General features: G+C 54.2%; 228 protein-coding genes, 1 other RNA gene, 3 pseudogenes and 1 other annotated feature (2 of these 233 running past the window's edge). Of the genes and pseudogenes, 133 read left to right on the forward strand and 99 right to left on the reverse strand.

Annotated elements, in window-relative coordinates:
* A protein-coding gene (locus tag F384_RS05210) for a YceK/YidQ family lipoprotein (RefSeq protein WP_046497771.1) crosses the window boundary here: on the forward strand, nt 1-139 show its 3' portion. The gene continues 89 nt to the left of window position 1, outside the view; only the last 139 of its 228 coding nucleotides appear in the window; its start codon lies off the left edge, out of view; the stop codon is at nt 137-139.
* On the opposite strand, the gene F384_RS05215 is transcribed toward F384_RS05210, so the two are convergent.
* The 3 genes from F384_RS05215 to F384_RS05225 form a co-directional block, all read right to left on the reverse strand.
* Nucleotides 140-514, reverse strand: coding sequence for a MysB family protein (locus F384_RS05215; protein ID WP_046478946.1), 375 nt, complete (start codon nt 512-514; stop codon nt 140-142).
* A gap of 81 nt (nt 515-595) precedes the next feature.
* The gene (gene mdtG, locus F384_RS05220; RefSeq protein WP_046478947.1) at nt 596-1816 is read right to left on the reverse strand and encodes a multidrug efflux MFS transporter MdtG; all 1221 of its coding nucleotides are present in this window, start codon (nt 1814-1816) and stop codon (nt 596-598) included.
* 158 nt (nt 1817-1974) lie between these two features.
* Nucleotides 1975-2895 (reverse strand): Kdo(2)-lipid IV(A) acyltransferase, encoded by a 921-nt coding sequence (locus F384_RS05225; RefSeq protein WP_046478949.1) that lies wholly within the window; start codon nt 2893-2895, stop codon nt 1975-1977.
* A 226-nt stretch (nt 2896-3121) separates the two neighbouring features.
* Here F384_RS05225 and F384_RS05230 point away from each other — a divergent pair, with 226 nt between their 5' ends.
* Complete coding sequence (locus tag F384_RS05230; RefSeq protein WP_046497775.1) at nt 3122-4174, forward strand: rhodanese-related sulfurtransferase; 1053 nt, start codon at nt 3122-3124, stop codon at nt 4172-4174.
* 87 nt (nt 4175-4261) lie between these two features.
* Here the strand turns inward: F384_RS05230 and F384_RS05235 are convergent, their stop codons facing one another.
* From F384_RS05235 to mdtH, 10 genes are all read right to left on the reverse strand, one after another.
* Nucleotides 4262-4837: a YceI family protein gene (locus F384_RS05235; protein WP_046478950.1), complete on the reverse strand. Its 576-nt coding sequence runs from the start codon at nt 4835-4837 to the stop codon at nt 4262-4264.
* The gene (locus F384_RS05240; RefSeq protein ID WP_046478952.1) at nt 4834-5406 is read right to left on the reverse strand and encodes a cytochrome b; all 573 of its coding nucleotides are present in this window, start codon (nt 5404-5406) and stop codon (nt 4834-4836) included. Before F384_RS05240 ends, F384_RS05235 begins: the two co-directional genes overlap by 4 nt.
* Before the next feature lie 261 nt (nt 5407-5667).
* Complete coding sequence (locus tag F384_RS27835) at nt 5668-5781, reverse strand: YceO family protein (RefSeq protein ID WP_043001014.1); 114 nt, start codon at nt 5779-5781, stop codon at nt 5668-5670.
* 46 nt (nt 5782-5827) lie between these two features.
* Entirely contained in the window at nt 5828-6949 is a 1122-nt protein-coding gene (solA, locus tag F384_RS05245; RefSeq protein ID WP_046497778.1) for an N-methyl-L-tryptophan oxidase, read from the reverse strand.
* Between the two features lie 115 nt (nt 6950-7064).
* Complete coding sequence (gene bssS / locus F384_RS05250; protein ID WP_042320092.1) at nt 7065-7319, reverse strand: biofilm formation regulator BssS; 255 nt, start codon at nt 7317-7319, stop codon at nt 7065-7067.
* 342 nt (nt 7320-7661) lie between these two features.
* Nucleotides 7662-7907, reverse strand: a complete 246-nt coding sequence (dinI, locus tag F384_RS05255) for a DNA damage-inducible protein I (protein WP_042319691.1) — start codon at nt 7905-7907, stop codon at nt 7662-7664.
* A 76-nt stretch (nt 7908-7983) separates the two neighbouring features.
* Nucleotides 7984-9030 (reverse strand): dihydroorotase, encoded by a 1047-nt coding sequence (gene pyrC / locus F384_RS05260; protein ID WP_046478954.1) that lies wholly within the window; start codon nt 9028-9030, stop codon nt 7984-7986.
* Nucleotides 9031-9132: 102 nt separating this feature from the next.
* Nucleotides 9133-9693, reverse strand: a complete 561-nt coding sequence (locus F384_RS05265; protein WP_046478955.1) for a lipoprotein — start codon at nt 9691-9693, stop codon at nt 9133-9135.
* A 130-nt stretch (nt 9694-9823) separates the two neighbouring features.
* Entirely contained in the window at nt 9824-10471 is a 648-nt protein-coding gene (gene grxB, locus F384_RS05270) for a glutaredoxin 2 (protein ID WP_046478957.1), read from the reverse strand.
* 63 nt (nt 10472-10534) lie between these two features.
* Nucleotides 10535-11743: a multidrug efflux MFS transporter MdtH gene (gene mdtH / locus F384_RS05275; RefSeq protein ID WP_046478959.1), complete on the reverse strand. Its 1209-nt coding sequence runs from the start codon at nt 11741-11743 to the stop codon at nt 10535-10537.
* Between the two features lie 292 nt (nt 11744-12035).
* Between mdtH and rimJ the strand changes: the two genes are divergently transcribed.
* The 4 genes from rimJ to murJ all read left to right on the forward strand — a co-directional run bounded on the left by rimJ (nt 12036) and on the right by murJ (nt 15848).
* A complete protein-coding gene (rimJ, locus tag F384_RS05280; RefSeq protein ID WP_046478961.1) occupies nt 12036-12620 on the forward strand; it encodes a ribosomal protein S5-alanine N-acetyltransferase in 585 nt (194 codons plus the stop codon).
* Between the two features lie 9 nt (nt 12621-12629).
* Nucleotides 12630-13277, forward strand: a complete 648-nt coding sequence (locus F384_RS05285; protein WP_046478963.1) for a YceH family protein — start codon at nt 12630-12632, stop codon at nt 13275-13277.
* Nucleotide 13278: 1 nt separating this feature from the next.
* Entirely contained in the window at nt 13279-14202 is a 924-nt protein-coding gene (locus tag F384_RS05290; RefSeq protein WP_046478965.1) for a Gfo/Idh/MocA family protein, read from the forward strand.
* A 110-nt stretch (nt 14203-14312) separates the two neighbouring features.
* Nucleotides 14313-15848 carry a murein biosynthesis integral membrane protein MurJ gene (gene murJ, locus F384_RS05295; RefSeq protein ID WP_046478968.1) on the forward strand — a complete coding sequence of 512 codons (1536 nt, stop codon included), beginning with the start codon at nt 14313-14315 and terminating at the stop codon, nt 15846-15848.
* Nucleotides 15849-15891: 43 nt separating this feature from the next.
* Here the strand turns inward: murJ and flgN are convergent, their stop codons facing one another.
* From flgN to flgA, 3 genes are all read right to left on the reverse strand, one after another.
* Complete coding sequence (flgN, locus tag F384_RS05300) at nt 15892-16314, reverse strand: flagella biosynthesis chaperone FlgN (protein ID WP_046478969.1); 423 nt, start codon at nt 16312-16314, stop codon at nt 15892-15894.
* An 8-nt stretch (nt 16315-16322) separates the two neighbouring features.
* Complete coding sequence (flgM, locus tag F384_RS05305) at nt 16323-16616, reverse strand: flagellar biosynthesis anti-sigma factor FlgM (protein ID WP_046478971.1); 294 nt, start codon at nt 16614-16616, stop codon at nt 16323-16325.
* 93 nt (nt 16617-16709) lie between these two features.
* A complete protein-coding gene (flgA, locus tag F384_RS05310) occupies nt 16710-17366 on the reverse strand; it encodes a flagellar basal body P-ring formation chaperone FlgA (RefSeq protein ID WP_046478973.1) in 657 nt (218 codons plus the stop codon).
* A 156-nt stretch (nt 17367-17522) separates the two neighbouring features.
* On the opposite strand from flgA, the gene flgB reads away from it, so the two are divergent.
* The 11 genes from flgB to flgL all read left to right on the forward strand — a co-directional run bounded on the left by flgB (nt 17523) and on the right by flgL (nt 27414).
* Nucleotides 17523-17939, forward strand: coding sequence for a flagellar basal body rod protein FlgB (gene flgB, locus F384_RS05315; RefSeq protein WP_042319669.1), 417 nt, complete (start codon nt 17523-17525; stop codon nt 17937-17939).
* Between the two features lie 3 nt (nt 17940-17942).
* Nucleotides 17943-18347 (forward strand): flagellar basal body rod protein FlgC, encoded by a 405-nt coding sequence (gene flgC / locus F384_RS05320; RefSeq protein ID WP_042319667.1) that lies wholly within the window; start codon nt 17943-17945, stop codon nt 18345-18347.
* A 12-nt stretch (nt 18348-18359) separates the two neighbouring features.
* Nucleotides 18360-19058 carry a flagellar hook assembly protein FlgD gene (gene flgD, locus F384_RS05325; protein ID WP_046478975.1) on the forward strand — a complete coding sequence of 233 codons (699 nt, stop codon included), beginning with the start codon at nt 18360-18362 and terminating at the stop codon, nt 19056-19058.
* 25 nt (nt 19059-19083) lie between these two features.
* Entirely contained in the window at nt 19084-20358 is a 1275-nt protein-coding gene (gene flgE, locus F384_RS05330) for a flagellar hook protein FlgE (RefSeq protein ID WP_046478976.1), read from the forward strand.
* A 20-nt stretch (nt 20359-20378) separates the two neighbouring features.
* Complete coding sequence (gene flgF / locus F384_RS05335; RefSeq protein WP_044258017.1) at nt 20379-21134, forward strand: flagellar basal-body rod protein FlgF; 756 nt, start codon at nt 20379-20381, stop codon at nt 21132-21134.
* A gap of 13 nt (nt 21135-21147) precedes the next feature.
* Nucleotides 21148-21930 (forward strand): flagellar basal-body rod protein FlgG, encoded by a 783-nt coding sequence (gene flgG, locus F384_RS05340; protein WP_042319653.1) that lies wholly within the window; start codon nt 21148-21150, stop codon nt 21928-21930.
* Between the two features lie 57 nt (nt 21931-21987).
* Nucleotides 21988-22686: a flagellar basal body L-ring protein FlgH gene (gene flgH, locus F384_RS05345; RefSeq protein WP_046478981.1), complete on the forward strand. Its 699-nt coding sequence runs from the start codon at nt 21988-21990 to the stop codon at nt 22684-22686.
* A gap of 12 nt (nt 22687-22698) precedes the next feature.
* Nucleotides 22699-23796 carry a flagellar basal body P-ring protein FlgI gene (locus tag F384_RS05350; RefSeq protein WP_046478982.1) on the forward strand — a complete coding sequence of 366 codons (1098 nt, stop codon included), beginning with the start codon at nt 22699-22701 and terminating at the stop codon, nt 23794-23796.
* Entirely contained in the window at nt 23796-24746 is a 951-nt protein-coding gene (gene flgJ / locus F384_RS05355) for a flagellar assembly peptidoglycan hydrolase FlgJ (protein ID WP_046478984.1), read from the forward strand. Before F384_RS05350 ends, flgJ begins: the two co-directional genes overlap by 1 nt.
* Nucleotides 24747-24811: 65 nt before the next feature.
* Nucleotides 24812-26446 (forward strand): flagellar hook-associated protein FlgK, encoded by a 1635-nt coding sequence (gene flgK / locus F384_RS05360; RefSeq protein ID WP_046478986.1) that lies wholly within the window; start codon nt 24812-24814, stop codon nt 26444-26446.
* Between the two features lie 14 nt (nt 26447-26460).
* Entirely contained in the window at nt 26461-27414 is a 954-nt protein-coding gene (gene flgL, locus F384_RS05365) for a flagellar hook-associated protein FlgL (protein ID WP_046478988.1), read from the forward strand.
* An 83-nt stretch (nt 27415-27497) separates the two neighbouring features.
* Here flgL and F384_RS05370 read toward each other — a convergent pair.
* Nucleotides 27498-27791: pseudogene (locus F384_RS05370) on the reverse strand (MFS transporter); the annotation flags it as partial.
* On the opposite strand from F384_RS05370, the pseudogene F384_RS05375 reads away from it, so the two are divergent.
* A pseudogene (locus F384_RS05375) lies at nt 27781-27981 on the forward strand (LysR family transcriptional regulator); the annotation flags it as partial. The pseudogenes F384_RS05370 and F384_RS05375 overlap by 11 nt on opposite strands.
* 40 nt (nt 27982-28021) lie before the next feature.
* Here F384_RS05375 and rne read toward each other — a convergent pair.
* On the reverse strand, nt 28022-31348 hold the full coding sequence (gene rne / locus F384_RS05380) for a ribonuclease E (RefSeq protein ID WP_046478994.1): 3327 nt from the start codon (nt 31346-31348) through the stop codon (nt 28022-28024).
* A gap of 572 nt (nt 31349-31920) precedes the next feature.
* Between rne and rluC the strand changes: the two genes are divergently transcribed.
* Entirely contained in the window at nt 31921-32874 is a 954-nt protein-coding gene (rluC, locus tag F384_RS05385) for a 23S rRNA pseudouridine(955/2504/2580) synthase RluC (RefSeq protein WP_052746999.1), read from the forward strand.
* Between the two features lie 77 nt (nt 32875-32951).
* On the opposite strand, the gene F384_RS05390 is transcribed toward rluC, so the two are convergent.
* Nucleotides 32952-33536: a Maf family protein gene (locus F384_RS05390; RefSeq protein ID WP_046478997.1), complete on the reverse strand. Its 585-nt coding sequence runs from the start codon at nt 33534-33536 to the stop codon at nt 32952-32954.
* A 197-nt stretch (nt 33537-33733) separates the two neighbouring features.
* Here F384_RS05390 and yceD point away from each other — a divergent pair, with 197 nt between their 5' ends.
* The 14 genes from yceD to ptsG all read left to right on the forward strand — a co-directional run bounded on the left by yceD (nt 33734) and on the right by ptsG (nt 46286).
* Nucleotides 33734-34255: a 23S rRNA accumulation protein YceD gene (gene yceD, locus F384_RS05395; RefSeq protein ID WP_046478999.1), complete on the forward strand. Its 522-nt coding sequence runs from the start codon at nt 33734-33736 to the stop codon at nt 34253-34255.
* Between the two features lie 16 nt (nt 34256-34271).
* Nucleotides 34272-34445 carry a 50S ribosomal protein L32 gene (gene rpmF, locus F384_RS05400; RefSeq protein ID WP_000290727.1) on the forward strand — a complete coding sequence of 58 codons (174 nt, stop codon included), beginning with the start codon at nt 34272-34274 and terminating at the stop codon, nt 34443-34445.
* Nucleotides 34446-34525: 80 nt separating this feature from the next.
* On the forward strand, nt 34526-35602 hold the full coding sequence (gene plsX / locus F384_RS05405; protein WP_072015706.1) for a phosphate acyltransferase PlsX: 1077 nt from the start codon (nt 34526-34528) through the stop codon (nt 35600-35602).
* Between the two features lie 77 nt (nt 35603-35679).
* Entirely contained in the window at nt 35680-36633 is a 954-nt protein-coding gene (gene fabH, locus F384_RS05410) for a beta-ketoacyl-ACP synthase III (protein ID WP_046479400.1), read from the forward strand.
* Between the two features lie 15 nt (nt 36634-36648).
* The gene (gene fabD, locus F384_RS05415; protein ID WP_046479401.1) at nt 36649-37578 is read left to right on the forward strand and encodes an ACP S-malonyltransferase; all 930 of its coding nucleotides are present in this window, start codon (nt 36649-36651) and stop codon (nt 37576-37578) included.
* A 12-nt stretch (nt 37579-37590) separates the two neighbouring features.
* The gene (gene fabG, locus F384_RS05420; protein ID WP_042319622.1) at nt 37591-38325 is read left to right on the forward strand and encodes a 3-oxoacyl-ACP reductase FabG; all 735 of its coding nucleotides are present in this window, start codon (nt 37591-37593) and stop codon (nt 38323-38325) included.
* A gap of 277 nt (nt 38326-38602) precedes the next feature.
* Nucleotides 38603-38839: an acyl carrier protein gene (gene acpP / locus F384_RS05425; RefSeq protein ID WP_000103754.1), complete on the forward strand. Its 237-nt coding sequence runs from the start codon at nt 38603-38605 to the stop codon at nt 38837-38839.
* 86 nt (nt 38840-38925) lie between these two features.
* Entirely contained in the window at nt 38926-40167 is a 1242-nt protein-coding gene (fabF, locus tag F384_RS05430) for a beta-ketoacyl-ACP synthase II (protein ID WP_046479559.1), read from the forward strand.
* Between the two features lie 118 nt (nt 40168-40285).
* A complete protein-coding gene (pabC, locus tag F384_RS05435) occupies nt 40286-41095 on the forward strand; it encodes an aminodeoxychorismate lyase (RefSeq protein ID WP_046479561.1) in 810 nt (269 codons plus the stop codon).
* 2 nt (nt 41096-41097) lie between these two features.
* On the forward strand, nt 41098-42120 hold the full coding sequence (gene yceG, locus F384_RS05440; RefSeq protein WP_046479562.1) for a cell division protein YceG: 1023 nt from the start codon (nt 41098-41100) through the stop codon (nt 42118-42120).
* Nucleotides 42110-42751 carry a dTMP kinase gene (gene tmk, locus F384_RS05445; RefSeq protein ID WP_046479564.1) on the forward strand — a complete coding sequence of 214 codons (642 nt, stop codon included), beginning with the start codon at nt 42110-42112 and terminating at the stop codon, nt 42749-42751. The genes yceG and tmk overlap by 11 nt, the downstream gene beginning before the upstream one ends.
* Nucleotides 42748-43752: a DNA polymerase III subunit delta' gene (gene holB, locus F384_RS05450; protein WP_046479566.1), complete on the forward strand. Its 1005-nt coding sequence runs from the start codon at nt 42748-42750 to the stop codon at nt 43750-43752. Before tmk ends, holB begins: the two co-directional genes overlap by 4 nt.
* A gap of 10 nt (nt 43753-43762) precedes the next feature.
* On the forward strand, nt 43763-44560 hold the full coding sequence (locus F384_RS05455; protein WP_046479567.1) for a metal-dependent hydrolase: 798 nt from the start codon (nt 43763-43765) through the stop codon (nt 44558-44560).
* 292 nt (nt 44561-44852) lie between these two features.
* On the forward strand, nt 44853-46286 hold the full coding sequence (gene ptsG / locus F384_RS05460) for a PTS glucose transporter subunit IIBC (protein WP_042319612.1): 1434 nt from the start codon (nt 44853-44855) through the stop codon (nt 46284-46286).
* Nucleotides 46287-46380: 94 nt separating this feature from the next.
* Here the strand turns inward: ptsG and fhuE are convergent, their stop codons facing one another.
* Nucleotides 46381-48576, reverse strand: coding sequence for a ferric-rhodotorulic acid/ferric-coprogen receptor FhuE (fhuE, locus tag F384_RS05465; protein ID WP_046479569.1), 2196 nt, complete (start codon nt 48574-48576; stop codon nt 46381-46383).
* Between the two features lie 351 nt (nt 48577-48927).
* Here fhuE and hinT point away from each other — a divergent pair, with 351 nt between their 5' ends.
* The 8 genes from hinT (at nt 48928) to F384_RS05505 (ending at nt 54999) form a co-directional block, all read left to right on the forward strand.
* Entirely contained in the window at nt 48928-49287 is a 360-nt protein-coding gene (gene hinT / locus F384_RS05470) for a purine nucleoside phosphoramidase (RefSeq protein WP_046479571.1), read from the forward strand.
* Nucleotides 49288-49289: 2 nt separating this feature from the next.
* Nucleotides 49290-49664 carry a YcfL family protein gene (locus F384_RS05475; RefSeq protein ID WP_046479573.1) on the forward strand — a complete coding sequence of 125 codons (375 nt, stop codon included), beginning with the start codon at nt 49290-49292 and terminating at the stop codon, nt 49662-49664.
* 22 nt (nt 49665-49686) lie between these two features.
* Entirely contained in the window at nt 49687-50319 is a 633-nt protein-coding gene (lpoB, locus tag F384_RS05480; RefSeq protein WP_046479574.1) for a penicillin-binding protein activator LpoB, read from the forward strand.
* Nucleotides 50300-51124, forward strand: a complete 825-nt coding sequence (thiK, locus tag F384_RS05485; protein ID WP_046479576.1) for a thiamine kinase — start codon at nt 50300-50302, stop codon at nt 51122-51124. Before lpoB ends, thiK begins: the two co-directional genes overlap by 20 nt.
* Nucleotides 51125-51134: 10 nt before the next feature.
* On the forward strand, nt 51135-52160 hold the full coding sequence (gene nagZ, locus F384_RS05490) for a beta-N-acetylhexosaminidase (RefSeq protein ID WP_046479577.1): 1026 nt from the start codon (nt 51135-51137) through the stop codon (nt 52158-52160).
* A gap of 21 nt (nt 52161-52181) precedes the next feature.
* Nucleotides 52182-52724 carry an alpha/beta hydrolase YcfP gene (gene ycfP, locus F384_RS05495; RefSeq protein ID WP_042319601.1) on the forward strand — a complete coding sequence of 181 codons (543 nt, stop codon included), beginning with the start codon at nt 52182-52184 and terminating at the stop codon, nt 52722-52724.
* Between the two features lie 245 nt (nt 52725-52969).
* The gene (ndh, locus tag F384_RS05500) at nt 52970-54274 is read left to right on the forward strand and encodes an NADH-quinone dehydrogenase (RefSeq protein ID WP_046479579.1); all 1305 of its coding nucleotides are present in this window, start codon (nt 52970-52972) and stop codon (nt 54272-54274) included.
* A 185-nt stretch (nt 54275-54459) separates the two neighbouring features.
* Entirely contained in the window at nt 54460-54999 is a 540-nt protein-coding gene (locus tag F384_RS05505; RefSeq protein WP_046479580.1) for a glycine zipper 2TM domain-containing protein, read from the forward strand.
* Nucleotides 55000-55056: 57 nt separating this feature from the next.
* Here the strand turns inward: F384_RS05505 and F384_RS05510 are convergent, their stop codons facing one another.
* A complete protein-coding gene (locus tag F384_RS05510) occupies nt 55057-57243 on the reverse strand; it encodes a TonB-dependent siderophore receptor (protein WP_046479582.1) in 2187 nt (728 codons plus the stop codon).
* Between the two features lie 231 nt (nt 57244-57474).
* The gene (comR, locus tag F384_RS05515) at nt 57475-58110 is read right to left on the reverse strand and encodes a TetR family copper-responsive transcriptional repressor ComR (protein WP_046479583.1); all 636 of its coding nucleotides are present in this window, start codon (nt 58108-58110) and stop codon (nt 57475-57477) included.
* 243 nt (nt 58111-58353) lie between these two features.
* Here comR and bhsA point away from each other — a divergent pair, with 243 nt between their 5' ends.
* Nucleotides 58354-58611 carry a multiple stress resistance protein BhsA gene (gene bhsA, locus F384_RS05520; protein ID WP_043001950.1) on the forward strand — a complete coding sequence of 86 codons (258 nt, stop codon included), beginning with the start codon at nt 58354-58356 and terminating at the stop codon, nt 58609-58611.
* A gap of 101 nt (nt 58612-58712) precedes the next feature.
* Here bhsA and ldtC read toward each other — a convergent pair whose 3' ends face one another.
* The 3 genes from ldtC to F384_RS05535 all read right to left on the reverse strand — a co-directional run bounded on the left by ldtC (nt 58713) and on the right by F384_RS05535 (nt 64493).
* Nucleotides 58713-59678 (reverse strand): L,D-transpeptidase LdtC, encoded by a 966-nt coding sequence (gene ldtC, locus F384_RS05525; RefSeq protein ID WP_046497783.1) that lies wholly within the window; start codon nt 59676-59678, stop codon nt 58713-58715.
* A 199-nt stretch (nt 59679-59877) separates the two neighbouring features.
* Nucleotides 59878-63324: a transcription-repair coupling factor gene (mfd, locus tag F384_RS05530; protein WP_046479585.1), complete on the reverse strand. Its 3447-nt coding sequence runs from the start codon at nt 63322-63324 to the stop codon at nt 59878-59880.
* A 95-nt stretch (nt 63325-63419) separates the two neighbouring features.
* Entirely contained in the window at nt 63420-64493 is a 1074-nt protein-coding gene (locus F384_RS05535) for an acyltransferase family protein (RefSeq protein WP_046479586.1), read from the reverse strand.
* Nucleotides 64494-64743: 250 nt separating this feature from the next.
* Here F384_RS05535 and lolC point away from each other — a divergent pair, with 250 nt between their 5' ends.
* From lolC to cobB, 5 genes are all read left to right on the forward strand, one after another.
* A complete protein-coding gene (gene lolC, locus F384_RS05540) occupies nt 64744-65943 on the forward strand; it encodes a lipoprotein-releasing ABC transporter permease subunit LolC (protein WP_046479588.1) in 1200 nt (399 codons plus the stop codon).
* Entirely contained in the window at nt 65936-66637 is a 702-nt protein-coding gene (lolD, locus tag F384_RS05545; protein WP_046479589.1) for a lipoprotein-releasing ABC transporter ATP-binding protein LolD, read from the forward strand. Before lolC ends, lolD begins: the two co-directional genes overlap by 8 nt.
* A complete protein-coding gene (gene lolE / locus F384_RS05550) occupies nt 66637-67881 on the forward strand; it encodes a lipoprotein-releasing ABC transporter permease subunit LolE (RefSeq protein ID WP_046479593.1) in 1245 nt (414 codons plus the stop codon). The genes lolD and lolE overlap by 1 nt, the downstream gene beginning before the upstream one ends.
* Before the next feature lie 89 nt (nt 67882-67970).
* Nucleotides 67971-68882 (forward strand): N-acetylglucosamine kinase, encoded by a 912-nt coding sequence (nagK, locus tag F384_RS05555; RefSeq protein WP_046479594.1) that lies wholly within the window; start codon nt 67971-67973, stop codon nt 68880-68882.
* 15 nt (nt 68883-68897) lie between these two features.
* Nucleotides 68898-69719, forward strand: coding sequence for a Sir2 family NAD+-dependent deacetylase (gene cobB, locus F384_RS05560; protein ID WP_046479596.1), 822 nt, complete (start codon nt 68898-68900; stop codon nt 69717-69719).
* 97 nt (nt 69720-69816) lie between these two features.
* Here the strand turns inward: cobB and potD are convergent, their stop codons facing one another.
* The 4 genes from potD to potA form a co-directional block, all read right to left on the reverse strand.
* Nucleotides 69817-70863, reverse strand: a complete 1047-nt coding sequence (gene potD, locus F384_RS05565) for a spermidine/putrescine ABC transporter substrate-binding protein PotD (protein WP_046479597.1) — start codon at nt 70861-70863, stop codon at nt 69817-69819.
* 142 nt (nt 70864-71005) lie between these two features.
* Entirely contained in the window at nt 71006-71797 is a 792-nt protein-coding gene (gene potC / locus F384_RS05570; protein ID WP_046479600.1) for a spermidine/putrescine ABC transporter permease PotC, read from the reverse strand.
* On the reverse strand, nt 71794-72651 hold the full coding sequence (gene potB, locus F384_RS05575; RefSeq protein WP_046479601.1) for a spermidine/putrescine ABC transporter permease PotB: 858 nt from the start codon (nt 72649-72651) through the stop codon (nt 71794-71796). Before potB ends, potC begins: the two co-directional genes overlap by 4 nt.
* Complete coding sequence (gene potA, locus F384_RS05580) at nt 72635-73771, reverse strand: spermidine/putrescine ABC transporter ATP-binding protein PotA (RefSeq protein ID WP_046479603.1); 1137 nt, start codon at nt 73769-73771, stop codon at nt 72635-72637. The genes potB and potA overlap by 17 nt, the downstream gene beginning before the upstream one ends.
* A 251-nt stretch (nt 73772-74022) precedes the next feature.
* Between potA and pepT the strand changes: the two genes are divergently transcribed.
* On the forward strand, nt 74023-75249 hold the full coding sequence (pepT, locus tag F384_RS05585) for a peptidase T (protein ID WP_046479604.1): 1227 nt from the start codon (nt 74023-74025) through the stop codon (nt 75247-75249).
* A gap of 103 nt (nt 75250-75352) precedes the next feature.
* On the opposite strand, the gene roxA is transcribed toward pepT, so the two are convergent.
* The 8 genes from roxA to rluE all read right to left on the reverse strand — a co-directional run bounded on the left by roxA (nt 75353) and on the right by rluE (nt 83208).
* A complete protein-coding gene (roxA, locus tag F384_RS05590) occupies nt 75353-76474 on the reverse strand; it encodes a [50S ribosomal protein L16]-arginine 3-hydroxylase (protein ID WP_046479605.1) in 1122 nt (373 codons plus the stop codon).
* 96 nt (nt 76475-76570) lie between these two features.
* Nucleotides 76571-78034, reverse strand: a complete 1464-nt coding sequence (phoQ, locus tag F384_RS05595; protein ID WP_046479607.1) for a two-component system sensor histidine kinase PhoQ — start codon at nt 78032-78034, stop codon at nt 76571-76573.
* Entirely contained in the window at nt 78034-78705 is a 672-nt protein-coding gene (gene phoP, locus F384_RS05600) for a two-component system response regulator PhoP (RefSeq protein WP_046479609.1), read from the reverse strand. The genes phoQ and phoP overlap by 1 nt, the downstream gene beginning before the upstream one ends.
* A gap of 157 nt (nt 78706-78862) precedes the next feature.
* Entirely contained in the window at nt 78863-80233 is a 1371-nt protein-coding gene (purB, locus tag F384_RS05605; protein WP_046479610.1) for an adenylosuccinate lyase, read from the reverse strand.
* A gap of 3 nt (nt 80234-80236) precedes the next feature.
* Nucleotides 80237-80878, reverse strand: a complete 642-nt coding sequence (gene hflD, locus F384_RS05610) for a high frequency lysogenization protein HflD (protein WP_042320078.1) — start codon at nt 80876-80878, stop codon at nt 80237-80239.
* A gap of 36 nt (nt 80879-80914) precedes the next feature.
* Nucleotides 80915-82021: a tRNA 2-thiouridine(34) synthase MnmA gene (mnmA, locus tag F384_RS05615; RefSeq protein ID WP_046479611.1), complete on the reverse strand. Its 1107-nt coding sequence runs from the start codon at nt 82019-82021 to the stop codon at nt 80915-80917.
* Nucleotides 82022-82074: 53 nt separating this feature from the next.
* Nucleotides 82075-82536 carry an NUDIX domain-containing protein gene (locus F384_RS05620; protein ID WP_046479612.1) on the reverse strand — a complete coding sequence of 154 codons (462 nt, stop codon included), beginning with the start codon at nt 82534-82536 and terminating at the stop codon, nt 82075-82077.
* 3 nt (nt 82537-82539) lie between these two features.
* Nucleotides 82540-83208, reverse strand: coding sequence for a 23S rRNA pseudouridine(2457) synthase RluE (rluE, locus tag F384_RS05625; RefSeq protein ID WP_052746883.1), 669 nt, complete (start codon nt 83206-83208; stop codon nt 82540-82542).
* A 171-nt stretch (nt 83209-83379) separates the two neighbouring features.
* Between rluE and icd the strand changes: the two genes are divergently transcribed.
* Complete coding sequence (icd, locus tag F384_RS05630; RefSeq protein ID WP_046479616.1) at nt 83380-84630, forward strand: NADP-dependent isocitrate dehydrogenase; 1251 nt, start codon at nt 83380-83382, stop codon at nt 84628-84630.
* 310 nt (nt 84631-84940) lie between these two features.
* Entirely contained in the window at nt 84941-85750 is an 810-nt protein-coding gene (locus F384_RS05635) for a class I SAM-dependent methyltransferase (RefSeq protein WP_052746884.1), read from the forward strand.
* A gap of 163 nt (nt 85751-85913) precedes the next feature.
* Here F384_RS05635 and F384_RS05640 read toward each other — a convergent pair whose 3' ends face one another.
* The 3 genes from F384_RS05640 to F384_RS05660 all read right to left on the reverse strand — a co-directional run bounded on the left by F384_RS05640 (nt 85914) and on the right by F384_RS05660 (nt 89036).
* Nucleotides 85914-86363, reverse strand: a complete 450-nt coding sequence (locus F384_RS05640; RefSeq protein ID WP_046479617.1) for an NUDIX hydrolase — start codon at nt 86361-86363, stop codon at nt 85914-85916.
* 223 nt (nt 86364-86586) lie between these two features.
* Nucleotides 86587-88146: a diguanylate cyclase DgcJ gene (dgcJ, locus tag F384_RS05650; RefSeq protein WP_046479620.1), complete on the reverse strand. Its 1560-nt coding sequence runs from the start codon at nt 88144-88146 to the stop codon at nt 86587-86589.
* A 386-nt stretch (nt 88147-88532) separates the two neighbouring features.
* Nucleotides 88533-89036, reverse strand: coding sequence for a DUF1543 domain-containing protein (locus F384_RS05660; protein WP_046479623.1), 504 nt, complete (start codon nt 89034-89036; stop codon nt 88533-88535).
* 270 nt (nt 89037-89306) lie between these two features.
* Between F384_RS05660 and F384_RS30725 the strand changes: the two are divergent.
* From F384_RS30725 to F384_RS27845, 5 genes and pseudogenes are all read left to right on the forward strand, one after another.
* Nucleotides 89307-89450 (forward strand): annotated as a pseudogene (locus F384_RS30725) (hypothetical protein); the annotation flags it as partial.
* A gap of 238 nt (nt 89451-89688) precedes the next feature.
* Entirely contained in the window at nt 89689-89901 is a 213-nt protein-coding gene (gene cspG, locus F384_RS05665; RefSeq protein WP_046479624.1) for a cold shock protein CspG, read from the forward strand.
* Between the two features lie 10 nt (nt 89902-89911).
* On the forward strand, nt 89912-90100 hold the full coding sequence (locus F384_RS28535) for a cold-shock protein (RefSeq protein ID WP_080950054.1): 189 nt from the start codon (nt 89912-89914) through the stop codon (nt 90098-90100).
* Nucleotides 90101-90172: 72 nt separating this feature from the next.
* Complete coding sequence (locus F384_RS05670; RefSeq protein WP_046479626.1) at nt 90173-90403, forward strand: hypothetical protein; 231 nt, start codon at nt 90173-90175, stop codon at nt 90401-90403.
* 209 nt (nt 90404-90612) lie between these two features.
* Nucleotides 90613-90786, forward strand: coding sequence for a GnsA/GnsB family addiction module toxin (locus tag F384_RS27845; RefSeq protein ID WP_052746885.1), 174 nt, complete (start codon nt 90613-90615; stop codon nt 90784-90786).
* Between the two features lie 131 nt (nt 90787-90917).
* On the opposite strand, the gene fdhF is transcribed toward F384_RS27845, so the two are convergent.
* The gene (gene fdhF / locus F384_RS05675; protein ID WP_046497793.1) at nt 90918-93065 is read right to left on the reverse strand and encodes a formate dehydrogenase subunit alpha; all 2148 of its coding nucleotides are present in this window, start codon (nt 93063-93065) and stop codon (nt 90918-90920) included.
* Between the two features lie 462 nt (nt 93066-93527).
* Between fdhF and F384_RS05680 the strand changes: the two genes are divergently transcribed.
* Nucleotides 93528-93776 (forward strand): GlsB/YeaQ/YmgE family stress response membrane protein, encoded by a 249-nt coding sequence (locus tag F384_RS05680; protein ID WP_046479627.1) that lies wholly within the window; start codon nt 93528-93530, stop codon nt 93774-93776.
* 140 nt (nt 93777-93916) lie between these two features.
* Here the strand turns inward: F384_RS05680 and F384_RS29760 are convergent, their stop codons facing one another.
* Nucleotides 93917-94015, reverse strand: coding sequence for a YoaK family small membrane protein (locus tag F384_RS29760; RefSeq protein ID WP_042287604.1), 99 nt, complete (start codon nt 94013-94015; stop codon nt 93917-93919).
* 188 nt (nt 94016-94203) lie between these two features.
* Between F384_RS29760 and F384_RS05690 the strand changes: the two genes are divergently transcribed.
* The gene (locus tag F384_RS05690; protein ID WP_046479629.1) at nt 94204-94515 is read left to right on the forward strand and encodes a hypothetical protein; all 312 of its coding nucleotides are present in this window, start codon (nt 94204-94206) and stop codon (nt 94513-94515) included.
* Here F384_RS05690 and F384_RS05695 read toward each other — a convergent pair.
* Nucleotides 94501-94848 (reverse strand): DUF488 domain-containing protein, encoded by a 348-nt coding sequence (locus F384_RS05695; protein ID WP_046479630.1) that lies wholly within the window; start codon nt 94846-94848, stop codon nt 94501-94503. The two genes, F384_RS05690 and F384_RS05695, sit on opposite strands and share 15 nt — an antisense overlap.
* The gene (locus F384_RS05700) at nt 94832-95341 is read right to left on the reverse strand and encodes a DUF523 domain-containing protein (RefSeq protein WP_046479632.1); all 510 of its coding nucleotides are present in this window, start codon (nt 95339-95341) and stop codon (nt 94832-94834) included. Before F384_RS05700 ends, F384_RS05695 begins: the two co-directional genes overlap by 17 nt.
* Nucleotides 95342-95495: 154 nt before the next feature.
* Here F384_RS05700 and F384_RS05705 point away from each other — a divergent pair, with 154 nt between their 5' ends.
* Nucleotides 95496-96203, forward strand: a complete 708-nt coding sequence (locus F384_RS05705; protein WP_046479633.1) for a CTP synthase — start codon at nt 95496-95498, stop codon at nt 96201-96203.
* Nucleotides 96204-96239: 36 nt separating this feature from the next.
* Here F384_RS05705 and F384_RS05710 read toward each other — a convergent pair whose 3' ends face one another.
* Entirely contained in the window at nt 96240-97421 is a 1182-nt protein-coding gene (locus F384_RS05710) for a CynX/NimT family MFS transporter (protein ID WP_046479635.1), read from the reverse strand.
* A 99-nt stretch (nt 97422-97520) separates the two neighbouring features.
* Here F384_RS05710 and F384_RS05715 point away from each other — a divergent pair, with 99 nt between their 5' ends.
* Nucleotides 97521-98315, forward strand: a complete 795-nt coding sequence (locus tag F384_RS05715; RefSeq protein WP_046479636.1) for an AraC family transcriptional regulator — start codon at nt 97521-97523, stop codon at nt 98313-98315.
* On the opposite strand, the gene F384_RS05720 is transcribed toward F384_RS05715, so the two are convergent.
* Nucleotides 98296-98742: a DUF441 domain-containing protein gene (locus F384_RS05720; RefSeq protein WP_042319499.1), complete on the reverse strand. Its 447-nt coding sequence runs from the start codon at nt 98740-98742 to the stop codon at nt 98296-98298. The two genes, F384_RS05715 and F384_RS05720, sit on opposite strands and share 20 nt — an antisense overlap.
* A 207-nt stretch (nt 98743-98949) precedes the next feature.
* On the opposite strand from F384_RS05720, the gene yoaI reads away from it, so the two are divergent.
* Nucleotides 98950-99054, forward strand: a complete 105-nt coding sequence (gene yoaI / locus F384_RS29765) for a small membrane protein YoaI (RefSeq protein ID WP_086512617.1) — start codon at nt 98950-98952, stop codon at nt 99052-99054.
* Between the two features lie 4 nt (nt 99055-99058).
* On the opposite strand, the gene F384_RS05725 is transcribed toward yoaI, so the two are convergent.
* The 4 genes from F384_RS05725 to yeaG all read right to left on the reverse strand — a co-directional run bounded on the left by F384_RS05725 (nt 99059) and on the right by yeaG (nt 104572).
* Complete coding sequence (locus F384_RS05725) at nt 99059-99562, reverse strand: YbaK/prolyl-tRNA synthetase associated domain-containing protein (RefSeq protein ID WP_046479638.1); 504 nt, start codon at nt 99560-99562, stop codon at nt 99059-99061.
* Between the two features lie 39 nt (nt 99563-99601).
* On the reverse strand, nt 99602-101092 hold the full coding sequence (gene dgcJ, locus F384_RS05730; RefSeq protein ID WP_046497798.1) for a diguanylate cyclase DgcJ: 1491 nt from the start codon (nt 101090-101092) through the stop codon (nt 99602-99604).
* A 135-nt stretch (nt 101093-101227) separates the two neighbouring features.
* Nucleotides 101228-102511: a YeaH/YhbH family protein gene (locus tag F384_RS05735; RefSeq protein WP_046479639.1), complete on the reverse strand. Its 1284-nt coding sequence runs from the start codon at nt 102509-102511 to the stop codon at nt 101228-101230.
* Nucleotides 102512-102637: 126 nt separating this feature from the next.
* A complete protein-coding gene (yeaG, locus tag F384_RS05740) occupies nt 102638-104572 on the reverse strand; it encodes a protein kinase YeaG (RefSeq protein ID WP_046479641.1) in 1935 nt (644 codons plus the stop codon).
* Between the two features lie 444 nt (nt 104573-105016).
* On the opposite strand from yeaG, the gene F384_RS05745 reads away from it, so the two are divergent.
* Nucleotides 105017-105763, forward strand: a complete 747-nt coding sequence (locus tag F384_RS05745) for a MipA/OmpV family protein (RefSeq protein ID WP_046479642.1) — start codon at nt 105017-105019, stop codon at nt 105761-105763.
* Between the two features lie 90 nt (nt 105764-105853).
* The gene (locus tag F384_RS05750; protein ID WP_046479644.1) at nt 105854-106708 is read left to right on the forward strand and encodes an aldo/keto reductase; all 855 of its coding nucleotides are present in this window, start codon (nt 105854-105856) and stop codon (nt 106706-106708) included.
* 121 nt (nt 106709-106829) lie between these two features.
* Here the strand turns inward: F384_RS05750 and F384_RS05755 are convergent, their stop codons facing one another.
* Together F384_RS05755 and gapA are read right to left on the reverse strand one after the other, a co-directional pair.
* A complete protein-coding gene (locus F384_RS05755) occupies nt 106830-107714 on the reverse strand; it encodes a D-hexose-6-phosphate mutarotase (protein WP_046479646.1) in 885 nt (294 codons plus the stop codon).
* 85 nt (nt 107715-107799) lie between these two features.
* A complete protein-coding gene (gapA, locus tag F384_RS05760) occupies nt 107800-108795 on the reverse strand; it encodes a glyceraldehyde-3-phosphate dehydrogenase (RefSeq protein WP_046479647.1) in 996 nt (331 codons plus the stop codon).
* A 342-nt stretch (nt 108796-109137) separates the two neighbouring features.
* Between gapA and msrB the strand changes: the two genes are divergently transcribed.
* A complete protein-coding gene (gene msrB, locus F384_RS05765; RefSeq protein WP_046479649.1) occupies nt 109138-109551 on the forward strand; it encodes a peptide-methionine (R)-S-oxide reductase MsrB in 414 nt (137 codons plus the stop codon).
* A 41-nt stretch (nt 109552-109592) separates the two neighbouring features.
* Nucleotides 109593-109868, forward strand: a complete 276-nt coding sequence (locus tag F384_RS05770) for a YeaC family protein (RefSeq protein WP_046479650.1) — start codon at nt 109593-109595, stop codon at nt 109866-109868.
* Between the two features lie 45 nt (nt 109869-109913).
* Here the strand turns inward: F384_RS05770 and yajD are convergent, their stop codons facing one another.
* Both yajD and F384_RS05780 read right to left on the reverse strand, forming a co-directional pair.
* The gene (gene yajD / locus F384_RS05775; protein ID WP_042319478.1) at nt 109914-110258 is read right to left on the reverse strand and encodes an HNH nuclease YajD; all 345 of its coding nucleotides are present in this window, start codon (nt 110256-110258) and stop codon (nt 109914-109916) included.
* Between the two features lie 165 nt (nt 110259-110423).
* Nucleotides 110424-111677, reverse strand: coding sequence for a glycoside hydrolase family 18 protein (locus tag F384_RS05780; protein WP_046479652.1), 1254 nt, complete (start codon nt 111675-111677; stop codon nt 110424-110426).
* Nucleotides 111678-111972: 295 nt separating this feature from the next.
* Here F384_RS05780 and F384_RS05785 point away from each other — a divergent pair, with 295 nt between their 5' ends.
* The 8 genes from F384_RS05785 (at nt 111973) to F384_RS05820 (ending at nt 120820) form a co-directional block, all read left to right on the forward strand.
* Nucleotides 111973-113049: a zinc-binding dehydrogenase gene (locus tag F384_RS05785; protein ID WP_046479654.1), complete on the forward strand. Its 1077-nt coding sequence runs from the start codon at nt 111973-111975 to the stop codon at nt 113047-113049.
* Nucleotides 113050-113075: 26 nt separating this feature from the next.
* Nucleotides 113076-114455, forward strand: a complete 1380-nt coding sequence (locus tag F384_RS05790) for an MFS transporter (RefSeq protein ID WP_046479655.1) — start codon at nt 113076-113078, stop codon at nt 114453-114455.
* Nucleotides 114456-114465: 10 nt separating this feature from the next.
* Nucleotides 114466-115509, forward strand: a complete 1044-nt coding sequence (locus tag F384_RS05795) for an NAD(P)-dependent alcohol dehydrogenase (protein WP_046479657.1) — start codon at nt 114466-114468, stop codon at nt 115507-115509.
* 79 nt (nt 115510-115588) lie between these two features.
* Complete coding sequence (locus F384_RS05800; RefSeq protein ID WP_046479658.1) at nt 115589-116425, forward strand: ketose-bisphosphate aldolase; 837 nt, start codon at nt 115589-115591, stop codon at nt 116423-116425.
* A gap of 4 nt (nt 116426-116429) precedes the next feature.
* Complete coding sequence (locus tag F384_RS05805) at nt 116430-117377, forward strand: carbohydrate kinase family protein (protein ID WP_046479659.1); 948 nt, start codon at nt 116430-116432, stop codon at nt 117375-117377.
* Between the two features lie 9 nt (nt 117378-117386).
* Nucleotides 117387-118370 carry an aldo/keto reductase gene (locus F384_RS05810; RefSeq protein ID WP_046479661.1) on the forward strand — a complete coding sequence of 328 codons (984 nt, stop codon included), beginning with the start codon at nt 117387-117389 and terminating at the stop codon, nt 118368-118370.
* 136 nt (nt 118371-118506) lie between these two features.
* Nucleotides 118507-119265 (forward strand): DeoR/GlpR family DNA-binding transcription regulator, encoded by a 759-nt coding sequence (locus F384_RS05815; protein ID WP_046479662.1) that lies wholly within the window; start codon nt 118507-118509, stop codon nt 119263-119265.
* A 196-nt stretch (nt 119266-119461) separates the two neighbouring features.
* Nucleotides 119462-120820: an MFS transporter gene (locus tag F384_RS05820; RefSeq protein WP_046479664.1), complete on the forward strand. Its 1359-nt coding sequence runs from the start codon at nt 119462-119464 to the stop codon at nt 120818-120820.
* 25 nt (nt 120821-120845) lie between these two features.
* Here the strand turns inward: F384_RS05820 and pncA are convergent, their stop codons facing one another.
* Genes pncA through sppA form a run of 3 tightly spaced genes read right to left on the reverse strand, consistent with a single transcriptional unit; the run spans nt 120846 to nt 124428 of the window.
* Nucleotides 120846-121487, reverse strand: coding sequence for a bifunctional nicotinamidase/pyrazinamidase (pncA, locus tag F384_RS05825; RefSeq protein ID WP_046479665.1), 642 nt, complete (start codon nt 121485-121487; stop codon nt 120846-120848).
* A 10-nt stretch (nt 121488-121497) separates the two neighbouring features.
* Nucleotides 121498-122514, reverse strand: coding sequence for an asparaginase (gene ansA, locus F384_RS05830; protein WP_046479667.1), 1017 nt, complete (start codon nt 122512-122514; stop codon nt 121498-121500).
* A gap of 57 nt (nt 122515-122571) precedes the next feature.
* Nucleotides 122572-124428 carry a signal peptide peptidase SppA gene (gene sppA / locus F384_RS05835; RefSeq protein ID WP_046479668.1) on the reverse strand — a complete coding sequence of 619 codons (1857 nt, stop codon included), beginning with the start codon at nt 124426-124428 and terminating at the stop codon, nt 122572-122574.
* A gap of 165 nt (nt 124429-124593) precedes the next feature.
* Between sppA and F384_RS05840 the strand changes: the two genes are divergently transcribed.
* From F384_RS05840 to topB, 3 genes are all read left to right on the forward strand, one after another.
* Entirely contained in the window at nt 124594-125145 is a 552-nt protein-coding gene (locus F384_RS05840) for an NAD(P)H nitroreductase (protein WP_046479670.1), read from the forward strand.
* 116 nt (nt 125146-125261) lie between these two features.
* Entirely contained in the window at nt 125262-126305 is a 1044-nt protein-coding gene (selD, locus tag F384_RS05845) for a selenide, water dikinase SelD (RefSeq protein WP_046479671.1), read from the forward strand.
* Between the two features lie 4 nt (nt 126306-126309).
* On the forward strand, nt 126310-128256 hold the full coding sequence (topB, locus tag F384_RS05850) for a DNA topoisomerase III (RefSeq protein WP_046479673.1): 1947 nt from the start codon (nt 126310-126312) through the stop codon (nt 128254-128256).
* Nucleotides 128257-128276: 20 nt separating this feature from the next.
* Here the strand turns inward: topB and gdhA are convergent, their stop codons facing one another.
* Nucleotides 128277-129620, reverse strand: coding sequence for an NADP-specific glutamate dehydrogenase (gene gdhA / locus F384_RS05855; RefSeq protein ID WP_046479674.1), 1344 nt, complete (start codon nt 129618-129620; stop codon nt 128277-128279).
* 253 nt (nt 129621-129873) lie between these two features.
* Here gdhA and F384_RS05860 point away from each other — a divergent pair, with 253 nt between their 5' ends.
* Nucleotides 129874-130134 (forward strand): YnjH family protein, encoded by a 261-nt coding sequence (locus F384_RS05860; RefSeq protein ID WP_193388318.1) that lies wholly within the window; start codon nt 129874-129876, stop codon nt 130132-130134.
* Here F384_RS05860 and F384_RS05865 read toward each other — a convergent pair.
* Nucleotides 130094-130507: a pyrimidine (deoxy)nucleoside triphosphate diphosphatase gene (locus F384_RS05865; protein WP_046479677.1), complete on the reverse strand. Its 414-nt coding sequence runs from the start codon at nt 130505-130507 to the stop codon at nt 130094-130096. The genes F384_RS05860 and F384_RS05865 overlap by 41 nt on opposite strands.
* Nucleotides 130508-130585: 78 nt before the next feature.
* On the opposite strand from F384_RS05865, the gene F384_RS05870 reads away from it, so the two are divergent.
* Nucleotides 130586-131155, forward strand: coding sequence for a carboxymuconolactone decarboxylase family protein (locus tag F384_RS05870; RefSeq protein ID WP_046479678.1), 570 nt, complete (start codon nt 130586-130588; stop codon nt 131153-131155).
* A complete protein-coding gene (locus tag F384_RS05875; protein ID WP_046479680.1) occupies nt 131148-131774 on the forward strand; it encodes a CDP-alcohol phosphatidyltransferase family protein in 627 nt (208 codons plus the stop codon). Before F384_RS05870 ends, F384_RS05875 begins: the two co-directional genes overlap by 8 nt.
* A gap of 2 nt (nt 131775-131776) precedes the next feature.
* Here F384_RS05875 and F384_RS05880 read toward each other — a convergent pair whose 3' ends face one another.
* The 6 genes from F384_RS05880 to xthA form a co-directional block, all read right to left on the reverse strand.
* Complete coding sequence (locus F384_RS05880; RefSeq protein WP_046479682.1) at nt 131777-133084, reverse strand: sulfurtransferase; 1308 nt, start codon at nt 133082-133084, stop codon at nt 131777-131779.
* Between the two features lie 87 nt (nt 133085-133171).
* A complete protein-coding gene (locus tag F384_RS05885) occupies nt 133172-133804 on the reverse strand; it encodes an ATP-binding cassette domain-containing protein (RefSeq protein WP_046479683.1) in 633 nt (210 codons plus the stop codon).
* Nucleotides 133804-135339: an ABC transporter permease subunit gene (locus tag F384_RS05890; RefSeq protein WP_046479685.1), complete on the reverse strand. Its 1536-nt coding sequence runs from the start codon at nt 135337-135339 to the stop codon at nt 133804-133806. The genes F384_RS05885 and F384_RS05890 overlap by 1 nt, the downstream gene beginning before the upstream one ends.
* Nucleotides 135312-136475, reverse strand: a complete 1164-nt coding sequence (locus F384_RS05895; RefSeq protein ID WP_046479686.1) for an ABC transporter substrate-binding protein — start codon at nt 136473-136475, stop codon at nt 135312-135314. Before F384_RS05895 ends, F384_RS05890 begins: the two co-directional genes overlap by 28 nt.
* A 2-nt stretch (nt 136476-136477) precedes the next feature.
* Nucleotides 136478-137152: a TVP38/TMEM64 family protein gene (locus F384_RS05900; RefSeq protein ID WP_046479688.1), complete on the reverse strand. Its 675-nt coding sequence runs from the start codon at nt 137150-137152 to the stop codon at nt 136478-136480.
* A 9-nt stretch (nt 137153-137161) separates the two neighbouring features.
* Nucleotides 137162-137968, reverse strand: a complete 807-nt coding sequence (xthA, locus tag F384_RS05905) for an exodeoxyribonuclease III (RefSeq protein WP_046497803.1) — start codon at nt 137966-137968, stop codon at nt 137162-137164.
* Nucleotides 137969-138413: 445 nt separating this feature from the next.
* On the opposite strand from xthA, the gene F384_RS05910 reads away from it, so the two are divergent.
* The 7 genes from F384_RS05910 to ves all read left to right on the forward strand — a co-directional run bounded on the left by F384_RS05910 (nt 138414) and on the right by ves (nt 146011).
* Nucleotides 138414-139634: an aspartate aminotransferase family protein gene (locus tag F384_RS05910; protein ID WP_046479689.1), complete on the forward strand. Its 1221-nt coding sequence runs from the start codon at nt 138414-138416 to the stop codon at nt 139632-139634.
* The gene (gene astA, locus F384_RS05915) at nt 139631-140665 is read left to right on the forward strand and encodes an arginine N-succinyltransferase (protein ID WP_046479690.1); all 1035 of its coding nucleotides are present in this window, start codon (nt 139631-139633) and stop codon (nt 140663-140665) included. The genes F384_RS05910 and astA overlap by 4 nt, the downstream gene beginning before the upstream one ends.
* Nucleotides 140662-142140 (forward strand): succinylglutamate-semialdehyde dehydrogenase, encoded by a 1479-nt coding sequence (gene astD, locus F384_RS05920; protein ID WP_046479692.1) that lies wholly within the window; start codon nt 140662-140664, stop codon nt 142138-142140. The genes astA and astD overlap by 4 nt, the downstream gene beginning before the upstream one ends.
* Nucleotides 142137-143480 carry an N-succinylarginine dihydrolase gene (gene astB / locus F384_RS05925; RefSeq protein WP_046479694.1) on the forward strand — a complete coding sequence of 448 codons (1344 nt, stop codon included), beginning with the start codon at nt 142137-142139 and terminating at the stop codon, nt 143478-143480. Before astD ends, astB begins: the two co-directional genes overlap by 4 nt.
* Nucleotides 143473-144441: a succinylglutamate desuccinylase gene (astE, locus tag F384_RS05930; RefSeq protein WP_046479695.1), complete on the forward strand. Its 969-nt coding sequence runs from the start codon at nt 143473-143475 to the stop codon at nt 144439-144441. Before astB ends, astE begins: the two co-directional genes overlap by 8 nt.
* 344 nt (nt 144442-144785) lie before the next feature.
* Nucleotides 144786-145268 carry an ATP-independent periplasmic protein-refolding chaperone Spy gene (spy, locus tag F384_RS05935; RefSeq protein ID WP_046479696.1) on the forward strand — a complete coding sequence of 161 codons (483 nt, stop codon included), beginning with the start codon at nt 144786-144788 and terminating at the stop codon, nt 145266-145268.
* Nucleotides 145269-145435: 167 nt separating this feature from the next.
* Nucleotides 145436-146011, forward strand: coding sequence for an environmental stress-induced protein Ves (ves, locus tag F384_RS05940; RefSeq protein WP_046479698.1), 576 nt, complete (start codon nt 145436-145438; stop codon nt 146009-146011).
* A gap of 63 nt (nt 146012-146074) precedes the next feature.
* Here the strand turns inward: ves and nadE are convergent, their stop codons facing one another.
* Nucleotides 146075-146902: an ammonia-dependent NAD(+) synthetase gene (gene nadE, locus F384_RS05945; RefSeq protein ID WP_046479700.1), complete on the reverse strand. Its 828-nt coding sequence runs from the start codon at nt 146900-146902 to the stop codon at nt 146075-146077.
* A 217-nt stretch (nt 146903-147119) separates the two neighbouring features.
* Here nadE and osmE point away from each other — a divergent pair, with 217 nt between their 5' ends.
* From osmE to cedA, 8 genes are all read left to right on the forward strand, one after another.
* Nucleotides 147120-147458, forward strand: a complete 339-nt coding sequence (gene osmE / locus F384_RS05950; RefSeq protein WP_042319412.1) for an osmotically-inducible lipoprotein OsmE — start codon at nt 147120-147122, stop codon at nt 147456-147458.
* Between the two features lie 302 nt (nt 147459-147760).
* On the forward strand, nt 147761-148081 hold the full coding sequence (gene chbB / locus F384_RS05955; RefSeq protein WP_046479701.1) for a PTS N,N'-diacetylchitobiose transporter subunit IIB: 321 nt from the start codon (nt 147761-147763) through the stop codon (nt 148079-148081).
* An 81-nt stretch (nt 148082-148162) separates the two neighbouring features.
* Complete coding sequence (chbC, locus tag F384_RS05960) at nt 148163-149521, forward strand: PTS N,N'-diacetylchitobiose transporter subunit IIC (protein WP_046479702.1); 1359 nt, start codon at nt 148163-148165, stop codon at nt 149519-149521.
* Nucleotides 149522-149573: 52 nt separating this feature from the next.
* A complete protein-coding gene (chbA, locus tag F384_RS05965; protein ID WP_046479704.1) occupies nt 149574-149921 on the forward strand; it encodes a PTS N,N'-diacetylchitobiose transporter subunit IIA in 348 nt (115 codons plus the stop codon).
* A 10-nt stretch (nt 149922-149931) separates the two neighbouring features.
* Complete coding sequence (gene chbR, locus F384_RS05970; RefSeq protein WP_080949887.1) at nt 149932-150774, forward strand: transcriptional regulator ChbR; 843 nt, start codon at nt 149932-149934, stop codon at nt 150772-150774.
* A gap of 118 nt (nt 150775-150892) precedes the next feature.
* Nucleotides 150893-152248, forward strand: a complete 1356-nt coding sequence (locus F384_RS05975) for a 6-phospho-beta-glucosidase (protein ID WP_046479705.1) — start codon at nt 150893-150895, stop codon at nt 152246-152248.
* 11 nt (nt 152249-152259) lie between these two features.
* Nucleotides 152260-153018, forward strand: coding sequence for a chitin disaccharide deacetylase (gene chbG, locus F384_RS05980; RefSeq protein WP_046479707.1), 759 nt, complete (start codon nt 152260-152262; stop codon nt 153016-153018).
* Between the two features lie 181 nt (nt 153019-153199).
* A complete protein-coding gene (cedA, locus tag F384_RS05985; protein ID WP_080949888.1) occupies nt 153200-153454 on the forward strand; it encodes a cell division activator CedA in 255 nt (84 codons plus the stop codon).
* A 51-nt stretch (nt 153455-153505) separates the two neighbouring features.
* Here cedA and tcyP read toward each other — a convergent pair whose 3' ends face one another.
* From tcyP to hxpB, 4 genes are all read right to left on the reverse strand, one after another.
* Complete coding sequence (tcyP, locus tag F384_RS05990; protein ID WP_046479710.1) at nt 153506-154897, reverse strand: cystine/sulfocysteine:cation symporter; 1392 nt, start codon at nt 154895-154897, stop codon at nt 153506-153508.
* Nucleotides 154898-155029: 132 nt separating this feature from the next.
* Nucleotides 155030-155620, reverse strand: coding sequence for a metal-dependent hydrolase (locus F384_RS05995; RefSeq protein ID WP_042319395.1), 591 nt, complete (start codon nt 155618-155620; stop codon nt 155030-155032).
* Nucleotides 155621-155715: 95 nt separating this feature from the next.
* A complete protein-coding gene (gene kduD / locus F384_RS06000) occupies nt 155716-156477 on the reverse strand; it encodes a 2-dehydro-3-deoxy-D-gluconate 5-dehydrogenase KduD (protein ID WP_046479714.1) in 762 nt (253 codons plus the stop codon).
* Between the two features lie 147 nt (nt 156478-156624).
* Nucleotides 156625-157293 carry a hexitol phosphatase HxpB gene (hxpB, locus tag F384_RS06005; RefSeq protein WP_046479716.1) on the reverse strand — a complete coding sequence of 223 codons (669 nt, stop codon included), beginning with the start codon at nt 157291-157293 and terminating at the stop codon, nt 156625-156627.
* A 137-nt stretch (nt 157294-157430) separates the two neighbouring features.
* On the opposite strand from hxpB, the gene F384_RS06010 reads away from it, so the two are divergent.
* Nucleotides 157431-157967 (forward strand): YniB family protein, encoded by a 537-nt coding sequence (locus F384_RS06010; RefSeq protein WP_046479717.1) that lies wholly within the window; start codon nt 157431-157433, stop codon nt 157965-157967.
* A 43-nt stretch (nt 157968-158010) separates the two neighbouring features.
* Here the strand turns inward: F384_RS06010 and F384_RS06015 are convergent, their stop codons facing one another.
* The 3 genes from F384_RS06015 to pfkB form a co-directional block, all read right to left on the reverse strand.
* Nucleotides 158011-158871 carry a fructosamine kinase family protein gene (locus F384_RS06015; protein WP_046479718.1) on the reverse strand — a complete coding sequence of 287 codons (861 nt, stop codon included), beginning with the start codon at nt 158869-158871 and terminating at the stop codon, nt 158011-158013.
* A 106-nt stretch (nt 158872-158977) separates the two neighbouring features.
* Complete coding sequence (gene ghoS / locus F384_RS06020; protein WP_046479720.1) at nt 158978-159268, reverse strand: type V toxin-antitoxin system endoribonuclease antitoxin GhoS; 291 nt, start codon at nt 159266-159268, stop codon at nt 158978-158980.
* A gap of 100 nt (nt 159269-159368) precedes the next feature.
* Complete coding sequence (gene pfkB, locus F384_RS06025) at nt 159369-160301, reverse strand: 6-phosphofructokinase II (protein ID WP_042319380.1); 933 nt, start codon at nt 160299-160301, stop codon at nt 159369-159371.
* A gap of 286 nt (nt 160302-160587) precedes the next feature.
* Here pfkB and F384_RS06030 point away from each other — a divergent pair, with 286 nt between their 5' ends.
* Entirely contained in the window at nt 160588-161346 is a 759-nt protein-coding gene (locus tag F384_RS06030; protein ID WP_046479722.1) for a YdiY family protein, read from the forward strand.
* Between the two features lie 144 nt (nt 161347-161490).
* Here F384_RS06030 and yniD read toward each other — a convergent pair whose 3' ends face one another.
* The 3 genes from yniD to F384_RS06040 form a co-directional block, all read right to left on the reverse strand.
* On the reverse strand, nt 161491-161598 hold the full coding sequence (gene yniD, locus F384_RS29770) for a small membrane protein YniD (RefSeq protein WP_086512613.1): 108 nt from the start codon (nt 161596-161598) through the stop codon (nt 161491-161493).
* Nucleotides 161599-161709: 111 nt separating this feature from the next.
* A complete protein-coding gene (locus F384_RS06035; RefSeq protein WP_046479724.1) occupies nt 161710-162528 on the reverse strand; it encodes a helix-turn-helix domain-containing protein in 819 nt (272 codons plus the stop codon).
* Between the two features lie 27 nt (nt 162529-162555).
* On the reverse strand, nt 162556-162867 hold the full coding sequence (locus F384_RS06040) for a DUF6506 family protein (protein ID WP_046479725.1): 312 nt from the start codon (nt 162865-162867) through the stop codon (nt 162556-162558).
* Between the two features lie 361 nt (nt 162868-163228).
* Between F384_RS06040 and thrS the strand changes: the two genes are divergently transcribed.
* The 14 genes from thrS (at nt 163229) to selO (ending at nt 175870) form a co-directional block, all read left to right on the forward strand.
* Nucleotides 163229-165157 (forward strand): threonine--tRNA ligase, encoded by a 1929-nt coding sequence (gene thrS, locus F384_RS06045; protein ID WP_043000876.1) that lies wholly within the window; start codon nt 163229-163231, stop codon nt 165155-165157.
* A gap of 3 nt (nt 165158-165160) precedes the next feature.
* Entirely contained in the window at nt 165161-165703 is a 543-nt protein-coding gene (infC, locus tag F384_RS06050) for a translation initiation factor IF-3 (protein WP_052746887.1), read from the forward strand.
* 96 nt (nt 165704-165799) lie between these two features.
* Entirely contained in the window at nt 165800-165997 is a 198-nt protein-coding gene (gene rpmI / locus F384_RS06055; RefSeq protein WP_003030583.1) for a 50S ribosomal protein L35, read from the forward strand.
* Between the two features lie 92 nt (nt 165998-166089).
* Nucleotides 166090-166446 carry a 50S ribosomal protein L20 gene (gene rplT, locus F384_RS06060; protein WP_000124850.1) on the forward strand — a complete coding sequence of 119 codons (357 nt, stop codon included), beginning with the start codon at nt 166090-166092 and terminating at the stop codon, nt 166444-166446.
* Between the two features lie 119 nt (nt 166447-166565).
* Nucleotides 166566-166689 (forward strand) — a sequence feature (Phe leader region).
* Complete coding sequence (gene pheM, locus F384_RS29775) at nt 166571-166615, forward strand: pheST operon leader peptide PheM (RefSeq protein ID WP_001386830.1); 45 nt, start codon at nt 166571-166573, stop codon at nt 166613-166615. It overlaps the preceding feature by 45 nt.
* A gap of 62 nt (nt 166690-166751) precedes the next feature.
* Nucleotides 166752-167735 carry a phenylalanine--tRNA ligase subunit alpha gene (pheS, locus tag F384_RS06065; protein ID WP_046480245.1) on the forward strand — a complete coding sequence of 328 codons (984 nt, stop codon included), beginning with the start codon at nt 166752-166754 and terminating at the stop codon, nt 167733-167735.
* Between the two features lie 15 nt (nt 167736-167750).
* The gene (pheT, locus tag F384_RS06070; RefSeq protein ID WP_046480247.1) at nt 167751-170138 is read left to right on the forward strand and encodes a phenylalanine--tRNA ligase subunit beta; all 2388 of its coding nucleotides are present in this window, start codon (nt 167751-167753) and stop codon (nt 170136-170138) included.
* 4 nt (nt 170139-170142) lie between these two features.
* Nucleotides 170143-170442, forward strand: a complete 300-nt coding sequence (ihfA, locus tag F384_RS06075) for an integration host factor subunit alpha (protein ID WP_001229265.1) — start codon at nt 170143-170145, stop codon at nt 170440-170442.
* 100 nt (nt 170443-170542) lie between these two features.
* A complete protein-coding gene (gene btuC, locus F384_RS06080) occupies nt 170543-171523 on the forward strand; it encodes a vitamin B12 ABC transporter permease BtuC (RefSeq protein ID WP_046480309.1) in 981 nt (326 codons plus the stop codon).
* 63 nt (nt 171524-171586) lie between these two features.
* Nucleotides 171587-172138 carry a glutathione peroxidase gene (locus tag F384_RS06085; protein ID WP_046480310.1) on the forward strand — a complete coding sequence of 184 codons (552 nt, stop codon included), beginning with the start codon at nt 171587-171589 and terminating at the stop codon, nt 172136-172138.
* A complete protein-coding gene (gene btuD, locus F384_RS06090; protein WP_046480311.1) occupies nt 172138-172887 on the forward strand; it encodes a vitamin B12 ABC transporter ATP-binding protein BtuD in 750 nt (249 codons plus the stop codon). The genes F384_RS06085 and btuD overlap by 1 nt, the downstream gene beginning before the upstream one ends.
* A gap of 77 nt (nt 172888-172964) precedes the next feature.
* On the forward strand, nt 172965-173429 hold the full coding sequence (locus F384_RS06095) for a C40 family peptidase (protein ID WP_046480314.1): 465 nt from the start codon (nt 172965-172967) through the stop codon (nt 173427-173429).
* 223 nt (nt 173430-173652) lie between these two features.
* Nucleotides 173653-174366 (forward strand): EAL domain-containing protein, encoded by a 714-nt coding sequence (locus tag F384_RS06100; RefSeq protein WP_046480316.1) that lies wholly within the window; start codon nt 173653-173655, stop codon nt 174364-174366.
* Nucleotides 174367-174427: 61 nt separating this feature from the next.
* On the forward strand, nt 174428-175870 hold the full coding sequence (gene selO / locus F384_RS06105) for a protein adenylyltransferase SelO (RefSeq protein WP_046480317.1): 1443 nt from the start codon (nt 174428-174430) through the stop codon (nt 175868-175870).
* A 4-nt stretch (nt 175871-175874) separates the two neighbouring features.
* On the opposite strand, the gene hemP is transcribed toward selO, so the two are convergent.
* The 3 genes from hemP to ppsR form a co-directional block, all read right to left on the reverse strand.
* Nucleotides 175875-176057: a hemin uptake protein HemP gene (gene hemP / locus F384_RS06110; RefSeq protein ID WP_046480318.1), complete on the reverse strand. Its 183-nt coding sequence runs from the start codon at nt 176055-176057 to the stop codon at nt 175875-175877.
* A gap of 142 nt (nt 176058-176199) precedes the next feature.
* On the reverse strand, nt 176200-177246 hold the full coding sequence (aroH, locus tag F384_RS06115) for a 3-deoxy-7-phosphoheptulonate synthase AroH (protein ID WP_046480320.1): 1047 nt from the start codon (nt 177244-177246) through the stop codon (nt 176200-176202).
* A 156-nt stretch (nt 177247-177402) separates the two neighbouring features.
* Nucleotides 177403-178236 (reverse strand): posphoenolpyruvate synthetase regulatory kinase/phosphorylase PpsR, encoded by an 834-nt coding sequence (gene ppsR / locus F384_RS06120; protein ID WP_046480321.1) that lies wholly within the window; start codon nt 178234-178236, stop codon nt 177403-177405.
* A gap of 333 nt (nt 178237-178569) precedes the next feature.
* On the opposite strand from ppsR, the gene ppsA reads away from it, so the two are divergent.
* Nucleotides 178570-180948 (forward strand): phosphoenolpyruvate synthase, encoded by a 2379-nt coding sequence (gene ppsA / locus F384_RS06125; RefSeq protein WP_046480323.1) that lies wholly within the window; start codon nt 178570-178572, stop codon nt 180946-180948.
* Nucleotides 180949-181213: 265 nt separating this feature from the next.
* Here the strand turns inward: ppsA and fadK are convergent, their stop codons facing one another.
* From fadK to F384_RS06150, 5 genes are all read right to left on the reverse strand, one after another.
* The gene (fadK, locus tag F384_RS06130) at nt 181214-182842 is read right to left on the reverse strand and encodes a medium-chain fatty-acid--CoA ligase (RefSeq protein ID WP_046480324.1); all 1629 of its coding nucleotides are present in this window, start codon (nt 182840-182842) and stop codon (nt 181214-181216) included.
* Nucleotides 182843-182937: 95 nt separating this feature from the next.
* Nucleotides 182938-183231: a ferredoxin family protein gene (locus F384_RS06135; protein ID WP_046480326.1), complete on the reverse strand. Its 294-nt coding sequence runs from the start codon at nt 183229-183231 to the stop codon at nt 182938-182940.
* Complete coding sequence (locus F384_RS06140; RefSeq protein ID WP_046480327.1) at nt 183228-184517, reverse strand: FAD-dependent oxidoreductase; 1290 nt, start codon at nt 184515-184517, stop codon at nt 183228-183230. The genes F384_RS06135 and F384_RS06140 overlap by 4 nt, the downstream gene beginning before the upstream one ends.
* A 56-nt stretch (nt 184518-184573) precedes the next feature.
* The gene (locus F384_RS06145) at nt 184574-185509 is read right to left on the reverse strand and encodes an electron transfer flavoprotein subunit alpha (RefSeq protein ID WP_046480329.1); all 936 of its coding nucleotides are present in this window, start codon (nt 185507-185509) and stop codon (nt 184574-184576) included.
* Between the two features lie 20 nt (nt 185510-185529).
* Complete coding sequence (locus F384_RS06150) at nt 185530-186297, reverse strand: electron transfer flavoprotein (protein ID WP_046480330.1); 768 nt, start codon at nt 186295-186297, stop codon at nt 185530-185532.
* 328 nt (nt 186298-186625) lie between these two features.
* On the opposite strand from F384_RS06150, the gene F384_RS06155 reads away from it, so the two are divergent.
* Nucleotides 186626-187516, forward strand: coding sequence for an AraC family transcriptional regulator (locus tag F384_RS06155; protein WP_046480332.1), 891 nt, complete (start codon nt 186626-186628; stop codon nt 187514-187516).
* Between the two features lie 71 nt (nt 187517-187587).
* On the opposite strand, the gene F384_RS06160 is transcribed toward F384_RS06155, so the two are convergent.
* The 9 genes from F384_RS06160 to ydiK all read right to left on the reverse strand — a co-directional run bounded on the left by F384_RS06160 (nt 187588) and on the right by ydiK (nt 196927).
* Nucleotides 187588-188739, reverse strand: coding sequence for an acyl-CoA dehydrogenase (locus tag F384_RS06160; RefSeq protein ID WP_046480333.1), 1152 nt, complete (start codon nt 188737-188739; stop codon nt 187588-187590).
* 13 nt (nt 188740-188752) lie between these two features.
* Nucleotides 188753-190348 (reverse strand): acyl CoA:acetate/3-ketoacid CoA transferase, encoded by a 1596-nt coding sequence (locus F384_RS06165; protein ID WP_046480335.1) that lies wholly within the window; start codon nt 190346-190348, stop codon nt 188753-188755.
* A gap of 144 nt (nt 190349-190492) precedes the next feature.
* Nucleotides 190493-191251: a type I 3-dehydroquinate dehydratase gene (gene aroD, locus F384_RS06170; RefSeq protein WP_046480337.1), complete on the reverse strand. Its 759-nt coding sequence runs from the start codon at nt 191249-191251 to the stop codon at nt 190493-190495.
* A gap of 33 nt (nt 191252-191284) precedes the next feature.
* Nucleotides 191285-192151, reverse strand: coding sequence for a quinate/shikimate dehydrogenase (ydiB, locus tag F384_RS06175; protein WP_046480338.1), 867 nt, complete (start codon nt 192149-192151; stop codon nt 191285-191287).
* A 23-nt stretch (nt 192152-192174) separates the two neighbouring features.
* Complete coding sequence (locus tag F384_RS06180) at nt 192175-193419, reverse strand: MFS transporter (protein WP_046480340.1); 1245 nt, start codon at nt 193417-193419, stop codon at nt 192175-192177.
* A gap of 246 nt (nt 193420-193665) precedes the next feature.
* On the reverse strand, nt 193666-194883 hold the full coding sequence (locus F384_RS06185; protein ID WP_046480341.1) for an MFS transporter: 1218 nt from the start codon (nt 194881-194883) through the stop codon (nt 193666-193668).
* A 129-nt stretch (nt 194884-195012) separates the two neighbouring features.
* Nucleotides 195013-195369: a YdiL family protein gene (locus tag F384_RS06190; RefSeq protein WP_046497811.1), complete on the reverse strand. Its 357-nt coding sequence runs from the start codon at nt 195367-195369 to the stop codon at nt 195013-195015.
* A 151-nt stretch (nt 195370-195520) separates the two neighbouring features.
* Nucleotides 195521-195628: antisense sRNA RprA (gene rprA / locus F384_RS28210), an RNA gene on the reverse strand.
* Between the two features lie 186 nt (nt 195629-195814).
* Nucleotides 195815-196927: an AI-2E family transporter YdiK gene (ydiK, locus tag F384_RS06195; protein WP_046480342.1), complete on the reverse strand. Its 1113-nt coding sequence runs from the start codon at nt 196925-196927 to the stop codon at nt 195815-195817.
* A 205-nt stretch (nt 196928-197132) separates the two neighbouring features.
* Between ydiK and F384_RS06200 the strand changes: the two genes are divergently transcribed.
* The 10 genes from F384_RS06200 (at nt 197133) to ldtE (ending at nt 208092) form a co-directional block, all read left to right on the forward strand.
* On the forward strand, nt 197133-200189 hold the full coding sequence (locus F384_RS06200; RefSeq protein ID WP_046480343.1) for an FAD-binding and (Fe-S)-binding domain-containing protein: 3057 nt from the start codon (nt 197133-197135) through the stop codon (nt 200187-200189).
* On the forward strand, nt 200186-200596 hold the full coding sequence (gene menI, locus F384_RS06205) for a 1,4-dihydroxy-2-naphthoyl-CoA hydrolase (RefSeq protein ID WP_046480345.1): 411 nt from the start codon (nt 200186-200188) through the stop codon (nt 200594-200596). Before F384_RS06200 ends, menI begins: the two co-directional genes overlap by 4 nt.
* A gap of 100 nt (nt 200597-200696) precedes the next feature.
* Complete coding sequence (locus tag F384_RS06210) at nt 200697-200885, forward strand: YdiH family protein (protein ID WP_042320056.1); 189 nt, start codon at nt 200697-200699, stop codon at nt 200883-200885.
* A gap of 600 nt (nt 200886-201485) precedes the next feature.
* Nucleotides 201486-201854: a Fe-S cluster assembly scaffold SufA gene (sufA, locus tag F384_RS06215; protein ID WP_046480346.1), complete on the forward strand. Its 369-nt coding sequence runs from the start codon at nt 201486-201488 to the stop codon at nt 201852-201854.
* A gap of 8 nt (nt 201855-201862) precedes the next feature.
* Nucleotides 201863-203350, forward strand: a complete 1488-nt coding sequence (sufB, locus tag F384_RS06220; protein ID WP_046480350.1) for a Fe-S cluster assembly protein SufB — start codon at nt 201863-201865, stop codon at nt 203348-203350.
* Between the two features lie 9 nt (nt 203351-203359).
* Nucleotides 203360-204106: a Fe-S cluster assembly ATPase SufC gene (sufC, locus tag F384_RS06225; RefSeq protein WP_046480351.1), complete on the forward strand. Its 747-nt coding sequence runs from the start codon at nt 203360-203362 to the stop codon at nt 204104-204106.
* The gene (sufD, locus tag F384_RS06230; RefSeq protein ID WP_046480353.1) at nt 204081-205352 is read left to right on the forward strand and encodes a Fe-S cluster assembly protein SufD; all 1272 of its coding nucleotides are present in this window, start codon (nt 204081-204083) and stop codon (nt 205350-205352) included. Before sufC ends, sufD begins: the two co-directional genes overlap by 26 nt.
* Nucleotides 205349-206569, forward strand: a complete 1221-nt coding sequence (sufS, locus tag F384_RS06235) for a cysteine desulfurase SufS (RefSeq protein ID WP_046480354.1) — start codon at nt 205349-205351, stop codon at nt 206567-206569. Before sufD ends, sufS begins: the two co-directional genes overlap by 4 nt.
* Nucleotides 206570-206581: 12 nt before the next feature.
* Nucleotides 206582-206998 (forward strand): cysteine desulfuration protein SufE, encoded by a 417-nt coding sequence (sufE, locus tag F384_RS06240; protein WP_046480356.1) that lies wholly within the window; start codon nt 206582-206584, stop codon nt 206996-206998.
* A gap of 98 nt (nt 206999-207096) precedes the next feature.
* Nucleotides 207097-208092 (forward strand): L,D-transpeptidase LdtE, encoded by a 996-nt coding sequence (gene ldtE, locus F384_RS06245; RefSeq protein ID WP_046480358.1) that lies wholly within the window; start codon nt 207097-207099, stop codon nt 208090-208092.
* Nucleotides 208093-208160: 68 nt separating this feature from the next.
* On the opposite strand, the gene lpp is transcribed toward ldtE, so the two are convergent.
* Nucleotides 208161-208397 (reverse strand): murein lipoprotein Lpp, encoded by a 237-nt coding sequence (gene lpp, locus F384_RS06250; RefSeq protein ID WP_001082307.1) that lies wholly within the window; start codon nt 208395-208397, stop codon nt 208161-208163.
* 308 nt (nt 208398-208705) lie between these two features.
* The gene (gene pykF / locus F384_RS06255) at nt 208706-210118 is read right to left on the reverse strand and encodes a pyruvate kinase PykF (protein WP_046480429.1); all 1413 of its coding nucleotides are present in this window, start codon (nt 210116-210118) and stop codon (nt 208706-208708) included.
* Nucleotides 210119-210641: 523 nt separating this feature from the next.
* Between pykF and F384_RS06260 the strand changes: the two genes are divergently transcribed.
* From F384_RS06260 to F384_RS06270, 3 genes are read left to right on the forward strand one after another with little or no spacing between them, the layout of a single operon-like run.
* Nucleotides 210642-211664, forward strand: coding sequence for a methionine ABC transporter ATP-binding protein (locus F384_RS06260; protein ID WP_046480430.1), 1023 nt, complete (start codon nt 210642-210644; stop codon nt 211662-211664).
* Nucleotides 211657-212325, forward strand: coding sequence for a methionine ABC transporter permease (locus F384_RS06265; RefSeq protein WP_046480432.1), 669 nt, complete (start codon nt 211657-211659; stop codon nt 212323-212325). The genes F384_RS06260 and F384_RS06265 overlap by 8 nt, the downstream gene beginning before the upstream one ends.
* Nucleotides 212326-212346: 21 nt before the next feature.
* On the forward strand, nt 212347-213159 hold the full coding sequence (locus tag F384_RS06270) for a MetQ/NlpA family ABC transporter substrate-binding protein (protein ID WP_046480434.1): 813 nt from the start codon (nt 212347-212349) through the stop codon (nt 213157-213159).
* A 94-nt stretch (nt 213160-213253) separates the two neighbouring features.
* Here F384_RS06270 and ttrA read toward each other — a convergent pair whose 3' ends face one another.
* From ttrA to ttrB, 3 genes are read right to left on the reverse strand one after another with little or no spacing between them, the layout of a single operon-like run.
* Complete coding sequence (gene ttrA / locus F384_RS06275) at nt 213254-216319, reverse strand: tetrathionate reductase subunit TtrA (protein WP_046480436.1); 3066 nt, start codon at nt 216317-216319, stop codon at nt 213254-213256.
* Nucleotides 216312-217334 carry a tetrathionate reductase subunit TtrC gene (gene ttrC / locus F384_RS06280; protein WP_155403978.1) on the reverse strand — a complete coding sequence of 341 codons (1023 nt, stop codon included), beginning with the start codon at nt 217332-217334 and terminating at the stop codon, nt 216312-216314. The genes ttrA and ttrC overlap by 8 nt, the downstream gene beginning before the upstream one ends.
* Entirely contained in the window at nt 217334-218062 is a 729-nt protein-coding gene (ttrB, locus tag F384_RS06285) for a tetrathionate reductase subunit TtrB (RefSeq protein WP_046480440.1), read from the reverse strand. The genes ttrC and ttrB overlap by 1 nt, the downstream gene beginning before the upstream one ends.
* A gap of 178 nt (nt 218063-218240) precedes the next feature.
* On the opposite strand from ttrB, the gene ttrS reads away from it, so the two are divergent.
* The 9 genes from ttrS to ydhT all read left to right on the forward strand — a co-directional run bounded on the left by ttrS (nt 218241) and on the right by ydhT (nt 227079).
* Complete coding sequence (gene ttrS, locus F384_RS06290; protein ID WP_046480442.1) at nt 218241-220013, forward strand: tetrathionate respiration histidine kinase TtrS; 1773 nt, start codon at nt 218241-218243, stop codon at nt 220011-220013.
* Nucleotides 219988-220590, forward strand: coding sequence for a tetrathionate respiration response regulator TtrR (ttrR, locus tag F384_RS06295; protein WP_046480443.1), 603 nt, complete (start codon nt 219988-219990; stop codon nt 220588-220590). The genes ttrS and ttrR overlap by 26 nt, the downstream gene beginning before the upstream one ends.
* Nucleotides 220591-220683: 93 nt before the next feature.
* Entirely contained in the window at nt 220684-220893 is a 210-nt protein-coding gene (fumD, locus tag F384_RS06300) for a fumarate hydratase FumD (RefSeq protein WP_046480445.1), read from the forward strand.
* A 461-nt stretch (nt 220894-221354) separates the two neighbouring features.
* A complete protein-coding gene (locus F384_RS06305) occupies nt 221355-221981 on the forward strand; it encodes a ferredoxin-like protein (RefSeq protein ID WP_042319271.1) in 627 nt (208 codons plus the stop codon).
* A gap of 20 nt (nt 221982-222001) precedes the next feature.
* Complete coding sequence (locus F384_RS06310; RefSeq protein ID WP_046480447.1) at nt 222002-224104, forward strand: aldehyde ferredoxin oxidoreductase; 2103 nt, start codon at nt 222002-222004, stop codon at nt 224102-224104.
* A gap of 10 nt (nt 224105-224114) precedes the next feature.
* A complete protein-coding gene (locus F384_RS06315; protein WP_046480449.1) occupies nt 224115-224765 on the forward strand; it encodes a YdhW family putative oxidoreductase system protein in 651 nt (216 codons plus the stop codon).
* A gap of 50 nt (nt 224766-224815) precedes the next feature.
* A complete protein-coding gene (locus F384_RS06320) occupies nt 224816-225484 on the forward strand; it encodes a 4Fe-4S dicluster domain-containing protein (RefSeq protein ID WP_046480451.1) in 669 nt (222 codons plus the stop codon).
* A complete protein-coding gene (phsC, locus tag F384_RS06325; protein WP_046480453.1) occupies nt 225481-226266 on the forward strand; it encodes a thiosulfate reductase cytochrome B subunit in 786 nt (261 codons plus the stop codon). The genes F384_RS06320 and phsC overlap by 4 nt, the downstream gene beginning before the upstream one ends.
* Nucleotides 226267-226269: 3 nt before the next feature.
* Entirely contained in the window at nt 226270-227079 is an 810-nt protein-coding gene (gene ydhT / locus F384_RS06330) for a protein YdhT (RefSeq protein WP_046480455.1), read from the forward strand.
* Between the two features lie 5 nt (nt 227080-227084).
* Here the strand turns inward: ydhT and F384_RS06335 are convergent, their stop codons facing one another.
* Nucleotides 227085-227645 carry the 3' portion of an amino acid ABC transporter permease gene (locus tag F384_RS06335; RefSeq protein WP_046480457.1) on the reverse strand. It continues 117 nt past the right edge of the window, so 561 of the gene's 678 nt are visible here — the last part of the coding sequence; the start codon falls outside the window, past its right edge — the gene reads right to left on this strand; its stop codon occupies nt 227085-227087.

The raw sequence follows: 227645 nt of genomic DNA on the forward strand, positions 1-227645 counted from the left end.
CAACCAGTACTATCCGGGAGTGCAATGGGACGTCCGGGACTCGGCATGGCGCTATGTCACCATTATCGATCTGCCCTTCTCGCTGGTATTTGACACGCTGCTGTTGCCGCTCGATATGCATCACGGCCCTTACGAGTAGTTACCGCTCATCCCACTCATCGGCTGCGGTTTGCCCCTCTTCGGTGTCCAGCGGGGGCTCAAGCTGAAATTCGCCTTCGTCCCATTCGTGCAGCGTATTCTCTTCCAGCCACTCCTGGCGGATCTCTATCTCATCATAATCGCCGTCAAAGACGCTTTGGGCAGCTTCGCCGCTGAGCATCGGCAGGCATTCGCCTTCCTCTCCTTCGTCGGCAAAAAACTCAACCTGCCACATGATGTCGCCATCCTGTAGCACGTACTTTTGCACGTTAAGCTGCTGTACATTGGCTTCGTCCTGCTCAAGCTCAGGATGGTCCGCCAAAAATTCTTCACGGGCTGAGTCAATGGCTTCTTCCAGCGTTGCATACATGGTCATCAGAGTCTCCCTTTGATTTGACTAGGTATTCAGGGAAAGAATAGCTGATTCTCCGGTTATGCAAGTATGAATGCTGAAAAATCATCCCACGGTTCGTGAGAGGGCACGGCGACGCAGGCTGTTCCAGGAATAAATGGCGTTAAACAGCACCACTCCGGCGGTGACCAGAAAGACAGCGCGGAAGCCATAGTTGGCGGAAATCGCTGCGCCCATAAGTGGGCCGGTCACGTTGCCAATATCGCGAAACGACTGGTTGTAACTGAAGATGCGTCCGGCGATTTGGTTTGTGGAGTTATAGACCAGCAGCGTCTGTACCGCCGGTAACAGCGCGCCGTCGGCAGCACCCAGTAAAAAACGCAGCACCGCCAGTTGCCACGGGGTCTGAACAAAGGACATCGGGATCAGCAGCAGAACAGAAAGGATCAGCGCGACGATGAGGATTTTCTCCGGCCCGATGCGGTCTCCCAGCTTGCCTAACCTGGGTGCGCTGAGTAACGCGGCGACGCCGGGCACGGAGGCAATCATCCCGCTAATAAACGCAATATTGCTGACGTTACCTGCCAGTTCCCGCACATAGAGCGTCAGAATTGGCGCAATGGAACCGGTCGCCACCTGAATAATCAGCGTTGTGACAAACAGACTCAATACCAGTTTCGGGTTTTTAAGCGTGGCGACCACTTCCCGGACGCGTAGCATCTCTTTCTTGCTGATCGGCTTGAAGTTCTCGCGAATAAAAAACAGCGTCAGTAAAAAACAGATCAGCAGTACCGTTGCGGTGATGAAGAAAACCGGGCGCAGGCCGTACTGATCGGCGAGCAGGCCGCCCGCCAGCGGACCGAGCAGCGCACCGCTGACGCCGCCGGTAGAGAGCGTTCCCAGCGCCCAGCCGCTTTTATTACGCGGCACCTGAGTGGCGATCAGGGCGTTGGCGTTAGGGATAAATCCGCCCAGCAGTCCGAGCAGCGCGCGCAGCACCAGAAACTGCCAGATGTTCTGTGCCACGCCCATCAGCAGCATCACTATCGCCATCCCCAGTGCCGATCGCAGCAGCATGATCTTTCTGCCCTTGCGATCGGCGAGTCCGCCCCAGAAGGGAGAGGCGAAAGCGGAGAAAAGAAACGTAATACTGAAAACCAGCCCGGACCACATATTGAGCGCGCTGTGGCCCGTCACGCCGAGTTGTTCGACGTATAACGGTAAAAACGGCATCACCAGGCTGAATGCGGCACCGGTTAAGAAACAGCCGAGCCAGGCGACGGTGAGATTACGTTTCCAGTTGATGGGTGTATCAGAGGGTGACATAGCGATCCGCGTGTGATGCGCTGTTGGCGCTATCAGGCAAAAAATGAATATAAATTAAGCATATTCATTATGCGCCTGTCGGCGGAGGGTCGCAATGTGGGGAGCTTTTATCGCTAAAAGCGGTGAAAAAGCAGCCCGGAAAGACTGCTTTGCAGGATTTAATAGCGGGAAGGCACGCCAGCAGGACGCGTTTTGAAGCGACGGTGCAGCCACATGTACTGTTCCGGCGCCATCATGATGCACTTCTCCACAATCTTGTTCATCCAGGTGGCCGTGGTTTCTGCGTCGTCCAGCGGCGGTGAACACTCTGGCGGTAACATAATCAACTGGTAGCCTTTGCCATCGGGCTTGCGACGCGGCACAAACGGCACCAGGCAGGCGCTGGACATCCGCGCGAGCATCCAGGTGCCGGAAGTGGTGGCGGCCTGCTCAACGGCAAAAAGCGGGACGAACACGCTGGAGCGCGGGCCATAGTCATGGTCCGGCGCATACCAGACCACTTCGCCTTTCTTCAGCGCCTTAATCATCCCTTTCAGATCTTTGCGATCGAGCATGGATTTGTTGGAGCGCATACGTCCCCAGGTCTGGAGCCAGTCGAGCAGCGGATTATCATTTGGCCGATAAACGCCGATGCCGGGTTCCTGCAAACCGAACTGGCGCGCGCCAAGTTCCAGGGTCAAAAAGTGCAGGCCCACCAACAAGATGCCGCGCTGCTGGGCCTGAACGTCACGAATATGCTCCATGCCGATCACTTCAGTCCAGCGCGCGATGCGACGATCGGACCAGAACCAGGCCATCCCGGTTTCCAGCAGGCCCATACCGACAGACTCAAAATTTTTGACCACCATCGCATGGCGTTCACGCTCGCTCATCTCGGGAAAACAGAGTTCGAGATTACGATACGCAATTTTTGTCCGACGCTTCATCAAACGAAACGCCAGGTGGCCGAGCAAATGGCCAAGACGATAGAGTATCGGATAGGGCAACTGGACGACCAACCAAAGTGAGCCAATACCGAGCCAGGTTAACCAGTACCGTGGATGCAGTAATGCTGCGGAGAACTTAGGTAAATTCGTCATGTCTTTCCTGTTGTATACCTTAAAACGGGCAATTATCTGTATTGTTGCATTTTTTCGCTTTCAGAAAAAATTTGTGGCTCCAGGATGGCGATAAATGCAGCAAATGTTGTTAAATTTTTAGTTTGAAGAAAGAAATGTAGCGCAAAATGTATGGATGTAAATTGGCACTGATTGCTATATGATGCCGGCCGATTCTGATTTTCACTTATTGCAGGACTCGTACACCATGCCAGTGTTACATAACCGCATTTCCAATGACGCCCTCAGAGCCCGGATGTTGGCTGAAACTGAGCCGCGCACAACCATTTCATTCTATAAATATTTTACCATCGCAGACCCGCAGGTCACACGCGATGCGTTGTATCAAAAATTAACAGCGCTGAATGTTTTTGGCCGAATCTATTTGGCGCATGAAGGAATTAACGCCCAAATCAGTGTGCCGCAAAGTCAGGTTGCGGCGTTTCGCCAGCAGTTATATGCCTTTGATCCCGCCCTCGACGGCGTGCGTCTGAACATTGCGCTGGATGATGACGGGAAATCCTTCTGGGTGCTGCGGATGAAAGTGCGTGAGCGGATTGTGGCGGATGGTATTGAGGATCCAAGCTTTGACGCCAGCGATGTCGGCGATTATCTGAAGGCCGCCGAAGTGAACGCGATGCTCGACGACCCGGATGCGCTGTTCATCGATATGCGTAACCACTACGAATATGAAGTGGGCCATTTTGAGAATGCGCTGGAAATTCCGGCTGACACCTTCCGCGAGCAGTTGCCAAAAGCGGTCGAGATGATGCAGGAACACAAAGATAAAAAGATAGTGATGTACTGCACCGGTGGTATTCGCTGCGAAAAAGCCAGCGCCTGGATGAAGCATAACGGCTTTAGCAAAGTGTGGCACATTGAGGGCGGCATCATCGAATATGCGCGCAAGGCTCGTGAGCAGGGGTTACCGGTGCGTTTCATCGGCAAAAACTTTGTGTTTGATGAGCGCATGGGTGAGCGCATCTCAGAAGAGGTGATTGCCCATTGTCATCAATGCGGCGCGCCATGCGACAGCCACACCAATTGTAAGAATGACGGTTGCCATTTGCTGTTTATTCAGTGTCCGGCGTGTGCGCAAAAGTACAACGGCTGCTGTAGCGAGATCTGCTGCGAAGAAAGCGCGTTACCGGAAGAAGAGCAGCGCCGCCTTCGTGCGGGACGCGAGAACGGCAATAAGATCTTTAATAAGTCGCGTGGACGGTTGAACACGAAACTGGGGATTCCGGATCCCGCCGAGTAATCGTGTTGCCGGATGACCGTGACAACACGGCATCCGGCCTGCAATATCAGGCCCGATAGCAGAGCGCCATCGAGCCTCCTGTCTCTTTTACTTCTGCTGTACGCCTTCCACTGAGATGATCAAATCCACTTCCTGCGAGGCAGGCCCCAGATCGGTGGTAATGTTGAAGTCCTTCAGCTTAATTTTACCTTCGGCTTCGAAGCCAGCACGTTTACCACCCCACGGATCGTCTCCCTGACCAATCATCTTCGCTTCCAGCGTTACCGGCTTCGTCACGCCGTTAAGCGTCAGGTTCCCGGTGATGTCCAGTTCGTCACCGTCTTTCTTCACGCTGGTGGAGGTAAAGGTCGCCTGCGGGAATTTCGCCGCATTCAGGAAATCAGCGCTGCGCAGGTGCTTGTCACGCTCGGCGTGGTTGGTATCCACGCTGCCGGTGTTGATGGTCACGTTCACTTTATCTGCCGCGGGATCCTTTTCATCAAAGGTAAAGGTGCCGTCGAAGTCTTTGAACGTCCCGTATAACCAGCTATACCCCAGGTGCTGAATGCGGAAATTAACAAAGGCATGTTGTCCTTCTTTGTCAATTTTATAATCCGCCGCGACGGCGGAACCGGTGGTGAACAGCAAAGAGGCGAGAGTTAAACCCAGCAGGCTTTTTTTCATTTTTGAGCTCCATAGTCAGATGACGACTTACCCAACATGCGATTCAGGGTGTCGTCTTTATCAATAAAGTGGTGTTTAAAGGCCATCAGGCCATGCAGAACGGAAAGAATAACCACGGTCCAGGCCAGCCACAGGTGTACGCTTCCGGCGAGATCGGCCTGAACAGCGGCATCCGCGAAGGTCGCCGGGACGTCAAACCAGCCGAAAACGCTGACAGGTTTGCCGTCTGCCGTCGAGATCAGGTAACCGCTAATGACAATGCTAAACAGCAGCAGGTATAACGCGAGATGTCCTAGCGTCGCGCCAGCTCGGGTCAGGACCGAATAGCTTTTCAGCGCCTTTGGCGGTGGGGAGAGCAGACGCCAGATGACCCGCACGACCAGCCCCATCATTAACAGGACCCCAATGCTCTTATGCAGCTCGGGTCCCTGGTGATACCAGCCGTCGTAATAGCTCAGCGTCACCATCCAGAGACCGAGGGCAAACATACCGTAAACCACCAACGCGGTTAGCCAGTGAAGCAGGGCAGAAATAAACCCATACCGTTGAGGAGTATTTAAAAACTGCATAAAAATTCCATTTCATATCTCAGGATTGAATGAAAATGGCGTGTCAGAGACATAAATGCAACTAAAAAATAACAAAGAGAGTGATATTTAAAGATGATTCAATAATTTTGTATTAATTTTTAGTTTTCATTCAATGCATTCGGCATAAATGATAATTTGATGACAGTTGGCAGGGGGTAGTTGGGTTGTGTATTATTCAAAAAATCTAAACGAAATTTAGATAACTTTCAGTTTTTGTCAATATTTGTCAATGGTTCAGGCTCAGTAAAACAGGATGTAAATAACATCAAGAATGGCCAGCAGTGACCACAAAATAACGTAGAGCATAAAATGCTCGCGAATATTGTTGACCAGATAAAGAAACAGACGACGCATATTTTAATCACCATAAAAAAGGCCTCATTACGAGGCCATTTAACGATTATGCCGTAAATCGGGAGAGCCTGAATGGCGTCAGGTCAAAAGCGGATGGTTTTACCTGGGCAAAGTCAGCGGCAATTTCACCCAATACCGAGGCAAATTTAAAGCCGTGACCACTCAGTCCGGTCACGATCAGCGTGTTGTCATGGCCGGGCAGCGTGTCGATGATAAAGTCTTCATCCGGCGAGTTATCGTAGGTGCAGGCCGCGCCGTGCAGACAGCAGCCGATCCCTGGAAGGACATTGCGCAGGAACGGGAACGCTTCGGATCCATCGCTGGCAACACTGGCAAACGGTTTGCGTTCGGCTTCTGAATGGATAAGCTGTCCGCCGTTGTGCTTACCGATTTTAAGCTCGTCGTTCTCCGCCGGGAAACCGTAGTACTGATCGCCATTGGGCAGTTCGCCGGTGAAGGCCGGGAATTTATTCTTGATGCTATAGCGCCCATCGGCCTGATACCAGGCAAACACTTTTCGTACCGGCTGGATTGGCAGATCGGGAATCAAGGTCTGAACCCAGGTACCGGCGCTCACCAGCGCTTTCTTCGCGCTGTACTCACCATCAGCCGTTTCAACGGTGACCCCGCCGTCATCATCATGATGAATGGCCGTCACCGGACAGTTGAAGAGTTGCGCGCATCCGGCTTCTTCAGCCAGACGGATCCAGGTTTTTATCGCCAGCTCGCTGCGTAAAAAACCGGAATCGGCTTCGAACAGACCGGTGTAGTCTGCGGGGACACGAATTTCAGGCCAGCGCGCCATAATGGCGGCGGCATCGAGTTGCTCAACGTTCAGTTGCCACTGTTTTGCGCTGTGCGCAACGTTCGCCAGGAAGGGGGAATCGGCTGGGCCAAGATTGATGACGCCGGAGCGTACGAATATCGGTTCTTCATTATGGGTGGAGAGTTCATCCCACAGCGTCTGCGCACGCAGCACCAGCGGAACGTATTTTTCACCTTCACCGTACGCGTGGCGTATCAGTCGCGTATCGCCGTGATGGCTGCCCTGCTGATGCGGCGGCATATGTGCATCGGTCATCAGAACGTTTAACCCGGCGCGAGTGGCATAATAACCTGCGGCTGCCCCAACGGACCCGCTGCCTATAATGATTAAGTCGTATTTCATCGGTTTCTCTCTGCTGTCGCGTTTGATGCAGAGTAAATAAGTGAAATGCGTAATACAACCCAGAAATAGCAAAGGCACCATCAAGGTGCCTTTTTAAGTGAGAATGTCCGTCTCGTTAATGCCGACGGTACTCATTGACCTGGTAATCGCCGGATTCGATTTTGGCAATGCCGGCTTCTAATATCGAAATAAATTGTCTGGCAACATCGGTGGTTAACCAGAGCGTTTGGCCGACTTCCGTACCATCGGGTTCAGGACGATTCGGAGTCTGGTAGTGCAAACGCAGCATCAGCGCGTCATAGCTATCTACGGTGCTGATGTCCCATCCCACAAGCGGATGAGTCTGAATGACTTCATTATTCTTTTCCATCATGCCCCCTAATTCGTGTTACAAGACAACGGTTTTCGAGGTTCAATGCGTTTTTATCTGAAGCAACTTCAGTATATCAATAAATAATGGTATTCACTGAGATTTTAAAGAGGAGGGAGCATAAATTTCTGCAAATTAAGAATTTGTGAGTAATTAATCACCATCTTGTTCACTCTTTTTAAGTATGTTGTGCAATGTTTTTGAGCAACAGGTGAAAATATAATCAATTATCGGGGTTGGGGAATTTTTAAATGATGCCGGTAAAGAGGTTGTCTGAAGGATAAAAATGAAAGGATAAAAAAGCCGGGGCGACCCGGCAAAAGAGACTACGGCATAGCATTTTTATTCTTTAATGAACCAGTCGTCGGCGCTTTCCCAGGTTTCCTGGAGAATTTCGCTGATCCGTTCTTTATCCTCTTTCGTCGCACCAATCACGGACAAATTATTCGCCGCGGCGTAACGAACGGTGACGTTACCGTCATTGTCGGGAAAGTGATGAGTTATACGGCGGGAGAGTTCACCTGCCAGGGCGTCAATGGCACCGGCAGGCAAAGGTGAAGTTTTAGCAATAGTGACTTCAATACGCATAATGGCCCCCTGTTGAATATACTGGTTATTTATACAGTTAACATGACCAGGTTACAACAGGCGGCGCTGATTTTTTTTACTTTTTAATCGTCCAGCGTACCGTTTCACCCCCGAGGAACGGCACCAGCGTATCGTCGGTCAGCGCGATGCTCTCCGGCACCTGCTGTTCTTCACGTACCAGCTCAATGAAGGTCTCATTCACTGGCAGGCCGTAGAATCGCGGACCGTTCAGTGAACAGAAGGCTTCAAAGTGCGCCAGGGCATCCATCTCTTCAAATACGCTTGCGTAGCTCGCCAGCGCCGTTGGCGCGTTAAAGCAGCCCGCGCAGCCACAGCTCGATTCTTTACGATGACGGGCGTGCGGAGCGGAGTCGGTGCCGAGGAAGGCGCGTTCAAAACCGCTGGCAACCAGTTCTCGCAGCGCCTGTTGGTGCACATTGCGCTTGAGGATCGGCAGACAGTAGAGGTGCGGGCGAATCCCGCCAACCAGCATGTGGTTACGGTTAAACATCAGGTGCTGTGGCGTGATCGTCGTCGCCAGTAACTCGTTGCCGTCACGGACATACTCCGCCGCATCTTTGGTGGTGATGTGCTCAAAGACCACTTTCAGCGCGGGCAGGCGCTGGCGCAGGGGCTCCATCACCGTCTCAATAAAACGCGCTTCGCGGTCAAAAATGTCGATATCCGCGTGGGTGACTTCGCCATGAACCAACAGCGGCATGCCGAGTTTTTCCATACGCTCAAGGACCGGCATGATGGCATCAATGGAGGTGACGCCGTGGCTGGAGTTGGTGGTGGCATTCGCCGGATAGAGTTTGGCTGCGGTGAATACGCCTTCGCGAAAGCCGCGTTCCAGTTCAGCAGGATCCAGTGTGTCCGTTAAATAGCAGGTCATCAGCGGCGTGAAGATGTGTCCGGCGGGGACCGCATCAAGAATGCGCTGGCGATAGGCGATAGCCGCATCCACCGTGGTGATCGGTGGCGCCAGGTTGGGCATCACTATCGCACGTGCATAAATGTCGCTGGTGTACGGCACGACCGTTTTTAACATTTCGCCATCGCGAAGGTGAAGGTGCCAGTCGTCTGGGCGGCGGATCTTTAAAACCTGGGAGGGTGCAGTCATCAATATGCTCCGGCTGGGGGATGTCATTTTTGCCGGAAACAAAGGATATGCGGAAACGTTTTCGTTTGCACGTAAAAAAAGGCGCCGCAGCGCCTTTGTCACTTAATCAGTGAGCGGGATGATAATTTCACCCGGTTTCACTTCGATGCCTTTGGCATATTTTTTCGCCAGCGCTTCGCCTTTGCTGCTGTCTTCACGCAGGACATACGCCGGTTGCTGGTTAAAGTAATTGCGCAGCGACTGGTTCAGATAGGGCATCAGGGTTTGCAGCACCGACTGCATTTTTTCCGGCGTCACGGTGGCATCCACCACTTCCATTTCCTGCAGGAAGATGGCCCCTTTTTCTTTATTAAAGACCGGCAGCGCTTTCAGCTTCAGCTTGATGGTCGCTTTCTGGCTGCCAAACAGTGAGTTCATATCCAGGTTTGCATCGCCGGTCAGCGTCACTTTGTTCGGTTCTTCACGCCCGATCTGGCTGGAGAGGTTGTTCAGTACGATATGCGCATCGGCAACGCCCGGAAGTCCGATATCTTTGGCAAAGTTGTTGCGCTTTTCGAGCGCCTGGTTAATTTCTTGTTCGCTTACGGTGTACTGTGTGAGCTGATTACAGCCGGTCAACAGGCCGCCTACTATCAATGCGGCAGCAAAAAAAATCTTCTTCATGGGGTTCCTCTACATGATGCGGTCGTCATAATCCTGACATAACGCAGCATGTGTCACCAGCGCGAACGTCGCCAGTAGAAAAAACTGAAAAAAGCGGCAGCCTCTGTGACTCAGCCACCGCCGGTAAACGTTAAATCGCCATTGATGATAACAGATTGATCTGCGTCTGTTTCGCCATATTGTCACGATAGTCAGCGACGCGCGTCGGCCAGTTAATACCGGCCACCAGCGTCAAATTACGCAGCAGAGGAAATAACTGGATATCATCTTCGGAAAGTTCACCGTTCACGCCATTAGGCTGCACGATGAGCTTATCCAGTGCGCGCAAATCGTCACTGATTTTTTTGATCAGGCCAGCGGAATGGGCCAGATGGTCGGCAAAACTGCCAATCATCGCCTCTTTCTTCTCAGTAAAGTATTTACGCGCTGAAGGCGTGGAAAATTCATCAAACGCAGATTGTGCAAAACGCGGCAGCAGCAGGTGATTGGCGTAGCGGTTCACTTTGCGCAGCCACTCGTCAATGGCTGGATTCTTCTTGCCGGTGAGCAGCGGTTTGCCATCCAGCTTATCAACGTAATGGACGATGTCCATGCTTTCCGGTAGATAGCGGCTGTCGTCTTTTTGCAGAATCGGCACCATTTTCTGGCCAATCATCCGGGTTGGGGTGTCGTCATCGTCATTGGCTAAGACATTCAGTTCGACGGGGATATTCTTGAGGCCGAAAATCATGCGGGCTTTGATGCAGAAAGGGCAGTGATCGTAAATATAAAGCTTCACGTTTCTCCTCCATTTGACTGTCAGTTCCCTTTCAGTATGGAGGAGTCACGCGCAGGTATCAAATCAGGCTCCGGGTTCCAGCATGCCGCGCGGCGTGCGCTTGTGGCTGAACTGCCAGCCCAGCGCCAGGAAGGTGATGACGCCAATAATCCCCAGCATCATCCACGGCAACTCCGGTTGCTGGAGCAGTTTCCCCATATCAAACAGCCAGCCGCCGCCGATATACCCGATAGCACCGCCTATGGCTAACCCCAGGCGGCTAAAGCCCATATAGCTACCACGCGCCCGCGCATCTGACAGCGAGGCGCTGAGCGTTTCACGGGCAGGTTCGGCGATGATCGAACCAACATAGAAAGTGCAAATCAGCGTGAACAACTGTTGTAAGTCATTCACCAGTCCCACGGGTAACATACTCAGTGACATCAGCAGTAGCCCGGCCATCAGGCGATGCTCAAGACGAAACCGTTTTTCGCTCCAGCGTGCAATAGGGTAGAGCAGCGTCAGCGAGAGGCAGGCCTCAATGGCATACATCCATTTCACAGCGGAAGGCGACCCGGCGATGTCATTGACCATAATCGGCAGCATCAGCATGACCTGGACCGCGAGCATGTAATAGCCCGCCAGCGTCAGCACATAGGTGACAAAGCGTTTGTCACTGAGCACCCGACTCATCCCTTCCCGTACCGGAATGCGTACGGTAGAGAGTTTCCACGCGGGCAGCAGCCAGGCGTTAAAGGCAGCGCAAAGCACGAACAACAGAGCCCCGGTGGCGCAGACCAGACGGAAGTCATACTGCAACAGCCAGCTCCCTAACAGCGCACCGATAACGGCCCCCGCGCTGTCCTGCATCATCAATATTGAGAAGAAGCGACCCCGCTGATGCGGGCGAATCAGTTTCACCACCAGCGCGGAACGCGGCGGATCGAACAACGTGCCGCCAAGACCGGAGAGGAAGCAGGAGAACCACAACAGCCAGGGCTCATGGGCGATCCCCATGGTGGCAAACCCGGCGGCGCGCATCAGCATGCCGGTGACGATCATCGGTTTCGCGCCAAAGCGGTCGGCAACCGCACCGCCAAAAATTCCCAGCCCCTGTTGAATAAGCTGACGCAGGCCCAGCGCGATGCCGACCATCACGGCAGCCCAGCCCATTTGATCGACGAAACGAATTGAGATCAGCGGGAACACGACGAAGAAGCCCAACACGACCAACATATTATCGATGAGCAGGAAAGTTTTACCCAGGTTCCTGGCCTGCGAGACACGCGACATTTCCCCTCCCGGGAAACACTCGTCATTCTTCGGGGTGCGCGAAATTTGCGGCATTCGAATGATTGAGAGTAGATAAAGCGAAGTATCTCCTATTCTGCGGCTTTGCTGCCTTTTTGCCCACCCTCGCCGGGACAATATTTTTTTATCAAAAGTCCATCTTGATAGAGAGTTTTCATCAAAATGGAGGAATAATTCAAAAAATGGCAAATTGCACTTTTCACAGGGTGGTTTTGCACAGGTATAGTAAGTCAATCAGGGTGTAACGGCGATTCGGGAAGGAGTAGGAATAACTATGTTTGGCTATCGCAGTAACGTGCCAAAAGTGCGCTTAACCACCGACCGCCTGGTCGTGCGTTTAGTGCATGAGCGTGATGCCTGGCGTCTGGCGGATTATTACGCAGAAAATCGTCATTTCTTAAAACCCTGGGAACCGATTCGTGATGAAAGCCACTGCTATCCCTCCGGCTGGCAGGCGCGGCTCGGCATGATTGCCGAATTTCACAAGCAAGGTTCCGCGTATTACTTTGCGCTGCTGGATCCTGATGAAAAGGAGATCATCGGGGTGGCTAATTTTTCTAACGTGGTGCGGGGGTCTTTCCATGCCTGCTATCTGGGCTATTCCATTGCGCAGAAATGGCAGGGGCAGGGGCTGATGTTTGAAGCGCTGACCGCCGCTATCCGTTATATGCAACGCACGCAACATATTCATCGTATTATGGCGAACTACATGCCGCACAATAAACGCAGTGGCGATTTACTGGCGCGACTCGGCTTTGAAAAAGAAGGCTACGCGAAAGATTATCTGTTGATTGACGGACAATGGCGCGATCACGTGCTGACGGCGTTAACGACATCAGAATGGACCGCAGGTCGGTGAGGATACCTTATGAAATATGAATTAACGGCTGCGGAAGCTCGCGTGATTGGCTGTCTGCTCGAAAAACAGGTCACGACACCGGAGCAATATCCGCTCTCCGTCAACGGCGTGGTCACCGCCTGTAATCAGAAAACCAATCGTGAACCGGTGATGAATATGGCGGAGCGCGAGGTACAGGAGCTGCTCGACAATCTGGTGAAACGTCATTTCCTGCGTACGGTCAGCGGCTTTGGTAGTCGCGTCACCAAGTACGAGCAGCGTTTCTGTAACTCGGAATTTGGTCAACTGAAACTGAGTCCGGCGGAAGTGGCGCTGGTCACGACGCTGCTGCTGCGTGGCGCGCAAACGCCGGGCGAATTGCGCAGTCGCGCGTCGCGGATGTATGAATTTAGCGACATGGCGGAAGTGGAAACGACGCTGGAGCATCTGGCGACGCGGGAGGATGGCCCTTACGTCGTGCGTCTGGCGCGGGAGCCGGGGAAACGTGAAAGTCGCTATATGCATCTGTTCTGCGGCGAAGTGCATGAGCCGATTGCCCAGGCTGATGAACCGCAGGCGGCGACGGGGGATTTGCAGGCCCGCGTCGAGGTGCTGGAAAGCGAAGTCGCCGCACTGAAACAACGGCTCGAGTCGTTGCTGGAACATCTGGGAGAGTAACGTGACAAAACTACGTATCGGGGTGGTCGGTCTGGGCGGCATTGCCCAGAAAGCCTGGCTACCCGTGCTCGGCAACGCGAGCGACTGGACGTTACAGACCGCCTGGTCACCGTCGCGCGAGAAAGCGGAGAAAATCTGTGCAACCTGGCGCATCCCCTATGCGGGTTCGCTGACCGATCTTGCCGCGGACTGCGACGCGGTGTTTGTCCACTCCAGCACGGCGACCCATTATGCCGTCGTCAGTGAATTGCTCAATGCGGGCGTGCATGTCTGCGTTGATAAGCCGTTGGCAGAAAATTTAGCCGATGCTGAACGGCTGGTGGCGTTGGCGGCGAAGAAAAAGCTGACATTGATGGTGGGATTTAACCGCCGCTTTGCCCCGCTGTATCGCGAGCTTAAGGCCGAACTGGGGGCTGCCGCCTCTGTGCGGATGGATAAACACCGTACCGACAGCGTGGGTCCCCACGATCTGCGGTTCACGCTGCTGGATGACTATCTGCATGTCGTCGACACCGCGCTGTGGCTGGCGGGCGGTAACGCGCCGCTCAGCAGCGGGACGCTACTCACCAATGACGCGGGCGAGATGCTGTACGCCGAGCACCATTTCACTGCCGGTCAGTTGCAATTGACCACCAGTATGCATCGGCGGGCGGGAAGTCAGCGTGAGAGCGTACAGGCGGTGACCGATGGCGGGCTGATTGACGTGACGGATATGCGTGAGTGGCGTGAAGAGCGCGGGCAGGGCGTGGTGCACAAACCGGTTCCCGGTTGGCAAACCACGCTTGAACAGCGTGGATTCGCCGGTTGTGCGCGCCATTTTGTGGAATGCATACAAAATCAGACGGTTCCGGAAACCGCGGGCGAGCAGGCGATCCTCGCCCAGCGCGTGGTGGAAAAGCTCTGGCGCGAGGCGATGAGCGAATAATCCCCTGTCACATCTGGCGGTAGTAATTCACCGTAATCCAGGTAGACTAAGCGCCTCTTCCAACGCCTGCATTGCAGGCGTTTTGCCGTAGGGTCTGGAATAAAAAAGTCATGAACCTATTAAAATCGCTGGCCGCCGTCAGCTCAATGACGATGTTTTCACGTGTGCTGGGTTTTGCGCGTGACGCGATTGTCGCCAGAATCTTTGGTGCCGGAATGGCAACCGATGCCTTTTTTGTGGCATTCAAATTACCCAACCTGTTACGCCGTATTTTTGCGGAAGGGGCCTTTTCTCAGGCCTTTGTCCCCATTCTGGCCGAATACAAAAGCAAGCAGGGCGAAGACGCCACCCGCGTGTTTGTCTCTTATGTTTCGGGACTGCTGACGCTGGCGCTCGCCGTGGTCACCGTCGCCGGGATGCTGGCGGCGCCGTGGGTGATCATGGTGACGGCGCCGGGTTTTGCCGACACGGCCGATAAATTCGCGCTGACCACCAAACTGCTGCAAATTACCTTTCCGTACATCCTGCTGATTTCGCTGGCCTCGCTGGTTGGGGCGATCCTCAATACCTGGAACCGCTTCTCCATTCCGGCGTTTGCCCCTACGTTCCTGAACATCAGCATGATTGGTTTCGCGCTGTTTGCCGCGCCGTATTTCAATCCACCCGTTCTGGCGCTGGCGTGGGCAGTCACCGTTGGCGGCGTGCTGCAACTGGTTTATCAGCTTCCGCATCTGAAAAAAATCGGCATGCTGGTGCTGCCGCGAATTAACTTCCGCGATGCGGGTGCGATGCGCGTCGTGAAGCAGATGGGCCCGGCGATCCTCGGTGTCTCCGTCAGCCAGATCTCGCTTATCATCAACACCATTTTCGCCTCCTTTCTCGCGTCCGGTTCCGTTTCGTGGATGTACTACGCGGATCGTCTGATGGAATTTCCGTCGGGTGTACTGGGTGTGGCGCTGGGGACAATCCTGCTGCCTTCACTGTCGAAAAGCTTCGCCAGCGGCAACCATGATGAGTACTGCCGTCTGATGGACTGGGGGCTGCGACTGTGCTTCCTGTTGGCGCTGCCGAGCGCGGTGGCTATTGGGATCCTGTCCGGCCCCTTGATCACCTCATTGTTTCAGTACGGTAAATTCACCGCTTTCGATGCGCTGATGACGCAGCGGGCACTGATTGCCTATTCCGTGGGGCTGATGGGGCTGATTGTGGTGAAAGTGCTGGCGCCGGGCTTCTATTCGCGTCAGAACATCAAAACGCCGGTTAAAATTGCCATTGTGACGCTTATCATGACCCAACTGATGAACCTGGCGTTCATTGGCCCGCTGAAGCATGCCGGACTGTCGTTGTCGATTAGCCTCGCCGCCTGTCTGAACGCAGGATTGCTGTACTGGCAGTTGCGCAAACAGAAAATTTTCACCCCGCAACCGGGCTGGATGGGTTTTCTTATTCGTCTGATTGTCGCCGTGCTGGTGATGGCAGCCGTGCTGGTTGGCGTGTTGCACATCATGCCGGAGTGGTCGCAGGGGACGATGCCGTGGCGTCTGCTTCGCCTGATGGCGGTGGTCATTGCCGGTATTGCCGCCTACTTTGCCGCACTGGCGGTGATGGGCTTCAAAGTGAAAGAGTTTGCGCGCCGGACGGCGTAAGCGAAATCGTTCCGGATGGCGAAATGCCGCCATCCGGAAACCATCAAATAGAGAATTTTTTCCCGCCGCGAGAGGCAGAAGAGGGTTGACCGTTCGCACCGTACAGTGACGGTTCCTGATACGGTTTTAAAACCTCAAGCGCGTGTTGATTGCGCTGAATCTGATCTTCCAATAACCAGCCGTTATGCTGATTCAGGTCGCGTAAGTGCTGCGTTTTATCGGTAATCGCTTTCCAGCGCTCGGCCACGTCATCGTTCGCGCTACGCTGCGGGTCTTGTTCCAGTCGCCGCTGTTGTTCCAGATAGTCCAGAGTCGCCAGCAGAGAACTTTTTTCTTCTGTAATACGCTGCAGCTGGCTCCCGTTAATATGACCCACGGAAAGTTGTTGCTGTTCGGCGTCCATTACCGTTTTCAGGTCATTCAGGACAGCCGTCATTTGATCGAGTATTTCTGACAAGCGCGTCATACGGTCAGTTACTCACTCTGGAGATAGCTCTGCGTCTCGCGGATCAGCGAGTCGGCAATTTTCCCCGTGTCCATCTTCAGCTCACCGTTACGAATAGCGGTTTTCAGGGCTTCAACGCGTTCCATGTTGATGTCACCCGCGCCAGGCTGCATCAGTTTTGCCTGAGCATCGCTTAACGTCACGCTGGTACTGGTTGCCGTCGAGGTTTTTTCCTGACGCGCTTTGAGGACCGGCGCATCCGTCGTTTCACGCGCCTGAACGGTGCTAACGGGTTTCATAGGTGAGGTACGGTCAATGCTCATTTTTATCATCCTCATCGAGGGGTTATGCTGTAGCGGCCAGCTATCATCTAATGTGTAATCACTATCGGCAGCCGCGACAAAATCTTTAACTCATTATAGGTTAATAAGAATATTCCCATCAGGATCGACAATACCGCTGACGATCTGACCCGATAACATTCTCACTCGTGCGTTCTGCGCGACCGCCGCATTGTTCAGGGCTTTACCTTCCGCATTGACGCTAAATCCATCGCCGCTCGCAACCACCTGTACGCGCTGTCCGGCCTTAATCCGCCACGCCTGACGCAGCATATTGAGCTGGATGGGCTGTCCTGGCGCAAGGTCGCGCAGACTCACCGCGTCCTGAACCTGGCTGATATCCAGCACAGTGCGTGGGGGGAGTTGGTCAAGCCGTCCGCGTTTGAGCGTGACGCTGGCCGGGCCAAGCGTCCCTCCACGGGTAACGGGCGCGGCTGCGACCACATAGTTCCCCGTCGCCTGCACGTTGACCTGCAGGTAACGCTTTTCATTGGCGCAACGTGCCAGCACATTCACGTTCCCCCACAGCTTTGCCCCGGTCATGCTGAACGCCGGCGTTTCACAATGCGGCAGCAGATTGGGCGCGGTACGCACGGTAACGACCACGTCGTCGCTGAATCCCGCCAGACGCTGGACGAACCAGTCGTTAAGCTGCGCATTCAAATCCTGAGCCAGCGTCAGGGGGCTGAACAGCAGCGCCAGCATGGCTAATCCACGTTTTAACGTTTGCATTGTCACCTCCCACCGTTTTGGCAATGACAGGATTCTACCCGCGTGACGCAACCATCAACGCAACAAATAGCGACCCATTTTGCGTTTATTCCGGCGATAACGCGCGCGTAATGGGATTTAAGCTGTCGGCTGAATTTTGTCATCTGCGGAGGAGATATGCTCGATAAGCTCGACGCCGCCTTACGTTTTCAACAGGAAGCGCTGAATCTGCGCGCCCAACGGCAAGAGGTGTTGGCCGCCAACATTGCGAACGCCGATACGCCGGGGTATCAGGCGCGCGACATGGATTTTGCCAGTGAGTTAAAAAAAGTCATGGTGCGTGGACGGCAAGAAACCAGCGGTGTGTCGCTGGCATTAACCTCCGCACAGCATATTCCCGCCCAGGCCATCACGGCACCGTCTACGGATCTGCTCTACCGCATTCCCGACCAGCCTTCACTCGACGGCAATACCGTCGACATGGATCGGGAGCGCACCCAGTTTGCGGATAACAGCCTGAAGTACCAGATGAGTCTGACCGCATTGAGCGGACAGATTAAAGGCATGATGAACGTGCTACAGGGGGGGAACTAATCCGTGGCGCTGCTGAATATTTTTGATATTGCCGGTTCGGCATTAACGGCGCAGTCCAAGCGCCTGAACGTGGCCGCCAGTAACCTGGCCAACGCCGACAGCGTCACGGGACCGGATGGTCAACCGTATCGCGCAAAGCAGGTGGTCTTCCAGGTGGATGCGGCTCCAGGTGCGGCAACGGGCGGCGTGAAAGTGTCGGACGTCATTGAGAGTCAGGCACCGGACAAGCTGGTCTATGAGCCAGGCAATCCGCTGGCCGATGCCAATGGCTACGTGAAGATGCCTAACGTCGATGTGGTCGGAGAGATGGTGAATACCATGTCGGCTTCCCGCAGTTATCAGGCGAACGTCGAAGTCCTCAACACCGTTAAGAGCATGATGCTTAAGACGCTGACACTGGGCCAGTAAAAGGAGACAGCCATGTCAATTGCGGTAAACGTTAACGATCCGACAAACACCGGTGTGAAAAGCGCCAGCAACGGGAGTTCCCTGTCGGGCAGCAATGCGGCCGATCTGCAAAGCAGCTTTCTGACGCTGCTGGTGGCGCAACTGAAAAACCAGGATCCGACTAACCCGATGCAGAACAATGAGCTGACCACGCAACTCGCGCAGATCAGCACCGTCAGTGGTATTGAGAAACTCAATACCACCCTCGGATCGATTTCCGGGCAGATCGACAACAGCCAGTCATTACAGGCCAGCACGCTGATTGGTCATGGCGTGATGATCCCGGGCACCACCATTCTGGCGGGGAAAGGCAGCGAAGAGGGGGCCACCACCACGACCACGCCGTTTGGCGTTGAGCTGCAACAGCCGGCTGACAAAGTCACCGCCACCATTACCGACAAAGACGGCAAAGTGGTGCGTACGATTGAGATTGGCGCGCTGAAGGCCGGTGTTCACACCTTTACCTGGGACGGCACCCTGACCGATGGCACCACGGCAGAGAACGGCTCATATAACGTGGCGATGACCGCCAGTAACGGCGCAACGCAACTGGTGGCACAACCACTGCAGTTCGCATTGGTGCAAGGGGTGATTCGCAGCAGCAGCGGCAACACACTGGATCTGGGCACCTACGGAACCACCACCCTCGACGAAGTACGGCAGATAATCTAAGCCTTCTCACTAATCAGGAGTCATCATGGCTTTTTCACAAGCGGTTAGCGGTCTGAATGCCGCAGCGACCAACCTCGATGTCATTGGTAACAACATCGCCAACTCCGCAACCTATGGTTTTAAATCCGGTACGGCGTCCTTTGCGGATATGTTTGCCGGTTCGAAAGTCGGTCTGGGGGTAAAAGTCGCAGGCATCACTCAGGACTTTACCGACGGCACGACCACCAACACCGGTCGCGGTCTGGATGTCGCCATCAGCCAGAACGGCTTCTTCCGTCTGGTCGACAGTAATGGTTCTGTTTTCTACAGCCGTAACGGCCAGTTCAAACTGGATGAAAACCGTACCCTGGTCAACATGCAGGGCATGCAACTGACGGGTTACCCGGCAACCGGCACGCCGCCGACTATTCAGCAAGGGGCGAACCCGGGACCGATCACCATCCCGAATACGCTGATGGGTGCGAAAAGTACCGATACCGCGGCGATGCAGATCAACCTGAACTCGACGGACAAGATCCCGGCGAATAAGCCCTTCGCACCAACCGACGCTGACAGCTACAACAAGCGCGCACCTGTGACGGTGTTCGACAGTCAGGGTAATCAGCACGATATTAACCTGTTCTACGTTAAGACGGGCGATAACACCTGGGATGTCTGGACTCAGGACTCCAGTGTCGCGAACTCACCGCTGGTGAAAGCCGCCCAAATGACATTCGATAAGAACGGGGGACTGGATAGTGTTGAAGAATATACGCACAGCACGACATTACCGGCTGAAGACTGGGTATTGAGCGGTACGCCTAACGCGACGCCGTCATTCTCCATTACCACCGGTACGGTCAATGGCGCTATTCCCGCGACCTTCACCCTGAGCCTGCAGAACTCCATGCAGCAGAACACCGGGACTAACGCCGTCATTGCCACCACGCAAAACGGCTACAAGCCGGGCGATCTGGTCAGCTATCAGATTAACGACGATGGCACCGTGGTCGGCAACTACTCCAACGAACAGAAACAGGTGTTAGGGCAGATAGTGCTGGCGAACTTCGCCAACAACGAAGGCCTGGCCTCTCAGGGCGATAACGTCTGGGCCGCCACGCAGGCGTCCGGCGTGGAGCTGCTGGGGACGGCGGGGACCGGTAACTTCGGTAAGCTGACCAACGGCGCACTGGAGTCTTCGAACGTGGATCTGAGTAAAGAACTGGTGAACATGATCGTCGCCCAGCGTAACTATCAGTCGAACGCGCAGACCATCAAGACCCAGGACCAGATCCTCAACACGCTGGTTAACCTGCGCTAAGCGCCTGACGGGATAACGTAATGGATCACGCAATCTATACCGCGATGGGGGCGGCCAGTCAGACGCTGAACCAACAGGCGGTGACGGCCAGCAACCTGGCGAATGCCTCGACGCCGGGATTTCGTGCGCAGCTCAATGCGCTGCGCGCCGTGCCCGTCGAAGGGCTGTCGCTGCCGACGCGTACGCTGGTCACCGCGTCCACGCCGGGGGCCGATATGACGCCGGGCCAGATGGATTACACCTCGCGTCCGCTGGACGTGGCGTTACAGCAGGATGGCTGGCTGGCGGTACAGACCGCGAACGGCAGCGAAGGGTATACCCGTAACGGCAGCATTCAGGTTGATCCGACCGGACAGTTGACCATTCAGGGGCACCCGGTGATTGGCGAAGCCGGGCCGATTGCGGTTCCGGAAGGTTCGGAAATCACCATCGCGGCGGATGGCACTATCTCAGCGCTGAATCCCGGCGATCCGGCGAACACCATCGCGCCGGTGGGACGTCTGAAGCTGGTGAAGGCCGAGGGTAACGAAGTGCAGCGTGGCGATGACGGGATGTTCCGTCTGACCGCTGCCGCACAGGCAACCCGTGGCCCGGTGTTGCAGGCCGATCCGACCATTCGCGTGATGTCGGGCGTACTGGAGGGCAGCAACGTCAACGCGGTGTCCGCCATGAGCGACATGATTGCCAGCGCCCGCCGTTTTGAAATGCAGATGAAGGTTATCAGCAGCGTGGATGACAACGCTGGTCGCGCTAACCAACTGCTGTCGATGACTTAATACAGGACATTTTATGATCAGTTCATTATGGATCGCCAAAACCGGCCTGGACGCGCAGCAAACCAACATGGATGTGATTGCCAACAACCTGGCAAACGTCAGCACCAATGGTTTTAAGCGTCAACGCGCGGTGTTTGAAGATCTGCTTTACCAGACCATTCGTCAGCCTGGCGCGCAGTCTTCTGAGCAGACCACGCTGCCGTCCGGTCTGCAAATCGGTACCGGCGTGCGTCCGGTGGCGACTGAGCGTCTGCACAGCCAGGGCAACCTGTCGCAAACCAACAACAGTAAAGACGTCGCCATTAAAGGTCAGGGGTTCTTCCAGGTCCTGCTGCCGGATGGCACCTCAGCGTATACCCGCGATGGATCATTCCAGGTCGATCAGAATGGTCAACTGGTGACCGCTGGCGGCTTTCAGGTTCAGCCAGCGATTACCATTCCGGCTAACGCTCTGAGCATCACCATCGGTCGTGACGGTGTGGTGAGCGTGACCCAGCAGGGACAGGCGGCACCCGTTCAGGTGGGTCAGCTTAACCTGACGACCTTTATGAACGATACCGGTCTGGAGAGCATCGGCGAAAACCTGTACACCGAAACCCAGTCTTCCGGCGCGCCGAATGAGAGCACGCCGGGTCTGAACGGGGCCGGTCTGTTGTACCAGGGCTATGTCGAGACCTCCAACGTCAACGTCGCGGAGGAACTGGTCAATATGATTCAGGTTCAACGCGCTTACGAAATCAACAGCAAAGCGGTCTCAACGACCGATCAGATGCTGCAAAAACTGACGCAACTTTAAGGCGTTGTCCGGTGAGGCTTGCACCTCACCGGCACCCTGATTCAGAAGATAAAGGTAATGCAAAAAAACGCTGCGCACGCTTACCCGATCATGGCCCTGCTGGTGGTTACACTGTCAGGATGTGCCTGGATACCTTCCACTCCGCTCGTCCAGGGCGCGACCACGGCGCAGCCTATTCCTGGCCCGACGCCGGTGGCAAATGGTTCGATTTTTCAGTCCGCGCAGCCCATCAACTATGGCTATCAGCCACTGTTTGAAGACCGTCGCCCGCGCAACATCGGCGATACGTTGACCATCGTACTGCAGGAAAACGTCAGCGCCAGTAAGAGCTCTTCCGCCAACGCCAGTCGCGATGGCAAAACCAACTTTGGCTTCGATACCGTTCCACGTTATCTGCAAGGGTTATTCGGCAACGCGCGCGCGGACGTCGAAGCTTCCGGTGGTAACACGTTTAACGGCAAGGGCGGGGCCAACGCCAGCAATACCTTTAGCGGCACGCTGACCGTGACTGTCGATCAGGTGCTGGTTAACGGTAATTTACACGTCGTGGGTGAAAAACAGATCGCCATTAACCAGGGCACTGAGTTCATCCGCTTCTCCGGGGTTGTGAATCCGCGCACCATCAGCGGCAGCAACTCCGTTCCGTCAACGCAGGTTGCGGATGCACGTATTGAATATGTCGGTAACGGCTACATCAACGAAGCGCAAAATATGGGCTGGCTCCAGCGTTTCTTCCTTAACCTGTCGCCGATGTAAGCGAGGTCTCCCATGTTGAAATCTGTTGTTGGACTGGTCCTGGTCCTCGCCGCCACGCTGGCGCATGCCGATCGTATCCGCGATCTGACCAGCGTGCAGGGCGTGCGTGAAAACTCGTTAATTGGCTACGGCCTGGTGGTGGGGCTGGACGGGACCGGTGACCAGACCACCCAGACGCCATTTACCACCCAAACCCTGAACAACATGCTCTCGCAGCTCGGGATCACCGTGCCAACCGGGACGAACATGCAGTTGAAAAACGTCGCGGCGGTGATGGTCACCGCCTCCTTCCCGGCCTTTGGGCGTCAGGGACAAACCATCGACGTGGTGGTGTCATCGCTGGGGAACGCGAAAAGTCTGCGCGGCGGTACGCTGCTGATGACGCCGTTGAAAGGGGTCGACAGCCAGGTGTATGCGCTGGCGCAGGGCAACATTTTAGTCGGTGGTGCCGGGGCGTCTGCGGGGGGAAGCAGCGTGCAGGTGAACCAGCTTAACGGCGGGCGGATCACCAACGGGGCCACTATTGAGCGTGAGTTGCCCAGCCAGTTCGGCGCGGGTAATACGCTGAACCTGCAACTGAATAATGAAGATTTCACCATGGCGCAGCAAATTGCTGACACCATCAACCGGTCGCGCGGCTTTGGCAGCGCTACCGCGCTGGATGCGCGTACGATTCAGGTTCGCGTGCCGAGCGGCAACAGTTCTCAGGTTCGCTTCCTTGCGGATATCCAGAATATGGAGGTGAGCATGACGCCGCAGGATGCGAAGGTGGTGATCAACTCACGTACCGGTTCGGTGGTGATGAACCGCGAAGTGATGCTGGATAGTTGCGCCGTTGCGCAGGGGAATCTCTCGGTCACCGTTAACCGTCAGGCCAACGTCAGCCAGCCGGATACGCCGTTTGGCGGCGGTCAGACGGTGGTGACGCCGCAAACGCAGATTGACCTGCGCCAGAGCGGCGGTTCGCTGCAAAGCGTCCGCTCCAGCGCGAATCTGAACAACGTGGTCCGTGCGCTGAATGCGCTGGGGGCAACGCCGATGGATCTGATGTCAATTCTGCAGTCCATGCAGAGCGCCGGTTGCTTACGCGCGAAACTGGAAATCATCTGATGATTAGCGACAGCAAACTGATGGCCAGCGCCGCCTGGGATGCGCAATCGCTGAACGAACTGAAGGCGAAGGCGGGTCAGGATCCGGCGGCGAACATCCGTCCGGTAGCCCGCCAGGTGGAAGGGATGTTCGTCCAGATGATGCTGAAAAGTATGCGTGAAGCGCTGCCGAAAGACGGCGTTTTCAGCAGCGATCAGACGCGTCTGTATACCAGCATGTATGACCAGCAGATTGCGCAGCAGATGACCGCCGGGAAAGGACTGGGGCTGGCGGAAATGATGGTTAAGCAGATGACGCAGGGGCAGGCGCAGCCTGCGGAAGAGACCCCGCAGGTGCCGATGAAGTTCCCGCTGGAAACGGTGACCAGCTATCAGAATCAGGCGCTGACGCAACTGGTGCGTAAAGCGATGCCGAGAACGCTGGAGAGCAATGATGAACCGCTCTCCGGCGACAGCAAAGACTTCCTCGCGCAGCTGTCCCTTCCTGCCCGTCTGGCCAGTGAACAGAGTGGCGTTCCGCATCACCTGATTCTGGCGCAGGCGGCGCTGGAATCGGGCTGGGGCCAGCGGCAGATCCGCCGGGAAAACGGCGAACCGAGCTTCAACCTGTTTGGCGTGAAAGCTTCCGGCAACTGGAAAGGGCCGGTGACGGAAATCACCACGACCGAATATGAAAACGGCGAAGCGAAGAAGGTGAAGGCTAAATTCCGCGTGTACAGCTCGTATCTCGAAGCGCTGTCGGATTACGTCGGTCTGCTGACCCGCAATCCGCGCTACGCGGCGGTGACCACGGCGGTCACCGCAGAGCAGGGCGCACAGGCGTTGCAAAGCGCCGGCTATGCCACCGACCCGAACTATGCACGCAAATTGACCAGCATGATCCAACAGCTGAAGTCGATGAGCGAGAAGGTGAGTAACGCCTACAACACGAATCTCGACAATCTCTTCTAAATGGCTCAAGTCTCGTGACCTGCTGCCGATAATGATTTGTAACTGAAGGATTAAAAGGAACATCCATGTCCAGCTTGATTAATAACGCCATGAGCGGGTTAAGCGCGGCTCAGGCGGCGCTGAATACTGCCAGTAACAACATTTCCAGCTATAACGTTGCGGGCTATACCCGTCAGACGACCATCATGGCGCAAGCCAATAGCACGCTGGGTGCGGGTGGTTGGGTGGGCAATGGTGTCTATGTTTCGGGTGTGCAGCGCGAATACGATGCGTTTATCACCAATCAGCTGCGTGCGGCGCAGAATCAGAGTAGCGGTCTGACGACCCGTTATGAGCAGATGTCCAAAGTCGATAATCTGCTGGCCAGCAAAACCAGCTCTGTCTCCACGTCAATGCAGGATTTTTTCACCAGTCTGCAAACGTTGGTGAGTAACGCCGAAGACCCGGCGGCGCGCCAGACGCTGATTGGCAAAGCCAATGGGCTGGTTAACCAGTTTAAAACGACCGACCAGTATCTGCGCGATCAGGACAAACAGGTCAATATTGCGATCGGTTCCAGCGTCGACCAGATCAACAACTACAGCAAGCAGATTGCCAGCCTGAACGACCAGATCTCACGTCTGACCGGCGTGGGGGCAGGGGCTTCGCCGAATGACCTGCTTGATCAGCGCGACCAGTTGGTCAGCGAACTGAACAAAATTGTCGGCGTGGAAGTCAGCATTCAGGACGGCGGCACCTATAACATTACCATGGCGAACGGCTATTCACTGGTGCAGGGCAGCAATGCGCGCCAGTTAGCGGCAGTTCAGTCGCAGGCCGATCCTTCGCGAACCACCGTTGCCTATGTGGATTCCATCGCGGGCAATATCGAAATTCCGGAAAAACTGCTCACGACCGGGTCGCTCGGCGGTCTGCTGACCTTCCGTTCTCAGGATCTGGATCAGACGCGTAACACGCTGGGACAACTGGCGCTGGCCTTTGCGGATGCCTTTAACCAACAGCACAGGGAAGGGTACGATGCGAATGGCAATACTGATGTCGATTTCTTTAGCATCGGCAGCCCGGCTGTGTATGGCAATAAGAAGAATACGGGCAGCATCTCCGCGACGGTGAAGACCGCTTCAGAAGTCCAGGCGACCGATTATAAGATGGTCTACGACGGGGCCAAATGGCAGGTCACGCGTCTTGCTGATGGCACCACTTTTGAAGCCACCGAAGATTCGGGCAAACTGACTTTTGATGGTCTGGAAATTACCGTTGATACAACGGCGGCTGAAAATGACAGCTTCATCGTCAAGCCGGTCAGCGACGCCATCATTAACATGGGCGTTAAGGTCACTAACGAATCGCAAATTGCAATGGCTGAGAGCGCCACGGCAGGCGAGAGCGACAACCGTAACGGTCAGGCACTGCTGGATCTGCAAAAAAACGACACCACCGTGGGCGGCTCAAAATCGTTTAACGACGCCTATGCGACGCTGGTAAGTAATGTGGGTAGCAAAACCGCGACGCTGAAAACCAGCAGCACTACCCAGGGCAACGTGGTGACACAACTGAGCAATCAGCAACAGTCTATTTCCGGCGTCAACCTTGACGAAGAGTACGGCAACCTGCAACGCTTCCAGCAATATTACCTGGCTAATGCCCAGGTGTTGCAAACCGCCAATTCTCTGTTTGATGCACTGCTGAGTATTCGCTAAGGGAGCACGAAACGATGCGTATCAGTACCCAAATGATGTACCAGCAGAACATGCGCGGTATTACCAATTCCCAGGCGGAATGGATGAAGTACGGTGAGCAGATGTCGACGGGGAAGCGGGTGATCAATCCGTCTGACGATCCCATCGCCGCCTCGCAGGCCGTGGTGCTGTCACAGGCGCAGGCGGAGAACAGCCAGTTCGCCCTGGCGCGAACTTTTGCCACGCAGAAGGTTTCGCTGGAAGAGAACGTACTGAATCAGGTGACAACCGCGATTCAGAACGCGCAGGAAAAAATCATCAGTGCCGGTAACGGAACGCTGAGTGACGATGACCGCGCCTCGCTGGCGACTAACTTACAGGGGATCCGCGATCAGTTGATGAACCTGGCAAACAGCACCGACGGCAATGGTCGCTATATTTTTGCTGGTTATAAAACAGAAACGGCTCCGTTTGCTCAGGCTGACGGCACCTACAGCGGCGGTACGGATAGCATCACCCAACAGGTCGATGCTTCCCGCTCGATGATCATCGGCCACACCGGCAACAAAATTTTCGACTCGATCACCAGTAATGCGGTTCCGGAACCTGACAATGGGACGTCCGAAACCAACCTCTTCAGAATGCTGGATTCAGCGATTGAGTCACTGAAATCGCCGGTGGGTGATGATGAAGCGCTGAAAGAGCAGGCGAAAGCGGTGATTGATAAAACGAACCGTGGCCTGAAGAACTCGCTCAACAACGTACTGAGCGTACGTGCGGAACTGGGCACCCAACTGAGTGAGTTGAGTTCACTGGACTCGCTGGGGACCGATCGGGCATTAGGGCAAACGCAGCAGATGAGTAATCTGGTGGATGTGGACTGGAACGCGGCGATTTCGTCGTACGTCATGCAGCAGGCGGCGCTTCAGGCATCTTATAAAGCCTTTACTGATATGCAGGGGATGTCGCTGTTCCAGCTCAACCGCTAATACCAATTTAAAACATATCATGAAACTGGGTATGTTTTGTCTGCCCACTCCATCTCACCCCGGAGCGGGCATTTTTTTGCCGGTTACATGCTAACGCGTTGCTGGGTAAATGATCGCTTCCCCGCCAGTCTGATGATCAGCGCGATGGCTCCACTCAGCGTGGCCAGCGTGACGACGCCTTGCCAGTTCGCCAGCGCATAAACCTGACTGCCAAGCACCGAACCCAGCGCCATACCGATAAAAACGACGCTGAACAGCAGCGCGTTCAGGCGACCCCGTGCATGTGGCTCCAGGCTATACACCAGGTTCTGGTGTGCGACCAGGCTCGATTGCAGCCCCAGGTCAAACCCGACGGCGGAAAGCGCAATCAGCATCCACACGGTGGCAGAAGATATCGCGCAAGGGCGACTCGTTGAGTTAGTACCTGGCTGGCAGGCCGCACCTTTGCCGGCGCATCTGGTCTACCCGTGGGCGCGATATCATCCTGGTCGCCTGCGCAAATTTCTGGAATTGATGAAAAAGGTGATGCCGGAACTGGCGGGCATGCGGCGGCCAGAAGTGGAATAAAAAAAGCCGACCCGGAGGTCGGCTTTTTACGCTATCGATTTTACTCGACAGGTTGAGGGCGGGTCGGTCCGGCGGACGCATGCTGCGTGGCGCTGTGACCACCTGCGGCACCTTTGCCATCAAAGGCGAAAGCAGGGCGCTGCCAGTCACTGTGGCGCGACGCTTCCGGCACGTATTCCGGCGCTGGCGCGCGGGTCATCGGTGCGGTTGCGTGGCTATGCTCAGCAATCGTTTCTGCTGCTACCGGTGCGGTGATTTCCGTGACCGGTGCAACGTCAACGGTTTCGGCGACCGTCGCAGGTACGGTTGGCGCCTCAACGACCACAGGCGCTTCAACCGGTTCTGCAACCACTTCAGACGCTACAACCGCTTCAGGCGCTGCAACCACTTCAGGTTCTGCAACCACTTCAGGCTCTGCAACTGCTTCAGGTTCAGCGGTGACAGGTTCAACCACAACAACGTCAGTTTCTACCGCCATTGTTTCAGGTTCTACTGCGACGACTTCAGGCGCCTCTTCAACTACCAAAGCGGCTTCCTGCGCTTCAGCGACAGGTTCTGCTTGAGCGGCAACGTCTTCAGCGACAGGGACATCGGCATCGGCAATCACTTGCGGTTGCTCAGCCACCGGGGCGGCTATCACTTCCGGATGCGAGGTTTCAACCACTGCTTCAGCCTGAACCGGTGCTTCTGTCACCGTTTCAACAACTGTTTCAACCGCAGCAACGGTTTCAACGGCAGCAACTACCGCTTGCGGTTCGGTCACAACGGATTGTGCCTGCACCTGTTCGATTTCCTGTGCTTCTGGCTGCGCATCCTGAGGACGTGCTACCGGGTAGCGGATCCACACTTTACCGGACGCCATTTCAGGAGAGGCGCAAGCAACCGTCAACGGCATCGGCGACTGCAGTGGGTAACGCTCATCACGGTAACGACGGCGACGCTGACCACTCACGCGCAGATGGCGCGGGGAACGGCGGGAACGACGCGGCATACCCGTGTTATCACGCGCTTCACCGTTGTCATCCTGCTCAGACGTAACTTCAGTTACCACCGGCAATGGCACTTTCACCAGCTCGGTGCTTTGTGTCGGTGCAGTCTGTTCTGCGATCGGTGCGGCAACGCTCTCTTCGGTGGCGGCTTCTACCACTTCCATTTCGGACGCATTGTTATAGCGGACTTTCTGGTTCAACTGACGCTGTTTACGGCGCGGCTGAACCGGACGAACGCGCTCTTCCTGTTCGGTCTCCGGGGTCTGCTGCTCGTCGAGATTCAGCGCTTTCACTTCTTGCTGAGCCTGACGTTTGTCTTCGTTGCGACGGCGGTTACGTTCGCGACGCGGCTGCTGCTCATCACCAGACTTCACTTTATCCGCAGCGTCAGTAGACGGCTGACGGTTATCGCGGGTCTCGGCATTCTGCTGCGCGTTGCGGCGATTGCGGCGGTTCTCGTCACGGTTTTCACCGCTCTCTGAACGTTCGCCACGATTATCGCGGTTATCACGACGTTCGCTGCGATCGTTACGGTCGCGGCGGTTGTTCTGACGCTTACGGCGATCCTGTTGACGTTCCGGCTTCTCTGTGACAGTCGGTGCAGGCTGCTCGGCAGGTTTTGCTTCTTCGCTACCGCTGAACAGTGATTTCAGCGCGCCAAAGAAACGGCTCAACAGACCCGGTTCAGCCGGTCCGACTGGGGCAACCACGGCCTTCGGCGCAGCGGCTTGCACTACCGGTTCGGCAGGCGTTGGCTCAGGCGGAACGTCCGGCATCGCAAATGTGGCAAGGGCGGGTTGTTCCGGGCGTTTACGTTCGGCGAACTCTTCTTCAGAAGACGGTAACGCCATTGCTTCTTCATGCAGCTTCGGCAGCATGTAGCTCAGGGTCGGCGTCTCTTCACCTTTACGCACGCGCAGCACGGAGTAGTGCGGCGTTTCCATCTGATCGTTTGGCACGATCACACAGCGCACGCCATCCTGACGGGTTTCAATCGCATTTACTGCTGTACGCTTTTCGTTGAGCAGGTAAGAGGCAATCGGTACAGGCACAATCGCGTGGACTTCCTGGGTATTCTCTTTCAGCGCTTCTTCTTCAATCAGACGCAGAATAGACAGGGACAGCGATTCGTTGTCGCGCACGGTGCCGGTACCGCTACAGCGCGGGCAGACGTGATGGCTGGACTCGCCCAGCGACGGGCTCAGGCGCTGACGGGACATCTCCAGCAGGCCGAAGCGGGAAATATGGCTTATCTGGATACGCGCGCGATCCTGACGAACCGCTTCACGCAGACGATTTTCCACCGCACGCTGATGGCGTACCGGGGTCATGTCTATGAAGTCGATAACGATCAGGCCGCCGAGGTCACGCAGGCGCAACTGACGAGCGATCTCATCGGCCGCTTCCAGGTTGGTGTTAAACGCGGTTTCTTCGATATCGCCGCCGCGGGTCGCGCGAGCGGAGTTGATGTCGATGGCGGTTAACGCTTCAGTGCTGTCGATAACGATAGAGCCACCGGAAGGCAGACGCACTTCACGCTGGAAGGCGGACTCAATCTGCGACTCGATCTGATAGTGGCTGAACAGCGGGATTTCACCGGTGTAGAGCTTAATTTTGCTACTGAAATCCGGACGACCCAACGCCGCAATATGCTGGCGCGCCAGTTCGAGCACTTTCGGGTTATCGATGAGGATTTCACCGATATCCTGACGCAGATAGTCGCGGAAGGCGCGAACAATCACGTTGCTCTCCTGGTGGATCAGGAACGGAGCAGGGCGACTTTCAGCCGCTTTCTGAATGGCTTCCCAGTGTTTCAGACGGAAACTTAAGTCCCACTGCAGCGCTTCGGCAGATTTGCCGACGCCCGCGGTACGCACGATAAGGCCCATGCCATCAGGCAGTTCAAGGCTTGCCAGCGCTTCTTTCAGTTCCGTACGGTCATCACCTTCGATGCGACGAGAGATGCCGCCCGCGCGCGGGTTGTTTGGCATCAGAACCAGATAGCTACCCGCCAGGCTGATAAAGGTGGTCAGCGCAGCGCCTTTATTGCCGCGTTCTTCTTTATCAATCTGAACAATAACTTCCTGGCCTTCGCGCAGCACATCTTTGATGTTCGGACGACCATGAGCGTTGTAATTGGTAGGGAAATATTCGCGGGCAATTTCTTTTAACGGGAGGAAACCGTGACGTTCAGCGCCGTAATCAACAAAAGCTGCTTCCAGACTCGGTTCAATACGGGTGATTTTGCCTTTATAGATGTTCGCTTTTTTCTGTTCATGTCCAGGACTTTCAATATCCAGGTCGTACAGACGCTGCCCATCTACAAGGGCAACACGCAACTCTTCCTGCTGAGTTGCGTTGATTAACATTCTTTTCATCGTAACTTACTCATTATTCTTACATTGACGACTAAGCTGCGGGCAGAGTATTGCCTTTCCGGGTGTGAACCGATGGCCTCGTGTCTATTCGCGTCGCCAACCTCACGGTTATCGTCAGCTCAAAGAGGCGCAGAGTGTCGGTTGCCTGCATTTCATACGGAAACGCAGCGCAATTATCAGGGGAACCGCCTGGGTATTACTCTCCAGAGAAGATCCGATCTACCGGTAAGGACTGCAACCCGCAGCCCGCTAACTGTCTGAAAGATCAATACGTCTTACGCCATTGCTGCGTGGATGATCGTTCGGACAAAATGGGTCTTTCCGTAAAATTCCTTGTTTTAACAAGATTCAGCACGGAAGCGGTGACATTATTCCACTGCTAACCTTGTTATAGCAAGATGACTTTTACCATTTATCACCCGCTTACTCACAGTTTTTTCACTTCTGAACGGTGATTGGTTTAATAACCACCAAATCAGTCATGAAGCACGTGAGTGAAGAAGGTTAAAGATAAATATAAGCATAGAAAAATGAGTGGCGCTAATCCTTATGGCTATTTAGAATCGGCCCCCATGAAAACAGAGACTCCATCCGTAAGAATTATTGCGATTACTGCTGACGAAGCGGGGCAACGCATCGATAACTTTTTGCGCACGCAACTCAAAGGCGTACCGAAAAGTATGATTTATCGCATTTTGCGTAAAGGCGAAGTGCGGGTGAATAAAAAACGCATCAAACCCGAATACAAACTGGAAGCGGGCGATGAAGTGCGTATTCCGCCCGTTCGCGTGGCTGAACGTGAAGACGAGGCGGTTTCACCGCATCTGCAAAAAGTGGCGGCACTGGCTGACGTCATCCTTTATGAAGACGACCATATCCTGGTGTTGAATAAGCCGTCGGGAACCGCTGTGCATGGCGGCAGCGGGTTAAGCTTTGGCGTGATTGAAGGCTTACGTGCCTTGCGTCCGGAAGCGCGTTTCCTCGAACTGGTACACCGCCTTGACCGCGATACGTCGGGCGTGCTGCTGGTGGCGAAAAAACGCTCGGCGCTGCGTTCGCTGCATGAGCAACTGCGCGAGAAGGGGATGCAGAAAGATTATCTCGCCCTGGTGCGCGGGCAGTGGCAGTCGCATGTCAAAACGGTTCAGGCGCCTTTATTGAAAAACATTCTGCAAAGCGGCGAACGCATTGTGCGGGTGAATCAGGAAGGCAAACCGTCCGAAACGCGCTTTAAGGTAGAAGAGCGCTACGCCTTTGCCACGCTGGTTCGCTGTAGCCCGGTGACCGGCCGCACACACCAGATCCGTGTCCACACCCAGTATGCGGGACATCCTATTGCCTTTGACGACCGCTACGGTGACCGTGAGTTCGATAAGCAACTGGCAGGAACCGGTTTATCACGGCTGTTCCTGCATGCGGCTGCGCTGAAGTTTACCCATCCAGGCACGGGTGAGGTACTGCGTATCGAAGCGCCGATGGACGATCAACTGAAGCGCTGTTTGCAGGCGCTGCGTAAGCCAGCCTGATTGCCGCGAACGCAACTTATCAGGCCTACAAATCATGCGTAGGCCTGATAAGCGTAGCGCCATCAGGCAAGACACGGTTATGCTTTGAGCGGGTTCATCTCCTCACGACGTAACATCTGGCACAGCGCAATCAGCGGCAAACCAATCAGCGTGTTGGGGTCGCGGCCTTCTAAACGCTCAAAGAGCGCAATTCCCAGTCCTTCGCTTTTAAAACTCCCTGCGCAGTGTAGCGGGCGCTCTTTACGCACGTAGTCTTCAATTTCCGCGTCGCTGAGATGGCGGAAGTGAACATCAAACGGCTCCACTTCCGTCTGTAAATGTCCCGTCGCGGAGTTATACAGCGCCAGACCGGTATAGAACGTAACGATATTGCCGCTGGCTTTGGCTAACTGCTGGCAGGCTTTCTCTTCCGTTAAAGGTTTACCGGTGATTTCACCGTCCAGCACACACACCTGATCGGAACCAATAATAAGATGCGCCGGATAGCGGTGAGCCAGTGATTGCGCTTTCTCTTGCGCCAGACGAGTGACTAAGTGGCGAGGACTCTCTGCGGGCAACGGCGTTTCGTCTACTTCCGGAGCCGCGCATTCAAAAGGCATTGCTAGCTTTTCCAGCAAAACGCGGCGCCAGGGAGATGTGGAGGCAAGAATGAGAGTAGGCATATTTTTTCCACCAGATATAGCGTATTGATGAGAGCCATTTTAAACTATGCTCTTCGTCCTTCAGGTGTGCCGCTTTGGCGTCTCCTGAGCGAAAATAAGTCTGTAAACCGCAATGTGTGCGAATTATTGGCAAAAGGCAACCGCAGGCTGCCTTTTTCTTTGACTATATGACGTTACAAAGTTAATATGCGCGCCCTATGCAAAAGGTAAAATTACCCCTGACTCTTGATCCGGTTCGTACGGCTCAAAAACGCCTCGATTATGAAGGTATTTATACTTCTGATCTGGTAGAGCGCGTCGCCGATTCTGTAGTCAGTGTGGACAGTGATGTGGAATGCGCCATGTCGTTCGCTATCGATAACCAGCGCCTTGCCGTTATTACCGGTGATGCAAAGGTTTCGCTAACGCTCGAATGTCAGCGTTGCGGGAAGCCGTTTCCTTATCATGTTCACACAACGTATTGTTTCAGTCCGGTTCGTTCTGACGAACAGGCTGAAGCACTCCCGGAAGCGTATGAGCCGATTGAGGTTAACGAATTCGGTGAAATCGATCTGCTTGCAATGGTGGAAGATGAAATTATCCTCTCCTTGCCGGTAGTTCCGGTGCATGATTCTGAACACTGTGAAGTGTCCGAGGCGGACATGGTCTTTGGTGAATTGCCTGATGAAGCGCAAAAACCAAACCCATTTGCCGTATTAGCCAGCTTAAAGCGTAAGTAATTGAGGAGTAAGGTCCATGGCCGTACAACAGAATAAACCAACCCGTTCCAAACGTGGCATGCGTCGTTCTCATGACGCTCTGACCGCAGTCACCAGCCTGTCTGTAGACAAAACTTCTGGTGAAAAACACCTGCGTCACCACATCACTGCCGACGGTTACTACCGTGGCCGCAAGGTAATCGCTAAGTAATCACGCATCTGCGTGATGAAGCTTAGTGAGGAACTTCCCCGTTACGACGGGGAAAGACCGAACCAGGCGGCGAAACGACTTTGACACGTCTAACCCTGGCGTTAGATGTCATGGGGGGAGATTTTGGCCCTTCCGTGACAGTGCCTGCAGCATTGCAGGCACTGAATTCTAATTCACAACTCACACTTCTTTTAGTCGGGGATCCCGATACAATCACGCCATTACTCGCTAAAGCTGACTTTGAACAACGTTCGCGTCTGCAGATTATCCCTGCTCAGTCAGTTATCGCCAGTGATGCCCGGCCTTCGCAGGCAATCCGCGCCAGTCGCGGTAGCTCGATGCGTGTGGCGTTGGAACTCGTGAAAGAAGGGCGAGCACAAGCCTGTGTCAGCGCCGGGAATACCGGAGCGCTCATGGGACTTGCAAAGTTATTGCTCAAACCGCTGGACGGTATTGAGCGTCCTGCGTTGGTGACAGTTTTACCGCACCAGCAGAAAGGAAAGACGGTGGTCCTCGATTTGGGGGCAAATGTCGATTGCGACAGCAACATGCTGGTGCAATTTGCCATTATGGGCTCGGTGCTTGCGGAAGAAGTGGTTGGTATTAACAACCCTCGCGTGGCCTTGCTCAACATCGGCGAAGAAGAAACCAAGGGTCTCGACAGTATTCGGGATGCCTCTGTGGTGCTAAAAACAATCCCTTCCATCAATTACATCGGCTATCTTGAAGCCAATGAGTTATTGACGGGGAAAACGGATGTTCTGGTATGTGACGGTTTTACAGGCAATGTCACATTAAAGACGATGGAAGGTGTTGTCAGAATGTTCCTTTCACTGCTGAAATCTCAGGGTGAGGGTAAAAAACGGTCGTGGTGGCTGCTGATATTAAAACGTTGGTTACAAAAAAGCCTGGCGAGGCGATTCAGTCACCTCAACCCCGACCAGTATAATGGCGCCTGTCTGTTAGGATTGCGCGGCACGGTGATAAAAAGTCATGGTGCGGCCAATCAGCGAGCGTTTACCGTCGCGATTGAACAGGCAGTGCAGGCGGTGCAGCGACAAGTTCCTCAGCGAATTGCCGCTCGCCTGGAATCTGTATACCCAGCTGGATTTACAATGCTGGACGCTGGCAATGGCGACACATCACAGCCACACTGATTACGGTGTGGCGTGAGAGCCCCAGCCTCTTAGCCGTTGTGATGCGCGGTATATAACCAAAAAGTGACTGAGCGTACATGTATACAAAGATTATTGGTACTGGCAGCTATCTGCCTGAACAGGTGCGGACTAACGCCGATCTGGAAAAAATGGTCGATACGTCTGACGAGTGGATTGTCACCCGTACAGGTATCCGTGAACGCCATATTGCTGCGCCGAATGAAACCGTCTCAACGATGGGTTTTGAGGCGGCTCAACGCGCGCTGGAAATGGCGGGCATTGATAAAGAACAGATTGGCTTGATTGTGGTAGCGACCACCTCAGCGACACATGCATTCCCCAGCGCAGCATGCCAGATTCAGAACATGCTGGGCATCAAAGGCTGCCCGGCATTTGACGTCGCCGCAGCATGCGCCGGTTTTACTTACGCGTTGAGCGTTGCCGATATGTACGTTAAATCCGGCGCGGTCAAACACGCGCTGGTGATCGGTTCCGATGTTCTGGCACGCACCTGCGATCCAACCGATCGCGGAACCATCATTATTTTTGGCGATGGTGCAGGTGCCGTGGTGCTGAGCACCTCCGACAAGCCGGGCATCATCTCTACCCACCTGCATGCAGACGGCCGTTATGGCGAACTGCTGACGCTGCCGAATGCCGATCGTGTGAATCCGGAAAATTCGATTCATCTGACCATGGCCGGTAACGAAGTGTTCAAAGTGGCAGTCACTGAGCTTGCGCACATCGTTGACGAGACGCTGGAGGCCAATAACCTCGATCGTTCAGAACTCGACTGGCTGGTTCCACACCAGGCTAACCTGCGTATCATCAGTGCGACGGCCAAAAAACTGGGCATGTCGATGGACAATGTGGTGGTGACTCTGGACAGACACGGTAACACGTCTGCGGCCTCCGTCCCTTGCGCGCTGGATGAAGCCGTGCGTGACGGACGTATCAAAGAAGGTCAGCTCGTGTTGCTTGAAGCCTTTGGCGGTGGATTCACCTGGGGCTCCGCGCTGGTTCGTTTCTAGTATAAGGATTTAAACATGACGCAATTCGCATTTGTGTTCCCTGGACAGGGTTCCCAGACCGTTGGGATGTTAGCTGATATGGCGGCAAGCTACCCCATCGTCGAAGAGACTTTTGCCGAAGCTTCTGCGGCGCTGGGCTATGACCTGTGGGCGCTGACCCAACAGGGGCCAGCAGAAGAACTGAACAAGACCTGGCAGACTCAGCCTGCGCTGTTAGCCGCGTCCGTTGCGCTGTATCGCGTCTGGCAACAGCAGGGCGGTAAAACGCCAGTGCTGATGGCGGGTCATAGCCTGGGTGAATACTCTGCGCTGGTTTGTGCCGGTGTCATTAATTTTGCTGATGCGGTGCGTCTGGTTGAACTGCGTGGTAAATTCATGCAGGAAGCTGTTCCGGAAGGCACAGGTGGCATGTCTGCAATCATCGGTCTCGATGATGCGTCCATTGCAAAAGCCTGTGAAGAAGCGGCAGAAGGCCAGGTGGTCTCACCGGTGAACTACAACTCGCCGGGTCAGGTCGTTATCGCCGGGCATAAAGAAGCCGTTGAGCGTGCCGGTGCAGCCTGTAAAGCGGCCGGTGCGAAACGTGCGCTACCGTTACCGGTGAGCGTACCGTCTCACTGTGCGCTGATGAAGCCGGCGGCGGAAAAACTGGCGGCGGAATTAGCAAAAATTACTTTTAACGCGCCGTCTGTACCGGTTATCAACAACGTGGACGTGAAGTGCGAAACTGACGCGAACGCCATTCGCGATGCGCTGGTGCGCCAGTTGTACAGTCCGGTACAATGGACGAAGAGCATCGAATTAATGGCGTCGCAGGGTGTCGAACACCTGTATGAAGTGGGACCGGGTAAAGTTCTCACGGGCCTGACCAAACGTATTGTTGATACCCTGACGGCCTCGGCTCTGAACGAACCGGCGGCGATGTCGGCGGCACTTGCGCAATAAAAGAGGAACACCATGAGTTTTGAAGGAAAAATCGCGCTGGTTACCGGTGCAAGTCGCGGTATTGGCCGCGCAATTGCAGAGACGCTCGTTGCCCGTGGCGCGACCGTTATCGGTACCGCGACCAGCGAAAGTGGCGCTCAGGCCATTAGCGATTACTTAGGTGCGAAGGGTAAAGGTCTGATGTTGAATGTGACTGATCCAGCATCTATCGAATCTGTTCTGGAAAAGATTCGCGCAGAATTTGGTGAAGTGGATATCCTGGTCAATAATGCCGGTATTACACGTGATAACCTGCTGATGCGAATGAAAGATGATGAGTGGAACGATATTCTCGAAACCAATCTTTCATCGGTTTTCCGCCTGTCAAAAGCGGTAATGCGCGCTATGATGAAAAAGCGTCATGGACGTATTATCACTGTCGGTTCTGTGGTTGGTACCATGGGAAATGCGGGTCAGACTAACTACGCTGCGGCGAAAGCGGGTCTGATCGGCTTTAGTAAATCGCTGGCGCGCGAAGTTGCGTCCCGCGGTATTACGGTGAACGTTGTTGCTCCGGGCTTTATTGAAACGGACATGACGCGTGCGCTGACTGATGAGCAGCGTGCGGGTACGTTGGCGGCAGTTCCTGCAGGTCGTCTTGGTGATCCGAAAGAGATTGCCAGTGCGGTTGCATTTTTAGCCTCTGACGAAGCAGGTTACATCACGGGTGAGACTTTGCACGTCAACGGCGGGATGTATATGGTTTAACCACGAGATACGCAAAATCATCCAAATTGCATCAAGGCGGCAAGACCGAAAAGCCTGCGAGCATAGATGACTATGTGACCAGGCATTGAGGACGCAGCCAACACAGAGACAATTTGAAGGGTGACGCGTAGAAAAATATTTGCGTTATTATAGGTCTTGGCCTCAAAATAACGTAAAATCGTGGTAAGACCTGCCGGGATTTAGTTGCAAATTTTTCAACATTTTATACACTACGAAAACCATCGCGAAAGCGAGTTTTGATAGGAAATTTAAGAGTATGAGCACTATCGAAGAACGCGTTAAGAAAATTATCGGCGAACAGCTGGGCGTTAAGCAGGAAGAAGTTACCAACAATGCTTCTTTCGTTGAAGACCTGGGCGCAGATTCTCTTGACACCGTTGAGCTGGTAATGGCTCTGGAAGAAGAGTTTGATACTGAGATTCCGGACGAAGAAGCTGAGAAAATCACCACCGTTCAGGCTGCCATTGATTACATCAACGGCCACCAGGCGTAAGTGAACATCTCCAGGCGGTCATTCGACCGCCTGAGTTTTATCTTTTTGTCCCACTTGAATCAATTATCCCTCCCTGGAGGACAACCGTGTCTAAGCGTCGTGTAGTTGTGACCGGACTGGGCATGTTGTCTCCTGTCGGCAATACCGTAGAGTCTACCTGGAAAGCTCTCCTTGCCGGTCAGAGTGGCATCAGCCTGATCGACCATTTCGATACTAGCGCCTATGCAACGAAATTTGCTGGCTTAGTAAAGGATTTTAACTGTGATGACATTATCTCGCGCAAAGAACAGCGCAAGATGGATGCCTTCATTCAATATGGAATTGTTGCAGGCTGGCAGGCCATGCAGGATTCTGGCCTTGAAGTAACGGAAGAGAACGCATCCCGTATTGGCGCCGCTATCGGCTCTGGTATTGGCGGTCTCGGACTGATTGAAGAAAACCATAGTTCTCTGGTGAACGGTGGACCGCGTAAAATCAGCCCATTCTTCGTTCCGTCGACGATTGTTAACATGGTGGCCGGTCACCTGACCATCATGTATGGCCTGCGTGGGCCAAGCATCTCTATCGCGACCGCCTGCACCTCAGGCGTACATAACATCGGTCAGGCCGCGCGTATCATTGCATACGGCGATGCGGACGCGATGGTCGCGGGTGGTGCTGAAAAAGCCAGTACGCCTCTGGGCGTAGGCGGCTTTGGCGCAGCGCGTGCGCTGTCTACCCGCAATGAAAACCCGCAAGCAGCCAGCCGCCCGTGGGACAAAGAGCGCGATGGCTTTGTACTGGGTGACGGTGCGGGCATGGTGGTACTGGAAGAGTACGAGCATGCAAAAGCGCGCGGTGCAAAAATTTATGCTGAAGTCGTTGGCTTCGGGATGAGCAGTGACGCTTACCACATGACGTCACCGCCGGAAAACGGTGCAGGCGCTGCCCTGGCGATGGTCAACGCGCTGCGTGATGCGGCGATCGAACCTGGCCAGATTGGCTACGTTAACGCCCACGGAACATCCACGCCGGCTGGCGATAAAGCGGAAGCGCAGGCGGTTAAAACGGTCTTTGGCGATGCGGCAAGCCGCGTGATGGTGAGTTCCACCAAATCCATGACCGGTCACCTGCTGGGTGCAGCGGGCGCGGTAGAGTCGATTTACTCTATCCTGGCGCTGCGCGATCAGGCTGTTCCGCCGACCATCAACCTGGATAACCCGGATGAAGGTTGCGATCTGGACTTCGTTCCTCACGAAGCGCGTCAGGTCAGCGGAATGGAGTACACGCTGTGTAACTCCTTCGGTTTCGGTGGAACCAACGGTTCATTGATCTTTAAAAAGGTCTGACCGCCGTTCTGCTTCCAGGCAAAAAGGTCCGCTTGTCGGACCTTTTTTATTGCGTGTTCTTCCCTTGTCCTGCGCCATCCATCCTGCGACACTAACGAGCCACGCATAAGGAGCCACCATGTTCTTGATCAATGGCCGTGAACAGGATTCTCTCCCCGCAAGCGATCGCGCTATCCAGTTTGGCGACGGTTGTTTTACCACTGCGCGCATTCTCGACGGCACGGTTTCGCTGCTGGCGGCGCATCTTCGGCGTTTGCAGGTGGCCTGCGCGACATTGCGGATCGTCTTTGATGACTGGGACGCGCTCGAGCGGGAAATGACTACGCTGGCCGCAGGCCATTCGCGCGCGGTTCTGAAGGTGATCATCAGTCGTGGCAGTGGGGGACGTGGATACAGCGGCGCGCATTGTCATGACAGCACCCGCATTCTCTCCGTCTTTGCGTATCCACAACATTATGACCGCTGGCGCGAACAAGGGATCTCGCTCACCTTAAGCCCGGTTCGTCTGGGGCGCAATCCTCTGCTCGCCGGTATTAAGCACCTGAACCGTCTCGAACAGGTGCTAATCCGCTCTCATCTTGAGCAAACGGACGCCGACGAGGCGCTGGTTCTTGACAGTGAGGGCTGGGTTACGGAATGCTGTGCGGCTAATTTATTCTGGCGAAAAGACAATGTGGTCTACACGCCGCGCCTCGATCAGGCGGGTGTGAACGGTATTATGCGACAATTCTGTATCCGGAAACTGGCACAATCGTCTTTTCAGGTTGTCGAAATGAATGCCCGTGAAGACGCGCTGCGCCATGCCGATGAAATGGTGGTCTGTAATGCGCTGATGCCGATCGTACCCGTTCGGGCTTATGGCGCTAACATGTTGTCTTCTCGTGCATTATTTGAGTTTCTGGCCCCACTGTGTGAGCATCCGAATTAGTCATGAAAAAATTGTTTCGTGTTGTCCTTTTACTGGTTGTTGTATTAGGCATTGCCGCAGGGGCGGGAATGTGGAAAGTTCGCCATCTGGCGGACAGTAAAATCCTGATTACAGAAGAGACCATTTTTACCCTCAAACCGGGAACCGGGCGTCTGGCCCTGGGCGAACAACTGTATGCGGATCGGGTCATTAATCGTCCCCGCGTGTTTCAGTGGCTGCTACGGGTCGAACCGGATCTTTCCCACTTTAAGGCGGGAACCTATCGTTTAACGCCGGGCATGAGCGTGCGCGAGATGCTGCAACTGCTGGAAAGCGGGAAAGAGGCACAGTTCCCGCTGCGACTGGTGGAAGGCATGCGGTTAAGTGACTATCTCAAGCAACTGCGAGACGCGCCGTACATCAAACACACTCTGAGCGATGACCGCTACGAAACCGTCGCAAAAGCGCTGGGCCTTGAGAATACAGAGGGGCTGGAAGGTTGGTTCTGGCCCGATACCTGGATGTATACCGCCAACACCGCAGACATTGCTTTGCTCAAGCGCGCGCATCAAAAGATGGTGAAGGCGGTTGACCGCGTCTGGGAAGAGCGTGCGGAAGGCCTGCCTTATAAAGATCAAAATCAACTGGTAACGATGGCCTCAATCATTGAGAAAGAGACGGCCATTGCCAGCGAGCGCGATCAGGTCGCCTCCGTCTTTATTAACCGCCTGCGCGTCGGGATGCGTCTGCAAACCGATCCTACCGTGATCTATGGGATGGGGGAGCGTTATAATGGCAAGATCTCGCGCGCGGACCTGGAAACGCCAACGGCCTATAATACCTACACGATCACCGGACTCCCGCCGGGACCGATTGCGATGCCGGGTGAAGGCTCTCTAAAAGCGGCGGCACATCCGGCTAAAACACCGTATCTCTATTTTGTGGCCGACGGTAAAGGCGGTCATACTTTTAATACTAATCTTGCCAGCCATAACCGGTCAGTGCAGGACTACCTGAAAGTGCTTAAGGAAAAAAATGCGCAGTAATTATATCGTCATCGAGGGGCTGGAAGGCGCCGGAAAAACGACCGCAAAAAATGTTGTGGTTGAGACGCTTGAACAACTCGGTATTCGCGACATGGTTTTTACCCGCGAGCCGGGCGGTACACAGCTGGCAGAAAAACTGCGTAGCCTGGTGCTGGACATCCGTTCGGTCGGTGACGAAACCATTACCGTAAAGGCCGAAGTGCTGATGTTCTACGCCGCACGCGTGCAACTGGTTGAAACGGTAATCAAACCTGCGCTCGCAGAAGGTAAATGGGTGATTGGCGACCGTCACGACCTGTCCACACAGGCGTATCAGGGCGGGGGGCGCGGGGTCGATCAGCAGATGCTGGCGACGCTGCGCGATGCCGTGCTGGGGGACTTCCGCCCGGATCTAACGCTTTACCTGGACGTCACGCCAGAGGTGGGGCTGAAACGCGCCCGTGCCCGTGGTGAACTGGACCGTATCGAACAGGAATCGTTTGACTTCTTCAACCGCACCCGTGCCCGTTATCTGGCGCTCGCCGCCCAGGACGCCAGCATCCGGACGATTGATGCGACACAGCCGCTGGACACCGTGATGAACAATATCCGTACCACCATCACCGAGTGGGTGAAGGAGCAGGGCGAATGAAATGGTATCCATGGTTACGACCTGACTTCGAAAAACTGGTAGCGAGCTATCAGGCGGGAAGGGGTCACCATGCGCTACTGATTCAGGCTTTACCGGGGATGGGCGACGACGCCTTGATCTATGCGTTGAGCCGTTATCTGCTGTGTCAGCAACCGGATGGACACAAAAGCTGCGGTCACTGCCGTGGCTGCCAGTTGATGCAGGCAGGCACGCATCCGGACTACTATTCACTGCTCCCGGAAAAAGGGAAAAGTACGCTGGGCATTGATGCGGTACGTGAGGTCAGTGAAAAACTGTATGAGCGTGCGCGACTGGGCGGAGCAAAAGTGGTCTGGATCCCGGATGCGGCGCTGATGACAGAGGCCGCCGCCAATGCGTTGCTCAAAACGCTGGAAGAACCCCCCACACAAACCTGGTTCTTTCTCGCCAGTCGAGAACCTGCGCGGTTGCTGGCGACACTGCGTAGCCGGTGCCGTTTACACCACCTCGCGCCACCGGCGGAACAGTACGCGGTATCATGGCTTGCACGAGAAGTGACAGCGTCACAAGACGCGTTATTGACCGCGCTGCGCCTGAGCGCCGGTTCTCCGGGAGCGGCGCTGACGCTACTGGGTTCCGAAAGCTGGTCCCAGCGTGACGCACTGTGTCAGGCGCTGGCAAGCAGTATTCCTGCGGGTGACTGGTATTCATTATTGACGGTACTGAATCACGAACAGGCGCCAGCCAGACTGCACTGGCTGGCGACGTTAATGATGGATGCGCTGAAACGCCAGCACGGGGCCACCGCGATGACCAACGCGGATGCCGGACAACTGATCGCCACGATTGCCGGTCAACTGTCCCAGAGGCGTATTCAGGCAATCCTTAACGCCATCTGCCATTGTCGCGAACAACTGCTTAACGTTACCGGAATAAACCGTGAACTGGTGTTAACCGATCTTCTTCTGCAAATCGAACATTATCTGCAACCAGGCACCGTGTTGCCTGTTCCTCACCTGTAAGAGAGACATTATGTTTTTAGTCGACTCGCACTGCCATCTTGATGGCCTGGATTATCAATCTCTGCATAAGGATGTGGACGACGTGCTGGCGAAAGCGGCCGCGCGTGATGTCAAATTCTGTCTGGCGGTGGCAACGACGCTGCCGGGATACCGCGCCATGCGGGAGCTGGTCGGCCAGCGCGATAACGTCGTTTTCTCCTGCGGCGTGCATCCGCTCAATCAGGACGAACCGTATGACGTGGAAGAACTGCGTCATCTGGCGGCTGATGAAGGCGTGGTGGCGATGGGGGAGACGGGGCTGGACTATTTTTACACCCCTGAGACAAAAGTGCGCCAACAGGAGTCGTTCATTCATCATATTCAGATCGGTCGTGAACTGAACAAGCCGGTGATCGTCCACACGCGCGATGCCCGCGTCGATACGCTGGCGATTCTTCGCCACGAAAACGTGACGGATTGTGGCGGCGTACTACACTGTTTTACTGAAGACAGAGAAACGGCGGGTAAATTACTGGATCTGGGCTTTTATATCTCCTTTTCCGGCATTGTGACCTTCCGCAATGCTGAACAGTTACGTGACGCCGCGCGGTATGTGCCGCTGGATCGCCTGCTGGTGGAGACGGATTCCCCATATCTTGCGCCGGTGCCGCATCGGGGGAAAGAGAACCAGCCTGCGATGGTCCGCGACGTGGCGGAATACATGGCTGTATTGAAAGGTGTAGCCGTTGAAGAACTGGCGCAGATAACCACCGATAACTTTTCCCGCCTGTTCCATATCAACGCTTCCCGCCTGCAGTCAGCCTCGTAATCGAGTTTTTTTAAAGCTCGTAATTAATAATTAAAGCGAGTAAAGTTCACCGCCACAAAGTGGGCGGTGAATGAGCGATCTGACACATTCTGATACCTTTTTTGGCAAAATGTGCAACTTGACGCGCTATCCAGAGTTGAAACGTGATAGCCGTCAAACTATATTTCGCTGATTTATTTTACTCTGTGTAATAAATAAAGGGCACTTAGATGCCCTGTCCACGGCGGGGCTCTCCCCCCTCGCCAATGCGTGTGAACGTAGAAAGCACAAATACTCAGGAGCACTCTCAATTATGTTTAAGAATGCATTTGCTAACCTGCAAAAGGTCGGTAAATCGCTGATGCTGCCGGTATCCGTATTGCCTATCGCAGGTATCCTGCTGGGCGTCGGTTCCGCAAACTTCAGCTGGCTGCCAGCCGTTGTATCGCACGTGATGGCAGAAGCCGGCGGTTCTGTTTTTGCAAACATGCCGCTGATTTTCGCTATTGGTGTCGCGCTTGGCTTTACCAACAACGATGGCGTTTCGGCTCTGGCTTCGGTTGTCGCCTATGGCATCATGGTGAAAACCATGGCTGTGGTCGCGCCGCTGGTTCTGCATTTACCTGCTGAAGAAATCGCAGCAAAACACCTTGCGGATACGGGTGTACTCGGGGGGATTATCTCCGGTGCGATTGCAGCGTACATGTTTAACCGCTTCTACCGTATCAAGCTGCCTGAGTATCTGGGCTTCTTTGCTGGTAAGCGCTTCGTGCCGATCATTTCTGGTCTGGCGGCGATCTTTACCGGTGTGGTCCTGTCCTTCATTTGGCCGCCGATCGGTACTGCTATCCAGACGTTCTCTCAGTGGGCTGCTTATCAGAACCCGGTCGTGGCGTTCGGTATTTACGGCTTCATTGAACGCTGCCTGGTACCGTTTGGTCTGCACCACATCTGGAACGTTCCTTTCCAGATGCAGATTGGCGAATACACCAACGCGGCAGGTCAGGTCTTCCACGGCGATATTCCTCGTTACATGGCGGGCGACCCGACTGCGGGCATGTTGTCTGGCGGCTTCCTGTTCAAAATGTATGGTCTGCCGGCTGCTGCCATTGCTATCTGGCACTCGGCTAAACCAGAAAACCGCGCCAAAGTGGGCGGTATCATGATCTCCGCAGCGCTGACCTCGTTCCTGACCGGTATCACCGAGCCGATCGAGTTCTCCTTCATGTTCGTTGCGCCGATCCTGTACGTTATCCACGCGATTCTCGCTGGCCTGGCGTTCCCGATCTGTATCCTGCTGGGTATGCGTGACGGCACGTCGTTCTCACACGGTCTGATCGACTTTATCGTACTGTCCGGTAACAGCAGCAAGCTGTGGCTGTTCCCGATTGTCGGTGCGGGCTATGCGATTGTTTACTACACCATCTTCCGCGTGCTGATCAAAGCACTGGATCTGAAGACTCCGGGTCGCGAAGATAACACCGATGACGCAAAAGCGGGTGCGACCAGTGAAATGGCGCCTGCGCTGATTGCGGCGTTTGGTGGTAAAGAAAACATCACTAACCTGGATGCGTGCATTACCCGTCTGCGTGTCAGCGTGGCTGACGTGGCGAAAGTGGATCAGGCTGGCCTGAAGAAACTGGGTGCCGCAGGTGTGGTGGTTGCAGGTTCCGGTGTTCAGGCGATTTTCGGTACGAAGTCCGATAACCTGAAAACTGAGATGGATGAATACATCCGTAACAGCTAAGACCGAATAAGTTGGGGAGAACTAAGGCAGCCAAATGGCTGCCTTTTTTACATCCTTGAACGCCTGATAGTGCTGCGCTTTTCGGGCTGGGAGATCAGAACTGATAGTTTGCGGTGATGCTCACGTTGCGCGGTTCACCATAAACAATCGACCCTTCGACGTTGGTGTCGTAGGTTTTATCGAACAGGTTGTTGACGTTACCCTGCACAGAGAAGTTTTTGGTCACCTGGTAGCGGGTGAACAGATCCACCAGCGCGTAACTGCCTTGTTCAGCGCGGAAGGTGCCGTACGCCGTCGCGGTATCGGTGTATACGCGGTTTTGCCAGTTCACGCCACCGCCCACGGTCAGGTCGGGCATCACCGGCAGACGGTAGCTGGTGAACAGCTTGACGCTGGTACGCGGCAGATTCGGATTGACGGCGTTGCCTTCATTGTCTTCTGCAACGTAACGCGTTGCGCCAAAGGTCATCTGCCAGTTATCGGTAATCGCTCCGTTGACTTCGAATTCAACCCCTTTGCTGACGGTTCCGTTCGCTGTTTTATACGCGACTTCGCCATTGCTACCCGGAATCGGTGAACCGGTCGACTGGGCAACGTTATCCTGCTCAATGCGGAACACGGCGAGGGTGGTGGTCAGTCGGCTGTTCATCCAGTCGGACTTCAGACCTACCTCATAGTTGTTGCCGGTTATCGGTGCGAGGTATTTCCCGCTGCGGTCACGTTTGTTCTGCGGCTGGAAGATGGAGGTGTAGCTGGCGTAAGTTGACCAGTTATCATTGATGTCGTAAACCAGACCGGCATACGGCGTGGTGTGGTTTTTCTCCATGCTGTAGCTCAGCGTGTCGACACGCCAGTTGGTGTAGCGCGCGCCGAGGATCAGGTGCAGCGGGTCAGCCAGTGAAATGCGCGTCGCGGCGTACAGCGACTTCATGTGCGTGGTATCGTCCTGGGCCAGCGACTGTGGCGTCCAGTCGGTTTGCGGGAAGTTGCCATTGAAGTTATTGAAACTGCCGATCTCATCCGGGAAGACGTTAGCCCAGGAGCTGAAATAACGGTTGTTCTGCTTGCTGTAGCTGCCGCCAAACATCAGGTTGTGCTGGCGACCGAACAGGTCATAGCCGCCGTCGGCAAAGAGATCCAGCGCATCAACCTTACGTTTGCCGCTGTTCCAGCCCGTGCCGCCAACGTAGTCATAGCCCGGTCCGTAGCTACTGTAAGGACCGACCAGCATGCCATCAGCCTTATTCACGTACGCATCGACATACATCGTTTTACTGTCGAATTTGATTTCCGAGTGGGTCGCATTCATCGTCGCCTGCCAGGTGTCGGCAAAACGTTGTTTGAGTGTGACAAAGACTTTGTTGATCTCTTTATCGTTATACGCCCAGTCTGGCGCGGTGCTGCGGGCGCGGTCATAGCTGTTTTTGCTGCCGTCGGTATTCCAGCGCGGCAGGCCACCCCAGGTTGGGCTGTCCACTTTGATCTTCTGATATTCATAGCCGGCGGCAAGGCTGGTGGTTTCACCCAGATCGGCATCAATAATGCCCGAGAAGAAGTTTTTCTCGCTGTGATAGCGATCGAGCCAGGAGTCGTTGTCCTGATAACCCGCCACAATACGCGCGCGTACATTACCGTCATCGGTGAGCGGGCTTTGCAGATCCATTACGTAGCGCTGCTTGTTCCAACTGCCATATTCCGCCGATACGTCGCCTTTGAACTCACGGCTGGTGGCGTGTTTGCGGATCATATTGATGGAGGCAGACGGGTTGCCCGTACCAGTCATCAGGCCGTTTGCGCCGCGCACCACTTCCACGCGCTCATAGAGCGCCATATCGGTCAGGGCGTCACCCAGATTCCAGCGGGATTCAAAATAGGTCGGAATACCGTCGACCATATAGTTGTCAATCTGGAAACCACGCGAGAAGTAGCTGACACGATCCGAGTCTGCCTGGCTTTTGCTGATCCCCAGCGTACTGTCCATCACATCGCCCAGCGTTTGTAACTGCTGGTCTTCCATGCGTTGCTCGCTGACGATGCTGACCGACTGCGGAATATCGCGCTGGGTCATCATCATTTTGGTTCCGGCGGAGGTGGATTTGACGCTGTAATCGTGCTCGTCGCTGTCCGCTGAGGTCGCAGGCGCAGAACCGTCGACAATGACGGTCTCTTCCGGTGCGGTTGCCGCGAAGCTCATGGATGGCATCAGTGCCATCGCGATGCAGGCTGCCAGCAACGATGGTGTTGCGCCAGCCTGGCGTTGTTCATCCCTGTCGTGTGTTGTGAAAGACATCAGAAAGCCCTTAATAGTGAACGAATCCTGGCTCAGGCCGTAAGAGGTGGCAATGAGCCCCTTTTTATTTTTCTAGCCATTAAATGCGCATGAAAATGCAAATGCGAAATATACGCATTCAAATTCTGTCTGTAAACAGATGTAACTTGCTTTCTGAAATCTTGTTTCACTACTTTTTGGCGCTGGAGAGGGGACAACGGGTTGTAAGTGCGCCACTGTGGCGATTTTTTGCTTAAGAAATCGTGGGTTAAGGTTGAAAGAGCGGGTTTAAGTCGCTAATACTCTATACTCGCAGTGTGCCTCAGCGTAGCATAACATCACGCATGGCTATTTTTAGAAAAGGAAAACGTCGTGGCAGAAGAGACTATATTCAGCAAGATCATTCGTCGTGAAATCCCTTCCGATATCGTTTACCAGGATGATCTGGTAACGGCATTTCGGGATATTTCACCGCAGGCGCCTACTCACATTCTGATCATCCCCAACGTTCTGATCCCGACGGTTAATGACGTGACCGCCGAGCATGAGCAAGCGCTGGGACGGATGATTACCGTTGCGGCAAAAATTGCCGAACAGGAAGGCATTGCCGAAGATGGCTATCGCCTGATCATGAATACCAATCGTCATGGCGGTCAGGAGGTGTATCACATCCACATGCATCTGCTGGGCGGTCGCGCGCTCGGTCCTATGCTCGCACACAAAGGGTTGTGATGATGACCAGAGGATGCATTGCGCTTTCGCTGGGTCTGCTCTTACTTGCCGGGTGTCGTTCTCATCCTGAGATCCCGGTAAGCGACGAGCAGTCGCTAGTGATGGAGTCGACGCTGCTGGCGGCGGGGATCACCGCGCAAGAGCCGACGTTGACCACGTCAGATATTCAGCCCTCTGCATCCTCAACGCTGTATAACGAAAGGCAAGAACCCGTTACCGTTCATTATCGCTTTTACTGGTATGACGCCAGAGGGCTGGAGATGCATCCTCTGGAAGCGCCACGCAGCGTGACGATACCGGCACATTCGTCGGTCACGCTGTATGGCAGCGCCAATTATCTGGGGGCGCACAAAGTCAGACTTTATCTTTATTTGTAAGGGGTGAATCTTGAAGACAAAAATGAGTCGCTACGCATTGATAGCCGCGCTGGCGATGTTCCTGTCCGGTTGTGTGGTGCAACGCGAACCTGCACCGGTTGATGAAGTGAAACCCACGCCGGAACAGCCCGCACAGCCGCAAGAACCTGCTCCGGGGGTACCTTCGGTTCCCACGATCCCAGGACAGCCGGGTCCTATTGAACATGAAGATCAGACTGCGGCACCGGCGCCGCGTATACGTCATTACGACTGGAATAGCGCGATGCAGCCGATGGTGGGCAAAATGCTGCAGGCCGATGGCGTCACGGCGGGGAGCGTACTGCTGGTCGATAGCGTCAATAACCGCACTAACGGTTCGCTGAACGCTGGTGAAGCCACTGAAACGCTGCGTAATGCGCTGGCGAACAATGGCAAATTTACTCTCATCTCCGCGCAGCAACTGTCGCTGGCAAAACAGCAGTTAGGGCTGTCGCCGCAGGACAGTCTGGGAACGCGCAGTAAAGCGATTGGTATTGCCCGTAACGTCGGCGCGCACTATGTGCTGTATTCCAGCGCCTCGGGTAACGTCAACGCGCCATCGCTGCAAATGCAATTAATGCTGGTACAAACTGGCGAGATAATCTGGTCAGGTAAAGGTGCCGTTCAGCAGCAATAACATACCAGGGCGCGACGCGGTGTTGTCGCGCTACTTTCCGCACTATCGTCCCGTCGCCGAAGGCCAGTGTGGTCTTAGCGGCGGGAGTGCGATCATTGAAAGTCCAACCCAGCGGCTGGTTCTTCGCCGTCATCACGATCCCGATGCGCCGCAAGCGCATTTTTTACGCCAGTATCATGCCTTATCACGGTTACCTGAAAGCCTTGCGCCAAAGCCGCGCTTTTACATTCCTGGCTGGATGGCGGTGGACTATATCCCGGGCGAGATAAAATCCGGTCTGCCGGGTGCCGACGAACTGGCGGGCTTACTGTATTATCTTCATCAGCAGCCCCGCTTTGGCTGGCGTATCCATTTGCTGTCGTTGCTGGAGCAATACTGGCAGGGGAGCGATCCGGCACGGCGAACCCCGTACTGGTTAAGCGTGCTGAAACGCCTGCGCAAGCAGGGCGAGCCGCACCCGCTGCGCCTTGCGCCGCTGCATATGGATGTCCATGCCGCCAACATCGTTCACGGCCCGACAGGATTGCGGCTTATCGACTGGGAATATGCAGGCGACGGTGATGTCGCCCTTGAACTGGCGGCGGTGTGGGTGGACGATGTTCAGCAACACCGGCAACTGGTGCAGGCCTATGCCGTCCGCGCGCGCATAGACGGGCAAAAATTATGGCAACAGGTCAGACGCTGGTATCCGTGGATACTGATGCTGAAGGCCGGTTGGTTTGAATACCGCTGGCAACAGACCGGCGAACGACAATTTATCAGTCTGGCCGATGCAACCTGGCGGCAGCTGGCAACGAAGGATTAAGGAGAGCAGTGTGGGTCCAGTAATGTTGGATGTCGAAGGGTTTGAGGTGGATGCGGAAGAGCGGGAGATTCTGGCCCATCCACTGGTGGGCGGTTTGATTCTGTTTGCGCGCAATTACCACGATCCGGCCCAGTTACGTGAACTGGTGCGCCAGATCCGTGCGGCGTCGCACAACCATCTGGTGATCGCCGTCGATCAGGAAGGCGGGCGCGTACAGCGCTTTCGTGAAGGATTTACCCGATTGCCAGCCGCGCAGTCCTTTGCGGCGCTGCACGGGCTGGAAGAGGGCGGCAGGCTGGCAGAAGAGGCCGGATGGCTGATGGCCAGTGAAATGATCGCAATGGACATCGATATCAGCTTTGCGCCGGTGTTGGATGTCGGGCATATCAGCGCCGCCATCGGCGAACGTTCCTATCATGCTGACCCGCTTAACGCGCTGGCGATGGCGACCCGTTTTATTGACGGCATGCATGCGGCGGGAATGAAAACCACCGGCAAACATTTTCCGGGTCATGGTGCAGTCACCGCCGATTCGCATAAAGAGACGCCGACCGACTCGCGTCCTGAAGCGGAAATTCGTGCGAAAGATATGTCCGTTTTCCGCACGCTAATCTCGGAAAATAAGCTGGATGCCATCATGCCAGCGCACGTCATTTACAGCGCAGTCGATCCGCGCCCGGCGAGCGGTTCTTCACACTGGCTGAAAACGGTTCTGCGCCAGGAACTGGGCTTTGACGGCGTCATTTTCTCTGATGACCTGTCGATGGAAGGGGCAGCGATCATGGGCAGCTATGCCGAACGTGGGCAGGCATCGCTGGACGCGGGTTGTGATATGATTCTGGTCTGCAATAATCGTAAAGGGGCGGTCAGTGTGTTAGATAATCTGTCGCCGATCAATGCAGAGCGTGTTACACGTTTGTATCATAAAGGTTCATTTTCGCGTCAGGAACTGATGGACTCGTCACGCTGGAAAACCGTCAGCGCGCAGCTCAACCAGTTACATGAACGCTGGCAGGAAGAGAAAGCAGGTCATTAACGCACGTTTGGTGAGGATGCGATGATTATCTATTTACACGGTTTCGACTCTAACAGTCCAGGAAACCACGAAAAGGTCTTGCAGCTACAGTTTATCGACCCGGATGTCAGACTGATAAGCTACAGCACGCGTCATCCGAAACATGACATGCAGCATCTGCTGAAAGAAGTGGACAAAATGTTGCAGCTCAATGTTGATGAGCGACCGTTGATTTGCGGCGTTGGCCTCGGCGGCTACTGGGCAGAACGCATTGGTTTTCTCTGCGATGTTCGCCAGGTGGTGTTTAATCCGAACCTGTTCCCGTATGAAAATATGGAAGGCAAAATCGACCGTCCGGAAGAGTATGCGGATATTGCGACCAAGTGCGTGACCAACTTCCGCGAGAAAAATCGCGATCGTTGCCTGGTTATTCTCTCGCGTCATGATGAAGCCCTGAACAGTCAGCGCGCTTCTGAAGAGCTACACCATTTCTATGAGATCGTGTGGGACGAAGAGCAAACGCATAAGTTTAAAAATATTTCGCCGCACCTGCAGCGAATCAAGGCGTTTAAGACCTTAGGCTAAAACCGGCATCAGCCGGAATCGTCGAACAAAGCCAGCCTTCGGGCTGGTTTTTTTGTCTGTCTTTCCCGCGTTGTCTATCTTTTCAGCAGCAAAACTTGATGCACATCAATTTTGGTATGACCAATGCACCGCTTGTGTTATTCTCACTCTCGAAGGACATTTTCATTGTTGTAACTTGTTGTTAATTAAAGGCTATGTTTATAACGTTTAATTAACAATTGGTTAATCATTTTAAGGGGGTCACGTTGACTACACCACTCAAAAAGATCGTGATTGTCGGCGGGGGAGCTGGCGGGCTGGAAATGGCGACGCAGTTAGGGCACAAGCTGGGTCGCAAGAAAAAAGCGAAAATTACGCTGGTTGACAGAAATCACAGCCATTTGTGGAAACCCTTGCTACACGAAGTCGCAACCGGATCGCTTGATGAAGGCGTGGACGCGCTGAGCTATCTGGCGCATGCCCGTAACCACGGCTTCCAGTTCCAGTTGGGTTCCGTGATGAACATCGATCGCGAAGCGAAAACTATCACCATCGCCGAACTGCGCGATGAGAAGGGCGAGCTGCTGGTGCCTGAGCGCAAAATCGCCTATGACACGCTGGTGATGGCGCTGGGCAGCACCTCCAACGACTTCAACACGCCGGGCGTGAAAGAGAACTGTATCTTCCTTGATAACCCGCATCAGGCGCGTCGTTTCCATCAGGAAATGCTGAACCTGTTCCTGAAATATTCCGCGAATCTTGGCGCGAACGGCAAGGTGAATATTGCGATCGTCGGCGGCGGCGCCACTGGCGTAGAGCTGTCAGCAGAATTGCATAACGCAGTGAAACAGTTGCACAGCTACGGTTACAAAGGGCTCACCAACGACGCGCTGAACGTGACGCTGGTGGAAGCCGGTGAACGTATCCTGCCTGCGCTACCACCGCGTATCTCTTCCGCAGCGCATAATGAGTTAACGAAACTCGGCGTTCGCGTCCTGACCCAGACAATGGTGACCAGTGCGGATGCGGGCGGCCTGCATACTAAAGATGGCGAATATATCGAAGCCGACCTGATGGTCTGGGCGGCGGGGATCAAAGCGCCGGACTTTATGAAAGAGATTGGCGGCCTGGAGACCAACCGCATTAATCAACTGGTAGTGGAACCGACGTTGCAGACAACCCGCGATCCTGATGTCTACGCGATTGGCGATTGCGCCTCCTGCGCGCGTCCGGAAGGGGGCTTTGTACCGCCGCGTGCTCAGGCTGCACACCAGATGGCGACCTGCGCGATGAACAACATTCTGGCGCAGATGAACGGCAAGCCGCTGAAAGCGTATCAGTACAAAGACCACGGCTCGCTGGTTTCGCTCTCCAACTTCTCGACCGTCGGCAGCTTGATGGGCAACCTGACAAAAGGGTCGATGATGGTGGAAGGGCGTATCGCTCGCTTTGTCTACATCTCTTTGTACCGCATGCACCAGATTGCGCTGCACGGCTATTTCAAAACCGGTCTGATGATGCTGGTGGGTAGCATTAACCGTGTGATCCGTCCGCGTCTGAAACTGCATTAATCCTGCCTGACTCAGCACCGTCTGCTGGCGGTGCTGAGCGCCTTCTCCGCTCTGCCTCTGCTTTCAGAGTTCTCTGAATCATCCTGTTTTAACGGCGATCGGCAATATTTTCATCCACTGTCTGATGGGCTTCTTATTGCATTGGTTGCAAAATTGTAACCAATAGCAAAGAAGGAGGATCTCCCGTGAATAAATCGATGTTGGCGGGCATAGGGATTGGCGTAGCTGCTGCGCTGGGTGTGGCGGCGGTTGCCAGTCTGAACGTGTTTGATCGTGGCCCACAGTATGCTCAGGTGGTTTCTGCAACACCTATCAAAGAGACGATTAAGACACCGCGGCAGGCATGTCGCAACGTGACGGTGACGCATCGTAAACCTGTCCAGGATGAGAATCGCATTACCGGTTCGGTGCTGGGTGCGGTTGCCGGTGGCGTGATTGGTCATCAGTTTGGCGGCGGACGGGGTAAAGACGTGGCGACGGTGGTCGGGGCGCTGGGGGGCGGCTATGCCGGTAACCAGATCCAGGGCTCAATGCAGGAAAACGACACCTATACGTCCACGCAGCAGCGCTGCAAAACCGTCTATGACAAGTCGGAAAAAATGATCGGTTACGACGTCACCTATAAAATTGGCGACCAGCAGGGCAAGATTCGCATGGATAAAGATCCTGGCACGCAGATCCCGCTGGATAACAACGGCCAGTTGATTCTGAATAACAAAGCGTAAAAAAGCTGTACTCTGCAAGTTAGCCCCTCTTTCGCTCAGGCTGAGGGGCTTTTTTTATCAGAAGGTTAAGGCGTAGTTCAGACCAAAAGTACGACCCCGGCCCTTATATTCGTACAGTGACGGGCTGCCATAGGTTGGGCTGTACAGCAACGGCGCGCGCTGTCCCCACAGGGTGGTGTAATCCTCATCCAGCAGGTTTTCAATGCTGAAGGTCAGTTTACCCAGCGGAAGCTGATAGCTGCCGATGAAGTCCACGGTATTATAGCCGTCCAGCTTGTTGCCGCTGGCATCGCTGAGATCAAACGATTGCTGGGTCTGAACCCGCAGCGACCACGGCTCGGGGGCCCAACCGACCCAGGCGGTGGCTTTGGACGGCGACGCCAGCGTCACATCCCATTTTTCCCATTTCCCGTTCTGTTTCACTTCAGATTTTAGTACGTTAGCGTTCGCTCCCAGACTCCAGTCGCTGTCAGGGATGAAGTAGTCCACCGCGCCTTCCACGCCGTAAATCCGGCGATCGTCAGGTTCCACGCGGATCGTCATGTCGCTACGGTTAATCACAATCGACTTATCGGACGTCGAATAGTACGCCGCCAGTTGGGTACGCAGATTATCGCCGGTATAGCGCCAGCCCAGCTCATACGAATTGACTTTGATACCTTCCAGACGCGAGTCAGCCACGTTCACGCTGCGCTGGAGTTGGTAATGATCGCCCACCAACTGGTAAGTGCCGTTGCCGTAGTATTTCCCGGGATCCGGCAGCTCAACGCCCTGGGAGAAGTTAAACCACGCCTGCTGGCGTTCGGTGAGATGCGCCAACAACCCGGCGTTGAACAGGAAGTTGTCGTAATCGGTTTTGCCGCCAGGAATGACATCGGCAGAGCTCGCTAAGCCATTGGCGATCCCCTGTTGCTGCGCATAACCCACAAAATCATCAACCCGATTTTCCGTCCACTGATAGCGCACGCCACCGCTCAGGGTGAAGATGTCATTGATGTCATAACTGCTTTGCAGGAATGGGGCGACGTTGGTGATGCTATAACCGGGATAACGTCCCGTCGTATAAGCCGTGCGGTTGTCCATCCCGCCTGACGGTACAGACCAGGCCAGATCGAAGAACTTCTGGTTGGAGTCGAAGGTTTCATGGTCCGCATCGACACCCCATGTCAGCTCCCAGTTATCCATCAACTGGCTGTTAAGGGTGATTTTGGCGCCGTACTGATCGGTATCCTGCTGCGACGCTGAGAAACTGGTCACCTGGCCTTTGCTGAGCGTCGGGAAGGGGTAGAACTTCAGCGACTCATCGCGGTAGTAGATCTGGCTAACCAGATTCTGGCCGAAGAAATCCGCGTCGGAGTATTGCAGGCTGATCAGATGGCGCTCAGTCCCCGGAATGCGGTCAGAACTGAGTCCGCTGCGGGTGCTGGCGGTGCCGCTGTCGGTAACGGCGGACATATTTTCGCCCAGGTACAGTCCGTAATCTTCATCTCCCTGACTCTTGTAGTACTGGGTGACCAACTGTATCTGGCGATGGTCATCAATCTCGAGCGTGCCGGTTCCCATCACGTCCAGACGATCGGAGTGCTGTAGTCCGGTTTGCGTGTTGTCGAGCATCAGGGCGTCACCATTGCCATCGTACCAGCCGCCAAAGCGCTGATAAGCCACGGACATTCGACCAGACGCGCGATCCGTTCCGCCGCTGACCGCTGCGGCAACACGCTCGTCGTGATCGTTACTGTTGTTGAAGCCGGATTTACTGCCCAGTTCAAGCTCTACCTGGCGATCCGGCTGGCCCTTTTTGGTGACGATGTTAATTAAGCCGCCGGTACTGCCGCCGCCATACAGCGACGTTGCGCCTGAAATGACCTCGATGTGCGCGATGTTAAACGGGTCTATCGCATCCAGTTGACGGCTGTCAGTACGTGATGAGTTCAGGCGTACGCCGTCGATCAGTACGACAATCGCGCGGCCGCGCATGTTCATGCCGTAGTTGGTACGTCCCTGGCTACTGACGTCGATGCCGGGGATCAGTTGCGCCAGCACGTCTTTAAACTCTTTACCACCCTGAACCTGTTGCTCAATCTCCTGGCCTTCAATCACCCAGGTGGTCTGTGCCATTTCGGCTACGGTTTTCTGGCTGCGGTTGGCGCTGACGATGAGGTTTTCTTCTTCTGTTTGCGCCGCCGTAGCGGGCAGAGTCAGAGCCAACAGGATTGGGTTGAGGACCCAAAGACGCTTATTCATTCGCATTCCTTTCTGAAAATATCTGTGCAGGTGATGGGTTTTGACCGGTCGGTGCCGGCTGTTACATTGTGAAACAGATGTAAAATCAAATGCGAATATTGCTGATAATAATTGTTATTATCAATAAATTTTTGAGAAAATTTGAACCTAACCAAATGATAACATTAATGATTGTGCGGGAATTGCGGTGAAGAGAACCGGGAAACCGCGTTTCCCGGTCAGAGAAAACGATCAGGCCTTAAGCAGTTCAGGCCACAGACCCAGGGTAGTGCGGGTGATTTGCATCAGCTTCTCGAAACTGGCCCCTTCACGGGCGCTGATGGACATACCCTGCAAAATGCAGCTCAGATACTCGGCAAGATTTCGCACATTACAGTGCGCCGGGATCTCACCACGTTCCTGTCGCTGATGCAGAAATTGCGTCAGGGTCTGTTCCTGCATAGCGTGACGCGATTTCACCGTATGCGCAATGTCGCGCGATGCCGCGGCAAGCGTCGCGGACGTGTTTATCATAAAGCAGCCAGCGGGGGTGTCTTTGCTGGTGAAACAGGTTGCGACTGCGGTGAAGTAATCCTCCAGCGCCGCCTCAACGCTTTTTTCTTCGCAGAGCAACTGCGCTTCATGTTTTGCCGCGAAGCGGGCGATATATCTGTCCAGCACCGCGCGGAACAGTCCCTCTTTATTGGTAAATTCCGCATACAGCGTGGGCGCCTTCGCGCCCGTTGCTTCAACAAGGTCAGAGAGCGAGGTCGCCTCATAACCGTGCTGCCAGAAGAGTGTCATGGCCTTATCAAGCGCGGCTTCCCTGTCGAACACTTTTGGTCGGCCACGGCTTTTTTTTACACAACTTGTCGATTCAGTTGTCATGGTGCCGTCGTACCTTAATGGGGTTAGTGAACAACCATTATAAAAATAAACCCGCACAGGCTCCAGCGCATTCGTGAGAAAAATATTTTTAGTGTAGTCGCATGAAAGATAAGCGGTTTTAATTTTCTATAACGATCGTTATAAAAAGAGGGTTGACGTGTGACCTGGATCACATCTATCATTTATTTATCGATCGTTAAGTAAATACTTACGACGCCCAATCATCTGCAAAAGGTCACAATTATGAAAAACGTAAAAACTCTCATCGCTGCTGCTGTTCTCAGTTCTCTGTCATTCGCAAGTTTCGCGGCTGTTGAAGTTCAGTCAACGCCTGCCGGTCAGCAAAAAGTCGGCACCATCTCTGCAAACGCAGGGACTAACCTGAGTTCGCTGCAGGACGAACTGGCGCAGAAAGCGGATGCGATGGGTGCGAAATCTTTCCGCATTACTTCTGTGACGGGTCCGAACAATCTGCACGGTACCGCGGTAATTTATAAATAAGCATTAACCCCTCATTGATGCCTGCTGCTACAAAATAACGCGACATAAAAAAGCCCCGCTGAAACGCATTCAGCGGGGCTTTTTCATGTCCGTAACGGTTATTACATCGACTGCTGCTCGACCTCACGATGACGTCTGACATCGACCGGCATCCCGGAGCGAACATCCATCACATGCTGCATCACCGCCGCGTCAGTCTGCGCAGAATCTTTAAATGCCTGCAAGGTGCTGTTCAGCACAATAGGCAGAACCTGCGGGTCATCATCAATATTCCTCGACAGCGGCTGGTGGACTTCGACCAGACGCGTACCATCCGGCTCAACCGAGGCCTTAATCGGGGTATTGATGATATTCACTTTGGTGCCTGGCGTAACCTGTCTGAACAGGGTCTCGATGTCGCCATCACGCAGGCGGATACAGCCTGAGCTGACGCGCATGCCGATACCGAAATCGGCGTTGGTGCCGTGCAGCAAATAGACACCGCCATAAGCGGCTAAGCGAATGGCATGATGTCCCATCGGGTTATCCGGGCCGGCAGGAACCACCGCAGGAAGGTCGATCCCTTGTGCTTTATAACGGGCACGGATATTTGCCGTCGGCGTCCAGGTTGGATTAGCGCGCTTATCGGAAACCGTCGTGACCATCGTCGGGGTCAGAGTATCACCGCCCAGTTGGCCAATGCCGATAGGGTAGACCGTAACCGCATTTTTACCTGGAGGGTAGTAGTAGAGTCGCAGTTCAGCCAGGTTGATGACAATGCCTTCACGCGGCGCATCCGGCAGCAGCGTCTGCAACGGAATGGTCAACACGCTACCCGGGCGGGGAACGTAGGGATCTACGCCAGGATTCGCCTGCAACAGGGCAAGAAAACCGACGTTGTACTTTTTCGCGATGGCTTCCAGTGAACCCCCGTTATTTTCGACAACGTGGTACTTATTTTCCCCGACCAGCTTGCTGCCAGGTGGAGGAAGAGGCCAGGTATTCGCCTGCGCGGGAAGCGCAAGCGTAATGCTGGCGGCGAGCGCAAAAAAGGCCAGCCAGCGGGAGAATCGCATATTGTTCATTATCATCACAAATCAAAGGGTTATTATGCCAGAGCAGTCCAATGATAATTATGGCGGGGCGGTGTGTCTTGAATTGCAAGGGAAGTGCAAAGAGTTGTAAAGATCGCGGAACCTTGCCTGATGGCGTTGCGCCTGTCAGGCCTGCGGCCAGGCATCGATTGGTAGGCCGGATGAGACGAAGCCGCCATCCGGCACCACACAATTACGCCACGGCGTTTTCTTCCAGTTGCTGCATAAACTGACGCACCCATTCCATCCGCGTTTTCCGCTCAGCCAGGTCCTGGATGAACTTCAGTCGGGTCGGTCCGTCAAGACGGTAGTGCTGCGGCTGTTTTTGCAGCAGTCCAATCAGCCAGTTCGGATTGACATGGTTCTTCTCAGCAAATTCGATGGTGCCGCCTTTCTCGTTGCCTTCCAGCTTGCGAATGCCCAGTTTCTGCGCCTGTTGACGCAACCGGGCGATATCCAGCAAGGTACGCGCCGGATCGGGCAGCAGGCCGAAGCGGTCGATCAGTTCCACTTTGATCTCTTCAAGTTCATTCTCGCTTTTCGCGCTGGCAATACGCTTATAGAACGACAGGCGGGTGTTGACGTCCGGGATGTAATCGTCCGGCAGCAGCGACGGCATACGCAGTTCGACTTCCGTTTGCTGGCTGGTGAGATCTTCCAGCGATGGCTCGCGTCCGGCCTTCAGCGCATCGACAGCGTTTTCCAGTAATTCCATGTACAGCGAGAAGCCGATGGTTTCCATCGAACCGCTCTGTTCTTCTCCGAGCAGTTCACCCGCGCCGCGAATTTCCAGATCGTGAGTCGCCAGCGCAAAGCCTGCGCCCAGGTCTTCCAGCGAGGCGATAGCTTCCAGACGTTTTTGCGCGTCGGTCGTCATCGCTTTGGGATGCGGCGTCAGCAGCCAGGCATACGCCTGATGGTGTGAACGCCCCACGCGACCGCGCAACTGATGTAACTGCGCCAGGCCGAAGTGGTCCGCTCGCTCGATGATAATCGTGTTGGCGGTCGGGATATCGATACCGGTTTCGATAATAGTGGTGCAGACCAGAACGTTAAAACGCTGATGGTGGAAGTCGTTCATCACGCGTTCCAGTTCGCGTTCGCGCATCTGCCCGTGACCGATGGCGATCCGCGCTTCCGGCACCAGTTCCGCCAGCCTTTCGGCGGCTTTCTGGATGTTTTCCACATCGTTGTAGAGATAGTAAACCTGACCGCCGCGCAGCACTTCACGCAGAATCGCCTCGCGCACCACCAGACTGTCGTACTCTCGAACAAAGGTTTTGACCGCCAGACGACGCGCCGGTGGTGTGGCGATAATCGACAGATCGCGCATGCCGCTCATCGCCATATTCAGCGTACGTGGGATAGGGGTGGCGGTCAGCGTCAGAATATCCACATCGGCACGCATCGCCTTAATGCGCTCTTTATGGCGCACGCCGAAACGGTGCTCTTCATCGACGATCAGCAGCCCCAGATCTTTCAACTTCACATCGCTTTGCAGCAGCTTGTGCGTACCGATCAGAATATCAATTTTCCCTTCGGCAACCTGTTCCAGGATCACTGCCTGTTCTTTGGCGCTGCGAAAGCGGGAGATCATCTCGATGCGCACCGGCCAGTTGGCAAAGCGGTCGCGGAAGTTATCAAAGTGTTGTTGGGCGAGCAGGGTTGTCGGCACCAGAACCGCCACCTGCTTGTGGTTTTCAACCGCGAGGAACGCGGCGCGCATTGCCACTTCGGTTTTGCCAAATCCAACGTCGCCGCACACCAGACGGTCCATCGCCAGCGGCTGACACATATCGCTGAGCACGGCGTTAATCGCCTGCGCCTGGTCGGGGGTGGTTTCGAACGGGAAGCTGTCGCAGAACAATTGGTACTGTTCGCGATCGTGTTTGAAGGCGAATCCCTCTTTTGCCGCCCGCTGGGCGTAGATATCCAGCAGTTCGGCCGCCACGTCGCGCACTTTCTCCGCCGCTTTCTGCCGGGCGCGTGACCAGGCGTCGCCGCCGAGTTTATGCAGCGGCGCGTTCTCTTCCGCGCCACCGGCGTAACGGCTGATCAGATGCAAAGAGGAGACCGGGACGTACAGTTTGGCGTCGTTGGCGTAGGTGAGCATCAGGTACTCGCCTTTGATCCCGCCGGCTTCCAGCGTGGTCATCCCGGCATAGCGTCCGACGCCATGCTCCAGATGTACCACCGGTTGACCCGGATGCAGTTCCGCCAGGTTACGAATCAGCGTGTCCGGATTAATCGTGCGGCGTGAATCCTGACGACGGCGCGCCACGCGCTCGCCCAGCAGGTCGCTTTCACAGATTAAGGCCAGATTGCGCGTCGTATCGATAAACCCGTGTTCGGCGGCGCCAATCATCAGGTAGCGTCCAGCATCCACGGCTTCGTCCAGACGCATAATGCGTTTCGGCGCGACTTTGATGCGGGCGAGCAGTTCACCAAGCGCTTCACGACGACCTTCGCTCTCTACCGAGAAAATCACCGGTCCGTTGAAAGACTCCAGGAATTTGCGCAGAGCATCCAGCGGCGATTTTTGCTGCGCCTGGACTGCGAGATCCGGCAGCGGCTGGAAGCCTAAGTTGGTATTCGCCGCTTTAGCGGGAAGGTGATCGGTTTTGAGCTGTACGCGTGGCCAGCGCTTGAGTTCAGAAAAGAGCTCATCGACGCGTAACCAGAGCGATTCCGGTGGCAGCAACGGGCGCATCGGATCCACGCCACGGTTTTCGAAACGCGCCAGCGTATCGGCCTGGAAACGTTCGGCGCTGTTTTCCAAATCACCGGTATTGACCACCAGCGTATTGGCCGGGAAATAGCTAAACAGCGGCGGCAGCGGTTCGCTGAAAAACAGCGGCTGCCAGTATTCGATCCCCGCAGGCAAGGTGCCCTTACTGACCTGCTGATAGATATGCTCCGCGTCGCGCTTCACCTCGAAGGTATCGCGCCACTGGCTGCGAAACAGTTCGACTGCCGTTTTGTCGGTCGGAAATTCGTGCGCGGGCAGCAGATTGATCGCGTCAACTTCTTCCAGCGTGCGCTGGGTGTCAGCGTCAAACAGACGCAGACTGTCAATTTCATCGTCGAAGAAATCCAGACGGTAGGGCTGTTCGCTGCCCATTGGGTAGAGATCCAGCAACGCGCCGCGGGTGGCGTATTCACCATGCTCCATGACCTGATCAACGTGCCGGTAACCGGCACTGTCGAGCTGCAAACGCAGGGCGTCGCGCGATAAACGCTGACCTTTTTTCATCACCAGCGCATGACCGTGCAGATAGCTGTGCGGGCAGACGCGCTGCATCAGGGTATTGACCGGCACGATCAGCACGCCGCGCTGCATCGACGGCAACTGATACAGCGTGGAGAGACGCGAGGAGATAATTTCCTGATGCGGAGAGAAACTGTCGTAGGGCAGGGTTTCCCAGTCCGCGAGGTTCATGACCATCTGATCGGTAAACTGGCGGATTTCATCATGCAGGCGCAGCGCATTTTGCATATCGGGCGCCACGAGCACGACAGGACCGGCATGACGTTCGGCAATTTCTGCCACCAGTGTGGCACAGGCAGCCCCGGTCAGTTCACCCAACAGGCGCTGGTCGCCCGCTTTGACGGGCAGCGTGTAACGTTGTTGTTCAGGCATTCGGTTTAGGTATTCGTCTGATAAGCAATGCCCTGTATTATCCGTGATCGCTCCTCATTAGCAAATTGAATCGCCCTCATATGAGGGCGAAAGACTTAGCGGGAATAGCCAACGGTTTGCGGGCGGGAAGGCGGAGAGAAGAGGATATCGCCGAACAGTCCCTGCGACAGTTTGCGCACGGCAAGACCCAGGAGTGTACAGACCAGCAGGCTGGCAAACGGATAGACCAGCAGCAGGGCCAGTTCCAGTGAGGCGGACCAGACGGCGGCATTGATCTGCGGGATCAGCAGCAGGCTGAACGCCTCCACCAGAATACGATGCGTGGTGTAAATGGCGATGGTGTTCGAACCGATCACATTAAGCAGACTGGATTCACGCATGCCGAAGCGCTGTTCATACTGATAAAACAGCTTCATGATCAGTATGATAGAGACCAATGACAGCAGCAATGAGACGTTAAACAGCCACGCCGCGATAGCCAGCGCGATGGCAGCCGCGCAGGGCAGCGCATAGCGACGCAATGGCACCTCTTTGATCCACGCCATTAGCGGCACGCCAAACCAGGCGCCGAGACTGTAATACGGCAGATTGCGGACAACGCTGTTCATTCCCCACCACGGGGTGGCAACAAAATTGACCGCCACGCTCAGCAAAACAAACAGGGCGAACAGCGGCATAGCCCAGCGGCTGAACACTTTGCAGACCACAAAATAGACAATGAGCGCATACAGATACCACAGGCTGGTGCTGGCGGTGAGCATGCCGTGAAGGAACTGGCCGACGGAACCGGCGTAAGCGGCGTTGGAGGCGTTATGCAGGTCGCGTTCCGGCGCCAGCCAGTCGTTCAGTGCGCTGAGCGCCAGCCACTGGGTCACACCCCACAGCGCCAGCACCCAGAAAATACTCCAGATTCGCTTGTTGATGCTCTCTTTCCAGCTCACGCTGTCGATATAGCGGCGAATCAAAAAGCCCGAGATAAAGAAAAATACCGGCATACGAAACGGAGCGAGATAGAGATTAAAGTAAACCCAGCATTTGGACAGCAGTGCCGAGAGTGGCAACTGGAAGTGGGTCAGGTGGGGATAGAAGGTGATGACTGAGTGATAGATTACCACCAGACAGATACATAACCCTTTGATTTGGTTAATCCATAGCTCTTTCTTTTTCATCAGGACCCTGTGCTTGTGTTAGTCAACATAGCCTGTGATCCTGCGGGGTGATGCGGGCGCTGTAATGCGTAACATTCTGCTTTTTGCTTTTTTAAGAAAAGGATCAGGGTCGACAGGGCTACCTCACGAGACCACTGCGCTGCGGATCCCTTTCGTCTGCGTACTGACGAACACTTACGGTTCAGGCGTTTACCCATGCGGCTTTCGCTTATATACTCGTGACTTTGCTAACAGCAACCAGACGGATTTCATGTACCAACCTGTCGCTCTATTCATCGGCCTGCGTTACATGCGCGGGCGTGCAGCAGATCGCTTCGGTCGCTTTGTCTCCTGGCTTTCCACCATTGGCATTACCCTTGGGGTGATGGCGCTGGTCACGGTTTTGTCAGTGATGAACGGTTTTGAGCGTGAACTGCAAAATAACATCCTGGGGCTGATGCCTCAGGCCGTCCTCTCTGCGGAGCAAGGCTCCCTGAATCCTCAGCAATTGCCGGAAAACGCCGTAAAGCTGAACGGTGTGAATCGCATTGCGCCGCTGACAACAGGTGATGTCGTGCTGCAAAGTGCGAGCAGCGTGGCGGTCGGGGTGATGCTGGGTATCGATCCGGCGCAAAAAGATCCGCTGACGCCGTATCTGGTCAATGTGAAGCAAACCGATCTCCAGCCTGGCAAGTATAATGTCATCCTCGGCGAGCAGCTCGCGGGTCAGTTGGGCGTCAATCGTGGCGATCAGGTCCGCGTGATGGTGCCGTCAGCCAGCCAGTTCACCCCGATGGGGCGCCTGCCAAGCCAGCGCCTGTTTACGGTGATTGGCACCTTTGCGGCGAACAGCGAAGTCGATGGTTACCAGATGTTGACCAATATTCAGGACGCCTCGCGCATCATGCGCTACCCGGCCGGGAATATTACCGGCTGGCGTTTGTGGCTGAATGAGCCGCTGAAGGTGGACTCGCTTAGTCAGCAGACGCTGCCGGAAGGGACGAAATGGCAGGACTGGCGCGAGCGGAAAGGCGAGCTGTTCCAGGCCGTGCGGATGGAAAAGAACATGATGGGGCTGCTGTTGAGCCTGATCGTGGCGGTTGCCGCGTTCAATATTATTACCTCGTTGGGTCTGATGGTGATGGAGAAGCAGGGAGAAGTGGCGATTTTGCAAACGCAGGGGCTGACGCCGCGACAGATAATGATGGTCTTTATGGTACAGGGAGCCAGCGCCGGGATTATCGGCGCGCTGCTGGGTGCCGTGCTGGGCGCGCTGCTGGCCAGTCAGCTCAATACCCTGATGCCGGTTATCGGTATCCTGCTGGACGGTGCGGCGCTGCCGGTGGCAATTGAGCCGCTGCAGGTCATTATCATTGCGCTGGTGGCGATGGCCATCGCGTTGCTTTCCACGCTTTATCCTTCATGGCGCGCTGCCGCCACTCAACCCGCTGAGGCTTTACGTTATGAATAAGATCCTGTTGCAATGCGACAAACTGTGCAAACGCTATCAGGAAGGTTCCGTGCAAACAGACGTGTTGCACGATGTCAGTTTCAGCGTGGGCGAAGGCGAGATGATGGCGATTGTCGGTAGCTCCGGCTCCGGCAAAAGTACCCTGTTGCACCTGCTGGGCGGGCTGGATACCCCGACCTCCGGCGATGTCATTTTTAGCGGTCAGCCGATGAGCAAACTGTCGTCGGCGGCGAAAGCAGAACTGCGTAATCAGAAGCTCGGCTTTATCTATCAGTTTCACCACCTGCTGCCGGATTTCACCGCGCTGGAAAACGTGGCGATGCCGCTGCTGATTGGCAAACACAAACCCGCCGAAATTACTGTCCGGGCGCGTGAAATGCTGAAAGCGGTAGGGTTGGATCATCGTGCCAGCCATCGTCCGTCTGAACTGTCTGGCGGTGAGCGTCAGCGTGTGGCGATTGCCCGTGCGCTGGTCAACAACCCGCGCCTGGTGCTGGCGGATGAGCCGACCGGTAATCTGGATGCGCGCAACGCCGACAGCATCTTCCAGCTTCTGGGTGAGTTGAACCGCTCGCAGGGTACTGCGTTTCTGGTCGTCACCCACGATCTGCAACTGGCGAAGCGCATGAGCCGCCAACTGGAAATGCGTGATGGACGTCTGACGGCAGAACTGAGCCTGATGGGGGCGGAGTAATGGTCTCGCCTTTATCGTTATTAATCGGCCTGCGCTTTAGCCGGGGACGGCGGCGCGGCGGCATGGTGTCGCTGATTTCGGTTATCTCAACCATCGGTATCGCGCTGGGCGTGGCGGTCCTGATCGTTGGCTTAAGCGCCATGAACGGCTTTGAGCGCGAACTGAACAACCGCATTCTGGCGGTAGTGCCGCACGGTGAGATTGAAGCGGTCAACCAGCCGTGGACCAACTGGCGTGAAGCGCTGGAGAAGGTGCAGAAGGTGCCAGGGATTACCGCCGCCGCGCCGTATATCAACTTTACCGGACTGGTGGAGAGCGGGGCGAATCTGCGCGCCATCCAGGTGAAAGGCGTGGATCCGCAGCAGGAACAGCGTCTGAGCGCGCTGCCCTCGTTTGTGCAAAATAACGCCTGGGCTGATTTCAAAGCGGGTGAACAGCAAATTATTATCGGTAAGGGCGTCGCAGACGCGCTTAAGGTGAAGCAGGGCGACTGGGTTTCCATCATGATCCCCAATTCGAATGCCGAGCATAAGTTAATGCAGCCAAAACGTGTACGTCTGCACGTTGCCGGTATTTTGCAGTTGAGTGGTCAGCTTGACCACAGCTTCGCGATGATCCCGATGGCCGATGCACAGCAGTATCTGGAGATGAACAACACGGTTTCCGGGATTGCGCTGAAGGTCAATGACGTTTTCAACGCCAACAAACTGGTGCGTGACGCAGGCGAAGTGACCAACAGCTATGTCTATATCAAGAGCTGGATTGGCACCTACGGCTACATGTACCGCGATATTCAGATGATCCGCGCCATCATGTATCTGGCGATGGTGTTAGTGATCGGCGTCGCCTGTTTTAACATTGTCTCAACATTAGTGATGGCGGTAAAAGACAAGAGCGGCGATATTGCGGTATTAAGAACGCTGGGGGCGAAAGATGGCCTGATTCGCGCCATTTTTGTCTGGTATGGCCTGCTGGCGGGGCTTTTTGGCAGCGTGATCGGGGTGATCATTGGCGTCGTCGTTTCGTTACAGCTGACGCCAATCATTAACGGTATCGAAAAGCTGATCGGCCACCAGTTCCTCTCCGGGGATATCTATTTTATCGACTTCCTGCCATCCGAATTACACTGGCTGGATGTGATTTACGTGCTGGTCACCGCACTGTTGCTGAGTCTGCTGGCGAGTTGGTATCCGGCGCGGCGCGCCAGTAACATCGATCCTGCAAGAGTACTCAGCGGCCAGTAACCATAATGGCGTGAGAGAGACACAACATCATTCATGTGACCTGAACAGCGGCAGCCTGAAGGATAAAGTGTATAAAACAAGGAGCGGCAATGTATTACGGGTTTGATATTGGTGGGACAAAAATTGCGTTGGGCGTCTTTGATAACGAGCGGAAATTACAGTGGGAAAAACGTGTTCCTACCCCTCGCGACAGCTATGACGCATTTTTAGAGGCCGTGTGCGGACTGGTGGCGGAAGCTGACCAGCGATTTGGTGTGAAGGGCTCGGTGGGTATTGGCATCCCCGGTATGCCGGAAACCGAAGATGGCACGCTGTACGCCGCGAATGTCCCTGCTGCCAGTGGCAAACCCCTGCGAGCCGATCTCAGCGCGCGGCTTGACCGCGATGTGCGCCTCGATAACGATGCGAACTGTTTTGCCCTCTCTGAAGCCTGGGATGATGAATTTACCCGCTATCCGCTGGTGATGGGCCTGATCCTGGGCACGGGCGTGGGGGGCGGTTTGATCCTCAACGGAAAACCGATCACCGGGCGCAGCTACATCACCGGCGAGTTCGGTCATATTCGTCTGCCGGTCGATGCGCTTACGCTGATGGGCTTCGATTTCCCGCTGCGTCGTTGTGGCTGCGGTCAGCTCGGCTGCATTGAAAATTATCTGTCCGGGCGGGGATTTGCCTGGTTGTATCAGCATTACTATCATCAACCATTACAGGCGCCTGAAATCATTTCACTGTGGGAACAGGGGGATGAACGGGCGCGGGCGCACGTTGAGCGTTATCTGGATCTGCTGGCGGTCTGTCTGGGAAATATCCTGACCATCGTCGATCCGGATCTGGTCGTCATCGGGGGGGGATTGTCGAACTTTACGGCTATCACCGCCAACCTGGCAGACAGATTGCCGCGTCATCTGCTTCCCGTTGCACGTGTTCCCCGCATCGAACGGGCGCGACACGGTGATGCGGGCGGGATGCGTGGCGCCGCCTTCCTACATCTTACCGATTAATCAAAAGAGGTTGCTATGCTGTCGCGTCGGGGTCATCGGTTAAGTCGATTTCGGAAAAACAAACGCCATCTGCGCGAACGCCTTCGTCAACGGATTTTTTTCAGAGACAGAGTGGTACCGGAAGTGATGGAAAAACCAAGAGTTTTGGTGCTTACAGGCGCAGGGATCTCTGCGGAGTCTGGTATTCGTACCTTCCGCGCCGCGGACGGACTGTGGGAGGAACACCGGGTTGAAGATGTGGCGACGCCGGAAGGCTTCGCCCGTAATCCCGCGCTGGTGCAGTCTTTCTATAACGCCCGCCGTCGGCAATTACAGCAGCCTGAAATCCAGCCTAACCCGGCGCACATCGCACTGGCAAAACTGGAAGAGGCGCTGGGCGACCGTTTTCTGTTGGTGACGCAAAATATCGACAACCTGCATGAACGGGCGGGTAACCAGAATATCATCCATATGCATGGCGAACTGCTGAAAGTGCATTGCTCGCAGAGCGGGCAGATCCTGGAATGGACGGGCGATGTGACACCCGAAGACAAATGCCACTGCTGCCAGTTCCCGGCGCCGCTGCGCCCGCACGTAGTGTGGTTTGGTGAGATGCCGCTCGGCATGGATGAGATCTATATGGCGCTGGCCATGGCGGATGTCTTCATCGCGATTGGCACCTCAGGACACGTCTATCCGGCGGCCGGTTTTGTCCATGAAGCGAAATTGCACGGTGCGCATACCGTTGAGCTGAATCTGGAACCAAGCCAGGTGGGCAGCGAGTTCCAGGAGAAATATTACGGTCCGGCGAGTGAAGTGGTGCCAGAGTTTGTGGAGAAGTTGTTGAAAGGACTGTGACGGAGATGTGTGCCGGGTGACGGCTTCGCCTTACCCGGCCTACGGATGAACGGCTTGTAGGCCGGATGAGCGCAGCGTCATCCGGCATGGTGCTGAATTAGCGTCCTGCTTTCAGCTTCTGATAATACTCTTCGTAAATCGCGCTGGCGGGGCCGACGTCGTTCTGCCATTCGCCTTTGCTGATAGTTTCCGCATCCGGGTAGAGCGATTTATCATTGGCGACTTCCGGGCTTAACAGCTTACGCGCCGCCAGGTTCGGTGTTGGATAGCCGATGGTTTCCGCCACTTCTTTCGCCACGTCCGGGCGCAGCAGGAAGTTAATCAGCTTCAACGCGCCCTCTTTGTTTTTGGCGTTGGCCGGAATGGAGAGGCTGTCCATCCAGAAGATCCCGCCTTCTTTCGGCCAGACGACTTCCAGCGGCGTACCGGCCTGGCGGGCGACGAAGGCGGAGCCGTTCCACACCATTCCCAGATTCACTTCACCTTCCATATAGGGATTTGCCGGGTTGTCGGAGTTAAACGCGGCGACGTTGGGCATTAGCTTTTTCAGCTCGTTATAGGCCGCTTCAATCTCTTTCGGATCGGTGGTGTTACCAGAATAGCCCAGCTTACGCAGCGCCATCTGGAACACTTCGCGCGCATCGTCGGTCAGCAGCAGGCTGCCTTTGTACTCCGGCTTCCAGAGATCAGCCCAACTGGTGACCGTTTTCGGGTCAATGCTGTCGCTGTTCACACCGATAGCTGTCGCGCCCCAGATGTACGGAATGGAGTAGTCGTTGCCCGGATCGAAGGGCTTGTTCAGCATCTCAGGATCGAGGTTGTTGAAGTTGGTTAACGTCGACTTGTCGATCTTTTGAATCATGCCCTCTTTACGCATTTTGTCGACGTAATAGGTGGAAGGCACGACCAGATCGTAGGCACCGTCTTTGTAGGTTTTGAGCTTGGCATACATGGTTTCATTCGACTCGTAGGTCGAATAGATAACCTTGATGCCGGTCTCTTTGGTGAACTGTTCCAGCAGTCCTGGCGGAACGTACTCGGTCCAGTTGTAGAAATAGAGTGTTTTACTGTCGTCCGCGTGCGCGGCGCTCATTCCCATTGCGAGAGCGCCTGCCGCGAGCAGGTGGCGTGACCATTTTTTCATTTTAACGTCCCCTGAGATTAGCGCCTGTCTCTCCAGGCTATTTTATTCGTCATTCTGGCCTTGGGCAGTACTCGCAATCCTCACGTACTTTAAGTACGCTGCGGTTGCTGCGTGCTGTCCGCAGCCAGACTGACTTCATCAATTACGCCTGGCGAGACAGGCTTTTCGTTTTATCACGAGCAATAAGTTGGCTGGCGATCACCAGAACCAGCGATAGCACCAACAGAATGGTCGCCAGCGCATTCACCTCCGGTGAAACGCCGACTTTCACCATTGAGTAGATCTTCAACGGTAGAATTTCATAGCCAGGCCCGGTCACGAACGACGAAACCACCACATCGTCCATCGACAGGGTGAAGCTTAGCAGCCAGCCAGCGGCGACAGCGGGCATGGCCAGCGGCAGTATGATTTTGCGCAGGATGATGATTTCGCTGGCACCCAGATCTTTTGCCGCTTCCAGCATCCGTACGTCAAACCCTTTCAGCCGCGAATAGACCGTCACCACCACAAAAGGCAGACAGAAGGTGATATGCGAAAACAGCAGCGACCAGAAGCCCAACTGGATGCCCAACAGCATAAACAGTACCAGCAGTGAAATCGCCATCACGATATCCGGCGACATCATCACCACAAACAGCATTCCGCTGACGAACGGTTTACCGCGAAAACGGTAGCGATAGAGCGCAACGGCAGTCAACGAACCGATAACAGTGGCGAACGTTGCGGAAAAAATGGCCATCGTCAGCGAGTGTTGCGCCGCTTGCAGCAGGCTGTCGTTGTTCATCAGCAGACCATACCATTTGGTCGTAAAGCCCTGCCAGTTGATGCCAAAACGCGAACTGTTAAAGGAGTTCACAATCAAAATAATGATGGGAATGTACAGGTACGCGTAGATAGCGGTCATAAAACCGCCGCGAAGCAGTCGACCGATCATTCGAGTTCTCCCTTTTTGTTCAGCAGTCGGGAGGCGCGCCAGTAAACCAGCAGCATCAGGCCCATCACAATCGTCAGCGTAATGCTGGTTGCCGCACCAAACGGCCAGTCACGGATATTGAGGAACTGAACCTTAATAACGTTACCGATCAGCAGGTTTTTCGCGCCCCCCATCAGATCGGAGACATAGAACAGACCCATCGCGGGCAGCATCACCAGCAGGCAACCGGCAATAATGCCCGGCATGGTCAGCGGGATGATTATCCGGATAAAAGTCTGCAACTTACTGGCACCCAGATCTTTCGCCGCTTCCAGTAACGGTCTGTCGAGCTTCTCAATGCTGGAGTACAGCGGCATCACCATAAATGGCAGCAGGATATACACCAGACCGATAATCACCGCGCTCGGGGTGAACATGATGCGTATCGGCGTCTCGATCACCCCCAGCCAGAGCAGAAACTCGTTGAGGTAACCCTTGGTGCTGAGGAAAATTTTCAGTCCGTAGATGCGGATCAGCGAATTGGTCCAGAAGGGGACAATCAGCAGGAACAGCAGCAGCGGGCGGACTTTTTCCGGCAGTCGCGCCAGAAACCAGGCAAAAGGATAGCCGAGCACGAGGCAGGCGAGAGTGGCGATCAGCGCCATATTTAACGAGTGCAGCAGCACTTCAAAATAGAGCGGATCGAGCAGGCGTGCGTAGTTGTCCAGCGTAAAGACCATTTTGACGAAGCTGGCATCGTCGCGGGTCAAAAAGCTGGTGCCAATGATCATCAGGTTGGGCAGAAAGACAAACAACACAAGCCAACCGACGATAGTGACAATCACCACATTCTGGAATTTACTTGTGTTCTTCATCAGCCAGTACGACCTCCCAGCTTTCTACCCAGTTAATGGCCATTTTCTGGTCGAGAGAGTGGTCAAAGTCCGGATCGTCTTCATTGAAGAATTCGCTGACCATCACCATCTTGCCATTTTCCAGTTCAACCACTGACTCCAGCGTCATGCCCTTATAGTTACGCTCGCGCACGTAACCGATCAGGCCGTCAACGTGGTTGTCGTCGTTGATCTCATCTACGCGCAGATCTTCCGGGCGCAGCAGAACGTGCAGTTTCTGTCCAGGCTCGACGGGGAAGTTGACGTAGATATTGCATTCACGGCCTTCTACGTTAGCACGAACGCGCTGTTCGTCCAGACGTTCGATGACCGTGGCGTTAAACATATTGATCTCGCCGATGAATCCGGCGACGAACAGGTTTTTCGGTTCTTCGTAGATTTCACGCGGTGTGCCGTCCTGCTCAATACGCCCATCGCGCATAACGACGATACGATCGGACATGGTCAAGGCTTCTTCCTGATCGTGCGTCACGAACACGAACGTGATGCCGAGCTTACGCTGCAAGGCTTTCAGTTCGTTCTGCATCTGCTTTCGCAGCTTATAGTCCAGCGCCGAGAGGGATTCATCCAACAGCAGCAGACGCGGTTTATTGACGACCGCACGGGCAATCGCCACGCGCTGCTGTTGCCCCCCGGAGAGTTGATGCGGCTTACGCTGGGCAAACTCTTCCAGTTGCACCATTCGCAGTGCATCCAGTACGCGCGGGGTGATGTCGGCGGCGGGGGTTTTTTGCATACGTAATCCGAACGCCACATTTTCAAAGACGGTCATGTGGGGGAATAGCGCATAGCTTTGAAAGACGGTATTCACATAACGGTTTTCAGCCGGTACGTGGGTGATGTCCTGGTTATCGAGCATGATGTGCCCGGAATCTACGGTTTCCAGACCGGCAATCAGGCGCAAAACGGTTGTTTTACCGCAGCCAGAAGGGCCAAGCAGCGTGAGGAACTCGCCATTATTGATTGTCAAATCCAGTTCGGAAATGACCTCTTTTCCATCGAAGCTTTTGCTGATACCCGACAAAAGAACCAGCGGTGAAAGCGAACGCGGTTGTTTATTCAATTTCTTACTCTGTCCCATGTAGACGCAACGGATGGCTGACCGATGCGGGGTTTGTGGTTGACCACCTTGGTGACTCTTAATGAGGGCGGTAATTCTACGGCAAACCGTTGTCATCGCCAATGTTTGTTGCCAATAACTGACGTAGTCTTATAGTCAGTAAGGGGTTCGGAAGCGAAATATTCTCGTTTGCGGGGATAAAAGTGACCTGACGCAATATTTGTCTTTTGTGGCTTACTGATAATGTTGTCACAAATAGTGAGGGTGACTGCATGGATAAACTACTTGAGCGTTTTCTGCACTACGTTTCATTGGATACCCAATCGAAAGCGGGTGTGAGACAGGTTCCCAGTACTGAGGGACAGTGGAAGTTATTAAATTTGCTCAAACAGCAGCTCGAAGAGATGGAGCTGGTCAATGTGACATTAAGTGACAAAGGGACGCTGATGGCCACGTTGCCGGCGAATGTCCCTGGCGATATCCCTGCTATTGGATTTATTTCCCATGTGGATACCTCACCGGATTTCAGCGGTAAGCACGTGAATCCGCAGATTGTTGAGAACTATCGCGGCGGCGATATCGCCCTGGGTATTGGCGATGAAGTGCTGTCACCGGTGATGTTCCCGGTGCTGCATCAGTTGCTCGGACAAACGCTGATCACCACCGATGGTAAAACGCTGCTGGGGGCGGATGATAAAGCCGGTGTGGCGGAAATCATGACCGCGCTGGCGGTGCTGAAGCATAAAAATATTCCCCATGGTGATATTCGCGTCGCCTTTACGCCGGATGAAGAGGTCGGTAAAGGGGCTAAACACTTTGATGTTGCGGCTTTTGACGCCAAATGGGCCTATACCGTTGACGGTGGTGGCGTGGGGGAACTGGAATGTGAAAACTTCAATGCCGCCTCGGTGAATATCAAAATCGTCGGCAACAACGTGCACCCGGGTACGGCGAAAGGCGTCATGGTTAACGCATTATCGCTGGCCGCGCGTATTCATGCCGAAGTTCCGGCGGATGAAAGCCCGGAAATGACCGAAGGTTATGAAGGCTTCTACCATCTTGCGAGCATGAAAGGCACCGTGGATCGCGCGGACATGCACTACATCATTCGCGATTTCGACCGTAAGCAATTTGAAGCGCGCAAACGTAAGATGATGGAGATAGCCAGGAAAGTCGGGAAAGGGTTACACCCGGACTGCTACATTGAACTGGTGATTGAAGACAGTTATTACAACATGCGTGAAAAAGTGCTTGAGCATCCACATGTTCTGGATATTGCTCAGCAGGCAATGCGCGACTGCGACATTCAACCGGAAATGAAGCCGATTCGTGGCGGCACCGACGGCGCGCAACTCTCTTTCATGGGATTACCGTGCCCGAATCTGTTCACGGGTGGCTACAACTATCATGGCAAGCATGAGTTTGTGACGCTCGAAGGCATGGAAAAAGCGGTGCAGGTGATTGTACGGATTGCTGAGTTAACGGCGAAGCAGTCGTAGCGTGGCTGATGCCGCATGGCGCGACGCTTATCCGGCCTACGGAACATTTGAACCGTAGGCCGGATAAGACGCATTAGCGTCGCCATCCGGCATAATCTCAATGTTACCCTTCGAAGAACCAGTATCCACTGTTGACCAGCGCCGCCAGCATGGCGAGGAATGACGGATCTTCCAGCGCGTCGCCAAAGTTCTCCGCCGTCAGCACGATATGGCTGGCGAGCGCTTCCAGCGCCGGACGGTGCGGGGAATCAATTTTCTCGCCATTGGCATAAACGTCATCGCCCACACGCAGTACCCGTAATCCTCCCAGACGCACCAGCACATCGCCTTGTTTCAGGGCATCGTAGATTTCATCTGGCTGGTACGGTGGTTCCGGTGGCGCAATATCCAGTTCATGACGCGACTGGGAGATAAACTCGCCAAACCACTGCCTGAAATGCTCCGGCTGATTAATCAGATCCAGCATCATGGCGCGCAGTTTGTCCATCTCTTGTGGCAGGACGTCGGCAGGATGTTCGCGCAATGGCATATCCGGGTCGCAGTAATACGTGCTGCCCAGTTCACGTTGCAGGACGTAGTCGGCAAACCCGCTGATCAGTTCGCGGGTATTTGGCGCGCGGAAACCGACAGAATAGTTCATCGCGTTCTCCAGCGCATAGCCTTCATGCGGGAATCCCGGCGGAATATAGAGAATATCGCCCGGCTCCAGTTCTTCATCAATGATGGCTTCAAAAGGATCGACCTGTAGCAGATCCGGATGCGGGCAGTGCTGTTTCATCTGCAGCTTTTCACCCACGCGCCAGCGACGACGACCGGTTCCCTGAATAATAAACACATCATACTGATCGAGATGCGGGCCTACGCCGCCGCCGGGTACGGAGAATGAGACCATCAGATCGTCAATACGCCAGTCGGGGAGGGCGCGGAAGGGACGCATCAGCGCGGCGGTCGGCTCATGCCAGTGGTTCACCGCCTGTACCAGCAATGACCAGTTATTTTCGCCGAGATGATCATAGCTTTCGAACGGACCGTGGCTGACCTGCCATTTGCCATCCTGATGGCTTACCAAACGGCTATCGACTTCGCTTTCCATCGCCAGCCCTGCCAGTTCGTCAGGAGAGAGGGGATCGATGAAGTTATTAAAGCCGCGTTTTAACACCACCGGGCGCTTTTGCCAGTGACGTTCAAGAAATTCGGGCCAGTTGAGTGTTAATTGGTATTCCATATTGAGCTTCCACAGGCTGAGGCGGGTATCTGTCACCGATTATAACGGATGCTTAACCAGATGCGTGCAGTTGGCTCATATTTATTACATTTTGGTTTAGTCGTCTTTCGGCCCCGGTTGCTGATGACCAAAAATCACCTCCATGTGCGCGCCGCCGAGCAGGCTGTCGCTGGCCACAATTTTGCCGTCATATTGCTCGGTAATCTCTCGTGCCACCGCCAGTCCGACACCTTGCCCTGGACGCAACGTATCCGCACGTTGACCGCGGTCGAATACCAGATCGCGCTTGCTCTGGGGGATCCCCGGACCGTCATCTTCCACCACGATGTACAGATGATCGTCGGTCTGACGGGCAGAAATCTCGACAAACTCCAGACAGTACTTGCAGGCGTTATCCAGCACGTTGCCCATGACTTCGACAAAGTCGTTCTGTTCGCCGACGAAGCTGATTTCCGGCGAGATATCGAGGCTAATGTTTACCCCTTTACGCTGATACACTTTGTTCAGCGCTGACGTGAGATTATCCAGCAGCGGCGCGACCGGATGCAGTTCGCGACTCAGCAGGACGCCGCCGCCACGCATACTGGCGCGATGCAGATAGTAGCCGATTTGCTGAGAAATCCGGCTGATCTGTTCGAGCATTACAGGTTCAGCCTCGCTGACGCTCATCTTATCGCTGCGCATCGAACGTAACGTACTTTGCAGCACGGCCAGCGGCGTCTTCAGGCTATGGGTGAGGTCGGTCAGCGTGGTGCGGTATTTGTCATAACGTTCGCGCTCGCTTTTCAGCAGGCGGTTCAGGTTGCGAACCAGACTGGTCAGCTCACGCGTTGTCGCAGGGTTTAACTGTTCGCGGTGGTGTTCTTCCAGTTCCCGCACTTCGCGCGCCAGCGCTTCGATAGGGCGCAGGCTCCACCAGGCCGCCACCCAGAGCAGGGGAATGACCAGCAGCAAGTTGGCCGCCAGCACATAGATAAACCAGCTCCAGACCATATAGGAGCGTTTAAGCTCAATCGGAATGGTATCCACCACCACAATCGTCAGTTGCGGCATACGGGCGGTAGCCGGGTAGACGTTCACCGCCACCGAATGGGTCATTTCGGCGTCGTCGTCATCTTCCCGTACTTCTTTCAGCTGTTCCTGAACAGAGTGATCGTCATTAAGCAGCGTGCTGGTGGCACGGATATCGGCTTCTATCTCATGGAAACCGTTGCTTTTCAGCCAGTCTGGCTGAATCAGTCTGACCAGCCAGGGCACGTCACGCTGGGCCCATAGCAGTTTGCCGTTCTCATCATAGATAAGCGACATCGTGGGGCTCTGCATGTCGAGGTGCTCAGGAAGTTCGACGTGGATCTTACCGTCTTCCCATTTTGCGAGCGTATAGAAGAGGTTACTCTCGCCGCGCAGCAGGCGAAACGTGGTCTTATCAAAGCTCACGCTATAGCCGACCAGTGCGACCATGCCATAGGCCAGAGAGAGCACCAGCACCACGCCGGCAGTGGCCAGCAGAAAGCGCAGGCGCAGTGACAGCGGGAAAAGATGACGTAACAGTTTATTCATCAGCGCAGTTCGAAAAGATATCCCTGACCCCGCACGGTGGTAATGACGTCGTCCGGATACTGTGCCTGTATTTTTTTACGCAGGCGGCCCATCAACACGTCGATGGTGTGACTTTCACGCAACTCGGCGTCCGGATACAACTGCAACATCAGCGAATCCTTGCTGACCACTTTGCCATTATTGCGGATCAGCGTTTCCATGATGGTGTACTCAAACGCGGTCAGTTTGATCACCTCATCATTGACCGAAAGTTCACGGCGCGAGAGATCAACCTGGAAAGGGGGAATAGAGATAATTTGCGAAGCGTGGCCGCTGTTACGGCGCATCAACGCCTGCATCCGCGCGGCGACTTCTTCAATATGGAACGGTTTGGTGACGTAGTCATCCGCACCCGCGCTCAGCACTTCCACTTTATCCTGCCAGCTTTCACGAGCGGTCAGGACGAGGACCGGGAGGGAAACATCATTGCTCCGCCAGCGGCGGATCAGTGAAAGTCCATCTTCATCCGGGAGACCCAAATCGACGATAGCGATGTCAGGCAGGTGTTCGTTAAGGTAATAATCGGCTTCTTTGGCATCTTCGGCATCGTCAACCTGATGCCCGGCATCCTGAAGCTGAACTTTCAGGTGATGACGTAATAACGCATTATCCTCAACAACCAGTACACGCATCATCTTTTCTCACTGTATTTACGATATGAATAGTTTAACGCTGATTATGGCGTTGTGGGGATAAACATTTCGTAAACCGGGGAGAGGGAAATGCCGGATGGCGGCTGATGCCTTATCCGGCCTACAAACAGCACTCGTAGGCCGGATGGCGCTGTGATTACTTCAGTTCATCCACCAGGGTGATGGCACGACCAATGTAATTGGCCGGAGTCATGGCTTTCAGGCGGACTTTCTCGTCGTCCGGCAGCGGCAGGCTGTCGATAAATTGCTTCATGCCTTCAGCGTCGACGCGCTTACCACGAGTTAACTCTTTCAGCTTCTCGTAGGGTTTCTCAATGCCGTAACGACGCATCACAGTCTGGATTGGCTCCGCCAGCACTTCCCAGTTGCTGTCCAGTTCGGCCAGCAGACGGTCGCGGTTCACTTCCAGTTTGCTCACGCCTTTCAGCGTGGACTGGTAGGCGATCAGCGCATAGCCGATACCCACGCCCAGGTTACGCAGAACGGTGGAGTCGGTCAGATCGCGCTGCCAACGGGAAACCGGCAGTTTGCTCGCCAGATGCTGGAGCACCGCATTAGACAGACCCAGGTTGCCTTCGGAGTTTTCGAAGTCAATAGGGTTCACTTTGTGCGGCATGGTGGAAGAACCAATTTCACCGGCGATGGTTTTCTGCTTGAAGTGGTTCAGCGCGATGTAACCCCAGACGTCGCGATCGAAGTCGATCAGAATGGTGTTAAAACGGGCGATGCAGTCAAACAGTTCGGCAATGTAGTCGTGCGGCTCAATCTGCGTGGTGTACGGGTTCCACTGAATACCCAGCGAGGTGACGAACTCTTCGCTGAACTGATGCCAGTCAACTTCCGGATAAGCGGCAATGTGGGCGTTATAGTTACCGACGGCACCGTTGATTTTGCCGAGAATTTCCACCTGATTAAGCTGGCGGAACTGACGCTCCATACGATAAGCGACGTTAGCCATCTCTTTGCCCAGTGTTGACGGCGTAGCCGGTTGGCCGTGGGTGCGGGAGAGCAGGGGAATATCGCGATACTGCACGGACAGATCTTTAACCGCGTCAATCAGTTGACGCCAGTACGGCAACACCACTTCATCGCGGGCGGTTTTCAGCATCAGCGCGTGAGACAGGTTGTTGATGTCTTCAGAGGTGCAGGCGAAGTGAATGAACTCGGACACCGCGTGCAGTTCCGGGACATTCGCCACTTTTTCTTTCAGGAAATACTCAACCGCCTTAACGTCGTGGTTGGTGGTGCGCTCGATGGTTTTAATACGCGCGGCATCGTCTTCATTGAAGTTTGCGACGATAGCATCGAGGAAACCGATTGCGTCGGCAGCAAAAGCAGGAACTTCCTTGATCGCTGCGTGCGCGGCCAGTTTTTGCAGCCAGCGTACTTCTACCTGTACACGGTATTTCAGCAAACCGTATTCGCTGAAAATCCCGCGCAGCGCGCTGACTTTATCGCCGTAGCGTCCATCGACAGGGGAAACGGCGGTCAGTGAGGATAATTCCATAGATCACAACTCCGGGGTTAAATGAGCAAGAATTTGTTTTGCCTGAGTCGTCAGGCGATTACGAGAAAACATTAACTGCAGACGGCCACCGCCAACCTGATGCCAGAGCACGGCGGCGCGAATGCCAGCCAGAAGCGAGGCGCGAACTTTGGCCTGTACCTGTGGGCTTTGCAACACGGCAGGGGAACCGGTCACCTGAATGCGTGGACCCAGCGGGCTGATAACATCGACATAGATACCGGCCATCGCGCTCATCAGCGTTTCAGATTGCAGATCAAAGTGATCGAGCTGGCGTTGCAGGCCGTTGATCCGTTCGCCCAACGTATCGAGCGCGCCTTTGGCGGCGGTGAGTTTACGCTCAAGCACCATCAGACTAAGCGTATAGCGAGTCAGTTCCGCATTCAGCCCCTGACGGCTGCTGGCATTCAGCACGCCGAGCAGGGTTTCCAGACCGAGGCGCAGATTGGCCTCGCTGCCGCCGAATACGCCCAGCGTTGAGCTGGGGTTCATATCGATAACGCTGTTCAGTGAGACGTGGAGCGCATCGGCATCACAATGTCCCTGGTGCGCCAGTTGTTGCACCAGGCGTGCTGACTGGCAGATGCCAGCCAGTGCGAGGGTGATGTCATAATAATTCTTTGCCACGATCACTGCTTCCTTGTATCAGTCTGTTGAGAATAATTATACCGGCAGGGGCAGCCGCTGCTCGATAATACCGCCGCCGAGGCACACTTCGCCGCGGTAAAAGACCGCTGACTGGCCTGGAGTGACGGCGGCCACCGGCTCGTCAAACATCACCTCGACGCGTTCGGCATCCAGGGCTTTAACGGTGCACGGAATATCGGTCTGGCGGTAGCGGGTTTTCACCGTGCAACGCATTGTGCCGGTGAACGGCAGACGATCGACCCAGTGCAGTTGCTGCGCGATCAGACCGACGGACATCAGACGCGGATGCTCATGACCCTGAGCAACCACCAGAATGTTGTTCTCAACGTCTTTGTCCACCACGTACCACGGATCTTCCGTGCCTTCTTTGGTACCACCGATGCCCAGACCTTTACGCTGGCCCAGCGTGTGGTACATCAGCCCCTGATGCTGACCAATCTCTTCGCCGTCTACAGTAATGATTTTACCCGGCTGTGCCGGCAGATAACGGCCAAGAAACTCGCGGAACTTACGCTCGCCGATGAAGCAAATGCCGGTAGAATCTTTTTTCTTCGCGGTAACCAGCCCCAGGTCTTCGGCAATTTTGCGCACCTGTGGTTTTTCCAGCTCGCCAACCGGGAACAGACTTTGCGCGATCTGCTCATGGCCCAGCGTATAGAGGAAATAGCTCTGGTCTTTATTGCCATCAAGGCCACGCAGCAGGCGGCTTTTGCCGTCGACATCGGCACGGCGTACGTAGTGACCGGTGGCGATGTAATCGGCACCTAAATCTTCAGCGGCAAATTCGAGAAAGGCTTTAAATTTGATTTCTTTATTGCACAGAATATCCGGATTCGGCGTACGGCCTGCTTTGTACTCTTCAAGGAACAGTTCAAAGACGTTATCCCAGTATTCTGCCGCAAAGTTTACGGTGTGCAGTTCAATGCCAAGCTTGTCGCAGACGGCCTGAGCGTCGGCCAGATCGGCTGCCGCTGTGCAATATTCCTCACCGTCGTCCTCTTCCCAGTTCTTCATGAACAGGCCTTCTACCTGATAACCCTGTTGTTGCAACAGCCAGGCAGAAACGGAGGAATCGACACCGCCGGACATGCCGACGATCACTTTTTTTGGGCTTTCAGACATTGGAATACTCACGACATTGAACTTCAAGGCGGCATATTCTAGCACGCAGCCCCTTACTTGACACCCTCTGTAAACGGCCAGTTAAATGCGCCGATCATCTCCAGCGGGTAACGTACTCCGCTCTGCCAGCAGCGAATACTTTCGGCAACCAGTGGAGAACGCAGGTTTGGGGCGTTGAGGAGAGTCTGCGCGCTGACCCAGCGGCAACAGTCGATATCGCTGTCATGGGGTTCGGTGTCGCACATATTGGCAAGTTCAATGGAAAACAGGAAACGCAAAAATGGCGTGTTGTCCGGCGCAATCCACTGATGCATCCGAATGAAGTGCTGAGGCTGCGCGTTTATGCCGGTCTCTTCCCACAACTCGCGCGCAGCGGCCTGTACCAGCGTTTCATCCGCTTCCAGATGCCCGGCGGGCTGATTCCACAGCGCTTTGCCGTTGATGGTCTCTTCAACGATTAAAAATTTGTCCTCTGCATGAACGAGGCAAGCGACCGTGACGTGCGGTTTGAACATGATTTATCCTTTGTTTTCTTCTTCAGTGACATCCCGCCATTCACCGCTGGCCAGATTCTCCAGGGTGTAATCGCCCGTCGCGTAGCGGATCAGGCGTAATGTGGGAAAGCCAACGTGCGCGGTCATTCGACGCACCTGGCGGTTACGGCCTTCATATAACGTCACTTTCAGCCAGCGGGTGGGAATGCTTTTACGTTCGCGAATCGGCGGATTGCGCGGCCACAGCCATTCAGGCTCCTCGACGGTCTCAACGTCAGCGGGCAGGGTGGGGCCATCGTTCAGCGTCACACCGTTGCGCAGTGCTTCCAGTGCTTCCGCCGTCGGTTCGCCTTCCACCTGCACATAGTAAATCTTTCCGGTGCGCTTGCCGGGCTGTGTCAGCCGCGCCTGTAATGCGCCGTCATTGGTGAGCACCAGCAACCCTTCGCTGTCTCTGTCGAGACGACCCGCGGCGTAAACGCCCTGCACAGGAATAAAATCTTTCAACGTGCTGCGTCCAGCCTCGTCGGTAAATTGCGGCAAAACATCGTAAGGTTTATTGAACAAAACCACGCGTTTTGGCGGGTTTTCTTTCCGTCGCTTAGTGACTTGTCGTTGGCTGAATCGCTCAACCCGGTGATTTCTAAAAGAAGTTTTTTGCATGGTATTTTCAGATCTTATCAATTGCCGCATTATAGCCTAATAACGAGTGTCTTTCATGGCAGCGAACATTAGGGTAGTATTGACATGCTCATTACAAAACATTAACAAAAAATTGCTCTAACGCAGTCGTGCAGCAGGACGCAGAAGCACATGCAGCGCGATGACAGACGAGCAAACCAGAAGCGCTCGAAGGAGAGGTGAATGGAAAGCAAAGTAGTTGTTCCGGCAGAAGGTCAAAAAATCACCCTGAAAGACGGCAAGCTCAATGTGCCGCACAATCCGATTATCCCATTCATTGAAGGCGACGGCATCGGTGTTGATGTTACCCCTCCGATGATCAAAGTTGTGAACGCCGCCGTTGAGAAAGCGTATAAAGGCGAGCGTAAAATCTCCTGGATGGAAATTTACACCGGTGAGAAATCCACTCAGATCTACGGCCAGGACGTCTGGCTGCCGACGGAAACCCTGGATCTGATTCGCGACTACCGCGTGGCGATTAAAGGCCCGCTGACCACCCCAGTCGGTGGTGGTATTCGCTCTCTGAACGTTGCGCTGCGTCAGGAACTTGACCTGTATGTCTGCCTGCGTCCTGTTCGTTACTATCAGGGCACCCCAAGCCCGGTTAAACATCCGGAACTGACCGATATGGTTATCTTCCGTGAAAACTCAGAAGACATCTACGCCGGTATCGAGTGGAAAGCTGACTCTGTAGATGCAGAAAAAGTGATTAAATTCCTGCGTGAAGAGATGGGCGTGAAGAAAATTCGCTTCCCTGAACACTGCGGTATCGGTATCAAACCGTGTTCCGAAGACGGTACCAAGCGTCTGGTCCGCGCGGCGATCGAATATGCGATCACCAACGACCGTGACTCTCTGACCCTGGTTCACAAAGGCAACATCATGAAGTTCACCGAAGGCGCGTTCAAAGACTGGGGTTACCAGTTAGCGCGTGAAGAATTCGGCGCTGAACTGATCGATGGCGGCCCGTGGATGAAAATCAAGAACCCGAACACCGGCAAAGAGATCGTGGTTAAAGATGTGATCGCCGATGCGTTCCTGCAACAGATCCTGCTGCGTCCGGCGGAATATGATGTGATCGCCTGTATGAACCTGAATGGTGACTACATCTCTGACGCCCTGGCAGCACAGGTTGGTGGTATTGGTATCGCCCCAGGCGCCAACATTGGTGACGAGTGCGCGCTGTTCGAAGCAACGCACGGTACGGCGCCGAAATACGCCGGTCAGGACAAAGTTAACCCTGGCTCGATCATCCTGTCCGCAGAGATGATGCTGCGCCACATGCAGTGGTTTGAAGCTGCAGACCTGATTGTTAAAGGCATGGAAGGTGCAATTGCCGCGAAGACCGTGACCTATGACTTCGAACGTCTGATGGAAGGCGCTAAACTGCTGAAATGTTCAGAGTTTGGTGACGCGATCATCGAAAACATGTAATCCAGTTTTTGGGTTACACAAGAACGGGAGCCAGTTGGCTCCCGTTTTTATTATTAGCTTTTGTATGGTTATCAAAAAGTTATCAAAACTTTTTAACAAAACAGAGGTCACGATGCTTCTCTTTCCAAGCTTTGCTTAACCACTAAAATCATGCAGCTGATTACTCCAATAATCAGGTTCAAAGACACCGCCACTGCAGGTGCTTGTAGAAAGTGCTGTAGTGTGTTAGTTGTGGTTACTTAAAAAAATAACTTAATCAAAGAACCCAACCAGCAGATTAATATGGACTTTCCTTAGGAGACAGTTGGTTATGGAAAACAATGAAAGCGTCTGCGACTTCTATGAGAGTAACTTCGACGAGGCAAACCGCTTCGCAGTAAATCCGCTGGAGTTTATCCGCTCTCAGGAGATTATTAAGCGATTTTTAACGCCTTCCCCCATGCTTATCGCTGATATCGCCGGTGCAAATGGCTTTTATTCATTCTGGCTGGCAGAGCAGGGGCATCATGTACATCTGTTGGACCTTTCCAGCAAACATATAGAGCAGGCCAGACAGCGCGGACAACAAAGTGCTTTCAAGTTGCAATCGTACACCTGCGGCGATGCGCGAAAACTACCATGGGATGGCAACACTTTTGACATGGTGATGCTGATGGGGGCTCTGTATCACCTGCAGGAAAGCGTTGACAGGATGCAGTGCATTGAGGAATGCCTTCGTGTTCTGAAACCCGGCGGCGTAGCTATTTTTACATATATATCCAGGTCAGCTTCGCTGGTGGATGGATATAAATATCAGTTTATAAATGACCCGTTGTTTGAACGTATCGTGGAAACCGATCTGCTGACGGGAAACCATGAAAACCCTAATGGCAACCCAAATTATTTCACGACTGCTTTTTTTCATACCCCGTCATTAATTATGCAGGAGCTTGAGCAAATAGGTTTTCAGGATATCAGACTGTTCGCTGTAGAGGGGTTTGCCAGCATCATTGACACGGATGAGATAATGCAGGTAGAGGACAAAAAGGCTCTTTTGCTGAAGTATCTGCGCTTAACTGAGGAATTTCCTGAATTGCAGGGTATTTCGTCGCATCTGCTGGCTGTCGCAAGAAAAGCCTAAGTTCGTTAGAATCGCCAATATTAATCACATTCACTTTGAGGCTGCCATTCGGCAGCCTTTTTCATTTCAGGCTCACGGGAATCATCATCGACATGCCTCGTTGTTAAATCCAGTCCGAGAGCCTGATCCTACAACACACTTCACTATCGCACAGTCGGATGGTTCATTTTAACCATGCCAGATAATGGTTTATATAAACCTGATATTCTTTGTCCATATTGTCAGGTAAATCATTCGGAGAAAAAAAAGCAAGCTCCAGCCCTTCTTTGGGGTCATTCACCATTTCTCCAGTCCAGTCACCAGACCAGAAAAGGGAGGTAATTACGTTGATTTCGTCCTGATTGTGAAGGGTAAATGTATATTCCGGACCGGAAAAAACACCCAGTAACGTCAGGCTGTGGACATCAAGGTTTGTTTCTTCCTTAACTTCACGTATGGCGGTTTCTTCCAAAGACTCACCCGGTTCAAGGAGTCCTCCGGGAAGGCCCCATGTTCCACCCCGTCGATGCTGCAGGAGGATACGCTGATTTTGGTCTGTCAGAACGACATTAGAACCCGCCAGTAAAAGTAAACGATGACCAATCAGGCTGCGCATCTGCTGTACATAGTCCATTACCCACTCCTTTTCGCATGGTCAAAACGGAGAATGCTGCAGCCATATCGTTTATGGTAAAGGACTACAGCAACGGCCAGGTTGTTCATGCCCTGGCGCGCGCGAAAAGTATATAACGTAATACTCTTGTTACCACATATTTTGCCCGAGCTTTGTTGCTGCGCTAATTGCCCGGGTTGCTTCATTAAAAAGGTGCCAGAAGCGAATGAAGACGCACACTGGCTTATCGGCGTACCTCGTATTTGCTACGTTTGTGCTGATAAAGTAATTCATCGGCTTTCAGCATCGCCACTTCCAGTGTATCTCCTGGCAGGAGCTGATATGCTCCCCAGGAAAATGCGACCAGCTTATTCGGATCAATCGCGAGTAATTGTTCCTGCGTACGGGTAATAACATCGCGGGATTTATTCAGAGAATAATCGATAAGAACCAGACAGAACTCATCGCCCCCAAGTCGTATGCCATAGTCACTTTTACGAATGGCATTCCCCAGTGCCAGTCCCAGCGTCTGTATTGCCTTATCACCCATATGATGGCCAAGAGAATCATTGATTTTTTTGAGTCCATCACTGTCAATAGCGATAACCGTGATGGGGATGTTTCTGTCAATAAGTGAACGGATCTTTTGCTCCAGCTCCGGTGTAATGACTTTTCGGTTATACAAACCGGTCATCGCGTCCGTCACATTATCCCTGGAAAGCGACTCCTGCCTGATTAACTGTTTACGGGCATAGCGACATAATATCCAGGTGCCCGGGATGTAAAGTACTAATAGCCATAAATTGGTAATGATGACATAGATAGCATCCAGTTTTACATGGACTGTGTTGTACTGTGTGAGTTTATCTTCGTCGCCGATTAAATCATATGACTTGATTTGTGGCTTATGGAAAAAAATATGCGTGCCGGTTTCATTATCAGTAACATATAAAGAAAGGAATTTCCATAATAAGGGGCGATCGACCGTTTTAAAAGAAACTACGAGATCGGTAATATTGACGTCGGTGATCAGAACGCCCTTTACCTTATCACCCAGAAATACCGGGGTAAGCATACTGATGATATTATTATGTGTATATCCATCCTGATAGATATGAGACAGCGTACTTTCACCCTTAAGCAGATCATTCAGAGCAGTGTCATCAATGGAAATAGTGTGAGCACTACGCGCGATGTTGATAGTGTTGTTATTACCAACCAGCCAGTTGTTAAAAGTGTAGTTTTTTGTATTAACCAGCTGATTAATATAAATATAATTATAAGAAAGATCGATGTAGTACCGGATGTTCCTGAACCTATACCCGGTATAATTTGAAAAGCTGTACTTCGATAAAATCTTGCTCTCAGCCGTGTGAATAACCGATAACGCGCTAATATCACCAGCCCAATTTTCGCACGATTTATTACGGGTTTGCAGAGTGCCGTTCAGGCTGGTCATTTTTTTTGCCAGCAGATTGAATCCGTAAATATCACCTTCCTTTTCAAGGGACTGGCAAATTGCGACCCGTTCGCTGCTGGCTGCGGGCGCAGACACGGTTCTGGTATAAAACGCCCGGGAAAGGCGTGTGGCAATACTGTGATTAATAGATTCTTCATGGAAAAGTGCCGATTTACCGTTTTCAGCGACATATCCCAGGTAGCGCTTTAACTCGTGTACCTCACGGACGGCCAGTGCAATAAAAAGTACAGTGGTACAAATAACGATTAAAAAAATAGCACTGATATACTTTTGTCTGAGCAAGATAGATAACTCCCTGTTGTCCCACTCGGAAATAACCGACATTATAGCATCAATCAATGTATCTGGCCTGGTAATGGATTATCCCTCTGATGCTGAACCGCCAGGATTGTATTACACGTGCTGTCCATGCAGGATAGCGAGTGGAGACGCTGGAAAATGCGTAAAATATGTTCACTCGTTTGCATTGCTATATCGTCAACACAATGTGTGTTTTCCGCTATGTCATCGCCGATAAGCCGTTGCTTCGTGGCACTCCACATAAATTTGCGCTGAATAAGAAAGCGGGAAGGCAGTTCCAATAGCGTAAGCGACATTGCCATTTATACACTAGACGAACGTCAGTTCCTCGATCACCGCGGACCTTATAACCTTGCTTTCTGTCCGCACCGTGTCAGGAGCGGACGTTCGCCGGGTTTATGTTTACAATATTAGACACCTATCGGTTGATAACCCTGCCACTCTGGTTGATCACGACTTCCTGACTCGCAGGGGGTCAAATTAATAAAAAAATCACCTACCTTTTCCAGTAACAGGCAATCATCCACGTCCTTCAGATTATCCTTATGCTGTTGGTCGGCGCCACAGAGCAGTGTCTTTAACGCTTTACTCTTAGCCTGCAGGGCATTTTCGGCCACAAACAAATCGAACTCGTGTAACTCTGCAAGCGTATCAGGCCTGTAACCTCCCACATTGACGAAAAATAACTTGTTTTCTGCTCGAGAAGGCTCGGCAGACAATGTGACGGAATAACCGTCAACCCAGGTGATACGGCTGTAACCGTCAATATGAATTTTATCTTTATCGCCGAACCATGCATCGCGAAGGGCGGGCCAGGCGTCTTCTGGCTTTTGGGCCGCGACAAACTGAATGTCGTGCACTTCAATATTTGATTTGCCAGCATTACCACCGATATAAAACATATACAGGTTCATCAATCATCCTCTTCCAATATGGATACCGTTATGCATTTGAATACATAACGATTCGTACTGCAACCTTAAAAAGGAGAGTGCTGAGCTTATGCATTAGGGCTTTGCCCCCGAACGATAGCTGTTCTTCTCCTGGGGGCTTTGACACTGTAAGCCATAGGCATCGGCTGCAGATGGAAGCTCAGTTTCTCGTTCATAGCGGATCTTTACGACTGTAAGGATCCAGGATTTTGATAAAATTATGTTTTTATCAGATGGTTGTGATTGTCTTGACTACTGTTTCGCCACATGCAGTGGTTCGACGCTGCGGACCTGATCGTCAAAGACATGGAAGGCGTTAACCTGCTGAAATGCTCTGAGTTTGCTGATGCGATCACAGATAAAGGTCAGAGCCAGCATGTCATCATTTCTGTTTGAATCTATGTATATTATTTTTTGTTCGTCAGCAGAGGATTAACTGACTTACAAAACTATACCTTGCTATGTTTGGTTAATCATGCGTTAATGGAGTTCTGGTTTGTTATGAATTTATCTGAAACAGTCACTGTAATAATCTTATTATTTGTTCCTACTGAGACTTCCCTGTCGGTTTTTTCTCTCTGATAATTTTTTTCGGACCATTCTGCCCAAGGGCTTACTCAAAAAGGTAATGATTATGTCTAACAAAATGACTGGTTTAGTTAAATGGTTCAATCCTGAAAAAGGTTTTGGTTTTATCACTCCGAAAGATGGCAGCAAGGATGTATTCGTCCATTTCTCTGCTATCCAGAGTAACGATTTTAAGACGCTGAATGAGAATCAGGAAGTCGAGTTCAGTGTTGAACAAGGTCCAAAAGGTCCCTCGGCAGTTAATGTCGTGGCTCTTTAAGGACTCTGCTATTACTAATAATATTCACTTCAGATGCCCATGCTGCCATGGGTCTCAGTACAGGACGTCGTCTTTTGATGTCACTGACAGAAATCCTTTCGGCGCGAAATGTATTTTTTGCAAAACGACAATGATAACATTCGATAATATTGCAATGTACATTCGTTCTGGTCAGTCTCCATTGGATTTCAGAAAATAAAAGCCGGGCTCCTTTGGGAGCCTTTTTTATTTTTCCGCTGTTCTTATTTAACAGAATCATCACGGGATAATTATGAAGAAAGTGATAGTCTTTTTTAATTCAGAATCGGCAGTCGTCGTATCAGTAATGAAGAGTGTTACTACAATAATGCGTGAGTACCCTAATGGAGAAAAAGCGCACCTGCAAGTCATGTCCGCAGGTTTTCCCTCTCTGACCGGAGATCATAAAATCGTTCATGTTGCCTCCGATCGGACGGTTACTTCAGAAGAAATTATTGCGGCGGCATCAAAACTCTTTAAATAATGACTGAGAGTTTCGCGATAAACGTTACTAAAACGGTGAATTGTTGTTTGATTCCTGAGCAAAACTAGTATAAACAATATGCACTAACCTATTGATTATTGAAACTTTACTTCATATCGTTTATAGATATCAGTGGTTGTACAAGTTATCACATGAATCATGGAACTGCTGGGGGCATCAATGCCGTTACAGACCAGAAGAGGTGCATAATGAAAATCGAAGAGTTAACAAGAAAAACTGAAGCGGATATTTCTGATTTCATTACCAAAAAAATAGTTGAGCTCAAAAAAAAGACAGGTAAAGAAGTTTCTGATATCCAGTTTACGGCTCGGGAAAAAATGACAGGGTTGGAAAGCTATGATATCAAAATTAATCTGATCTAGTTGTCGTCGACAATCAGCATGTATGAAAGCACCCTCTCTCTTAAGAGACGGTGCTTTTTTATTGTCATCCGTAAACCACCTCCACTGGAGGTGGTTCCTGTTGATTTTACCTGTTGCGCGACGAGGTTGTGCTATTCAATCGCCTCGCAAAGTCGCGTCTTCATGTCACGATAGGTCTGCGCGGCATAGCGTTCGGCCCATTGCTGATCGACGATCTTCTCGACCTGAACCGCACAATATTTGGTTTCCGGCGTTTTCGAGATAGGGTCGAGATTATCCTGCGTCAGTTCATTACATGCGCCAATCCACCATTGATAGGTCATGTACACTGCCCCGTGATTAATGCGTTCGGAAACATCCGCCCGACTGATCACTTTTCCCCGACGCGAGCTGACCCACACCAGGTCGCGATGGCGAATACCCGCCTTTTGCGCATCCTGCAAGCTGATTTGCACATAGCCGGGTTCATCGGCAAGCGCCTGCAGCGCGGCACAGTTACCGGTCATAGAACGACAGGAATAGTGACCAACTTCGCGCACCGTACACAGGACCAGCGGATACACTTCGTCAGGGACTTCCGCAGGGGCGCGCCACGGCGCAGCAAACAACTTGCCTTTACCGTCTGACGTGTCAAAACGGCTGTTTTCATACAGATACGGCGTACCGGGGTGGTCAAGGTCGGGGCAGGGCCACTGGATATGTCCCATGTCGCCCATCTTCTCGTACGTTACGCCATAGAAAAGCGGGCACAGTTCACGCATTTCATCCCAGATTCGCTGATTGTTTTCATAGTGCATGGGATAGCCCATTTCGCTGGCGAGCAGGCTGATGATTTCCCAGTCGCGTTTCACGTCACCGGCGGGGTCGATGGCCTTTTCGAAGCGCTGGAAGCCACGATCGGCACAGGTGAATACGCCGCCGTGCTCACCCCAGGAGGTGGCGGGTAAAATCACATCCGCCATCTCGGCGGTTTTGGTCATGAAAATATCCTGTACCACGACAAAATCCAGCGCCGCGAAACCGTCGCGCACCAGCCCCAGATCGGCTTCTGTTTGCAGCGGATCTTCCCCCATGATGTAGTAGGCTTTGATTTTACCTTCCAGTGCCAGATGCGGGACTTCGGTGATGCGTGTGCCAACCTTGTCGTCCATCCGGCTGACGTCGATTCCCCAGGCACTGGCGAACTTCTCTCTGACAGCCGCATCGGTGACATCCTGATATCCCGGGAAGAGATTAGGTAATACGCCCATGTCGCAGGCTCCCTGGACGTTGTTCTGTCCGCGAACCGGGCCGACGCCCACGTGAGGGCGCCCGAGGTTACCGGTCAGCAGCGCAAGGCTCGACAACCCGCGTACCACATCGACGGCCTGACCGAATTGCGTCACGCCCATTCCCCACATCACGGTTGCCGAAGGGGCTGCGGCAAAGGTCCGCATCGCCTGACGTACCTGTGAGGCCGGAACGCCGGTCAGGTGTTCGACGGCTTCCGGCGAATAGTCCTTAACGATTTGCCAATAGGCATCCAGTCCTTGCGTATGCTTGTGAACGTACTCTTTGTCGTAAAGTTGTTCTTCAATGAGGACGTAACCAAAGGCGTTCACCAGCGCCATATTGCAACCGTTATTCAGTTGCAGATGCTGGTCAGCGATGCGGGCGGTTTCTATGCGGCGGGGATCGCAGACGATAATTTTCGCACCATTCTGACGCGCGTTGATCACCCGACGCGCCACAATCGGGTGAGAATCTGCACAGTTGTAGCCGAAGATCAGCAAACACCTGGAGCTTTCTATGTCGCTAATGGAATTACTCATCGCGCCATTGCCCAGTGTTTCCTGGAGTCCGGCCACTGACGGTCCGTGGCACACGCGGGCACAGCAGTCCACGTTGTTGGTGTTGAGGACTGCACGGGCGAATTTCTGCATCACATAGTTAGTTTCATTTCCGGTGCCGCGTGAGGAACCGGTCGTCATAATGGCGCGCGGGCCCGCGCTGTCGCGAATTTCCAGTAAACGTCGGGCGGTATAGCGGATCGCTTCATCCCAACTGACCGGGGTAAATTTGCCGCCTTTTTGGTAGCGGATCAGCGGACGGGTGAGGCGGGGAGTCAGAAGGCGGGTGTCGTTGAGGAAGTCCCAGCCATAGTACCCTTTCAGACAAAGCTGGTTCTGGTTGGTAACGCCCTCAGCCGCTTCGGCGCGGATGATTTTGTTATTTTCAACAACAAGCTTGAGCTTGCACCCGGCCCCACAGTAGGGACAGACACTGGTGATTTTTTTCATCAATAACAGACCTGTTAAAAGCTGAAATAGCGCGAATTGTGACGAAGCCAGCGCGGAGCCGCTGAAGCTTCGGGTTGTCGTCATGACGCAGGGGATAAGCACAATGCGTGCCAGAGTGGCAAAGTCAGCGTTGGCGCGGGCTCAGGCAGAGCCGTCAGGAGAAATGACAGTGGAATCGACATAAATGACGAGCTGGCGTCAAAAAAAAGCCCGCACAGAGGCGGGCAAGAAATACTGGAAGCAATGTGAGCAATGTCGTACTAAATACCTGAGTTAATTACTCAACTATTCAGTAATGAGAAAGATAATCTTTATCATCTAAACTTGCAACCCCATCTTTTGTGGGAGAAATCAGAACGTCAAATTAAGTGATGTTCATCACAAATTTCAATTTCCTGACGATGTGCTATTCTTTTTAACGGCGAGTAAACCGCTAACGCAAAATCGATAAGCGAGGAAAAAATGGGCATTATTTCATGGATTATTTTTGGTCTGATTGCAGGTATTCTGGCGAAGTGGATTATGCCTGGTAAGGATGGTGGTGGATTCTTTATGACGATCATCCTGGGGATCGTCGGTGCCGTGGTGGGGGGATGGATCAGTACTCTGCTTGGCTTTGGGAAAGTGGACGGCTTTAATTTCGGCAGCTTCGCAGTGGCGATTATTGGTGCTATCGTAGTGCTGTTTATCTACCGAAAAATCAAAAGTTAAGCCGCAAAAATTGACTGACAAAAGGCGACCTGAGGGTGGCCTTTGTCATTTTTGTCCCGGCGTTACCACCAGCCCAGTTCGGTACCCAACACCACAACTACCGCAACGACAATCATAATCAGCGTCGTTTTTTTCATGATTTACGCCCCTGGTGCGGCATAGCCACCGATAAAAAACCAGGCCAAAAAGACCACGGCCGTAATGAAAATGACGACGGGAAACAGTATGCCCAGTCTCATGCGATCACCTGTCTGAATTATGCAAAGAGGTGCAAGGATAACAGGGGTTAATGGGTGACAAAAGGGGTTTTATCCTCGCGCTTTTCGCTTATTCTGCGAGCGGGAAGGGCGTGACAGGCAGGCACCCGGCAGGCTATCATTTCTCGGATTTATCTTAACCAGAGTCGCGAGAGCGCAACGAGAGAAGTATGTTCCAGTTAAAGCCGGGCACCCTGGCGCTAATAATCGGTGCGAAAACGTCCGCCGGACGCTGCAATATAGGCAAGTCGGTTGAATTATTTCATCTCTGCCAGCCGGGCGAAATATTTATTAACCCTGTGAATGGATTTACCACGATGCTGCCGAAAGAGACGCCGCGTGCGCTCTGGCTGGTGACGGGGGAGGTGGTGTCGGCAAGTGGGCAGCAGGGTTTTGCCTGGGTGAGATCGGAACACCTGATGCCACTGCTGCCGGATACTCATCCTGAGGCGACAAACACCCGCGAATCACAACTCGCGTAGCCAGTCCGCCAGCACAAGGGCGTGATTCTGTTCGCTGTTTTTGGCGGCATACAGCAGTGTCAGCGTCTGCTGGCGGGCAATCTGCGCCAGTCGCTCGCCTTCTTGCTTCTGCGTGGCGAGCTCCGCGCGGTACAACTCAGTAAAATGATGAAAATCAATCGTTTCGGCGTGAAAAGCTTTGCGCAGTTCTGTCGAAGGGGTGAGGTCTTTGACCCACTCATCCAACGCGAGATTCGCTTTTTTGATCCCGCGCGGCCATAGCCGGTCAACCAGAACCCGGTAGCCATCGCTGTCCTCTGCCGGGTCGTAGACGCGTTTACACTGAATATTCATGTTTGTCTCTCTCCTCAATCCAGGCGCAAAACTCATCGAGCTGATGGTCGGAAAAAACCGTTATCCCGTGCTGACGTAACAGTGCAGCGGCAACCCCCGCTCCGGGATGACGTTGACCACTGAAACTGCCGTCGTAAATAAACTGGCTGCCGCAGGTTGGGCTGCCGTCGGTGAGTAGCGCAACGTCACAGCCGGTCTCTTGCGCGGTACGAAGGGCCAGCCAGGCGGCAAGCTGATAGTGCGCTGTGACATCATGACCGCTCTGTTCGACAAGGGTCGCACGTCCCTGCATGACGTCGTTGCCATCGGCCTGAACAATCTCTGCCGGTGGGCGTGGCGTCGGCAATCCTGCGGCCAGTTCCGGGCAGTGGACAACCAGGCGCTGTTCTGCCTGCAGGTGAGCTAACATCGCTGTCGGCCGGGCTTTCTCGCTGCCGTTATAACGTACCTTTAACCCCATCAGACAAGCACTCACTAAAACCTTACTTTTCATCGCATTTGACTCGACCAGCAGAAAAACAGCACCCGATCACTATATCACTTTGCGCCTGCCCATCCTTAAATTAAGGTATTGTGATGGCAGTAAAAGATCGGTAGGCTGAGGTTCCTTATGTTGTCCCCAATTGTTCAGACGTAAGGAATTCTCCATGGAAATATCCTCTGTAAAAGATACGCTGCGGATTGCGGTGGTGGGTGATTACAACGCGGGCGTCACGGCACATCAGGCGATTCCCCTGGCCATCGACGACGCCGCTGCGGTGCTGGAACTGGTGGCGGATTACGACTGGCTGGCCAGCACTGAAATCACCAGCGCAGAAGATCTGGTCGGCTACGATGCCATCTGGGTGGTACCCGGTAGTCCATACAAAAATACGCAAGGCGCGCTGACTGCCATCCGTTATGCCCGCGAAAACGGCATTCCCTTCCTGGGAACCTGCGGCGGTTTTCAACATGCCATCCTCGAATACGCCCGTAACGTGCTGGGTTGGTCAGATGCCGCCCATGCGGAAACTGACACAACAGGCCGGATGGTCATCGCGCCACTCACCTGTTCGCTGGTGGAAAAAACCGACGCTATCGAACTGCGACCCAACACCCTGATTGCCAAAGCGTATGGTCAGTCGGTGATTTCAGAAGCCTATCACTGCAACTATGGCATTGCAGAGGCGTTCGCGGCTGAACTGGAAAGCGGCGATCTGCGGGTAACCGGCTGGGATGATAACGGGGAGATTCGGGCGGTGGAGTTGGTCACGCATCCATTCTATGTGGCGACCCTGTTTCAGCACGAACGGGGTGCACTGGCGGGTAAACCGGTTCCTCTCGTACAGGCGATGCTGCGCGCCGCGCGAGGCTAATCAGCAGGGCAGACCTGTGAGTCTGCCCTGACTCGCTTAGTCGGCGATCGCCTTATTACGCCCGGCATAGAGGCCGAAAACCGCCATCACAACGGCCAGCGCCGCAACGGCCAGCAGCGGGATCTGCCAGCTTCCCTGAGTGTCATGGATCCTGCCCATCAGAGGCGGTCCGCATGCGGCGAGTAAATAGCCGACGGATTGCGCCATGCCGGAAAGCGCCGCCGCCTGATGTGCAGAACTGGCGCGCAGGCCGATGAAGGTCAGCCCCAGAATCATCGTTGCGCCGGAGCCGAATCCGAACAGCAGCGTCCACAGCATTGCCTGATCCGGTATAAACCAGAACCCTGCCGCACCCACGGCGCACATGAACGACACCAGTGCGGCGATGCTGCGCTGATCGCGAAAACGGTGCAGCACCAGCGGAATGAGTAAACCGGGAGAGGCGGTCGCCAACTGGAGTAAACCGTGCAGCGAGCCGGCCTGTGCCTCGCTGTAGCCGTGGCTGATTAAGATCGCCGGCAGCCAGCCGATAATCACATAATAAATCAGCGAGTTAATCCCAAGAAATAGCGTCACCTGCCAGGCCAGCGGCGAACGCCAGATACCGCGTGCGTGCAGGGTGCGTGAGGTGGTCACGTTCGCGTGGGCAGTATTGCGCCACTGCGGCAGCCAGACCAGAAACGCCAGCAGTGGGAACGCCATCAGCAGTAACAGCGCGCCACGCCAGCCAAACCCGCTCAGCGCCAGTGGCACCACCAGCGCAGAGCCCAGCGCGGCGGCGGCCCCCATCGTCAGGGAGTAAGCGCCGGTCAGTCTGGCGACATGCTGTGAAAAATCGCGCTTGATCAAACCCGGCAGCAACACGTTGCCGAGGGCAATACCACAGCCGATGATAGCGGTGCCAAGAAACAGTAATGCGGCGCAGGGCAGAGAACGCACGGCAATCCCGGCGCAAATCAACAGCATCGCGACAAAGAGGCTGCGTTCCATGCCAATACGGCGGGCAATGCCTGCGGCAAGGGGAGAAACCAGCGCGAACGCCAGCAGCGGCAGGGTGGTTAATAGCCCTGTCTGGGCCGTCGTGAGACCATAATCCGTGCGAATCGCATCCAGCAACGGGGCGGCGCCGGTAAACGTCACGCGCAGCGTGGTGGCAATCATCAGGATACCCGCAATCAGCAGGGCACCGTGGTTGCCGCGTGGTGGTGAAGAAGTCATTGTTCTCTCATATCAACAGGTGAGGGCGTACCTTAGCGCGTTTATCTGCATAACGAATCAAGCTAAAATGACAGTTTATCGCTAAATTCGGACAAAATGATGTACAGCCTGCGACTCGACGGATATGACCCCGATCTTCACCACGATGCCGCGGTGGCGTTTCGCATCCGCGCCCGCCCGGACGAGCTGTTCAGCGCGCAGCATCAGCATCGCAAAGGGCAACTCATTATGGCACTGCATGGGGCTATCACCTGTGATGTTGAGTGCGCTATGTGGATGGTGCCGCCTCAGTACGCAGTCTGGATCCCCGGCGGCGTACCTCACAGCAACCACGTGACGACAGGCGCGGAGCTCTGCTTTCTGTTTATCGAACCGGATGCGGTCACTCTGCCGGGCAGGTGTTGTACGTTAAAAATATCTCCGCTTTGTCGGGAACTGATCCTCTCTCTGGCGACGCGTAGCGACGGTCAGCGGGCAGAACCGCAGACACAGCGCCTGACGCAGGTGTTATTCGATGAACTCCCGCAGCAGCCGCAGGAGCAGATGCAGTTACCGGTTTCTGCACACCCGAAGATCCGTCGGATGGTTGAAACGATGGCGCGCGAACCGGCGCAGTGGCAAACGCTGGGGCAGTGGGCCAGCGTATTTGCGATGAGCGAGCGCAATCTTGCCCGACTGGTGGTGAAAGAGACGGGGCTCAGCTTTCGTCGCTGGCGGCATCAGCTCCAGCTTATTCTGGCTTTACAGGCTCTCGTCGGGGGGCGCAATGTGCAGCAGGTGGCGCAACTGTTGGGATATGACTCGACCACCGCGTTCATCACCATGTTCAAAAAAGGCCTGGGCCAGACGCCAGGCCGTTATCTGGCGGGGTTGACTACTGCCTTCCCACAATAAGCGAGACAAGACCAGCAGCGATAAGCGGCCCGACAGGCACACCGCGAAACAAAGCCACGCCAAGTACGGTGCCGACCAGCAACCCGGCGACCAGTTGCGGCTGGCTGCCCATCAGCGTCACACCGCGACCGCCGAGCCACGACACCACCACGCCAACCACAATCGCCACCAGCGATTTCCAGTTAAGGAAAGAGTGGATCAACGTGGAAGGCGGCAGCGTCCCGCTGGCGATCGGTGCCATGACGCCAATCGTCAGGATAATAATCCCGATGGTCAGCCCTTGTTTTTCAATCCACGGGAAAAAGGTATTGAGCGGAGTAACGCGGACAATAATCAGCACCAGAATTGAAACGGCGACAGTGGTGTTATGGCTGACAAAGCCCAGAGCTGCCAGCCCAAGCAGGACCAGCAGAGTGACATCAAACATCGTTGTTTCCTTGCCAAAAAAAGTTAAGCCTGTTTACTCTACGCCCAAACGCAGCGCAGAACAGACTTTTTTAGAATCAGACTGCTATTTTCAGGCAAATGCATGATGGCGAAAAAATGGGCGATTTTGCTGTTTTGTCATCAAATTGCCATGATCGCGGACTATCAATAACAGATGAACCGGTTTCTCTCATGACGAGGTGTAGCCATGAACGATCAGATGTTTATTGAAACGCTCATTATTAGTTCATCCTTTTTCGCCATCGCCGCCGTTATCGTGATTTCTGTTTTAATTCTCGAACGCGGTAGCTGAACGCTTACGATACGCGGTGAAACGCCACCTGCTCAGGCTGAGCAATGCGCAGATAGTCGTCAGTATTAAGAATGATCGACTTCGTGAGCACTCCGGCATTAAAGGCAATTTCATCATAACGCTCGAACAACAAGGGATCGGCGACCAGTTTTAGCTGTGGATGAAAACTGAAGGGGGGAATCGCGCCAAATACGCAACCGGTGAGTTCATCTACCTCTGCGGGGCTCGCGAGGGATGCCCGCAGGCCGCCAAGATATGTCGCCAGTTGACCGAGATCGGCCTGTTGATCGGCAGGCAGAATAGCCAGTACATGCTGGTTCACGCCATTGCCTTTGACTTTACAGACCAGCGCTTTTGCTCCCTGACCCAGTGCGGTGCCCCGAATTTCTGACACGGCTTCGCATTTCCCTACGGCCTCATGGCTGACGACGCGATAACGGGCGCCCTCCAGAGATAATAAATCGAGTAAACGCTGATGGGTGTCGCTGCCTTTCTCCATTTCGCTCATCTTTTACTCCTGTTCGCGCGAAAAACACGGCAAAGATTATCACGAACGCTGACGATTTTGGTGTTTATTGAGGTAGAGCTGTTCGTCGGACGCGGTGTAGGCGTCATGCAGCGTATCGTTCGGCTGCATAATATAACTGCCTGATGAAAAACGAATATCCTTCTCTGGTGCGACGGTTCGCAGGTGACTGGCAATCCGTTCCGGCAGGCGAGTTGCCATATCAGGCTCGGCGTCTATCAGAATGATACAAAACTCATCGCCGCCGAGGCGAATGGCGTAATCGCTCTTACGCACCGACGCCTCGATGGCTTTCGCCAGCAGCGTGATCGCCCGATCGCCCGCGTGATGCCCCAGCGTATCGTTAATCATCTTCAGCTTATCAAGATCAATGGCGATAAAGGTCACCGACGCACCGGCACTGACTAACCGCTGTAATCGCTGTTCGAGCGTCGGGGTTAAAATTTTGCGGTTATACAGGCCCGTCATCGCATCGCTGATATTTTCGCGGGTGACATTGTGGTAAAGGCGGAAATGCAGTCTGACCATATTGAGGAGCAGGGCGGTCGCCAGCAGGTAAAACAAAAACAGTTTCCAGGACGAGACAATGAAATACAAAATATCGAGTGACAGCTCAACGTGCAGGCCACCGGGAAGATTGCTGACGTAATTGACGTACGGGAATAGGTTATTTTCGCTTTGATGAATAATAATTGTCTTATCGGAGTCGGTATCCGTGACGCTGGCATCAAGATAACGCCAGACCAGGGGGCGGTCGTGGGTAAAAACAATATTCTGCAAATTGCTTTTATTAATATCCACCATGACCATCCCTTTTAACCTACCGTTCAGATAGACCGGTGTTAAAAAACTCATTACGTTAAGTTCGGTACGATCATCCTGATAGATACTCGACAGAACGGTACGACCAGAAAATAATTCATCAATATCGGTCTGATGAATACCTAACGAGCCTTTTTGTAAAAAAGCCCAGTGATGCATGGCAAACTGGCGCGTATTGATCCGATCGTAGAAATAAATATATTGATTCTGTAAATCCAGATAATAATGAAATTTCTCTTCTGAAGTGGCGAGGCCTTTTCCATAATCAACCTGTTCCCGGTTAACCTTCACGGCCTGATCAAAGGCAGGAAGCAGGAACACATCGTTCGCGATACGCTCACAGTCATCAACGGAGGTCTGTAACGTGCCGTTGAGCGCGAGATAATTGTGCGTCGTCAGATTCAGACCATACACCGCGTTAACGCTTTCAAACGACTGGCAAATGGTATTGCGGGTTTCTGCCGGGACCGTTTTTCCGGGCGTTGCCAGGGTGCGCATCAGATGGGCGGCAATGCTCTGGTTCTGGTATTTATCATACAGAAACGAGGAGTCTGCTTTTTCGATGATATAGTGCATATAACTATTCATTGCCTTATGACTGGCAATAAGTTCATAGATCAAAAAAGACGATGTCAAAACGACAACACTTGCGGAAATAAAGAGCCTGAGCGCTTTATGAGGCAATTTCATGATAAACAACAACCCTCCTGGTCAGATGATCTATTTTATCACACGTCACAGAAACAACCTACCGAGCAATGGAGAGATGAAGTACAACGGCATGAAATGAACCAGCCAGAAGACTATTTTCCTGGCTGGTTAGGGTTAATTGGCGCTGGTGGCGCCTTGTTTCTGAAAAAGCTCGCGGAACACCGGATAAATATCATCCTGATCGCGAATATGCTGCATCGCAAAATTATCAAAGGTGGCCTGCAAATGCTCATATTCGCGCCATAGGGTCTGATGCGCGCGGCGGGTAATTTCGATGTAACTGTAATAGCGAACCACCGGCAGCAGTTTCTTCGCCAGAATTTCATGGCACAGCGGCGAATCATCCGCCCAGTTATCGCCATCCGATGCCTGTGCGGCGTAGATGTTCCATTGCGCAGGATCGTAACGCTCTTTCACAACCTCATCCATCAACTTCAGGGCGCTGGAGACAATGGTTCCCCCGGTTTCCTGAGAGTAGAAGAACTCATGCTCATCGACCTCTTTCGCCTGGGTGTGGTGACGAATGTAGACCACTTCCACGTTCTTATACGTTCGACTCAAAAACAGATAGAGCAGAATATAAAAACGTTTGGCCATGTCTTTTGTCGACTGATCCATGGAGCCGGAGACATCCATCAGGCAGAACATTACCGCCTGGCTGGACGGGTCGGGACGCTTCTCGTAATTTTTGTAACGTAAGTCGAAGGTGTCGATGAACGGCACGCGCTCGATTTTTGCCCGCAATTCGGCAATCTCTTTGCGCAACCGTTCCTCCTCCAGAAGTTGCGCCGGTTCGCTCTTGCTGATGGTGTCGAGATCCTGCTCCAGCGCGTGCAACTCACGTCGTTTACCTGCCGTCATGGCTGTCCGTCGGGCGAGGGAATTTTGCAACGACCGTACGACGCTGATATTGGCTGGAACGCCGTTGGCGGTATAGCCCGCGCGATGTGTTTTATACTCCGTAAGCTGACGCTGCTGGTTTTGCTTCAGGTTGGGCAGCGCTAAATCTTCGAAAAGCAGATCCAGGTATTCATCTTTAGAGATCTGAAAGACGAACTCATCCTGGCCTTCACCGTCCTGACTGGCCTGGCCCTGTCCACTTCCTGAACCACCGCCTCCGCCCTGCGGGCGCTCAATGCGGTCATTCTGCACGAAGTGGTCGTTTCCCGGATGGACGCGATGGCGCAGGCCGCCGCGTCCCTGATGAAACATCGGTTCGCTAATATCTTCCGTCGGGATGGAGACAGATTCACCGCTGTCTACATCGGTCACCGAACGCTTGTTAATGGCCTCGGAGATCGACTGTTTAATTTGTGCTTTATAACGGCGTAAAAAGCGCTGGCGGTTAACCGTGCTCTTATTTTTACCGTTAAGTCGTCGGTCAATGAACCAGGTCATATGTCCCCCGTACTGCATTTGCCAACTTTATGCGGCACCTGTAGTACCGGATACGCCTCGCTTATCCGGCCTACGGTTCGCTGTCGTTGTGGGCCCGGCCGGGAATGTGCCGCCGGGCCTTTGCTGTTAAGACGATTTACGTACGCGCAGATACCATTCGCACAGTAAACGCACCTGTTTACGGGTATAGCCTTTTTCCATCATCCGGTCGACAAAGTCGTCGTGTTTCTTCTGCTCATCGGTCGAGGTTTTGGCATTGAACGAAATGACCGGCAGCAGCTCTTCGGTATTGGAGAACATTTTCTTCTCAATCACGGTGCGCAGTTTTTCATAGCTGGTCCAGTTCGGATTCCGTCCGCTGTTGTTGGCCCGCGCGCGCAGCACAAAGTTGACGATTTCATTACGGAAATCTTTCGGATTGCTGATCCCCGCGGGTTTCTCAATTTTCTCCAGCTCAGAGTTCAGCGATTCGCGGTCAAACAACTGACCGGTATCCGGATCGCGGTACTCCTGATCCTGAATCCAGAAATCGGCATAGGTGACATAACGGTCGAAAATGTTCTGTCCGTATTCCGAGTAGGACTCGAGATAGGCGGTCTGGATCTCTTTGCCAATGAACTCGGCGTATTTCGGGATCAGATACCCTTTCAGGAACTCGAGATAGCGTTCAGCCTGCTCCTGCGGGAACTGTTCACGCTCGATCTGCTGTTCCAGTACATAGAACAGATGAACCGGGTTAGCGGCAACTTCGACATGGTCAAAGTTAAAGACGCGCGAGAGGATCTTAAACGCGAAGCGGGTCGACAGGCCGTTCATCCCTTCGTCAACGCCGGAGTAGTCGCGGTACTCCTGATACGACTTCGCTTTCGGATCGGTATCTTTCAGACTTTCGCCATCATAGACGCGCATTTTCGAGTAGATACTCGAGTTTTCCGGATCTTTCAGACGGGAAAGAATCGAGAAGCGCGCCAGCGTTTCCAGGGTTCCCGGCGCGCAGGGCGCATGAGTCAGTTCACTGTGGTTAAGCAATTTCTCGTAGATTTTGATCTCTTCGGAAATGCGTAAGCAGTACGGCACCTTCACGATATAAACACGGTCGAGGAAGGCTTCGTTGTTTTTATTGTTACGGAACGTCACCCATTCTGACTCGTTTGAGTGGGCGAGAATAATACCGTTGAACGGCAGGGCGGAGATCCCTTCGGTGCCGTTGTAGTTCCCTTCCTGAGTGGCGGTCAGCAGCGGATGCAGCACTTTAATCGGTGCCTTAAACATCTCGACAAATTCCATAATCCCCTGGTTGGCCCGGCACAGCGCGCCGGAATAGCCATACGCGTCCGGATCGTTCTGGGCGTGGTGTTCGAGTTTACGAATATCCACTTTCCCGACCAGCGCGGAGATGTCCTGGTTGTTCTCATCGCCGGGTTCTGTTTTGGCAATCGCGATTTGCGCAAGGATTGACGGCCAGACCTTCACCACGCGGAACTTGGTGATATCGCCACCGAACTCATTCAGGCGCTTGGCGGCCCACGGCGACATAATGGTGCCGAGATAACGGCGCGGAATGCCGTACTCTTTTTCCAGAATCTGGGTATCTTCCTGCGGATTAAACAGGCACAACGGGTGATCGTTCACCGGGCTGCGTTCACCGTTGGCGCTCAGCACATAAATCGGGACGCGCTGCATCAACGACTTCAGTCGTTCGGCAAGCGACGATTTCCCGCCCCCTACAGGCCCCAACAGATACAGGATCTGTTTCTTCTCTTCCAGCCCCTGAGCCGCGTGTTTCAGATAAGAGACAATCTGTTCGATCGCGTCTTCCATGCCGTAAAACTCTTCAAACGCCGGGTAACGTGCGATCACCCGGTTGGAGAAGAGGCGAGAAAGTCGGGGCTCCTGGGCAGTATCGACCATGACAGGTTCACCAATAGCCATCAATAGCCGTTCTGCCGCGTTGGCATAAGCACTGCGATCTTGCCGACAAGTGGTAAGAAACTCCTGCAGTGTGAACTCTTCGTCCTTGGCAGCTTCATAACGCTGGCGATAGTGATCGAATATATTCATGATATGCCGTCCTTTCGTTTTTTAGCACAGGTTAAGAGCCGTTCATATGAATAGTAGAGGCTCCCGGAAGAGGTAGACTGAACGACGTCATTTACTGTCTCGTATCAAAAAAACAGCAACTCTCATGCCAGCTTGTACAGCGTGAGACCAACGTGCCCGGCGATACAACTTCTAAATTAAAGCGTAGATGGCATTTGCAAAACTTGCATGCGCTCGCAAATGATTTTCAATGGCATATCAATAACTCATCCGCAAAAAGTGCATAGATAATGTAAATAATGCAGCAGGAGATCACACGGTTTTCATCCCACTGTAAGCCACGTGTCATCTCAGCCTGCAAAATTAGACGGTTACATTCTTTCATTAATTTGTAAAATGGTTGGGTTGTAACCTATTGGCGGTTACACTTTTGCCGCTGAACAATTGAATAAGGAAAGATGGATTGTGACCAAACTCAAACTTCTGGCACTTGGCGTGTTTATCGCATCGTCTGCTACTGTGGTGCACGCTGAAAGCAACCTGACGCTTGGCGCTGGCGTTGGTGTGGTTGAACACCCTTATAAAGATTACGACGCAGACGTTTACCCGGTTCCGGTGATCAACTATGAAGGTGACAACTTCTGGTTCCGTGGTCTGGGCGGTGGATACTATCTGTGGAACGACACCGCAGACAAGTTGTCGATCACGGCCTACTGGTCGCCGATGTATTTCAAACCTGGCGACAGCGACGATCGTCAGATGCGTCGTCTGGATAAACGTAAGAGCACCATGATGGCGGGCTTATCCTACGTTCATAACACCGAATACGGTTTCCTGCGTACCACGCTCGCCGGGGATACGCTGGATAACAGCAACGGTATCGTCTGGGATCTGGCTTGGCTGTATCGCTATACCAATGGCGGCCTGACGCTGACGCCGGGTATCGGTGTTGAGTGGAACAGTGAGAATCAGAACGACTACTACTACGGTGTGTCTCGTAAAGAGTCCGCAAGAAGCGGTATGCGTGGCTATAACCCGAACGACAGCTGGAACCCGTACCTGGAGCTGAGCGCGAACTACAACTTCCTCGGTGACTGGAGCGTTTACGGTACTGCACGTTACACCCGTCTGTCGGATGAAATTACCGACAGCCCGATGATTGACAAATCCTGGACTGGCCTGATTTCTACCGGGATCACCTACAAGTTCTGATTGTGCATTATTACGGTGCAACTTGTGCATCAAAACAGGGCGCTTGCGCCCTGTTTTGCATTACGGTGGTGCACAACAAAGGAGGATGTGATGACAGATAAACAGGTTGTCTTAGCTGACGGGGTTGTACTGCCTGCAATCGGGCAGGGGACGTGGTATATGGGTGAGAATCCCGGCCATCGTCGGGCGGAAGTGTCTGCACTGCGTGCGGGCGTCGATCTGGGGCTGACGCTCATCGACACCGCCGAAATGTATGCCGATGGCGGAGCGGAAGAAGTGGTCGGCGAGGCGCTGAACGGCTTACGTGAATGCGTTTTTCTGGTGTCGAAGGTTTATCCGTGGAATGCGGGTGGACAAAAAGCGATTGCCGCCTGCGAGGCCAGTCTGCGCCGTCTGAAAACCGACTATCTGGATCTCTACTTGTTGCACTGGTCGGGTAACTTCTCCTTTGCTGAGACGGTCGGGGCGATGGAAACACTGATTGCCCAGGGCAAAATTCGTCGCTGGGGCGTATCGAATCTCGACGTTGACGACATGCAGGCGCTGTGGCAGGTTCCGGGCGGCAGGGAGTGCGCGACTAATCAGGTGCTGTATCACCTGGCTTCACGCGGCATTGAGTACGATCTGCTGCCGTGGTGTCAGCAACGTCAACTCCCCGTGATGGCCTACAGCCCGCTGGCGCAGGCAGGACGACTTCGCAGCGGCTTGCTGAATCATCCCGTGGTTAATGAGATTGCGCATGCGCACAGTGCGTCGGCGGCGCAGATCCTGTTGGCGTGGGTCATCAGTCATCAGGGGGTGATGGCGATTCCGAAAGCGGCAAGCGTGGAGCATGTACAGCAAAATGCGGCGGCGCTGAGCATGACGCTTTCTGCTCAGGAACTTGCCGCACTCGATAACGCGTTTCCCGCGCCGAGAAGCAAAACGGCGCTGGATATGGTGTGACGATGCCGGATGTTATTTTTGTAGGCCAGATAAGGCGTTAGCCGCCATCTGGCATTGATTGCCGGGTGGTGATGCTCACGCATCTTATCCGGCCTACAGAAACTCCGGCATCACTTATTACTTAACGTCTGGTAACGCGAAGGGTTTGCGCCAGGCGGGACGGTTTTTCTTCGGTGGTCTTCTGTGTCGCGGTGGCGTAGGCCGTTTCCACACACACAAAGGTTTTGTAGCCATCGTCCGGCATATCGCCCATACTCGCGGACAGTGCCGGGCCCGGGTTCCAGCCAACCACGTTGAGGTGGTGATGATGCACGACGTCGATGTTGCGGTTCAGTGCGGCATCGTGAATCACGCTGCAGGCTTCCGGGTTCAGATAGACTCGGTCGGTACGATCCGGGAATGTCTGCACGCCATCGGTCAGCACATCTTCTTTTGCATTGTTCACCTTATCGATGAAACGATCGCCCAGACCGCTGACTTTCACCGCCGCGATATCGCCAACGTTGAAATAGGTATGCAGCGCGGAGGTCGTTTCAAATTCGCCGTGCGCTTCCAGTTCGATCTCGCAGGTTTTACCCACTTTAAAGCGTGCCAGCAGAGTAAAATCATGCGGCCAGTACTGACGGGTCGCTTCACTGCTTTGCAGTTCAAAGGTCAGCACCGCACCGTTGTCGTCTTCATTATGCGCTTTCAACGTCCACGGCAGGTTACGGGCAAAGCCATGCGCCGGCAGACCCTGCTGTGCTGACGGGCCAAACCACGGCCAGCAGATCGGTACGCCGCCGCGCAGTGCGACGCCATTTTTAAACGGTGTGTTGTTGCTCAGCCACAGAACCTCTTCTTCTCCGGCTGGTTTCCAGGAGAGCAGGTGCGCGCCCTGTAATGCGAAAGACGCTTTTACCTGCGGATGGTCGACGACAATGACATCCAGCTCGTCGAGCTGACGGCGGGAGAGGACAGGGGTAATGTGTTCGATTACCGGAAGTGCAAAAATTTTATTAATCATGATGCAATCCTTGATTCAACCGTAAACGAGAAGCATAAAAAAAGGCGACCGAGGTCGCCTTTTTGGATCAGGTTCTCATCTCAACTTATTTGGAGATGTGAGCGATCAGGTCCAGAACTTTGTTGGAATAACCGGTTTCGTTGTCGTACCAGGAAACCAGTTTCACGAAGTTGTCGTTCAGTGCGATACCGGCTTTGGCATCGAACACGGAAGTGCAAACTTCACCGTTGAAATCGGTAGAAACAACGTCGTCTTCGGTGTAACCCAGAACGCCTTTCATCGGGCCTTCGGAAGCGGCTTTGATCGCTTTCTTAATGGTTTCGTAAGAAGCGGCTTTTTCCAGACGAACGGTCAGGTCAACAACGGATACGTTCGGAGTCGGAACGCGGAACGCCATACCCGTCAGTTTGCCATTCAGTTCTGGCAGTACTTTACCGACCGCTTTAGCTGCACCGGTAGAGGATGGGATGATGTTCTGAGCTGCGCCGCGGCCGCCGCGCCAGTCTTTGTGAGACGGGCCATCAACGGTTTTCTGCGTTGCGGTGGTTGCGTGAACAGTGGTCATCAGACCTTCGATGATACCGAAGTTGTCGTTGATAACTTTAGCCAGCGGAGCCAGGCAGTTGGTGGTGCAGGATGCGTTGGAAACGATGTCCTGGCCAGCATATTTGTCAAAGTTAGCGCCTTTAACAAACATCGGGGTGTCATCTTTGGACGGGCCAGTCAGTACGACTTTCTTCGCGCCAGCAGTGATGTGTTTACGAGCAGTTTCGTCGGTCAGGAAGATACCGGTCGCTTCAGCCACTACGTCAACACCAACTTCGTCCCATTTCAGGTTAGCCGGATCACGTTCAGCGGTAACACGGATTTTTTTACCGTTAACGATCAGATGACCGTCTTTCACTTCAACGGTACCGTCGAAACGGCCGTGAGTGGAGTCATATTTCAGCATGTAAGCCATGTATTCAGCGTCTAACAGGTCGTTGATTGCAACGATCTCGATGTCAGAACGTTTCTGAGCAGCACGGAAAACAATGCGACCGATACGGCCAAAACCGTTGATACCTACTTTGATAGTCATATATTCCACCAGCTATTTGTTAGTGAATAAAAGGTTGCCTGTAAAATTACAAAAACCTTACGCAGCGTCAAGCGGAATCGTGTCAATCATTGCGACAAATCAATCCTCTGTACAAGCTTTGCACGGCTGACTCGCCTCACTCTTCCATTGGGCTTGAAACCACATGGGGGCGGCGCCCCGAATTTTAAAGGGCAACTGAGATAAAAATGTGATTTGCATCACGATTCACAAGCTGCCATTTCGCAAGGATCAAGTTTAGAACAAAAGTCTGCACTGAGGTGTTAATGTTTTGTTAGAATCTGTCGTGCAATGTCAGCGTCATGAAAAGTGAGATGTGAGCAAATGGCGAACAAACCTTCTGCGGAAGATCTGAAGAAAAACCTGTCTGAAATGCAGTTCTACGTGACGCAGAATCACGGCACAGAACCGCCATTTACCGGGCAGTTGCTGCATAACAAGCGTGACGGCGTCTATCACTGTTTGATCTGCGATGCGCCGCTGTTTACCTCCCAGTCCAAATACGATTCCGGCTGCGGCTGGCCCAGCTTCTACGAGCCGGTCAGTGAAGAGTCGATCCGTTACATCAAGGACTTCTCGCACGGTATGCAACGTATTGAAATTCGCTGTGGAAACTGCGATGCGCATCTGGGACACGTCTTCCCCGATGGCCCGCAACCCACCGGCGAACGTTACTGTGTCAATTCAGCTTCTCTGAGCTTTACCGACGATGAAAACGGTGACCAGACCAAAGGTTGAAAAAACGATTCAGCAAATTATTCCATAGGAGCGGACTTATCATGAATCTTGATGAGATAGTTAACAGCATGACGCCGGAAGTCTACCAGCGCTTATCCACCGCTGTTGAACTGGGAAAATGGCCGGATGGCGTGGCGTTGACGCCGGAGCAAAAAGATAACAGTCTGCAACTGGTGATGCTCTGGCAGGCGCGCCACAATACTGACGCTCAGCATATGACGATTGATACCAACGGGCAGATGGTGATGAAGAGCAAGCAGCAACTGAAGGTCGATTTTGGTATTACGCCAGAACCGATTGCGACGTTTAAATCCTGATAGCGCGCAGTGAGGCCCGGCATTCTGCCGGGCTGACGCGATGGATTATTTTTTATTCAGCATGGCCTTCAAATCGGCAAAAGGGTTGTACGTGGCTTCGCCGACGCTCTTTTGCGCATCCTCGCCTGCCACCACCGTGGAACCGTACTGATCGGCTTCGGTATATTTGGAATGCTCATGATCGTGGCAGTACAGGCACAACATCTCCCAGTTGCTGCCGTCTTCCGGGTTGTTGGAATGATCGTGATCGATATGATGTACCGTCAGTTCGCGAAGATTTGAATAGACAAACTCGCGGGAACAGCGGCCGCAGACCCACGGAAAGAGTTTCAGCGCCTTTTCCCGGTAGCCAACTTCCAGACGGGCGTAATTTTTAGGGATGAAAGCCATATAATCCCATGCCTCCAGTTGAAAATGAAACGTGACGTCAAACGCTGACGCAACGGGGTGGGGCCATCATAACCGATCCCGTTTCGCGTCACACACCTCATCGGGCAACGTGCGAAAAAAATGCCCTGTGCATTCGCACAGGGCAATATCAGCAATGAGCGGCGCTTAGTGTTGAATACTTAAGGATTCTGCCAGCTGTTTCGCGAGCTGGTTATTGTCGTCCGCGCCATACTCCCAGAACATCGCGCCTGCCAGTCCGCGCTTTTTGATGTACTCCGCTTTGATTGCCACCGAACGAGGATTTTCATAAGAAAGGGCAAACAGTGGCTTACCGTCAGCCGACTGAACGGACAGCCATGGCACCATCGCCTGAGCGTCCCAGTGTTCGGTAAAATGCTTTTGCGGATCGTTGAGGAACGTTTTGACAATATCGTTGTACTTCACATAGGTGTCTTTGGTCAGATCGACACCCAACGATTTAAACAGCGCGATCTCCTGTTTGCCAAAGTAAGGCTGAGTGACCGGATTTTTTTGTGCGTCCGGCTTCGTCCAGTCAATTCCCGGCTCTACCGTACGTTTGGGAACGCGACCGTAAAAACCGATCCCCAGATTCATCTGTTGGGGTTTTAGTCCGGCGGCAAGGTAGTTGTTGACCACAAAGTCGACGCTGTATTTATCGGCAGTTGCCACGGTTGGCCAGTCCTTAGAGTCATACAGGTTGGCGTTGAAATACTGCGTTCCGTAGGCCATGTCGTAAGTCATCAGGTTGATGTAGTCGAGCAGCGGCGCAATCGCCTTCACATCCACCCAGCTTTTCGGACTTTCCGCATTCGCCCCGACGGCAATCGTCACCAGCTTCTGATGACCGACCGCCTGGCGCAGTTCTTTCAGCAGCAGCGTGAAGTTCTCACGATCGGCGGGCTGGCTGGCAACCAGTCCCCAGGCGCCGTTGACCGGGTATTCCCAGTCCAGATCGATACCGTCGAGTCCGTATTTCTGCATGATGTCCATGGCGGACTGAATAAACACGGCGCGCGTTTCCGGCGTCGCGGCGGCTCCCGAGAATCCGCGCGCCCCCCAGCCGCCGACAGAAAGCAGGACTTTCAGCTGTGGGTTCTGTTTACGCAGTACCGGGAGCAGGGCGAGATCAGACTCCACTTTCGGCGACAGCCAGATCTGATGAAGCTTTGCAGGATCTTTTAGCGCAGCGTTGGTTTCGTCTTTTTCAGCGTTGTAAATCAGGCCGAACGAGTAGTTGAGGTGGGTAATCTGGCGGACATCCAGTTTGTTGATATCGCCGCCCGGTCCGGCGGTGACATCTCCACCGCCGTTGAAGTAGCCGACGGACATCATAGAACTGGCGGACGCGACAGACGCGCAGAGCAGGGGTAATGCTGCCAACAAGGGCAAACGTTTCATAGCGATCCTCTTTGACATTAAAAAAAGCAAACACGCCACAGAAATGGCGTGGCGAAAAAACAACCTGAACAAACTAGCACCTTCGTGCAGGAAAAACTACGAAGGTGCTCACGCCATTATTTGCAAAGCCACTTCCACATTCCTTTGTTTTCACGGATCAGTTTCTTTGTATTTGTGATCTGAGTTGTGAAATGCAGGATTAAATCTGTGTTTTAAAGATTTGGTGTTGACCTCAAAGATTTTGTGGGTAAGTATGATGGGCATTGATGCAAAACTAAACACAAAGGAAAAAGCAATGAAAGCACTGGCAAGATTTGGTAAGGCCTTTGGCGGTTACAAGATGATTGATGTTCCGAAACCTGTCTGTGGACCTGATGATGTGGTGATTGAAATCAAAGCCGCGGCGATCTGTGGCGCGGACATGAAACATTATAACGTCGACAGCGGTTCCGATCAGTTTAACTCCATTCGTGGCCATGAGTTTGCAGGACGTATTACGCAGGTTGGGGAAAAGGTTAAAGACTGGAAGGTGGGTCAGCGCGTGGTTTCAGACAACAGTGGGCATGTCTGTGGCGTCTGTCCGGCCTGTGAACAGGGTGATTTTCTGTGTTGCACAGAAAAAGTTAATCTGGGACTGGATAATAACACCTGGGGTGGTGGATTTTCGAAATACTGCCTGGTGCCGGGTGAAATCCTGAAAATTCATCGCCATGCCCTGTGGGAGATCCCGGAAAACGTGGATTACGAAGAGGCTGCGGTGCTGGATCCCATCTGCAACGCCTACAAATCGATCGCGCAGCAATCCAGATTCCTGCCGGGTCAGGACGTGGTGGTGATCGGAACCGGTCCGTTGGGGCTGTTCTCTGTGCAGATGGCTCGCATCATGGGCGCGGTCAACATTGTGATGGTCGGCCTGGAAGAGGATGTCCCTGTTCGTTTCCCGGTGGCGAAAGAATTGGGTGCGACGGCGGTCGTCAATGGATCCACGGAAGATGTGGTCGCACGCTGTCAGGAAATCTGCGGCAAAGACAATCTTGGCCTGGTGATCGAGTGTTCCGGTGCCAACATTGCCCTGAAGCAGTCTATCGAAATGCTGCGTCCAAACGGTGAAGTGGTGCGCGTTGGTATGGGGTTCAAACCGCTCGATTTCTCCATTAACGATATCACGGCGTGGAACAAAAGCATTATCGGGCATATGGCCTACGATTCCACCTCCTGGCGTAATGCTATTCGCTTGCTCGCCAGTGGCGCTATCCAGGTCAAACCGATGATTACGCATCGTATTGGCCTGTCACAGTGGCGTGACGGTTTTGACGCGATGGTCGATAAAACGGCGATCAAAGTGATTATGACCTACGACTTTGATGAATAACCCTTCTGCTAAAGGAACGTTATCGAATGGAACAGATAACAAAGCCACATTGCGGCGCCCGACTGGATCGCCTGCCGGATTGCCGCTGGCATACATCCATGTTTGCGATGGTCGCCTTTGGGTTGCTGGTCTGCTGGAGCAATGCCGTCGGCGGATTGATCCTCGCGCAGCTAAAAGAGTTAGGCTGGACTGATAATTCCACAACCGCCACGTTTTCCGCGATTACCACGGCGGGGATGTTCCTCGGCGCCCTGGTTGGTGGGATCATCGGTGATAAAACCGGACGCAGAAATGCGTTTATCCTCTACGAAGCGATTCATATTGCCGCCATGGTGGTTGGCGCATTTTCGCCAAATATGGATTTCCTTATCGCCTGCCGTTTTGTTATGGGCGTCGGGTTAGGGGCGTTGCTGGTGACTCTCTTTGCCGGATTTACGGAGTATATGCCGGGAAGAAACCGGGGCACCTGGTCGAGTCGGGTTTCGTTTATCGGTAACTGGTCGTATCCGCTGTGTTCGCTCATCGCGATGGGACTCACGCCGCTGATTAGCGCAGAGTGGAACTGGCGCGTGCAGTTGTTAATCCCGGCCGTATTATCACTTATTGCCACTGCACTTGCCTGGCGCTGGTTCCCTGAATCTCCCCGCTGGCTGGAATCACGCGGACGCTATGAGGACGCCGAAAAAGTCATGCAGGCGATTGAAGAGGGGGTGATGCGTCAAACGGGTAAACCGTTGCCACCGGTTGTTATCGAAGACAATGGTAAGCCGCCGCGTTCAGTACCGTATTCCGCATTGCTGACCGGTGTATTACTGAAGCGCGTTATTTTGGGTTCCTGCGTGCTGATTGCCATGAACGTTGTGCAATACACGTTAATTAACTGGTTGCCGACAATATTTATGACCCAGGGAATCAATCTGAAAGACTCCATTGTATTAAATACGATGAGTATGTTCGGCGCGCCGTTTGGTATTTTTATCGCCATGCTGGTGATGGATAAAATTCCCCGTAAAACGATGGGCGTCGGTTTATTAATATTGATTGCCGTCCTCGGGTATATCTATTCACTGCAAACCAGCATGTTGCTGATTACCTTAATTGGCTTTTTCCTGATTACCTTTGTCTATATGTATGTCTGCTACGCTTCGGCCGTTTATGTACCGGAAATCTGGCCTACGGAAGCGAAGCTAAGAGGATCAGGCCTGGCGAATGCCGTTGGTCGAATCAGCGGGATTGCCGCACCTTACGCCGTCGCGGTGTTGCTTAACGGTTATGGTGTGACGGGAGTCTTCATCCTGCTGGGTGCCGTCTCAATTATTGTTGCTGTCGCTATCGCTACGATCGGAATTGAAACCAAAGGCGTCTCGGTCGAAAGTCTGGGTATTGATGCGGTAACGAATAAATAAAGGAATGAAAATGCAAAACTCTAAAGCGATATTAAAAACACCGGGGACGATGAACATTATTGCCGCCGATATGCCGGTGCCAAAAGATCATGAAGTCCTGATCAAAGTCGAGTATGTCGGGATTTGCGGTTCGGATGTTCACGGCTTTGAATCGGGGCCGTTTATTCCGCCAAAAGACCCGAATCAGGAAATCGGTCTGGGTCACGAGTGCGCCGGGACGGTGGTGGCCGTGGGTAACCGTGTCAGCAAATTTAAACCGGGCGATCGGGTGAATATTGAGCCGGGCGTACCCTGCGGTCATTGTCGCTATTGCCTGGAAGGCAAATACAACATCTGCCCGGATGTCGACTTTATGGCCACCCAGCCCAATTATCGTGGCGCCTTAACGCACTATCTGTGCCATCCGGAAAGCTTCACCTATAAGCTCCCGGACAATATGGACACCATGGAGGGGGCGCTGGTGGAGCCTGCTGCCGTTGGGATGCATGCAGCAATGCTGGCAGACGTTAAGCCTGGGAAGAAAATCGTCATTCTCGGTGCGGGTTGCATTGGTCTGATGACATTGCAGGCCTGTAAATGCCTTGGCGCAACGGATATTGCCGTGGTCGATGTCCTGGAAAAACGGTTGGCAATGGCTGAACAGCTCGGCGCAACACTCGTCGTCAATGGTGCCAAAGAAGACACCGTTGCACGCTGTCAGCAATTTTCCGGGGAGATGGGCGCAGACATCGTTTTTGAAACGGCAGGTTCCGCCGTCACGGTTAAGCAGGCGCCGTATCTGGTGATGCGCGGTGGGAAAATCATGATTGTTGGCACGGTGCCGGGAGACTCTGCGATTAATTTCCTCAAAATTAACCGTGAAGTGTCAATTCAGACCGTTTTCCGCTACGCCAACCGCTATCCGGTCACGATTGAAGCCATTTCCTCAGGTCGTTTCGATGTGAAATCGATGGTGACGCATATTTATGATTATGAAGAGGTTCAGCGAGCATTTGATGAATCAGTAAATAATAAGCACGACATTATTAAAGGTGTAATTAAGGTTATGCCCTAAATCATTCGAGTCGCGGCCAACACAACTGCAACCTGAAGTATGACGGGGATAGTGATTAATTTAAACGGGAGAAATAACCATGCTGGCAGATATTAAATATTGGGAAAATGACGCGCAAAATAAACATTATGCGATTGCCCACTTTAACGTGTGGAACGCGGAAATGTTGATGGGCGTAATCGATGCGGCAGAAGAGGCAAAATCACCGGTGATTATCTCTTTTGGCACCGGGTTTGTGGGTAATACTTCATTTGAAGACTTTTCGCATATGATGGTCTCGATGGCGAAAAAAGCATCGGTACCGGTGATTACCCACTGGGATCACGGGCGCAGCATGGAGATTATCCATAATGCCTGGACCCACGGGATGAATTCACTCATGCGTGACGCCTCCGCCTTTGATTTTGAAGAAAATATCCGCCTGACCAAAGAGGCCGTTGATTTCTTTCACCCGTTGGGTATTCCGGTGGAAGCGGAGCTGGGCCATGTGGGGAATGAAACGGTCTATGAAGAGGCGCTGGCAGGATACCATTATACCGATCCCAGCCAGGCGGCAGAGTTTGTTGAACGGACCGGCTGTGATTCACTGGCCGTCGCCATCGGCAATCAGCATGGTGTCTATACCTCAGAACCCAAGCTGAACTTCGAGGTGGTTGAACGCGTACGTCAGGCGGTTTCTGTGCCGTTGGTACTGCACGGGGCTTCGGGTATCAGCGACGCCGATATTAAAAAGGCCATTTCACTCGGTATTGCCAAGATCAATATTCATACTGAACTGTGCCAGGCGGCGATGGTGGCGGTGAAAGAGAATCAGGATCAACCGTTCCTGCACCTGGAGCGCGAAGTGCGCAGAGTTGTCAAAGCGCGAGCGCTGGAAAAAATCAAACTGTTTGGTTCAGACGGCAAAGCGGAATGATGATATGGACGAGATCGAAGTGCTTTGCATCGGTGCGGCAATTGTCGATATTCCTTTGCAACCGGTCAGTAAAAATATCTTTGATGTAGATTCTTATCCTTTAGAACGAATCGCCATGACCACAGGCGGGGATGCCATCAATGAGGCCACCATTATTTCCCGACTTGGACATCGTACGGCATTGATGAGTCGCGTTGGCGATGACGCGGCAGGCCATTTTATTCTCGAGCACTGCCGCAAAGAGAATATTGATATTCAGAGCCTGAAACAGGACCCTGAAATTGATACCTCAATCAATGTCGGCCTGGTGACGACGGATGGTGAACGTACATTTGTCACCAATCGCAATGGCAGTCTGTGGAAATTGAATATCAACGATATCGATTTTGACCGTTTTTCTCGGGTCAAACTGTTATCGCTGGCGAGCATTTTCAATAGCCCTTTGCTGGATGGTAAAGCATTAACGGAAATTTTTACCCGGGCGAAGGCGCAGCAGTTGATCATCTGTGCCGATATGATCAAGCCCCGGCTAAATGAAACACTGGAAGATATTCAGGAAGCGCTGAGTTTTGTCGACTATCTGTTCCCTAATTTTGATGAGGCTAAAAAACTCACCGGGAAAGAGACACTGGATGACATTGCCGATCGTTTTCTCCAGTGCGGCGTAAAAACGGTGGTAATTAAAACCGGCAAGAAAGGCTGCTTTATTAAACGCGCGGATATGAAAATAGAAGTCCCTGCGGTTTCAGGGATTACCGCCATCGACACGATCGGGGCCGGTGATAATTTTGCCTCAGGATTTATCTCAGCACTGCTTGAGGGAAAAACGCTGCGTGAATGCGCTCTGTTTGCTAACGCGACGGCAGCGATATCGGTCTTAAGCGTAGGGGCGACAACGGGCGTGAAAAACAGAAAGCTGGTGGAACAACTCCTGGATGAATACGAAGGATAATAGCGGCAGATGAAAATGATACCTTTAGGCAGTACAGATATTACGCTCTCACGAATGGGACTGGGGACCTGGGCCATCGGCGGCGGCCCGGCGTGGAATGGCGATCTCGACCTGCAGATATGCATCGATACCATTGTTGAGGCGCATCGCTGCGGCATCAATCTGATTGATACCGCGCCAGGCTACAACTTTGGCAATAGCGAAGTGATTGTTGGTCAGGCGTTGAAGCAGTTACCGCGAAAAGAAATCGTCGTGGAGACCAAGTGCGGTATTGTCTGGGAGCGGGAAGGAAGCCTGTTCAATAAAGTCGGCGATCGTCAGTTGTACAAAAATCTCTCCCCGGAATCTATCCGTGAAGAGGTCGAGTCCAGCCTGCAACGTCTGGGGATTGATTGCATCGATATTTATATGACCCACTGGCAGTCAGTACCGCCGTTTTTTACCCCGATAGCAGAAACCGTTGACGCACTCAATGCATTGAAAGCCGAAGGCAAGATCCGCTCGATCGGCGCGGCTAATGTGGATGCCTCTCATATTCGTGAATATCTTAAACATGGTGAGCTGGATATTGTACAAGCGAAGTACAGCATTCTGGATCGGGCGCTGGAAACCGAGTTGCTGCCGCTCTGTCGTGAGCATAGCATCGTGGTACAGGTTTACTCCCCGCTGGAGCAGGGATTACTCACCGGCACGATAACGCGCGACTACATTCCTGGTGGCGCCCGGGCAAATAAAGTCTGGTTCCAGCGTGAGAATATGCTGCGTGTTATCGATATGCTGGAACAGTGGAAGCCGCTGTGTGACAAATACCACTGTTCTGTGCCCACGCTGGCGCTGGCCTGGATATTGAAACAGAGTGATTTAATTTCAATACTCAGTGGTGCCACCGCCCCTGAACAGGTCCGCGAGAATGTTGAGGCGTTAACCATCGCCTTAACAGATGACGACTCATTATTGATGAGGGAAATGGCGGAAGCGTTGAATAATAGATAAGAACGATAAGAACCACCTCTGTTTCCGTGTAAAGAAACATGAAAATCTGTGATTCGGACATGTTCTTTTGAAAATAAACATGGCCTGTGAGATACTAAGTACTTATCATGACGTTAAAGGAAACAGAGGTGTAACTGTGGCGGCAAAAGACAGGATTCAGGCAATTAAGCAAATGGTTGCCAATGACAAGAAGGTGGTGGTTTCTAATTTAAGCACGATATTTCAGGTGACCGAAGAGACTATCCGCCGCGATCTGGAAAAACTTGAAGATGAAGGTTTTTTAACGCGTACCTATGGCGGTGCAGTATTAAATACAACGGCGTTATCTGAAAATATCCATTTTTACAAGCGGGCGAAATCGTTCTATGAGGAGAAACAGATTATCGCGCGTAACGCACTGCCGTTTATTAAAAACAAAACCACAATGGCAGCAGATTCCAGCAGTACAGCCATGGAATTGTTGAAACTGTTAAAGGAAAGAAACGATCTCACGTTATTAACCAATTCAGCAGAAGCGTTTCATGAGTTGGCGCAATCTGAGATTAATGTGGTTTCGACCGGCGGTGAGTTAAATAAGAATACGCTTTCACTACAGGGGCGGATCACCAAAGAGATTATCAACCGTTACCACGTGGATATTATGGTGATGAGCTGTAAAGGCCTGGACAGGGAAAGCGGGGCGCTTGATTCCAACGAGGCTGAAGCTGAGATCAAAAAAACGATGATTCGCCAGGCTACGGAAGTGGCGCTATTGGTGGATCATTCGAAGTTTGATCGCAAAGCTTTTGTCAAGCTGGTAGATTTAAACAATATCAATTATATCATAACGAATAAAGCACCTGGTGAGGAATGGGTTGTATTCTGCAAAGAAAATAATATCCAGTTAATCTATTAAATTTGCATTTTACCCACTCGGTATTATTTTGTTTTTCACCCGGTAAAGGTTAAATAAAGTGATGATGGATGACGCGGCAATGTCAAATCTGCCGCGATGGTCACAACTTACTCTGCTCGTCATCTTTCGTGTAACAATCACACCGTATTCGGAAAATTTCTGATTGCGAAAAATAATGAGCATTTGAGGTACCCAGATGGAACAATATGATCATATTGGTGCAAGACTGGACCGCTTGCCTTTATCCCGGTTTCATTTTCGCATCTTTGGCATTATCAGTTTTAGTTTATTACTGACTGGCTTTCTCAGTTATTCTGGCAATGTGGTGCTGGCAAAACTGGTGAGTAATGGCTGGTCAAATAATTTTCTCAACGCGGCGTTTACCTCGGCACTGATGTTCGGATATTTTATCGGCTCTCTGACCGGTGGATTTATTGGTGATTATCTTGGTCGCCGGAAAGCGTTTCGTATGAATCTGTTGATTGTGGGTATTTCCGCAACCGCGGCTTCTTTTGTTCCCAATATGTACTGGCTTATCTTCTTTCGTTGTCTCATGGGGACCGGAATGGGGGCGCTTATTATGGTGGGCTATGCGTCCTTTACGGAGTTCATTCCGGCAACTGTCAGGGGAAAATGGTCTGCAAGGCTCTCTTTTGTCGGTAACTGGGCGCCGATGCTTTCTGCGGCCATTGGCGTGGTCGTTATTGCTTTGCTGAGCTGGCGAGTGATGTTTCTCCTCGGCGGGGCAGGCATGCTGTTGGCCTGGTACCTTTCCGGAAAATACTTTATTGAATCGCCACGCTGGTTGGCGGGAAAAGGTCGACAATGTGTTGCCGAAAAACATCTGCGCGATGTTGAAGTTCAGATAGAAAAAGAGAAAAACATCACCTTGTCTCTCCCTCCAGTCAGGTCGGGATCCCATCCAGTTAGCGAGGAGCATGGATCATTCTGGCTGCTGTTTAAAGGACAGATGCTGCGCCGCACGCTGGTGGCCATTACCGTACTTATCGCGATGAATATTTCGCTCTATACCATTACGGTATGGATCCCAACGATTTTTGTTAACTCAGGGATTGATGTCACCAAATCTATTTTTATGACGGCCATCATTATGATTGGCGCGCCAGTCGGTATTTTTATTGCCGCTTTAATTATTGACCGTTATCCGCGACGGTTATTTGGTTCATTGCTGCTGGTCATCATTGCGCTGTTGGGCTATTTCTATTCGATTCAGACTGCGGAATGGGCGATTCTGAGCTATGGCCTGGTGATGATTTTTTTCCTGTATATGTACGTCTGTTTTGCCTCGGCGGTCTATGTGCCAGAACTGTGGCCGACACATTTACGCCTGCGCGGATCGGGATTTGTGAATGCGGTAGGGCGCATTGTGGCGGTATTTACCCCCTACGGCGTGGCGGTCTTACTGACTCAGTATGGTTCAGTCACCGTATTCATCGTGCTGGGGGCCATGCTGGTCGTCTGCGCGCTGATCCTGTTTTTCTTTGGCATTGAGACGCGGATGGTCTCGCTGGAGGAGATATCCAGTCTGAGCTAAAGACTGCACCCCCTCCTTCAGCGGTTTAGCGCTGGGTTTCTTCCCAGTCGGAGAGGGTATAGAGCGTGGCCCCTGCGGCGGCCATCTCCATAAACGCATGGGCGCTGTCCTGTGGCTGAATATTCACGCCGCGACAGCCGTCAGTAATCACGTTCACCGTATAGCCCAGTTGCAGCGCGTCCATAACTGTAAACTTGACGCAATAGTCGGTTGCCAGCCCCATGACGATCAGCTCATTCACGTCGTGCTGGCGAAGCCACGCGTCCAGCCCGGTTTTCTGTCGGCGACCATTATCAAAAAAGGCGCTGTAGCTGTCGACCTGCGGGTTTTCACCCTTATGGAAAACGGCCTCTATCGCCTTACGGTTCAGCAGCGGATGAAATGCCGCGCCGTCGGTATCCTGCACGCAGTGATCGGGCCAGAAGGTTTGCGCCAGACCGTCCAGTTGGCCCTGGCTGTATGGCTGGGCCTGATGTTGACTGGCGAAACTACCGTGATTCGCCGGATGCCAGTCCTGGCTTGCGATCACCGCATCGCCGCGCGTCTGACACCACGCAATCAGGCGGTTAGCGATATCAACCGTGCTGTCGCCCTCCGGGACCGCCAGCGCGCCGCCAGCGCAGAAATCGTTTTGTAAATCGACCAGTAACAGCGCTCGTTGCGTCATCAGTATCTCCTTAGTCGTCCGGCGTGAGTTCGCCGCGCAGGTTTTGCGTCATCGCTTTGCGAATCGCATCTGTATCCAGCTCTTTACTGAGCAGATAATGCAGTTTGGTCAGGGTCGCTTCAACGGTCATATCCGCGCCGCCAATCACGCCCGCATGCGCCAGCGCGTTGCCGGTGGCATAGCCGCCCATGTTCACTTTCCCCGACATGCACTGCGTGAGGTTCACCACCACGATGCCGCGCTCGCTGGCTTCGCTAAGCTCTTTCAGGAACGCTTTATTTTGCGGCGCATTACCGACGCCGTAAGAACGTAAAATCAGCGCTTTCACCGGCTGGCGCAGGAAGTTGCGCACCACATCGGCGGAGATCCCCGGATAAATCGTGACGACCCCGATCGGCTGCGGCGTGATCGGATGAACAATCAGTTCGCCTTCATTTCTCGGAGCCGGTGGCGTACCCAGGCGACGGATGTGGATACCTGCTTCCAGCAGCGGCTGGAGGTTAGGGGAGGCGAAAGCGTCAAAGCCGTCGGCATGCGCCTTTGTCGTGCGGTTACCGCGAAACAGACGGTTGTTGAAGAACAGGGTGACTTCGTTGATCGGATAGTTTGCCGCGATGTACAGCGCGTTAAGAAGATTGATTTGTCCGTCAGAACGCAGCTCCGCCAGCGGTATTTGTGACCCTGTCACAATGACCGGTTTGCCCAGATTCTCCAGCATGAACGAGAGCGCCGAGGCGGTAAACGCCATGGTGTCAGTGCCATGAAGGATCACAAAACCGTCGTACTGGTCGTAATGGTTTTTGATGTCGTCGGCGATATGCTGCCAGTCTTCCGGCGTCATATCTGACGAATCCATCAGCGGGGTATATTCATGAATGGTGAAGTCGGGCATTTCCGGGCGGTGAAATTCGGGCATCAGCGCCAGCTGGCGCTGAAGGTGTCCGGAGACCGGGATGTAACCCTGTTCGGAGCGCTGCATACCAATGGTCCCGCCGGTATAGGCAACGTAAATCGATTTCTTCTGCATGGCTATTATCTTGTCGCTCAAGGAAAAATCCCCCTTCGCAGGAAGAGGGATTGAGGATTAACGCACGTTAGCGCAGGTCAGACAGAACGCATAACGGTTTTGCGGATCGTTGAACGCGGCGAGCTTATCGCCTTCCGCCTTGATCGTACTGGCCGCTGAGGCCAGCGGCGCAGGGAGCATTGCCTGAATCGCCTGCGGCAGCATGGCGCGAACGGAGCCTGACATGCCGTCCATAACCATATCGAAGAAGGTCGGCTCATCCTGATAATAGTCGATATGCCACGCTTTGAGTTTCGCCAGTTCAGCCGCTTTAGCGACCGCATCGTCGAAGTCGCCCAGGCTATCGACCAGACCGTTCGCTTTGGCGTCCTGACCGGTCCAGACGTGGCCCTGCGCGATCTTATCAATTTGCTCAGGCGTAGATTTACGCGCCTGCGCCACCAGGGTGATAAAGCGCTTATAGCCATTCTCAATGCTCAGTTGCATCATTTGCTGTGCTTCCGGCGGCAGGGCTTTGGTCAGCGAAATATCGGCCAGCGGTGAGGTGGCGACGCCGTCGGTGTGCACACCAATCGAATCGAGGCTATTTTCGACGGTGTTAATCACCCCGAAGATACCAATCGAACCGGTCAGTGTGCTCGGGTTGGCGACAATGTAGCTGGCTGGCGTGGAGATCCAGTAACCGCCAGAGGCTGCCATTCCGCCCATCGATACCACCACCGGTTTACCGGCAGCGCGCGCAGCGGCCAGTTCCGAACGAATCACTTCCGAGGCCGTCACGCTGCCGCCAGGGCTGTTGACGCGCAGGACAATGGCTTTCACTTTTGGATCCAGACGCGCATCGCGAATTTGCGAGGCGGTGGTATCTCCGCCAACGTTCCCCGGCGTTTCTTCACCATCCATGATCGCACCGTTAGCAAACACGACGCCAATGGAGCTGCCCGTATCCGCCGGCGGATTGAGCGTATAGTCGTAGTAGCTGATCGCGCGATAGTTATTCTCGGCCTTGCTCCAGCCAAACTGTTTGGTCAGGGCTTTTTCCACTTCAGCGCTGGAAAGCAGGGCGTCGACCAGTTTGCTGTCGAGCGCGTACTTCGCCGTATCACCATCGGCTTTCGTTAGCGCATCCAGAACCCCCTGTGCGCCAGGGAAGACCTGCTCAGCCGGGATTTGACGATTGGCGGCAATGGTATTCAGGTAGTTCTGCCACAGCTCGCCAATCCAGCGGCTGTCCGCTTCCCGCGCCGCAGGCGACATGTCGTCACGAATAAACGGCTCAACGGCCGATTTATAAGTACCGACGCGGAACACATGGGTAGACACTTTCAGCTTATCCAGCAGGGATTTGTAATACAGTCCGTTGGTGGCAAAACCGTGGATGTCGACGGAGCCCTGCGGCGACAGCCAGATTTTATTGGCGAAACTGGCGAGGTAATACTGACCCTGACTGAAGTTATCGCCAACGGCATAAACCGGCTTTCCGCTGTCGCGGAATTCACGCAGCGCTTTGCCGATATACTGCATTGACGGCTGGTCGGCGCCGGCGAAGTTTTTCAGATCCATCACAATACCGGTGATATTGCGATCGTCTTTGGCCTGACGAATGGTATTGACGATATCGAACAGGGAGTTTTCCTGCAGGCGGTCGGAGCTGGCACCCAGCAGTTGACGGCTGAGCACGCCAAGACGACTGGTGCTGGACGGTTTATCGACGATCACCCCGGAAATATCTAACATCAGGGCACCGCGACCGACTTTATCACTGGTGTTATTGCTGCTGACCTGCATCAAGACTCCCACACCGACCAGGATCAGGAAGATAAAGAACAGGTTAAGCACCATCTCGCGGACAAAATTAAGCAGTCGCCACGTCCATTTAAAAAAACCGGCAATGAATCGCCACAGGGTTCGCATGTATTCTCCCTACCGTTACAAATACTACACCTGGGTCAGGTGTGTGAGATGTGGCTATCCTAATGACCCTGCCGTCTCTTGTCAGCAGGAATCACCGTCGACGCTGTAACAAAATCTGCTCTCGTGTTAATTTTGTGAATATTCACCCTGACAGGAGTTAACCAAATGGATGCACTTGAATTACTTGTTAACCGCCGTAGCGCCTCTCGCCTGGCTGAGCCTGCACCTGCCGGTGAGCAACTGCAAAATATTCTCCGTGCGGGCATGCGCGCACCGGACCATAAGACTCTGCAACCGTGGCACTTCTTCGTCATTGAAGGCGAAGGGCGCGAACGCTTCAGCGCGGTGCTGGAAAAGGGGGCGATTGCCGCCGGAAGCGATGACAAAGGGATTGAAAAAGCGCGCACCGCACCGTTTCGCGCGCCGCTTATCATCACCGTAGTCGCGAAATGCGACGAAAATCATAAGGTCCCGGTCTGGGAACAGGAAATGTCCGCAGGCTGCGCGGTGATGGCGATGCAAATGGCGGCTATCGCGCAGGGCTTTGGCGGAATCTGGCGTAGCGGTGCGTTAACCGACAGCCCGGTGGTGCGCGACGCGTTTGGCTGTCGCCCGCAGGATAAGATCGTCGGCTTCCTCTACCTCGGTACACCGCAACTGAAAGCCTCCACCACCATCAGCGTGCCGGATACCGCGCCGTTTGTGACGAAATTTTAGTTAATTGTGCAAAACTGTCTGGATTCTGAGCAAAGACGCCGGAATTCGGACACTCTCTCTTATCAGATCATGGAATGAGCGCTACCATAGCCCGATTGCAATGACAGGAGATGTCCATGAGCGAGCATGCTATTCGTTTAACGCAGTACAGCCACGGAGCGGGTTGCGGTTGTAAAATTTCCCCGAAAGTGCTGGAAACCATCCTGCACAGCGAGCAGGCGAAGTTTGTCGACCCGAACCTGCTTGTGGGAAATGAAACCCGCGACGACGCGGCGGTGTACGATCTGGGCAATGGCACCAGCGTCATCAGTACCACCGACTTCTTTATGCCGATTGTCGATAATCCGTTTGATTTTGGCCGCATTGCGGCGACCAACGCCATTAGCGATATTTTCGCGATGGGCGGCAAACCGATTATGGCGATCGCGATCCTGGGCTGGCCTATCAGCAAGCTGTCGCCGGAAATTGCCCGCGAAGTGACCGAAGGCGGACGCTTTGCCTGCCGTCAGGCGGGTATTGCGCTGGCGGGCGGACACTCGATTGACGCGCCGGAACCGATCTTCGGTCTGGCCGTAACCGGCATTGTCCCCACCGAACGGGTGAAGAAAAACAGTACCGCCCATGCCGGCTGTAAACTGTTCCTGACCAAACCGTTGGGCATTGGCGTGCTGACCACTGCAGAGAAAAAATCGCTGCTGAAACCTGAACATCAGGGGCTGGCAACGGAAGTGATGTGCCGGATGAACATTGCCGGGGCGTCATTTGCCAACATCGACGGTGTGAAAGCCATGACCGATGTGACCGGCTTTGGTCTGCTGGGCCATCTCAGCGAGATGTGCCAGGGCGCAGGCGTACAGGCGCAGATCTGTTATCAGGACATCCCTAAACTGCCGGGCGTGGAAGAGTACATCCGCCTGGGCGCCGTGCCGGGTGGCACAGAGCGTAACTTTGCCAGCTACGGACACCTGATGGGTGAAATGCCGCAGGCGGTGCGCGCGCTGCTGTGCGATCCGCAAACGTCCGGCGGCCTGCTGCTGGCGGTGACGCCAGAGGCCGAAGAAGAAGTCAAAGCGACTGCCGCAGAGTTTGGTATTGAGATGAGCGCCATTGGCGAACTGGTTGAAGCCCGTGGCGGTCGCGCCATGGTTGAGATCCGTTAATTCGATGCGGTTGTTTATTGCCGAAAAGCCGAGTCTGGCCCGCGCCATTGCCGATGTGCTGCCAAAGCCGCACCGCAAGGGCGATGGCTTTATTGAATGCGGTAACGGTCAGGTGGTGACCTGGTGTATCGGTCACCTGCTTGAGCAGGCGCAGCCCGATGTTTACGACAGTCGTTACGCGCGCTGGAACCTGGCCGATCTGCCGATTGTGCCGGAAAAGTGGCAATTGCAGCCGCGTCCTTCCGTGACCAAACAGCTCAACGTGATCAAGCGCTTTCTGCACGAGGCCAGTGAGGTTATCCACGCGGGAGACCCGGATCGCGAAGGGCAACTGCTGGTGGATGAGGTGCTGGATTACCTGCAACTGGCACCGGAAAAGCGCCATCAGGTGCAGCGTTGTTTGATTAACGATCTCAACCCGCAGGCCGTTGAACGCGCCATTGAGCGCCTGCGTTCAAACAATGAATTTGTGCCATTGTGCGTGTCGGCGCTGGCTCGCGCCCGCGCGGACTGGCTGTACGGCATCAACATGACCCGTGCGTATACCATCCTCGGACGTAACGCCGGTTATCAGGGGGTGCTCTCCGTTGGGCGCGTACAGACGCCGGTGCTTGGACTGGTGGTACGCCGTGACGAAGAGATCGAAAACTTCGTTGCCAAAGATTTCTTTGAAGTGAAAGCACATATCGTGACCCCTGCGGATGAACGCTTCACCGCCACCTGGCAGCCGAGCGAAGCGTGCGAACCGTATCAGGATGAAGAGGGACGGTTACTGCATCGTCCGCTGGCGGAACATGTGGTCAACCGCATCAACGGACAGCCGGCGATTGTCACCAGCTATAACGATAAACGGGAATCCGAATCTGCGCCGCTGCCGTTTTCGCTGTCAGCCTTACAGATTGAAGCGGCAAAGCGCTTTGGTCTGAGCGCGCAGAACGTGCTCGATATCTGCCAGAAACTGTATGAAACCCATAAACTGATTACCTATCCGCGTTCTGACTGTCGCTATCTGCCGGAAGAGCACTTTGCCGGACGTCATGCGGTGATGAACGCCATCGGCGTGCATGCGCCGGATCTGCTGCCGCAACCGGCGGTGAATCCCGATACCCGCAATCGCTGCTGGGATGACAAAAAGGTCGATGCGCACCACGCCATTATCCCTACCGCGCGCAGTAACAGCATCAATCTGACGGAGAACGAAGCGAAGGTGTACAACCTGGTAGCCCGTCAGTACCTGATGCAGTTCTGCCCGGATGCGGTGTTCCGTAAATGCGTGATTGAACTGGACATCGCAAAGGGTAAATTTGTCGCCAAAGCCCGGTTCCTCGCAGAAGCGGGCTGGCGGACGCTGCTCGGCAGTAAAGAGCGTGATGAAGAGAACGACGGCACGCCGCTGCCGGTGGTGGCGAAAGACGATGAACTGTTGTGTGAAAAAGGCGAGGTCGTTGAACGCCAGACCCAGCCGCCGCGCCACTTTACCGATGCCACACTGCTGTCGGCGATGACCGGGATTGCGCGTTTCGTGCAGGATAAAGATCTGAAAAAGATCCTCCGCGCAACGGATGGGCTGGGCACCGAAGCCACACGTGCCGGGATCATTGAACTGCTGTTTAAACGCGGCTTTCTGATCAAAAAAGGGCGCTATATTCACTCCACCGATGCCGGAAAAGCGCTGTTCCACTCGCTGCCGGAGATGGCGACCCGTCCGGACATGACCGCTCACTGGGAGTCGATACTGACGCAAATCAGCGAAAAGCAGTGCCGCTACCAGGATTTTATGCAGCCGCTGGTGGGGACGCTGTATCAACTGATCGATCAGGCGCGAAGCACGCCGGTACGCCGCTTCCGTGGCATTGTGGCGCCAGGCGGTGGCGACGGCGAGAAGAAAAAAAGCGCGCCCCGCAAACGCGCGGCGAAAAAAAGCCCGCCATCAGCAGAGGCGGGCTTGTAATACGCAAGGGCTACGATGAATTAAATCACACCCTGGCCAAACATGGCGTCGGCAATCTTCACGAAGGCTGAGATGTTCGCCCCACGGACATAGTTGGTCTGCTTGCTTTCGCCGCCGTACTCGACGCAGGCATGGTGAATATCAAGCATGATGTGGTGCAGACGGGCATCCACTTTTTCAGCCTTCCAGCTCAGACGCGCCGCGTTCTGCGCCATTTCCAGACCGGAGGTGGCAACGCCACCGGCGTTCGCCGCTTTGCCCGGTGCAAACAGCACGCCGGCTTCGAGGAACAGGTCGGTCGCTTCGATGGTCGTCGGCATGTTTGCCCCTTCCGCCACCGCTTTCACGCCATTGGCGATAAGCTGACGGGCGGCGTCGACATCGAGTTCGTTCTGCGTGGCGCACGGCAGGGCGATATCGACCGGCACTGACCATGGTTGTTTGCCTTCCAGATAGGTCAGGCCAAACTCACGGGCGTAGTCTGCCACGCGACCGTCGCGGCTGGCTTTGATTTCACAAAGACGCGCCAGTTTCTCTTTCGTAAAGCCGCTCTCGTCCACGACGGTGCCGCTGGAGTCGGAGGCCGTCACCACGCGCGCGCCAAATTCCATTGCTTTTTCGATGGCAAACTGCGCCACGTTGCCGGAGCCAGAAATCGCCACGCGCATCCCTTCAAAGCCCAGACCATGACGCTTGAGCATCGCTTCGGTGAAGTAGACCAGACCGTAACCGGTTGCTTCCGGACGGATAAGGCTGCCGCCGAAGGAGAGTCCTTTGCCGGTAAACACACAGCCGCTGTTGTTGGAGAGCTTACGCATCATCCCGGCCATAAAGCCCACTTCACGACCGCCCACGCCGATATCACCGGCAGGAACGTCAGTATCCGGACCCAGATGACGATACAGTTCAGTCATCAGCGCCTGACAGAAACGCATCACTTCGCCTTCGCTTTTCCCTTTCGGGTCGAAATCGCTACCACCTTTACCCCCGCCCATCGGCAGGGTGGTCAGCGCATTCTTGAAGGTTTGCTCAAAGCCGAGGAACTTCAGGATCGACAGGTTAACGGAAGGGTGGAAGCGCATCCCGCCTTTGTACGGGCCAATCGCCGAGTTGAACTGTACACGCCATGCGCGGTTAACCTGGACCTGGTTACGATCGTCCAGCCACACGACGCGGAACTGAATCACACGCTCTGGCTCAACCAACCGTTCCAGCAACGACATTTCACGATAACGCGGGTTTTGCTCAATGAACGGCCACAGGGTGGTCATGACTTCACGGACGGCTTGCGCGAACTCGGTTTGATTCGGGTCGCGCTTTTGGACATGGTTGAGGAATGATTCCAGAGAGCGTGTCTGATCCATAGATATAAAAACCTCTTATATTTTAATGTGGTTGTATTTATGTTGTTTGTATTAAGTGCATTTGCAGATTTTGACTATACCACCAGGAATGTGACGGATAGCAAGAAAAAAATGCCGGTGCCAGACAAATTAATAACGAAACGGCTGTCATAACAAAAAGCGATGATGCAAGAGAGTAAAGTTTCCCGCGTGGGTTACCGTTATACTGAGAACAGTCCCGGAATAATAAGGAAACCCTATGCGTTTAATTGCGATGGCGGCAGCGCTGATGACACTGTCTTTATCCACTCTGGCGAATCAAAATATTCGCCCTGATGTTCAGGTGAACGTGCCGCCGGAGGTCTTCAGTTCCGGCGGACAGCGCGCGCAGCCCTGTAATCAGTGCTGCATTTATCAGGATCAGAATTATTCCGAAGGGGCGGTGATTAAAGCCGATGGCGTGCTGTTGCAGTGTCAGCGCGATGAGAAAACGATCAGCACGAATCCGCTGGTCTGGCGCCGCGTAAAATCATAAAGGCGTTAAGCAGAGGAACATCGGCGGGGGCGAGCGGATAGTCCAGCGCGGCCTGCGGTTCGCACCACACCAGTTGCTGGTGCGCATGCGCCATTACCTCTCCGCTGAATGTGGGGACATGCCAGGCATGCAGATGAATCATCCGCCCGGAGACTTCACGCTGATGGCTGGCAATATAGCGTCCCACCGTGGCTTCAATTCCTAACTCTTCACGCAGTTCGCGGACCAGCGCCTGCGGCTGCGTTTCGCCCGCTTCCACCTTGCCTCCGGCAAATTCCCATAATCCCGCCTGGTCCGCCTGTGGCGGGCGTTGGGCGAGCAAAATCTTGCCATCACGCTCAATAATCGCGGCAACAACGTCGAGGGTTTTCATCATATTCGTCAATGTTCAACAGCAGAAAGTGACATACTATCGTCATCTTTGATTGACCTGAAGTCCCAGGAGTCTCCCTTGAACGATCCGCAATCGTGGGTAGCACCGCTGACCCGCCTTTCTGCCTCGCTTAGCCCACTCGTGATGACGCAAAAAAAACACTACGGCGAGGTCTTACATCCAACGCGCTGGTGGGGACGGATGCCGTTTTTGTTCTGGCTGGTGGCGCTGTTTGTGGGGTTTCTCGAACGTAAACGCGCCCGTCTGACGCCGGTGATGCGGGCGCTGCTGATGACGCGCGTGTCGCAGGTCTGCCACTGCGCATTCTGCGTGGATGCCAACAGCCTGCGCCTGGCAGAGCGCTGTGGCGCGATGGAAAAAGTGCTGGCGGTGGCGAACTGGCAGGCATCGTCGCTTTTTACGCCAGAAGAGCGCATTGCGCTGGCCTATGCTGACGCCGTGACCGCCACGCCGCCGCAGGTAGACGATGCCCTGAAAGCGCAAATGAAGCAGTATTTCAGCGATGACGTCATCAGTGAGATGACCGCGCTGCTGGCCTTCCAGAACCTCTCGGCGCGTTTCAACGCCGCGCTGGATATTCCCTCACAGGGGCTGTGCGACAGTCTCAAAGGAGTGCCGCGTGCTTGACAGGCATCTGCATCCGCGGCTTAAACCGCTGCTCCACCGCTGTGCGGGCGTGCTCGACAGGCCGGGGATTTCCCCGGACGGGCTGACGCTCGTTGGCTTTGCCCTCGGCGTGCTGGCGTTGCCGTTTCTGGCCCTGGGCTGGTATCTGGCCGCGCTGGTGGTGATTGTTCTGAACCGACTGCTGGATGGTCTTGACGGCGCGCTGGCGCGGCGCCGCGGACTCACCGACGCGGGCGGCTTTCTTGATATCGCACTCGATTTCTTGTTTTACGCGCTGGTGCCGTTTGGCTTCATTCTGGCCGATCCGCAACATAATGCGCTGGCGGGAAGCTGGCTGTTGTTTGCGTTTATCGGCACCGGCAGCAGTTTTCTCGCCTTCGCTGCGCTTGCCGCAAAGCACAATATTGATAACCCCGGCTACGCGCATAAGTCGTTTTACTATCTGGGCGGATTGACCGAGGGAACGGAAACGATCGCACTCTTTGTGCTCGGCTGCCTTTTCCCGACGTACTTTGCCGTGCTGGCGTGGATCTTCGGCGCGCTGTGCTGGATGACGACGATGACGCGCGTCTGGAGTGGCTATCTGACGCTGAAAGGGCTTCAGCGTCAGAATGGGTGAGATTATTTGCTGCTGTCCGGGCCGCGTTCGCCTGTGGACACTGGGTTTTTCGGATCGCTGCTCCACTCGTACCAGCCGCCGTCATACACTGAGACATTTTTCCAGCCCATCGCCCGGGCGTACATAAACGTCTCTGACGCGCGCCAGCCGGTGCCACAGTAAAAGGCGACCTGCTGGTCCGGCAGAATGTGCCACTGCTTCCACATTCCGGCGATATCTTCCGCGCTGCGCATGGTGCCGTCCGGGTTATGGAAATCTTCCATATGCGTTGAGTCGCTGCCGGCATGTCCCCAGCGCGCGCCGGCAATTTCACCTTTTGGCTTGATGTAGCTGTAACCGCTGGTGGTGCCAATAAATTCCGGCCAGGAGCGAATACTGACCAGCGACGCATCCTGACGGTGCAACAGCCCGCGAGCCTGCTCCATATCAAGCATCAACTGTGGCTGAGCCGGAATGGTCACGCCAAAATCGGGCTCCGGTTTAACCTTCGCGGGCGTACCGCGCTCGACCGGCAACCCGGCATCGGACCAGGTCTGCCAGCCACCGTCGAGCAGGCGAACGTCTTTCACCCCGGCATACAGCATGATTTGCGCCACCCGTGCCGCCGCGTAAACATCGCGACCGTACAGGATAACCGTGGTGTCGTGACGGATGCCGTGTTTCGCCAGCATCGCCTGTAGACTGGCGTCGGAGACTTTGTTCCACAGCGGTTCGCTTTCTACTTCATTGGTGTCGATGTAATCCGCACCCGGAATATGGTTGAGCAGATAAAACTTCGGCGCGCCCCAGGCAGCTTCGATCACTTTCCAGTCACCGGCGGGTTTTGCGGTCACCTCTTTACCCTGTTGCAGGTCATGCAGCCACAGCGGGTAAACCAGTTGTTCGAAATGCGGCAGTCGTTGCAGACGCGCCGGATCCTGTAGCGCATCGCTCAGCGTGGCAACCTGTCTCAGTCCCGCGTTTTGCAGTCGACTTTTCACCGCCTGCACGTCGCTGTCGTTGCCATACAGCGCGACAGGGGCGTCAGCATTCAGTTGATGCTGCTGGATCCAGGTGTTGAGCTGTTCGTCGCTCATGTTGTCGAGCCAGCGTGCGGAGAGGTTCAGGGCGGCGGGTTCATGTCCGGAAGGGCCGTTTACTGACTGCGGCCAGCCATTGTAGAACGCGCTTGGGCGGGTATCGATTGCCGTACCCTGTTTTTGCGCCAGTTGTTTGAAGTTGAGCGCCTGCGCCATATCAGCAGCCCAGGTGGAAGCGCAAGCGAGCCCTAAAGCCAGTGCCAGCGCGGTCATTTGAGAAACACGTTTCATCGAATTGCCCGACGTTGAGATAAGAAGGCGTCATTCTGTGCTCGCTGTAGTTGAAAAACTTTGCGTTAACGCAGTATGTCCGCAGTTTCACGACGCGGGCGATAATTGCAAAACGTGGCCTCCCGGCGGAACATCCTGCGCGTCATGGGTTACCTGAACGACAGGAATGTCCAGCCGACGCACTTCGTCAAAGACCCACTGGCGAAAGTCTGCCCGCCTGTCAGTATCAAGACGGCTGAACGGTTCATCCAGCAGCAACGTTCTGGGCTGCGCCAGCAGGGCGCGCAGCAGCGCAACCCGCGCGCGCTGACCGCCGGATAACGTCGCGGGATCGCGAGAAGAGAAACCCGCCATGCCCGCGCGTTCAAGCGCGCGATCAACCGCATCCCGGCGCGCCGCGCCTTTCAGACTGGCGGGCAGCGCCAGCATCAGGTTTTGTCCCACCGTAAAGTGATCAAACAGCAGGGCATCCTGAAATAAAATGCCGGTCTGGCGTTGGGTCGTCGGGAGCACATCCAGACGTTGCTCATCCCGCCACAGTTCGCCGCTGGCGTGCAGTGGCGATGTCAGAGCACCCACCATCCAGGAAAGCAGTGAAGACTTGCCGCAGCCGGAGGGGCCCATCAATGTGACAATGTCACCTTTTGCCACATCGAAGGTTAACGGGCCAAACAGCGGGGTTTGGTTAAGGGACAGGGTAAGATGGCGAACGGTGAGCATTAGCGCAATCCTTGTCGGCGGTGGCCGACCCATGATGAAAGCCCGGCCATCAGCGCGAACACCAACAGCGGTAACAGCAGTTGCCAGAGCGCCTGCGCGGCCAGGATGCCGGTGCTGCCGCCGCTGCTGAGAGCGACCGCTTCCGTCGTCAGCGTCGGGAAGCGGCCTGCGCCCAGCCAGAGTGTCGGCATATACTGCGCGATACTGACGGAGAACCCCACCGCCAGCGCCACCAGTGCAGGACGTAACATCTGCGGGCATTTAACGGTGCAAAAGATTTTCATCGGCGACCAGCCCAGCGTCCGGGCAATCAGCAGCAAACGGGGATCGATACGTTGCCAGGCCGGTTTCAGGACGAACAACATCCACGGTACAACCCACAGCAAATGCCCCCAGATGAGCGTGGCGAACTGACCGTCCAGTTCAAGGTGCAGCGCCAGCGCATATTGCCCCATCACCAGCGGCAACGCCGGAAGGAGGATCGGCAGCCAGATCCAATGATGTCCGCGCTGCGGTCCCCATTCCAGCCATAGCAGCAAAATGACTAACCCCAGCGCGCTGGCGGCCAGTCCCGCCATGACGCTGTGGGTTAACGCCTCGAGATTGAGCGTAGATTGCCGCGCAAGAACGGCCAATAATAGCGTGCACAGCACGCCCGTTGCGGGTAGCGACAGCGACAGCGTTTTTCCCGTCACGAGCGGAATACGGTGTTGACGCACGCCGCTGATGTCGGGAAGCGTGCGTCGCCAACGGCGCCAGAGCAGGTAGCCTGCGAGGATAAAGAGGGCGAGTAGTGCCAGCAAAAGCAGGCTCGCCAGCGCGCCTTTGATCTGCTGTTCACTGTCCCCCTGACTAAGCCATTGCCAGGAGAGAACCGCCAGCGTCGGCGGGTTGCCGGGACCCAGGATAATGGCAACATCGACCACCGAAATCGTCCACGCCACCACGGCCAGCATCACGATGCCCAGTCCGGGGGCGATGGCGGGCAATAACAACCAGCAGAGCGCCTGTCGACGGCTGTAGCCCATCGAATCCAGGACGATGACCTGCTGAGCGAGCCGTTTCTCACTCAGTAAAATCGACAAAACCCACAGCACGAAGGCGCTCTCTTTCACCGCCAGCGTCACGCCAGGCCCAATGCCGTAGCGATCGAGCGCGGGAGAGAGAAACGGCAGCGCGTGCCAGAGCAGCCCACCTTCGGCGAAGAGCAGCAGCGCGGCGCTGGCAAACGCGACATGGGGAATGGCTAACAGCCACGGCAGGCGGGTACTCAGCCGCCGCCAGCGCACGCCAGGCCAGGTCGCCACTACAATGGATAGCGCAATAAACAGCGCGCCAGCGGCGGCGATGAACACCGAAACCACGGTGGCCAGCAGCGCCTGCGGCAACTGGGGATCGGCAAAAAGCGCCTGCCAGTTCGCCAGCGACAGCGCGGGTGTTATCAGCAATACGCTGGCTGGCAGCAATGGCGCGTAAATCGCCGCCATGCACAGCCAGGCCAGAAGCATTAGCGCGAGCCGTAGCGGCGCAGCCATTCTTGCTCCAGCAGATTAACCCAGGCCGCATGAGGCTCTGGCAGGACGGCGGGCAGTCCGTTCGGGATGCGAGCTTCCAGCGCCGCCTGCTGCGCGGCTGGCAGTTTTTTCGCATCCAGTACCGACGGATCGCCCCAGAATGTCGGGTCGGCTTTACGCAACTGTGCGTCAGGCGAGAGCAGGAAGTTGGCGGTAAGCTTCGCCCCGGCGCTGGCGCGGGCGTTAGCCGGAATGGTGACAAAGTGAACGTTGCCAATCATTCCTTCGCTAAAGCCAAAGCTGTAGCTGCTTTTTGGCAATTCACCGCTGGCGACTTTTTGCTGAGCGTGTGCGGGGTTAAAGGTTAGCGACAGGCGTAGCGTCCCGCTGTTGAGCAACGCGTCCATCCGCGCCGGAGATGGCGGGAAATCCTTGCCTTCGCGCCACAGCGTTGGATGCAGCGCGTCAAGGTAGCGCCACAGCGGCGCGGTCACCCGGGCGAAAGTGGCGGCGTCTGGTGCGACGGTGAGCGCGTGCGCAGAGTCAGTCAGCGAGATCAATAACTGCTCCAGAAACGCCGTGCCGGTAAAGTCCGGCGGACGCGGGTAGCTGACGGTGCCCGGATGCGCCTGGGCAAATGCCAACAGCGCCTGCGGACTCTGCGGCGGCTGTGGCGTCAGGTTGCTGTCCGCGATAAACGTCAACTGCGCGCCGCCCCACGGAGATTCAGCCCCGTCAGTGGCAATGGAGAAATCTTCACGTACCGGTTTTTGCGTATCAACATAGCGCCAGTTGGGCAGCGTTTCCGCCCACTGGGTCTGCAACAATCCCGCCTCTTTCAACGTGCGGAAGTTTTCACCGTTGACCCACAGCAGGTCGACAGAACCGCCGGTTTTCCGCCCGGCGGCGGCTTCCGTCTGGATACGCTTCACGGCGTCAGCCGCATCGGCGAGGCGCACGATTTTAAGATCAACGCCGTAGTGGGTTTTCATCTCGCCGCTGACCCAGTCAAGGTACTGGTTAATGGCGGTGTCGCCGCCCCAGGCGTTGAACCAGACGGTCTGGCCTTTGGCCTCATCTTTGATCTGCTGCCAGTTCTGTCCGGCGTAGCTCTGAGCGGTCAGCAACAGGCCCGCGAATAGTAATCCCCAACGCATGGTTACTCCTGAAAAAAACGTGTTACCAGCCAACGGGAGGCCAGCGGTAATAATCCCAACAGGGCAAACGCGGCCAGCATCGCGGGAGAGATGATGTCGCGTATCGATGTTAACTGGCTTAACTGACGTCCGGCATTCAGATAAACCACGGTGGCAGGCAGCATCCCCAACTGGCTGACCCACCAGTAACGGCGCACGCCGACGGCGGTGAGACCTGCCAGCAGGTTGACGACAACGAACGGCAACAGCGGCATCAGGCGGAGCGCAAAGAGATAAAAGGCGCCGTCTCGCGCCATCCCGTGATTCACCGTTGCCATGTGCCGGGAAAAACGCCGCGACACCCAGTCACGCAGCAGATAGCGACTGGTCAGCATGGCGAGCGTCGCGCCCAGAGTTGACGAAAAAGAGACCAGCAACGTACCTTGCCAGAGGCCAAACAGCGCGCCGCCGAGCAGCGTCAGCAGCGCCGCGCCAGGAATCGACAGCGCCGCGATAGCGGTATAGAGCAGAAAATAGAGACTTGCGCTAAGAAAAGGGGACTGGCGCTGCCAGTCCGCCAGCAGTGAATGATGGTGCTTAAGCGTCTCCAGAGTGAGCAGACCGGGGGGCAACGTCCAGAGCACCCCGACGAGACAGAGGATCAGTACGCCTGTTAACCCCAGCTTTCTGGCGTTCACGAGTGAGCATCAAACCTTAAACGTTGCCCACACCGGCGCATGGTCAGACGGTTTTTCCATACTGCGAATGTCATAGTCAATACCGGTTTCCACACAGCGCTCCGCGAGCGGATTGCTTGCCAGCAACAGATCGATACGCAGACCACGGTTATCATCGAACCCCTTCGAGCGGTAATCAAACCACGAGAATTTGTCGGCGGATTCCGGGTGTGCGTGGCGGAAGATGTCAACCAGCCCCCAGCCCAGCAGGCGGTCCATCCATTCACGCTCTTCCGGCAGGAACGAACATTTGCCGGTGCGCAGCCAGCGCTTGCGGTTCTCTTCGCCAATGCCGATGTCCAGATCGGACGGGCTGATATTCATATCCCCCATGATCAGCACCGGGTTGTCGCGCTTGAGTTCGTTGTCGAGATAGTGTTGTAAGTTCTGATAAAACTGCGCTTTGGCCGGAAATTTAATCGGATGGTCACGGCTTTCGCCCTGCGGGAAATAGCCGTTGATCACCGTCAGGTTGCCCAGCGGAGAAGGGATCTCCGCCATGATGATGCGCCGCTGTGCTTCTTCGCCATCACCGGGAAAACCCCGACGCACGGCGATGGGTGTCTCTTTGGTCAGCAGCGCCACGCCATAGTGGCCTTTCTGACCGTGATAGAAAACGTTGTAGCCGAGTTTTGCGACATCTTCGAGCGGGAACATGTCGTCGTGAACTTTTGTCTCCTGTAGGCCAATAACATCGGGTTGGTGTTTTTCGACGATGGCTTCCAGTTGATGAGGTCTGGCGCGCAGGCCGTTGATATTAAAAGAGACAAATTTCATAGTCGCTGCCACTTTGCTGGATGAATAGTGCATGGATGGTAGCAGAATTTCCGCAAGCTGACTGCTCATAATGGTGAGATTCCGGCAATGAGTGCGAATGGTGTTAACAATGGGGCAACCTTTGCCCTGTTTTAGGGCAGATTGCGTCACCATGGCGCAGAAATTTCCTGTAAATTTCGTATAGGATCACATTTCCAGAATTATATTTGGTCTGTGCATAATATTGCGGTTTTTCCTCTAATTACTCCTCTTTCATGCAAACATATTCACTTTATATGCACACTTAGTGAATATCGTTGGGTTATAACTCGTTGATTTCCCGTTGCTGACAACCGTTTATGCATTTTTTCCGCTGGCTGGCATGAAGACTGCAATCTACATTTACAGCGCAAACACTACTATTAATTAACATATAAATAACTTTTTATTCACCAATGAGGTCGCTATGTCTCAGTCAATTACGCGTGAAAATTTTGATGAATGGATGATGCCCGTTTATGCACCGGCGCCTTTTATTCCGGTTCGTGGCGAAGGTTCACGCTTGTGGGATCAGCAGGGTAAAGAGTATATCGACTTCGCGGGGGGCATTGCGGTAAATGCGCTGGGACACGCGCATCCAGAATTGCGCGACGCACTGAATAACCAGGCGAGCAAGTTCTGGCATACCGGCAACGGCTACACCAACGAACCGGCGCTGCGACTGGCGAAAAAGTTAATCGACGCCACCTTTGCCGATCGCATCTTCTTCTGCAACTCCGGTGCCGAAGCCAACGAGGCGGCGCTGAAACTGGCGCGCAAATATGCCCACGACCACCATGGCAGCAATAAAAGCGGCATTGTGGCATTTAAGAATGCCTTTCACGGTCGCACGCTGTTCACCGTCAGCGCCGGGGGACAACCCGCCTATTCGCAGGATTTCGCGCCGTTGCCGCCGGAGATCCGTCACGCCGTTTATAACGATATTAACTCTGCCAGCACGCTGATTGACGATACCACCTGCGCGGTCATCGTCGAACCCATGCAGGGGGAAGGCGGCGTGCTGCCTGCAACCCAGGCCTTCCTGCAAGGGCTGCGAGAGCTGTGCGATCGACATAATGCGCTGCTGATTTTTGATGAAGTGCAGACTGGCGTGGGCCGTACCGGTGAGCTGTATGCCTACATGCACTACGGCGTTACGCCGGATCTCCTGACCACCGCCAAGGCGCTGGGCGGCGGCTTCCCTATCGGCGCACTGCTGGCCAGTGAGAAATGCGCCAGCGTCATGACTGTCGGAACCCACGGCACCACCTATGGCGGTAACCCACTGGCAACCGCCGTCGCCGGGAAATTACTCGATATCGTCAATACGCCCGCGATGCTGAACGGCGTGAAACAGCGCCATGACTGGTTCGTGGAGCGTCTGAATGTCATTAATCTGCATACCGGAGTGTTCAGTGAAATTCGCGGGCTGGGACTGCTGATTGGCTGTGTACTGAACGATAAGTTTGCCGGCAAAGCCAAACAGATCTCCCAGGAAGCCGCGAAAGCGGGCGTGATGGTGCTGATTGCCGGGGGCAACGTGGTGCGCTTCGCTCCGGCGCTGAACGTCACCCAGGAAGAGGTGGCGACCGGTCTTGACCGTTTTGCGCTTGCCTGCGAACAAATTACCGCCGGAGGTTCATCATGATGGTGATCCGTCCCATTGAGCACGGCGATATCGGCGCGCTGATGCAACTGGCCAGTAAAACCGGCGGCGGACTGACTTCGCTACCGGCCAATGAAGCCACGCTGGCGGCGCGTATCGATCGTTCCCTGAAAACCTGGCAGGGCGAATTGCCGAAAAGTGAACAGGGTTATGTCTTTGTGCTGGAGGATCTGGACACCGGCACCGTGGCGGGGATTTGCGCGATTGAAGTCGCCGTGGGGCTTAACGATCCCTGGTACAACTATCGCGTCGGAACGCAGGTGCATGCCTCAAAAGAGCTGAACGTCTATAACGCGCTGCCGACGCTGTTTCTCAGTAACGATCACACGGGCAGCAGCGAACTGTGCACGCTGTTCCTCGACCCCGACTGGCGCAAAGAGGGCAACGGCTACCTGCTGTCCAAATCGCGCTTCATGTTTATGGCGGCGTTTCGCGACCACTTTAATGAAAAGGTGGTCGCGGAAATGCGAGGCGTGATCGACGAGCACGGCTATTCTCCGTTCTGGCAAAGCCTGGGGAAACGCTTTTTCTCGATGGAATTTTCCCGCGCCGATTTTCTCTGCGGTACCGGGCAGAAAGCGTTTATTGCTGAACTGATGCCGAAGCATCCGATTTATACCCACTTTCTCTCCGACGAGGCGCAGGCGGTGATTGGCGAAGTTCATCCGCAAACCGCCCCGGCGCGCGCCGTACTGGAGAAAGAAGGATTCCGCTATCGCAATTACATTGACATCTTCGACGGCGGTCCGACGCTGGAATGTGACATCGACCGGGTACGGGCGATCCGTAAAAGTCGGTTGATAGAGGTTGCCGAAGGGCAGCCTGCGACCGGTGATTTTCCGGCCTGCCTGGTGGCGAATGAGAACTACCGCCACTTCCGCGTCATGCTGGTACGCGCCGACCCGAATACACAACGTCTGGTGCTGACCGCCGCACAACTGGATGCCCTGAAATGTCACGCGGGAGATCGGGTTCGCTTTGTCCGTCTCTGCGCTGAGGAGAAAACGGTATGACTTTATGGATTAACGGCGACTGGGTGACCGGTCAGGGTGAACATCGGGTGAAAACAGATCCGGTACAGGGTGACGTGCTCTGGGAAGGCCATGATGCCGATGCCGCGCAGGTGATGCAGGCGGCCCGTGCCGCGCGCGCGGCTTTTCCGGCCTGGGCCCGACGTCCCTTCAGCGAACGCCAGGCGATTGTCGAAAAATTTGCCGGATTACTGGAGAACAATAAAGCCGAACTGACCGCCATTATTGCCCGCGAAACCGGCAAGCCGCGCTGGGAAGCAGCGACGGAAGTGACGGCGATGACTAACAAAATCGCCATTTCCGTTAAGGCGTATCATGCCCGCACCGGCGAGCAACTGAGTGAGTTGCCCGACGGCGCGGCGACGCTTCGCCACCGTCCGCATGGCGTGCTGGCGGTGTTTGGCCCGTATAACTTTCCGGGACACCTGCCGAACGGGCACATTGTGCCAGCGCTGCTGGCGGGCAACACCTTACTCTTTAAGCCCAGCGAACTGACGCCGTGGACCGCAGACGCGGTGACTCGACTCTGGGAACAGGCCGGTCTACCGCATGGGGTGCTGAATCTGTTGCAGGGCGGCCGTGAAACGGGACAGGCGCTGAGCGCGCTGGACGCCCTCGACGGACTGCTGTTTACCGGCAGCGCGAATACGGGCTATCAGTTGCATCGTCAGCTTGCCGGACAGCCGGAAAAAATCCTTGCCCTCGAAATGGGCGGCAACAACCCGTTGATTATTGAGGATCCGGCGGATATCGATGCGGCGGTACACCTGACTATTCAGTCCGCGTTTGTCACGGCCGGGCAGCGCTGTACCTGCGCACGTCGGCTGCTGGTGAAGAAAGGCGCGCAGGGCGATGCGTTTCTCGCGCGGCTGGTGGACGTCAGCCAGCGCATCCAGCCAGGTCGCTGGGACGATGAGCCGCAACCGTTCATTGGTGGGCTTATCTCCGAACAGGCGGCGCGTCATGTCTTTGACGCCTGGCTTCAGCTTGAGTCGCTTGGCGGACAGACGCTGCTGGCACCGCGCCTGCTACAGGCTGGCACCTCGTTGTTATCGCCGGGCATTATTGAGCTGACGGGCGTGGCGAATCTTCCCGATGAGGAGGTCTTTGGTCCGCTGCTTGGCGTCTGGCGTTATGAACGCTTCGACGAAGCGATCGCGATGGCCAACAACACCCGCTTTGGACTTTCCTGTGGACTGGTCTCGCCCGATCGTGCGCAGTTCGACCAGCTACTGCTGGAGGCGCGTGCGGGGATCGTCAACTGGAACAAGCCGCTTACCGGTGCCGCCAGTACCGCGCCGTTTGGTGGCATAGGGGCTTCCGGAAACCATCGCGCCAGCGCCTGGTATGCCGCCGATTATTGCGCCTGGCCGATGGCGAGTCTGGAATCCCCGGCGTTGACGTTGCCAGCAACGCTGAGTCCGGGCCTCGACTTCTCGCGTGAGGCATCCGTATGAAAGCACGCGAGGTTAACTTTGATGGACTGGTGGGGCTGACGCACCATTATGCCGGGTTATCGTTCGGTAACGAGGCGTCCACCCGTCATCGCTTTCAGGTTTCGAACCCGCGTCTGGCGGCGAAGCAGGGGTTGCTTAAGATGAAGGCGCTGGCGGATGCGGGGTACCCGCAGGCGGTGATCCCGCCGCACGAGCGGCCGTTTATTCCGGCATTACGCCAGTTGGGGTTTAGCGGTAGCGATGAGCAGGTGATCGAGAAAGTGGCGCGTCAAGCGCCGCACTGGCTCTCCAGCGTCAGTTCCGCATCGCCGATGTGGGTGGCAAACGCGGCGACGGTTGCTCCGTCGGCGGATACGCTGGATGGCAAAGTGCATCTGACGGTCGCCAACCTCAATAACAAGTTCCACCGTTCAATCGAAGCGCCCACCACAGAGGCGTTGCTGCGGGCGATTTTCCGCGACGAACGCTATTTCGCGGTGCATTCAGCATTGCCGCAGGTGGCGATGCTCGGCGATGAAGGGGCGGCTAACCATAATCGCCTCGGCGCAGAGTATGGCGAGCCGGGGACGCAGCTCTTTGTCTACGGGCGTGAAGAGGGCGGTAATACGCGGCCTTCACGCTATCCGGCGCGTCAAACCCGTGAGGCCAGCGAGGCCGTGGCCCGCCTGAATCAGGTGAATCCACAGCAGTGTATTTTTGCCCAGCAGCACCCGGACGTCATCGACCTCGGCGTGTTTCACAACGATGTGATTGCGGTCTCGAACCGGGAAGTGCTGTTCTGCCATGAGCAGTCCTTTGCGAAACAGAACGAGGTCATGAATCAACTGCGCGCACGGGTGCCAGGCTTTACGCCTATTGTGGTGCCGGCGGCTGACGTGTCGGTGCCGGATGCGGTCGCGACGTATCTGTTTAACAGCCAGCTGCTGAGCCGGGATGACGGCTCGATGATGCTGGTTCTGCCACAGGAGTGCCGCGAACACGCGGGCGTGTGGCGTTATCTGACGAACCTGCTGGAAGCCGATAACCCAATTCGCGACATGCGGGTATTTGACCTGCGCGAAAGTATGTCAAATGGCGGAGGGCCTGCCTGTCTGCGGTTACGGGTGGTGTTAACCGCAGAGGAATATCAGGCGGTCAATCCGGCCGTGATGATGAATGACGTTCTGTTTAATGCACTTAATGACTGGGTGGATCGCTACTATCGCGACCGCCTGACCGCGGCGGATCTCGCCGACCCGCAACTGCTGCGTGAAGGGCGCGACGCGCTGGATACGCTGACCCAACTGTTGCAGCTTGGTTCTGTTTATCCGTTCCAGCAATCGGGAGGCGGGCATGGATGATTTCCTCGCCGTCACGCTGGCAGGTTCGATGCCGACAGTCCGGGAAGGTGAGAAGGAGGGCTTTCGCTGGCGCTGGGTTGATGCCGGTATTCTCGAACTTACGCCCGTCATCGCAACCGATCGCGCACTGGTGATCTCCGCCGGTATTCATGGCAACGAAACCGCGCCGGTGGAGATACTTAATGCGCTGCTGAGGGCGCTGTCGAAAGGGGAGATAACGCTGCGCTGGCGACTGCTGGTGATCCTCGGCAATCCACAGGCGCTGGCAGACGGGAAACGTTACTGCCACAGCGATATGAACCGGATGTTTGGCGGACGCTGGCAGCTGTTTGCCGAAAGCGGCGAGACGCAGCGCGCACGTCAACTTGAGCACGGTCTGGAAGAGTTCTTTGCGACGGGCACGGAGTCGATTCGCTGGCATCTGGATCTGCACACTGCCATTCGCGGCTCTCACCATTTGCGCTTTGGCGTGTTGCCTCAACGGCCAGTCCCCTGGGATGAGGCGTTTCTCGGTTGGCTGGGCGCCGCAGGGCTGGAAGCGCTGGTGTTCCATCAAACGCCCGGAGGCACCTTTACCCACTTCAGCGCAGAACACTTCGGCGCGCTCGCCTGTACGCTGGAGTTGGGCAAAGCGTTGCCTTTCGGTCACAACGATCTTCGCCAGTTCGCTCCGACCTCTGCCGCACTGACCTGTTTACTGACGGGGCAAATTGACCAGGCCGATGGCACTCCGCCTGTCCGCTACCGGGTGGCGTCACAGATCACCCGGCGCAGCGATGCGTTTGTGCTGCACATGGACAGCCAGACGCTCAACTTTACCCCGTTTACCGCAGGCACGCTGCTGGCGGAAGATGGCGATGAGCGTTTTATGGTTACGCATGACGTGGAATACGTGCTATTTCCCAACCCCGGCGTGGCGTTGGGATTACGTGCTGGTTTGATGCTGGAGAAAATAAGTTAACGTATTTCCCGCAGGCGAGGGCCTGTGGGTTTTATTTTATTGTGCGCCGGGAAATTAATCCGGACTATTCCTGGTGAACTGCTTTATTTATCATCACTACTCAGGTATAGTTCTTCATATTCCCTGTAAAATCATGTTGTTGTCATTTTTCCTTTCAACTCTTCACCATAATTTCTTTTTTTCTCCACAATTGGCGAAAAAATGTTTTTTACACTTTCATTGTTTTACCGATGCTCTGACTAATTGACGATTAAGTCGGTAAAGTTAATCTCGTCAACACGGCGCTGTACTTCTTCGGAGGTGACAAGAAAGCCGTAAAATAACTGAAAGGAAGGATAAAGATTATGCGTAAATTAACTGCACTGTTTGTTGCCTCTGGGCTGGCGCTGGGCGCTGCGAACCTGGCTCATGCAGCGGATACCACCGCTGCGCCGGCAGACGCCAAACCGATGATGCAACATAAAGGCAAATTTGGTCCACATCATGACATGATGTTTAAAGACCTGAACCTGACCGATGCTCAGAAACAGCAGATCCGCGACATCATGAAGGACAAGCGTGATCAGATGAAGCGTCCGCCAGTTGAAGAACGCCGCGCAATGCACGACATCATCGCCAGCGATACCTTCGATAAAGCGAAGGCAGAAGCGCAGATTGCGAAGATGGAAGAGCAGCGCAAAGCCAATATGCTGGCACACATGGAAACGCAGAATAAGATCTACAACATTCTGACCCCGGAACAGAAAAAACAATTTAATGCCAATTTTGAGAAGCGTCTGACAGAACGTCCGGCGCGTGACGGTAAAATGCCTGTACCTGCTGAGTAATCGCTTAGCAGACCTATTCGAAGACCGCCGGTCTTGTCCATCCTCTCCACTGAGGCGATGGGCAGGATCGGCGGTTTTTTCTTTGTCTGACCCTAAGGAAAATCATCGTGGCTGCCGATAACGACGTTGTGCTTTATTATGTTGCATGATGTTTATCAGGAGTGATGATGCAATACTTTGATATCCGCAAGATGCCGGTCAATCTCTGGCGCAACGGCGCCGGTGAAACGCGTGAAATTTGCTGTTTTCCTCCGGCGACCCGCGACTTTCACTGGCGCGCCAGCATTGCTTCTATCGCCGGTAATGGCGAATTTTCGCTCTTTCCAGGTGTTGAGCGGGTGATCACTCTGCTGGAAGGCAGCGAAGTGACGCTGGAAAGCCAGGGGGCGTTCAGCCACACCCTCAAGCAGCATCAGCCGTTTACGTTTGCCGGTGAGCGCGTGGTGAAAGCCAAACTCACGGAAGGGCAGATGTCGATGGATTTTAATATCATGACCCGGCGTGACGCCTGCCAGGCGAAAGTTCGGGTGGCCGATCGCACCTTCACGACCTTTGGCTCGCGCGGTGGCGTGGTATTTGTCATTAGCGGTGCCTGGCAACTGGGCGATAAACTGCTGACGGCGGATCAGGGCGCCTGCTGGCACGACGGAAAACATACGCTACGGCTGCTGAAAGCGGAGGGAAAACTGTTGTTTAGCGAGATAACCTGGCTGCGGGGGTACTCCCCGGACGACGTTCAATGACGGCGACGCATGGCTCACTTCTGCGTGCAGGCCAGAGGGACGCACCCTCTGGCGGGTTCATTTTTATTGCTTCCAGAAGTCATCAAACACGGTAATCGGCGGACGGCGCTTATGCTCCGTCTTCAGATACCAGCCTTCAATGATTTTCGCGATGGCGGCATCCACCGCTTTTCCTTCCAGATAGTCATCGATGTTTTCATAGGTCACGCCCAGCGCGGCTTCATCCGGCAGAGAAGGGCGATCGTCTTCGAGATCGGCGGTAGGCGCTTTCTTATAAAGGTGCTCCGGACAACCCAATGCCGCCAGCAGTTGTTTCCCCTGGCGCTTGTTGAGGCGAAATAGCGGATTAATATCCGTACCACCGTCGCCGTACTTGGTGAAGAAACCGGTGATGGCCTCTGCCGCATGGTCGGTACCCACCACCACGCCGCTGGTCATACCCGCGATACTGTACTGCGCCTTCATGCGCTCACGGGCTTTTTCATTGCCACGGACGAAATCGCTCAGTTCAATACCGGCTTCCCGCAGGGCCTGTTCGCTCGCCAGCACGGCACCTTTGATATTCACAGTCAACACGCGGTCTGGCTGGATAAAGTCGATGGCGTCCTGACAATCCTGCTCATCAGCCTGGACGCCATAGGGCAGGCGAACGGCGATAAATTGCAGCGCGTCGTTACCGGTTTCAGCACGCAGTTCGCTGATAGCGGTCTGGCACAGTTTACCTGCCAGCGTCGAGTCTTGCCCCCCGCTGATGCCCAGCACCAGGCTTTTCAGGAAGGGATAGCGTTGTAGATACGCTTTCAGGAAATCTACGCTGCGGCGAATTTCCTCTTCTGGATTAATGTGCGGTTTTGCGCCAAGCGCTTTGATGATCTCTTGTTGCAGAGTCATTTACCCCCTCCCACTATAAAAGAATAAAATCAGACCGTGTTTAAGCTAACCCTTTGCTGTGTAAACGACAAGAGAACACAGGCTGAGTGGTGCTTAAAACGACATCCTGCCGCCTGAACGGAATCTGGCGAAACATTCGCGCGCTAAGCGTTAGCTTGAAAAATAACAGATTCTATTCCAGGCTTATATAACATGCTGATTAGAAAGAGGACGAAAAATGAACAGGACTATTGCAGGAATTTTCAGTGCAGCGGCGGTATTAACAATGCTTGCAGGGTGTACGGCGTACGATCGTACGAAAGACCAATTTGTCCAGCCTGTGGTCAAAGATGTGAAAAAAGGCATGAGCCGCGCGCAGGTTGCGCAGATTGCCGGGAAACCGTCGTCTGAGGTGAGCATGATCCATGCTCGCGGTACCTGCCAGACCTACATCCTGGGTCAACGTGATGGTAAAGCGGAAACCTATTTCGTGGCGCTGGATGATACCGGCCATGTTATCAACTCAGGCTACCAGAGCTGCGCTGAGTACGACACCGACCCGCAGGCAGCGAAGTAGTCATAACTGTCTATTGCCTGAACAGCTCAACAAACCGGCCACTGCGCCGGTTTTTTTGTAACGAAGATGATCTTATTTATTGATGCGAATTATTTACCCGAAGTGTGAGGGGTGTCATAACGCCAGGTCAATGAGAGACAATTTAGTTGGTCAAGGAAATACCATCAACAGGTGCGATGCCGTATACTCATTTCAGACACAGAAATAAGTTTTCCGGTTACGCAGGTTGTCCAGAACATAGATGCAGGTTGAGGCTTGCGGCGTGTCTGGTTGACAGATAATCGCACATGAGGAATGTCTGAATGGAAAAGAAACACATTTATCTGTTTTGCTCTGCGGGTATGTCTACCTCTTTGTTAGTGTCAAAGATGCGCGCGCAGGCGGAAAAGTACGAAGTCCCGGTTATTATTGATGCATTCCCGGAAACGCTTGCCGGAGAAAAAGGACCCGACGCCGACGTGGTATTATTAGGTCCGCAAATTGCTTATATGTTGCCCGAAATTCAGCGTTTGTTACCGAACAAACCTGTAGAAGTGATTGACTCGCTGCTGTATGGCAAAGTCGATGGTTTAGGCGTGCTTAAGGCTGCGGTTGCAGCAATTAAAAAAGCCGCTGCAAATTAATATTTTAAATTTTCCCGTCAAAGAGTTATTTCATTTACATATACCGCAATAATCAATTGCGGTTTTTAAGGGTATTTTTCTATGAGTAACGTCATTGCTTCACTTGAAAAGGTACTCCTTCCTTTTGCTGTCAAAATAGGAAAGCAGCCACACGTTAATGCAATCAAAAACGGCTTTATTCGTTTAATGCCATTAACCCTCGCGGGGGCCATGTTTGTATTAATCAATAACGTTTTCCTGAGCTTTGGGGAGGGGTCATTTTTTTATTCCCTCGGCGTTCGGCTGGATGCATCAACTATTGAAAATCTCAATAGTCTGAAAGGCATCGGCGGAAACGTTTATAACGGTACGTTAGGCATTATGTCACTGATGGCGCCATTCTTTATCGGTATGGCACTGGCGGAAGAACGCAAAGTCGACTCCCTGGCGGCCGGTCTGTTATCGGTTGCGGCCTTTATGACCGTAACGCCTTACAGCGTGGGCGAAGCCTATGCGGTAGGGGCGAACTGGTTGGGCGGCGCGAATATCATTTCCGGTATTATTATCGGTCTGGTCGTCGCGGAAATGTTTACCTTTATTGTTCATCGCAACTGGGTAATCAAATTACCCGATAGCGTACCGGCATCCGTCTCCCGTTCATTCTCAGCATTGATTCCGGGTTTTATTATCCTCTCGGTGATGGGGATCATCGCCTGGGCGCTGACGACCTGGGGAACCAACTTCCACCAGATCATTATGGATACCATCTCTACACCGCTGGCATCGCTGGGCAGCGTGGTTGGCTGGGCGTACGTGCTCTTTGTTCCGCTGCTGTGGTTCTTCGGTATCCACGGATCGCTTGCGCTGACGGCGCTGGACAGCGGCATCATGACGCCGTGGGCGCTGGAAAACATCTCTATCTATCAGCAGTATGGTTCAGTGGATGCCGCGCTCGCTGCCGGTAAGACGTTCCACGTCTGGGCCAAGCCGATGCTCGACTCCTATATTTTCCTCGGCGGCAGCGGCGCAACGCTGGGTCTGATCCTCGCGATTTTCATCGCCTCTCGCCGTGCGGATTATCGCCAGGTGGCGAAGCTGGCGTTACCTTCTGGTCTCTTCCAGATTAACGAACCGATTCTGTTTGGTCTGCCGATCATCATGAACCCGGTGATGTTCATTCCGTTCATTCTGGTCCAACCGATTCTGGCCGCGATTACGCTGATAGCGTACTACCTGGGTATCATCCCGCCGATAACTAACATCGCGCCGTGGACCATGCCGACCGGGCTGGGGGCGTTCTTTAACACCAACGGCAGCGTTGCTGCTCTGCTGGTCGCCTTGTTCAACTTAGGGATTGCGACCCTGATTTACCTGCCGTTCGTGGTGGTTGCAAACAATGCGCAGAACGTTATCGACAAGGAAGAGAGCGAAGAAGATATCGCTAATGCACTGAAATTTTAAGTTTAACCCGGCATGTGGCAACGCATGCCGGGCCGTCAAAGAGGAATGATTTATGATGGATCTCGATAATATTACTGATACGCAGGCCGAAGCCGAAGAGCTCGAAGAAGTGGTGATGGGGCTTATTATCAACTCCGGGCAGGCGCGCAGTCTGGCCTACGCGGCGTTGAAGCAGGCGAAGCAGGGCGACTTCGACGCGGCGAAAATGATGATGGAGCAGTCGCGCATGGCGCTGAATGAAGCGCATCTGGTGCAGACGAAACTGATTGAAGGCGATCAGGGCGAAGGTAAAATGAAAGTCAGTCTGGTTCTGGTTCACGCGCAGGATCACCTGATGACGTCAATGCTGGCCCGCGAACTGGTGACAGAGTTGATTGAGCTTCATGAGAAGCTGAAATAGTAAGGAGTCGATGATGCAACTACAGGCTACCGCACCGGAAATCACCATTGCCCGTGAACAACAGTTGTTTAACGGTAAAAATTTCCATGTCTTTATCTACAACAAGACAGAGAGCGCCTGCGGACTGCATCAGCACGATTACTATGAATTTACGCTGGTGCTCACGGGGCGCTATTACCAGGAGATCAACGGTAAACGCGTGCTGCTGGAACGGGGCGATTTTGTGTTTGTCCCGCTCGGGTCGCACCATCAGAGCTTCTACGAGTTCGGCGCAACGCGTATTCTCAACGTTGGTATCAGTAAACGTTTTTTTGAACAGCACTACAGCCCGCTCATGCCGTTCTGTTTTGTGGCATCGCAGGTCTATCGCACCAACAGCGCATTTTTAACCTATGTCGAGACGGTTATCGCGTCGCTCAACTTTCGTGATACCGGACTGGAAGAGTTTGTCGAAGTGGTCACCTTCTACATTATCAACCGTCTGCGCCATTATCGTGAAGAACAGGTTCTTGATGATATTCCGCAGTGGCTGAAAGCCACCGTGGAAACCATGCATAATAAAGCGCAGTTTGGCGAGAATGCTCTGGAAAATATGGTTTCCCTGTCCGCCAAATCTCAGGAATACCTGACGCGAGCGACTCAGCGTTATTACAGCAAAACGCCGATGCAATTGATTAATGAAATTCGCATCAACTTTGCCAAGAAACAGCTGGAGATGACGAACTATTCCGTAACGGATATTGCCTATGAAGCGGGATACAGTAGTCCAAGCCTGTTTATTAAGACGTTTAAAAAAATGACGTCATTTACGCCTAATAGCTACAGAAAAAAACTCACGCAATATAATCAGTAATTTTTTTACTCAACAACCAGGTTTACGCTTGCCCATTATTGACGCGGGACGCCTGCGTCATACCTGACAGAGGGCAGAGCATCATTCACGCCAGTGTTAAGCACTGAAGGGAGAAACGATGAGCCAGAAATTAAAAGTCGTCACCATTGGTGGCGGGAGCAGTTACACCCCGGAATTGCTGGAAGGATTTATTAAGCGCTACCACGAATTGCCGGTTTCCGAATTGTGGCTGGTTGACGTCGAAGGTGGCGAAGAAAAACTGGATATCATTTACCAACTTTGCCAGCGCATGATTGAAAAAGCCGGCGTGCCGATGAAGGTGTTCAAGACCCTGGATCGCCGTGAAGCGCTGAAAGATGCCGATTTCGTGACTACGCAACTGCGCGTAGGACAGTTGAAAGCGCGTGAACTGGATGAGCGTATTCCGCTGAGCCACGGCTATCTGGGACAGGAAACCAACGGTGCCGGTGGCCTGTTCAAAGGGTTGCGTACCATCCCGGTGATTTTCGACATCATTAAAGACGTGGAAGCGTTGTGCCCGAATGCCTGGGTGATTAACTTTACCAACCCGGCCGGCATGGTCACTGAGGCAGTCTATCGCCATACGAACTTCAAACGCTTTATTGGCGTGTGCAACATTCCGGTAGGGATGAAGATGTTCATCCACGATGTGCTGGCGCTGAAAGAGAGTGACAACCTGTCGATCGACCTGTTTGGTCTCAACCACATGGTGTTCATCAAAGATGTGATCGTCAATGGTCAGTCACGCTTTGCCGAACTGCTGGACGGCGTGGCCTCGGGTCAGCTTAAAGCGTCGACGGTGAAAAACATTTTCGATCTGCCGTTCAGCGAAGGGCTGATTCGTTCTCTGAATCTGCTGCCATGCTCGTATCTGCTGTACTACTTCAAGCAAAAAGAGATGCTGGCGATCGAGATGGGTGAATACTATAAGGGCGGCGCGCGGGCACAAATCGTGCAGAAGGTCGAGAAACAGCTGTTCGATCTGTATAAGAACCCGGAACTGAACGTCAAGCCGAAGGAGCTGGAACAGCGCGGCGGTGCATACTACTCTGACGCCGCCTGTGAAGTCATTAATGCGATTTTCAATGACAAGCAGACCGAACATTACGTCAACATTCCGCATCACGGTCACGTTGATAACATTCCGGCTGACTGGGCGGTAGAGATGACCTGTACGCTGGGCCGCGACGGGGCTACGCCGACGCCGCGCATTACCCATTTTGACGAGAAAGTGTTGGGATTGATCTATACCATCAAAGGCTTTGAAGTGGCTGCCAGCAATGCGGCGCTGAGCGGTGAGTTTAACGATGTGCTGCTGGCGCTGAACCTGAGTCCGCTGGTGCATTCGGATCACGACGCAGAAGGTCTGGCGCGTGAACTGATTCTGGCGCACGAAAAGTGGTTGCCAAACTTTGCCGGGTGCATCGCGAAGCTGAAAGGCGCACAACACTAAAGAGGTTGGCTATGGAACGCTTATTGATTGTAAACGCGGACGATTTTGGCCTGAGCAAAGGGCAAAACTACGGCATCGTGGAGGCCTGTCGCCACGGCGTGGTGACGTCGACCACGGCGCTGGTAAACGGTGATGCCATTGAGCATGCGGTCACGTTAAGCCGTGACCTGCCGACGCTGGCGGTGGGCATGCACTTTGTTCTGACGCTGGGAAAACCTCTGACCGAGATGCCGGGATTAACCCGTGAAGGGCGTCTGGGAAAATGGATCTGGCAGATGGCTGAGGAAGATACGTTGCCACTGGACGACATCGCCCGTGAGCTTGCCTGTCAGTATCAGCGTTTCATCGACCTGTTCGGGCGGGAGCCTACGCATCTGGATAGTCATCACCATGTGCATATGTTCCCGCAACTCTTCCCCCTTGTTGCGCGTTTTGCCGCAGAGCGCAATGTTGCACTGCGCATTGACCGCCAGTCGGTGTTTCAGGCGGCAGATCTTCCGGCGACGCTGCGCAGTTCGCAGGGATTCAGCAGTGAGTTTTATGGGGAAGAAATTACTGAAGCGTTGTTTCTTCATGTTCTCGATGACTCCGCAAAGCGTGGAGAATCCTCACTGGAAGTCATGTGTCACCCGGCGTTTGTCGACGATACCATCCGTCAGAGCGCTTACTGTTACCCCCGTTTGACTGAGCTGGACGTGCTGACCTCGGCATCGCTCAAGTATGCGATTGCGGAACGCGGCTACCGTCTGGGCAGTTTTCTTGATGTCTGACTCCTGAGTTTGCGGCGCGTGGTGCGCCGCTTTTTTTTGCCCATCGCCGTGTTCTTGTTTTCATTTTCCCTCTCCCGCCCTGTTAATTTCGTTATCGCCTGCGCAAACGCACGCCCGGTGCAGGACGTGCAGGGGTAAAATCGGCTAAGATAGTTCTTTTCTGATTTTTGAATTTGTCTTAGTGAAGCAATTAATGATGAAACCTCTTCGCCAACAAAATCGCCCGGTTATTAGCTATGTTCCGCGTGTTGAACCTGCACCGCCCGAACATGCGATAAAAATGGACGCGTTTCGTGACGTGTGGATCTTGCGCGGGAAGTATGTCGCGTTTGTCTTAATGGGGGAGTCATTCCACCGTTCGCCGACGTTTAGCGAGGCGGAATCGGCCCAGCGCTGGGCAAATCAGGTTCGTCAGGAAAACGAAATAGCGGATTAATTCCGGTATAAAAAAACCGCCCCGAAGGGCGGTTTTCTGTTTTTGGGATACTTAGTGATGCGCCAGTTCGGCGTCGTCTTCAGCATCCAGAATGGTTTTATCGGTTTGCTTCAGCCACTGGCTGGTCAACGTACCGGCCGTCATCGAACCGCTGACGTTCAGCGCGGTACGACCCATGTCGATCAGCGGCTCAACGGAGATGAGCAGCGCCACCAGAGTGACAGGCAGGCCCATTGCTGGCAGAACAATCAGCGCCGCGAACGTGGCGCCGCCACCGACACCGGCTACCCCGGCGGAGCTGACGGTAACAATACCGACCAGCGTTGCAATCCAGACCGGATCCAGCGGGTTAATGCCAACCGTCGGCGCCACCATGACGGCCAGCATGGCCGGATACAAACCAGCACAACCGTTCTGACCAATCGTCGCGCCGAAGGAGGCGGCGAAGCTGGCGATAGATTCCGGCACGCCCAGACGACGGGTTTGCGCTTCCACGTTCAGCGGGATAGAGGCTGCGCTGGAACGACTGGTGAAGGCGAAGGTCAGAACCGGCCACACTTTGCGGAAGTATTTGAGCGGGCTCACGCCATTCACGCCCAGCAACACGCCGTGGACGACGAACATAATGCCCAGGCCGAGGTATGAGGCGACAACAAAGCTACCCAGCTTAATGATGTCCTGCAGGTTGGAACCGGCCACCACTTTGGTCATCAGCGCCAGGACGCCATAAGGCGTTAACTGCATGACCAGGCGGACCAGTTTCATCACCCAGCTTTGCAGGGTGTCGATAGCGGTCAGCACGCGTTCGCCTTTTGGCGCATCATCTTTCAGTAATTTCAGCGCCGCGACACCGAGGAAGGCGGCAAAAATCACCACGCTGATGATAGAGGTGGGGTTCGCGCCGGTCAGATCGGCAAACGGGTTTTTCGGGACAAACGAGAGCACCAGTTGTGGGACGCTGAGATCGGCCACTTTACCGACATAGTTGGTTTCAATGGCATTCAGACGCGCTGTCTCTGCGCCGCCTTGAACCAGACCCTCGGCGGTCAGACCAAACAGATTAGTCACCAGCACCCCGACCAGTGCGGCAATCAGCGTAGTGAACAGCAGAGTACCGATGGTCAGGAAGCTGATTTTGCCCAACTGAGAGGCATTATGCAGACGGGCAACCGCGCTCAGAATCGAGGCGAATACCAGCGGCATGACGATCATTTGCAGCAGTTGAACGTAGCCGTTACCGACGATGTTGAACCACTGAACGGAATCTTTCAGTACCTGGCTGTCAGAGCCATAAATGGTGTGCAGCGCAAGGCCAAAGACCACGCCCATGACCAGACCGACCAGTACTTTCTTTGCCAGACTCCATTGTTTGTGGCGGGCTTGCGCCAGCACAAACAGCAGAATGACGAACACCACGATGTTCGCGATTAATGGAAAATTCATCCCCGTTCTCCTGATTTTATTATTCGTCCCGCTGAGTCACAGCGATCCTGTTGTCGCAAGGTTAGCAGAACTGTGACCTGGCTCTTATATTCAAATGGAATTGTTTATGCCAAAAACGCGATTTCCGCTGTTTTACTGGTCGATTTGATGCTTTATAAAGCGATTGAACTGCCATTGCAGCGTGTTAATCATATCGGATGACCAGCGAACTGCACTGTTCTGGGGCAAGGTTTGTGGCATCCACACCGCCCAGGCAAACAGCGCCATGCAGAGAAATCGTTCCAGTTGATTGCCCTTTTGCGGGACCAGAATCGGCAGGCGAAAGCGCCAGCGACAGGGCCAGAGCAGAGGGACGCCCGCTGGCGTCAGCATATCCGCAGCAATATGACTCAGATAGCCCACCACCATGCCCTGTAAGGCGTCGGCGGGGATGACCCAACTCTCCGGCACCTTCAGGTAGAAGGTGGCCAGCAGCGCAAAGACGGCCAACAGACTGTGGGTAAATCCGCGATGACCAAACGCCCGGGCGATCGGTTTCGAAACCCATTTCAGGCGCTGACCGAGGAATGACTTTGGGTGATCGATGTCCGGTAACAGACAGGTCAGAATCGCGGAGGGAACAATATGCCACCAGTCACCCTGCGCGAGCACGGGCGTCAGCTCCGCGTTTTTAGCGAACACCGCGCAGGCAATTGAAAAGAGGAGGTGACCTTCCGCCGTCATGATAAAACCTGATAAACTGTGAATTCGTACAGTATAGGATTTTTATACAGTGGGCGGAAGTGGTGACGTTGTAACTCTTTGTCAATAATGCGCGTTTATCGCGCTAACCAACCCCCATCGACGGCAAGCGTATAACCGTTGATGTAATCCGACGCGGGTGATGCGAGGAAAACGACCGGGCCTTGTAGATCCTCTGGCGTTCCCCAGCGCCCCACCGGGATGCGATCGACAATCTCTTGATTGCGCCCGGCATCTTCCCGCAGTTGTTGGGTATTGTTGGTCGCCATGTAGCCGGGAGCGATGGCGTTGACGTTAATCTGATGCGGTGCCCACTCGTTGGCTAATAATCGGGTAATGCCCAGCACGCCGCTCTTTGAGGCCGTATAGGACGGGACGCGAATCCCGCCCTGAAACGACAGCATTGAGGCGATATTAATGATTTTGCCGCCCAGACCCTGAGCGATGAACTGGCGCGCCACGGCCTGGGAGAGAAAGAAGAGTGATTTGAGGTTCAGATTCATCACGTCATCCCAGTCTTTTTCAGTAAAACTGAGCGCGTCTTCGCGACGAATGGTCCCGGCGTTGTTCACCAGAATGTCGATGCGACCGAATTTCTCAACCGCCTGGGCGATAACATCCGCGATAACCTCCTGCTGGCTCAGGTCGGCCTGAATGGCGAAAAAGCGCCGTCCCAGCGCGTCCACTTTGGCGGCGGTGTCATGAGGGAGATTGCGGTTCACGCCGACGATGTCGCAACCGGCTTGCGCCAGTGCAACCGTCATCCCTTGTCCAAGTCCGGTATCGCAACCGGTGACGATGGCGACTTTACCTGTGAGACGAAATGCATCCAGAATCATAATGACCTCGGCTATCCGTTTTTATCTGTTATGTGCCCTGAAATAAGGATAGGAGAGGAGCGGAAGGAATACAATTAAAATGAAACGTTGTTTTAAATTTATTGGTTATCTGCCGAAACGGGCAATGTCGCCATTGCCCGTTCCCGGTTAGCCGCGCAAATCGGCGACAGTCAGTTCCGTAAGTGAATTGAGCCTGACGTCGGCGAGGATATAGCGCGGATCGTGTCGCACCTCTTTGTCCGGCACGACGATGGAGCGCATCCGCGCGGCCTTAGACGCCACCATGCCGTTGACGGAATCTTCCAGTGCGACGCAGCACAACGGGTCGACGCCCAGTTTTGCCGCACAATCGATATAAACCTGCGGATGCGGTTTGCTGTAGGGCAGTTTTTCCGCCGAGGCGAGGGCATCAAAGCTCTCCCGCAGGTCAAACATCGCCAGAACTTTTTCCAGCATATGCAGCGGGGACGCTGACGCCAGTCCCACCTTCAAACCTTGTGCTTTACACAACGCGATAGCGTCTTTGACGCCTGGCAACAGCGGACGTGTCTCTTCAACCAGGCCAATCGCGCGGGTAATGACGCGGTCGGTGACCTCCTGGCGGCTCGGCCCGTTCCACGGTTGCTGAGCAAACCAGAGATCGACAACCACATCGATGCGTAGCCCCAGCGTATCCGGGAGTTCGTGACGACGAGTGATATCGACGCCGACGCTGGACAGTACATCCAGTTCAGCCCGATCCCACAGCGGCTCGGAATCAATCAGTAATCCATCCATATCGAATATTGCCGCAAGAATTTGACGCGGGGTTGACATTACAACCTCTCCTGTTGAGCATTAAATGTAGGGTATTCAGCGTTAGCCGCTATCATAACGTTTTTAAAGATCGGGCGAAAAGGGTTATCAGCAGGTAGACTTAAGCCAAAACGACGCGTCTTCATCAAGGGGAACTCATGACGTATCAACAAGCTGGACGCATAGCAGTGTTAAAAAGGATCGTAGGATGGGTGATATTTATCCCGGCGCTTCTCTCCACGCTGATTTCAGCCCTGAAATTTATGTACGCGCACAGCGAAAAGCAGGAAGGGATTAACGCGGTGATGCTCGATTTTACCCATGTCATGATTGATATGATGCGAGTGAATACCCCGTTTCTGAACCTCTTCTGGTACAACTCGCCGACGCCGGATTTTCAGAATAGCCTGAATATTATGTTCTGGCTGATTTTTGCGCTGATTTTTATCGGACTGGCGATGCAGGATTCCGGTGCGCGCATGAGCCGCCAGGCGCGGTTTTTACGTGAAGGCGTTGAAGACCAGTTAATTCTGGAGAAAGCCAAGGGCAGTGAAGGGCTGTCTCGCGAGCAGATTGCGTCGCGCATTGTGGTGCCGCATCACACGATTTTCCTGCAGTTTTTCCCACTCTACATCCTGCCGGTGATTATCATCGTTCTCGGCTATGTGTTCTTTTCACTGCTGGGATTTGTCTGAACAAAAAGGCCGCCATCCGGCGGCCTGTTGATATCAACCATGATTACGCCGCGAGCAGTCTGTCCATTGCCTTCTGTGCAATCACCAGATGCTGACCGCCAAACAGTCTTGCCCGGTTGAGCAAGGTATACAGTTGATAGACCGGTTGCCGGTCGAGAAAATCTAACGGCAGCGGCGATACCGACTGATAACCGTCATAAATTTGCGGCGGCTGTTCGGTATGCAGCGGCAACATCGCCAGATCGCACTCTCTGTCTCCCCAGTAACAGGCCGGATCAAACAGATACGGACCGTCTGGCCCGAGCGCGCAGTTCCCGGACCACAAATCGCCGTGCAGCAAAGAGGGCTGCGGCTGGTGAGAGGAGAGACGCTGCTGCACATGTTCGACAATGGCGTCAATATTGCCAAAGGCAATGCCTTTTTCCGCCGCCAGTTCAAGTTGCCAGCCAATGCGCTGCTCGGCGAAGAAGGTAGACCAGCGGCGCTGCCAGGCATTGGGTTGCGGCGTGGTCGAGAGCGCATTATCGAAGTCCAGCCCAAACTGCGGCTGATCGCTCCATTCATGCAGATGGGCAAGTTGTTGCCCCAGAATAAACGCACTATGCGCGTCCAGCGGACGGGGAGGGAGATAATCCATCACCAGAAAGCTGTAATCACGATCCGCACCCACCGCCCACACTTTGGGGACCGTCACCGTATGGCTGCGTGATAACAGTTCTAATTGATCGGCTTCTGCCGTGAAGCCGGGAAGCAGTTCTCGTTCATCACATTTAACGAAGAAATCGCGTCCCGCATAGCGTAAATGCCACGCGGCATGAATTTCTCCGCCAGGCAGTTCGTTACGCAGTTCGATTTCGCCTTCACCGAGTTGCTCGCTTAAAAGACGACTGATAGCCTGCCACATGATGTCTCTCCCCATGTTGTCTGCCAGATCATAAGGTTAGCGCAAAGATGCGGTTAAAAAACACGAACTAACGCACACCGTGGACGTGTTTTCATGGTAATGGCATTTATTGTCCGCTGAGATCCCACTCTTCCCAGGTCACAACGCTGACTTCCGGCACTTTATCCAGCGCACTTTCAGCCAGCCCCGCGGCCAGTGCTTTAACCTCGTCCGGACTCTGGGCGCTAATCAGCCCAAAAGTATTGGTCCCCAGCTCATGCACATTCCCGTCATCATCCGTGAGGGTGAGCAGAAAACCGGCTCGGGTGAGATGGTTGTTCAGCTCATTGATTTCCGTTAAGGAGTCCTCGTGGAACGTGATAGTAATAACATATCGGGTGATTTCCCCACTGGCCATTTGACACCCCTTTGTAATCTCATGAGTTTGTAGCATAGACGGTGAACGCGTATGCCGACAGGTTTGGGCGACATTCCCCCTCGAAAAGAGGGGGAAATCATTACGGCTGGCTAAGGTAGGCGTAGATTTTTTGCGTGTCGTCGTGCGAGCACAGGCGCGTGCCCTGGTTGATGGTCGCGGCGCTACCGGCCGCAACGCCGAAGCGCACCATATCCTCAAGTGAGGCGCCTTCAGCCAGTTTGAGGGTCATTGCCCCCACCATGCTGTCACCCGCGCCAACGGTGCTCTGGCTTTTAACCGGCGGTGGGACAACCTGCACGCAGGTTTTGCTGTCCACGCCCAGCGCGCCCTGAGGACCGAGGGAGACGACAACGCGCTGCGCTTTGCCGCTGCGGATAATTTCCTGCGCCGCTTTGCGCACGTCATCAGGCTGGGTGAGTTCGCGGTTAACCAGCGCGCTCAGTTCTTTCTGGTTGGGTTTGACCAGTTCAATATTGCCAATGGCTAACGCGGCCGTCAGCGCGTCGCCGGAGCTGTCAATAATGCAGCGGATCCCTTGTTTCTGCGCGGCGGTAATTAACTGGCTGAGTTTTTCGACTTTGACACCCGGCGGTAAACTGCCGCTGATAACCAGAATGGCGCCGGATTCTATCTCCAGCACCTGTTCTTCTATCTGGCGAAACTCATCGTCATTCAATGCCGCGCCGGGCATGACAAAACGATACTGCTCGCCGCTGGATTCGACATGAACATGCAGGTTTTGACGCGTCCAGTCTTTTGCATCAATGGTCGCTACCGGAACGTTTTCATCGGCGAGTAGCGCGACCAGATGCTCACCGGTTGCGCCGCCGACGGGGAAAATGGCGGTTGCCGTTCCACCCAGATGGGCAATGGCGCGGGCGACATTAATGCCACCGCCGCCAGGTTCAAATACCGGGGCAGTACAGCGAAGTTTCCCTTCGGGATAGATTTGCGGGGTGATCGTTGCGCTATCGAGAGAGGGCGCAAGCGTCAACGTATAGATACGTACCATCGTTACCTCCTGTTAGGCTGCGTTCAGTCTGGCACCGAATAGCCTTAAAGTGAAGTCATTAACAATATGATTAATTAAAGTTTATTTATTTTATTTGCTGTAAAGTTATATAAATATTTAATTGCTTTGAGAGCTCTCTTATTCAAAAAATGAAATAAGAATTCATTGCTATGTTATTCGAGCCTTTTTATAATTTGTTACCTTTCCTGGGGCGTTTGTCATTGATCCCTCTGAAAGTTTCCGGGACCGTAAAGGTCTCTTTTTTTGTTGTACGGACTCTTTATAAATGAAGCTTTTAAAGACAGTTCCCGCTGCCGTTCTGCTGGCGGGGGGCGTGTTTGCGTCAATGTATGCAACTGCCGATGATTCCGTTTTTACTGTCATGGATGACCCCTCAAGTGCGAAGAAACCCTTCGAAGGCAATCTCAACGCCGGTTACCTTGCGCAGTCAGGCAACACGAAAAGTTCTTCTTTGACCGCGGACACGACCATGACCTGGTACGGGCAAGCAACGGCCTGGTCACTGTGGGGGAACGCGAGCAACACCTCTTCCAATGATGAACGCTCTTCAGAGAAATATGCGGTTGGCGGTCGTAGTCGTTACAACGTGACCGATTATGACTACCTTTTCGGCCAGGCGAGTTGGCTGACGGACCGTTATAACGGCTACCGTGAGCGCGACGTGTTCACCGCCGGTTATGGTCGCCAGTTTCTTAACGGTCCCGTACATAGCTTCCGTTTTGAATTTGGTCCGGGCGTACGTTACGACGAGCATACTGATGGCACCACAGAAACGCAGCCGCTGGGCTATGCCTCTGGTGCGTATGCATGGCAGATTTCAGACAACACCAAATTCACGCAAGGCGTGTCGGTGTTTGGTGCTGAAGATACCACGCTGAACTCCGAGACGGCGCTGAATGTGGCAATCAATGAGCACTTTGGCCTGAAAGTGGCCTACAACGTGACGTGGAACTCCGAACCGCCGGAGACTGCACCGGAGCACACGGACAGACGTACCACCGTCTCTCTGGGCTACCGGATGTAAGCTGAGGCCAGACTGCTCCCAGTCTGGCTTTTTTATTGCGGTGTCTGATGACGATTCGCTCGCTATCGCCTTTCTTCAGAATGTTCACTTCGCCAGAATCACAACGTCTGACGTGACGTGACGTGACGGGGCGTGGTTTCGTGGCTATCCCCAAATCATTGCCGCCCAGCGTAGCAATAACATTGCACCACAGATGACGATCAGGACGACCACCATTTTCCAGTGTTTTTTGGCGAAGCGATTTGATGGCATCATTTATTTCCTGTCGGTTCCAGACGGTTAATCCTAGTGTAACAAAACTGTCAGCCAGTCAGTGAGTGGATATGCATCTTGCATCGTCCAACAGGCAGGAAAAGGAGAGGGCTATGGCTCGTACTCTGCAAGCGCGTTGGTATAGTAATTAAGCTGCCGGTACTGAAGCTTCAACAGTTCCGTCGGCGTCAGGCCAGTATAGAGCCGACATGTTTTGATGAAATGTGCTTGATCGTAGTAGCCGTGGTTAATTGCGCCGTTCAGGACATCACCTTCCGTCAGGAGCTGACGCAGCGTTCTCTGAAAGCGGGCTGTGCGGCAAAAATAGCGCGCATCAACGCCAGTAAATTGGTGAACGCGTCGTAGCATCGTCCGTTCAGTTATCCCCAACTGGTTACGGACTGTCGAGAAAGCATCACCGTAATACAGCCGATTCACCGCCTGCACGAGATCGGTGTTCACCAGATGGCGACGGTCAGTCATAGCCAGCAGCCAGCGTTCTAACCGGCTGATGCGCATGTCATACGATAAATTAATCAGTTCCGGAATGGCACAACGTAGACCCAGATCGGTGAAGGAAGCAGGAACGTCATCGAGTTCATCCATCGCGATACCCAGGAGGGGAAAGCAGGTGGCCGAACGCAGTCGGATTGACAGTAAATCGATTTCCCCCTGGGAGGTGAATGTCATTCTGGACTTGCGCGGGCGAAGCAGGACCGCCTCGCCCTTTGGGACAATGAGGCAATTTGCAGTCTGTGGGTTATCAAGCGGTATCGTCGCAATGCACAGAGGATCGCCGAGGTTGAGCAGCAGTTCGCCCCCGGTACCGGGAAAGAGCGTAGGCAAGTGCGTCCCGGCTGACAGTTGCCAGCACCAGAAATGGGCTATCCAGTCAGCCAGCGCCGGACTGGGTGCGCTGCGGCGTTGCATGTTGATGTTTACCTCAGACTCGATGCCTTACTCAAACAGACTGTCTCCACTTTGGTTTCCCAGTCCCGGATGCAGGTCAAAGCGAACGACACCGACGTGCATTCTGCCTGCCGCCGCTTTCACCATATGTGCAACACCAAGATGACCGAAACCCGCACACAATTCAATTGCCCGAATCCCCTCATCATAGAGCGCATCAAGGAGTTCACCCGCCTGCTGGTAATTGCTCACCGCGATGGTTTTAACCTGTACCTGTTCGGTTTTCACCCAGCCGTTATGGGTTTCAGCCACCGCGTGAGGCGCAACAAATATAAATGCCGCTTTTAAAATATCGCTCATGTCACTTCATCCTGTTTCGTTATCAAAACCTGGATCATACGTTTGATAATGTGAGCGGTATTGTACCAATCCGCCAGGAATGTAGCCGGGAATGCCGAAATATCGTTCTGCACAGGGAGGAAATGCTTGCTAACGTCGTGTTCCAGCTCAATATAAAACAGAAGGGTGCATTCTCCCTTTTTTTAGTGTTACCATCGTTCGACCACATTGCCGCGTTCGTGAAGCGAAGCTGATGTGTCCCAGATTGTGTGCCAATTTAGCAATTGTTGGTTAGATGGCTTCACAACTTACTGTAAACCAATAAATTTTCTCTTTGTATGTGATCTTGCGTATGGGTCACCACTGCAAATAAGGACATAACATGCCTGTTATTACTCTTCCTGATGGCAGTCAACGCCATTACGACCACGCTGTAAGCCCCATGGATGTTGCACTGGACATTGGTCCAGGTCTGGCGAAAGCCACCCTTGCTGGCCGCGTTAATGGCGAGCTGGTTGATGCGTCTGACCTGATCGAAAATGATGCGACGCTCTCTATCATCACCGCAAAAGATGAAGAAGGGCTGGAGATCATTCGTCACTCCTGTGCGCACCTGTTAGGTCATGCGATCAAACAACTTTGGCCAAATACCAAAATGGCTATCGGTCCGGTTGTCGACAATGGTTTCTACTATGATGTGGACCTTGACCGTACGTTGACCCAGGAAGATATCGATGCGCTCGAGAAGCGGATGCACGAGCTCGCTGAGAAAAATTACGACGTTATTAAGAAGAAAGTCAGCTGGCACGAAGCGCGTGAAACCTTCGTGAAGCGTGGCGAGATTTATAAAGTCTCCATTCTTGATGAAAACATTGCCCATGATGACAAACCTGGTTTGTATCATCATGAAGAATATGTCGATATGTGTCGTGGTCCACACGTGCCGAATATGCGTTTCTGCCATCACTTTAAACTGATGAAAACTGCAGGCGCGTACTGGCGTGGCGACAGCGACAACAAGATGCTGCAGCGTATCTACGGAACGGCCTGGGCCGATAAAAAAGCCCTCAGTGCTTATCTGCAACGTCTGGAAGAAGCGGCAAAACGTGACCACCGTAAAATCGGTAAGCAGCTTGACCTGTATCACATGCAGGAAGAAGCGCCGGGTATGGTGTTCTGGCATAACGACGGCTGGACTATCTTCCGTGAACTGGAAGTCTTTGTGCGCTCCAAGCTCAAAGAGTATCAGTATCAGGAAGTGAAAGGACCGTTCATGATGGACCGTGTGCTGTGGGAAAAAACCGGGCACTGGGACAACTACAAAGATGCGATGTTCACCACCTCTTCCGAGAATCGTGAATACTGCATCAAGCCGATGAACTGTCCGGGTCACGTACAGATCTTTAATCAGGGGCTGAAATCCTACCGCGACCTGCCGCTGCGTATGGCCGAGTTTGGTAGCTGCCACCGCAACGAACCGTCAGGTGCGCTGCATGGTCTGATGCGTGTACGCGGCTTCACCCAGGATGATGCGCATATCTTCTGTACTGAAGAGCAAATCCGCGATGAAGTTAACGCGTGCATCCGTATGGTCTACGATATGTACAGCACCTTTGGCTTCGAGAAGATCGTCGTCAAACTCTCCACTCGTCCCGAAAAACGTATCGGTAGCGATGAAATGTGGGATCGTGCTGAGGCGGACCTGGCCGTTGCGCTGGAAGAAAACAATATCCCATTTGAATATCAACTGGGTGAAGGCGCGTTCTACGGTCCGAAAATTGAATTTACCCTGTATGACTGTCTCGATCGCGCATGGCAGTGCGGTACAGTACAGCTGGACTTCTCTCTGCCGTCTCGTCTGAGCGCCTCCTATGTGGGCGAAAACAACGAGCGTCAGGTACCGGTTATGATTCACCGCGCCATTCTTGGGTCTATGGAACGTTTCATTGGTATCCTGACTGAAGAGTTCGCAGGCTTCTTCCCGACCTGGCTTGCGCCGGTTCAGGTAGTGGTGATGAACATTACCGATTCACAGTCTGAATACGTTAACGAATTGACGCAGAAACTACAAAATGCGGGCATTCGTGTAAAAGCAGACTTGAGAAATGAGAAGATAGGCTTTAAAATCCGCGAGCACACTTTACGTCGTGTCCCTTACATGTTGGTCTGTGGCGACAAAGAAGTAGAAGCCGGCAAAGTTGCCGTGCGTACCCGTCGTGGCAAAGACTTGGGCAGCCTGGACGTAAGTGAAGTGATTGAGAAGCTGCAACAAGAGATTCGCAGCCGCAGTCTTCAACAACTGGAGGAATAAGGTATTAAAGGCGGAAAACGAGTTCAAACGGCACGTCCGAATCGTATCAATGGCGAGATTCGCGCCCTGGAAGTTCGCTTAACAGGTCTGGAAGGCGAAGCTTTGGGTATTGTGAGTCTGAGAGAAGCTATCGAAAAAGCTGAAGAAGCTGGAGTAGATTTAGTTGAAATCAGCCCTAACGCCGAACCGCCAGTTTGTCGTATCATGGACTACGGCAAGTTCCTTTATGAAAAGAGTAAGTCTTCTAAGGAACAGAAGAAAAAGCAAAAAGTTATCCAGGTTAAGGAAATTAAATTCCGTCCTGGTACCGATGATGGCGACTATCAGGTAAAACTCCGCAGCCTGATTCGCTTTCTGGAAGATGGCGATAAGGCCAAGATCACGCTGCGTTTCCGCGGTCGTGAGATGGCCCACCAACAGATTGGTATGGAAGTGCTGACGCGCGTCCGTGACGATCTGAGTGAACTGGCAGTAGTCGAATCCTTCCCTACGAAGATCGAAGGCCGCCAGATGATCATGGTGCTCGCTCCTAAGAAGAAACAGTAAGGCCTTCAAGTAACAATGTCTGTGGAGCCAGCGGGTTCCGCAGGCATTGTTCGCCTATGTTTCGTTTATTAACAATGCGAAGTGGAAGTTATTAAGATGCCAAAAATTAAGACCGTACGCGGTGCTGCTAAGCGCTTCAAAAAAACCGGTGGTGGTGGATTTAAGCGTAAGCACGCAAACCTGCGTCATATTCTGACCAAAAAATCGACTAAGCGTAAACGTCACCTGCGTCCAAAAGGCCTTGTTTCTAAAGGCGATCTGGGCCTGGTTATCGCGTGCCTGCCGTACGCATAAGCCGTTAACGTTTTTTTAACTTTTTAATGCCCAATCGGTTTCACCGCGGTGAAAGATGAAGGGCAAATCAGAATAGATACAGGAGAGCACATATGGCTCGCGTAAAACGTGGTGTAATTGCACGCGCACGTCACAAGAAAATTTTGAAACAAGCTAAAGGCTACTACGGTGCGCGTTCTCGCGTATACCGCGTTGCCTTCCAGGCCGTTATCAAAGCAGGTCAGTATGCTTACCGTGACCGTCGTCAACGTAAGCGTCAGTTCCGTCAACTGTGGATTGCGCGTATCAACGCAGCAGCACGTCAGAACGGTATTTCTTACAGCAAATTCATCAACGGCCTGAAAAAAGCCTCTGTTGAAATCGACCGTAAGATCCTGGCTGACATCGCAGTATTCGACAAAGTAGCGTTCACCGCTCTGGTCGAAAAAGCGAAAGCAGCTCTGGCATAAGCCAGTGAAAAGAGGGAGCCTGGCTCCCTCTCTTTTATTTGTTGTACCGTCAATGAGTTGACAATTGATCCGTAACCCTTTTCAATAAAGGTTCTCCGGTTTTACCACACAAGGTAACGCAAGCATGAATGCTGCTATTTTCCGCTTCTTTTTTTACTTTAGCACCTGAATCCGGGAGGCTAGCGCGTGAAAGAAGAAACGAAAAACAGCGCAAAAAAGCCTCCTGATGGAGGCTTTTTTTGTGCCCGAAATCGAGAGATTACGTTCAACGAACCGGTGTCTTCACCGACACAATGAGGAAAACCATGTCACATCTCGCAGAACTGGTAGCCAGTGCGAAGGCGGCCATTAACCAGGCGTCAGATGTTGCCGCGTTAGACAATGTGCGCGTCGAATATTTGGGCAAAAAAGGGCACCTGACCCTTCAGATGACGACTCTGCGCGAGCTGCCACCTGAAGAGCGTCCTGCAGCCGGTGCGGTGATTAACGAAGCGAAAGAGCAGGTACAGCAGGCGCTTAACGCACGTAAAGCGGATCTGGAAAACGCCGTGCTCAATGCGCGTCTGGCGGCGGAAACCATCGACGTTTCTCTGCCCGGTCGTCGTATTGAAAACGGCGGTCTGCATCCGGTAACCCGTACCATCGATCGTATTGAAAGCTTCTTTGGCGAGCTTGGCTTCACCGTGGCGACCGGTCCGGAAATCGAAGATGACTACCACAACTTTGATGCGCTGAATATTCCAGGGCACCATCCGGCTCGTGCAGATCACGACACCTTCTGGTTTGATGCAACGCGTCTGCTGCGCACCCAAACGTCGGGCGTACAGATTCGGACCATGAAAGAAAAGCAGCCGCCGATTCGTATTATCGCGCCGGGCCGCGTGTATCGTAATGACTACGATCAGACGCACACCCCGATGTTCCATCAGATGGAAGGCCTGATTGTGGATACCAACATCAGCTTTACCAACCTGAAAGGGACGCTGCATGACTTCCTGCGTAACTTCTTTGAAGAAGATTTGCAGATTCGCTTCCGTCCGTCCTATTTCCCGTTTACTGAGCCGTCTGCAGAAGTGGACGTGATGGGCAAAAACGGTAAATGGCTGGAAGTGCTGGGCTGCGGCATGGTGCATCCGAACGTTCTGCGTAACGTTGGTATTGACCCGGAAATCTACTCGGGTTTTGCGTTTGGGATGGGTATGGAGCGTCTGACCATGTTGCGTTACGGTGTCACTGACCTGCGTGCGTTCTTCGAAAACGATCTGCGTTTCCTCAAACAGTTTAAATAAAGGCAGGATAAAACAATGAAATTCAGTGAACTGTGGTTACGCGAGTGGGTTAACCCGGCTATCGATAGCGACGCGTTATCGAATCAAATCACCATGGCAGGCCTGGAAGTCGATGGCGTTGACGCGGTCGCCGGTGAATTTAACGGCGTGGTGGTGGGTGAAGTGGTTGAATGCGCCCAGCACCCGAATGCGGACAAACTGCGCGTGACGAAAGTTAACGTCGGTGGCGAGCGTCTGCTGGACATCGTCTGCGGCGCGCCAAACTGCCGTCAGGGGCTGAAAGTGGCGGTTGCGACTATCGGTGCCGTTCTGCCAGGCGATTTTAAAATTAAAGCGGCTAAGCTGCGTGGCGAGCCGTCTGAAGGCATGCTGTGCTCCTTCTCCGAACTGGGCATTTCCGACGATCACAGCGGCATTATCGAACTGCCGGCAGATGCGCCAATCGGTACCGACATCCGCGAATATCTGAAGCTTAATGACAACACCATTGAGATCAGCGTCACGCCTAACCGTGCTGACTGCTTAGGGATCATCGGTGTGGCCCGTGATGTGGCGGTGCTGAACAAAGCGCCGCTGGTTGAACCGGAAATTGCGCCGGTGGCGGCAACCATCAGCGATGTCCTGCCGATTACCGTAGAAGCCACCGACGCCTGCCCGCGCTATCTGGGCCGTGTGGTGAAAGGCATTAATGTGAAAGCGCCAACACCGTTGTGGATGAAAGAAAAACTGCGTCGTTGCGGTATTCGTTCCATTGATGCGGTGGTCGACGTCACCAACTACGTGTTGCTCGAACTGGGTCAGCCGATGCACGCCTTTGACAAAGACCGCATTGAAGGCGGGATTGTCGTTCGCATGGCGAAAGAGGGTGAAACGCTGGTGCTGCTCGATGGCAGCGAGGCGAAGTTGAACGCGGACACGCTGGTGATTGCCGATCATCAGAAAGCGCTGGCGATGGGCGGCATCTTTGGTGGCGAACATTCAGGCGTGAATGATGAAACGCAAAACGTGCTGCTGGAATGTGCATTCTTCAGCCCGCTGTCGATTACCGGTCGTGCGCGCCGTCATGGCCTGCATACCGATGCTTCTCACCGCTATGAGCGCGGTGTGGATCCGGCGCTGCAGTACAAAGCGATGGAACGTGCCACCCGTCTGCTGATGGACATCTGTGGCGGCGAAGCCGGCCCGATCATTGATGTGACGGATGAAGCGACGCTGCCGAAGCGTGCCACCATTACGCTGCGCCGTAGCAAACTGGATCGCCTGATTGGTCATCACATTGCCGATGAGCAGGTGAGCGACATTCTGCGTCGTCTGGGCTGTGATGTGACAGAAGGTGAAGGCGAGTGGCAAGCTGTTGCGCCGAGCTGGCGTTTCGACATGGAAATAGAAGAAGACCTGGTTGAAGAAGTCGCCCGCGTGTATGGCTACGACAACATTCCTGATGAACCTATTCAGGCCGGTCTTATCATGGGGACGCACCGTGAAGCGGATTTGTCGCTGAAACGTGTGAAAACCCTGTTGAACGACAAAGGCTACCAGGAAGTCATTACTTACAGCTTCGTCGACCCGAAAGTACAGCAGTTGCTCCATCCGGGTGAAGAAGCGTTGCTGCTGCCAAGCCCGATCTCCATCGAAATGTCAGCCATGCGCCTGTCACTGTGGACAGGGTTACTGGCAACAGTGGTATATAACCAGAACCGTCAGCAGAACCGCGTACGTATTTTTGAAAGCGGGCTACGTTTTGTGCCGGATACCCAGGCCAACCTGGGTATTCGTCAGGATCTGATGCTGGCTGGCGTTATCTGCGGTAACCGTTACGATGAACACTGGGACCTGGCAAAAGAGACCGTTGATTTCTATGATTTGAAAGGCGATCTGGAAGCGGTGTTGGATCTGACCGGTAAACTGGCTGACATTCAGTTCAGGGCAGAAGCCAATCCGGCACTGCATCCTGGACAGTCTGCAGCGATTTATCTGAAAGGTGAACGCATTGGTTTCATTGGTGTTGTTCATCCTGAGCTGGAACGTAAGCTGGATCTCAACGGTCGTACTCTGGTGTTCGAACTGGAGTGGAATAAGCTCGCAGACCGCGTGATTCCTCAGGCGCGCGAGATTTCACGCTTCCCGGCGAACCGTCGTGACATCGCTGTCGTCGTCGCAGAAAACGTTCCCGCTGCCGATATTTTATCCGAATGTAAGAAAGTTGGCGTAAATCAGGTAGTTGGCGTAAACTTATTTGACGTGTACCGTGGTAAGGGTGTTGCGGAGGGGTATAAGAGCCTCGCCATTAGCCTGATCCTTCAGGATACCAGCCGTACACTCGAAGAAGAGGAGATTGCCGCTACCGTCGCCAAATGTGTAGAGGCATTAAAAGAGCGATTCCAGGCATCATTGAGGGATTGAACCTATGGCGCTTACAAAAGCTGAAATGTCAGAATATCTGTTTGATAAGCTTGGGCTTAGCAAGCGGGATGCCAAAGAACTGGTCGAACTGTTTTTCGAAGAGATCCGTCGTGCTCTGGAAAACGGTGAGCAGGTAAAACTCTCTGGTTTTGGTAACTTCGATCTGCGTGATAAGAATCAACGTCCGGGACGTAACCCGAAAACGGGCGAAGATATTCCCATTACAGCACGGCGCGTGGTGACCTTCAGACCCGGACAGAAGTTAAAGAGCCGAGTCGAAAACGCTTCGCCCAAAGATGAGTAATCAGATCTAACTAAAAAGGCCGCTTTAGCGGCCTTTTTTCTTTTCTGCGGTGATGTCGCACCGTAGAATCAATGACATCTTTTTCAGTTGAACGGAAATCATGCTGACTTTTGCCCGTCAACAACAGCGACAACATGTGCGCTGGATCCTGAGCCTGTCGGTACTGATGCTACTGACACTGCTGTTAAGTCTGTGCGCCGGAGAGCAGTGGATATCGCCTGCTGACTGGCTGACGCCGCGTGGCGAACTCTTTGTCTGGCAAATTCGCCTTCCGCGCGCGCTGGCCGTGCTGCTGGTGGGGGCGGCGCTGGCCTTGTCCGGCGCAGTGATGCAGGCACTGTTTGAAAACCCGCTCGCGGAACCGGGCTTGCTTGGCGTCTCCAACGGCGCGGGTGTGGGACTCATCGCCGCTGTGCTGTTGGGGAAGGGCGTACTGCCACACTGGGCGCTCGGACTGTGTGCGATTGCCGGCGCGCTGGTCATCACCTTGATCCTCCTGCGTTTTGCCCGTCGTCATCTTTCGACCAGTCGCTTGCTGCTTGCCGGGGTGGCGCTGGGGATTATCTGTAGCGCCCTGATGACCTGGGCCATCTATTTTTCAACCTCATTCGATCTGCGCCAGTTGATGTACTGGATGATGGGCGGATTCGGTGGCGTCAACTGGGAGCAAGCCTGGCTGATGCTGGCCCTGATCCCGGTGCTGATGTGGATCTGCTGTCAGTCACAGGCGATGAACATGCTCGCACTGGGGGAGACGTCAGCCCGACAACTGGGACTTCCCCTGTGGTTCTGGCGTAATCTGTTGGTGGTTGCAACCGGATGGATGGTCGGGGTGAGCGTGGCGCTGGCGGGGGCAATTGGTTTTATTGGCCTGGTGATCCCCCATATTTTACGCCTGTGCGGCTTAACGGACCATCGCGTCCTGTTGCCTGCCTGCGCGCTGGCGGGCGCTATTGCGCTGCTGCTGGCAGATGTGGTGGCTCGCCTGGCGCTGGCTGCTGCGGAGTTACCCATTGGCGTGGTCACCGCGACGCTCGGGGCACCGGTCTTTATCTGGCTGTTACTCAAAGCCGGACGTTAGGTACGACAAGACGGTCTATGATTAGACGCGGGTATTTGAATCACTCATTTTCCTGGAGAGGCTATGCAAGACTCAATTCTGAACACTGAAGTGACGACGATTGATGGCGAGGTCACGACCCTCGATAAGTATGCGGGCAATGTACTACTGGTGGTGAACGTGGCGTCAAAATGTGGCCTCACCCCGCAGTATGAGCAACTGGAAAATATTCAGAAGGCGTGGGCTGACCGTGGTTTTACCGTGCTGGGTTTTCCCTGCAATCAGTTCCTTGGACAGGAACCTGGCAGCGAAGACGAGATTAAAACGTACTGTGCGACCACCTGGGGGGTGACCTTCCCGATGTTCAGCAAGATTGAGGTCAATGGGGACGGGCGCCATCCGCTATACCAGAAGCTGATTACCGCTGCGCCGACGGCCGTGGCCCCCGAAGGGAGCGGTTTTTATGAGCGAATGGCCAGTAAAGGGCGCGCGCCGCTCTATCCGGACGATATCCTGTGGAACTTCGAGAAATTCCTCGTGGGTCGTGATGGCAAGGTGATACAGCGTTTTTCACCGGATATGACGCCGGAAGACCCCATCGTCATGGAAAGCATCAAACTCGCACTGGCTAAATAATGTCGTCACTGATGCAGTTACAGGATGTTGCCGATATCCCCCGGCTGGGGCCTCTCGACGGGGAGGTTCATGCGGGGGAAATCCTGCATCTGGTGGGGCCGAACGGTGCCGGAAAAAGCACGCTGCTGGCGCGAATGGCTGGGCTAACCAGCGGTGCGGGAACCATCACCCTGGCCGGTACAGAACTGGCGTCGTGGCCCGCCGCTAAGCTTGCCCGGCATCGCGCTTATCTGGCGCAGCAGCAAAATCCGCCCTTCGCGATGCCGGTATGGCACTTTCTGACGCTGCACCAGGCAGACAAAACACGGACTGACCAGTTGACCGCGGTGGCCGAGTCGCTGGGGCTGGCGGATAAACTCGGACGCAATGCGAAGGAACTCTCGGGCGGGGAATGGCAGCGTGTGCGCCTTGCCGCTGTGATCCTGCAAATTGCGCCAGAGACCAATCCACAGGGGCAGTTGTTGTTACTCGATGAGCCCATGAACAGCCTCGATGTTGCGCAGCAAAATGCGCTGGATCGCATTCTGAATCGCCTGTGTGAGCAGGGGATTGCCATCGTGATGAGCAGTCACGATCTGAATCACACCTTGCGTCATGCGCATCGCGCATGGTTGCTCAAACAAGGGAAACTGCTTGCCAGCGGTCCGCGTGATGAGGTGCTAACACCGGCGCATTTAACACGAGCCTATGGGCTGCACTTCCGGCGTCTTGACATCGAAGGTCACAGAATGCTTATATCAACCACTTAAACGAAAGGGTTTCTTGAAAACCCGCGTAACTGCCCGTTATATGGGGTGAAGAATAAAAAAACAGAGGATTCGCCTGAATGCGTTTCTGGTTTCTTTTTTGCACAGCACTGTTGTTGGCAGGATGTAGTAGCCACCGAGCGCCGCCGCCTAATGCCCGGCTCTCTGATTCCATTACCGTTATTGCCGGACTCAATGACCAACTCCAGAACTGGCGCGGTACACCTTATCGTTACGGCGGCATGAGTCGCGGTGGCGTAGATTGCTCCGGTTTCGTACTGATGACCATGCGCGACCAGTTCTCTTTGCAACTGCCGCGTGAAACCCGTCAACAGGCAAAACTGGGGACGGAAATTGATAAAGATGAATTGCTGCCCGGCGATCTGGTGTTCTTTAAAACCGGTTCGGGAGAGAGCGGTTTACATGTGGGTATTTATGATACCAATGGTCAATTTATTCATGCTTCAACCAGCCGTGGCGTGATGCGTTCGTCGCTGGATAATGTCTACTGGCGGAAAAACTTTTGGCAGGCGAGACGGATTTAGTCGCCGGGCGTTATTTCTGATTGCGCGCGCTTCTTACTTTTATTGTCGGGAAAAGAACAATGCTGGATAAGTGTTTATAATCAGGATAAGCTGAAAACAAAGGAACCGGGACCCCGGGTGAAAAGGACAACATGAACATTTCCCCTCTGTCATTAAAAAAGATGGATGACGACATCCTGTGCAATAGGTTGCCGAATCACTCTCAGTGTGTGGGGCTACCGTGATGAATATTTCACTGGATAATGTGTACCATTCTGAACTCTATTTTCAGCCTGCCCGCAATGTACAACGAAAACTTATCGGTTTAAGTATCATCGCAAACTTCGTCAGTGATGACGACAAGGTTCGTATCCCAACGGAACTGGCGCTTCCGCGACTTTCTCCCGAAGAGCAGTGCCAGCTATTTATCGAAAAACTGGCCTTGCTCGAAACGTGCCAACACTTTTTTATTCAACACAAACTTGTCGCCTGGATTTATATAACCCCGGCAGTAGTGCCGTTATTATTAATGGACAGTGAGCGTATTTCTGCAGTTAAACGATTTTCATTTCTGGAATTGATGGTTAATGAGAATTTTCCCGAACTGTCTGACGGAAAAGAGAATAAAACGCTGACTGCGCTTGTCGAACGTTTTCCTCTGGTACTGGCCAATTTCGGTGCAGGGGAAAGTGCCAACAAAGCCATATTCGATGGATTATTTAAACGCATTATACTGGACCGGAATTTTGTCCATCGCCGGGCCACGCAATTGTCTTTCGAACCGTTCATGCGCGCCATCCTGACGCAAGTTTCCCCCTATTGTGAATCGCTGATGATCGCGGGTATCGACAGCGAGGCAATGCTGACCCGGGTGACGCCGTTCGGTTTTGGTGCCATGCAGGGCGCTTTGTGGCCTGCCGTCACCGCAAATCAGATAACCCAGTTACTCCACGGATAACCTTTCTGTTTGCTGGTGTTTATGCCGGTATTAACCGTCTACACTACAGGCAGGAGGCCCTATGACCCTGTCTTTTACAGCCCGCTGGCGCGATGAACTGCCAGCAACATATACCGCACTGACGCCAACGCCGCTGAATCACTCACGACTGATTTGGCACAATGATGCGCTTGCCGAACAACTGGGTATTCCTGACTCACTTTTTCATCCTGACAGCCCGGCGGGTGTCTGGGGCGGCGAGACGCTGCTCGCGGGGATGTCTCCGCTGGCGCAGGTCTATAGCGGTCATCAGTTTGGCGTCTGGGCGGGGCAACTGGGCGACGGGCGTGGCATTTTGCTGGGTGAGCAGTTGCTTGCCGATGGCAGCACGATGGACTGGCACCTGAAAGGCGCGGGCCTGACGCCGTACTCGCGCATGGGCGATGGTCGTGCGGTACTGCGCTCCACTCTGCGTGAAAGCCTCGCCAGTGAAGCGATGCACCATCTGGGGATACCGACGACCCGGGCGCTGGCGATTGTCACCAGCGACACGCCGGTTTACCGTGAAACGGTGGAGGCGGGGGCAATGCTGATGCGACTGGCGCAAAGTCACATGCGCTTCGGCCATTTTGAGCATTTCTATTATCGTCGCGAGCCGGAAAAGGTTCAGCAACTGGCGGATTTCGCTATTCGCCATTACTGGCCGCACCTCCAGCAAGAAGCCGATAAGTACATTCTCTGGTTTCGCGACGTGGTCGCGCGGACCGCGTCACTGATAGCCGACTGGCAAACCGTAGGCTTCGCGCACGGGGTGATGAACACCGATAACATGTCGATCCTCGGACTGACGATGGACTATGGTCCGTTTGGTTTTCTGGATGATTATGAGCCGGGGTTCATTTGTAACCATTCAGACCATCAGGGGCGCTACAGCTTCGATAATCAACCTGCGGTGGGCCTGTGGAATCTTCAGCGACTCGCGCAAAGCCTGTCGCCCTTCATTCCGGTTGAGGCGCTCAATGATGCCCTCGACGGCTACCAGGTGGCGCTACTGACGCGCTACGGTCAGCGAATGCGGCAGAAACTGGGCTTCATGACCGAGCAAAAGGATGACAATGACCTGCTGAACGAATTGTTCAGCCTGATGGCCCGCGAGCGCAGTGACTATACCCGCACCTTCCGCATGCTGAGCGTCACCGAGCAGCAGAGCAGCGCATCGCCCTTGCGCGACGAATTTATCGATCGTGCCGCCTTTGACGACTGGTTCTCGCGTTACAGAACGCGTTTGCAGCGTGACGAAGTCGCCGACGCTCAGCGCCAGTCACTGATGCTGAGCGCAAATCCGTCCGTGGTGCTCCGCAACTGGCTGGCGCAGCGAGCCATTGAAGCGGCGGAAAAAGGCGATATGCGCGAGCTGCATCGCTTGCACGCCGTACTGCGGGAGCCTTTCCGTGAGCGCGATGATGACTACAGCCATCGTCCGCCGGACTGGGGAAAGCGTCTGGAAGTCAGCTGTTCAAGCTGATGTTCTATTTGGTCAGCAAGAGTTTACCTGCCTGCGTTCGACGCAGCAGGTACTCCTGACCGTCGTGATCGATAATCACCTTACCGTCATCACCTAACAGTGTCTGACTGCTGATCTTGCGGATGGGCGCAGGCGGGGGAACCGTGTTTTCTCGTTCCTTAAGGCGGGGTGGTTCAATGTTATCCATACGGGTATCGTGACTGATTAATAATAATTAATGTAACAATGATTTTTATTATCAGTAATGTGCGCGACAACGACAAGTATTAAATAGGGTAGTTTGCGAAAAGAGGAGAAGAATTGCCCACCCTGAACGGATGGGCGGGCGATCAGAAGCGGCTGTCTACCGCCGAGGCCAGTTTGTTCAGCAGCAGTTCAGTGTCTTCCCAGTTAAGGCAAGGATCGGTTATCGACTGACCGTAGACCAGCGGCTGCCCGCTGACGATCTTCTGCGTACCTTCACGCAGAAAACTTTCCGCCATAATGCCGGCGATGGCTGTCGATCCGTTACGGATCTGCTGGCAAATATCATCACAGACATCCAGTTGACGGCGATGCTGTTTCTGGCAGTTGCCGTGGCTGAAATCGACGACCAGATGTTCTGGTAAATCAAATTCATGCAGCGTATCGCAGGCCGCCGCAATATCTTCAGCATGGTAGTTCGGCTTTTTACCACCGCGCATAATGATATGGCCATAGGGGTTGCCGCTGGTCTGATAAATGGTCATCTGACCGGTTTTATCGGGCGAGAGGAACATATGACTGGCGCGGGAGGCGCGGATCGCATCAACGGCAATACGGGTATTTCCGTCGGTGCCGTTTTTAAAGCCGACCGGGCAGGAAAGTGCCGAGGCCATTTCGCGGTGGATCTGGCTTTCGGTGGTCCGCGCGCCAATGGCACCCCAGCTGATCAGATCGGCAATAAATTGCCCGGTCACCATATCGAGAAATTCCGTAGCGGTCGGGATGCCCAGTTCATTGACCTGCAACAGCAGTTTGCGTGCCAGTTCAATACCGTGGTTCACGCGATAACTGCCATTGAGGTCCGGGTCGGAAATGAGACCTTTCCAGCCGACAACGGTGCGCGGCTTTTCAAAATAGGTGCGCATGACAATTTCCAGGCGCGCCTGGTGTTGAGTGCGCAGCGCCTGTAAACGCGTGGCGTACTCCAGTGCGGCATCGAGATCGTGGATGGAGCACGGACCTACAATGACCAGCAAACGGCGGTCTTCACCATTTAATATTCTTTCTATCCGGCGTCGGGAGTCGGTAACGTGGCTGGCGACGGCGGACGACACAGGATGCCGTTGCGCAAGTTCAGCGGGCGTAACCAGACTGTCTATACGCGCGGTACGCAGTTCATCGGTTCTGTTCATGACAATTCTCAGAAATTTGTGGCTTCTACGGCAGAGGTACCGGGAAGTGATGGGCACAACCTTAAACCAATCCCTGCTGATTTCAAGTGCGAGGTGCGTCACACCTCGCGGCAGAACGGTATGATAACAAAAAAACAGAACTCGTGAACTAGTTTGTTAGTACATGCGTCGACTCAGTCCCATGATATCGAGGATTTTGGTGGCGATCTCTTCAACCGAATAGTTAGTACTGTTCAGCCACGGGATCTGATTTTTACGATAGAGCGCCTCGACTTCGGACACTTCCATGCGGCACTGGCGCAGGGACGCGTAGCGACTGTTTTCCCGGCGTTCTTCGCGAATGGCTGCCAGACGTTCAGGGTCAATCGTCAGGCCAAACAGCTTATGTTGCAGGGGCTTTAACGACGCGGGCAGAACCAGATTGTCCATGTCGTCGGCAATAAAGGGATAGTTCGCCGCGCGGATGCCAAACTGCATCGCCAGATAGAGGCTGGTGGGCGTTTTGCCGCAGCGCGAGACGCCCAACAAAATCACTTGCGCCTGGTCGAGGTTGCGCAACGAAATGCCATCATCGTGGGCAAGGGTGTAATCAATGGCGGCGATCCGCGCATCATACTTGATCAGGTTACCCGGATTCAGCCCGTGAGTCCGGTGGGCAATTGGCGTGGGGTAGAGCTTCATCTCATGTTGCAGCGGGGTGATCAGCGCCTGCACAATATCCTGACAAAAGCCTTCGCTTTGCAGGATGATGGCGCGGATTTCCGGCAATACAATCGAATAGAACACCAGTGGACGCACGCCAGTTTGTTGAAAAATGGCGTCGATCTGGTCCTTAACGGCACGGGCACGGTTCTCATTTTCGACAAACGGCAGCGTGATACTGCTGATGGTGACGGGGAACTGCGACATCACCGCATGGCCCAATACTTCAGCAGTAATTGCCGTACCATCGGAAATATAAAATACATGACGATCTACAGCATTATCCATTTTCACACCCTGGAAGTCAGTCATAATTCTCTGAAAGCATAAATTAAAATTACTCTGAAGCGTAGAAAATAACGCTCACTTTAAAAATGAAATGGTATTTTTATATTTTATGAAAAGTACATTTCATTTTCTGGAACAGATGTTTATACCGACACATTTTGTGGGGATCGCCCGCCACTCGTGGGTTTGCGCAAATGGGTAAACTGTCCGAAAAAATAAAAAATATATTTGCTTGAACGATTCACCGTTTTTTTAAGCGGGTTAAATATGCAAAGATAAATACGTAATTAAGCGTTTCCTAAACTCGTTCATTTATCACAAAAGGATTGTTCGATGTCCAACAATGGCTCGTCACCGCTGGTGCTTTGGTATAACCAACTCGGCATGAATGATGTAGACAGAGTTGGGGGCAAAAATGCCTCCCTGGGTGAAATGATTACTAACCTTTCCGGTATGGGTGTATCGGTACCGAATGGTTTTGCCACAACCGCCGATGCGTTCAACCAGTTCCTGGACCAAAGCGGCGTAAACCAGCGCATCTATGAACTGCTGGATCAGACGGATATTGATGATGTCACCGCGTTAGCGAAGGCAGGCGCACAGATCCGCCAGTGGATTATCGACACTCCTTTCCAGCCTGAGCTGGAAAATGCCATCCGCGATGCCTACGCGCAACTCTCTGCGGATGATCAACATGCGTCTTTTGCCGTGCGTTCTTCTGCAACGGCGGAAGATATGCCGGACGCGTCTTTTGCCGGTCAGCAGGAAACTTTCCTCAACGTCCAGGGCTTTGACGCCGTACTGGTTGCCGTGAAGCACGTGTTCGCGTCGCTGTTTAACGACCGCGCGATCTCCTATCGTGTTCACCAGGGCTATGACCACCGCGGCGTGGCGCTCTCTGCGGGCGTTCAGCGGATGGTGCGTTCCGATCTGGCGTCCTCCGGCGTGATGTTCTCCATCGATACCGAATCCGGCTTTGACCAGGTGGTGTTCATCACCTCGGCGTGGGGTTTGGGAGAGATGGTGGTGCAGGGCGCGGTGAACCCGGATGAGTTCTACGTCCACAAACCGACCCTGGCGGCCAATCGTCCCTCGATTGTGCGTCGCACGATGGGCTCGAAAAAAATCCGTATGGTCTATGCACCGACTCAGGAGCACGGCAAACAGGTCACCATTGAAGATGTGCCGCAGGAAAGCCGCGACATTTTCTCTCTGACCAACGACGAAGTGCAGGAACTGGCGAAGCAGGCGGTCCAGATCGAGAAACACTACGGTCGTCCGATGGACATCGAGTGGGCGAAAGACGGTCATACCGGCAAGCTGTTCATCGTCCAGGCGCGTCCGGAAACCGTGCGTTCTCGCGGCCAGGTGATGGAGCGTTACACGCTGCACGCGCAGGGCAAAATCATTGCGGAAGGGCGTGCGATCGGCCACCGCATCGGCGCGGGTCCGGTGAAAGTCATTCAGGACATTAGCGAGATGAACCGCATTGAGCCCGGCGACGTGCTGGTTACCGACATGACCGACCCGGACTGGGAACCGATCATGAAAAAAGCGGCGGCGATTGTCACTAACCGTGGAGGTCGTACCTGCCACGCGGCCATTATCGCGCGTGAACTGGGTATTCCGGCGGTGGTGGGCTGTGGCGATGCCACTGAGCGCATGAAGGATGACGAGAAGGTCACCGTTTCCTGCGCAGAAGGTGACACGGGCTACGTGTACGCCGACCTGCTCGACTTCAGCGTTAAGAGCTCCAGCGTCGATACCATGCCGGATCTGCCGCTGAAGGTGATGATGAACGTCGGTAACCCGGACAGGGCATTTGACTTCGCCTGTCTGCCTAACGAAGGCGTTGGTCTGGCGCGCCTGGAATTTATCATCAACCGGATGATTGGCGTGCACCCGCGTGCGCTGCTGGAGTTTGACTCCCAGGATGCCAAACTGCAGAACGACATTCGCGAGATGATGAAAGGCTTTGATTCTCCGCGTGAATTTTATGTGGGTCGCCTGACGGAAGGGATCGCCACCCTCGGTGCGGCATTCTGGCCGAAACGGGTGATCGTGCGTCTGTCAGACTTTAAGTCTAACGAATACGCGAACCTGGTCGGCGGTGAGCGCTACGAGCCGCATGAAGAGAACCCAATGCTGGGCTTCCGTGGTGCGGGCCGCTATGTGTCGGACAGCTTCCGTGATTGCTTTGCGCTGGAATGCGATGCGGTGAAACGCGTGCGTAACGACATGGGGCTGACTAACGTCGAAATCATGATCCCATTCGTGCGTACCGTTGAGCAGGCAAAAGCGGTCGTGGAAGAGCTGGCGCGTCAGGGGCTGAAACGTGGTGAAAATGGCCTGAAGATCATCATGATGTGTGAGATCCCGTCCAACGCCCTGCTGGCTGAACAGTTCCTGCAATACTTCGACGGCTTCTCGATCGGCTCTAACGACATGACGCAGCTGACGCTGGGTCTGGATCGTGACTCCGGCGTGGTGTCCGAACTGTTTGATGAGCGTAACGACGCGGTGAAAGCACTGCTGTCGATGGCGATTCGCGCAGCGAAGAAACAGGGTAAATACGTCGGGATTTGCGGTCAGGGCCCGTCTGACCACGAAGACTTTGCTGCGTGGCTGATGGAAGAGGGGATCGACAGCCTGTCGCTGAACCCGGACACCGTTGTCCAGACCTGGCTGAGTCTGGCGGAACTGAAGAAGTAAGGTAATGCCTGATGGCGCTACGCTTATCAGGCCTACAGCGATTCCCCTGTAGGCCGGATGGCGATACGCCGTCATCCGGCAATACATACACCCGCAATGCCCCTGTAGGCCGGATGGCGATACGCCGTCATCCGGCAATACATACACCCGCAATGCCCCTGTAGGTCGGATGGCGATACGCCGTCATCCGGCAATACATACACCCGCAATGCCCCTGTAGGCCGGATAAGGCGGTACGCCGTCATCCGGCAATTTGTACCTCACGTCATTCCGACGCTAACCGCTGAATAATATCCTGGCGTAACAGGAACTTCTGGATCTTCCCGGATGCCGTTCTGGGCAACTTTTCCACCACCACAATGTGTTCCGGATACTTATACTTCGCCACGCGTTTACGGCTAAAGAAGGCCACCACCTCTTCCAGCGACAGTGAATGATGCGGCGCTTTCAGCACGATGTAGGCACAGGAACGCTCACCTAAACGCTCATCCGGCATGGCAACCACGCAGGCATCGTGAATGCGGGGATGCTGCAACAGAATGTCTTCTACTTCGCGACTGCTGATGTTTTCGCCGCCCCGGACGATGATATCTTTCTTGCGTCCGGTTATCTTGATGTAACCCGCCTCGTCCATCCGACAGAGATCGCCACTGTAATACCAGCCGTCGCTATCCAGCGCACGGGCGGTTAACTCTGGCTCATCGAGATAACCCATAAACACGTTCGGCCCGCGTGAGGCTTCTTCACCTTCGACGCCGGGTGGCACGGGGTTACGTGCCTCATCAACAATCTTAATTTCAACCCCTGCCGCCGCGTAACCATCCGTATTCATCATGCGGGAGGGCGGATCGTCGAGGTTCACCACCGCATGCGGCGAGCTTTCCGTCGAGCCGTAGACGCTGAGCAGCTTAATGCCGCGCTGCTGGCAGTCGCGGGCAATGCGCTTCGGAATCGTGGTGCCGCCGCACAAAAAGAAACGCAGCGAAGAGAGGTCGGCAGGCTGCTTTTCAACGGCACACAGCAGATCGTATACAAACGGCGTCGCCCCTAACACGCAGGTACAACGCTGCTGTTCCAGCAGTTCAAGACAGGCCGTTGGGGTAAAAATATCCAGCAGCACGCTGCGTGCGCCGATCAGAAACGGTGCCGTCACGCCGTGTAAAAAACCGGTAGCGTGTCCCAGCGGCGCCGGCATCAGAAAGACGTCCAGCCAGGTCAGATTCAGACGTGCGCAGTAGGCCCGCTCGCTGGCGAGAATATTGTTGTGGCTGAGCATGACGCCTTTCGGCATTCCCTCGGTGCCAGAGGTAAACAACACGGCGGCCAGTTCGTCACCGTGAACCGAAATGTGACGGGCAAGCGGCGCGTTGTCCGCGACTATCTGGCTGAGGGCGAGTGAGGTGGTGGCCGGTGCCAGTTTATCGACGCCGATAATGTGTTGCAGATGCGGCAACTGATTTTGCAGGGGCAAGATTAAATCGACCGGGCGCGTCTGTTTAAACACCGTCGGGGCGAAAAACAGCTTTGCCTGACACTTGTTCAGCACCCATACCAGCTCCGCTTCGCGCCAGGCGGGCAGCAGGGGAACGGATACTGCACCGGTTTTCAGGCAGGCGAGATAGATAAGCGTAAATTCGCACCAGCCGGGAAGCTGAAAAGCCACGCGGTCGCCGGGTTGAAGGCCGCTCGCCAGCATCCAGCTTGCCAGACAGCTTGCCGCATGGTCGAGGGCGGCATAGGTGAATGCAGTACCGTGGTTATCCACGACGGCAATTTTTTCCGGCACGCTGCGCACGGTTTGCTGCCAGTAGTCTCCCAGCGAGGCATCGCCCCAAAAACCAAGCTTGCGGTAGGCGTCTCGCCGCCCGGCGTCAAACGTTAATGTGACACTCATCGGTGGTTCCCGGTAAATCAAGTGGGTAGTGAGGGGATAGCAGGCCGGATAAGACGCCAGGCGTCACTCTCCGGCAGTTGTGTCCATCAGCCGTATCAGCCGTAGCGGAAATCCACGCCAAAGGTGCCTGCAGGGTACTCCCATTTTTCGAGGATCGTCTCACCGCACAGCACCCGGCAGGTTCCGCACTCCAGACAGCCCGCAGAATCAAAGTGAATCGTGCCCGCCTCATCCTGCTTATAGAGTCCGGCGGGGCAGGCGTTCAGTAATTTTTGAAACTCTTTACTGTCCGGGTTCGCCGCCAGAATGATGTGCGGATGGCCTTCATCGACATGGAATTTATTGACGCCAAGCTTGACGTCGACGTTAACGCGATTGTCCTGACTCATAGTGCCGTGACTCCCTTAATGCCATCCTTCAATAGATTCATCAGACCGACCTGTTTTGCATGCGACAGGATCATCTTGCGCATCGGCTGATTCGGGCTGCCATCAATGGTGAACATGTCGCTCATGATGTCCGCCACCATGCGTGGATACTGGGTGAACAGGCGAGGATTCTCCATCAGCGCTGGCATCTTGCGAAAATGCTGCATATCACGCATCACGCACCCTTTCTCCAGTTCGCTTTTGTATTCCGCCAGCGTGCGGGAAGAGAAATCCTTGCGCTCTTTTGCCGCTATCGCTGCATGTGCCGCCGCTTCGGCAGAGGCGATGGCTAAATCCATTCCGCGCACCGTGAAACCGAGGTTCAGACAAAAGCCTGCGGCATCGCCGACAATCATCACGCCGTCGCCCACCAGTTCCGGCACCATCGCCAGCCCGCCTTCCGGCACCATGTGCGCCGAGTATTCCAGCAGCTTGCCGCCCTGAATCAACGGACGAACGGCGGGATGCTGTTTAAAATCTTCCAGCATCTGCGGCACGCTCTTTTGCGCATGGGCCATGTCGCCCAGTCCGCATACCAGACCGAGGGAAACGGAGTCGCGATTGGTATAGAGGAACCCGCCGCCCATCAGACCGTTTGACGGGGAACCGGCGAACAGCCAGGCCGCGCCTTCATCTCCGGACAGGTTAAAGCGGTCGTTGATTTGCTCCGGGGTGAGCCCAATCAGCTCTTTCACGCCGACAGCGTAATGATGCGCCGACGAGGCCGGGACCATGCCCAGCGAACGCCCCAGCATCGAATTGACGCCATCGGCGAGGATCACCACGTTGGCTTCGAGAATGTCATCGCCCGCCTGCACGCCAGTCACCTGGTTACCTTCTCGAATCAGCGCATCCACGCGCACGCCGGGGATAAACTGCGCGCCAGCCGCTTCAGCTTGTTCCATCAGCCACGGATCAAGGCGGTTGCGCAACACGGTGTATGACGCCTGACCCGGGATATCCGCCTGTTCGCGATGGTAGTCCAGCGTGGTCGCGCTTTCTTCGGTCATAAACGAGATTTTCTCGCGGGTGACTTTACGTTCAACGGGTGCCTGCTGGGCAAAACCGGGCATAATGCGCTCAATGACGTGGGCGTAGAGGCGACCCCCGGTCATATTTTTACTGCCCGCGCTGTTGCCGCGCTCGATGACCAGAACATCGAGTCCGGCTTTTGCCATGATGTACGCCGCCACCGTTCCCGCTACGCCAGCACCGACGACGATGGCATCAAATTTTTCATCCGACATGCTTAAAGCTCCCTTCCCGCCGTTTGCACAGCGGGAGATGTGGGTAAAGGTGAGAGTTAGCGCAACTGCGCGATCAGGGCAGGGACCACTTTGTAGATATCGCCCACCAGTCCGTAATCGGCATAGTTGAAGATTGGCGCGTTCTTATCTTTGTTCACGGCGACAATCACTTTGGCGCCGTTGCCGCCAACCATATGCTGGATCTGTCCGGAGATGCCGAGCGTCAGATACAGTTCGGACTTCAGCAGCACGCCGGAAACGCCGATATAGCGTTCGCGCTCCATCCAGTTTTCCCCTTCGGCGATAGGGCGTGAACAGCCGACTTCTGCGCCCAGCACTGCGGCCAGTTCGCGCACCATGTTGAGGTCGTCCTGCGCCGCCAGACCACGACCGACGCCCACCACGCGTTTTGCTTTGCTCAGGTCAACGCTGCTGAGCGATTTGGCGCGTCGTTCCTGACACAGGATCTCCTGTCGCGGGGCAACCCATTCAGCGCTGACTACCGGGCAGTCATGCGCGGGATCCGCCGCGCCCGGCTCCAGTACGCCGGGCGCGAGGGTGATAATGGCCAACGGGCTGTTCAGTTTTTCTTTGCCAAATGCCAGTCCGCCATACATACGATGTTCGGCAAACAGCGCATTTTCGTCGACGCGTACCGCCGTTGCATCATTCACCATCGCCGCATCAAGTTGAATACTCAGACGCGCGCCCAGCGCTTTGCAGCGTTTGGTTGCGGCCATCAGCAGCAGTCCGTTGCCTTTTGCCTGGATCTGCGCGGCCAGCGTTTCGGCGTAATTTTCAATTCGTTGCAGTTCAGACGTCTTCTCCAGCACGATGATACCGTCAGCGCCGAGCGGCTTAACGCGTGCCGCCTGTTCGGAACCCTGAACAATGGCGTAGACCTGCTGACCCCACTGACGCGCGCCAGCCATCAGTTCTGCGTAGCGTTCAACGTTATCGCTAAATACCCAGACGTGGGTTAATTGACTCATGATTGTGTTCTCCGTTGGGCTCAGTTCAGGGCTTTTTTCAGGTGTTCGGCCAGTTCGGCGATGGCTTCCGGCGAATCGTTATCCAGAATGATGTGCTTACGTGCCGTTTGCGGCGGTACGGTAATGGCGACCAGCTCCGCCTGCAGTGCGCCCTGGCTCCAGCCAATGTCGCTTGCCTGCCACGTATGCACTGGCTTTTTCCCGGCGCCAAGAATGGCTTTCATTGAGGGGATACGTGGGGCGTTAATATCCGATGTGACGCAGAGAACCGCAGGAAGCGACAGTTCGATCACTTCCACGTCCTCTTCGAGCGTGCGTTCTACAACCAGCTTATCGCCCTGACGCTGGAGGCCGCTGACGGCGTTAAGGGTCGGCAGTTGCAGGATCTCACCGACCAGCAGGCCAACCTGCTGTGCGTAAAGGTCACCAGAACCTTCGCCAAACAGGATCAGATCGAAACCGATTTTTTCCACCGTAGCGGCGATAGCCTGTGCGGTATCTTTTGGCAGCGCGTGTTCCAGCTGCGCATCCTGCATCAGGTACAGTGCGTGTGGTCCACGGGAGAGCACATCTTTACGCACTTTCGAGTTCTGTAATAATGAACCGCCCACCGTCAGCGCCGCGATCTCATCCTCCGCGTCTGTGGCTAACTGCGTGGCGGCCTCGATAGCGTTGAGGTCGAACTGGCTGATTTTGGCGTCCGCATTATCAAAGCTGAGCGCTTGCTCGGGGGTAATAACAATGTCCTGTTCTTCAGGCACCAGCTTAAAGCAGGTTATTATTTTCATGGCATCTCCTGTGAGTCGCATACCGACAGTGACGGTCAGGCCACCCCGGCGGAAAGTGAAAATTGACTGGAATTAGTGTGCGACAGAGGGGGGCTTTTTATCGACGGAGCAATCTGTTTTCGTTACCAGGTATCTTGCAAAAAAAGTGGGATCGCTCATGCAAAAGAAATGAGCAGAAAATCATTTGAGAAAATCAGACGTATTATCTTGCAGGTTAGGGAAATAATCTTGTTTTGCCCTTACTAAATACAGTTGTATAACCGCCGTACTCGCTCTATTTTATCCCTATTATATTGTTCAGGATTACTATCTGCTTGTGGAGGTTGTCATGTATCAACGCTGCTTTGATAATGCAATGGAAAGCCTTTTTGACCAGGGTAAGACCCCGCGATTTTCCCGATTTGTCATTAGTGATGATCCCCGCTGGGAGTCTGGTCATCACGTGCATGATAATGAGACGGAGCTGATTTACGTTAAAAAAGGCATTGTCAGATTAATTATCGACTCTTCACTGTATGTGGCTCACGAGGACGATATCGTCGTCGTGGAGCGGGGGCGACTGCATGCCGTGACATCGGACGTGAATGCGCCTGCCACGACCTACACCTGCGCGCTGTATGGCTTTCGCTTTCAGGACTGGGAAGAGAATCAACTGCTGCAATCGCATTCCTGTCCGGTGGTTGCCGTTGGTCAGGGTAAAGAGGTCATTAAAAGTATTTTTAATGAACTCAGCGTGATGCTGCCGCAAAGTAAAAATGGGCTGACGTCATCCGTCTGCGATGCATTTGCCTATGCGTTGACGGTACTCTTCTACGAAAACTTTAAAAATGCCTATCGCTCAGAGCAGGGGTATATTAAAAAAGATGTTCTGATTAAAGATATTCTGGTCTACCTCAATAATAATTATCGCGAGAAAATTACGCTTGAGCAGTTATCAAAAAAATTTCGTGCCAGCGTCAGCTATATTTGCCACGAATTTACCCGCGAGTACCATATTTCACCGATCAATTATGTGATTCAGCGGCGGATGACCGAAGCAAAATTTGCGCTGACCAATACCGATTATTCCCAGGCCGAAATTTCCTGGCACGTCGGCTACGAGAATGTCGACCACTTCGCCAAGCTGTTTTTGCGCCACGTTGGCTGTTCGCCCGGTGATTACCGTAAACAGTTTAAAAACAATCTGGCAGAGCAGGCCTGTCTGTTGTCTGACGCCTGAGTTTTTGTTTCAGCATAGGTAAGCGAGTAAATCGCCGGATAGCGGTGCAAGCACCGTATCCGGCCTGACGCTTACTTGTTCTGATAATCCTTCAGGATCTGCCGGCCTGCGACATAAATCATGATCTCATCCGTCCCGCCGCCAATCCGTTCGCAACGGACATCACGCCAGAATCGGGAGACGCGCGCTTCGTCGGTATAGCCTAGCCCGCCCATAATTTGGATCGCATCGTCAATCACTTCCATTGCCGTACGGGCGCAGTACAGTTTCGCCAGGGCGGCACTGGTACGCAGCGACTGCTCCTGATCGGCCTGCCATGCCACCTTCAGCACCATATTGCGCATGTTGTCGACTTTGATTGCCATCAGCGCCAGTTTTTCCTGGATCATCTGGTTGTGTCCAATCGGCTTGCCAAACGCGATGCGCTGGTTGGCATAACGCGCGGCATCCTCAAAGGCGCACTCAGCAAAACCGGTACTGCGCGCAGCGTTGATCAGACGTTCCATCTCAAAGTTGTACATCACATTGAGAAAGCCCATGCCTTCCTCGCCCACCATGTCGCTTTCATCCACCTCAACGTTGTCGAGATAGACTTCACACGTGCTGAGCATGTGCCAGCCGATTTTGTGCAGTGGGTTGACTTTGATCCCTGGTTTGTTGGACTCCACCCACCAGAGGGTAAAGGCTTTCTTCGGATCTTTCGGCTCCGGGTCACGCGCCAGCACCAGCATGTACGGGTACTCTTTGGCACCGGTAATAAACGTCTTCTGACCGTTCAGGTACACCTTGCCATTTTTGCGCGTGTAGCTGGTGGTGGCGCTGTTGTTATCCGAACCGGCACCCGGCTCGGTCAACGCCAGCGCATAGGCCGGGTCACCGGTCTCCAGTGTGCTTTCCGCCGTTTTTCGCAGTTGCTCTGGCGAACCGAAACGACGCATGCTGTGAATACACTGACCGTTGGTTATCAAAAAGGCCGGGGCGCCGCATTTTGACACTTCCATCAGGGCCAGCATTTGTGTCACGTAGTCTGCCGGAATGCCGCCGAACTCTTCGGGTACGCCCAGCATGGAAATACCGTTATCGGCCAGCGCGCGCATAAACTCTCTGGGATAGGTCGCCGTCTGATCGCAGGTACGGAAATACTCTTCCGGAAAATTGCTGGTGATCAGTTCTCGAATACTGGCAAGCAGCAGCTCTTGCTCTTCGGTTAAAGAAAAGTCCATCATCGTACTCCTTTTAATTAGCCGCTTCCGGCAGTTCAAAACCCATGGTGGCGTCGATAAATAATCTTTCATCCATCAGTTTCAGGTTCGGCGAAATAACCGGTGCGAAATCCATTTTGGCCAGAATATCGCGTTCCAGATCCACCCCTGGAGCAATCTCAATAAGATGCAGACCGTCTTCTTTCAGCGTAAATACCGCGCGCTCGGTGATGTAGCGCACATCCAGTCCACGCTCGAGCGCGATTTTTCCGCTGAAGGTAATTTCCGGCAGTTCGCTAATGAATTTATTCACCCGGCCTTCCTGGACGATGGTTAATTTACCGTCGGCGACCTCTGTTTTCAGACTGCCTGCGGTTAACGTGCCGCAGAAAACAATTTTCTTCGAGGTGGCGCTGATATCGATAAAACCGCCGGTGCCCATGATTTTGCCGTTGAATTTATGTACCCCGACGTTGCCGTGACGGTCGACTTCCGCAAAGCTCAGATAGCAAACGTCCAGTCCTCCGCCGTGGTAGAAGTCAAACTGTGACGTCATATCAAGAATGGCGCGGGTATTGACGTTCGCACCAAAGGCGACGCCCTGTGAAGTGATACCGCCAACGGGGCCGGTTTCGACGGTCAGTACGAAGTCATCCGCACAGCCTTCTTCGCGGGCCACCAGCCCAATGCCATCCGCGATGCCGACGCCAACGTTACCCACCGCGCCTTTACGCATCTCATACAGCGCGCGGCGAGCGACCAGTTTGCGCTGGTTGAGGGGCAGGGAGAGTTGAGTGCTGTCGTCGAGGGTGAAATCGCCCGAGATAAAGCGGTTCACCGGCGCGCCGCCGTACAGTTGCGTCTGGTCAGGATCGACGACCACAATATCCACCAGATAGCCGGGGATACGCACGGATTTGGGATGCAGCGTGGCTTTTTTGACCATCTTCTGCACCTGCATCATCACGATGCCGCCGTGGTTGTGTACCGCCTGAGCCAGCACCAGCGCGTCGAGGTACATCACTTCATCTTCAAACGAGGCATAGCCTTCGCTGTCACAGGTCGTGGCGCGGATAAACGCCACGGTCGGGGCAATGGCTTTGTAGTAGAGATATTCTTTGTTATCAATCTCCACCAGCTTGATGAGGTCCTCTTTGGTCACTTCATTGAGCTTGCCGCCCTGTTGGCGCGGGTCAACAAAAGTCCCAATCCCGATATCGCTGAGGATCCCGGGCTGGTGGGCGGCAGACGCGCGCAGCGCCTGGGTCAGCACGCCCTGTGGATAGTTATAGGCGGCAATTTTATTCTGTTCTGCCAGGTCCGAAATACGCGGCGATTGACCCCAGTGTCCGCACAGTGCCCATTTCACCAGCCCTTCCTGGGCTAGCGGACTGATTCCGCGATCGGCGCGATCGCCCAGACCGGTCGGACTGATAATCGATAAATTACGCGGCGTTTGCGTTTGTTTATATTTATCGGCTAAGGCGGTAATTAAGGTGGTGGCTTCCAGAATACCGCCACCCGCGCCTAATATACACAGCACATCTTCATCTTTAATATAATTAACCGCGTCCTGGGCCGAGAGTACAGGCACGCGCCCCTTCACGCGGGGTGGTCTTTCAGCTTTCATATTAACTCCTGGGTACCCGGCGGATACTGTGCGCCGCTGGATTCAGACGCAGGCATCCGCTGAATATTTATGTGAAATATTCACTATGGGTTGAAAGTTATATTTTATGGCGGGAGGATATGCTTCCCGCCTTTATTCAGTGCATTAAGCCTGATGTAAAATCGTTAATACCGTGCGCAGGTCGCTAACGGATATTTGTCCGGGCGCTGAAGCCTTTTTAACCGCGCCAAAGGTCGCTGCTGATCCGAAGACTTCACCGGCCAGGCGCGAAATCACACCGGTTTTCGACATCGACATGGTGATCGCCGGACGGTCGGCGTACTGCTCCTGCATTTTCAGTGTGGCGGAAAGCAGTGTCAGAACATCGCTACGGCTTTGCGGCATCAGGGCTATCTTCGGAATATCGGCGCCCAGCTCCTGCATTTTGCGCAGTCGTGCAACGATCTCTTCTTCTGCTGGCGTCTTGTGGAAATCATGGTTGGACATGATCACCTTGACGTTTTTACTGTGCGCATAGTCAACCGTCGCTCTGACCTGCTCATCACCGGTAAACAGTTCGAGATCGATAATATCCACCAGACCGCTGTCGACCGCCGCGCGATTCAGCGCGAGATAGGCGTCAGTCGAAATGGCCTGCTCACCCCCTTCATTCGCGCTGCGGAAGGTAAACAGCAGGGGAGTTTGAGGCATCTCGGCACGGATCGCGCGGACCGCCTCCAGCACGGCATCGGCAGAGGCGACATCGGCGAAATGGTCAACGCGCCATTCCAGAATGTCGAAATCCGCGTCGCGATAGGCCTGTGCTTCCGAGCGGACGCTGGCGAGATCTTTGCCCATCAGCGAGACGATTATTTTTGGAGCCCCTTCGCCAATCACGAGGTTTTTAACGGTTACGGTTTTCATTTAATACCTTTTATCAGTCTTAGTTCCTGGCCGTCAGGCCGCAAACCCCATCACCTGTTTCACATATTCCAGCGGGAAATCTTTGCCGGTCCACAGTTTGAACTGTTCAGCACCTTGCCACAACAACATGCCGTAACCATCGATTGTTTTGCAACCGGCTTGTTGCGCCTGCTGCAGTAACTTCGTCATATGCGGGTTGTAGACGCATTCGGTAACCAGCAGTTCCGGACGTAGCAGGCTCACGTCGCTGACGATAGATTCATTCTCCAGCGGCTTCATGCCGACTTTGGTGCCGTTGGTCAGGATATCCGCTGTCGCCAGCGCGTCTGCGAAGGCATGCTGGTCGGCAAGGTCTGTCACTGTCACCACGCAGTCTGTGTTTTCATTCACCCGTTTGGCGAAGTCCTGCGCTTTCTGGAAGAACTCATCATTGCGGTTAAAGAGTTTAATCTCCTTGATCCCCTCAATGGCCGCCTGCGCGCCGATGGCAGTGGATGCGCCACCGGCGCCCAGTAATACCATGGTTTTACCCTTGATATCGAAACCGCTCTCTTTAATCGCGCGAATGTGGCCCGTGCCGTCGGTATTGTAACCGCGCAGATAACCGTCATCATTGACGATGGTATTAATGGCGCCCACCAGTTTCGCCGCCGGGGTCAGTTCATCAACAAACTCACAGGCCAGTTGCTTATTGGGCATCGATACGCCAGTGCCGCGCATTTTTAACGCTTTCAGCCCCTCGATAGCGCCTGCGAAGGTGCTGTTGTCGACCTCAAAGGCCATGTAAGTAAACGGCAATCCGGCTTTCTCCAGCGCCTTATTTTGCATCTCAGGTGACAGACTGTGTCTGATGGGGTAAGCCATTAAGCCGATCAGTTCATATTTCGCGGTTACATCCATAACATGACTCCTTAAATTGTCGCTTAACTTTTTGTTGAAAAATAACGTTCACCCAGACGGATATCGTTCTGCGGAATATTGAAGACCCGGTAATAGCGAATAAAAACGATGATGCCGGTGATGAAGGCCAGTAGGGCAAAAACGAAGTCCAGTAAGATGATGTATTGCAGGCCGATGGTGGAGAGGTAGCCGGTAATCAGCGGAATGATAAAATTCGCGAGACCGCCCATCATCATATAAACGCTGGTGACTTTGGCTTTGCTTTTCGGAAAGAATTCCGACATCACCGACACGCCCAGTTGTAAAATCCCTCCCGCTGCGGAGAAGCCAATCGCAAATGCGCCCACGTTACATACCAGCGGGGACGGCCAGAGATAAATGACCGCGGCGGTCACGGTCGCCAGACCGGCGTTAAAGACGTTAGCCCAGATGGGGCGAACCATCTTTTTCAGCAGCGCAGCAAAGATAAAGACGCAGCACAGCGAGCCCAGGCTATACCAGGTGATGGTTTTCAGCGCATCCGCTTCTTCCATTCCGGCGAAGGCCATGGCGTACTTCGGCATCCAGACCACGATGACGTAGAAGGTGGAAAACGCCGCCACGCCAAACATGACGGAAGCCACCCCTTCCAGCCAGACCAGCGGTTTGCTGTTCATCTGCGGCAGCTCTTTAGCGACGCTGGCATCCACCAGTTGATCGGGGAATTTACTGCGCAGCAGCATCAGAGTTATCAGCACAAACAGAATGCCAGGAATGATCACGCCATAGCCGTACCAGATGTTGTTGAGCAGCATGTAGCCGACCAGCATCGGATAGAGCATCTGCCCGAAGGAGACCATGGCTTTGACCAGGATCACCGCCGAACCTGACGCTTTCGGGAAACATTCCATCAGCGCCGGATAGCCACCGGTGTCGAGTGCCGAGTTAGCCACGCCCACGCATACGGCGAGCACAAAGGCCACCATCAGATTAGGGCTGGCAGGAATACCGAAGAAAAAGAGGATATATAATGCGACACCTAACAGAATGATCGCCCGACGGCCAAATTTATCCGACAGGACGCCAAAAAACAGAATACTGACCAGACGACCCAGGCCGATACCGGAAATTAAATAGGCGATCCCCGCGCTGTCGGTAGAAAACTTAGCGGCGAGGGAGGTCATATTTTGCGCCAGCGTAATGACGCTAATGCCGTGGAGAAAATAGCTGAGATAAATACAGATGACCGCCAGGAAAAATGGCGTGCTGAAAGCTTTATTTTGTGACATTTTTTCAAAGCTCCTTGCCGGTTAATTTAATTCTGTTTTCGCCAGCGTTTTTATATCCGGCGATTTTTCACTAATATACGGCTGCGCAATGACATGAACTACATAACATGACGTTTTCATTACCAGGTATATTGCAGACGAAAGTGTGAAAGCCCACTTCTCCTGCGACGTTTTGCTGATGTTATTGACGTTATACAAACTATATTGCAGTTAGCGATAACAATATTGCATATGGCGGATTCAGCCTTATTCCGCTAACGGTGATATCAACAACTGACGTTTTGTTTCGAGACGACTGCGATAGCCGATAAACAGCGCCAACAGGAAACCTACGGCGGCAATACCGGTATCAAACCACATAATATCGGCGATGCTTCTCTGTGAGAGATGGGCCGTTACCAGCGGGATCGTGAAGGTGGCAATGCTACCTGCACTGTAATAAATGCCGGTGGCTTTCCCTTTCGCATGCGGGAAGCGGGCTGCCATCAGGGTCAGGCCTATCTGTACCACCCCTCCGGCTGATGAAAAGCCGATCACAAAGGCAAAGACAATCACAACATACACCGTGGGATGTAGGCATACCGTCAACAGCGCGACAAACGAGACGAAGGTGTACAGCATCAGCAAGGTGGTGGAACGCACCGTTTTGCGCACCAGCGGGGCGGTAATCAACACGCAAAGCAGTGAACCGCAGGTATAAATGCTCAGCAATTTGATCGACAGGGTATACGACATCCCGGCGACAAACTGCCCGTATTGCGCCAGCCACTGGCTGATGAGATAAAACGTGGCCATCGAGATGTAGCCATACAGGGTGTAGCTGGCAAGATCGATAAATGCGCAGCGATGTTTTTCCGCCGGGTGCTGTTCGTGCACTGGCGTGACCGGTGCAACGCGACGCCCGGGATGGGGCGGAAAAGTGCAGCGCAGTAAAAACAGACCGTTAATCAACATGATTGCGGCCGCAACGATAAATGACCAGCCAAACCACAGTTCCGCCCAGACCAGCAGACTGATAATGATGGGGAGTAAGAACTGTCCGCCGGAGACAAAGGCCTTAATCAGGATGTTGGCGGTGCTCGGCGAAGAGGGAAAGGCCTCCATCAGGCTGGGGTAGGTACCCGCATCCAGAAAACTGTTCGCCATGCCCGCGAGGACCCCGAACGCATAAGCGATGATAATATTGTGGGTCGTCAGAATGCCGAAAAAGAACGTCACATAGCAGAGCATTCCCAGAATAATAAAGGGTCTGCGGCCAAACCGGTCGGAGAGTAATCCGGCACAAAGCAGGACGCTTAAGCGCCCGATGCCTAATGAGGAGATCACGACAGACACGCCGGCGGCATTTGTCTGCCACTGTTGTTCGAGCGATGCCATGTTGAGGCTCATCAGGATGACCCCCATGCCATGCACCAGGTAATTGAGATACAGCCCCATCGCGGTGGGGAAATAGTGATTTTTCATGATGCCTGCTCAGCGAAATGGCTAATGATTTTCCCTGGTACGGGTTAAAAACCCGTGCCTTAAAAGTACAATCAATCTGTTTATTTAACGTTTTTTAGTATGAATCGCCTGTGGCAGGAAATACGTGGTCTAGCACAATCGTTCCAGGTCGTGGGCATAGAGTTCGGCAGCAACGGATTGATAAATTTTCCAGTCAAGAAAACTGCCATCACGATAGACTGACTGGAAATCGGTTAAATCAGCAAAGAAACGCATGGTATTATTACCAATGCGATTGTTTATCTTCTCTATAATGGCATTAATACGTCGTTTTCTTTTACTGCGCATTTCCAGCAGCGTTTCCACAATCGCGGGAGGCAGTTCACATTCGCCATTTTCCCACTGTTGCCAGTCGCCGACATTATAATCTGGCGCAATCCATGACATGCATTCCTCAATGGTCATTGCAAAAACTTGACGTAATGCCTGTAGTTCATAAGCGTTCATCATTGAATGACCCCATATTAAAAAACAATAAGGCATAAATAACATTATTAAACGGGTTTCGGCATGAAGAGAGTCACAATATCTTGTGCAATATTCTTTGTTATCGGCCTGTGAATATTACTTGCAGGGACGTGACTAATGCGATTTCAGGATAAAAAAAAGCCCATCGTGGGAGATGGGCAAAGACTACACACAGCAATTCGTTGTTTCACTCAGGGGATTTCCATACTTATAAATCAATGTCTTGATCTATAACCGTGACCTAATAGTAGGGTATCGGGCGTTTTAGCGTCGATCAGATTCGTCTCAATAGTTTAAATATCGTAAAGAATTTGCGACATAAATCAGGGATGACGAAGCGGTAACAGGCACTACAGGTAAGTTACGGGACAGTATTGATTAGCGGAGTTAAACAATCAGGCGACCGGAGTCGCCTGTTATCACGTTACTTTTTAAGGTCTTCGATTTCGTTCAGTTCTTCGAGGAGTTCTTCGGGGTTGCTGGTGGGCGCAGGCGCTTCGTTAACCCAGGCCGAAAACAGTCGCCAGGAAACGGCCAGCAGTACCGGACCGATAAACAAACCAATCATGCCAAACGCAATCAGGCCGCCAATGACGCCGGAGAGAATCAGAATCAGCGGCAAATCTGCGCCCATGCGGATAAGCATCGGGCGAATCACGTTATCCAGTGTTCCCACCACGCAACTCCACGCCAGCAGCACGCTGCCCCAGGTGGTATCGCCAGTCCAGTAAAGCCAGATAATGGCCGGAATCAACACCGGTAACGGCCCCAGTTGTACCAGGCAGGAGAGGATCATCACCACGGAGAGCAGTGTGGCGTAAGGGACGCCGGAAACGGCCAGGCCGATACCGCCCAGCACCGCCTGCACCAGCGCAGTGACGACCACGCCCAGCGCGACCGCGCGGATCGCCTGTGCGGCCAGCAGCATCGCCGCGTCGCCACGCTTTGCGGCCAGACGGTAGGCAAAATGACGAATACCCAGCGCCACCGTCTCACCACGCCAGTACAGCAGGGCGCTGAACAAGAGCATCAGGCCGCAGTGCATCATAAAGCGACCGATGTGGGCGGCCTGACCGACAAACCAGGTGGTCGTGGTGCCGATGTACGGACGGACCTTCGCCATGATCGCCGTCCCCCCCATATCCAGCAGGTTATGCCAGCCGGCATACAGTTTCGCGCCGACCAGCGGAATGCTGTTCAGCCAGGCCAGATCCGGTAACGTCATATCACCGCTCGTGACGGCGTGAATCAGCGGTCCGCTGCCATCAACAATGCTGTTGACCAGCAGGGCAATCGGGATCACAAACAACAGCACTAATAAGAGCGTCATCACCAGAACCGCCAGTGAACGTCGGCCCCAGAGTAATTTTTGCAGGCGCAGTAAAACCGGCCAGGTTGCGATGACGATCGTCCCGGCCCAGGCAAAGCCCAGAATAAAAGGTTGAACAATCCAAAGACACGCCACAATCATGATGGCTAAAAACAGCACCGACAGCAGCACTTGCGCGATATCCCTGGGCTGATGAATATTGACCATAAACTCTTTCACCTATGTAGTGCGTCAGATCGTTGACGCGACACGACCGCGTGAAACACGCCTTATAATGATGAGCAATTTCAGCGGTTTTTGACAGGCGGATTCTGCCAGTATTTCTGTTGGGTGTATTAGAAAAAAATGTGATACAACAATAAGCAAACGATTAACTCCCACAACACACAGACCGCAGGAAAGGGTCACGATAATGATTCCACAAATTTCTCAGGCACCCGGCGTCGTTCAGTTGGTGCTTAATTTTTTGCAAGAGCTGGAGCAACAAGGATTTACCGGCGATACGGCGACCAGTTATGCCGATCGTCTGACGATGTCGACCGATAACAGTATCTATCAACTTCTCCCCGATGCTGTGGTTTTTCCCCGCTCAACGGCCGATGTGGCGCTGATTGCCCGCCTGGCGGCGCAACCGCGCTTTACCTCGCTGATTTTCACCCCGCGCGGCGGGGGTACGGGGACCAACGGACAGGCGCTGAACCAGGGCATCATCGTCGATATGTCCCGCTATATGAGCCGCATCATTGAAATCAACCCGCAAGAGGGCTGGGTGCGGGTGGAAGCGGGGGTGATCAAGGATCAACTGAATCAGTATCTGAAGCCATATGGCTATTTTTTCGCCCCGGAATTGTCTACCAGTAACCGGGCAACGCTGGGCGGGATGATTAACACTGACGCCTCCGGGCAAGGGTCGCTGGTCTACGGGAAGACGTCCGATCACGTGCTGGGCGTACGGGCAGTACTGCTGGGCGGCGATATTCTCGATACGCAGCCGCTGCCGGTTGAACTGGCGCAGACGCTCGGTCAGAGCAATACCGCCATTGGCCGTATTTATCGCACCGTGTTTGAGCGCTGCCGCGATAAGCGTCAGTTGATCATGGATAAATTCCCCAAACTGAACCGCTTCCTGACGGGCTACGATTTGCGTCATGTCTTTAATGATGACATGAGCGAATTCGATCTGACCCGGATCCTCACCGGTTCGGAAGGGACGCTGGCGTTCATTACAGAAGCGCGACTGGACATTACGCCGCTGCCGAAAGTGCGTCGGCTGGTGAACGTGAAATACGACTCTTTTGACTCCGCGCTGCGCAATGCGCCGTTCATGGTGGACGCGCGTGCGCTGTCGGTGGAGACGGTTGACTCAAAAGTGCTGAACCTGGCGCGTGAAGATATCGTCTGGCATTCGGTGAGCGAACTGATTACCGACGTCCCGGATAAAGAGATGCTCGGCCTGAACATTGTCGAATTTGCCGGTGATGATGAAGCCGTTATCGACGGACAGGTCGCGTCCCTGTGCGAACGCCTGGATGAGCTGATTGCCCGTGAAGAGGCGGGCGTGATTGGCTGGCAGTTATGCACTGAACTGGCGGGCGTTGAGCGTATCTACGCGATGCGTAAAAAAGCGGTGGGGTTGCTGGGAAATGCAAAAGGGGCGGCAAAACCGATCCCGTTTGCCGAGGACACCTGCGTACCGCCGGAACATCTTGCCGACTATATCGCGGAATTCCGCGCACTGCTTGATGGTCACGGCCTGAGCTACGGCATGTTCGGCCACGTCGACGCCGGGGTGCTGCATGTGCGGCCTGCGCTGGATATGTGCGACCCGCAGCAGGAAGTGCTGATGAAGCAAATCTCCGACGACGTGGTGGCGCTGACGGCGAAATATGGCGGTCTGCTGTGGGGCGAACACGGCAAAGGCTTCCGTGCCGAGTACAGCCCGGCGTTTTTTGGCGATGAACTTTTCGCGGAACTGCGGAAGGTGAAAGCGGCGTTCGATCCGCAAAACCGACTGAATCCAGGGAAAATTTGTCCACCGGAAGGTATCGACGCACCGATGATGAAAGTCGATGCGGTTAAACGCGGCACCTGGGACCGGCAAATCCCGCTGGCCGTTCGCCAGACCTGGCGAGGCGCGCTGGAATGTAACGGCAACGGTCTGTGCTTTAACTTCGACGCGAAGAGCCCGATGTGTCCGTCGATGAAAATCAGCCTCAACCGCATCCACTCGCCGAAAGGGCGCGCAACGCTGGTGCGTGAATGGCTGCGTCTGCTGGCGGATCGCGGCGTCGACCCGGTACGACTGGAAAACGCGCTGACGAGCAAACGGCCCAGCCTGCGTTCCCTGATTTCGCGTACCCGCAACACCTGGCATGCCAGCAAAGGCGAGTATGATTTTTCGCATGAAGTGAAGGAGGCGATGTCCGGCTGTCTGGCCTGTAAGGCCTGCTCGACGCAGTGTCCGATCAAAATCGACGTCCCGGAGTTCCGCTCGCGCTTCCTGCAGCTTTACCACACCCGCTACCTGCGCCCGCTGCGCGACCATCTGGTGGCAACGGTCGAAACCTATGCGCCGCTGATGGCGCGGGCGCCGAAGACCTTCAACTTCTTTATTAATCAGCCGCTGGTGCGCAAGCTGTCGGCAAAACATATTGGTATGGTCGATTTGCCGCTGCTGTCGACGCCGTCGCTGCAACAGCAGATGGTGGGGCATCGCTCGGCGAACATGACGCTGGAACAGCTTGAAGCGCTGACGGATGAGCAGAAAACCAGTACGGTGCTGGTGGTGCAGGATCCGTTTACCAGTTATTACGACGCGCAGGTCGTGGCGGATTTCGTCCGTCTGGTCGAAAAACTGGGGATGCAGCCGGTTCTGCTGCCGTTCTCGCCAAACGGTAAAGCGCAGCACATCAAAGGCTTCCTGACCCGCTTTGCGAAGACCGCCAAAAAGACCTCTGAGTTTTTGAACCGCGTGGCAAAACTGGGTATGCCAATGGTCGGCGTCGATCCGGCGCTGGTGCTCTGTTATCGCGATGAGTACAGGCTGGCATTAGGTGAACAGCGCGGTGATTTCCATGTCCAACTCGCCAATGAGTGGCTGGCTACTGCACTGGCCTCGCACGAACCGCGTGACGTTAGCGGTGAATCCTGGTACTTCTTCGGTCACTGTACCGAAGTGACCGCGCTGCCGGGCGCACCTGCGCAGTGGGCGTCGATCTTTGCCCGCTTTGGCGCGAAGCTGGAAAATGTCAGCGTGGGGTGTTGCGGTATGGCCGGGACCTACGGCCATGAGGCGAAGAATCATGCGAGTTCGCTGGGCATTTACGAGTTGTCGTGGCATCAGGCGATGGAGCGACTGCCGCGCAGTCGTTGTCTCGCGACGGGATATTCCTGCCGCAGCCAGGTGAAACGCGTTGAAGGCACGGGCGTGCGCCATCCTGTGCAGGCATTACTGGAGATTATTGGATGATCTGGAAGCGTAAAGTCACCCTCGATGCCCTCAATGCGATGGGCGAAGGGAATATGGTTGGCCTGCTGGATATTCGCTTTGAACATATCGGCGACGATACGCTTGAAGCGTCAATGCCCGTTGACGGGCGCACAAAGCAGCCGTTTGGCCTGCTACACGGCGGAGCCTCCGTCGTGCTCGCCGAAAGCATCGGTTCTGTTGCGGGTTACCTGTGTACTCAGGGTGAGCAGAAAGTGGTGGGGCTGGAGGTCAACGCTAACCACGTTCGCTCCGCGCGAGAAGGGCGCGTGAAGGGAGTCTGTAAGGCGATTCATACCGGCTCCCGGTATCAGGTCTGGCAGATTGACATTTACGATGAGCAGCAGCGACTGTGCTGTACCTCACGGTTGACCACCTCTGTTGTGTGACGTTGTCACCTAAAAAAGTGTGATCAGTATTGCTTTTGGTCATAATCTGCGCAGCAAAAGGTGATATACTGTGCAGGTTTTGACCATAAGCGAGGATGATATGACTAGCCAACTAGACCCGGCCCAACTGGCAATTGAGTTTTTACGTCGTGATAAAACAGAGCTCTCTCCAGCCCAATACCTTAAAAAACTGAAACAACTTGAGCTCGAATTTACCGATTTACTGACGCTCTCTTCCACCGAGTTAAAAGAAGAGATCTATTTTGCCTGGCGCCTTGGCGTTCATTGATTCTGCGATTGTCAGCGTAAAGAGAACCCGACTCCTGTGTCGGGTTTTTTTTGGCCTCGCTGAACTGCGCGGGTGCCGGAAAAGGCTGCGGTTGTTTCTGAAAGCGATCCCGTCAACGATGTCGTCATTCAGGGAATTGATCCGACACAGAAAAGTCAGGGATAGCAATTTGTGTTAAAAATGACCTTCGGCAATATGAGACTATTCTTATCGCCCCTTCAAGAGCTAAGCCATCGTGAGTGCCGGAGATAAGCGCCGGATGGGGCCGGAACCCTTAAGGCTGTTACTGACAACCTTAAGGGTTTTGTTTTTCTGTGCTTTCACTCTCCTCATATCATTCCTATCCCTGAAATAGTCATTTTCTATACATCTTTACTGTTTTGACCACTCAGGTCGATGACGAACGTTAAAGTCATTATCAATCAATGTATTGAACAAATTCATCCATTCCTCTTAACCCGCGTGGCAGGGTCTATGCTTAATAAAAGTGCTCAAAAAGGATGAAACGCCGGAATGCCCCTGCTGTTGAGGGGTTGAAGTGAGAATCGTTATCACTAACATGGTGTTATAGCCTGATGGCTCATTATGCGAGGTAACCCTATGGAATTGCATTCAGGAACATTTAATCCGGACGATTTCACCTGGCGCGGATTGACGCTGACCCCTGCGGCAGCGGCGCATATTCGCGAACTGGTTGCAAAGCAGCCGGACATGCTGGGCGTCCGGCTGGGCGTGAAGCAGACGGGATGCGCCGGTTTTGGCTACGTGCTGGATACCGTCAGCGAGCCGGAAAAAGACGATCTGCTGTTTGAGTTTGAAGGCGCGAAGCTCTATGCCCCGCTACAGGCAATGCCGTTTATCGACGGCACGGAAGTCGATTACGTCCGCGAAGGATTAAACCAGTTATTCAAATTTCATAACCCGAAGGCCCAGAACGAATGCGGCTGTGGCGAAAGCTTTGGGGTATAGGCGGTACTATGTCTCGTAATACTGAAGCAACTGACGATGTCAAAACCTGGACCGGCGGCCCTCTGAATTATAAGGAGGGTTTCTTTACCCAACTGCAAACGGATGAGCTGGCGAAAGGGATCAACGAAGAGGTAGTCCGCGCCATTTCGGCTAAACGTAATGAACCTGAGTGGATGCTGGCGTTTCGCCTCAATGCCTATAAAGCCTGGGTTGAAATGCAGGAGCCGCACTGGCTGAAAGCGCACTATGAGAAGCTGAATTATCAGGACTACAGCTACTATTCCGCGCCTTCGTGTGGGAATTGTGATGAGACCTGCGCGTCAGAACCGGGGGCGGTACAGCAAACCGGGGCGAATGCTTTTCTCAGTAAAGAGGTGGAGGCTGCCTTTGAACAGCTCGGGGTGCCGGTACGCGAAGGCCGTGAAGTGGCGGTCGACGCCATTTTTGACTCCGTTTCCGTCGCCACCACCTATCGTGAAAAACTGGCGGAACAGGGGATCATATTCTGCTCTTTCGGCGAGGCGATTCACGATCATCCCGATCTGGTTAAACAGTATCTTGGCACCGTCGTCCCCGGCAACGATAACTTTTTCGCCGCACTGAATGCGGCGGTCGCCTCTGATGGCACCTTTATCTATGTGCCGAAAGGTGTGCGCTGCCCGATGGAGCTTTCTACCTATTTTCGCATTAACGCCGAGAAGACCGGACAGTTTGAGCGCACGATCCTGATAGCGGATGAAGGCAGCTATGTGAGCTATATCGAGGGCTGTTCAGCGCCGGTGCGCGACAGCTATCAGCTCCATGCGGCGGTGGTGGAAGTGATCATCCATAAAGACGCCGAGGTGAAATATTCCACCGTTCAGAACTGGTTCCCTGGCGATAACAACACCGGCGGGATTCTGAACTTCGTTACCAAACGCGCGCTGTGCGAGGGTGAGAACAGCAAAATGTCGTGGACCCAGTCGGAAACCGGATCGGCAATTACCTGGAAATACCCAAGCTGTATTCTGCGCGGCGACAACTCCATCGGTGAATTTTATTCGGTGGCGCTGACCAGCGGGCATCAGCAGGCGGATACCGGCACCAAGATGATCCACATCGGCAAAAACACCCGCTCGACCATTATCTCGAAGGGGATTTCTGCCGGACACAGCCAGAACAGCTATCGTGGTCTGGTCAAAATCATGCCCACGGCGACCAACGCCCGTAACTTCACCCAGTGCGACTCAATGCTGATTGGCGCCGACTGCGGGGCGCATACCTTCCCGTATGTCGAATGCCGTAACAACAGCGCGCAGCTGGAGCACGAAGCAACCACCTCGCGGATTGGTGAAGATCAGCTTTTCTATTGCCTGCAGCGCGGCATCAGCGAAGAGGATGCGATCTCGATGATTGTCAACGGCTTCTGTAAGGACGTGTTCTCTGAGTTGCCGCTGGAGTTTGCCGTTGAAGCGCAAAAATTATTAGCCATTAGCCTTGAACACAGCGTCGGTTAAGGAAGCAACATGTTAACGATTAAAGATTTACAGGTCAGTGTGGAAGAGAAAGCGATCCTGCGCGGGTTGAGTCTCGAGGTTCGTCCGGGGGAAGTGCATGCCATTATGGGACCGAACGGTTCCGGGAAAAGTACGCTCTCTGCGACGCTGGCAGGGCGTGAAGATTACGAAATCACCGGCGGGTCGGTGACGTTTAAAGGGAAAGACTTGCTCGATCTGGCGCCGGAAGAGAGAGCGGGTGAAGGTATCTTTATGGCCTTCCAGTATCCGGTGGAAATTCCCGGCGTCAGCAACCAGTTTTTCCTGCAAACGGCGCTCAATGCGGTGCGCACTTATCGCGGCCAGGAATCGCTCGATCGCTTCGATTTTCAGGATCTGATGGAAGAGAAAATCGCGCTGTTGAAGATGCCGGAAGACCTGTTAACCCGCTCAGTGAACGTCGGCTTTTCCGGCGGCGAGAAGAAGCGCAACGACATTCTGCAAATGGCGGTGCTGGAGCCGGAACTGTGTATTCTTGATGAATCGGATTCCGGGCTGGATATTGATGCGTTGAAAGTGGTTGCCGATGGCGTCAACTCACTGCGCGACGGTAAGCGCTCGTTCATTATTGTCACCCACTATCAGCGTATCCTTGACTATATCAAACCTGATTTTGTCCACGTCCTGTATCAGGGACGGATTGTGAAGTCTGGCGATTTCACGCTGGTCAAACAACTGGAGGAGCAGGGATATGGCTGGCTTACCGAACAGCAGTAATGCGCTGCAGCAATGGCATCATCTGTTTGAAGCGCAGGGCGAGACGCGCTCACATCAGGCGCAACAGCATCTCCAGCAGGTTCTGCGCCTGGGGCTGCCAACGCGCAAGCATGAGAACTGGAAATATACGCCGCTGGAAGGCCTCACCAACAGCCTGTTCGTCAGTCGCTATGCCGATGTTACCCCGGCGCAGCGCGACGCGTTAGCGCTCAACGTTGATACGCTGCGACTGGTGTTTGTCGACGGTCAATTCAGTCCGGCGCTCAGCGACAACCTGGACAACAGCGGCTTTGAGGTGGCGATCAACGATGAGCGCCAGACCCTGCCGACCGCGGTACAGCCGGAGGTGTTTTTGCATCTCACGGAAAGCCTGGCGCGCGGCGTAACGCATATCCGCGTTAAGCGTAACCAGCGTCCGGCAAAACCATTGCTGCTGATGCACATCACCCAGGGCGTATCCGCTGAGGAAGTGAACACGGCGCACTATCGCCATCACCTTGAGCTGGAGGAAGGCGCGGAAGCGACAATTATTGAACATTACGTCAGTCTGAATGATGCCCGACATTTCACCGGCGCGCGCCTGACCATGAACGTGGCGGCAAACGCGCACCTGCATCACATTAAGCTGGCGTTTGAAAATCCGCTCAGCCATCACTTCGCCCATAACGATATTTTGCTGGCGGCGGATGCCTCGGCCCACAGCCACAGCTTTCTGCTCGGCGATGCCGTACTGCGTCATAACACCAGTACCCAACTGAACGGAGAGAACACGACGCTCAGGATCAACAGCCTGGCGATGCCGGTGAAAAATGAGGTCTGCGATACCCGCACCTGGCTTGAGCACAACAAAGGCTACTGCAACAGCCGACAACTGCATAAAACCATCGTCAGCGATAAGGGCCGTGCGGTGTTTAACGGGTTGATTAACGTTGCCCAACACGCTGTCAAAACGGACGGGCAGATGACGAACAACAACCTGCTGCTCGGGAAGCTCGCGGAGGTGGATACCAAACCGCAGCTGGAGATCTACGCCGATGACGTGAAGTGCAGTCACGGGGCGACGGTAGGGCGCATTGACGATGAGCAGATGTTCTACCTGCGTTCGCGCGGGATAACGCAACGGGATGCGCAGCAGATGATCCTTTATGCCTTTGCCGCAGAACTGACGGAAGCGCTGAATGACGAAGCGCTAAAACACCAGGTGCTGGCGCGGATAGGCCAGCGTTTGCCGGGAGGCGTAGCATGACATTTCCCATCGACAACGTGCGTGCGGATTTCCCCGTCCTCACGCGTGAAGTGAACGGCCTGCCGCTGGCGTATCTCGACAGCGCCGCCAGCGCGCAGAAACCGGCACAGGTGATTGACGCAGAAGCCGAGTTTTATCGTCACGGCTATGCGGCGGTGCACCGGGGGATCCACACCCTCAGCGCCCAGGCGACCGAAAGAATGGAAAACGTGCGCAAACTGGCGTCGCTGTTTATTAACGCGCGCTCGGCGGAAGAACTGGTCTTTGTGCGCGGCACGACGGAGGGCATTAACCTGGTCGCCAACAGTTGGGGGCCAGAGAACGTCCATGCAGGCGATAACATCATCATCAGTGAGATGGAGCACCATGCCAACATTGTGCCCTGGCAGATGCTGTGCGCGCGGGTGGGGGCAGAACTGCGGGTGATTCCGCTGAACGCCGACGGCACATTGCAACAGGGCGTCCTGCCCACTCTGTTTGATGAGAAAACCCGACTGCTGGCGATCGCTCACGTCTCTAACGTGCTGGGCACTGAAAACCCGATCGCCGAAATGACCGCGCTGGCGCATCAGCATGGCGCGAAAGTGCTGGTGGACGGTGCGCAGGCAGTGATGCACCACCCGGTAGACGTTCAGGCGCTGGACTGCGATTTTTACGTCTTCTCGGGCCACAAGCTGTATGGTCCGACCGGCATTGGCGTGCTCTATGTCAAAGAGGCGCTGTTGCAACAGATGCCGCCATGGGAAGGGGGCGGGTCGATGATCGCCACTGTCAGCCTGACGCAGGGCACCACCTGGGCGAAAGCGCCGTGGTGCTTCGAAGCGGGGACGCCGAATACCGGCGGGATCATCGGTTTTGGCGCGGCGCTGGAGTATGTTTCAGCGCTGGGGCTGGAGGCAATTGGTGAGTACGAACAGAACCTGATGCACTATGCGCTGGAGCAACTGGCGACGGTGCCGGATCTCACGCTGTATGGACCGACTGACCGGCTTGGCGTGATCGCCTTTAATCTCGGGAAACATCACGCGTATGACGTCGGCAGTTTTCTCGATAATTACGGGATCGCCGTGCGAACCGGACACCACTGCGCAATGCCGCTGATGGCTTTTTATCAGGTGCCGGCGATGTGTCGGGCGTCGCTGGCAATGTACAACACCCATGAAGAAGTGGATCGCCTGGTGACAGGTTTGCAACGTATTCATCGCTTGCTGGGATAACAGGGAGGCACTATGGCCGCGCTGCCGGATAAAGAAAAATTGTTGCGTAATTTTCAGCGTTGCGCTAATTGGGAAGAGAAGTATCTGTACATCATTGAACTGGGACAGCGACTGCCGGAGATATCCGCCGCGGACCGCTGTGCTGAAAATACGATTCAGGGATGTCAGAGCCAGGTCTGGATAGTGATGCGTCAGAATGCGCAAGGCGTTATTGAACTGCAGGGCGACAGTGATGCTGCCATTGTGAAAGGACTGATTGCCGTCGTCTTCATTTTGTATCACCAGATGACGGCTCAGGACATCGTGAATTTTGATGTGCGGCCGTGGTTCGAACACATGGCGCTCGCGCAGCATCTCACTCCGTCTCGTTCGCAGGGGCTGGAAGCAATGATTCGCGCGATCCGTACCAAAGCCGCAACTCTTAGCTAAACTCAATAGACAGCTTTCATCCTGTTAGGTAAGGCAGTCTGGCTGTCTTACAGGATTATCAGCATTCTGGCTATGCCAGTGAATACAGGAGGTTGGGTATGAAACGCGCGTCTCTTATTACTCTTATGCTTATCGGCGCTTACAGCGCCATACAGGCCGCCTGGGCGGTGGATTATCCCTTACCGCCAGCGGGCAGTCGTCTTGTTGGGCAGAATCAAACGTACACGGTGCAGGAAGGCGATAAAAACCTTCAGGCGATAGCCCGTCGTTTTGATACTGCCGCCATGCTCATTCTGGAGGCGAATAATACCATTGCTCCTGTGCCAAAGCCGGGCACCCTGATAACGATCCCGTCACAGCTGCTGCTGCCCGATGCGCCGCGTGAAGGCATTATCGTCAATCTGGCTGAACTGCGTCTGTACTACTATCCGCCGGGAGAAAATATCGTCCAGGTATACCCGATCGGTATCGGCTTGCAGGGACTGGAAACGCCGGTGATGGAAACCCGCGTGGGGCAGAAAATCCCGAATCCAACCTGGACGCCGACGGCAGGCATTCGTAAGCGCTCTCTGGAGCGCGGCATTACGTTGCCGCCGGTGGTCCCCGCCGGACCCAATAACCCGCTGGGGCTCTTTGCACTGCGTCTGGCGCACGGTAATGGCGAGTATCTCATTCATGGCACCAGTCAGCCTGACAGCGTCGGTCTGCGCGTCAGTTCAGGGTGTATCCGGATGAACGCTCCGGACATCAAAGCGTTGTTCTCTCAGGTCAGACCGGGAACGCCGGTGAAAGTGATTAACGAGCCGGTGAAATACTCCGTAGAGCCGAACGGTCTGCGCTACGTTGAGGTCCATCGACCGCTGTCGCCGGAAGAAGAGCAAAACGTGCAGACAATGCCGTATGTGCTGCCAGTTGGGTTCAGCCAGTTTAAGGCGACGAAAGAGGTGGATGACGGTCTGGTGGAAAAAGCGCTGTATCGCCGGGCGGGGTATCCGGTGACCGTGTCCGCCGGGCAAACGCCGGTTGCTATGGCAGCACCGACTGTTCAGTCAGCGCAGAACGGTTCAGTACAGGAAGAGACGCAGACACAGTAGTGGGAAGATAAAACGAGAGGCAAAAAAAATGGCGCACAATGTGCGCCATTTCTATTACACAGGTACTATTACTTACGGTATTTAGTAGCCTGGTTGTCCAGACGCTGGTTAGCGCGAGCTGCGTCATCTTTAGCAGCCTGAACGTCGGAACGCATTGCGTTCACGTCGTTGCTCAGCTGGTCAACTTTAGCGTTCAGAGTCTGAACGTCAGAAGACAGCTGATCGATTTTAGCGTTGCTGGAGCAACCAGCCAGCAGAGTAGAACCCAGGATTACCGCGCCCAGTACCAGTTTAGTACGATTCATTATTAATACCCTCTAGATTGAGTTAATCTCCATGTAGCGTTACAAGTATTACACAAACTTTTTTATGTTGAGAATATTTTTTTGATGAGAAGGCGCTTATTTTTGATCGTTCGCTCAAAGAAGCATCGAAATGCACAAAAACGGCTAAAAAACTGAGTGAAAACAGGCTGCTTCCATCGGATTCGTCTTAGATAATCTGTAATTAGATAGCTCAATCCGATTTGCTTTTTTATTAATAGTAGCTATTGGAAAAATAAAAAAGCGCCGCGAGGGCGCTTTTTTAATCGAATTAATTCACACGGGAATTATTACAGTACGTGAACAGATGCCGTGTTAGTGGTGCCGCTCGGTACCAGCGCACCGGAAACCATCACTACAACGTCGCCTTTCTGCGCCAGACCGGTCTGCTGAGCAACCTCTTTCCCCAGACGGTAGAAATCATCGGTAGACGCGATTTCTTTCACCAGATGCGCCACAACGCCTTTGCTCAGTACCAGCTGACGAGCAGTCACTTCGTTGGTGGTCAGTGCCAGAATGGTGGCATCCGGGAAGTATTTACGCACTGCGCGAGCAGATTTACCGCCCTGAGTGGCCACGACGATCAGCGGCGCGTCCAGTTTTTCAGCGGTTTCCACTGCGCCGCGGCAGACGGCTTCGGTGATGCGCAGTTTGCGGCTGTCGTTGTTGAAGTCCAGACGGCTGGTCATCACGCGGTCGGTACGTTCACAGATGGTCGCCATGATGGTGACCGCTTCCAGCGGATATTTACCTTTTGCAGATTCGCCAGACAGCATAACCGCATCGGTGCCATCAAGGATGGCGTTCGCCACGTCGCCTGCTTCCGCACGCGTCGGACGCGGGTTTTTGATCATGGAATCCAGCATCTGCGTAGCCGTGATAACGACTTTACGTGCGCGGATACATTTTTCGATCATCATCTTCTGCGCGAAGATAACTTCTTCAACCGGGATTTCAACGCCCAGGTCGCCACGCGCAACCATGATACCGTCAGACGCTTCGAGGATTTCGTCGAAGTTGTTCAGGCCTTCCTGGTTTTCAATTTTGGAGATGATCTGGATCTTCTCGCCGCCGTGCGCTTTCAGGTGCTCACGGATTTCAACAACGTCAGAGCGCTTACGGATAAAGGAGGCCGCAACAAAGTCAACGCCTTGTTCGCAACCAAAAATCAGGTCCTGTTTGTCTTTTTCAGCCAGTGCCGGCAGGGCGATAGAGACGCCAGGCAGGTTAACGCCTTTGTTTTCGCCGAGGTCACCGTTGTTCAGCACTTTACAGATGACTTTGTTGCCTTCGATTGCGGTGACTTCCATACCGATCAGACCATCGTCGACCAGTACCGTGTTACCGACAGACAGATCGGTGGTGAAACCTTCGTAGGTGACCGCAACGATTTCGTTGTTACCGACGACGGATTTGTCAGTGGTGAAGGTAAACGTCTGACCGGCTTTCAGGGAAACGTCGTTGCCGCCTTCCAGTTTAATGGTACGGATTTCCGGACCTTTGGTATCGAGCAGGATAGCGGCTTTCTTGCCGGTTTTGCTCATCACGTTGCGCAGGTTCTGGATACGCTGACCGTGTTCTGCATAATCACCGTGAGAGAAGTTCAGACGCATGACGTTCATGCCTGCGTCCAGCATTTTGGTTAACATCTCTTCAGATTCGGTTTTCGGACCGATGGTGCAAACAATTTTCGTCTTTTTCATGACAGTCTTAGTCTTTAAGTTGAGAAGGATATGGAAAGCTGGCTACCGGGACGCTCTGCCTGGAAGCTAAACCTGTATTACGAAAGTTGTGATGCCTCGCACTAAGGATAGGTGACATCGATAGAGCGTGCAGAGGAATGTGTGCTCGTATTTCAGCCCGACAAAAAGGGACGTTTTGTAGTCTCTGAGTATGACAGGTCAATGTGCTGAAACCATTCAAGTGACAATTGTCACGCATTATACGCTGAAATTTACGCAAAAGGAAAATGGAAACAGTGTTTCAGAATACATCCAGGCAGTTACACAACAAATTGTTATTAAACAAGTCGTGTCTGCCAATTGCGCAAACGCAAAAACCAGGCTGGGTTGCGCAACCAGACTTATTCCTTCGCGTTATAACAAATGACTTTTAAATCATTTCAAATCTAAATTACCCTGATTACACTCGTTTGGACATCCATACTGCTAAATAGCTGAAAGCGCTGGCAGGATAACAATAAGCAGCAGCGGATACCCAAACGACATGATTGTCCTGAAAAATATTTCGAAAGTGTTTACGCCAGGGCGGCTAGCCATTACCGCGGTTGATAACGTCAATCTGACCGTGGATCAGGGGCAAATTTACGGAATTATTGGCTACAGCGGTGCCGGGAAAAGCACCCTGATTCGCCTGCTTAACGGGCTGGAAAAGCCGACGGCGGGCAGTGTGACCATCAACGGTCACGAGATTTCCGCCGCCAGCGGCGAATCTCTGCGCCAGGCGCGCCTGAAAATCAGTATGGTATTTCAGCATTTCAATCTGCTGTGGTCGCGCACCGTGCGCGAAAACATCGCCTTTTCCATGCAAATCGCGGGCGCGCCAAAAGCGAAAATTCAGGCGCGCGTGGCGGAACTGATTGAGCTGGTGGGGCTGACGGGGCGCGAAAATGCGTATCCGTCACAGCTAAGCGGCGGGCAAAAACAGCGCGTGGGGATTGCGCGAGCGCTGGCGAATAACCCGGATGTGTTGCTGTGCGATGAAGCCACGTCAGCGCTGGATCCCCAGACGACCGATCAAATTCTTGAACTGTTGCTCGATATCAATCGTCGCTTCCGGCTGACGATCGTGCTGATCACTCATGAAATGCATGTGGTGCGCAAAATCTGCGATCGCGTGGCGGTGATGGAAAACGGTCAGGTGGTGGAGGAAGGCGATGTGTTGAGCGTTTTCACCCATCCGCAACAGCCGATTACCCGCCAGTTTGTCCGCCAGGTGGGGCAGTATGCCGATGAAGAGGCATTTGATTTGCAACTGGCGAGCGAACTGGGCGGCACGGTTATTAAGCTAACGTTTACCGGCCACAGTACGCATCAGCCGATTGTCGGCGAACTGACACTTCGCTATGGCCTGCCATTAAATATCCTGCACGGCAAAATGACCCAGACGGCGCACGGCGTGTTCGGTCAGTTGTGGCTACATGTGGTGGCCTCACCGGAGCAACTCAATAACATTCTGGACGACCTGCAAAAAAGCGGCATTGACGGTGAGGTGATTCAACATGGCTGAGAATCTGTTTCCCCACCTGAAATGGGATCAACTTTTTGCCGCCACTCAGGAGACGTTGTATATGACTGCGCTCTCCGGCGTCGCCACCTTTGTGCTGGGTATTGCTCTCGGACTGGCGCTGTTCCTGACCGCACGCGGCGGACTGTTCCAGAACCGTGCGCTGTACAGCGGCATTTCTCTGCTGGTGAACATCTTTCGCTCGATCCCGTTCATCATTTTGATAGTCCTGCTGATCCCGTTTACCAAAGCGCTGGTCGGCACCATTCTTGGCGCCAACGCCGCACTACCGGCGCTGATTGTCGGCGCCGCGCCATTCTACGCGCGTCTGGTTGAGATAGCCCTGCGTGAAGTGGATAAGGGCGTCATTGAAGCGACGCGTTCCATGGGCGCTCGTCTTAGCACCTTAATTTTTCGGGTTTTGTTACCTGAATCGTCACCCGCTCTGGTGTCCGGTATCACCGTGACGCTGATTGCGCTGGTCAGTTACAGCGCGATGGCCGGGGTGATCGGGGCAGGTGGTTTAGGGAATCTGGCTTATCTGGAAGGATTCCAGCGCAACCACAACGACGTCACGCTGGTGGCGACGGTAACCATTCTGGTTATTGTCTTCATTATCCAGTTCTGCGGCGATGTGATCACTTCTCTGTTAGATAAACGCTAATAAAATACGGAAACCATTATCATGAAAAAATCACTGACACTTCTCGCCGCAGCTACCTTAAGTGCCCTGAGCTTCGCCTCCTGGGCGGACACGCTGACCGTGGGCGCCTCCAACGTGCCGCATGCCGAAATCCTCGAGCAGGCCAAACCGATTCTGGCAAAACAGGGGATTGACCTGGAGATTAAACCATTCCAGGACTACATCCTGCCAAACACCGCGCTGGCGGGCCGTGAAATTGACGCCAACTACTTCCAGCATATTCCCTATCTGAACAGCGTCCTGAAAGATCATGCCGGAGATAAAACCTACGATTTCGTCAGTGCGGGAGCAATCCACATTGAACCTATCGGCATCTATTCGAAAAAGGTCAAATCGCTAAAAGATCTGCCGGAAGGCGGCAAAATCATCATGCGTGATGCGGTGTCGGAAGAGGGACGTATCCTGTCTATCTTCGAGAAAGAGGGCGTGATCAAACTGAAGCCGGGCGTGGATAAAGTCAGTGCGCGTATCAGCGACATCGTGGAAAACCCGAAAAAGCTGAAGTTCCTGCCTAACGTTGAAGCTGCGCTGCTGCCACAGATGTACAACAACGATGAAGGCGATGCGGTGGTGATTAACGCCAACTACGCCATCGACGCCGGTCTGGATCCGGTACACGATCCGATCGCCGTGGAAAGCGGTGAGAACAACCCGTATGCCAACATCATTACCGTTCACCGTGGCGACGAGAAGAAAAAGGATATTGTCGCGCTGGTTGACGTCCTGCACTCAAAAGAGATCCAGGACTGGATCCGCACCAAATACAAAGGCGCGGTCATCCCGGTGAATAACTGATCCCTTTTTTGCCGGGTGGCGGCTTCGCCTGACCCGGCCTACGACGTCCTGTAGGCCGGATAAAACGCGCCAGCGTTGCCATCCGGCATTAGCGTTATACTCGCTCAACTCTTGCCGGCAACCCCTGACGTACCGCGGAGCCGGACACCCAGTCAAGCCAGGTGTTGCTCACTTTTCGCGTCGGATCGGCAAATCCCAGATCGTTCAGGTTAATCCCCGATTTCACTTTCGCATCAAACGCCAGCGGCTCACCGTCGAGCGTGTGCTGCGCGCCGCCCATCTCCCGGTGTCCATAGCCGTGTTCGATAGCGATGACTCCCGGCATCACCCCGTGCAGCAAACTGATTTGCGCTTCAGCCTGCCCGCCCGGCGTGGTGATCCGCACCGTGTCGCCATGTGACAGCCCGAAACGCTGCCCGTCCTGTGGATTCAGCGCCACCAGGTTGACCGGTTTGACGTGGTGTAAACGTGGGATCACCGCCGATGCGCTGGCCATGGTGTTGGACTTAAACGAGATAAGCCTGAGCGGCCATTGCGTTAAGGGAAACAGGTCGTCCACCGAACGTCCATCAGACAGCCTCGCCGGATACCACGCCGGACAGCCGCTGTAGCGTTCGCCGGTGATCGCGTGACGATGGGCGGCAACCTCAGCATTCCAGATTTGCAGCGGCTTTTCCCACGCATTGCCGATCCGGTTTTCGGCCCGACCACTCTTATCTGACGCGAAACGTCCGCCGCGCGAGTAGATAAAAGCCACCCGACGCGCTTCTTCCGTTTTCAGCGTCTGCTGAATGACGGGCATAATGCGGCTCACGCCAGTCAGTTCAATGTCTTCTGCTACCGCTTCGGCGACCGGGGCTTTCCCCATAAACGCGATATTGGCGGCGACGCGCAGATAGTAGTCTTCTGCACGATTCAGCGGATAGCGGTTTCCTTCGCTGTCGGAAATCGCATTGTCGCCAAATCCCGGCAGATGCAATTTTTTAGCCACGGCAATGCAGAATGCCTCCATCGAAACGGGCTGACCATCGGCGGTTGTGGCGGTGGCGGAGTCGACAATCGGCCAGCGTGCGGTGGTGGCTTTACTGGCGACGCCAGCCCACGGCGCGCTGAATCCCCAGCTTTCGAAGTTATGCGTGTCCGGCACGATGTAATCCGCAAGGGCGGTGGTCTCATTCATATAGGCATCGATGGCAATAAACAGCGGTAACCGCGCCGGATCTTTCAGTTTTTCTTCGGCAACGGCGCGCAGACCGGGTACGCCATACAAGGGATTGGTCATGTTGGAGATCCACGCCTTGAGGGGATACGGATACCCCTCCAGCGCGGAACTCAGCAATTCGGTCAACTGACCAGCGACAAACGGATACCACGGCGCTTTGGCCGGGAAAGGCGATATTCCGGCGGCGACTTTGTTGCGATACTCTTCGGAAGATTCATATGCCGTTTTACTCCGCGCGATACTCAGCCCCTTGGGCTTCACTTTGCCTGGAAAACTCGCCATGTTGTAGCGCGGACCGTCCGTTGCGCCGTTGAACTTCCCGCCGCCAACAAAAACGCCACCTTCCAGACTGAGGTTGCCGATCAGCGCGTTCAGCATCATCACCGCCCACGCGTTGTAAAAGCCATTGCCTGCCATCATCCCGCCGTGGGTGATGACCGCGGCTTTACGTCCGTGACGGGTAAAGGCGTCCGCCAGCGCGATGATTTTGTTCTCCGCAACGCCGCACTGTTGGCTGTACTGGGCGAGCGTCATTTTTTCCGCCGATTCTTTCAGACACTGGAAGCTGCTTTTTACCGTCACGCTGCGCCCATCGGCGAGCGTCACCTGGCGTGTGACAAACAGCGTGGCGCGCAGGCAGTCCCGGGCGGGGACCAGTTCGTTGTTCTCATCTACGACCAGCGGCTCGCTGGCGGCGGAAGGATCCAGATGCGCTTGCGTCAGGTGCTGTCCGGCCAGTTCGGGAAGATCGTCGACGATCACCAGATGTGTGGCGTTGGTCCAGCTCTTCTCGTCCGCGTGCTGCATGGCCTGTACGCCGGGTTGCGCCAGATAATCGGCGTTGTAGCGTTGGTTTTCGATAATCCAGCGGATCATCGCCATCGCCAGCGCGGAGTCGCTGCCGGGGATCACCGGTAACCAGTGACCGTGGTCGTCAGCCAGCACGGTGGTTAACGGCAGCGCCGGGGCGACGACCACATAGCTGAAATCATCGCGCAGCCGCGCGCTGGAAAGTTGCCTGGCCTGGCGTTTAAACGGGTTGCCGGACTGTGCGGGCGAGGTGCCCATAAACAGCGCGAACTCCACGTTATCCCAGTCGGGCTTCACATGGGTGTTTTTATCGAGATCGCCCATCAGTGCGCCGGAACCCGCGCGATAGGCCAGTCCACAATAGGATCCGTGCGCGCCAAAGTTTTTGCTGCCGAAACTATTGAGCGCAAAACGGCGCAAAAAGGTGTCTCGCCCGTCGTCGCTGGTATTGGTGACCAGTAGCTGGTTGGTTTTGGGACCAAAACCGGGATGCTGCGGATCAATAGGGGTTGTCGGGGCGTAAAGAGCACGCAGGCCGTCGACGTGGCCTTCGCCAAACAGATCGCCGCCTTCCACCACCTCATTGATCAATTGTTCAAAGCTAATGCGCTGCCATTTGCCTTCGCCGCGTTTACCCACGCGCTTCATCGGCTCAAGAATACGCAGCGGGCTGTACAGACCTTCCAGTTGTGTTGCGCCCCTGGCGCAGGCCGTCGAGCGGGCATCAAGACCGTTCTCGCCCGCCAGTTGCGCCATTGCCGTGCTGAATGGCACCGACGCATCAATATGATGTTCATGAGAAAGCGGATGATACGGATTGCCGGCAATGCGCAGCACCCTGTTGGTTTGCTGGTCGACGCGCACCCTGACGCCGCACTGCGTCCAGCAGCCGAAACACTGGGTCATGGCGATGGTTTGCTGCGTATTCTGCTGCCAGCGCGGGTGCGCGTTGGCTTCAGGGGCAAGCGCGTTACCCACGATGCGATCGCGGGTGATTTTACCGGAGGTGCCGTTGGTCAAGCCATCAATGGCGCGTTTCGCCACGTCACGATAGCTGAGGGCGAACGTCGCCATACCGCCGACGGCCAGGCCGACTTTGAGCCACTGACGACGGGTTAAATTAGCCATGTTGCAATCTCCTTGCGAGTCCGTTCACGCCTTCGCGAACAATAATAAGCAGCGCTATCCACAGACCAAAGGTACCGAGGATGGCAAGCCAGCCGTCGGTACCGGCGGGCAGGGTGTACGGGTTGAACTGGGCGTTGAATTTTGGCAGCGTCTGCCCCTGAATCAGCAGAGTCCAGCGCATCAGCCAGCACAGCGCCATCGCGCTCAACGCCAGCAGGCTGCGCAGCGGTAATGACAACGGACGACTCAGGGCGATAACGCTAAAGAGCAGTGAAACCAGCCAGAATGCCAGCCAACCAAAGGCGTAATGGCGGGCCGATGCGGAGATCGTAAGCCACTGGCGGATTGCCGTACCGGAAAGCGTATTGCCGCTAACCCAGAAAATGATGACGATTGCGAGGGCGAGCAGCGTCAGCAGTTGCCCAAGGGCGAGTCGTTTTTGCGACAGGAAATCATTGCGCATCCCGACGATTAACAGGGCAAAAAAGGTCTGTAATGCGCTCAGGAACATCGCCAGCACAAAGGCGTAGCTGAACCAGACGGGACGAGCCTGAACGACGGAGACTTCGCGTCCGGTATAGATCAGCAATCCCGTCGCGGCGAGCGCGCTGGCAAAGGCGAACCATTTTGTGACGGCGTAACTTTTCCCGGTAAGCTGTTTATAAACTTGCGCCAGAAACCAGAGTCCGAGAAACGCGGTGAACAGCGGTAAGAACAGTGCGCCCCACGGCATCCACGACCACGGCGTAGGATATGCGTAAAAATGCCAGACGCGGGCCGTCTGGTGGAGATCGGCGGTCAGCGCCAGGGGGGCGGTAATGGCGCAGGTCAGGGCAATCAACAGCGTCAGGCTTTCCAGCGTCGGGGCGGTTTTTTTGCGCCAGTGCAGCACGCAGCCAAACAGCGCCGCACAGGCGGCAATGCCGATAAAAAAGAAGTACTGTACCGCCCAGGGAAGCCAACTGACCGCCTGTGGACGGGCCAGCACCTCTTCAATGATTAAGGGTTGCATTATCAGACCTCCTGCCAGAGCGCGGGTTGCGCGCGTCCCATCAACGGGGTGACAAACGCCTCATCCAGTCCCAGATAGAAAACGTGGGGCGCGGTGTTATTTTCCGGCTTCAGTACGTTGATGGCGTCGTGATGGGTGCGGATCAATTGCGAAATCCGGCTTTGCGGATCGCGGATGTCGCCGATGATGCGCGCGCCGCCTACACAGGACTCCACGCAGGCGGGGAGAAGTCCGGCCTCCAGGCGGTGCACGCAAAACGTGCATTTATCGGCGGTCTGTGTCTCATGATTGATAAAACGCGCATCGTAGGGACAGGCCTGCACACAGTAAGCGCAACCGACGCAGCGGGTGTTATCGACCACGACGATGCCGTCCTCGCGTTGAAACGTGGCCTGCACCGGACAAACCGGCACGCAGGGCGGATTATCGCAGTGGTTACACAGACGCGGTAACAGCACGTTGGTCACCTCATCCGCCACCTGGACCTGATACTGATTCACATGGGTACGAAACTCGCCCTGCGGCGTCTGATTTTCAATCGCGCAACTGACGGTGCAGGCCTGACAGCCGATGCAGCGGCGCAGATCGATAAGCATCGCGTAACGCTGCTGTGTGGAGCCGCCATGACGTTCAGGTGAAAAAGGAAATTTTGCCTGCGCCAGCGGAACCAGCGACGCGCCTGCGGTCAGGACGCCCAGTTGCTGGAGAAACTGCCGTTTACTGCTGTCCATTTTTTCTCCCGTTTCAAGGCAACAACGAAACATTTGTCACGCCATTGGTTTGCGTGTGATGAATAAAGAATGTCGATGATTTACAGTGTAAAAATCGGAGTGGGGCAGCTCTATTGTGGTTAACCACATACCCGGCGGGTTGTTGATCTAAAACAACATAATCAACAGGGATAATGGTGTGAGACGTAAAACGGTGAAGGGGCTAACGCTGCTGGCGTCGGCCTTAATGTTCAGTGGCGCAGCGCTGGCGGGCTCATGGAATATCGGGATTCTGGCGATGCGCGGAGAGGTCTCCACCCGCAACCACTGGCAGCCGCTGGAAACCCTGCTTAACCAACAGCTTCCCGGAGAACAGTTCCACATCCTGCCGCTGGATCTGCATCAGATGCAGGCGGCGGTGAACAACGGACGCGTACAATTTGTGGTGACCAACCCGGCGCAGTTTGTGCAACTGAACAGTCGTTCGCCGCTGCGCTGGCTGGCGTCTTTGCGTTCCGCGCGTGGGACGGGCAACGTCATTGGCAGTGCGATCCTCACCCGGCGCGACAGCGGTATCACCGCCGCGCACGATCTGATCGGTAAAACGGTAGGGGCTATCGATCCCCAGGCATTCGGCGGCTATCTGCTGGGATATAAAGCGCTGAGCGACGCCGGTCTGCGCCCCGAGCGCGACCTCAACCTGCGTTTTACCGGTTTTCCGGCCGATGCGCTTCTCTATCTGCTCCGTGAAAAAGCGGTACAGGCGGTGATTGTCCCGGTCTGCCTGCTGGAAAAAATGGACGAAGAGGGACTGGTTGATAAAAACGACTTCGTCGCGGTGCTCAACCGTCCCGGAGACATCGCCTGTTTAACCAGTACGCCGCTCTATCCCGACTGGTCATTCGCCGCGTTGCCTGCGGTGAGCGATGCGCTGGCCGATCGCGTCACCCGCGCGCTGCTGGCGGCGCCAGACACCGCGGCGTTTCACTGGGGTGCGCCGGCGTCGACCAGTCAGGTGGAGGCGTTGCTGCGCGACGTACAGCAGCATCCACAACAGCGGCGTTTGTGGCTGGATGTGAAAAGCTGGCTGATACAGCATCAGTGGCTGATGGGCGGGACAGCGCTTACCCTGTTATTGCTGACCCTGAACTATATCTGGGTCATGCTGCTGGTGCGCCGACGGGGTAAACAGCTTGAACGCAACGGCGTCCAGTTGCGCCAGCAGGAACTGGCGCTGGAAACGGCCAGGCAAATGAGCGTTCTTGGCGAAATGACCTCCGGGTTTGCGCATGAACTGAATCAACCGCTGTCGGCAATCCGCCATTATGCACAGGGTTGTCTGATTCGCCTGCAGTCGCAGGATCCGTCGCACGCGTTACTGCCGGCGCTGGAGCATATTGATCAACAGGCGCAGCGCGGGGCTGATACGCTGCGTAATCTGCGACGCTGGGTGAGTCAGGCCCAGGGAAGTCCGATCCGCACGGAGGAATGGGAGAACATCAGCATTCATGAGGCGGTTCATCATGTCTGGCAGTTGTTACGCATGGCGCAGCAGTTCCCGACATTAACCTTACACAGCAATATCGATCGCGCGCTGACGATTTCGCTCCCGCCGGTGCTGCTGGAGCAGGTGCTGGCCAATTTGATCCTCAATGCGGCGCAGGCGGGTGCCACCACGCTGTGGATTGATGCTTCATCTTCGCCAGAGGGCGTGCGCGTGACGTTGCAGGATAATGGTGGCGGCATTGACGATGTTTTACTGCATCAGGCCTTTCAGCCCTTTATGACCAGCCGGAAAGAGGGAATGGGGCTGGGGTTGGTTATCTGCCAACGACTGGTGCGCTACGGTCAGGGGGAGATCGGTCTGCGTAATCAGACCGCGCCTGACGGGCTACCCGGTGTGGCGGTGGGACTGGATTTTACACAACGGGAGGAAAAGGGCGGCAATGGCGATGATTCACTTACTGGATGATGATGTGGCGGTCACCGATGCCTGCGCCTTTCTTCTGGAGAGCCTGGGCTATCCGGTCACGTGCTGGGAAGAAGGGGCTGTTTTTCTTGCTGAGGCCGATTTGTACCAGACGGGCGTGCTGCTGCTGGACATGCGGATGCCGGTCATGGACGGCAAGAACGTCCATGAGGCATTGCGTCAGCGTGAAAGTACGCTGGCCGTGGTGTTTCTCACCGGGCATGGCGATGTGCCGATGGCCGTCGAGCAGATGAAACACGGGGCGGTAGACTTCCTGCAAAAGCCGGTCAGTGCTAAACCGCTGCAAACGGCGCTGGAGCAAGCGCTGGTGGTTTCAGCGCAGGCGGTTGCCCGACAACAGATCGCCACCTGCTACCGGGCGCTTACGGCTAAAGAACGTGAGCTGGCCGGGTTAGTCGTTAAAGGACTGATGAATCGCGAGATTGCACAGATGATGAACATCGCGGTACGCACGGTGGAGGTACATCGCGCCAGAGTGATGGAAAAAATGCAGGCCGCCAATCTGGCGGAACTGGTCAACAAATGGCAGCGATTAAAGGAAGCGCACGGCGTTGAATAGTACCGTAGGTTATTTCTTTGATTTTCTTTGTTTTTTGTCATCCCATTCAGAGTGATATATGCTGTTTATCTGAACCTGCAATGAGAGACAATAATGGCAAACCTGACAAAAGACGATGAACTGTACCGTGAGATGTGCAGAGTAGTGGGCAAAGTGGTGCTGGAAATGCGCGATCTGGGACAAGAGCCCAAACATATCGTGATTGCCGGGGTATTACGAACCGCGCTGGCGAACCCGCGTATTCCGCGTAGCGACCTTGAAAAGCAGGCGATGGTCACGGTGATCAACGCGCTGGCTGGCTAACCGTAATGAGGGATGCGCTCATCCCTTATTTCCCTTCACGAGAAAATGTCAGCAGAGCATTTATTCCGTCGAAAAATAAAGCCAGGGTAGAATTCGTTATATTGTTGTGTATATCACGCGCGCATTTTTATTTATATATGGGAACAGTTTCACATTTATTTGTAATCTGGCGGAACAATGTTTCACTGGCTTTATGATAATAAATATCACTACGCATTTAATATTTTCCTTCCCGTTTTTAATTGATGACGATCAAAGTTATGCCCACCAATAACTCCCATTATTTAATTCGCCTAACCCTAAAGGATTAGTTTATTTGCGTTAAATTGCGTTATTTATGCAATCCGGTTATGGCAAAACTTCAGCTGTGGGAGGCAACATCAGAGGCGCTGTTTCAGCATAATTAGCATCGGCCTGGGACGTGTTGTCGGCACTGCGTTTGCGAAGAGGATGCAAAATAAATGAACCAGGTTGATCGTCCATTATTAGATACTGGCTTAACGCGGCTGGAATTTCTGCGCATATCGGGAAAAGGCCTGGCAGGGTTAACCATCGCGCCCGCGTTACTGTCGCTTTTTGGCTGTAAGCAAGAAGATATCGATAGCGGCACCGTAGGGTTGATCTCCACGCCGAAAGGCGTGTTAGTGACCCAACGCGCCCGCTGTACCGGTTGTCATCGCTGTGAAATTTCCTGTACCAACTACAATGATGGCGCAGTTGGCACCTTCTTTTCCCGCATTAAAATTCACCGTCATTTCTTCTTTGGCGACAAGGGGATAGGTTCAGGCGGCGGCCTGTATGGCGATTTGAACTACACCCCGGACACCTGTCGTCAGTGTAAAGATCCGCAGTGCATGAAGGTCTGTCCCATTGGGGCGATTACCTGGAACCAGGAAGATGGTTGCATTGCTGTCGATCACCGACGCTGTATCGGTTGCAGCGCCTGTACCACCGCATGTCCCTGGATGATGGCCACCGTCAATACGGAAACGAAGAAATCGGCAAAATGCGTTTTATGCGGTGAGTGCGCCAGTGCCTGCCCGACCGGGGCATTAAAAATCATCGAGTGGAAAGATATTACTGTTTGAGTCTTGCAAAGGAAAAAATTATGGCTAACGGTTGGACAGGTAATATTTTACGGGTCAATCTTACAACAGGCGATATTACCCTTGAAGATTCCAGTAAATTTAAAAAATTTGTCGGCGGTATGGGGTTCGGCTACAAAATTATGTACGACGAAGTTCCCGCCGGCACGAAACCCTTTGATGAAGGCAATAAATTAGTTTTTGCGACGGGACCGCTTACGGGATCCGGCGCACCCTGTAGTTCTCGCGTTAATATCACGTCGCTCTCCACATTCACAAAAGGCAATCTGGTTGTCGATGCGCATATGGGCGGCTTTTTTGCGGCGCAAATGAAATTCGCCGGCTATGACGCCATCATTATTGAAGGCAAGTCGGCATCTCCCGTCTGGCTGAATATTAAAGACGACAAGGTCACTCTCGAAAAAGCCGATTTCCTGTGGGGGAAAGGCACACGTGCGACGACGGAAGAAATTTGCCGGATGACCTCGCCGGAAACCTGCGTGGCGGCGATTGGCCAGGCGGGTGAAAACCTTGTGCCGCTCTCTTGTATGCTCAACAGCCGCAATCACAGCGGCGGCGCAGGGACAGGCGCGGTGATGGGCGCGAAAAAACTGAAAGCGATTGCCGTGGAAGGGACAAAAGGCGTCAACATTGCTGACCGCAAAGAGATGAAGCGGTTGAATGATTACATGATGACGGAGCTGATTGGCGCGAATAACAACCATGTTGTGCCCAGTACCCCGCAGGCGTGGGCGGAATACTCCTCTCCCGCGTCGCGCTGGACCGCACGTAAAGGACTGTTCTGGGGCGCGGCAGAAGGTGGGCCGATCGAGACTGGCGAGATCCCGCCGGGTAACCAGAATACCGTCGGTTACCGGACCTACAAGTCGGTCTTCGACTTAGGTCCGGCGGCAGAAAAATACACGGTGAAAATGAGCGGCTGCCACTCTTGCCCGATTCGCTGCATGACGCAGATGAACATTCCTCGCGTGAAGGATTTTGGCGTGCCGAGCACCGGCGGGAATACCTGCGTGGCGAACTTCGTCCATACCACCATCTTCCCGAACGGCCCGAAAGACTTTGAAGACAAAGACGATGGCCGCGTCATCGGTAACCTGGTGGGGTTGAATCTGTTTGATGATTACGGCATCTGGTGCAACTACGGTCAGTTGCACCGCGACTTTACGTATTGCTACAGCAAAGGGGTGTTTAAACGCGTCCTGCCAGCTGAAGAATACGCTCAGATCCGCTGGGATCAACTGGAAGCGGGCGATCCGAATTTCATCAAGGATTTCTACTATCGTCTGGCGCATCGCGTCGGTGAACTTAGCCATCTGGCGGATGGGTCGTATGCCATTGCCGAGCGCTGGCAACTGGGTGATGAATACTGGGCGTATGAAAAAAATAAACTGTGGTCACCGTTTGGTTTTCCGGTTCACCACGCCAACGAAGCCTCGGCGCAGGTGGGGGCCATCACCAACTGCATGTTCAACCGCGACTGTATGACCCACACCCACATCAATTTCATCGGCTCGGGTTTGCCCTTAAAACTTCAGCGGGAAGTCGCCGCTGAACTGTTTGGCTCACCAGACGCCTACGATGAAACCAAGAATTACACGCCGATCAATGCGGCAAAAATTAGATATGCCAAATGGACGCTACTCAAAGTGTGCCTGCATAACGCCGTCACGCTGTGTAACTGGGTCTGGCCGATGACCGTGTCGCCGCTGAAAAGCCGCAACTATCGCGGCGATCTGGATCTGGAAGCCAAATTCTTCCAGGCCGTAACCGGTGATGAAACCACCCAGGCCAGTCTCGATTTGGCCGCAGAACGCATCTTCACCCTGCATCGCGCCTACACGGTGAAGCTGATGCAGACCAACGATATGCGCAATGCGCACGACCTGATCTGCTCGTGGGTGTTTGATAAGGATCCGAAGATTCCGGTCTTCAGCGAAGGCACCGATAAGATGGACCGCGACGACATGCGTGAATCCCTGACGCTGTTCTATAAAGAGATGGGCTGGCACCCGGAGTTGGGTTGCCCGACGCGTGAGACATTGCATCGACTCGGTCTGGAAGACGTCGCCGACGACCTGGCCGCGCAGAATCTGTTGCCGGCGTAAGGAACATCACATGAGCCATTCAGAGGATGTGAGTCAACCTGTCGCGCCGGATGTGGATCTTGAAAAGCGACAGTGGTTGCAGGGGCGTCGTGAACAGGTCGGCGACGTAGATGAACCGGCGGTGCCAGAAAGCCCCGCGGAGATCATGGCGGATTTTATCCGCCAGTCTTCGGCGAACGGCCAGCTTGTCGCGCGCGAACTGTTCTTGCAGCCGCCGTACTCGATGGAAGAAGCGGCGCTCGCACCGCTACTGGAGACGCTCAGAGAGGGGCTTGCCGGGGAGGATATTGCCTGGGTGCAGGGCTCTCAGGACGAATATTACTACTCAACCCAGACCATGACCGCCAACTATGCCGACATGTGCGTTCAGGTAGTGGAAAAGGATATCTGTCGGGCAATCGCACAGGCGGTGCGCTTTGACTGCCAGACTTATCCGCGTCCGTACAAGGTCGCCATGCTGGAACAATCGCCTTACGGTTTTGCGCCACAGCAGATAGACGCCGCGCTCGCTGCGATTGAAACGCATCCCGACTATGCCGATATTCGCACGGTCGCGTCATCCAACGACGTACCGTACTTATTCAGCGAACGCTTTATGAGTTACGGCAAAGCGTACGGTTTGTGCGAATGGCTGGAAGTTGAGCAGTTTCAGAATCCCTGAATTCATGGAAAGCGTGGACGAGCGCGACCACAGCATTAGAGGATAACAAGATGTCCTTCACTCGACGAAAATTTGTGCTTGGCATGGGAACCGTCATTTTTTTCAGCGGACCCGGCCAGACGCTGCTGGCGAAGACAACGGCTAGCGGCCCCGTGCGTTACGTTATGATCCATGATGAATCGCGATGTAACGGCTGTAACATTTGCACCCGCGCCTGTCGCAAAACGAATCATGTTCCTGCGCAGGGAAGTCGCTTGTCGATCGCGCATATTCCCGTTTCAGATAATGACAACGAGACGCTGTATCACTACTTCCGTCAGTCTTGTCAGCACTGTGACGATGCGCCCTGCATTGAGGTTTGCCCGACCGGGGCGTCGTGGCGCGATGAGGACGGGATCGTCCGCGTCGACACGTCGCGCTGCATTGGCTGCAGTTACTGCATTGGCGCGTGTCCCTATCAGGTGCGCTACCTGAATCCGCAAACTAAAGTGGCGGACAAATGCGATTTTTGCGCCCAATCGCGGCTGGCCAAAGGTTTTCCGCCCATCTGTGTCACGTCCTGCCCGGAGCATGCGCTGCTGTTTGGTCGTGAGGACAGCCCGGACATCCAGCGTTGGTTACAGGAAAACAACTATTACCAGTACCAACTTCCGGGCGCGGGTAAGCCCCATCTGTATCGTCGGTTCGGTCAACATTTGATTAAAAAGGATAATGTATGAACGCGTCGCAGAATGCTGAACAGTTCCAGGCCCAACTGGCAAACTATGTGCCGGTGTTTTCCCCCGAGTATTGGCCCGTCTGGCTGGTGATTGCCGGACTTCTGCTGGTGGCGATGTGGCTGGTGCTGGGATTGCATGCCTGGCTTCGTTTTCGCGCGGCCAACAAGGCTGCCGCCGGGCATGGCGAGAAGGTTTATCTGTATTCCCGGGCGGTACGGCTGTGGCACTGGTCGAATGCCTTGTTGTTTTTACTCCTGCTCGGCAGCGGGCTCATCAATCACTTTTCATTGGTCAGCGCGGCAGTGATCAAAAGCTTACTGACGGTACATGAAGTCTGCGGATTTCTGCTGCTGGCGTGCTGGGTCGGTTTCGTACTGATCAATGCGTTGGGCGGAAACGGCCATCATTACCTTATTCGCCCCCAGGGTTGGGTGGCGCGGGCGATAAAACAGACCCGTTTCTACCTCTACGGCATTATGCAGGGCGAAGCGCATCCGTTCCCGGCCACGCCGCGCTCGAAGTTTAACCCACTACAGCAGGCGGCTTATGTTGGCGTGATGTATGGACTGTTGCCGCTGTTGCTGCTGAGCGGGCTGTTGGCGCTCTATCCGCAGGTCGTGGGAGACCTGTTCCCTGGCGTGCGCTACTGGTTGTTACAGGCGCACTTCGCGCTGGCTGTCATCAGCCTGTTCTTTATTTTTGGTCACCTCTACCTGTGCACCACGGGCCGCACGCCTGGCGAGACGTTCCGCTGCATGGTCGACGGTTATCACCGGCATTAACTGATGCTGATCACGCGAGAAGATTTACGCAGCTGGCGGGTTGGTGCGGTGATATACCGCTGGTTTCTGCGCCGTTTCCCCGAGGGCGGTAACTACGCCGATGTACATCGGGCGTTGAGTCGCGAAGGGTATCTCGACTGGGCGAACAGCCTGGTGGAGTACGCCTGGTCGCGTTGGCTGGATGAAGAAAATTTTGCCCGCCAGGATATCTCCGCCATGTCGCGGCTGGCGAAACCTGATGCCTCTGTGGGCGATCAGCAGGTGGCAAACGCGGGTGATAACGCGAATCTGGGCTGTGCCGGCGATAACATGAAGATCGCCAGCGCAGGTTACGCGTCACAGATTGCCAGTGCGGGTTACTGCGTGCGCATTGGCAGCGTCGGCTATAACAGCCATATCAGCAGTTCAGGAGACCGCGCAAGGCTCGCTGCCGCAGGAAACTCCACGCGCATCAGCAGCGCCGGTAACGGAACGCGGATCGCCAGCAGCGGGATGCGTGTGCGGGTGAGTTCGCTGGGCGAAAGAAACCATGTTGCCAGTAATGGCGACCTGAGCCAGATAGTGAGTTTTGGCGCAGACGCTAAAATCGCCAACAGCGGCGACAATGTACATATCATCTGCAACGGCGACAACGCGATCGTTGCCAGTACCGGGGTTGTTGACTCCGTGGTGCTGGGACCGGGCGGCTGCGCGGCGCTGGCCTATCATGACGGCGAACGCGTGCGCTTTGCCGTTGCGATTGAAGGCGAAGAGGGGATCCGCGCCGGCGTGAAATACCGACTCGACGACGCGCACCAGTTTGTGGAGTGCTGAACGGCTCAACGAAGCGCAAATCGTCGCCGGGTTGCTTTCTCCAGTCCGTAGCAGAGCAGATAGTAGACCAGCCCCGTAAAGATGAAGATAGCCGCCGGATAAACCTGCTCCCGGCTGTTAACCTGTCCCGCCACCGTTGTCAGTTCCGGCACGTTGACAATAAATGCCAGCGAGGTGTCCTTCAGCAGACCAATGCATATCCCGGTCAGAGAAGGCAGGATATGACGCAACACCTGCGGCAGCAGAACCCCACGAAGTGCCTGAACAGGACTGAAGCCCTGGGCAATGGCTGCATCATACTGTCCGTCAGGCAGCGCGTTGAGCCCGGCGTATACCGAATGCATAACCGACGCGGCGGTAAACCATGCCAGCGCCAGCGTCACGGTTGCCGCACCAGGCAGATCGCTGCCGGTCAGCATGGGCAGCAGATACCACATCCAGAAAATGACGAAGATCAGCGGGATCCCGCGAATGAGTTCCGCCCAGACGAACAATCCCTTCCGGACGACACCCGGAAAACGCCAGGCGAGAGCGGCAAGGGCAATACCGCCAGGTAAGGCCAGTGT

It is taken from the genome of Citrobacter amalonaticus Y19 (assembly GCF_000981805.1).
Lineage (GTDB): Bacteria > Pseudomonadota > Gammaproteobacteria > Enterobacterales > Enterobacteriaceae > Citrobacter_A > Citrobacter_A amalonaticus_C.

Excerpts from the sequence above, each read along its gene's own strand:
- phsC (WP_046480453.1), top strand. The coding sequence starts at position 225,481 with ATGAACGCGTCGCAGAATGCTGAACAGTTCCAGGCCCAACTGGCAAAC.
- ihfA (WP_001229265.1), top strand. The coding sequence starts at position 170,143 with ATGGCGCTTACAAAAGCTGAAATGTCAGAATATCTGTTTGATAAGCTT.
- yeaG (WP_046479641.1), bottom strand. The coding sequence starts at position 104,572 with ATGAATATATTCGATCACTATCGCCAGCGTTATGAAGCTGCCAAGGAC.
- F384_RS05755 (WP_046479646.1), bottom strand. The coding sequence starts at position 107,714 with ATGATTAATAAAATTTTTGCACTTCCGGTAATCGAACACATTACCCCT.
- flgM (WP_046478971.1), bottom strand. The coding sequence starts at position 16,616 with ATGAGCATTGACCGTACCTCACCTATGAAACCCGTTAGCACCGTTCAG.
- F384_RS05800 (WP_046479658.1), top strand. The coding sequence starts at position 115,589 with ATGCTGGCAGATATTAAATATTGGGAAAATGACGCGCAAAATAAACAT.
- F384_RS05680 (WP_046479627.1), top strand. The coding sequence starts at position 93,528 with ATGGGCATTATTTCATGGATTATTTTTGGTCTGATTGCAGGTATTCTG.
- F384_RS05240 (WP_046478952.1), bottom strand. The coding sequence starts at position 5,406 with ATGCAGTTTTTAAATACTCCTCAACGGTATGGGTTTATTTCTGCCCTG.
- lolD (WP_046479589.1), top strand. The coding sequence starts at position 65,936 with ATGAATAAGATCCTGTTGCAATGCGACAAACTGTGCAAACGCTATCAG.
- F384_RS05890 (WP_046479685.1), bottom strand. The coding sequence starts at position 135,339 with ATGGCTGCGCCGCTACGGCTCGCGCTAATGCTTCTGGCCTGGCTGTGC.
- comR (WP_046479583.1), bottom strand. The coding sequence starts at position 58,110 with ATGACAACTGAATCGACAAGTTGTGTAAAAAAAAGCCGTGGCCGACCA.
- F384_RS06210 (WP_042320056.1), top strand. The coding sequence starts at position 200,697 with ATGACTAGCCAACTAGACCCGGCCCAACTGGCAATTGAGTTTTTACGT.
- F384_RS06320 (WP_046480451.1), top strand. The coding sequence starts at position 224,816 with ATGTCCTTCACTCGACGAAAATTTGTGCTTGGCATGGGAACCGTCATT.
- pheS (WP_046480245.1), top strand. The coding sequence starts at position 166,752 with ATGTCACATCTCGCAGAACTGGTAGCCAGTGCGAAGGCGGCCATTAAC.
- F384_RS05475 (WP_046479573.1), top strand. The coding sequence starts at position 49,290 with ATGACCAGAGGATGCATTGCGCTTTCGCTGGGTCTGCTCTTACTTGCC.
- fhuE (WP_046479569.1), bottom strand. The coding sequence starts at position 48,576 with ATGTCTTTCACAACACACGACAGGGATGAACAACGCCAGGCTGGCGCA.
- F384_RS06315 (WP_046480449.1), top strand. The coding sequence starts at position 224,115 with ATGAGCCATTCAGAGGATGTGAGTCAACCTGTCGCGCCGGATGTGGAT.
- nadE (WP_046479700.1), bottom strand. The coding sequence starts at position 146,902 with ATGACTCTGCAACAAGAGATCATCAAAGCGCTTGGCGCAAAACCGCAC.
- F384_RS06265 (WP_046480432.1), top strand. The coding sequence starts at position 211,657 with ATGGCTGAGAATCTGTTTCCCCACCTGAAATGGGATCAACTTTTTGCC.
- purB (WP_046479610.1), bottom strand. The coding sequence starts at position 80,233 with ATGGAATTATCCTCACTGACCGCCGTTTCCCCTGTCGATGGACGCTAC.
- mdtG (WP_046478947.1), bottom strand. The coding sequence starts at position 1,816 with ATGTCACCCTCTGATACACCCATCAACTGGAAACGTAATCTCACCGTC.
- ldtE (WP_046480358.1), top strand. The coding sequence starts at position 207,097 with ATGAAACGCGCGTCTCTTATTACTCTTATGCTTATCGGCGCTTACAGC.
- potB (WP_046479601.1), bottom strand. The coding sequence starts at position 72,651 with ATGAAGAACACAAGTAAATTCCAGAATGTGGTGATTGTCACTATCGTC.
- selD (WP_046479671.1), top strand. The coding sequence starts at position 125,262 with ATGAGCGAGCATGCTATTCGTTTAACGCAGTACAGCCACGGAGCGGGT.
- F384_RS05885 (WP_046479683.1), bottom strand. The coding sequence starts at position 133,804 with ATGCTCACCGTTCGCCATCTTACCCTGTCCCTTAACCAAACCCCGCTG.
- ptsG (WP_042319612.1), top strand. The coding sequence starts at position 44,853 with ATGTTTAAGAATGCATTTGCTAACCTGCAAAAGGTCGGTAAATCGCTG.
- phoQ (WP_046479607.1), bottom strand. The coding sequence starts at position 78,034 with ATGAATAAACTGTTACGTCATCTTTTCCCGCTGTCACTGCGCCTGCGC.
- osmE (WP_042319412.1), top strand. The coding sequence starts at position 147,120 with ATGAACAGGACTATTGCAGGAATTTTCAGTGCAGCGGCGGTATTAACA.
- F384_RS06270 (WP_046480434.1), top strand. The coding sequence starts at position 212,347 with ATGAAAAAATCACTGACACTTCTCGCCGCAGCTACCTTAAGTGCCCTG.
- F384_RS06015 (WP_046479718.1), bottom strand. The coding sequence starts at position 158,871 with ATGTGGCAGGCTATCAGTCGTCTTTTAAGCGAGCAACTCGGTGAAGGC.
- roxA (WP_046479605.1), bottom strand. The coding sequence starts at position 76,474 with ATGGAATACCAATTAACACTCAACTGGCCCGAATTTCTTGAACGTCAC.
- xthA (WP_046497803.1), bottom strand. The coding sequence starts at position 137,968 with ATGAAATTTGTCTCTTTTAATATCAACGGCCTGCGCGCCAGACCTCAT.
- yniD (WP_086512613.1), bottom strand. The coding sequence starts at position 161,598 with ATGCCATCAAATCGCTTCGCCAAAAAACACTGGAAAATGGTGGTCGTC.
- flgE (WP_046478976.1), top strand. The coding sequence starts at position 19,084 with ATGGCTTTTTCACAAGCGGTTAGCGGTCTGAATGCCGCAGCGACCAAC.
- rplT (WP_000124850.1), top strand. The coding sequence starts at position 166,090 with ATGGCTCGCGTAAAACGTGGTGTAATTGCACGCGCACGTCACAAGAAA.
- sufE (WP_046480356.1), top strand. The coding sequence starts at position 206,582 with ATGGCCGCGCTGCCGGATAAAGAAAAATTGTTGCGTAATTTTCAGCGT.
- pabC (WP_046479561.1), top strand. The coding sequence starts at position 40,286 with ATGTTCTTGATCAATGGCCGTGAACAGGATTCTCTCCCCGCAAGCGAT.
- flgN (WP_046478969.1), bottom strand. The coding sequence starts at position 16,314 with ATGACGCGCTTGTCAGAAATACTCGATCAAATGACGGCTGTCCTGAAT.
- F384_RS06190 (WP_046497811.1), bottom strand. The coding sequence starts at position 195,369 with ATGAACGCTTATGAACTACAGGCATTACGTCAAGTTTTTGCAATGACC.
- F384_RS05865 (WP_046479677.1), bottom strand. The coding sequence starts at position 130,507 with ATGAAAACCCTCGACGTTGTTGCCGCGATTATTGAGCGTGATGGCAAG.
- ves (WP_046479698.1), top strand. The coding sequence starts at position 145,436 with ATGCAATACTTTGATATCCGCAAGATGCCGGTCAATCTCTGGCGCAAC.
- F384_RS05695 (WP_046479630.1), bottom strand. The coding sequence starts at position 94,848 with ATGAATATTCAGTGTAAACGCGTCTACGACCCGGCAGAGGACAGCGAT.
- cobB (WP_046479596.1), top strand. The coding sequence starts at position 68,898 with ATGCTGTCGCGTCGGGGTCATCGGTTAAGTCGATTTCGGAAAAACAAA.
- rpmI (WP_003030583.1), top strand. The coding sequence starts at position 165,800 with ATGCCAAAAATTAAGACCGTACGCGGTGCTGCTAAGCGCTTCAAAAAA.
- hemP (WP_046480318.1), bottom strand. The coding sequence starts at position 176,057 with ATGGATAACATTGAACCACCCCGCCTTAAGGAACGAGAAAACACGGTT.
- rluE (WP_052746883.1), bottom strand. The coding sequence starts at position 83,208 with ATGCGGCAATTGATAAGATCTGAAAATACCATGCAAAAAACTTCTTTT.
- nagK (WP_046479594.1), top strand. The coding sequence starts at position 67,971 with ATGTATTACGGGTTTGATATTGGTGGGACAAAAATTGCGTTGGGCGTC.
- yceG (WP_046479562.1), top strand. The coding sequence starts at position 41,098 with ATGAAAAAATTGTTTCGTGTTGTCCTTTTACTGGTTGTTGTATTAGGC.
- thrS (WP_043000876.1), top strand. The coding sequence starts at position 163,229 with ATGCCTGTTATTACTCTTCCTGATGGCAGTCAACGCCATTACGACCAC.
- F384_RS06100 (WP_046480316.1), top strand. The coding sequence starts at position 173,653 with ATGAATATTTCACTGGATAATGTGTACCATTCTGAACTCTATTTTCAG.
- lpoB (WP_046479574.1), top strand. The coding sequence starts at position 49,687 with ATGAGTCGCTACGCATTGATAGCCGCGCTGGCGATGTTCCTGTCCGGT.
- flgA (WP_046478973.1), bottom strand. The coding sequence starts at position 17,366 with ATGCAAACGTTAAAACGTGGATTAGCCATGCTGGCGCTGCTGTTCAGC.
- flgG (WP_042319653.1), top strand. The coding sequence starts at position 21,148 with ATGATCAGTTCATTATGGATCGCCAAAACCGGCCTGGACGCGCAGCAA.
- ydiK (WP_046480342.1), bottom strand. The coding sequence starts at position 196,927 with ATGGTCAATATTCATCAGCCCAGGGATATCGCGCAAGTGCTGCTGTCG.
- pykF (WP_046480429.1), bottom strand. The coding sequence starts at position 210,118 with ATGAAAAAGACGAAAATTGTTTGCACCATCGGTCCGAAAACCGAATCT.
- F384_RS06040 (WP_046479725.1), bottom strand. The coding sequence starts at position 162,867 with ATGAGCGATATTTTAAAAGCGGCATTTATATTTGTTGCGCCTCACGCG.
- F384_RS06010 (WP_046479717.1), top strand. The coding sequence starts at position 157,431 with ATGACGTATCAACAAGCTGGACGCATAGCAGTGTTAAAAAGGATCGTA.
- selO (WP_046480317.1), top strand. The coding sequence starts at position 174,428 with ATGACCCTGTCTTTTACAGCCCGCTGGCGCGATGAACTGCCAGCAACA.
- F384_RS05225 (WP_046478949.1), bottom strand. The coding sequence starts at position 2,895 with ATGACGAATTTACCTAAGTTCTCCGCAGCATTACTGCATCCACGGTAC.
- F384_RS06035 (WP_046479724.1), bottom strand. The coding sequence starts at position 162,528 with ATGCAACGCCGCAGCGCACCCAGTCCGGCGCTGGCTGACTGGATAGCC.
- acpP (WP_000103754.1), top strand. The coding sequence starts at position 38,603 with ATGAGCACTATCGAAGAACGCGTTAAGAAAATTATCGGCGAACAGCTG.
- F384_RS05690 (WP_046479629.1), top strand. The coding sequence starts at position 94,204 with ATGTTCCAGTTAAAGCCGGGCACCCTGGCGCTAATAATCGGTGCGAAA.
- bssS (WP_042320092.1), bottom strand. The coding sequence starts at position 7,319 with ATGGAAAAGAATAATGAAGTCATTCAGACTCATCCGCTTGTGGGATGG.
- ttrB (WP_046480440.1), bottom strand. The coding sequence starts at position 218,062 with ATGGACAGCAGTAAACGGCAGTTTCTCCAGCAACTGGGCGTCCTGACC.
- chbC (WP_046479702.1), top strand. The coding sequence starts at position 148,163 with ATGAGTAACGTCATTGCTTCACTTGAAAAGGTACTCCTTCCTTTTGCT.
- F384_RS05860 (WP_193388318.1), top strand. The coding sequence starts at position 129,874 with ATGGCGGCAGCGCTGATGACACTGTCTTTATCCACTCTGGCGAATCAA.
- flgB (WP_042319669.1), top strand. The coding sequence starts at position 17,523 with ATGCTCGATAAGCTCGACGCCGCCTTACGTTTTCAACAGGAAGCGCTG.
- F384_RS05235 (WP_046478950.1), bottom strand. The coding sequence starts at position 4,837 with ATGAAAAAAAGCCTGCTGGGTTTAACTCTCGCCTCTTTGCTGTTCACC.
- F384_RS05265 (WP_046478955.1), bottom strand. The coding sequence starts at position 9,693 with ATGAAGAAGATTTTTTTTGCTGCCGCATTGATAGTAGGCGGCCTGTTG.
- potC (WP_046479600.1), bottom strand. The coding sequence starts at position 71,797 with ATGATCGGTCGACTGCTTCGCGGCGGTTTTATGACCGCTATCTACGCG.
- F384_RS06140 (WP_046480327.1), bottom strand. The coding sequence starts at position 184,517 with ATGTCGGATGAAAAATTTGATGCCATCGTCGTCGGTGCTGGCGTAGCG.
- fabD (WP_046479401.1), top strand. The coding sequence starts at position 36,649 with ATGACGCAATTCGCATTTGTGTTCCCTGGACAGGGTTCCCAGACCGTT.
- F384_RS05670 (WP_046479626.1), top strand. The coding sequence starts at position 90,173 with ATGAAGAAAGTGATAGTCTTTTTTAATTCAGAATCGGCAGTCGTCGTA.
- mfd (WP_046479585.1), bottom strand. The coding sequence starts at position 63,324 with ATGCCTGAACAACAACGTTACACGCTGCCCGTCAAAGCGGGCGACCAG.
- ttrR (WP_046480443.1), top strand. The coding sequence starts at position 219,988 with ATGGCGATGATTCACTTACTGGATGATGATGTGGCGGTCACCGATGCC.
- sufC (WP_046480351.1), top strand. The coding sequence starts at position 203,360 with ATGTTAACGATTAAAGATTTACAGGTCAGTGTGGAAGAGAAAGCGATC.
- ttrA (WP_046480436.1), bottom strand. The coding sequence starts at position 216,319 with ATGGCTAATTTAACCCGTCGTCAGTGGCTCAAAGTCGGCCTGGCCGTC.
- F384_RS05215 (WP_046478946.1), bottom strand. The coding sequence starts at position 514 with ATGACCATGTATGCAACGCTGGAAGAAGCCATTGACTCAGCCCGTGAA.
- sufS (WP_046480354.1), top strand. The coding sequence starts at position 205,349 with ATGACATTTCCCATCGACAACGTGCGTGCGGATTTCCCCGTCCTCACG.
- sppA (WP_046479668.1), bottom strand. The coding sequence starts at position 124,428 with ATGCGAACCCTGTGGCGATTCATTGCCGGTTTTTTTAAATGGACGTGG.
- msrB (WP_046479649.1), top strand. The coding sequence starts at position 109,138 with ATGGCGAACAAACCTTCTGCGGAAGATCTGAAGAAAAACCTGTCTGAA.
- pepT (WP_046479604.1), top strand. The coding sequence starts at position 74,023 with ATGGATAAACTACTTGAGCGTTTTCTGCACTACGTTTCATTGGATACC.
- F384_RS06180 (WP_046480340.1), bottom strand. The coding sequence starts at position 193,419 with ATGTCACAAAATAAAGCTTTCAGCACGCCATTTTTCCTGGCGGTCATC.
- ppsA (WP_046480323.1), top strand. The coding sequence starts at position 178,570 with ATGTCCAACAATGGCTCGTCACCGCTGGTGCTTTGGTATAACCAACTC.
- F384_RS05795 (WP_046479657.1), top strand. The coding sequence starts at position 114,466 with ATGCAAAACTCTAAAGCGATATTAAAAACACCGGGGACGATGAACATT.
- mdtH (WP_046478959.1), bottom strand. The coding sequence starts at position 11,743 with ATGTCGCGTGTCTCGCAGGCCAGGAACCTGGGTAAAACTTTCCTGCTC.
- sufD (WP_046480353.1), top strand. The coding sequence starts at position 204,081 with ATGGCTGGCTTACCGAACAGCAGTAATGCGCTGCAGCAATGGCATCAT.
- icd (WP_046479616.1), top strand. The coding sequence starts at position 83,380 with ATGGAAAGCAAAGTAGTTGTTCCGGCAGAAGGTCAAAAAATCACCCTG.
- flgH (WP_046478981.1), top strand. The coding sequence starts at position 21,988 with ATGCAAAAAAACGCTGCGCACGCTTACCCGATCATGGCCCTGCTGGTG.
- F384_RS05535 (WP_046479586.1), bottom strand. The coding sequence starts at position 64,493 with ATGAAAAAGAAAGAGCTATGGATTAACCAAATCAAAGGGTTATGTATC.
- mnmA (WP_046479611.1), bottom strand. The coding sequence starts at position 82,021 with ATGTCTGAAAGCCCAAAAAAAGTGATCGTCGGCATGTCCGGCGGTGTC.
- F384_RS05880 (WP_046479682.1), bottom strand. The coding sequence starts at position 133,084 with ATGAAACGTGTTTCTCAAATGACCGCGCTGGCACTGGCTTTAGGGCTC.
- F384_RS05910 (WP_046479689.1), top strand. The coding sequence starts at position 138,414 with ATGTCTCAGTCAATTACGCGTGAAAATTTTGATGAATGGATGATGCCC.
- astA (WP_046479690.1), top strand. The coding sequence starts at position 139,631 with ATGATGGTGATCCGTCCCATTGAGCACGGCGATATCGGCGCGCTGATG.
- ycfP (WP_042319601.1), top strand. The coding sequence starts at position 52,182 with ATGATTATCTATTTACACGGTTTCGACTCTAACAGTCCAGGAAACCAC.
- dinI (WP_042319691.1), bottom strand. The coding sequence starts at position 7,907 with ATGCGTATTGAAGTCACTATTGCTAAAACTTCACCTTTGCCTGCCGGT.
- F384_RS05785 (WP_046479654.1), top strand. The coding sequence starts at position 111,973 with ATGAAAGCACTGGCAAGATTTGGTAAGGCCTTTGGCGGTTACAAGATG.
- F384_RS05770 (WP_046479650.1), top strand. The coding sequence starts at position 109,593 with ATGAATCTTGATGAGATAGTTAACAGCATGACGCCGGAAGTCTACCAG.
- F384_RS05715 (WP_046479636.1), top strand. The coding sequence starts at position 97,521 with ATGTACAGCCTGCGACTCGACGGATATGACCCCGATCTTCACCACGAT.
- F384_RS05735 (WP_046479639.1), bottom strand. The coding sequence starts at position 102,511 with ATGACCTGGTTCATTGACCGACGACTTAACGGTAAAAATAAGAGCACG.
- F384_RS05710 (WP_046479635.1), bottom strand. The coding sequence starts at position 97,421 with ATGACTTCTTCACCACCACGCGGCAACCACGGTGCCCTGCTGATTGCG.
- chbG (WP_046479707.1), top strand. The coding sequence starts at position 152,260 with ATGGAACGCTTATTGATTGTAAACGCGGACGATTTTGGCCTGAGCAAA.
- rpmF (WP_000290727.1), top strand. The coding sequence starts at position 34,272 with ATGGCCGTACAACAGAATAAACCAACCCGTTCCAAACGTGGCATGCGT.
- F384_RS05750 (WP_046479644.1), top strand. The coding sequence starts at position 105,854 with ATGACAGATAAACAGGTTGTCTTAGCTGACGGGGTTGTACTGCCTGCA.
- flgF (WP_044258017.1), top strand. The coding sequence starts at position 20,379 with ATGGATCACGCAATCTATACCGCGATGGGGGCGGCCAGTCAGACGCTG.
- F384_RS05635 (WP_052746884.1), top strand. The coding sequence starts at position 84,941 with ATGGAAAACAATGAAAGCGTCTGCGACTTCTATGAGAGTAACTTCGAC.
- bhsA (WP_043001950.1), top strand. The coding sequence starts at position 58,354 with ATGAAAAACGTAAAAACTCTCATCGCTGCTGCTGTTCTCAGTTCTCTG.
- ghoS (WP_046479720.1), bottom strand. The coding sequence starts at position 159,268 with ATGGCCAGTGGGGAAATCACCCGATATGTTATTACTATCACGTTCCAC.
- yajD (WP_042319478.1), bottom strand. The coding sequence starts at position 110,258 with ATGGCTTTCATCCCTAAAAATTACGCCCGTCTGGAAGTTGGCTACCGG.
- F384_RS06165 (WP_046480335.1), bottom strand. The coding sequence starts at position 190,348 with ATGAAAGCTGAAAGACCACCCCGCGTGAAGGGGCGCGTGCCTGTACTC.
- F384_RS06030 (WP_046479722.1), top strand. The coding sequence starts at position 160,588 with ATGAAGCTTTTAAAGACAGTTCCCGCTGCCGTTCTGCTGGCGGGGGGC.
- lolE (WP_046479593.1), top strand. The coding sequence starts at position 66,637 with ATGGTCTCGCCTTTATCGTTATTAATCGGCCTGCGCTTTAGCCGGGGA.
- btuC (WP_046480309.1), top strand. The coding sequence starts at position 170,543 with ATGCTGACTTTTGCCCGTCAACAACAGCGACAACATGTGCGCTGGATC.
- flgD (WP_046478975.1), top strand. The coding sequence starts at position 18,360 with ATGTCAATTGCGGTAAACGTTAACGATCCGACAAACACCGGTGTGAAA.
- fadK (WP_046480324.1), bottom strand. The coding sequence starts at position 182,842 with ATGAGTGTCACATTAACGTTTGACGCCGGGCGGCGAGACGCCTACCGC.
- ppsR (WP_046480321.1), bottom strand. The coding sequence starts at position 178,236 with ATGGATAATGCTGTAGATCGTCATGTATTTTATATTTCCGATGGTACG.
- tmk (WP_046479564.1), top strand. The coding sequence starts at position 42,110 with ATGCGCAGTAATTATATCGTCATCGAGGGGCTGGAAGGCGCCGGAAAA.
- F384_RS06185 (WP_046480341.1), bottom strand. The coding sequence starts at position 194,883 with ATGAAAAATCACTATTTCCCCACCGCGATGGGGCTGTATCTCAATTAC.
- potD (WP_046479597.1), bottom strand. The coding sequence starts at position 70,863 with ATGAAAAAATGGTCACGCCACCTGCTCGCGGCAGGCGCTCTCGCAATG.
- tcyP (WP_046479710.1), bottom strand. The coding sequence starts at position 154,897 with ATGAATTTTCCATTAATCGCGAACATCGTGGTGTTCGTCATTCTGCTG.
- F384_RS05700 (WP_046479632.1), bottom strand. The coding sequence starts at position 95,341 with ATGAAAAGTAAGGTTTTAGTGAGTGCTTGTCTGATGGGGTTAAAGGTA.
- F384_RS06155 (WP_046480332.1), top strand. The coding sequence starts at position 186,626 with ATGTATCAACGCTGCTTTGATAATGCAATGGAAAGCCTTTTTGACCAG.
- F384_RS05620 (WP_046479612.1), bottom strand. The coding sequence starts at position 82,536 with ATGTTCAAACCGCACGTCACGGTCGCTTGCCTCGTTCATGCAGAGGAC.
- yoaI (WP_086512617.1), top strand. The coding sequence starts at position 98,950 with ATGAACGATCAGATGTTTATTGAAACGCTCATTATTAGTTCATCCTTT.
- F384_RS06305 (WP_042319271.1), top strand. The coding sequence starts at position 221,355 with ATGAACCAGGTTGATCGTCCATTATTAGATACTGGCTTAACGCGGCTG.
- pncA (WP_046479665.1), bottom strand. The coding sequence starts at position 121,487 with ATGACGCAACGAGCGCTGTTACTGGTCGATTTACAAAACGATTTCTGC.
- F384_RS06200 (WP_046480343.1), top strand. The coding sequence starts at position 197,133 with ATGATTCCACAAATTTCTCAGGCACCCGGCGTCGTTCAGTTGGTGCTT.
- F384_RS06260 (WP_046480430.1), top strand. The coding sequence starts at position 210,642 with ATGATTGTCCTGAAAAATATTTCGAAAGTGTTTACGCCAGGGCGGCTA.
- F384_RS06160 (WP_046480333.1), bottom strand. The coding sequence starts at position 188,739 with ATGGACTTTTCTTTAACCGAAGAGCAAGAGCTGCTGCTTGCCAGTATT.
- F384_RS05820 (WP_046479664.1), top strand. The coding sequence starts at position 119,462 with ATGGAACAATATGATCATATTGGTGCAAGACTGGACCGCTTGCCTTTA.
- sufA (WP_046480346.1), top strand. The coding sequence starts at position 201,486 with ATGGAATTGCATTCAGGAACATTTAATCCGGACGATTTCACCTGGCGC.
- fabH (WP_046479400.1), top strand. The coding sequence starts at position 35,680 with ATGTATACAAAGATTATTGGTACTGGCAGCTATCTGCCTGAACAGGTG.
- hxpB (WP_046479716.1), bottom strand. The coding sequence starts at position 157,293 with ATGTCAACCCCGCGTCAAATTCTTGCGGCAATATTCGATATGGATGGA.
- phoP (WP_046479609.1), bottom strand. The coding sequence starts at position 78,705 with ATGCGTGTACTGGTTGTTGAGGATAATGCGTTATTACGTCATCACCTG.
- fabG (WP_042319622.1), top strand. The coding sequence starts at position 37,591 with ATGAGTTTTGAAGGAAAAATCGCGCTGGTTACCGGTGCAAGTCGCGGT.
- fdhF (WP_046497793.1), bottom strand. The coding sequence starts at position 93,065 with ATGAAAAAAATCACCAGTGTCTGTCCCTACTGTGGGGCCGGGTGCAAG.
- astD (WP_046479692.1), top strand. The coding sequence starts at position 140,662 with ATGACTTTATGGATTAACGGCGACTGGGTGACCGGTCAGGGTGAACAT.
- F384_RS05810 (WP_046479661.1), top strand. The coding sequence starts at position 117,387 with ATGAAAATGATACCTTTAGGCAGTACAGATATTACGCTCTCACGAATG.
- ydiB (WP_046480338.1), bottom strand. The coding sequence starts at position 192,151 with ATGGATGTAACCGCGAAATATGAACTGATCGGCTTAATGGCTTACCCC.
- spy (WP_046479696.1), top strand. The coding sequence starts at position 144,786 with ATGCGTAAATTAACTGCACTGTTTGTTGCCTCTGGGCTGGCGCTGGGC.
- F384_RS05805 (WP_046479659.1), top strand. The coding sequence starts at position 116,430 with ATGGACGAGATCGAAGTGCTTTGCATCGGTGCGGCAATTGTCGATATT.
- astB (WP_046479694.1), top strand. The coding sequence starts at position 142,137 with ATGAAAGCACGCGAGGTTAACTTTGATGGACTGGTGGGGCTGACGCAC.
- pyrC (WP_046478954.1), bottom strand. The coding sequence starts at position 9,030 with ATGACTGCACCCTCCCAGGTTTTAAAGATCCGCCGCCCAGACGACTGG.
- yceD (WP_046478999.1), top strand. The coding sequence starts at position 33,734 with ATGCAAAAGGTAAAATTACCCCTGACTCTTGATCCGGTTCGTACGGCT.
- F384_RS06150 (WP_046480330.1), bottom strand. The coding sequence starts at position 186,297 with ATGAAAATAATAACCTGCTTTAAGCTGGTGCCTGAAGAACAGGACATT.
- solA (WP_046497778.1), bottom strand. The coding sequence starts at position 6,949 with ATGAAATACGACTTAATCATTATAGGCAGCGGGTCCGTTGGGGCAGCC.
- F384_RS05720 (WP_042319499.1), bottom strand. The coding sequence starts at position 98,742 with ATGTTTGATGTCACTCTGCTGGTCCTGCTTGGGCTGGCAGCTCTGGGC.
- holB (WP_046479566.1), top strand. The coding sequence starts at position 42,748 with ATGAAATGGTATCCATGGTTACGACCTGACTTCGAAAAACTGGTAGCG.
- chbB (WP_046479701.1), top strand. The coding sequence starts at position 147,761 with ATGGAAAAGAAACACATTTATCTGTTTTGCTCTGCGGGTATGTCTACC.
- murJ (WP_046478968.1), top strand. The coding sequence starts at position 14,313 with ATGAACCTATTAAAATCGCTGGCCGCCGTCAGCTCAATGACGATGTTT.
- chbR (WP_080949887.1), top strand. The coding sequence starts at position 149,932 with ATGATGCAACTACAGGCTACCGCACCGGAAATCACCATTGCCCGTGAA.
- F384_RS05790 (WP_046479655.1), top strand. The coding sequence starts at position 113,076 with ATGGAACAGATAACAAAGCCACATTGCGGCGCCCGACTGGATCGCCTG.
- gdhA (WP_046479674.1), bottom strand. The coding sequence starts at position 129,620 with ATGGATCAGACACGCTCTCTGGAATCATTCCTCAACCATGTCCAAAAG.
- F384_RS05510 (WP_046479582.1), bottom strand. The coding sequence starts at position 57,243 with ATGAATAAGCGTCTTTGGGTCCTCAACCCAATCCTGTTGGCTCTGACT.
- F384_RS05780 (WP_046479652.1), bottom strand. The coding sequence starts at position 111,677 with ATGAAACGTTTGCCCTTGTTGGCAGCATTACCCCTGCTCTGCGCGTCT.
- F384_RS06310 (WP_046480447.1), top strand. The coding sequence starts at position 222,002 with ATGGCTAACGGTTGGACAGGTAATATTTTACGGGTCAATCTTACAACA.
- rne (WP_046478994.1), bottom strand. The coding sequence starts at position 31,348 with ATGAAAAGAATGTTAATCAACGCAACTCAGCAGGAAGAGTTGCGTGTT.
- potA (WP_046479603.1), bottom strand. The coding sequence starts at position 73,771 with ATGGGACAGAGTAAGAAATTGAATAAACAACCGCGTTCGCTTTCACCG.
- rimJ (WP_046478961.1), top strand. The coding sequence starts at position 12,036 with ATGTTTGGCTATCGCAGTAACGTGCCAAAAGTGCGCTTAACCACCGAC.
- F384_RS27835 (WP_043001014.1), bottom strand. The coding sequence starts at position 5,781 with ATGCGTCGTCTGTTTCTTTATCTGGTCAACAATATTCGCGAGCATTTT.
- gapA (WP_046479647.1), bottom strand. The coding sequence starts at position 108,795 with ATGACTATCAAAGTAGGTATCAACGGTTTTGGCCGTATCGGTCGCATT.
- F384_RS05640 (WP_046479617.1), bottom strand. The coding sequence starts at position 86,363 with ATGGACTATGTACAGCAGATGCGCAGCCTGATTGGTCATCGTTTACTT.
- F384_RS05705 (WP_046479633.1), top strand. The coding sequence starts at position 95,496 with ATGGAAATATCCTCTGTAAAAGATACGCTGCGGATTGCGGTGGTGGGT.
- ansA (WP_046479667.1), bottom strand. The coding sequence starts at position 122,514 with ATGCAGAAGAAATCGATTTACGTTGCCTATACCGGCGGGACCATTGGT.
- F384_RS05390 (WP_046478997.1), bottom strand. The coding sequence starts at position 33,536 with ATGCCTACTCTCATTCTTGCCTCCACATCTCCCTGGCGCCGCGTTTTG.
- lpp (WP_001082307.1), bottom strand. The coding sequence starts at position 208,397 with ATGAATCGTACTAAACTGGTACTGGGCGCGGTAATCCTGGGTTCTACT.
- flgJ (WP_046478984.1), top strand. The coding sequence starts at position 23,796 with ATGATTAGCGACAGCAAACTGATGGCCAGCGCCGCCTGGGATGCGCAA.
- F384_RS05230 (WP_046497775.1), top strand. The coding sequence starts at position 3,122 with ATGCCAGTGTTACATAACCGCATTTCCAATGACGCCCTCAGAGCCCGG.
- dgcJ (WP_046497798.1), bottom strand. The coding sequence starts at position 101,092 with ATGAAATTGCCTCATAAAGCGCTCAGGCTCTTTATTTCCGCAAGTGTT.
- F384_RS05995 (WP_042319395.1), bottom strand. The coding sequence starts at position 155,620 with ATGACGGCGGAAGGTCACCTCCTCTTTTCAATTGCCTGCGCGGTGTTC.
- F384_RS05285 (WP_046478963.1), top strand. The coding sequence starts at position 12,630 with ATGAAATATGAATTAACGGCTGCGGAAGCTCGCGTGATTGGCTGTCTG.
- kduD (WP_046479714.1), bottom strand. The coding sequence starts at position 156,477 with ATGATTCTGGATGCATTTCGTCTCACAGGTAAAGTCGCCATCGTCACC.
- pheT (WP_046480247.1), top strand. The coding sequence starts at position 167,751 with ATGAAATTCAGTGAACTGTGGTTACGCGAGTGGGTTAACCCGGCTATC.
- dgcJ (WP_046479620.1), bottom strand. The coding sequence starts at position 88,146 with ATGTCGGTTATTTCCGAGTGGGACAACAGGGAGTTATCTATCTTGCTC.
- flgL (WP_046478988.1), top strand. The coding sequence starts at position 26,461 with ATGCGTATCAGTACCCAAATGATGTACCAGCAGAACATGCGCGGTATT.
- ydhT (WP_046480455.1), top strand. The coding sequence starts at position 226,270 with ATGCTGATCACGCGAGAAGATTTACGCAGCTGGCGGGTTGGTGCGGTG.
- F384_RS29760 (WP_042287604.1), bottom strand. The coding sequence starts at position 94,015 with ATGAGACTGGGCATACTGTTTCCCGTCGTCATTTTCATTACGGCCGTG.
- F384_RS05350 (WP_046478982.1), top strand. The coding sequence starts at position 22,699 with ATGTTGAAATCTGTTGTTGGACTGGTCCTGGTCCTCGCCGCCACGCTG.
- fumD (WP_046480445.1), top strand. The coding sequence starts at position 220,684 with ATGGCAAACCTGACAAAAGACGATGAACTGTACCGTGAGATGTGCAGA.
- aroH (WP_046480320.1), bottom strand. The coding sequence starts at position 177,246 with ATGAACAGAACCGATGAACTGCGTACCGCGCGTATAGACAGTCTGGTT.
- F384_RS05725 (WP_046479638.1), bottom strand. The coding sequence starts at position 99,562 with ATGAGCGAAATGGAGAAAGGCAGCGACACCCATCAGCGTTTACTCGAT.
- btuD (WP_046480311.1), top strand. The coding sequence starts at position 172,138 with ATGTCGTCACTGATGCAGTTACAGGATGTTGCCGATATCCCCCGGCTG.
- chbA (WP_046479704.1), top strand. The coding sequence starts at position 149,574 with ATGATGGATCTCGATAATATTACTGATACGCAGGCCGAAGCCGAAGAG.
- rluC (WP_052746999.1), top strand. The coding sequence starts at position 31,921 with ATGAAAACAGAGACTCCATCCGTAAGAATTATTGCGATTACTGCTGAC.
- F384_RS05975 (WP_046479705.1), top strand. The coding sequence starts at position 150,893 with ATGAGCCAGAAATTAAAAGTCGTCACCATTGGTGGCGGGAGCAGTTAC.
- aroD (WP_046480337.1), bottom strand. The coding sequence starts at position 191,251 with ATGAAAACCGTAACCGTTAAAAACCTCGTGATTGGCGAAGGGGCTCCA.
- menI (WP_046480345.1), top strand. The coding sequence starts at position 200,186 with ATGATCTGGAAGCGTAAAGTCACCCTCGATGCCCTCAATGCGATGGGC.
- astE (WP_046479695.1), top strand. The coding sequence starts at position 143,473 with ATGGATGATTTCCTCGCCGTCACGCTGGCAGGTTCGATGCCGACAGTC.
- F384_RS05840 (WP_046479670.1), top strand. The coding sequence starts at position 124,594 with ATGGATGCACTTGAATTACTTGTTAACCGCCGTAGCGCCTCTCGCCTG.
- F384_RS05455 (WP_046479567.1), top strand. The coding sequence starts at position 43,763 with ATGTTTTTAGTCGACTCGCACTGCCATCTTGATGGCCTGGATTATCAA.
- sufB (WP_046480350.1), top strand. The coding sequence starts at position 201,863 with ATGTCTCGTAATACTGAAGCAACTGACGATGTCAAAACCTGGACCGGC.
- F384_RS06135 (WP_046480326.1), bottom strand. The coding sequence starts at position 183,231 with ATGAGTCAGGACAATCGCGTTAACGTCGACGTCAAGCTTGGCGTCAAT.
- pfkB (WP_042319380.1), bottom strand. The coding sequence starts at position 160,301 with ATGGTACGTATCTATACGTTGACGCTTGCGCCCTCTCTCGATAGCGCA.
- cspG (WP_046479624.1), top strand. The coding sequence starts at position 89,689 with ATGTCTAACAAAATGACTGGTTTAGTTAAATGGTTCAATCCTGAAAAA.
- lolC (WP_046479588.1), top strand. The coding sequence starts at position 64,744 with ATGTACCAACCTGTCGCTCTATTCATCGGCCTGCGTTACATGCGCGGG.
- F384_RS05660 (WP_046479623.1), bottom strand. The coding sequence starts at position 89,036 with ATGAACCTGTATATGTTTTATATCGGTGGTAATGCTGGCAAATCAAAT.
- F384_RS06095 (WP_046480314.1), top strand. The coding sequence starts at position 172,965 with ATGCGTTTCTGGTTTCTTTTTTGCACAGCACTGTTGTTGGCAGGATGT.
- flgK (WP_046478986.1), top strand. The coding sequence starts at position 24,812 with ATGTCCAGCTTGATTAATAACGCCATGAGCGGGTTAAGCGCGGCTCAG.
- F384_RS06145 (WP_046480329.1), bottom strand. The coding sequence starts at position 185,509 with ATGAGTCAATTAACCCACGTCTGGGTATTTAGCGATAACGTTGAACGC.
- topB (WP_046479673.1), top strand. The coding sequence starts at position 126,310 with ATGCGGTTGTTTATTGCCGAAAAGCCGAGTCTGGCCCGCGCCATTGCC.
- F384_RS06085 (WP_046480310.1), top strand. The coding sequence starts at position 171,587 with ATGCAAGACTCAATTCTGAACACTGAAGTGACGACGATTGATGGCGAG.
- F384_RS05895 (WP_046479686.1), bottom strand. The coding sequence starts at position 136,475 with ATGCGTTGGGGATTACTATTCGCGGGCCTGTTGCTGACCGCTCAGAGC.
- F384_RS27845 (WP_052746885.1), top strand. The coding sequence starts at position 90,613 with ATGAAAATCGAAGAGTTAACAAGAAAAACTGAAGCGGATATTTCTGAT.